Origin of the sequence: Thiohalobacter sp. COW1, from assembly GCF_016629505.1 — a bacterium.
Classification (GTDB): domain Bacteria; phylum Pseudomonadota; class Gammaproteobacteria; order Thiohalobacterales; family Thiohalobacteraceae; genus Thiohalobacter; species Thiohalobacter thiocyanaticus_A.
The window spans coordinates 632144-859571 of record NZ_AP024239.1; the positions used below are offsets into that span (position 1 = coordinate 632144).

The window sequence follows — 227428 nt, forward strand, 5'->3', positions numbered from 1 at the left end:
TCGCGAGCGCACCGGCTCCGGCATGATGGAGTGCAAGAAGGCGCTGACCGAGGCCGGCGGCGATATGGACGCCGCCATCGAGGTTCTGCGCAAGGCCGGGCTGGCCAAGGCCGACAAGAAGGCAGGCCGGGTGGCCGCCGAAGGCCTGATCGTGATCGAGGCCGGCGAGGACGGCAAGCAGGCCGCCCTGGTCGAGGTCAACAGCGAGACCGACTTCGTCGCCAAGAAGGACGAGTTCCGCGACTTCGCCGAGAAGGTCGCCAAACGCGTGCTGGCCAGCCAGCCGGCGGATCTGGATGCCCTGCTGGCCATGCCGCTGAGCGATGCCGACAGCCAGAGCATCGAGGAGGCGCGCAAGGCGCTGGTCGCCAAACTGGGCGAGAACATTGCCGTGCGCCGCTTCGTCACCGTCTCCACTGACGGCTATCTGGGCGCCTATCTGCACGGTACCCGCATCGGCGTGCTGGTAGAACTGGCCGACGCCAACCCCGACCTGGCCCGGGATCTGGCCATGCACGTGGCCGCCAGCCGTCCGGCCGCGGTCGACGAGCAGGACGTCCCGGCCGAGATGCTGGCCAAGGAGCGCGAGATCATCGAGGCCCAGGCCGCCGAGAGCGGCAAGCCGGCCGACATCGTCGAGAAGATGGTCCAGGGCCGCATCAACAAGTATCTCAAGGAGATCACCCTGCTGGGCCAGCCCTTCGTCAAGGATCCGGACACCAGCGTTGCCAAGCTGCTGGAGCAGGCCGGCACCCGGGTGCTCGGCTTCAACCGCATGGAACTCGGCGAGGGCATCGAGAAGAAGCAGGAAAACTTCGCCGACGAAGTGATGGCGCAGGTGCGCGGCGAATAAGCCGGTCGGGTTCAAACCGGCCGCTGCCGGAGCATGCCGAGATGGGGCCGCACTGCGGCCCCATTGCATGCGTGGCATTTCAGTGCAAAAAGACCGACAATAGCGCTGCCCCGTCGGGGATGTATTAAAGTCAAAAATCAGATTTTCCTTTTAATGCTCTGATAAAGAAGATTTTTATGCCTGACACTTATCGGCGGATCCTGCTCAAGCTCAGTGGCGAGGCCCTGATGGGCCCGATGGAGTCGGGGATCGATCCTGCGACCCTGAACCGGTTTGCGACCGAGATCAGCGATCTGCTGAAGGAGGGGGTTCAGGTCGGTCTGGTGATCGGCGGCGGCAACATCTTCCGCGGTGCGGGTCTGGCCGCCGCCGGCATGGACCGGGTCAAGGGCGATCAGATGGGCATGCTGGCCACGGTGATGAACTCGCTGGCCATGCAGGATGCGCTGATCCGGCTGGGTTCTCCCTGTCGGCTGATGACGGCCTTCAGCGTGGGTACACTGAGCGAGCCGTTCGATCGCGACCGCGCCATTCGCCATCTGGAGCAGGGGCGGGCGGTGATCTTCGCCGGCGGCACCGGCAATCCCTATTTCACCACCGATTCCGCCGCCAGCCTGCGGGCCATCGAGATCCAGGCGGATATCCTGTTCAAGGCCACCCAGGTCGATGGCGTCTATTCGGACGATCCCAAGCGCAATCCCGATGCCGAACGGTTCGAGCATCTGAGCTATGACGAGGCCATTGATCGTCGGCTCATGGTCATGGATACCACCGCGCTGGCGCTGTGTCGTGAGAACAGGCTGCCGCTGCAGGTATTCAACATTCACGAACCGGGCAATCTGCGCCGCGCGGCCACGGGCGAAGCGATCGGGACCCGGGTGGAATGACGTTATGAATGCAACGATGGTTAGCCAAACAGGAGTCGCGTCGTGATCGATGAAATCACCCAGGACGCCAGGACCCGGATGGGCAAGAGCGTCGAGGCGCTGAAGACCGAGATGTCCAAGATCCGCACCGGGCGCGCCCATCCCAGCCTGCTCGAGCACATCACCGTGGAGTACTACGGCAGCGAGGTGCCGCTCAACCAGGTGGCCAACATCAATGTAGAGGATGCCCGCACCCTGGTGGTCACACCCTGGGAGAAGCCGATGGTGTCCAAGGTGGAGAAGGCCATTCTGGAATCCGACCTGGGCCTGAACCCGGCCGTGGCCGGCACGGTGATGCGCATCCCGATGCCGCCCCTGACCGAGGAGCGGCGCCGCGATCTGATCAAGGTGGTGCGCAGCGAGGCCGAGGGCGCCAAGGTGGCGATCCGCAACATCCGCCGCGATGCCATGAACGACTTCAAGGAACTGCTCAAGGACAAGGAGATTTCCGAGGACGAGGAGCGGCGCGCCGGCGAGGCCATCCAGAAACTCACCGATCAGTATGTGGCCAAGGTCGACGAGGTTCTGGCCACCAAGGAAAAGGACCTGATGGAGATCTGAGCGCGCCGACGTCATGACCGATATCCGCCACCTGGACCCGAAGCCGACCGCGGCCGAGTTGCCCCGGCACCTTGCCATCATCATGGACGGCAACGGCCGCTGGGCGCGCCGTCACGGCATGCCGCGCCCGGCCGGCCACCGCGAGGGGGTCAAGGCCGTGCGCCGGGTGGTGGAGGCCTGCCGCAAGCGCGGTATCGCCGCACTCACCCTGTTCGCCTTCAGCAGCGAGAACTGGCGCCGGCCGGCGACCGAGGTCAAGCTGTTGATGGATCTGTTCATCAATACTCTGCGCAAGGAGATCGAGGATCTGCACGCCAACGGTGTGCGGGTACGCTTCATCGGCGATCGCAGCGCTTTTTCCGCCAGGCTGTGCCGGCTGATGGAGGAATCCGAGCAGCGCACCCGCGACAATCCCGGCATGCAGCTGGCCATCGCGGTCAACTACGGCGGCCGCTGGGACATCGTCGAGGCTGCCAGGCAGCTGGCCGTGCGGGTCCGGGCCGGGGAACTCGCGCCGGAACAGATCGATGCCGAGACCTTCGCCCGCGGCCTGTCCCTGGCCGATCTGCCCGAACCCGACCTGTTCATCCGCACCGGTGGCGAGCAGCGCATCAGCAACTACCTGCTGTGGCAACTGGCCTACACCGAACTCTATTTCACCGACCTGCTGTGGCCGGACTTCGATGCCCTGGTCCTGGAGGAGGCGCTGGCCTGGTACGCCGGACGCCAGCGCCGCTTCGGTCAGACCGGGGAGCAGGTGGAGCGCATCCAGGGTGCTTAAGCAGCGTTTGATCACAGCGCTGATTCTGTTGCCGCTGGTCGTCTGGGGCGTGCTGGCCCTGCCCACCCCGGCCTTTGCCGCGGCAGTTGCCGCTGTGCTGGTACTGGGCGCCTGGGAATGGGCGCGTCTGATCCCGCTGCCGGTGCTGCCGCTGCGGCTGGGCTTTGCCCTGCTCGCAGCGGTGCTGTTCTACGCGGCCTGGGGCAGCGGCTGGGCGGTCACGGCCCGTGAACCGCTGCTGCTCGCAGGCACCGCCTGGTGGCTGCTGGCGCTGGCCTGGCTGGCCCGGGTCGACTGGAGCCGCGGGCGGATGCTGATCAAGGGGCTGGCCGCGGTGCCGGCGCTGGTGCCGGCCTGGATCGCCCTGGTCGCGCTGCACGGGACGGGGCAGGGCGGCTACTGGGTGCTGTACCTGCTGGTGCTGATCTGGGTCGCCGACAGCGCGGCCTATTTCTCCGGCCGCCGCTTCGGCCGCCGCAAGCTGGCCCCGCGCATCAGTCCGGGCAAGACCTGGGAAGGGGTCGCTGGGGCCCTGCTGGCCTGTGCCGTGCTGGCCGTGGCCGTGAGCCTGGTGCCGAACTGGACCGCGCGCCAGCAGCTGCTCTTCGTACTGTTGAACCTGGTCGCCGTGGCTCTGTCCATTGTGGGTGACCTGTTCATCAGCGCACTCAAGCGCCAGGTCGGGGTCAAGGACAGTGGCCGACTCATTCCCGGCCACGGCGGCGTGCTGGACCGTGTCGACAGCCTGCTGGCCGCGCCGCCGGTGTTCGTCGGCGGGCTGCTCTACCTCGGACTGATGCCGGACTGATCATGGCGGATAGTGACACCAAGACAGGCGTGACCCTGCTCGGGGCAACCGGCTCCATCGGCCTGAGCACCCTCGACGTCCTGGCCCGGCACCCCGAACGCTATCGGCTCGTTGCCGTGACCGCCAACACCGACGTCGCGGGTATGCTGCGTATCTGCGAGCGGCAGCGGCCCGAGTTAGCCGTAATGGCGGACACTGCTGCGGCCGAACGCCTGGAGACTGCGCTGCGCCGCGGCGGCAGCGACACCCGGGTACTGGCGGGCAACGACGGCCTGGTGCAGGTCGCCACGCTGGACGCGGTCGACTCTGTCATGGCGGCCATCGTCGGTGCCGCCGGCCTGCCGCCCACGCTGGCTGCCGCCGCCGCCGGCAAGACGGTGCTGCTGGCCAACAAGGAGGCGCTGGTCATGTCCGGCGCCCTGTTCATGGAGCAGGTGCGCCGCCACCGCGCCACCCTGCTGCCCATCGATTCCGAGCACAATGCCGTGTTCCAGTGCATGCCCGACGGCTACATCGCCGGTCAGCCGCCGCAGGGCGTGCGCCGTATCCTGCTCACCGCCTCCGGCGGTCCCTTCCGCACCCGCCGCCTCGATGAACTGGCCGGGGTCACGCCGGCCGAGGCGGTGGCGCACCCGAACTGGGATATGGGGCGCAAGATCTCGGTCGATTCCGCCACCATGATGAACAAGGGCCTGGAGGTGATCGAGGCCTGCTGGCTGTTCGCCATCGAGGTCGACCGGGTGGAGGTGGTGCTGCATCCGCAGAGCGTGATTCACTCGCTCGTGGACTATGACGACGGTTCGGTCCTGGCCCAGCTGGGCAATCCCGACATGCGCACGCCCATTGCCCATGCCCTGGCCTGGCCGCAGCGCATCGCCTCGGGCGTGGCGCCGCTGGACCTGGTCGGGGTGGGGCGGCTGGACTTCGAAGCGCCGGATCTGGACCGCTTCCCCTGCCTGCGCCTGGCCTACGAGGCCATTCGCGCCGGGGGTACCGCGCCGGCCATCCTCAATGCCGCCAACGAGGTCGCGGTGGCGGCCTTTCTCGATGAAGGGCTGGCCTTCACCTCCATCCCGGAGGTGATCGAGGCTGTGCTCGGGCGGATCGCGCCGCAGCCGGCCGGCAGCCTGGAGGCCGTGCTCGCGGCCGACGCGACCGCCCGCGAAGCGGCGCGCGAACTGTGCGCCCGCGGACGCCGGCAGGCGGTCTCGTGAACGGCATCCTGTTCACCATCGCCGCCTTCGTCGTCGCCATCGGCCTGCTGGTGACGGTGCATGAATTCGGCCACTTCTGGGTGGCGCGGCGCATGGGCGTGAAGGTGCTGCGCTTCTCCATCGGCTTCGGCAAACCGCTCTGGTCGCGGCGCTGGGGCACGGACCGCACCGAGTTCGTCATCGCCGCCATTCCGCTGGGCGGCTACGTGAAGATGCTGGACGAGCGCGAGGCGCCGGTGCCCGAGCGGGAACTGGGACGGGCCTTCAACCGCAAGCCGGTGCTGGCGCGGATCGCGGTCGTGGCCGCGGGCCCGCTCTTTAATTTCCTGTTCGCCATCCTGGCCTACTGGTTCCTGTTCGTCAGCGGTGTGCCCGGGCTCAAGCCGGTCATCGACACCCCGCCGCCGGGCTCGCCGGCCGCCGAGGCCGGGCTGGTACAGCAAGATCGACTGCTCAGCATCGACGGCCGCGACATCCCGTCCTGGAACGAGGCCATGATCGCGTTGCTCGACGGGGCGCTGGACGCGCGCCAGCTGAACCTGCAGGTGGCCTCACCCGCGGGTGATATACGCAGCCTGACGCTGGACCTTGGCCAGGTAGCGGGTCTGCTTGATCGCGGTGACATCACCGACAAGCTCGGACTGTTGCCGTGGCGGCCGGCATTGCCGCCGGTGATGGCCGAGATCCTGCCCGGCAGTCCGGCCGAACGCGCCGGGCTGCAGCCGGGCGACCGGGTGATCGAGGCCAATGGCGAACCCATCGCGACCTGGTCCGACTGGGTCGATTTCGTCAGCGCCCGGCCGGCGAAGATCATCGATACCCTGATCGAACGCGACGGCGAGCGGCTGCAGATCAAGCTCATCCCGGAGCGCAGGCAGGTCGAGGACGCGGTGATCGGGCGCATCGGCGCCGGCCCCGAGATCCCGCCCGGTTACGGCGAGGATCTGCGCACCACGGTCCGCTACGGGCCGCTGGACTCGGCAGGCCGCAGCCTGGCGCGCACCGGCGAGATGAGCGTGTTGATGCTGCGCACCCTGTGGAAGATGCTCATCGGCCAGGCCTCGGTGGAGAATATCAGCGGGCCCCTGACCATCGCCCAGTACGCGGGGCAGACCGCCAGCATCGGCCTGACGGCATTCGTCGGTCTGCTGGCGCTGGTGAGCATCAGCCTGGGCGTGCTCAATCTGCTGCCCATTCCGGTACTGGATGGCGGCCACCTGATGTATTACCTTATTGAGCTTTTGCGGGGCAGGCCGGTCTCGGAACAGACCGAGGCGCTGGGTCAGCGTATCGGTCTGGCGCTGCTGCTGGCGTTGATGACGCTGGCAATCTTCAATGACTTTGCCCGCCTGCTGCGCTGATGGCGACGCACAACCTCTTGGACTGAAGAATAATCTCTATGCGACCTACTGCCCTGGTTCTGTTTCTGACGTGGCTGCTGCCGCTGGCCGCACACGCCTTCACGTCCTTCGTCGTGGAGGACATCCGCGTCGAGGGGCTGCAGCGCATCTCGGCCGGGACCGTGTTCAACTATCTCCCGGTCAAGACCGGCGAGACCCTCGACGAGGCGCGTTCGGAGCAGGCGATCCGGGCGCTGTTCCGCACCGGCTTCTTCCAGGATGTTCAGTTGGAGCGCGACGGCAGCGTGCTGGTGGTCTCGCTGGTCGAGCGCCCGGCCATTTCCAGCATCGAGATCAGCGGCAACAAGGACATCGAGAGCGAGCCGCTGCTGGACTCGCTCAAGCAGATCGGCTTTGCCGAGGGTCGGGTATTCAACCGCTCGCTGCTGGAGAAGGTCGAGCAGGAATTGCGGGTGCAGTACTTTTCGCGCGGCAAGTACGGAGTCAAGATCACCACCACCGTCACGCCGCTGGAGCGCAACCGGGTGGGGATCACCATCGACGTCTCCGAGGGCAAGGCCGCCCGGATCAGGCAGATCAATATCGTCGGCAACGAGGTCTATGACGACGAGACCTTGTTGGATGAGTTCGAATTGAGCACGCCGACCCTGCTGTCCTTCTATACCGGCAAGGATCAGTACTCCAAGCGCAAGCTGGCCGGCGACCTGGAAACCCTGCGCTCCTTCTACCTCGATCGCGGTTATCTGAACTTCAATATCGATTCCACCCAGGTGTCGATCACCCCGGACAAGCAGGATATCTACATCACCATCAACCTGCAGGAGGGGGCGCAGTACCGCATCAAGGAAGTGCGGTTGTCGGGAGACCTGGTGGTTGACGCCGAGGAGTTGTTTCCGCTGGTCGGGGTCAATGCCGGAGAAATCTTTTCGCGCAAGCGGGTGTCCGACACGGTCGAGCGCATCAGCGAGTATCTGGGCAACGAGGGTTATGCCTTTGCCAACGTGAATACCATTCCGGATGTCGATGAGGAGAGCAAGGAGGTGCAGGTGACCTTCTTCGTCGACCCCGGCAAGCGTGTCTATGTGCGCCGCATCGACATGCGCGGCAATACCAAGACCCGCGACGAGGTGCTGCGCCGGGAGATGCGCCAGATGGAGCGCGGCTGGTTCTCGGCCTCGGCAGTGGAGCGCTCGCGTACCCGCCTGGATCGGCTGGGCTTCTTCGAGGAGGTCAATGTCGAGACCCCGGCGGTCCCGGGCGCGCCCGACCAGGTGGATGTCAACTTCTCGGTCAAGGAGCGCCCCTCGGGCAACCTGATCCTGGGCGTGGGCTACGCCCAGTCCTCGGGGCTGCTGCTCAATGCCAGCGTCAGTCAGAACAACTTCCTCGGGACGGGCAAACGGCTGTCGGTGAATTTCAACAACAGCGACTACGACACCCTGTACAGCTTCAACTATTCCAACCCCTATTACACCATCGACGGCATCAGCCGCGGCTTCGGCGCCTTCTACCGCGAGACCGATGCGGCCGAAGCCAATATCGCCGAATACAATGTCGATTCCTTCGGCGGCAATGTCAGCCATGGCATTCCCATCAGCGAATTCAACCAGATCCGGCTCAATGTCGAGTACGAGCACATCGAACTGGGCACGACGATCATCTCGCCCTTTATCGTCGAGGACTTCATCAATGCGGAGGGGGATACCTTCGATACCCTCAAGCTGACCGGCAGCTGGTCATATGATTCACGTAACCGTGCGATCTTCGCCGATCGGGGCACGCTGCAGAGTGTGTCGGCCGAGGTGACCGTGCCGGGGCTGGACCTGCAGTACTACAAGCTCAATCTGCGCCAGCAGGTATTCCTGCCGCTGACCGAACTGTTCACACTCTCGCTCAACGCCGAGATAGGCTACGGCGGGGCTTATGGCGATTTCGACGCGCTGCCCTTCTTCGAAAACTTCTTCGCCGGCGGCGTGCGCACGGTGCGCGGCTGGGAGGACAATACCCTCGGCCCGCGTGACGCCCGCTTCAACGACCCCATCGGCGGTGCCTTCAAGACGGTGGGCAATGTGGAACTGATCTTCCCGCCGCCCTTCTTCGCCGATTCCAACTCGTTCCGCATGCTCGGCTTTTTCGATATCGGCAATGTCTATGAAGACGTGGATGACTTCGATGCGAACGAACTGCGCTATTCTGTCGGTGTCGGCGCGACCTGGCTGTCTCCGCTGGGGGCGTTGACCTTCAGTCTGGCCCAGCCGCTCAATGACGAGCCCGAGGACGATGTGCAGGTGTTCCAGTTCACCGTGGGCACGAATTTCTGAGCAAGCGCTGATTTATTCGTCATGCCCGCAAAAGTGGGCATCCATGTCCTGAAACCACTGGATTCCCGCCTTCGCGGGAATGACGGAAGGGGAAATAATCAGAGATTCCCTGAGCTATCAACCCGGCAGCCTGATATGTCGGGCCCGGACAACGAAACTGAGGAGTGGTATCAGTCATGAACAAGCTTATGCGTATCTTCGCCCTGTCCCTGCTGGTGTTGCCCCTGTCGGTGCTGGCCGAGGTCAAGGTGGGTTTCGTCAATACCGCCAAGCTGATGGAGGAGGCCCCGCAGGCCCAGGATGCCAGCAAGCAGATGGAAACCGAATTCGCTCCGCGCGAGAAGGAGTTGATCTCCCTGCAGCGCGAGATCAAGCAGATGGAGGACAAGCTGACCCGTGACGGCGCGGTGATGAGCGAGTCCGAGCGCAGCAAGGCCGAACGCGAACTGCTCAACCAGAAGCGGGATCTGAAACGCTCGCAGGACGAGTTCCGTGAGGATCTGAATATCCGCCGCAACGAACTGCTGGCGAGGCTGCAGAAGGAGCTCAACGATGCCATCGTCGCCCTGGCCAAGGCGGAGGGCTATGACCTGGTGCTGTTCGAGGGCGTCGTCTTCGCCAGCGACCGCATCGATATTACCGATGCCGTGCTGGAACAGCTGCGGCGCGGGGGCAACTGATCCGGGGCGCTGCTTTGACCTGGACGCTTGAGGCGCTGGCGCGTCAACTGGAAGTGCGCCTGGTCGGAGACGGCGCCACCTGCATCGACGGCGTCTGCACCCTGCAGCAGGGCCGCGAGGGCGGCCTGAGCTTCCTGGCGAATACGGCTTACCGCAAATACCTCCACAATACCCGGGCCAGCGCAGTCATCGTCGCGGACGAGGATCTGGCCGACTGCCCGGTGCCGGCGCTGGTCAGCGACAACCCCTATGCCACGTATGCCCGCGCCGCGACCCTGCTGAGTGAACTTCCTGCGCCCGCGCCCGGGGTGCATCCCAGCGCCGTGGTGCATCCTCAGGCGCAGGTCGACACCTCGGCAAGTGTCGGCCCACTTTGTGTTATCGAAGCAGGTGCGGTCATCGGTGAGGACTGTGTGCTCGGCCCCAATTGCCTGGTCGGCCGCGGTGCGCGTGTGGGTGCCGGCACCCGGCTGGTGGCCAATGTCACCCTGTGTCACGAGGTCAGGCTGGGCCGGGGCTGTCTGCTGCATCCCGGCGTGGTGATCGGCAGTGACGGTTTCGGCATCGCCAAGGATCAGGGCCGCTGGCTCAAGGTGCCGCAGCTGGGCGGGGTGGAGATCGGCGATGATGTCGAGATCGGCGCCAACACCACGGTCGATCGCGGCGCGCTGGAGAACACGGTCATTGCCGGCGGCGCCAAGCTCGACAATCAGATCCAGGTGGCGCACAACGTCCATATCGGCGAACATACCGCCGTTGCCGGCTGTGTGGGTATCTCCGGCAGTGCGCGCATCGGCAGCCACTGCCTGCTGGCCGGCGGTGTGGGCGTGGTGGGGCACCTGGAGATTGCCGACCACACGGTGGTGACCGGCATGTCCATGGTCACCCGCTCCATCACCGAGGCGGGTGTGTATTCCTCCGGACTCGCCGCCATGCCGGCGGATAAATGGAACCGTATCCAGGCCCGCCTGCGGCGTCTCGATGACATGGCCCGGCGGCTGCAGAGTCTGGAACAACAGCTGACCGCGCTGCGGGACGGCGCAATCGATAAGAAATCACCGGACAACGAGAATGACTGACACTTTAATGGACATCAATGAAATCATGCGGGAGTTGCCGCATCGCTATCCTTTTCTGCTGATCGACCGGGTCACCGAATACGTCGCCGGCGAACACCTGGTGGGCTACAAGAACGTCAGTTTCAACGAGCCCTTCTTCAACGGGCACTTTCCGGAAAAACCCATCATGCCCGGTGTGCTCGTCATCGAGGCGCTGGCCCAGGCCACCGGTCTGCTGGCCTTCCGCAGTATGGGCCGGGAAGGGCGCAGGGAGAACGTACTCTACTACCTGGTGGGCGTGGACAAGGCCCGCTTCAAGCGTCCGGTCGAGCCGGGCGATCAACTGATGCTGCATGTGCGGGTGAAGAACACCCGGCGCGGCATCTGGGTGTTCGAGGCCGAGGCGAAGGTGGACGGCAAGCTCGCCGCCAGCGCCGAACTCATGTGCACCGAGAGGGCAGTCGAATCTTGATTCATGCCCAGGCCCTGGTCGATCCCGGCGCGATGCTGGCGACCGGGGTGGAGGTCGGACCCTTCAGCGTGATCGGCCCTGACGTGAGCATCGAGGCGGGCACGGTCATCGGCCCGCACGTGGTCATCAACGGGCCCACCCGCATCGGCCGCGACAACCGTATCTACCAGTTCGCCTCCATCGGCGAGGCGCCGCAGGACAAGAAATACGCCGGCGAGCCCACCGAACTGGTCATCGGTAACCACAACACCATCCGCGAAGGGGTCACCATCCATCGCGGGACCGTGCAGGATCGCGGCCGCACCACCCTTGGCGATGACAACTGGATCATGGCCTATGTGCATATCGCCCACGACTGCGATGTCGGCAGTCATACCATCCTTGCCAACAATACCGCCCTGGCCGGGCACGTGCGGGTCGGTGACCATGCCATCCTCGGCGGCTTCACCCTGGTGCACCAGTTCTGCGCCATCGGCGCCCATGCCTTCACCGCCTTCGGCAGCGTGATCGGCAAGGATGTGCCGCCCTTCATGATGGTTTCCGGTCATCCCGCCCATGTCCACGGGCTCAACAGCGAAGGCCTGAAGCGGCGCAATTTCTCCGCCGGCAGCCTGCGCGCACTCAAGCAGGCCTACCGGACGCTGTATCGCAGCGGCCTGCCGCTGGAACAGGCGCTGGTCCAGCTGCAGGCGGAGCAGGGCGGGGATGCGCAGGTGCAGTCTCTGATCGCCTTTCTGCAGCAGCAGACCCGCGGCATCGTGCGCTGAAGATTCAGCTGTCATGGATGAAACCACCGACACCGGCCGGACCAGACCTCTTCCGCCGCTGCGCATCGCCATGGTGGCGGGCGAGGCCTCGGGCGACCAGCTCGGCGCCGGCCTGATCCACGCCCTGCGCGAACAGCTGGCCGGCAGGCGGGAACTGATGGTGGAGGGCATCGGCGGCCCGGAAATGCAGGCGGCGGGCTGCCGCAGTCTCTATCCCATGGAGGCCCTGTCGGTGATGGGGCTGGTGGAGGTGCTGCGGCATCTGCCCGGGTTGTTGCGGCTGCGCCGCCGGCTGGCCCGGCAGCTGCTGGCCGAACCGCCCGATGTATTCGTCGGCATCGACGCCCCGGATTTCAACCTGGGCCTGGAGCGCCGCCTGCACCGGCAGGGCATCCGCACACTGCACTATGTCAGCCCGTCGGTGTGGGCCTGGCGCGGCTACCGCATCAAGCGCATCGTGCGTAGCCTGGACCGGATGCTGACCCTGTTCCCCTTCGAGGCCGAATTCTACCGCCGCCATGCCGTGCCGGTGACCTTCGTGGGCCATCCCCTGGCCGAGCGCATCCCGCTGCTGCCGGATGCGACTGCCGCCCGGCAGCAGCTGGGACTGCCCGAGCGCGGTCCGCTGGTGGCGGTGCTCCCCGGCAGCCGGCTGGGCGAGGTACAGCGGTTGGCGCAACCCTTCATCGAGACCCTGCAGTGGTGCCTGGAACGCGACCGCGGACTGCATTTCATCGTGCCCTGCGCCAGTCCCCGGACCCGGGAGCTGTTCGAGTCCATCCTTGCCCGCAGTGCGGCGGACCTGCCGCTGACCCTGCTCGACGGCCGCGCCCGCACCGCCATGACCGCCGCCGATGCGGTGCTGCTGGCCTCGGGCACCGCGGCGCTGGAGGCCATGCTGCACAAGCGCCCCATGGTAGTGGCCTACCGGCTGGCGCCGGCCACCCACTGGCTGATGAAACGGCTGGTCAGGGTGCCGCACTACAGTCTGCCCAACCTGCTGGCCGGCGAGTCCCTGGTACCCGAGTACATCCAGGACGAGGTCACGCCGGTCAATCTGGGCCAGGCGCTGCTCAACCAGCTGCACAATCCGGCCCGTCGCAGCCTGCTGACCCGGCGCTTCCGGGAACTGCACACCGAGTTGCAGCACAATGCCGACCAGGCCGCCGCGGCCGCGGTGCTGGAGGTGGCCGGCCATGCCTGAGCAGGCGGAACTGGATTTCACTCTCGATGTCACAGGTCGTGTCGCCGGCGTGGACGAGGCCGGGCGCGGCCCCCTGGCCGGCCCCGTGGTGGCCGCCGCGGTCATCCTGAACCCGGACCGGCCGCTGTCGGGCCTGGCCGATTCCAAGACCCTGAGCGAGAAGCGGCGCGGCGTGCTGGCGGCTCAGATCCGGGAGCAGGCCCTGGCCTGGGCCCTGGGCCGGGCCGAGGTCGAGGAGATTGACCGCATCAACATCCTCCAGGCCAGTCTGTTGGCCATGCAGCGCGCGGTCGCCGCCCTGGGGGTGGCGCCGGAACTGGCCCTGATCGACGGCAACCGCTGTCCCGAACTGCCCTGCGCATCGCAGGCCGTCATCAAGGGCGACAGCCGGGTCGAGGCCATCAGCGCCGCCTCCATCCTGGCCAAGGTGGCGCGCGACGCGGAGATGATCGCTCTGGATGCGCAGTATCCCGGCTACGGTCTGGCCAGCCACAAGGGCTATCCCTGCCAGGCCCATCTGGCCGCGCTGGAGCGCCTGGGGGTGACGCCCATCCATCGCCGTTCCTATGCGCCGGTGCGGCGCCTGATTGAACAGGGACGGGGCCGATAGGCTAGAGCCGGGGAAAAGCGGTCTCACAGGCCGGATCGGCTGCAGGCCCGTTTCCGGCAACTGTCCGTATATGTCGGATGGGGTGTGCTTGTTCCAGCCCGCGATTGCACACCCTTCACCGTGAGCGTGCAGTATCCGCCGGCACCGCCGGATCCCCGCCCTGAGCTTGATGTGGGTCAGATCCCCCGGGCGAATACAGGCTAGGATACGTGTTACTTGTGGCTCATGGACATGGACATGGACATGGGCCGTGCCGGGACAGAGGATATGAAGCCGCACGGATATTCGTTGTTGTTGCCGCCGCATGCCGTGCTCTGCACGGTGATTGCCTCGCTGTTGTCCGCCTGTGCCGCGGTCGGTCCGGACTACCAGGCACCGCAACCCGGGGTGCCCGCGCACTGGGGGACGGCAACCGATACCCGCGCCCCGGATGCCGCCGTGCTGGCCGAATGGTGGCGCCAGTTCGAGGATCCGCTGCTGAACGCGCTGGTGGACGAGGCCCTGGCCGCCAACCGCGAGCTGGCCACCGCCCGGGCCCAGCTGCGCGAGGCGCGGGCGCGGCGCGCCCTGGCCGGCGCCCAGCTCGGGCCTGCACTGGACGCCGCGGCCTCGGCGGCCCGCAGTACGTCGAGCGAAACGCTCGGGACCGGCGCCACGCGCGATCTGTACAGCGCCGGCTTCGACGCCGCCTGGGAGCCGGACATCTTCGGCGGCCTGCGCCGCGGCCGTGAGGCCGCCGCCGCCGAACTCGACGCCAGCCTCGAGACACTGCGCGACACCCGGGTCTCGCTGGCCGCCGAGGTGGTACTGAACTACGCCGATCTGCGCACGGCCCAGCGGCGCCTGGCCGTGGCCGAGGCCAGTGTCGCCGCCCGCCATGAAACCCATGACCTGACCCGCTGGCGCTGGCAGGCGGGACTGGTGCCGGAGTTGGATGTCGCTCAGGCGCGCACCGATCTGGAGAGCGCGCAGGCCGCGCTGCCGGCGCTGCGCAGCGCGGTGAGCGCGGCCCGACACCGGCTGGCGGTACTGCTGGGCCGGAATCCGGGCGCACTGCGCGAACGGCTTGCCGCGACGGCCGCCGTGCCCCTGGCCGGGCGCGCGGCCGCCGTCGGCATTCCCGCCGACGTGCTGCGGCGGCGCCCGGACGTGCGGGCCGCCGAGCGGCGGCTGGCGGCACAGACCGCCCGCCTGGGCGAGGCCGAGGCGGCGCGTTATCCCGGTTTCCGGCTGTCCGGCTCCATCGGACTGGAGGCGTTGAGCCTGTCCGGTCTGAACAACAATGGCGCGGATGCCCGTTCGCTGCTGGGTGCCGTCACTGCGCCGATCTTCCAGTCCGGCCGCATCCGCGCCAACATCGGGATCCAGGACGCGCTGCTCGAGCAGGCGCGGCTGGCCTATGAGACGGCGGTGCTGGCCGCGCTCGAGGAGGTGGAGAACGCCCTGGTCGACGTGGCCGCAACCGCCGAACGCCGGGAGCGCCTGGCCCGGGCCGTGGCGGCGGCGCGGGAGGCCCATACGATCGCCGAACAGCGCTATGCCGCCGGGCTGGCCGATTTCCTCTCCGTGCTCGACAGCCAGCGCAGCCTGCTCAGCCTGGAGGACCAGCTCGCCAGCAGTACCGGGGAGCTGGCGGCGGCCCAGATCCGGCTCTACAAGGCCCTCGGCGGCGGTTGGGCGCCCGCATCCGCATCCGTTGCGGCGCCGGACACAGCACATACCAGGATCGATCCATGAACGATACTTCCCGACCCGGCGGCGGTCCGGCCGCCGACCTCGAAGCCATCCTGACCCGGCAGGGCAGCGGCGGCCGGCTGCGCCGCTGGCGCCTGCCGTTGATCGCCGGCCTGATCCTGCTGCTACTGGCCGCCTACTTCATGTTCGGCGGCAATGGCGATGCCGGCAAGCCGCAGTACCGCACCGAGACCGTGGAGCGCGGCACGCTGGTGGTGACGGTATCGGCCACCGGCCGGCTGGAGCCGACCAACCAGGTGGAGGTCGGCAGCGAGATGTCCGGCACGGTCGAGTCGGTGTTCGTCGACGACGATGACCGCGTGACCGAGGGCCAGATACTGGCCGAACTCGACCTGTCCAAGTTCGAGGATGCGGTGGCCCGCTCGCGCGCGACGGTGGCCGCGGCCGAAGCGGCCCTGGAACAGGCCGAGGCCACGGTCACCGAGGTGCGGGCGCGGCTGGCGCGGTTTCGCGAGGTCTCACGCCTGTCCGGCGGCAAGGTGCCCTCGCATGCCGAGATGGAGACCGCCGAGGCCGAACTGGCACGGGCCGAAGCCGATGTGGCCAGCGCGCAGGCCGGGGTCGCCCAGGCGCGGGCCGCGCTGCGCAGCGACGAGACCAACCTGTACAAGGCCCGCATCCGTTCGCCCATCGACGGCGTGGTGCTGGAGCGCGCGGTCGACCCGGGCCAGACGGTGGCCGCCTCGCTGCAGGCGGTGACCCTGTTTCTGCTGGCCGAGGATCTGACCCAGATGGAACTGCGGGTGGACGTGGACGAGGCCGATGTCGGCCAGGTGCAGCCCGGGCAGCCGGCCGGCTTCAGCGTCGATGCCTGGCCGGGACGGCGCTTCGAGGCCGAGATCATCCGTGTCGGCTACAACGCCACCGACAGCGATGGCGTGATCTCCTATCCGGCCGTGCTCAAGGTGGACAACCGGGATCTGAGTCTGCGCCCGGGCATGACCGGCACGGCCGAGATCACGACCCTGGTGCGCGAGGACGCCCTGCTGGTCCCCAATGCCGCGCTGCGCTTCACGCCGCCGGCAGCGACGGCGGCGGAGGATTCCGGCCGCGGCGTGATCGGATCGCTGATGCCGCGGCGGCCGGCCCAGAGCAGTTCCCGGCCCCGGACCGCGGGCAGCGGCGGGGGCGGCCAGGGTCTGTGGGTACTGCGCGATGGACAGGCGGTCAGGCTGACGGTCGAGACCGGCGCGACCAACGGCCGCGTCACCGAGATCCTCGGCGGCGGCCTCGAGCCCGGCATGGAGGTCATTACCGAGATGTCGGTGACCCGATGACCGCGGACGACGCGCCGCTGATCCGCCTGCAGGGGATCACCAGGACCTACGGCCAGGGCCGGGCCGCCTTCCAGGCCCTGCGCGGCATCGACCTGGACGTCCGGCCGGGGGAGTTCATCGCGGTGATGGGGCCGAGCGGCTCGGGCAAGTCCACGGCCATGAATATCCTCGGCTGCCTGGATACGCCCTCCGGCGGCAGCTATGCCTTTCAGGGGATGCAGGTGGAGCGGCTGACGCGCGACCAGCGCGCACTGCTGCGGCGGCACTTTCTCGGTTTCGTGTTTCAGGGCTTCAATCTGCTGGCGCGCACCACCGCGCTGGAGAATGTGGAACTGCCGCTGATCTATCGCGGGGCGCCGGCCGCGGCCCGCCATGCCGCGGCCCGGGCCGCGCTGGCCCAGGTCGGCCTCGAAGGCTGGGAGCACCATACCCCGGGGGAGTTGTCCGGCGGCCAGCAGCAGCGCGTGGCCATCGCCCGCGCCATCGTCACCGGCCCCCGGGTGCTGCTGGCCGACGAGCCCACCGGCAACCTGGACACCCATACCAGCGTTGAAATCATGGAACTGATCGCCGCCCTCAATCGCGACAGCGGCATCACCGTGTTGATGGTTACCCACGAGCCGGACATGGCCGCCTACGCCCGGCGCGTCGTGCGCTTCGTCGATGGGCGGGTGGACAGCGACACGCGCTCGGAGGCTCAGGTCTGATGTGGTGGAACACCCTGATGCTGGCCCTGCGCGCCATCCGCCGCAACCTGATGCGCTCCTTTCTGACCATCCTCGGCGTGGTCATCGGTGTGGCCGCAGTCATCACCATGGTGACGCTGGGCAACGGCGCCACCCGCTCGGTGGCCGACCAGATCGCCAGCATGGGCAGCAACCTGCTCATGGTGCGCCCCGGCCAGCGCTTCGGCCCGGCGGCGGAGGCCGCACCCAATTTCAAACTCGCCGACGTCGAGGCGGTGCGCAACCAGATCGGCGGCACGGCGGCGGTGGCGCCGGTGGTGAGCAGTGCAGTGACGGCCGTGTTCCAGGCCAGCAACTGGTCCACCTCGGTCACCGGCAGCAGCAACGCCTATTTCACCGCCGCCAACTGGGAGATCGTCGCCGGGCGCAGTTTCACCGAACTCGAGGAGCGCGCCGGCAAGGCGGTGTGCGTGATCGGCGAGACAGTGCGGGAGAATCTGTTCGGGCAGCAGAATCCGGTGGGTGCGGAGATCCGCATCCGGCAGTTCGCCTGCGAGGTGATCGGGTTGCTCGGCGCCAAGGGCCAGTCGGCGATGGGCTCGGATCAGGACGACACCGTGATCATGCCGCTGCGCACGGTGCAGCGGCGCCTGGTCGGCAATACGGATGTGCGCATGATCATGGTCTCGGTGGCCGCCGGCGCCTCGATCGACCGGGTCAAGGCCCAACTGGTTTCGCTGCTGCGCGAGCGGCGCAACATCAGCGAGTTCGAGGATGACGACTTCCGGGTCATGGATACACGCCAGATCGCCGAGACCCTGACCGGCACCACCCGCGTCCTGACCCTGCTGCTCGGTGCAGTGGCCGCGGTGAGCCTGCTGGTGGGCGGCATCGGCATCATGAACATCATGCTGGTGTCGGTCACCGAGCGTACCCGCGAGATCGGCATCCGGCTGGCCATCGGGGCGCTCGAACGCGACGTGCTGCTGCAGTTCCTGATCGAGGCGGTGGTGCTGTCCAGCCTGGGCGGTGTGATCGGTATTCTGCTGGCCGCGGGTGCCTCGGTGTTTCTCGCCGGTCTGATGTCGGTCCCCTATATCTTCGATCCGGCCATCAACCTGCTCTCGTTCGTGTTTTCCGCCGCCATCGGCGTGATGTTCGGTTACTTCCCGGCCCGCCGCGCCGCCCGCCTGGATCCGATCGACGCCCTGCGCCACGAGTGAACCGGAACGCAATGACGGATTAATCAGGGAACCTCTGATTTATTCGTCATTGCGAGGCGCGTAGCGCCGCGGCAATCTCCAACCGATTGATTCTGCAGTGTGAGATTGCTTCGCTACGCTCGCAATGACGAGAATCATCGAATTAATCAGAGTTTCCTCAGGTATTTCCTTATGAAACTCTGCGTCTCCGCGCCTCTGCGCACTCTGCGTTGTTCTCGCAAAAGCTCTGAGACCAACTGTCAAGCCTTGCATCCCCCGCCGCGGTGCCGGAAACTTTGCCCCCATGCCCGTCTCCTTCGTCCATCTCCGCCTGCACACCGAGTACTCCCTGGTCGACGGGATTGTGCGCATCAAGCCGCTGGTCAAGGCGGCGCGCGCGGCGGGCATGCCGGCGGTGGCAGTCACCGACCAGTGCAACCTGTTCGCCATGGTCAAGTTCTACAAGGCGGCCATCGCCGGCGGGCTCAAGCCGCTCATCGGCGTGGACCTGTGGCTGGAGAATCCCAACGATCCCAACCAGCCGCACCGGCTGACCCTGCTGTGCCAGAACAACCAGGGCTATCTGAATCTGTCGCAGCTGGTTTCGCGCACCTACACCGAGGGCCAGCATGGCGGCGTGCCGGTATTGAAACGCGACTGGCTGGACGGCCTGACCGACGGCCTGATCGCCCTGTCGGGCGGACGTCAGGGTGACATCGGTCAGGCGCTGCTTGCCGGGCACGCCGATGTCGCTGCCGACCTGCTCGCCGACTGGCGGCGTCTGTTCCCCGACCGCTTCTACCTGGAATTGCAGCGCACCGGCCGCGAGTACGAGGAGGACTACCTGCATGCCGCGGTCGATCTGGCCGCACAACAGGGCGTGCCGGTGGTGGCCACCAACGATGTGCGCTTCATCCAGGCCGATGGCTTCGAGGCCCACGAAGCCCGCGTCTGCATCCATGACGGCCGCACCCTGGACGATCCGCGCCGGCCGCGCCTGTACAGCGATCAGCAGTACCTGAAGACACCGGAGGCGATGGCGGAGCTGTTCGCCGACATCCCCGAGGCGCTGGAGAACACGGTCGAGATCGCCCGGCGCTGCAACCTGGAACTGACCCTGGGCGAGAACTTCCTGCCGGAATTCCCGATTCCCGACGGGATGACCATGGAGGAATACTTCAATCAGCAGGCGCACGCAGGCCTGGAGCAGCGCCTGGACAAGCTGTTCGACCGCACCGCCCCGGAATTCGCCGAGCAGCGTAGACCCTATGACGAGCGCCTGCAGATCGAACTGGACGTCATCAACCAGATGGGTTTTCCGGGCTACTTTCTCATCGTGGCCGACTTCATCCAGTGGGCCAAGTCCAACGGCGTGCCGGTGGGGCCGGGGCGCGGTTCGGGCGCCGGCTCGCTGGTCGCCTATGCCCTGACCATCACCGATCTCGATCCCATCGCCTACGACCTGCTGTTCGAGCGCTTCCTCAATCCCGAACGCGTATCCATGCCCGACTTCGACGTCGACTTCTGCATGGAGGGACGCGACCGCGTCATCGACTATGTCGCCCGCCGCTACGGCCGCGAGAAGGTCTCGCAGATCATCACCTACGGCTCCATGGCGGCCAAGGCGGTGGTGCGCGACGTCGGCCGGGTGCTCGGGCATCCCTACGGCTTTGTCGACCGCATCGCCAAGCTGATCCCGTTCGAGATCGGCATGACCCTGGACAAGGCGCTGGAACAGGAGGAGGAACTGAAGCGCCTGGTCGACGAGGACGAGGAGGTGCGCGGCATCATCGAGCTGGCGCAGTCGCTGGAGGGCCTGGCGCGCAATGCCGGCAAGCACGCCGGCGGCGTGGTGATCTCGCCGACCAAGCTGACCGACTTCACCCCGCTGTACTGCGAACACGGCTCGGAGAGCATCGTCAGCCAGTTCGACAAGGACGACGTCGAGGCGGTCGGCCTGGTCAAGTTCGACTTCCTCGGCCTGCGCACCCTGACCATCATCGACTGGGCCCTGCGCAGCGTGAACGCCATCCGCCGCGAGGCCGGCGAGCCCGACGTGGACATCGAGACCATTCCGCTGGACGACCCGGACAGCTTCAGGCTGCTCAAGGGCTGCAAAACCACCGCCGTATTCCAGCTCGAGTCCAGCGGCATGAAGGACCTGATCCGGCGCCTGCAGCCGGACAGCTTCGAGGACATCATCGCCCTGGTCGCGCTGTTCCGCCCCGGGCCGCTGCAGTCGGGCATGGTGGACGACTTCATCGCCCGCAAGCACGGGCGCCAGCGGGTCGAATACCCGCATCCCGATCTGGAGCCGATCCTGGCGCCCACCTACGGCGTGATCCTGTACCAGGAGCAGGTGATGCAGATCGCCCAGGTGCTGGCCGGCTACACCCTGGGCGGCGCCGACCTGCTGCGCCGCGCCATGGGCAAGAAGAAGCCCGAGGAGATGGCCAAGCAGCGCGAGATCTTCACCCGGGGCGCACTGGAGCGCGGGGTGGAGGAGAAGACCGCCACCTACATCTTCGACCTGATGGAGAAGTTCGCCGGCTACGGCTTCAACAAGTCGCACTCGGCGGCCTATGCCCTGGTCTCCTACCAGACCGCCTGGCTCAAGGCGCACTATCCGGCCGCCTTCATGGCGGCGGTGCTGTCGGCGGACATGGACAACACCGACAAGGTGGTCACCCTGATCGACGAATGCCGCGACATGCAACTCGGCGTCATCCCCCCCAGCGTCAACCGTTCCATGTACCGTTTCACTGCCGAGGGCGTGGATACGGTGGTCTACGGTCTGGGGGCCATCAAGGGCGTGGGCCAGGGCGCGATCGAAAGCATGATCGCCGAGCGCGAGGCCAACGGGCCGTTCGCGGACCTGTTCGATTTCTGCCGGCGGGTGGATCTGCGCAAGCTCAACCGCCGGGTGCTGGAGGCACTGATCCGGGCCGGGGCGCTGGACGAGATCGGCTCCAACCGCGCCACCCTGATGGCGCAGCTGCCGATGGCGCTGAAACTGGCCGAGCAGCATGTGCGCGATGCCGACCTGGGCCAGAACGACCTGTTCGGCGAGGCCGGACCGGCGCCGGTGGACAAGCCGCTGGACCTGGTCGAACTGCCCGAGTGGACCGAGGATGAGCGCCTGACCGGCGAGAAGGAAACCCTGGGGCTGTATCTCAGCGGCCATCCCATCTGCCGCTACGAGGCCGAGCTGGCGCATTTCACCAGCGGGCGTATCGCCGATGTCGTCCCCGACAGCGTGCCGGCCGACGGCGGCAACAGCCGCGGTCAGGAACGCACTGTCACGCTCGCCGGTCTGGTGATCGCCCTGCGGGTGCGCAACACCCGGCGCGGCCGCATGGCCTTCGCCACCCTGGATGATCGCAGCGCGCGCATCGAGGTGAGGGTGTTCTCCGACACCTTCGAGGCCCACCGCAACCTGCTGGCCAGGGACCGGGTGCTGGTGATCAAGGGCTCACTGGCGCTGGACGACTATTCCGGCGGCTACCAGCTCACCGCCGACGAGATCTACGACATCAGCCAGGCCCGCGCCGCCTTCGCCCGCCGGCTGGTGATCGAGGTCGACGCCGCGCGTGCCGGCAACGGCTTCATGCAGCACCTGGCCGAGACCCTGCAGCCCTATCGCGAGGGCCGCTGCCCGGTCTGGCTCAACTACCACAACGACCGCGCCCGGGCCCATATCATGCTGGGCAATGAGTGGCGGGTGCAGCCCGCCGACGAACTGCTGCACCGCCTGGACGAACTGGCCGGCGGCGAAGGGCGGGTGCAGGTCGAGTACAATACCCACTGAAGCAGATCGTAAGGGTAGGATGGGTGAAGGCGCCTTGTGCCGTAACCCATCGCCATGGCCGGTCAATGATGGGTTGCGCTGCGCTCCACCCATCCTACGGATGGAATTGTATATTCTGTTGAAAACTCTGCGTTCTCTGCGCCTTCGCGCCTTTGTGTTGAACATCGGCAGCGGTTGCCGCCCTACCCGCAGCCGAGTATCCTTACGCCCCCATGAACCTGAACTTTCTGGATTTTGAACAACCCATCGCGGAACTCGAGGCGAAAATCGAGGAACTGCGCTATGTGGGCGACGATGCCGAGATCAACATCAGCGAGGAGATCCGGCGCCTGGAAGAGAAGAGCCGCTCGCTGACCCAGTCCATCTTCTCCAGGCTCAATGCCTGGCAGGTCGCCCAGCTGGCCCGGCATCCGCAGCGGCCCTATCTGCTGGACTACATCGCCCGTATCTTCACCGATTTCGAGGAACTGCACGGCGACCGCACCTTTGCCGACGACCCCGCCATTGTCGGCGGCGTGGCGCGGCTGGAGGGCGAGCCGGTGATGATCATCGGCCAGCAGAAGGGGCGCGACACCCGGGAGAAGCTGCACCGCAACTTCGGCATGCCGCGGCCCGAGGGCTATCGCAAGGCGCTGCGGTTGATGCAGACGGCCGAGCGCTTCAAGCTGCCGGTGCTGACCTTCATTGACACCCCCGGCGCCTATCCCGGCATCGGCGCCGAGGAGCGCGGCCAGAGCGAGGCCATCGCCCGCAACCTGCAGGTCATGGCGGAACTGAAGACACCTGTCATCTGCACCGTCATTGGCGAGGGCGGCTCCGGCGGCGCGCTCGCCATCGGTGTGGGCGACCGCTTGCTGATGCTGGAGTACAGCACCTATTCGGTCATCTCGCCCGAGGGCTGCGCCTCCATCCTGTGGAAGAGCGCCGAGAAGGCCGCCGATGCCGCCGAGGCCCTGGGCATCACCTCGCGCCGGCTGCTGGAACTGGGTCTGATCGACACCGTCATCGAAGAACCGCTGGGCGGTGCCCACCGCGATCCGGAACGCATGGCGGAACTGCTCAAGGCGCGGCTGCTGAGCGAGTTGGACAGCCTGCGCGGCCAGCCTCTGGATACGCTGCTGGAGACCCGCTACCGCCGGCTGCTCGAGTTCGGCGAGTACAACGAAAAGGCCTGACCCTTCTGAGCACCTCGACGCTCCCCCCGGTCGCCCGTCAGATCAAGGAATGGATTCCCCAGGCGCAGGCCTGCTGGGTGGCATTGAGCGGCGGTCTGGATTCGGTCGTTCTGCTGCACCGGCTGGCCGATCAGCGCGAACAGCTGGGGATGCCGCTGGGTGCGGTGCATGTGGATCATCAGCTGCAGCCGGACTCGGCGCACTGGAGTGAGCGCTGCCGGGCGCTGTGCCGGGAGCTGGACATCCCCTTTGAACTGCACCGGGTCGAGGCCCGGCCCGGGCCGGGCGAGAGCCCCGAGGCCGCTGCGCGCGAGGCCCGCTATCGGGCGCTGCGTGAGTGGCTGCAACCGGATCATTGTCTGGTCACGGCCCATCACGAGGACGATCAGGCCGAGACCCTGCTGCTGCAGCTGCTGCGCGGCAGTGGACCCAGGGGGTTGGCGGGAATGCCCGCAGTGAGCGTGTTCGGCCCGGGCTGGCTGTGCCGGCCGCTGCTGGAGGTCACGCGTGCCCAGCTGCTGGAGTGGGCCCGGAACCGGGATCTGGACTGGATCGAGGATCCGAGCAACGCCGACCGGCACTATGACCGCAACTTCCTGCGCCACGAGATCCTGCCGCGGCTGCAGGCGCGCTGGCCGGGCGTGAAACGTGCCCTGGCCCGTGCGGCCCGCCACCAGGCCGATGCCGCCAGTCTGCAGGTCGATCTGGCCATCAGCGATCTGCTGCAGGTCGGCGGCCGGGGACCGGCCACTCTGTCGGTCGCGGCCCTGCTGCATTACACCCCGCCGCGTCGGCGCAACCTGCTGCGCTACTGGCTGCATGGCCTGGGCCTGCTCATGCCCAGCGAGGCGGTGCTGGAACAGATCGAGCAGAGCGTGCTGGGGGCCCGCGCCGATACCATGCCGCGGGTGCACTGGCCCGGGGGCGAGGTGCGCCGTTACCGGGACGATCTCTATGCCATGCCGCCGCTGCCCGTGCCGCCCGCCCAGCGACAGGACTGGGACGGCGGTGACGTGAATATCCCTGCCGCCGCAGGCCGGCTCGAGGTCATGCCCACGCCGGGGCAGGGGCTGGCCCGGGAGGCGCTCGCCGGCCGTCGCCTGCAGCTCGGTTTCCGCGTCGGCGGCGAACGCCTGGCCCCGGCCGGTCGCGGTCATCACCACAGTCTCAAGCACCTGTTCCAGGAGCGCGGCATTCCCCCCTGGGAGCGCGACCGCGTGCCATTGGTGTACTGTGACGATGAACTCGTTGCCGTGGCCGGCCTGTGGCTCGCGGAGGGCTGGCAGGCGCGCGGCGAGCAGCCCGGCCTGGTATTGCAATGGAGCCGTTTGCCGGGCTGATTCCGCCCCGCTTTTCTGCGCCCGACCCGTAGGTCGGGTTAGCCCGAGAGGGCGTAACCCGACATTTGCCGGCTTCGTGTCGGGTTACGCTGCGCTAACCCGACCTACGATCAGCAATGGAGCCGTTTGTGATGCGGGTCGCGTTGTACGGGTGGGGGGGTTCTGGTATCGTTGACTCCCGTCCGTAGCGCCGCCCGCGTCATCCCGCCGGCCGCTGAATCTCGCTCCTCGACAACTGCTTGGATCGCATGACCCGATACATCTTCATAACCGGCGGTGTGGTTTCCTCACTGGGGAAAGGCATTGCCGCGGCCTCGCTTGCCGCCATCCTGGAGGCGCGCGGCCTCAAGGTCACCCTGATGAAGCTCGATCCCTACATCAATGTGGATCCGGGGACCATGAGCCCATTCCAGCACGGCGAGGTTTTCGTCACCGCCGACGGCACCGAGACCGATCTGGACCTGGGGCATTACGAGCGCTTCGTGCGCACCACCATGTCCAAGCGCAACAACTTCACCACCGGCCAGATCTACGAGAACGTCATCCGCAAGGAGCGCCGCGGCGACTACCTGGGCGGTACCGTGCAGGTGATTCCGCACATCACCGACGAGATCAAGCGTTCCATCGTCGAGGGCGCGGGCGATGCCGACGTCGCCATGGTCGAGATCGGCGGCACCGTCGGCGACATCGAGTCGCTGCCCTTCCTGGAGGCCATCCGCCAGATGGGGGTGGAACTGGGGCACGAGCGCGCCATCTTCATGCACCTGACCCTGGTGCCTTATATCTCCGCTTCGGGCGAGATCAAGACCAAGCCGACCCAGCACTCGGTCAAGGAACTGCGCTCCATCGGTATCCAGCCCGACGTGCTGCTGTGCCGCGCCGACCGGCCGCTGCCCGAGGACGAGCGGCGCAAGATCGCGCTGTTCACCAACGTCGAGGAGCGGGCGGTGATCTCGGCCCCCGATGTGGACAATATCTACAAGATCCCGCGCGTACTGCACGGCCAGCACCTGGACGACATCGTGGTCGACAAGATGCGCCTGGAACTGCCGCCGGCCGATCTGAAGGAGTGGGAGCAGGTGATCGAGGCCATGGAACATCCCGAGGGCGAGGTCACCGTGGCCATGGTCGGCAAGTACGTCAACCTGACCGAGTCCTACAAGTCGCTGTCCGAGGCCCTGATTCATGCCGGGGCCCATACCCGCACCAAGGTGAACATCACCTATATCGACTCCGAAGTCATCGAGCAGGAGGGCACCGGCTGCCTGGACCGGGTCGATGCCGTGCTGGTACCGGGCGGTTTCGGCGAGCGCGGCGTGGAAGGCAAGATCGCCGCCGTGCGGCACGCCCGCGAGCAGGGCATCCCCTATCTGGGCATCTGCCTGGGCATGCAGGTGGCGGTGATCGAGTATGCCCGGCACCTGGCCGGCCTGGCGGATGCCCACAGCACCGAGTTCCGGCCCGACACCCCCTATCCGGTCATCGCACTCATCACCGAGTGGAAGACCGAGGCGGGCACCATCGAGCGCCGCGACGAGAACTCCGACCTGGGCGGCACCATGCGTCTGGGCGCGCAGAAGTGCCGGTTGCAGGAAGGTTCGCTGGCGCACCGGCTCTACGGCCGGGACGTGATCGAAGAGCGCCACCGGCACCGCTACGAGTTCAACAACAACTACCGCGACAGCCTGCAGCAGGCCGGGCTGGTGCTGTCCGGCACCTCGCTGGACGATGAGCTGGTCGAGGTGGTCGAGATCGCCGACCATCCCTGGTTCCTGGCCTGCCAGTTCCACCCGGAATTCACTTCCACCCCGCGCGACGGCCATCCGCTGTTCTCCGGTTTCATCCGTGCCGCGCGCGAACACGGCCGCAGCGCCGGCAGCAGTCAGGCCACGGACGCCGTCACCGCCTGACCGCATCAATTACGGTAACCTTCAATGGCAAACATGCAACTCTGTGGCTTCGAGGTCGGTCTGGACCGGCCCTTCTTTCTTATCGCCGGTCCCTGCGTGATCGAGAGCGAGCAGCTGGCGCTGGACACCGCCGGCGAGCTCAAGGCCATCACCGACCGGCTCGGCATCCCGTTCATCTACAAGTCCTCCTTCGACAAGGCCAACCGCTCCTCGACCAAGAGCTTCCGCGGTCCCGGCATGGAGGAGGGTCTGCGTATCCTGCAGCAGGTGAAGGATGAAATCGGCGTGCCGGTGCTGACCGACGTGCACGAGGACACGCCGCTGGAAGAGGTCGCCGGCGTGGTCGATGTGCTGCAGACCCCGGCCTTCCTCTGCCGGCAGACCAACTTCATCCAGAATGTCGCCCGCCAGGGCCGGCCGGTGAATATCAAGAAGGGCCAGTTCCTCGCCCCCTGGGACATGCAGAACGTGGTCGACAAGGCGCGCGAGGTCGGCAACGACCAGATCATGGTGTGCGAGCGCGGCGTGTCCTTCGGCTACAACACCCTGATCTCGGACATGCGCGGGCTGGCCATCATGCGCGCGACCGGCGCCCCGGTGGTGTTCGACGCCACCCACTCGGTGCAGCAGCCGGGCGGGCAGGGCACCAGCTCCGGCGGCCAGCGCGAGTTCGTCCCGGTGCTGGCGCGCGCCGCCGTGGCCGCCGGCGTCTCCGGTCTGTTCATGGAGACCCATCCCAATCCGGCCGAGGCCCTGTCCGACGGCCCCAATGCCTGGCCGCTGGGCAGCATGGAAAATCTGCTGGCCACGCTGAAGATCATCGACGCGGCGGTGAAGGAGCGGGGGTTTGCCGAGGCGGAGTTGATGTAGGTGCATCCTTGTAGGTCGGGTTAGCCCGACAGGGCGTAACCCGACGTTATTGCCGCGTTCCTGTCGGGTTACGCTACGCTAACCCGACCTGCATGCCGGCACAGCGGACACCCGAACCCGCCACGACAAACCCTCCCGAGTGCGCTAGAATTGGCGCCATTCATGCCGGGTAATCGACTTTAAGTTTAAATCGTAACTAGAAGAAATCTGGAGAAAAGATGTCTCAGATTAATAATGTCCGCGCGCGCGAGATCCTGGATTCGCGCGGCAACCCCACCGTCGAGGCCGACGTGCTGCTGGAATCCGGTGCCGTGGGCCGCGCTGCCGTGCCTTCCGGGGCCTCCACCGGCAGCCGCGAGGCGGTGGAGTTGCGCGACGGCGACAAGCACCGCTACAACGGCAAGGGCGTGCTGCAGGCCGTGGAGAACGTCAACACCGAGATCCGCGAGGCCCTGCTCGGCATGGACGCGAAGGCCCAGAAGCAGATCGATGAGAAGCTGATCGAGCTCGATGGCAGCGATAACAAGTCGCGCCTGGGCGCCAACGCCATCCTCGCGGTATCGCTGGCCAATGCCCAGGCCCGCGCGCGCGAGACCGATCAGCCGCTGTACCGGCTGCTGGGCGGCAAGGGCCCCTTCACCCTGCCGGTGCCCATGATGAACATCCTCAATGGCGGGGCGCATGCCAGCAACAGCGTGGACATGCAGGAGTTCATGATCCTGCCGGTGGGCGCGGCCACCTTCCGCGAGGCGGTGCGCTACGGCGCCGAGGTCTTCCATGCGCTCAAGGCCGTGCTGGCCGGGCGCGGTCTTGCCACCACGGTCGGCGACGAGGGCGGCTTCGCTCCGGACCTGCCCTCCAACGAGGCCGCCATCGAGGTGATCCTGGAGGCGATCGAGAAGGCCGGCTTTGCCGCCGGTGAAGAGATCTTCCTCGGCCTGGATGCGGCCAGCAGCGAGTTTTACAAGGACGGCAAATACGTGCTGGAATCCGAAGGCAAAAGTTTCAGTTCGGCCGAGTTCGTCGACTATCTCACCGCCTGGTGCGACAAGTATCCGATCATCAGCATCGAGGACGGCATGGCCGAGGACGACTGGGACGGCTGGAAGGCCCTGACCGAGAGGCTGGGCGAGAAGGTGCAGCTGGTCGGCGACGACCTGTTCGTCACCAACCCGAAGATCCTGCAGGAAGGTATCGACAAGGACATCGCCAACTCCATCCTGATCAAGGTCAACCAGATCGGCACCCTGAGCGAGACCCTGGAGGCGATCGAACTGGCCGCCAGGGCCGGTTACAGCTCAGTGGTCTCCCATCGTTCCGGCGAGACCGAGGACGTGAGCATTGCCGACATCGCCGTGGGCACCGCCTCCACCCAGATCAAGACCGGTTCGCTGTCGCGCTCCGACCGGGTGGCCAAGTACAACCGGCTGATGCGCATCGAGGACCAGCTCCAGACCCTGGCCAGCTATGCCGGGCGCAGTGCCTTCAAGCAGCTGGGATAGGTGGGCACCGCGCTGATGCGCTGGTTGCTGCTGATCCTCGGCCTGATCTTCCTCGGCCTGCAGTACAAGCTGTGGGTGGGGGAGGGCAGCCTGGCCGAGGTCTGGCACCTCAAGGGCGCGGTCGCGGAACAGGGGGGCGAGAACGAGGAACTGCGCGAGCGCAACCGCGCCCTGGACGCCGAGGTGCAGGACCTCAAGCAGGGACTGGAAGCGGTCGAGGAGCGTGCCCGCAGTGAACTGGGCATGATCCGCGACGGCGAGACCTTCTATCAGGTCATCGAGTCCGACAGGAAAGAAACGGATGATTAGCTCTGTAGGTCGGGTTAGCGCAGCGTAACCCGACAGGGCTGCCTACGGGTGTCGGATTACGCCCTGACGGGCTGATCCGACCTACGGGACCTGGACACCTGCTTATGTCACACAGCCAACGCTACTGGGCCGTCGTCCCCGCCGCCGGCATCGGCCGCCGCATGGGCGCCGAGGTGCCCAAGCAGTACCTGCCGCTCGGGCGCCAGACGGTGCTTGAACACACCCTGGATGCCCTCTACGAGGAGCCGCGCATCCAGGCCGTCTGCGTTGTCCATGCTGTCGACGATCCCTACTGGAAGACACTGCGGTATTCGGCTCCGCGTCCCCTCATCGAGGCGCCGGGCGGCGCCGAACGCAGCGACTCCGTCCTCAGTGGCATTCTCAACCTGCTCACGCAGGCGCACCCCGACGACTGGGTGCTGGTCCACGACGCCGCCCGGCCCTGCCTGCGGCGCGAGGATATTGCAAATCTCATGGATACCCTGACTGAGGACGAGGTCGGCGGCCTGCTGGCCGTGTCCACCCGCGACACCATGAAGGAGGCCGACGACCAGGGCCGCGTGGTCGCCACCCTCGATCGCAGTGTCATCTGGCACGCGCTCACCCCGCAGATGTTCCGGCTGCAGACCCTGCACGAGGCCCTGGTCCGCACCCGCGACGACGCCCGGCCCGTGACCGACGAGGCCTCCGCCGTCGAACACCTTGGCCTGAAACCGAAACTGGTCGAGGGCCACGCCGACAACCTGAAGATCACCCGGCCCGAGGACCTGGCCCTGGCCGGATTTTATCTGCAACAGCAGGAGCGGTTATGAGAATCGGACAGGGCTTCGATGCCCATGCCTTCAAGCCGGGCGGCCGGCTGGTGCTGGGCGGGGTCGAGATCCCGCATGATCAGGGGCTGGAAGCCCACTCCGACGGCGATGTCGCCCTGCACGCCCTGTGCGATGCCCTGCTGGGTGCCGCCGCCCTGGGCGATATCGGCCGGCACTTCCCCGACAGCGATCCGCAGTACAAAGGCGCGGACAGCCGCGTGCTGCTGCGCGAGGTCATGCAGAAGATCGCGGCGAAGGGCTACCGTGTGGTCAACGCCGATCTCACCCTCATCGCCCAGGCCCCGAAACTCGCCCCCTATATCGAGACCATGCGCGCCAACATCGCCGCCGATCTGAACCTCGACCCCGACGGCGTCAACGTCAAGGCCACCACCACCGAGCGGATGGGCTTCACCGGCCGCGGCGAGGGCATCGCGGCCTTCGCCGTCGTGCTGATTGAAAACCTGTAGGACGGGTTTGGTGATCGTTGTCGGGTTACGCTACGCTAACCCGACCTACGAAGTGCAGGAGCAGAGTAGGTCGGGTTAGCCCGTGAGGGCGTAACCCGACAGGGTTCCGCCGCAACGGGCACATAGCTCGGGTTAGCCCGCAGGGCGTAACCCGACAGGATTCCGCCGGGACAAGTACGTAGGTCGGGTTAGCCCGCAGGGCGTAACCCGACATATGCCGCGTCTGTTCAGAAAACATGCAGCTACCAACAGAATAACAACCGCAGATGAGCATCACCCGCAAACAGATCTTCGAAACCCTGACCCTCGCCCGCGGCCGCGAACTCGCCGCCGATTTCGGCATCGAGGGCCTCACCGGCCTGAACAAACCCGATTTCGTCGCCATCCTCAGCCGCAAGCGCAGCCTGCCGGTCGAGTACCTGCTGCACGCACTCAAGCGTGCCGAACTCAAGACCCTGTGCGAGGCGCAGGGCCTGGACAGCAGCGGCCGCGAGAAGCAGCCCCTGATCGACCGACTGCTCGGCAACGAGCCGCCCGAGCCTGAATCAGAGCCCGAAACCGAATTCGAATCTGAACCGCCCGCCAGACAGGCAACCCCCAAACCCAGGCCCGCGCCACGTCCGGCCGGCCGCAAACGGGAACCGACCGCCCCAATGTTCGAGCAGACCTTCAAGAACATCGATAACGTCCTGTGGAAGGAAGCCGGCTGCGCCACCGAGCTGGACTACACCGAGCAGACCTCCTGGATGCTGTTTCTCAAGTATCTGGACGACCTGGAACGCAGGCGGGCCGATGAGGCGGAACTCCGGGGCAGGAACTACGAGCCCATCATCGAAGAGACCTTCCGTTGGTCCAGCTGGGCCGCGCCCAAGGACGAGGAGGGCAATTTCGATCACGACAATGCCCTGACCGGCCCCGATCTGATCACCTTCGTCAACACCGAGCTGTTCCCCTACCTGCAGGGCTTCCGCGAACGCGCCGCGAACACCGACACCATCGAGTACAAGATCGGCGAGATCTTCAGCGAGATCCGCAACAAGTTCCAGAGTGGCTACAGTCTGCGCGACGCCCTGGAATATGTGGACGCACTCAGCTTCCGCTCCCAGAAGGAGAAGCACGAGCTGTCGCATCTGTACGAGGCCAAGATCCGCAATATGGGCAACGCCGGGCGCAACGGCGGCGAGTACTACACCCCGCGGCCGTTGATCCGCGCCATGATCCGGGTGATCGACCCGCGGATCGGCGAAACCATCTACGACGCCGCGGCCGGTTCCTGCGGCTTCCTGTGCGAGGCCTACGACTACCTGCGCTACGGCCCCGAGGGCCCGGACGGGGCCAACCATCCGAAGCTCTCCACCCAGGACCTGGAAACCCTGCAGACCCGCACCTTCACCGCCAAGGAGAAGAAGAGCCTGCCCTATGTCATCGGGCTGATGAACATGATCCTGCATGGCATCGAGGCGCCCAACATCATCCACACCAACAGCCTCACCGAGAAGCTCGCCGACATCCAGGAGAAGAACCGCTTCGACATCATCCTCGCCAACCCGCCCTTCGGCGGCAAGGAGCGCAAGGAAATCCAGAACAACTTCGATATCAGGACCGGCGAGACCGCCTTCCTGTTCCTGCAGCACTTCATCAAGCACCTCAAGGCCGGCGGCCGGGCGGCCATCGTCATCAAGAACACCTTCCTGTCCAACTCCGACAATGCCTCCCGCGCCCTGCGCCGCGAGCTGCTGGAGAACTGCAACCTGCACACCATCCTCGACTGCCCCGGCGGCACCTTCCTCGGCGCCGGCGTGAAGACGGTGGTGCTCTTCTTCGAGAAGGGCAGGCCCACACAGAACATCTGGTATTACCACCTCGACCCCGGCCGCAGCCTGGGCAAGACCAGCCCCCTCAACGACGACGACCTGCAGGAATTCGTCGAGCTGCAGGCGAGTTTTGCCGACTCCGATGAATCCTGGACCGTGAACATCGAGGACATCGACCCGGAGACCTGGGACCTGTCGGTGAAGAATCCCAACAAGGTCGAGGAGGATCCCCTGCGCGATCCGGAGGTCATCATCAACGAGATCGAGACGCTGGATCGGGAGAGCGAGGAGATTCTGGAAGGGATTAGGGGGATATTATGAATGGAGGATGGGAAACGGTAAAACTAAAGGATGTTTGTGCGATCGATAAAACGAAACATTCTGGTAGGTCGCTTCCATATGTTGGGCTTGAACATATTGAAAGCGGGACAGGTAGATTTCTTGGGGAGTATTCACCGGTCGATGTCAAAAGTTCAACGTTTCAATTCGGGCCTGAGCATGTCTTATATGGTCGTCTCCGACCATATTTAAATAAGGTTCTTCTGCCTGATTTCGAGGGGCACTGTTCTTCGGAAATTTTTCCACTAAAGCCGAAGAAGCCTTTAGATAAGCGTTTTCTGTTTTATTGGATTACTTGGCAGCCAGTGGTTGACGAAATCGATAAAACAAGTACTGGCGCAAGAATGCCAAGGGCGAATGTCAATCAATTGCTTGAATTTGATTTATTGCTACCGTCTCTCGACGAACAAAAACGCATCGTCGCCATTCTCGACGAGGCCTTCGCGGGGATTGAAACGGCTATCGCCAATACCGAAAAGAACCTCGCCAATGCGCGGGAGTTGTTTGAGAGCTATCTTAATTCGGTATTTCGCAACCGTGGAGAAACGTGGAAAGAAGTACTAGTGGAGGAGGTGTGCGATTCTATAATCGACTGCATCAACAAAACGGCTCCTCAAGTAGAGGGTCCTACACCATTTAAAATGGTCAGAACTACCAATGTCCGGGATGGAAGAATCAACCTGGATTCGGTCAAATATGTAACAGAAGAAATCTATCACAAATGGACTCGTCGTCAGATTCCCCAAAGGGGCGATGTAATCCTTACAAGAGAGGCCCCGATGGGGGAAGTGGGTATGCTTGATACTGAAGAAAAAGTATTTCTTGGGCAAAGATTGGTCTCTTACCGCGCGAATCCTCGTTTGTTAAACAATCGGTTCCTGTTGTATGGCTTTCAATCCAACTGCATGCAATCTCAAATACATGCATTAGCATCTGGATCTACTGTTCAGCATATGCGGGTTCCGGACTCGAAAAAGCTAAAGATCTCTTTGCCTGCGTTGCATGTTCAGCGAGAAATAGTGCAACGCTTGGATTCTCTTTTGGATGAAGTGAAAAGAATTGAGTCAATTTACCGGCAAAAACTCACCGCCCTCGCTGAACTCAAACAATCTCTCCTGCGAAAGGCCTTCTCCGGCGAACTGACGGCGGACAAGGCCGAAGACGAGGTGCAGGTGGCCGTGGCATGACCCGCCCGTAGGTCGGGTTAGCCCGGAGGGCGTAACCCGACGGGGGTGGCGTTGGGGTGTGTCGGGTTACGCTGCGCTAACCCGACCTACAATCCGGCCTACGGGGCGGTGATCTACACAACGAACAATTGGCAATTACGACAAGGATGTCGTTATGAACTACCGACGCAATTTCGTGGCGGGCGGGTGTTTCTTCTTCACTCTGGTGACGGCCGGCCGCCGGCCGATTCTGACCCGCATGAATTCGGTCGCTGTGCTGCGCGAGGCCTTTCGGTCGGTCCGGGCCCGGTATCCGTTCCGGATGGACGCGGTGGTGATCCTGCCCGATCATCTGCATTGCATCTGGACGCTGCCGGAGGGCGATGCGGATTTCGCCACCCGCTGGCGATTGATCAAGACGGGGTTCACCCGGCATTGTGATCCGTTGTTGCGCGGAATGGCTTCGCAGCGCCAGGCGAAAAGAGGCGAAGGCGGGGTCTGGCAGCACCGCTACTGGGAACATACGCTGCGCGACGCTGACGATTATGTGCGGCATGTGGAATATATCCATTACAACCCGGTGAAGCATGGTTATGTGGGGTCGGCCGCGGATTGGGCCTGGTCGAGTTTTCATCGGTATGTCGGGATGGGGGCGTATCCGCCTGATTGGGGTGGTGGGTGCGTGGATTTTGAGGGCGTTGGGCGGGAGTGACCGCCGTGTCGGGTTACGCTGCGCTAACCCGACCTACATCAGCCGCGCTTCATTTTCGTAGGTCGGGTTAGCCCGTAGGGCGTAACCCGACATGGGGTAATAAGAAGATTTTCCTGACCGGGTTTTGACTCGGGCCGGGACAACCGATATTGTGTTGCTTAATAATTTATCAAAAACAATACATTAAGAAACCCGGACACGACAATATTCCCTGATCGGGTTTTGATTATCTGATGGCTGTCAGCAATGAATGAAGCCGAAACCCGCGCCGAACTCATCGACCCGGCCCTGAAGGAGGCCGGCTGGGGCGTGGTCGAGGGCAGCAGATCCAGGCGAGAGGTGATTATTGCGCCCGGTCGCCTGATCGGCGGTGGCCGTCGCGGGCAGCGGGATATCGCGGATTACGTTCTGACCTATAGAGGGCAGAATCTGGCGGTGATCGAGGCCAAGAAGCGCGGCCTGCCGGTGACCGAGGGCCTGGGCCAGGCCAAGCGCTACGCCGAACGGCTGCAGGCGCGTTACGCCTTTGCCACCAACGGCGAGGGCATCTATCGGGTGGACATGCACACCGGCGAGGAAGGGCCGGTGGAGGCCTGGCCGGAGCCGGATGATCTCTGGCACGCGACCTTCGCCGAGCGCAAGGTCTGGCGCGAGCGCTTCGGGGCGGTGCCGTTCGAGGCCCGGGGCGGGGCCTGGGAGGCGCGCTACTACCAGCACAACGCAATCAACAGCGCCCTGGAGGCCATCGCCGACGGCCGCGACCGCATCCTGCTCACCCTGGCTACGGGTACTGGCAAGACGGCCATCGCCTTCCAGATCGCCTGGAAACTGTTCCACGCCCGCTGGAGCCTGGCGGCACGGGAGAGCGGGGAGCCGGGGCGGTTGCCTCGTATCCTGTTCCTGGCCGACCGCAACATCCTGGCCGATCAGGCCTTCAACGCCTTCTCGGCCTTCCCCGACGACGCCCTGGTGCGGATCGATCCGGAGAGTATCCGCAAAAAGGGCCAGGTGCCCAAGAACGGCAGCCTGTTCTTCACCATCTTCCAGACATTCATGAGCGGGCGCGACGCCGAGGGCAATCCGCAGCCCAGCTTCGGCGACTATCCGCCGGATTTCTTCGATTTCATCGTCATCGACGAGTGCCACCGGGGCGGGGCCAACGACGAAAGCACCTGGCGCGGCATCCTGGAGTACTTCAGTCCCGCCGTGCAGCTGGGGCTGACCGCCACGCCCCGGCGCGACGCCAATGCCGACACCTACGACTACTTCGGCGAGCCGGTCTACATCTATTCCCTCAAGGACGGCATCAACGACGGCTTCCTCACCCCGTTCAAGGTGCGCCAGATCGCCACCACCCTGGATGAGTATGTCTACACCTCGGACGACCAGGTGGTGGAGGGCGAGATCGAGCCGGGCAAACGCTACACCGAGGAGGACTTCAACCGGGTCATCGAGATCGAGGCGCGCGAGAAGTACCGGGTGAAGCTGTTCCTGGAGAGCATCGATCCGCGCGAGAAGACCCTGGTGTTCTGTGCCAACCAGGAACATGCGCTGGCGGTGCGGGACTTGGTCAACCAGCTGAAATCCAACTCCGATCCGCACTACTGCGAGCGGGTCACCGCCAACGACGGCGCCGAGGGCGAGCGCTGGCTGCGGGCCTTCCAGGACAACGAGAAGATCATCCCGACCGTCCTCACCACCTCGCAGAAGCTCTCCACCGGCGTGGACGCCCGCAATGTGCGCCACATCGTGCTGATGCGGCCGGTGAACTCCATGATCGAGTTCAAGCAGATCATCGGCCGCGGCACGCGGCTGTTCGAGGGCAAGGACTATTTCACCATCCATGACTTCGTGAAGGCCTATGAGCACTTCGAAGACGAGGAATGGGACGGTGAGCCACTGCCGCCCGAGCCCTGTAGCCGCTGCGGCAACAGCCCCTGCACCTGCGTGGTCGACCCGCCCCGGCCCTGTCCAGTCTGCGGCCAGCGGCCCTGTGTGTGCGAGAAACCACCGCCAGAGGCATGTCCCGTCTGCGGCGAGTATCCCTGTGTCTGTGAAAACCGCACCCGGGTGAAGGTCAAGCTCGCGGACGGCAAGGAACGGACCATACAGCACATGGCCGCCACCAGTTTCTGGAGCCCGGACGGCAAACCCATTTCAGCGGCCGAGTTCGTCGAGCGGCTGTTCGGCGAGCTGCCGGAACTGTTCCGCAACGAGGATGAGTTGCGCGAGCTGTGGAGCGATCCCGACACCCGTCGCAGGCTGCTGGCGGGGCTGGAGGAGAAAGGCTATGGCATCGACCAGCTGCGCGAGATCGGGAAGCTGATCGAGGCGGAGAACAGCGATCTGTACGATGTGCTGGCCTACATCGCCTTCGCCCTGCCGCCGGTGACCCGGGCCGAGCGGGTGGCGCTTCACCGCGAGGACATATTCCGGCCCTATGATTTTCATCAGCGAGAATTTCTGGATTTTGTGCTGAATCACTATATCGAGCGCGGTGTCACCGAGCTCGATACCGAGAAGCTGCCGCAGCTGATCACACTGAAATACAATACAGTTGATGATGCGGTATATGAGTTGGGCGAAGTGAAAAATATTCGGGAAGTTTTTGTCGGATTCCAGCGTAATCTGTATTGAGTGTCGGGATTGAGTTGAATTTTTGTCGGGTTACGCTTCGCTAACCCGACCTACGGGATAAGGCAGGGTGTTGACGTAGGTCGGGTTGGCCCGCAGGGCCTAACCCGACGGGATCCCGGTGAGGTAGGGTAGGTCGGGTTAGCCCGAAGGGCGTAACCCGACAGGGTGTAGGAATGCAATGGCTGTATCCATGTTGAACATGAACCGAACGGTAATGATTCTCATATTCTTGGCGCTGGCCGGCTGCGCCGCCAGCCCGCCGAAACAGCAGCATGATCTGTGCGCGGTGTTCGATCAGCACCCCGACTGGTACGACTACGCCAAGGCCTCGGAGGAGAAATGGGGCGTGCCGGCGCATATCCTGATGGCCTTTGTGCGGCATGAGTCCAGCTACCGTCACGATGCCAAGCCGCCGTTCGAGTGGTTCCTGTTCATCCCGCTGGGGCGGCCCTCCTCGGCCGAAGGCTACGCCCAGATCCAGGATCCGGCCTGGAAGGACTACCGACGCGAGACCGGCGGCCTGTTCAAGAGCCGCTCGGACATGGAGGATGCGCTGGATTTCGTCGGCTGGTATAACCACAAGAGCAGCAAGGTGCTCGGCATATCCAAGTGGGATCCGAAGAACCTCTATCTCGCCTACCACGAGGGCCGCGGCGGCTACCGCCGCGGCACCTGGCGCAACAAGCGCTGGCTGCTGCGTGTGGCCGAGCGCGTCGATCACACCGCGCGTGAATACGGTGCCCAGCTGCGGCGCTGCGAGGAACGGTTCAAGTGCCGGAGGTGGTACCAGGTAGGGCCGTTGTGCGGCTAGACCGCAGTGCAGGCGGACCTCAGGGCCTGGAGACCACGAAATCGCTGGCGCTGAATTTTGCCCAGTCGTTGTAGCGGATGGCGCGCCAGGCGTTTTTCCAGTCGAAGCGGTTGCGGTCGAATTTGATCACGAAATAATTGCCGGTCTCGATGCGGACATAGAGCACGCCGTCCTGCGTGCGCAGAAAATCATGGATGGCCATGATCTGTTGCGTGCCTTCCGCGCCCTCGGCGTAGAAGGTGCCGATGCGGTATTCCGGCGGTTCGGGCTCGCGGGTGAACAGCCCTGACAGTGTATCCGGATGCGTGCGCAGATAGATGCTGGTCGCGACAACCAGGAACAGGGTGGCGCTGAAGATCAGGGCCCAGACCGGTCGGGTGATCATGGCGGACTCCATTGTCGGCGCTCCCAGACCTCATGCCGCGGCGCCGGTGTATGATACGAGCCTCATCCGTTGATGCATGTTCCTGAGCCAGAGTCTATCCAAGCATCCATGCCGTAATTGTGAACGGCATCACAAAATTCCGGACGGCGTCTGCGGGTCAGTTGCCGGGTGCAGCATTCCCGCTTGCGGCTCGCCGCGAGCCGCGGGCGAGCCTTCTACCGTGGCGTGTTGCGGCATCCCGGTATCGAAGTGGTTGTCATCGACTCCGTCGGACAGGCGCAGGAACACCCCGAGGGCGGCCAGCAGCAGGGCGGCGCTGACGATGATGGCAACGGGGTAGAACAGGTTGCCGGCCATTTCCAGCTGGCTGTACTTGATCACCATGAGCAGCCCCTCGAGCGCCAGTGCGATACAGACGATGCTGATGAAGCGGGGCAGGGTGCGGCGCAGCACCACGATGACATGGCTTTCGTCGTTGCGGTATTCCTTATGCACGACCAGCCCGAGTTCGAAGGTGGCCAGGGCGACGACGGCCGTGTTGATCGCCTTGATGAATGCCTCGACCAGATCGGAATCACCGACGAAGCCGTGCCAGATACTGGCCGCCGTGATGCCGGTCAGCACAAGCGTCAAAACGAAGAAAACCCCGGTAAAGATGAATACCATCATGCACCGGAAATGATTCAGGGACAGGATCCGTTCCATGATCGCTCCGTTGAATTGCGGATACTGCAGCCGTTCGTGCTAAATCGCGATTACGGGTGCCGGGTCATGATAGGAGTCTGATCGGTGGCGGCCATGATGGCCGTCACAGTCTGGAAACCGTCCATAAAACCGTCATCCGGTCGGAGGGTTGATGCATGTCAAATCCTGCCAGCGTGTGCAGGCTTAGACTGCCTCACGTCGTACCGATATGCCGGAGCAGGCCATGTCTTACGTGCACGCCGCATGCATGCCAGATCACTTTGATCTGAACAATCCCGCTGCCTTTGTGCGCTGGGCTGAGGCCCGGCTGGCCGCTTATCCACGTCGGCTGGAAGACCTGGTGGTTGAGATCGGCGATCCCTATCGCCTGACCCCGGCCGAGTACAATGCGATGGCCGAACGCATCCGCCACGCCAACATGGCGCTCTACGCCGGTCCGCCGGGCATGGACCGCGACGTGGTGACGGCCCTGGGGCGACGCTTCGGTCTGCGGCGGCTCGATCGCAACTGGCTGGCGGATGCCGACGGCCTGACCCCGCTGAGCGTGGCAGCCGATGGAACCCGAAGCGGCTACATCCCCTATACCGACCGCGCCATCAGCTGGCATACCGACGGTTACTACAATGCGCCGGATCGGCAGATCCGCGGGCTGCTGCTGCACTGTGTGCAACCTGCAGCGGCCGGCGGCAGCAACGGGCTGCTCGATCCCGAGCTGGTCTACATCCTGCTGCGCAATATCAACCCCGACTATATCCGGGCGCTCATGATGCACGATGCGCTTACCATTCCTGCCGGTACCCAGGAGGGCGGGGTCCCCCGACCGGCCCGGGCCGGGCCGGTATTCAGCGTCGATCCGGCCACCGGTGCCCTGCACATGCGTTATACCGCGCGTCAGCGCAATGCGGTCTGGAAGGAGGATGGGCTGGTTCAGGAGGCCAGGGCCTGTCTGGAATCCCTGCTGCGGGATGAGTCAACCAGCTGCATCCTGCGCGGTACCCTGCAGTCGGGCATGGGCCTGATCAGCAACAATGTGTTGCACGACCGGGCCGCCTTCACCGATGCCGTCGAGCAGCCCCGGCTGCTGTTCCGCGGCCGCTACTACGACCGCATTGCGCTTGCCTGAGTGTCGTCCAACCAACGTTCTCATCAGTCACTGCTTTCCCGTGACAGCCGGTCGTGCAGATAACGGCGCAGCTGGGCAGCGTTGTGAAAGGCATGACCCGCCGCGTCGTTGTTGAAGTAGGCGTACAGATCCATTCCATCCCGGACCCGGTCGGCCAGCCGCTCCGCCTGTGCCGTCAGATACTGGTGGCTGTAGCGGTGGGCATAATCGATGCCGTGATAACGCAGATAGAGCCAGTCGGCGGTGGCGATCCGGGGGTGCTCTGGCAACAGATCGTGGATGCACAATCCCACCCCGGCCTCACGCAGCCGCTCGAATACGGTATCATCCAACCATCCCGGATGGCGCAGCTCCAGGGTCCAGCGGTAACCGGACGGGAGGCAGGCGAGCAGGCCGTCCAGGCGGTCGAGGTTCGGGCCCCAGTGGGGCGGGAGCTGGATCAGCAATGGACCGAGTGCGTCTCCCAGCAGCCGGGCGCGTTCGAGGAAGCGTCTGACCGGCTGCTCCGGCGTCTTGAGGTATTTGACATGGGTGAGATAGCGGCTGACCTTGAGGGCGTAGACAAAGCCCGCCGGTGCGGCTTCGCGCCAGCGGCGGAAAGTGTCCGCCTCCGGCAGCCGGTAGAAGGTGTTGTTGATCTCGACCGTGTCGAAGCGGTGGCAGTAATAGTCGAACCAGGCCCGCTGCGGCAGCTTCTGCGGATAGACCGGGCCGCGCCAGTGCCGATACTGGTAGCCGGAGGTGCCGATGTGAACCCGTCCCGTCATGCCTGCCCATAGCTGTTTGCATATTTCGTGAACATCCCAGGTTGGGTCAGCCCGAAGGGCCTGACCCAACCTGCAACTCCATATGTTCACCGTTTACGCAAGTCTCAGAAGGATAGCGAATGGAATATCATCCTGCCTTCGGCCCGCCGCTCGGCCGCGCCCGCCTGCGCCTCGAGCCGGAGGATTTCGTCGTCATCGAGCAGCCGCTGGTGGAGCCGGACGGCGAGGGCGAGCATGCCTGGTTGTGGGTGCGCAAGCGCGGCCAGAACACCGACTGGGTGGCCGGCCGGCTGGCGCGCCTGGCCGGGGTGAAGCCACGCGAGGTCAGCTACGCCGGGCTGAAGGACCGCCACGCCGTGACCGAGCAGTGGTTTTCGGTGCAACTGCCGGGGCGCGCGGATCCCGACTGGTCCGCGCTGGATGCCGAGGGCGTGACCGTGCTCGAGGCACGGCGGCACTCGCGCAAGCTGCGCCGGGGCGCGCTGCGCGGCAACCGCTTCCGCCTGCGGCTGCGCGACTTCACCGGCGATGCCGTGGCGCTGGCCGACCGGGCCGGGGAGATCACCGGCCGTGGGCTGCCCAATTTCTTCGGTGCCCAGCGCTTCGGTCGCGACGGCGGCAACCTCGAGGCGGCCCGGCGCATGTTCGCCGATCCGCGCCGGCGCCTGCCGCGACACAAACGCAGCCTGTATCTGTCCGCGGCGCGCAGTTACCTGTTCAACCGGATACTGGCCGAACGGGTGCGCCGCGGTGACTGGGATCGCTGCCTGTCCGGCGATGTGATGCAGCTGGACGGGCGCAGCGCCCTGTTCGCCGTCCCGGCGTGCGATGATGAGATTCAATCCCGCCTGGCCGCGCAGGAGATCCATCCCACCGGGGCGTTGTGGGGGCGGGGCGAGTCGCTGGCTGGCGAGGAATGCGCGCGGCTGGAGGCGGCCTGCCTGGAACCGGAAGCCGGACTGTGCGAGGGACTGGAACGGGCGGGAATGGAACTCGATCGCCGCGCCCTGCGGGTGCGGGTGGAGGGTTTGCAGGTGACGCCGGAGGGCAATGATCTGTGGCTTGAGTTCGGCCTGCCCGCCGGCAGCTATGCCACTGTGCTGCTGGAGCAGCTGGTGGAGTGGGCATGATGCCTGCCCGCGGGTAGGATGGGTGGAGCGCAGCGCAACCCATCGCCCGTTGCCGGGTAGCGTGCCGATGGGTTACGACGCTGCGCGTCTTCACCCATCCTACCTTGTTATATGTTCACCGCAGGGCCTTGAGCAGCACATAGACCGCCCCGGTGCCGCCGTCCACCGGTCGGGCCGAGCAGAAGGCCAGCACCTCGTCGCGCTGCTGCAGCCAGCGGGCGACCTTGTGCTTGAGCACCGGGATGCGCTGTACCGAGCCGTGGCCCTTGCCGTGGATGATGCGCACGCAGGTCTGCTGACTGCGCCGGCAGCGGTTCAGGAAGGCCACCAGGGCCTGGCGCGCCTCCGGTACCCGCATGCCATGCAGGTCGCACTCGGCGGCGACCGCGAACTGGCCGCGCCGCAGCCGCTTCAGCAGCCGGTGCTGCAGGCCGGGCCGGGCGAACAGCAGTTCCTCTCCGGTCTCCAGCTCGGCCGGGTCGTATTCGTCGGAGAGCATGTCGTGCAGCACGGCCAGATCGTCCTGCTCACGGAACTGCGGCCGAGGCGTCGGCGGCGGCGGGCGCAGTTCGATCCGGTCCCGGCGCAGGGGGCGCACCGGCCCGACACTGTCCCGGAACAGCGCCCGGTCGGCCTCGGTCAGGGTCGATTTGGGGCGACGCGGCTTGCTCATGGGGGCATCTTGCCACGAACCCCGGCGCAATGACCATGCGACAGGTCGCCGGGCTTCCAGTATGATTTCATTCTGGTACAACGCGACTTTTTCGAATCACTCTATGCACCTGCTTCTCAGCAACGACGACGGCTATCATGCCCCGGGCCTGGCGGCCCTGGCCGAGGCCCTGCGCCCGCTGGGGGACATCACCGTGGTCGCCCCCGACCGCAACCGCAGCGGCGCCTCCAACTCCCTCACCCTGGACAGCCCCCTGCGCATGACCCGCCAGGACAACGGCTTCTACAGCGTCGATGGCACCCCCACCGACTGCGTGCACCTGGCCATCACCGGCCTGGTGGAGCAGGAACCGGATATCGTGGTCTCGGGCATCAACGCCGGCGCCAACATGGGCGACGACGTGCTCTACTCCGGCACCGTCGCGGCGGCCATGGAGGGCCGTTTTCTGGGATTGCCCGCGATTGCGGTCTCCTGCGTGGCCGCCCAGCCCCAGTTCTTCGACACCGCCGCCCGGGTGGCGCGCTGGCTGGTGGACAAGCTGCAGCGCGACCCGCTGCCGGCCGATACCATCCTCAACGTGAATGTGCCGGATGTGCCCTGGGAGGATCTGACCGGCTTCCAGGCCACCCGGCTCGGCCATCGCCACAAGTCCGAGCCGGTCATCCGCATGGAGGATCCACGCGGCCGGCCGATCTACTGGGTCGGCCCGGCCGGGGCCGAGCAGGACGCGGGGCAGGGCACCGATTTTCATGCCGTGCGTCACCACGCGGTCTCGATCACCCCGATCCAGGTGGATCTGACCCGCTACGACGCCCTGGACAAGGTGGCAGGCTGGCTGGAGCAGTAGATGCGCAAACAGTACGACGGCATCGGCATGACCTCGCAGCGCACGCGCGACCGGCTGGTGCAGCGGCTCAAGGACAAGGGTATCAGCAACCCGGCGGTACTGGAGGTCATGCGCAAGACGCCGCGCCACCTGTTCGTGGACGAGGCGCTGTCCAGCCGCGCCTACGAGGACACGGCCCTGCCCATCGGTTACGGCCAGACCATCTCCCAGCCCTACATTGTCGCGCGCATGACCGAGGAGATCATGAAGGGCAATCCGAAGACGGTGCTGGAGGTGGGCACCGGCTCGGGCTACCAGGCCGCCATCCTGGCCCAGCTGGTGGAGAAGGTATTCACGGTCGAGCGGATCGATCCGCTGCTGCGCCAGGTGCGCCAGCGCCTGCGCAGTCTGGGGCTGCACAATGTCCAGCTCAAGCACAGCGACGGCAGCATCGGCTGGGCCTCCAAGGGGCCGTTCGACGCCATCCTGCTCACCGCCGCCCCGGAGCAGATCCCGACCGCCCTGCTGGAGCAGCTGGCCGACGGCGGACGCATGGTCGCACCCATCGGCAGCGCCCGCGAGCAACGCCTGGCGGTGATCACCCGCCGCGGCAATGTCTGCGAGCAGGAGAACCTGGAACTGGTCAGCTTCGTGCCGCTGCTGGGGGGGCTGGGCTGATGCGCCTGTTCGGCGGCCTGTATACGCGGGTGATGCGCTGGTCGCGGCATCCGCATGCCGAGCGTTACCTGGCCGGGCTGAGCTTCGCCGAATCGTCCTTCTTCCCCATCCCGCCGGACGTGATGCTCGCCCCCATGAGCCTGGCCCGTCCCGACCGGGCCTGGCACTACGCCGGGCTGACCACACTGGCCTCGGTGCTCGGCGGCATCCTCGGTTACGCCATCGGCGTGTTCGCCTTCGAACTGGTCGAGCCGCTGCTGCACGAGGCCGGCTACTGGGACAAGTATCTGCATGCCCGTGACTGGTTCGCCGAGTGGGGGTTCTGGACGGTGTTCATCGCCGGCTTCTCGCCCATTCCCTACAAGATCTTCACCATCGCCGCCGGCAGCCTGTCCATGGCGCTGTTTCCTTTTATCATCGCCTCGGCCGTGGGGCGCGGAGCGCGCTTCTTTCTGGTGGCCGGTCTGCTGGCCTGGGGCGGGCCGCGGCTGGAGGCGGCCCTGCACCGCTATGTCGAGGCCCTGGGCTGGCTGGTGATCGGCGGCGGGGTGGTGGCCTATCTGTTGCTGAGGGGCTGATGCGGCGGGTGCTGTCGCAGTTCGTCCGGTTGCTGCTGCTGGCGGTCCTGCTGGGCGGGTGCGGCGGGCGTGCGCTGGCCCCGGTCGGTGTACGCGGCGAGCCCGATCTTGACCGGCCGTCCTACCACAGCGTTGAGCGCGGCGAGAGCCTGTATTCCATTGCCTGGAAATACGGCCTGGACTACCAGCAGCTGGCCAGCTGGAACGGCATCGGTTCGCCCTACACCATCTATGTGAATCAGAGGCTGCGGCTGCGCCCGGCCGCGCCCTCGGCCCGGGCAGATTCCCGGCCGGCACCGGCTCCGGCATCGCGCCCGGCCCCCGCCCCCGAACGGGATATCCGGGTCCGTTCCAGCCCCGCCCCGCGCGCCCCGACGACCGCCCCTGACCGTTACAGCTATCCGGATCGGGTCAGCACCTGGCGCTGGCCGGTGCAGGGCCGGATCCTGCGCCCGTTCGACCCGAACTCGCCCGGCAAGAAAGGCATTACAATAAGTGGGGAAAAAGGCGAAAAAATCCGCGCGGCGGCGGCGGGAAGAATCGTCTACAGCGGCAGTGGACTTGTCGGTTATGGCAGGCTTATCATCGTGAAGCACAGCGAGGATTATCTCAGTGCCTATGGTCACAACGACAAGCTGCTGGTCAGCGAGGGCGATGTGGTCAAGGCCGGGCAGGTGCTGGCCCTGATGGGCAGCAGTGGGACCAGCCGGACCCAGCTGCACTTCGAGATCCGCCGTAAAGGCAAGCCGGTGGATCCGCTGCAGTACCTGCCGCGTCGCCACTGATGCAGTCTTGCCGGGATAATGAAGCGAGGGGAATCCCATGGCAAAGAATCCGAAGGTCGACATTTCCGCCAGCGGCATCCAGGCCGCACAACTCGAAGACAACGACGAAGACCCCGAACTTGAACAGCCCGCAGCCGAAGAGGAGGTCGTGTTCGAGGCCGGTGCCGTGCCGGATCACCAGATCGATGCCACCCGGCTGTACCTGAACGAGATCGGCTTCGCGCCGCTACTGACGGCCGAGGAAGAGGTCTACTATTCACGCCTGGCCCAGCGCGGCGACGAGTCCGGCCGCCAGCGGATGATCGAGAGCAACCTGCGGCTGGTGGTCAAGATCGCCCGGCGCTACATGAACCGCGGCCTGGCCCTGCTGGATCTGATCGAGGAGGGCAATCTGGGCCTGATCCGCGCGGTGGAGAAGTTCGATCCCGAGCGCGGCTTCCGTTTCTCCACCTATGCCACCTGGTGGATCCGCCAGACCATCGAGCGGGCGCTGATGAACCAGACCCGCACCGTGCGTCTGCCGATTCACATCGTCAAGGAGATCAACGTCTATCTGCGTGCGGCGCGCAAGCTGGCGCAGAAACTCGACCATGAACCCTCGCCCGAAGAGATCGCCGAGTTGCTGGACAAGCCGCTCGAGGACGTCGAGCGCCTGCTGGGGCTGAACGAGAAGACTGCCTCGATGGACTCACCCATCGGCGGCGACTCGCATCGCTCGCTGCTCGATGCCCTGCCGGACGAGAACAACCCCGACCCCTCCGACCTGCTGGCCGATGATGACGTCCACGACAATCTGGACTTCTGGCTGGATCAACTCAACCCCAAGCAGCGCGATGTGGTGGAGCGCCGCTTCGGCCTGCACGGCCACAAGACCTGTACCCTGGAGGAAGTGGGAAGGGAGATCGGCGTGACCCGTGAACGGGTGCGTCAGATCCAGATGGATGCGCTCAGGCGTCTGCGCGAGATACTGGAGAGCGAGGGCTTCTCCCATGATGCGCTGTTGCGATGAATCAGGTAATCCCTGAATAATTTCCCTTTCGTCATCCCGGCGCACGCCGGGATCCAGAAGAAGCAGAAATGTAGGTCGGGTTAGCGCAGCGTAACCCTACAATACAGCGCGAATCCTGTCGGGTTACGCCTTTCAGGCTAACCCGACCTACGTCCGCTTCCCCCATGCGTATAAGGTTTGCGCTCAGATCATCATCAACGCCGCCACCACATTGCGGTCCTCCGAGGCCAGCACGGCAAAGGTGCGGCAGGCCGCGGCGGTGTCCATCACCTCCAACCCCACCCCGGCGGCCTGGACCCGGTGCATGATGGCCGCTTGCGGAAACCGCAGGCTCGCTCCCGTGCCCAGCACCAGGATCTCGGGTTCCATTCCGAGCAGGACATCGATGTGCTCCAGCTGCAACTCGGCCATGGTCTCGGGCGGCCAGTCGGTGCTCAGCCGGGTGGCCGAGATGATGAGGCTTTCCCGGTAGACATCCTCGTTGATCCGGATCTCGCCGGGGCCATAGCCGCGGATGGCGTAGCTGCCGGTATTGGTGTCCTGGGCGAAGTGCATGGACACAAGATAGTCGCCCGCGGCACCCGGGTGCAAGACGGCGTCCCGGTATGCGTAGGTCGGGTTAGCGCAGCGTAACCCGACATGTCTGTGTGGATCACGTCGGGTTACGCCCTGCCGGGCTAACCCGACCTACGGGGCTCAATCCGCGGCATGCGTATAACCTTATAAAATTCAGTAAGCTAGTTTTGGATCTGTGTGTTGTCTCTCTTGTATATCCGGCGCAATTTAAGTAAATTGCAGCGTTCGATTTCATAAACCGGCAGCACACAGACTCGGGTACCCAGCCTTGTTGGACGAATTTCAGCGCATCAAACGCCTTCCTCCCTATGTTTTCAATATTGTCAACGAGTTGAAGGCAAAGGCGCGAGCGCGGGGGGAGGACATCATCGACTTCGGCATGGGCAATCCCGATCAGCCCACGCCGGATCACATCGTCGCCAAGCTGGTCGAGGCCGCCCAGCGCCGGGACACCCACCGTTATTCGCTTTCGCGCGGTATCCCGCGGCTGCGCCGGGCCATCTGCCGCTGGTACAAGCAGCGCTACGACGTGGATCTGGATCCCGAGACCGAGGCCATCGTCACCATCGGTTCCAAGGAGGGCCTGGCGCATCTGGCCCTGGCCACGGTGGGGCCGGGCGATGCGGTGCTGGTGCCCAACCCGGCCTATCCCATTCATCCCTACGGCTTCGTCATCGCCGGCGCCGATATCCGTCATGTGCCGCTGGTGCCGCACATCGACTTCTTCGTCGAACTTGAGAAGGCGATCAAGGATTCCTGGCCCAAGCCCAAGATGCTGGTGCTGAACTTCCCCGGCAACCCGACCACCCAGTGCGTGGACCTGGAGTTCTTCGAACGGGTGGTGGCCATCGCCCGCGAACACCAGATCTGGGTGGTGCAGGACCTGGCCTATGCCGACCTGGTGTTCGACGGCTACACCGCACCGTCCATCCTGCAGGTGCCGGGGGCGCGCGAGGTGGCGGTGGAGTTCTTCTCCCTGTCCAAGAGCTACAACATGCCCGGCTGGCGGGTCGGTTTCATGTGCGGCAACGAGACCCTGGTCGCCGCGCTGGCGCGGATGAAATCCTATCTCGATTACGGCATGTTCACGCCCATCCAGGTGGCGGCGATCAGCGCCCTGGAAGGGCCGCAGGACTGTGTCGAGGAGATTCGCGAACTCTACCGCAAGCGCCGCGACGTGCTGTGCGACGGCCTCAACGCCCTGGGCTGGGAAGTGGAGAAGCCGAAGGGAACCATGTTCGTCTGGGCGCCCATTCCCGAACAGTACCGGCATCTGGGCTCGCTGGAGTTCTCCAAGAAACTGCTGGCCGAGGCCAGGGTGGCCGTCTCGCCGGGCATCGGCTTCGGCGACTACGGTGACGACTATGTCCGCTTCGGCCTGATCGAGAACGAACACCGCACTCGTCAGGCGGTGCGCGGCATCCGCGACATGTTCCGGCGGGACCAGAAAAAGGCTTCGGCGGGATGAGTGCGAACATGATCATGGCCACGGAATACACGGAAAAACACGGAAAGAGCATGATGCATTGAAACATCAATGCCTGACAGTTTTCCCGTCATTCCGGCGCATGCCGGGATGACGATTTTTGTCTATTTTTATGCCCTTTGACCTGCATTTTTCCGTGTTCTTCCGTGTATTCCGTGGCCATTCAAGACAACAAGGAGTGAACTGAAGTGAAACCGGTCAAGGTCGGCCTGCTGGGCCTGGGTACCGTCGGCGGCGGCACCTTCAACGTGCTGCGACGCAACGCCGCGGAGATCGCGCGCCGTGCCGGCCGCGGCATCGAGATCGTGCACGCTGCGGCGCGCGAATACGACCCGGCGCGTCTGCCCGGCATCGAGGGCATTCAGGTTTCCGACGACGCCTTCAAGGTGGTCGACGACCCGGAGATCGACATCATCGTCGAGTTGATCGGCGGTTATTCTCCGGCCAAGGAACTGGTGCTCAGGGCGATCGGGAACGGCAAGCACGTGGTCACCGCCAACAAGGCGCTGATCGCCCTGCATGGCAACGAGATCTTCCAGGCGGCCCAGGACAAGGGCGTGATGGTGGCCTTCGAGGCCGCGGTCGGCGGCGGCATCCCCATCATCAAGGCGGTGCGCGAGGGCCTGGCCGCCAACCAGATCGAGTGGCTGGCCGGCATCATCAACGGCACCGGCAACTTCATCCTCACCGAGATGCGCGACAAGGGCCGCGAGTTCGCCGACGTGCTGGCCGAGGCCCAGGCGCTGGGCTATGCCGAGGCCGATCCGACCTTCGACGTGGAGGGCATCGACGCCGCGCACAAGCTGACCATCCTGGCCTCCATCGCCTTCGGCGTGCCGCTGCAGTTCGACCGCACCTACACCGAGGGCATCAGCAACATCACCCGCGACGATGTGGCCTATGCCGGCGAACTCGGCTACCGCATCAAGCACCTGGGCTTTTCCCGCCGCACCCCGGACGGCATCGAACTGCGGGTGCATCCCACCCTGATCCCGGAGCGGCGCCTGATCGCCAATGTCGACGGCGTGATGAACGCCGTCCTGGTCAAGGGTGATGCCGTCGGCCCCACCCTGTACTATGGCGCCGGCGCCGGCGCCGAGCCGACCGCCTCGGCCGTGGTGGCCGACATCGTCGATGTCACCCGGGTGCTGACCGCCGATCCCGAGAACCGGGTGCCGCACCTGGCCTTCCAGCCCGATGCATTGTCGGATACGCCCATCCTGCCCATGGAGGCAGTGGAGACGGCCTATTACCTGCGCCTGTGCGCCCAGGACAAGCCGGGCGTGCTCAGCGATGTCACCCGCATCCTGGCCCAGCGCGAAATCAGCATCGAGGCCATCCTGCAGAAGGAGCCGGTCGAAGGCGCGACCCGGGTGCCGGTGATCATCCTAACCCACCGGGTCACCGAGGGGGCGATGAACGAGGCCATCGCCGCCATCGAGGCGCTGGAGCACATCGAGGACAAGGTTACCCGCATCCGCCTCGAGCATCTGGATGCGAGTTGAACTGATTTGAATATTCTTGAACCGCCAAGGCGCCAAGTGGCGTAGGTCGGGTTAGCCCGGCAGGGCGTAACCCGACGCAGTCCGCCGGGCATGTCGGGTTACGCTGCGCTTACCCGACCTACGTGGTTCAGTTTTATATACATCAAACCGAGGGCCCACCATGCCATTCCGTACCCGCTACACCGGTCTGATCGACAAGTACCGCGACCGGCTGCCCGTCCATGACGACACCCGCATCATCAGCCTGGGCGAGGGCAACACGCCGCTGATCCGGCTGAACAACATCCCGCGCATCATCGGCAGGGAAGTCGACATCTATGTCAAGTTCGAGGGCCTGAACCCGACCGGTTCGTTCAAGGACCGCGGCATGACCATGGCGGTCACGCGCGCGGTGGAGGAGGGCAGCAAGGCCATCATCTGCGCCTCCACCGGCAACACCTCGGCGGCCGCCGCGGCCTATGCCGCGCGCGCCGGCATCACCGCCTTCGTGCTCATTCCCGAGGGCAAGATCGCCATGGGCAAACTGGCCCAGGCCATGATGCACGGTGCGGTGGTGCTGCAGATCCGCGGCAACTTCGATGCCGGCATGCGTCTGGTCAAGGAGGTGGCCGAGGCCGCGCCGGTGACCATCGTTAACTCCATCAACCCCTACCGCCTGCAGGGCCAGAAGACGGCCGCCTTCGAGATCGTCGAGGAACTGGGTCGGGCCCCGGATTATCACTGTCTGCCAGTGGGCAATGCCGGCAACATCACCGCCCACTGGATCGGCTACTGCGAGTACTCCTCCGGCTCGGGCGATCACGTGACCGAGGCCTGCACCTTCTGCAAGGGTCACTGCAGCTACGCCGGCGGCGCCATCGTCGGCAACCGGCCGAAGATGATCGGTTACCAGGCCGCGGGCAGCGCGCCCTTCATGCGCGGCGCCATGGTGGACGATCCCGATACCGTGGCCACGGCCATCCGCATCGGCCATCCCCAGTCCTGGGACCAGGCCTGGAAGGTCAAGGAGGAGTCCGGCGGCTGGTTCGACGAATGCACCGATGAGGAGATCCTGGCCGCGCAGAAGCTGCTGGCGCAGAACGAGGGCGTGTTCTGCGAACCGGCCTCGGCCGCCTCGCTGGCCGGCGCGCTGCGCGACGTGAAGAACGGGAAGATCCCCGAGGGCAGTTCCATCGTCTGCACCCTGACCGGCAACGGTCTGAAGGATCCGGATACCGCCATCAGCCAGTGCCGGGCCGACGGGACCATGCTGACCATCGATGCCACCCTGGACGCGGTGCGCGATGCCATCCTCAAGGGGATGGAAGGCAATTGAACTGATCGAGCTGAGCCTGTGCATTCCCGGCCTTCTGGGGCCGCTGGCCGGCCTCGACCCGGCGCAGATCGACCTGCCCGCGGTACCGGCGCTGAGCCGTCTGCTGTCCCGCGCCGATCGCGGCCGCGGGCCGCGTGATGCATTCGAGGCGCTGGCCGGACTCGGCGGCTATCCGCGCGGCGCGCTGCCCGCGGCCCGGCTGCGCTACCTCGGCGAGACCGGCGGCATGGGCGGTCCGGGTGAATTGCTGTGCGCCGATCCGGTGCATCTGCGCGCCGACCAGGACCGGGTGCTTCTGTTCGATGCCGATCTGAATGTCACTGCCGGGGAAGCGCGGGCCCTGTGCGCTGCCTTCAACGCCTTCGAGGCGGACAGCGGTATGCGGCTGGAATGCGTGACGCCGGAGCACTGGTACCTGCATCTGCCGGCCGCAGCCGGCATCACCACGACCCCGTTGCCGCATGCCCGCGGCCGTGACATCGATCCCCTGCTGCCGGCAGGGCGCGACTCCTCCCGCTGGCACGCCCTGCTCAATGAATGGCAGATGCTGCTGTTCCAGCAGCCGGTGAACCAGCAGCGCCAGCAGACCGGCCGGCCCATGATCAACGGCGTCTGGCTCTGGGGCGAAGGCGAACTTGTCGATGGCCAGACCGGGTTCAGAACCCTGTGGGCCGACGATCCGCTGGTGCAGGGCATCGGCCGGCACCTGTCGGTCAACGCCCGGCCGCTGCCCGCCGATCCCGCCCACTGGCTGGCTTCGGTGGGGCCGGGACAGCACTGGATTCACCTGACGGGACTGCTGCAGCCGCTGGCCTATCGGGATCTTGAACATTGGTCGCAGGCGGTCATGGAACTGGAGACCGCCTGGTTCCAGCCGCTGCTCGCCGCCGTGCGTTCAGGCAGAGTGCAACGGGTCAGCCTGCTGCCCTGCAACGGCGCGGTTTTTCACTACCAAGGCCGGCATCGCTTCCGGTTCTGGCGCCGCGACAAGCGATTTTCCGCATACCTGCAATGACCAGCAGACGCAGTGATGTAGGTCGGGTTAGCCTGGAAGGCGTAACCCGACGCGCCCATGGCTGGCCTGTCGGGTTACGCTGCGCTAACCCGACCTACAGGCTTAAGGAACCAATGATTTATTCGTCATTGCGAGGCGCGTAGCGCCGTGGCAATCTCCAACCGGTTGATTCTGCAGTATGAGATTGCCACGCTGCGCTCGCAATGACGGCTAACTAAGTGTCATTCCCTCTGGGTACCCGCAATCACGAGAATCACCAATATACATCGAGTCCATGACGCATCCGTCCCGCCACAAACGCATCGTCCGCCGCGAGCCGCAGGTCGATCCCGCCGAGCTGCCCGACAGCCTGCCGGCCGTGCTGCGCCGCGTCTATGCCGCGCGTGGCGTGAGCCGTCCGGAAGAGCTGGAGCATGCGCTCAAACGTCTGCACCGGCCGGAGCAGCTGGGTGGGCTGGCTATGGCGGTCGATCTGCTGGAGCATGCGCTGACCGGCGACAGCCGCATCCTGATCGTCGGCGATTTCGATGCCGACGGCGCGACCAGCAGCGCCCTGTGCGTGCGGGCGCTGCGCGCCCTGGGTGCGCGTCAGGTCGAGTTCCTGGTGCCCAACCGCTTCGAGTACGGCTACGGACTCACGCCCGAGATCGTCGACGTCGCACTTGAACGCCGGCCCGATCTGATCATGACGGTGGACAACGGCGTCTCCAGCCACCAGGGGGTGGCCGCTGCCCAGGCCGCCGGGGTGCAGGTGCTGGTGACCGACCATCACCTGCCGGGCGCAGTGCTGCCGCCGGCCGAGGCCATCGTCGATCCCAACCTGCCGGGCGACCCCTTCCCCAGCAAGCACCTCGCCGGCGTCGGGGTGGCCTTCTATGTCCTGTCGGCTCTGCGGGCCCGGCTGCGTGAGACCGGCTGGTTCAATGCACGCGGGATCGACGAGCCCAATCTGGCCGCGCTGCTGGATCTGGTCGCGCTGGGCACGGTGGCCGATGTGGTGCCGCTGGATCACAACAATCGCATCCTGGTCGAGCAGGGCCTGCGCCGCATCCGTGCCGGCCAGTGCGTGCCGGGCATCACCGCGCTGCTGCAGGCGGCCGGGCGCGACCCGAGGCGCTGCGTGGCTTCCGACCTCGGCTTCGCCGTCGGCCCCCGGCTCAATGCCGCCGGGCGCATGGAGGATATGCGCATCGGCATCGATTGCCTGCTGGCCGACTCCATGGCCGAGGCGCGCAGCCTGGCCGCCACCCTGGACGGCCTGAACCGCGAGCGGCGCGAGGTCGAGACGCAGATGAAAGAGGAGGCGTTGCGCGAACTGGAAGCACTGCACCTGGACGAAGCGGCCGAACTGCCGGTCGGGGTCTGCCTGTACAATCCCGATTGGCACCAGGGCGTGATCGGGATCCTGGCCGCGCGGGTCAAGGAGGCCTGGCACCGTCCGGTGATCGCCTTTGCGCGCGCCGGCGAGGATGAACTCAAGGGCTCGGCCCGCTCGGTGCCGGGACTGCATATCCGCGATGTGCTTGATGCCGTTGCCGCGCGCCATCCGGAGTTGATCCGCAAGTTCGGTGGTCACGCCATGGCCGCCGGCCTGAGCCTGGCCGAGGCCGCGCTGGCTGACTTCAAGGCCGCCTTCGATGCCGAGGTGCGCCGGCACCTGGATGAACAGGCCCTGCACGGGATTGTATACAGCGACGGTGAACTCGCCCCGGACGAGCTCAGCCTGGAGACCGCCGAACTGCTGCGGGCCGCCGGTCCCTGGGGTCAGGCCTTCCCCGAACCGGTGTTCGACGGCGATTTCGAACTGGTCGGCCAGCGCGTGGTCGGTGAGCATCACCTCAAGCTGCAGCTGCGCGAACCGCGCTCCGGCCGGAACCTGGATGCCATCGCCTTTCACGCGGCGGCGCAGCATGTGCTGGAGGCGGGCGCGGAACTGCATCTGGCCTACCGGGCCGACAGTAATGCCTTTCGCGGCCAATGCAGTTTACAATTGGTGGTGGAGCACATCGAAACGCTGTGACCCGCCTGCGGTCCCGCCCTGCAGCCGGGTCATCGGATCATCCCATTACCGTTCAAAATCGTGTCTGAACCGTTTTTCCCCAATATTCTCCGCCGTCTGTTTGCATACGCCCTGTTGCTGACGGCATGGCCGGCGGCCGCGGCCGGTCCCGACAGCGTCGATCTGCGCAATGGAATCGAACACTTCGTCACCCGTGCCGAGACGCAGATGACCTGCCGTGGCCTGGACTGGGAGGCGCTGCAGCGGTTCTATTCCCAGCGCGGCTACCTTCCGGTCTGGTGGGATATATTCGAACGCCGACCGGTCCCGGCCGCGAAGCAACTGATCGCGATCCTCGAGCAGAGTCCCGAACATGGCCTGTCGGTCAGCGATTATCACCTGCATGAACTGATGGCGCTGCTGCCGAGCAGGCCGGAGGCTGACCTGGTCCAGATCGATGTCCTGTTGACCGATGCCTTTCTGGCCTATGCCCGACATCTGTACAGCGGCCGCAACCGCCCGCAGCTGATCGATCCGGCATGGCACATCGAGCCGGACAGCCTGGATGCCGAGGCGTTGCTGGCCCGGGTGCTGGACAACGCCCGCCTGGAAGCGACGCTCGCCGCCCTGGCGCCGCCGCACCCCGAATACCGACAGCTCCAGGACCTGCTGGTGCGCTATCGCGGTCTGGCCGCAAGCGGCGGTTGGCCGGCCCTGGAACCCGGGCCGCTGCTGCGGCCGGGCGCGCGCGACCTGCGCGTGGCCACGCTGCGCCAGCGGTTGTGGCTGGAGGGATTTCCGGTGGACTGGGAAGGCGACGAATACCTGTTCGATTCCCACCTGGAACAGACGCTGAAAAGGTTCCAGCAGCTGCGTGGCATCGAGCCCGACGGCATCGTCGGCCCGGATACGCTGCAGGCGCTGAATGTGACAGCCACCGAGCGTATTCAGCAGATCCTGCTCAATCTGGAGCGTTGGCGCTGGCTGCCGCACGATCTGGGTACGCGTCACATCATGGTCAACATCGCCGGTTTCCGACTGCAGCTGGTCGAGCACGATCAGGTCACGCAGGACATGCGGGTGATCATCGGCAAGCCCTACCGCTCGACGCCGGCCTTTGTCGGCCGCATGAGCTATCTGGTGTTCAATCCCTACTGGAATGTGCCCGAGCGCAACATGCGCGAAGACCTGCTTCCGCAGCAGATTGCCGATCCCGGCTATCTCGCCGCCAACGGCTACCGGATCCTGGAGGGCTGGAGTCCGGAGGCCAGGGAGATCGATCCTGCCGAAATCGACTGGCAGCGGGTGCGTCCGGCCCAGTTTCCCTATCGCCTGCGCCAGGACCCGGGGCCGCAGAACAGTCTGGGCCGGATCAAGTTCATGCTGCCCAACCGTTTCGATGTCTACCTGCACGATACACCGGCACGGCACCTGTTCGAGCGTACCGTGCGCACCTTCAGTTCGGGCTGCATCCGGGTGGAGGAACCGGTCGCACTGGCCGAGCGGGTACTCGCCGGGACGGAGGAGGACTGGAGCGCAGACGCGATCCGCGAAGTGATCGCAAGCAGGGAGACCCGCAGCATCCGGCTGCCCGAACCGCTGCCCGTGTATGTGTTGTATTGGACGGTCTGGGTCGATGACGACGGGCGGGCCAATTTCGTCAATGATGTCTATGGCCGGGACCGGCGCATGGCGCAGTGGCTGGCGGCGCAGGCGGAAGCGGAATCTGAATCTGCCGCCCGATAACCCGATTTTCTGAGCGGCTTCCCGGTATTTTTCTGCCGGGACGGTATACTGGGGCTCGAGCTCTGGCACGGGCAATGCATGTCTGTGTCTGGACAAAGTATTGAACAAGATGGACTGTTTATGACCAAGCATCTGAATAGACGAGGTTTTATCAAGAATATCGCGGGTCTGGGTGCGCTCCTGAGCAGCCCGGCGGCACTGGCACGCATCGGAACGCCGACGCGACGCGAACTGGCCCTGCACAATCTGCACACCGGTGAGTCCACCGAGGTGGTTTACTGGCGCGATGGCGACTATGCCAGTTCCGCCCTGAGCGACCTGAATCACCTGCTGCGCGATCACCGCAGCGGCGAGGTCTGGGAGATGGACCCGGCCCTGCTCGATCAACTCTATGTACTGCAGCGCTCGGTGGGCGTGGAACGTCCCTACCACGTCATCTCCGGTTACCGCTCGCCTGCCACCAACGCCATGCTGAGCAGCCACAGCAACGGCGTGGCCAAGCGCAGCCTGCACATGCAGGGCCGCGCCATCGATGTCCGCCTGCCGGGCGTGAAGTTGTCCAGGCTGCGCGAGGCGGCGCTGGCGATGCAGGCCGGCGGCGTGGGCTATTATCCGAAATCCAATTTCATCCACCTGGATACCGGCCGGGTGCGCTTCTGGTAATCCATCTCCGGGTATCGTTGTGATTCTTGATCCAGGCCAAGTCCGCCACGGCCAGTGTTGGCTAGACTCGCTGCCAGGTCTGAACAATCAAGGAGATCACCATGCACGGAACCATCCTGAAATCGGTACTGCTGTCGGCTGTTGTTGCCGGTTCCGGTACGGTGCTGGCCGAGGTGGATGAGGCCGCACGCACCGAAGCGGCGCGCAATGCCTCCATGGAACTGATCCAGAAGCTGGGCGGGACCCTGCAGCAGGAGATGAAGACCGCCGGCCCGGCCGCGGCCATCACCGTCTGCCGCGACGTCGCGCCGCAGATCGCCGGCGAATTGTCGCGCCGCAACGGCTGGCGGGTCACCCGGGTCAGCGACCGCGTGCGCAACCCCATGCTGGGCATGGCCGACGACTGGGAGGCCGGGGTACTGGAAGAGTTTCACCATCAGGTCGAGGCGGGCAGAAAACCGGCTGAGCTCGAATTCACCGAAGTCGTGACCGAGGCCGACGGCCAGCGCTACTTCCGCTACATGAAGGCCATCGGCACCAAGCCGGTATGCCTGACCTGCCATGGCGAGCGCGAGCAGATGCCGGCCGATGTCAGGCAGGCCATCGAATCGGCCTATCCCCATGACCAGGCTGTCGGCTACAGCGCCGGCCAGGTGCGCGGCGCGGTCAGCATCAAGCAGCCGCTGCCGGCCGAGGACAGCTGAGGTTCCATGCAGTGATGTAGGTCGGGTTAGCCTGAAAGGCGTAACCCGACGCACTCATGGCATGTCGGGTTACGCTGCGCTAACCCGACCTACAGCCTGCGCGGGGATGACGGATATAGTGAAATCCGGTTTATCAGGATGCAATACGGGGCTGCCCGTTCAGAGTTCAATCTTGTCCCTTCGATGGGTATTGCATAGACTGCAGCCTAAACCATAGAAAAGCCGCAGCTGCATGCATACCGATATCCTCCTGACCCTGGCGCTGATCGGCCTGCTGGCCATCCTGTGTCAGTGGTTCGCCTGGTGGGTCAAGCTGCCGGCGATCCTGTTCCTGCTGCTCTCCGGTATCGTTGCCGGCCCGGTGACCGGCTGGCTGAACCCGGATGCCCTGTTCGGCGAATTGCTGTTTCCCATCATCTCCCTGTCGGTCGGTGTGATCCTGTTCGAGGGGGCGCTCACGCTGCGCTTTCGCGAGATCGCCGGGCTGGAGACGGTGGTGCGACGCATGGTCAGCAGCGGGGTGCTGGTCACCTGGGCCGTGGTCAGCCTGGCCACTCATTATCTGCTTGCCTTTCCCCTGGAACTCGCGATCCTGTTCGGCGCCATCATGGTGGTGACCGGTCCGACCGTGATCGTGCCCATGCTGCGTACCGTGCGGCCCAACAGCCGCATCAGCAACATCCTGCGCTGGGAGGGGATCGTCATCGACCCGCTGGGCGCGCTGCTGGCGGTGCTGGTGTTCGAATTCATCATCTCCGGCCAGGGCAGTCAGGCGCTGGAACATACCCTGCTGCAGTTCGCCAAGACCATATTGATCGGAGTGCTGGTGGGCGGTGGCGGCGGCTTCGCCCTGGAGCAGATCCTGCGTCGGCACCTGATGCCGGAGTATCTGCATAACGTCGCGGCCCTGGTACTGGTGTTCGTGGTGTTCGCCGCCTCCGATACCCTGATGGCCGAGTCCGGGCTGCTCAGCGTGACGGTCATGGGCATCTGGTTGGCCAACCGCAAGGACCTGAACATCGAGCATATCCTCAATTTCAAGGAAAGCCTGAGCGTATTGTTGATCTCCGGGCTGTTCATCCTGCTCGCCGCGCGACTCGATCTGGGCCAGATCCAGGCGCTCGGCTGGCCGGCACTGGCGGTACTCGCCGTTCTGCAGTTCGTGGCCCGGCCGCTCAAGGTGATGGTGGCGGCCTTCGGTTCCAATCTGAACTGGCGCGAGCGTGCGCTGCTGTCGTGGATCGCCCCGCGCGGCATCGTGGCTGCGGCCGTGGCGGCGATCTTCTCACTGCAACTGCAGCAGCAGGGGTATGCGGCCGCCGAATTGCTGGTGCCGCTGACCTTCATCGTGATCATCGGTACTGTGGTGCTGCAGAGCGCGACCGCGGGGCTGCTGGCGCGGGCGCTGAAGGTGGCCGAGCCCGAACCCAGCGGTTTTCTCATCGTCGGCGCCAACCCGGTGGCGCGCACCCTGGCCGAGAGCCTGGTCAAGCATGACTATGATTGTCTGCTGTGCGATACCAACTGGTCCTATGTGCGCACTGCACGCATGCATGGTTTGAAGACCTTCTACGGTCACCCGGTGTCCCAGGATGCCGACCGGCGACTGGACCTGGTCGGACTGGGCCGGCTGCTGGCATTGTCACCTCAGCGCGAGGTCAATGCACTGGCGGTGGTGCGCTATCGACGTGAATTCGGCGAAGGGAATCTCTATACGCTGCTCAGCAGGGAAGAGGGCGAGAAGGCACAGGACAAACCCGAGGCGGGGTACATCGCCTTCAGCAGGGAACTGACCTACCAGCATCTGGCCGAGTGGATCAGCCTCGGCGCCGAGATGCACGAGACCAGGCTGAGCGAGAGTTTCGATTTCGATGCCTATTACGAAAAATACTTCGACAAGGGCATCCTGCTGTTCGCCATCGATCCGCGCGGCAGGCTGCGCGTGATCGTCGAGGACAGGGATCTGGAGTTCGGACCGGGGTGGACGCTGCTGACTCTGGTCAGGTCGGAGGAAGAGAAGGTGAAAACGGAAGCGCAGGCGTAGGATGGGTGGAGCGCAGCGCAACCCATCGTACCCGTTCCGGTGATGGGTTGCGGCACGATGCGTCTCCACCCATCCTACACAGACCGGGCGAGGGCCTCCTGCAGACGTGCAACGGCCTCGTCCGCCGCTTCAGTCGTGTAGGGACGGGCGGGGGCATGGCCCCACACCGGCTTCGGCCAGGCCGGATCGCCGATATAACGTACCACGTGATGCAGATGCAGCTGCGGTACCAGGTTGCCGATGGCAGCGATGTTGAGCTTGTCCGGCCGGTACAGCCGTGTCAGGCCGCGGGCCAGGCGCGAGGACTCGCGGATCAGCTGCTGCTGGTCGGCTTCCTCCAGCTGATGGATCTCGCTGATGTCCTCCCGGTCGGGAACGAGGATGCACCAGGGATAATTGCTGTCATTCATCAGCAGCAGGTGGCACAGATCCAGGCGGCTGACGTAGTGACAGTCCTGTTCCAGGCGGGGATGGAGTCGGGTCATGGTAGAATTCTGGCTCCTTATACACCTCATCCTGGCGGAAACCGGATGGTAATGACGCAGGTTGGGTCAGCCTGCAAGGCGTAACCCGACATCCGCCGGCAAGTGTCGGGTTACGCTGCGCTAACCCGACCTGCATTCTGTATGAATCAAGCTTTATACATGATGCCATCTCCGATCGAGCTTCGCGACTGCCCGCCTGTGAAGGTACTGGATCTGCCCGGGGCCGCGGCCCTGAACCGCGAACTGCTGCCGGCCTATCATGATCAGCTCGCCGCCGGCGCGGAGCGACGCAGCCATTTCTTCGCGGGGCGCTACGAGAACATCTATATCGGACGCGAACGCCTGCCGGCGATCGAGCCGGTGCTGCGGGCGGCCTGCGCCGTGACTGCGCGTCTGCATGGCGGTGTCCCCGGCGATTATCGGGCCGGTTTCTGGTTCAATGACACGCCGCCGGGCGGCCGTACCCTGCCGCACACCCATGACGACGACGATGAACTGGTCTCCTGCGTCTACTATGTCCAGGTGCCGGACAACGCCGGCTGCCTGGTGGTGGAGGAGGGAGGACAGCGCCTGCTGGTGCGGCCGCGGGCCGGGCGGATGGTGTTGTTTGCGCCCGATGCGCTGCACTGGGTGACACCGAACCTTTCCGGCGACAGCCGACTGTCGATCGGGATCAATGTGGGGCGTACTGCGTAGGTCGGGTCAGCCGCAGCGTAACCCGACAAATCGCGGCTGCAACCTGTTGGGTTACGGCGCTGCGCGCCTGACCCAACCTACGATACTGAGGAATCAGTCCGATATGCGATGCAGGGCGACGAACTTCCGGTTGCCGTCGAACTCCAGCTCGAACCAGCCCTGTACCCCGTTCCGCAGCACATGGGGGCGCAGGGCCTCCACCGGAAAGCGCACCGAAATCCCGTCCGGGGTCCAGGCCAGGACGCTGTCGACCTCGCCGCGGTAGTAGCGCAGTACCTCGTCGGCGGACAGCGTCAGACGAATGCGCAGGCGTTGGGTGTTCATGTGCTTGTGCGACAGTTTCAGTCGGTCGACTGGGACAGGCGCACGCGGATGGCCTCTTCCTGGTCGACGTCCTCGAGCCGGTCCTCCAGCTCATGGATGCGTTGTTCGTTTTCGGGCAGCAGTACATCCTCGATGGCCCGTGCGCGACGCTCGGTGCGCCGGTAGTCGGCCACCAATGCCGTCAGATTATGCGTCAGGACCGCCATGCGTGCCAGCCGACGCAGCCATTCGACCACGGCCTCGGCGCAGTCGCGTCCCGGGGCCTCACGCGACAGCTGCCTGACCGGTTCCTCCAACAGACCCGGATCACCGCTGAGCACGCGGGTGCCGAGAAAGTTGCGGCGCAGAAAGTGAAAGTCGGTCGTCAGTTGCAGCAACGCGGGCAGGGTGCGGCTGCCGGCCAGGCCCTGTTCGCGTACCAGGGCGCGCAGCGCCTCGCGCACCCGCTCACGGCCGGCCACGGCGTCAATCTCGAGCGTCTCCAGTTCGTTGAGCTCGCGCAGGCATTCCGTCGCCAGCATCAAGCGCTTTTCGTCCAGGAAATGGAAACCCTCCTGCATTACGCCGCGCTCGTCGCGCAGCTCCAGCAGATCGGCGTGGGTGGTGGCAGAAGTCTCCATTTCCTACCGCCGTACGTCGCAGCAGAAAGGGGGTGACAAATGGGGACTCGAGTCAGGCATGATGCGGCTCGATGTACTTCGCGATCTGGGCGTCGTTCAGCCGGTGCAGCTCGGCGGCGGGCAGGGCGGCGAGCAGGCGCCAGCCGATCTCCATGCTGGCCTCCAGGCTGCGGCGTGCGGCCTGGGCGACGAACTCGCGCTCGAACTGCTCGCCGAAGCGCAGGTAGTAGCGGTCGGTCTCGGTCAGGCCGTCCTCGCCGACCACGTTGGCCAGCACCCGCACCTGTACCGCGCGGGCGTAGGCGGCGTACAGCTGGTTGGCCAGGTCGGGGTGGTCCTCGTGGGTGAAGCCGCGCCCGGTGCCGTCCTTCATCAGTCGCGACAGGCTGGGCAGTACCTTCACCGGCGGGTACAGGCCGCGCCGGTGAAGGTTGCGGTCGAGCACGATCTGGCCCTCGGTGATATAACCGGTGAGATCAGGTATGGGATGACTGATGTCGTCCGAGGGCATGCTCAGGATGGGGATCTGGGTGAGCGAGCCGCCGCGGCCCTCGATGATGCCGGCGCGTTCGTACAGGGTGGCGAGGTCCGAATACATGTAGCCGGGATAGCCCTTGCGGCTGGGTATCTCGCCGTGGCTGGCCGAGACCTCGCGCAGGGCTTCGCAGTAGTTGGTGAGGTCGGTGAGGATGACCAGGACGTGGTGGCCCCGTTCGTAGGCCAGGTACTCGGCCGCGGTCAGCGCGAAGCGCGGTGTGAGCAGGCGCTGCACACTGGAGTCGGAGGCCAGGTTCAGGAACAGGGCGGTATGGCCCAGCACGCCGCTGCGTTCCATGGCGGTGCGGAACTGCTCGGCGGTGTCGTGGGGGATGCCGATACCGGCGAAGACGATGGAGAAGCGTCCGGCGTCGTCGCCGCGCAGCCGCGCCTGACGTGCCAGCTGGATGGCGAGGCTGTCATGCGGCAGGCCGCCGCCCGAGAAGATGGGCAGCTTCTGGCCGCGCACCAGGCTGTCCATGATGTCGATGCTGCTGATGCCGGTCTCGATGAAGTCCGCCGGACTGGCACGCCGCGCCGGATTCAGCGCCAGACCTTCGATGCGCAGGTGCTGTTCGGCGGCGATGGGCGGGCCGCCGTCGATCACCCGGCCGACGCCGTCATAGACGCGCCCGAGCAGGTCGGGCCCGAGACTGAAATGCAGCGGTGCGCCGCGGAAGCGCACCCGGGTCTCGCTGAGCGCCAGGCCCTGGGTGGTCTCCAGCACCTCGATGGTCATGAAGTCATCGTCCAGTGCGGCCACGCGGCCCAGCCGCGGCCGGCCGTCGGCGCCGCTGACCTCCACGGCCTCGTTCAGGCCCACGTCGAGACTGCGCTGCAGGAACAGCAGCGGGCCGTCGATGCGGGTGGCGTTGCCGGCGGCGTACAGGTCAGCCTTCATCTGCAGTTTCCTTTTGGAGCTTGGCAAAGGCATCGTCCAACTCATGCTCGAGTTCGGCGTAGGCGTCCAGTGCCTCCTCGCCCAGGTCCTCCTTCATGCGCTGCAGCTTGCGCAGGACGGGCATGCCGCGCAGCGCGTCCACGCTCACCCCCTGTTCCACCGCCTGCAGCGCCAGATCGATGTAGCGGGTGATCAGCGCCAGCATCACCGTCTGGCGTTCGGGCGAGGCATAGCGATCGTTCGGGGAGAAGGAGGACTGCATCAGGTAGCCCTGGTTGATCAACTCGCCGGCCAGCAGGATGCACTGCTGGCGCGGGGGCAGCGCATCCTTGCCGACGATACGCGCCATGCGCTCGAGCTGGTCCTGTTCCTCCAGGATCTGCAGCAGCCGGGCACGGCGTTCCAGCCAGTGCGGACTGCCGCGTTCGCGCCACCAGCCGGCCAGTTCGTCGACCGCCTCGGCATAGGACTGGAGCGGATGCACGGCCGGATAGAAGCGGGCCTGGGCGCGGTCGCGGTCCAGGCCCCAGAAACTGCGCACGTAGCGCTTGGTGTGGGTGGTGACCGGCTCGGAGAAATCCCCCGAGGGCGGGCTGACCGCGCCGATGATGGACAGCGATCCCTCCTCGCCGCACAGGCCGGTGACGCGCCCGGCGCGTTCGTAGAAGCTGGCCAGGCGGCTGCTCAGATAGGCGGGATAGCCGGCTTCGCCGGGCAGCTCACCCAGCCGTCCCGATACCTCGCGCAGCGCCTCGGCCCAGCGGCTGGTGGAGTCGGCCATCAGGGCCACATGCAGACCCTGGTCGCGGAAGTACTCGGCCACGGTCACGCCGGTGTAGATGCTGGCCTCGCGCGCCGCCACCGGCATGTTGGAGGTGTTGGCGATGATCAGGGTGCGTTCCATCAGCGAGCGGCCGGTTCGCGGGTCCTGCAGTTGCGGGAACTCATGCAGCACGCCGGCCATCTCGTTGCCGCGCTCGCCGCAGCCCACGTAGATGATGATGTCGGCGTCGCACCACTTGGCCAGGCTCTCCTGCAGCACCGTCTTGCCGGTGCCGAAGCCGCCGGGCAGGGCGGCCTTGCCGCCGCGGGCGATGGGGAACAGGGTGTCGAGGATGCGCTGGCCGGTGATCATGGGCCGGTCCGGCGGCAGGCGCTTCGCGACCGGACGCGGCACGCGCACCGGCCAGGTGTGCTGCATGCCGAGGTTGCGTGTCTCGCCGTCGGCAGTCGCGACGGTGAGCAGGTCGGTCGTATCGGTATAGTCGCCGACGGACTCGATGGTCTCGATCCTGCCACCGATGTCCGGCGGAATCAGCAGCCGCTGGTTCACCCCATTGCGGCTGACCTCGCCGAAGACCTCGCCGCCGTTGACCGCATCGCCGATCTTCAGCTTCGGCGTGAAACTGAAACGCTGCTCCGGTGCGGCGCGCATGCCGGGTTCCACATAGATGGCATCACCGCCGGCCAGCGGCCGCAGCAGGCCATCGAAGATGTTGCCCAGCAGCGCCGGGCCGAGTTTCACCGACAGGGGGTAACCGGTGCCGTGGATGCGCACGCCGGGGCGCAGGCCGGTCGTATCCTCGTAGACCTGGATGACGATCTCCTCGCGGGTCAGACGGATGATCTCGCCCAGCAGCCGGCGCTCACCGATCAGTACCGCCTCGTTGATGGCGAAATCGCCCTCGGGAACGGCACGGATGACAGGCCCCGCAACCCAGCGCAGACGTGCCTCAGCCATGGGGACTGCCTCCCGCTTCGATGTCCATGCAGCGCTCGATGTGATCCAGCAGCCGTGCCTCCAACTGGGTGCGGTCGGCCAGCAGGCCGTCCAGGGTGGCATCCAGGTGCACGCCGCCGACGCGGATGCGCAGGCCGGCGCGGATCCCGGCCCGGGCGATCCACTCCGGTTCCCGGCCGTTGTACTCGCGCAGCCGCCGCTGCCAGTCGGCATCGATCTCCTCCGGGAAGGGCAGCGGATGCTCGATGCGCCAGTGCCCGGGCGGCAGGCGTTCCAGGGCCTGTTCGAACAGGCTGCGGATCCACTCGCTGCGGCATTCGTGCGCCTGCCACAGGGCGGCAAGCATGCCCTCAAGTTCCTGCCAGGCGCGGCCCAGGGTACGGCGGGTGGCCTCCAGCAGCTGCTGACGGTCATGGCTTTCCAGCGCGGCGCGTTCGTGGTCCAGGCGCCGGGCGTGCTGCTGACGCTCGTGTTCGATCGTCTGATGCACCCGCTCGCATGCCTCGCGGCGGGACCGGCGCAGCAGGTCGCGGGCTTCGACACGGGTCTGCTGTTCAATCTCGCGGCACTGGGCCTCGGCGCTCTCCCGGATCAGCCGGCGCAGTGCCTCGGTGCTGGTCTGCACATCGGGCGTCATGTCGTGCTCCCCCAGCCCAGTTCCCGACGCAGCCGGACCGATTCGCCGATGAAATCCTCCCTGCCCAGCACATCCGGGATCACCGCCACCAGCGGCTGGCCTGCCTGCAGGGCTGCCTTCAGGGTCTGTGGCGGCAGCCGGCGGGCGAAGGCTGTCCCCAGCAACAGGAAATCGGTTTCGGCCAGGCGCTGCTGGAACAATGCCTCAGCGTCCTCGTCCTCCCCGGGCACATAGACCTGAACGCCCGCCAGGCGCAGGGCGGCGGCAGTGTCGGCGTCACCGATGTAGTGCGGTATGCTCATACCGTCAGCGCGTTGAGAATCAGAATGGAGATGATCAGGCCGTAGATGGCGATGCCTTCCGCGAGGCCGACGAAGATCAGGGTGCGTCCGAATACCTCGGGTTTCTCGGCGATGGCACCGACGGCGGCACTGCCCACCGAGGCCACGGCGAAGCCGGCACCCAGCGATGACAGGCCGGTGGCCAGGGCCGCGGCCATGTAGCCCCACTTGCGGACCTCCGGATCGATCCCGGCTGCCACCGCGGTGGCCGTTTCGGCCAGGCCCAGGCCCGGCAGCCACAGCAGCAGCGAACCCAGCACGGCCCAGACCAGGGTCACGGCGGTCATCCCGAGGGCGAAGCGATAACGTGGCATGGTTGTTCTCCTTGGTTTGGTGTTCAGGCTGCCACCGGTTCATCCGGCCGGGGCATTACCATAACCCGGCGCCGGCAGCGGTACGAAGCCCCGACCGGTGCTGCGCAGGAACCGGATGAAGAATTCGAACAGTACCAGACGCGTGGTCTGGATCGAGACCACCAGCCCCTCCAGCACCAGGATCAGCAGGTTGCCCAGCAGGAATATCAGTGCCGTGCCGACAACCGAGCCGGTGATGCCCATCAGCGCCATGACTGCCTGTGACAGGGCCGCATGGGCCAGGGCAAAGGCCCCGACGCGGGCGAAGGACAGGGTGTTGATGATGAGTTGGAACAGGGTCTCGACCAGCTCGGCCAGCGCCAGCAGCGCGGCGCGCACGGGGCGCGCGGGTTCCAGCCGGGCATGGCCGAGCAGGTAGGCGGCGAGCCCGGCGAGCAACAGCACCTGGGCCAGCGACGGCGCGATGAACAGCAGCGGCAGGCCCAGATACAGCGGGATCACCGGCGCCTGGCCCAGCCACCACTGCCGGCGCCGGCCGGCCCAGTTCGCCTGCAATCCGGCCAGCACCAGTCCGATGAGCAGCAGCAGCGCGCCCCCGGCCAGCGGAATACCCAGCAGCAGCAACGGGTGCTGCATCGGGTGCAGCCACAGCGCCGGGATCTGGCCCTCGATGCTGAATACACTGCCGTAGAGCAGGCCGAAGATCATGGCACTGATTCCTGCCGGGATGAGAATGGTCAGCTGCGGCACGCGGCGACGCAGCAGTACCCCGGCCAGCAGGATCACCAGTCCCTGACCCACGTCACCGAACATATAACCGAACAGTAGCGGGACCACCCAGGCCAGCAGGGCAGTGGGATCGAACTCGTCACGCCCGGGCATGCCCAGCAGACGCGGGAACAGTTCGAAGGCGCGGTTCCAGCCTGTGTGGCGCAATGTCAGCGGCGGCTCCATGCCCTCTGGCGGCGGGGTGAAGTGCACCAGGCCGCGTGCGCCCTCATCTGCCAGTGCCTGCTGCAGTTTCCCGGCGGAGCCGGCGATGGTCCAGCCGTGTACCCAGGCGAGGTGGTCGGATTCCAGGTGGTATTCGATATGCTGCATGAACCAGTTCAGCCGGGCGATATCGCCCAGCGCGGTGTGCAGCCCGGCGCTGGCGTGCGAGGCCTCCAGTGCGGCCTGCAGTCGGCGCAGCTCCTGTTGTGTCTGATCCAGCCGGTGCTCGAGTGCGGCGATGGCCTGCGGCGGCCGGCCGCTCAGCCAGTCGGGCAGGCTGAGCTGCATCACCTCGGTCTGCAGCAGCTGGTTGTCGAGTTGCGCCATACGTTCGCGGCCGCCGATCACCAGCCGGTACAGGTCCGGCTCGACCGGGGCATTGAGCAGCAGCAGATCGTCGCAGTTGAAATCGACGTCGCATTCCGGCGGGCACAGCACCAGCCGGTAGTCCAGCCAGGGACCGATGCGGTGCAGCGCGCCCAGGTCGAATGTCTGATCGAGTGTGGCGGCGCCCTCGAGATGCTTCAGCCAGACCAGCAGGTGGCGATACCGGGTCTGCTCGCGCAGGCGCGCCTCCAGGGTGTGGATCAGACGGTCGTTGTCCTCGCGCCAGCTGCGCAGCTGTTCCAGGGCGCGGGCATAGGTCGTGGCCGGGCGGCCGTGGTGGGTGCCGGGGCGGATGTCACAGTCCGGCCAGTAGCCGCCGTCGCGCTGCCGCAGTTCGTGGTACTGCTGGTACAGCCCCTGCAGGTCGCGCAGCGAGGCTTCGGCGCGCGCGGGCACGCCGGGTTCGAGCTGGATCAGCCCGGTGCGGGCAAGCTGCTCCATGGCGTGCGTCATGTCATCGCGCGCCACCAGTGCCTCGAACCAGTGAGCGGGCACCGGACGCATCAGGCCACCTCTCCGTGAACGAACAGCAGCCGGTCGATCAGCAGCCGGCGCAACCCGGTCAGGTCCAGCGCCTGTATGGCCAGATAGGCGAAGGGCGCGACCGGTGTGAACGGATGCTGATGCAGCGGTCGCAGCAGCAGCATCGAGGCAGCGGCCGGATCCTGTTCGCCGCGGCTGACGGCGGAATGCGCCAGGTGCAGACGCCGGCCGACATCAGTCAGGCGGCGCTGCAATGTGCGGTCGGGGCCGGGCCAGAGGCCGAGCCAGTGCTCGTACCAGGCGCTGTAGAGATTCTCGCCCGTGCCGAGCGCCGGCAGCAGCGGGGCGAAGTCGGTCTCGTGCAGGTGCTTCAGTGCGGCCTCGTCCTCGTGACCGGCCAGCGGTTCCAGCGGCGTGGGTGCCAGCCGCAGCAGTTCGCCGGTGCCGAGCGCCGTCTGCTGCCGGCGCAGGGTGTCGAGCCAGGTCAGGATGCGGGTCCAGCGAATGGCCGCGCGCCAGGGGCGGGGATACCAGCGGGCGATCTCTTCGGTCTGCTCGCCGGCCCGCAGCTTGAGCTGCTGCTCGGCCAGTTCGGCGGAACTGCCGCTGTCCAGGCCGCGTACCCAGCCAGCGGCAGGAGTCTGCAGCAGACTGTCGATCAGGTGCTGGGCATCGCGCACGCTGCCCAGGCGCTGCCAGTCGCGCTCGTCCAGGCGCCGGCCAAGCCGGGCCTGCAACCGTACGCCGGGAAATATGCAGGGGTTGCCGGTCACGGCGGCGGTTCCTTCTCGCCCATGATGAGTTCCATGGCGAGGCGTTGCGCCGCCTGCTCCAGCCGTTGCTCATCGGGTTGCAGCCGCGCCAGCCGCTCCACCAGCGCATCGTGGCGTTCCCGGCGCAGGGCATCCAGCTCGTGCCGGCTCGTCGCCAGGCACAGGCGGTGGACCCGGGTGATGCGGTGATCGGTGCGCTGACGGACGCGTGCCGCATGCAGACGGGCCTGCTTGAGTTGCTGGGCGGCCTCCTCGCGACACTGCTCGACCTGCGCCCGGGCCTCGCGCTCGGCCGCCAGTACCTGGGTGATGGCCTGATCGGCAGGGGCGTTGTTATTGGTATCAGATTCCATAACGGCTGATCATCTTCACATTCCCCTATCCCCTCGCGGGAGTACCCACAGGGCATAAAAGGGCAGGGTGAGGGGGCATTACTGCGACCAGCCCTCAATAGCAGACTCTACTCCCCCTCCAGAACATCCACCTTGATCCAGATCGGATTCGCTTCATGTTCCTTGCTCTCGGTACGATGCACAACCCCCGAACCGCGGCGCTCGACCGACGCCGTCCGCCCGCCCAGTTCCAGCCACTGCCCGACCGGCCCGCGCACCGTGGTCACGAGCGCCTCGGACTCCACCAGCCCGCCCCCACGCGGGCTCAGCGCCTCCTGCTTCGGACTGGCCGTGACCGTGACCTGATCGCCATTGATCCGGGCCAGGGCATAGAAGCCGGATTCCAGCTGCCGGTACTCGACGGTGTTGCTGATCACCTCGCGCCCGTTGATGATGTACACTTGGCTGCCAACACTCGGGAAGGCCAGCCCCTCGGCGATGTAGGCCGGTTCGCCCTCCAGGGCGCTCACCCTGTGCGTATCACGCTCGTGTGACCGGGTCTCGGTGCGCTGGATGGTGACCCTGCCCCTGAGCGCGGTCCCGTCCCCGTCAACACGGACCCCTGCGCCTGATCGCCGGTTGTCCCGTTCGATCTCCGCCACCGACGCCCGCCGCACACTGATCCGCAGCCGCGCCGGCGCCGCGTCCAGCTGCGCGATCAGCCCCTTCAGTTCCTTCACCCGCTCCGCCCGCGCCCGCAGGATGAGCTGAAAACCCTGCCCGGTCAGCGCCTCGCCGGCCTCCAGATGCGGATGCAGCAGCGGGATGATCTGTTCGGCCGGGCGGTTGTGCAGGGAGATCGATTCGAGCTCAGCGGCAGCGAAAGCGGGCGCGGTCCAGGCCAGCCAGAGCGGCAGGAGCAGGCAGAGAAGGCAGGCGAGACGGTGATTGAGTGGCATTGTTGATGCAGGCAGATACCTGTCCTCACGGCGGGTGTCGCCAATTCGTGCCAGCATAGCCGTTGTGGCGGGTGCCTGCCAAGTCAGGCCAGCCGCCGCAGGCGGGTGGGGGTTGATAACCAGCCGGACCGGGATAGTCAGTCCTCCGGTATCACCAACGTTTCAAAACCGGGGGGCTTGATGGCGAGTACCGAACAGTCGATCTGATTCAGGATCATCTCGGCCGTGTTGCCCATGATGAAGCCCGGGATGCCGGTGCGGGCCACGGTCCCCATAACTATGACATCGGCCGTAAGCAGTTTGGCCAGCGCCGGGATCTTTTCACGGGCCCAGCCTTTCACCATATGCGTTCTGGGATTGAGGTGCTCCGCCGCCTCCTGGCCAAGCTTGTCGGTGGCTGCGTGCATGAGCTCGTCCAGGCGGGTCCTGTGCCGGCGTCTGGTCCGCTCCACGTAGCTGGTAATTTCCGCCTCCGGGATATGTGTAAAGGCGCCACGCATGGCGCTTTCGCCGACCGCCTGCAAGACATAGACGACATGCAGTTCGGCAAACTCGGATAGTGCCAGTGCAGCTGCCGTTTCAAGGATGTGTTGATTCAGCGCATGCCGTGATTTCTGCTCCGCCGGGGGATAGGCGTCGTCTACATCGACCGCCGCCAGGACCCGCCGGTAGGATTCTTCCGCCTGCGGTTTGACGAGCCAGACCGGGCACGGGCACTCGCGTAACAGGTTCATATCATCACTGCCGAACAATCGGCCCAGCCAGGTCAGCGTTTCGGGAACCTTGATCACCAAGTCGTGTTCCTCGTCTAACACCTGACGAATGCTTTCCAGAAAACGAATACCGGTGCGCACCTTCGTGTTGATCGGCATCCGTTCACGATAAGGATCAATCAACGCTTTCAGCGCCTGTGCGCGATCGGCTGCCATCGCAGCCTGAAGATCAACGGAAAACGGCCCTCCGTCCGGCATGCCGATGCCGACGGTCACGCGATCGATCACGTCGATCACAGTCAGGCGTGCCTGGTTGTTTACGGCCAGCGTGACAGCGCGTTCCACGGCAGCTGTACACTTCTCGTTGACGTCCACTACACAGAGAATATTTTTGAAAGCCGACAATTCATCTGCTCCATCGATCAGCACCGGCCTGATGCCGCCTTGATTTATGCGGCATGTCGATCGAAACCACAAAGCTTCATCCCGATCCGGATCCGTGATGCAGTGGTTTCAATGTTCAACCAGGCGTCTCTAACATCATGAAATGATGATAATAAGGCGGTCTCGCTTTCCTGGCGCAACACCTGCCTCAATCAGTGCAACTGTATAGAAGGGGTGTTGTATGTCAAGCGATTACAGCCGCATGAGTCCTGCTGAACGCAGCCAAGTCAGCAGCACGCGAATCCGTGGAACCGGCGTCCCGGGTGCACGCGGATTTCGGTTGCAAGCGGGTTGTCCGTGCTCGACAGAAGCAGCGGTATATTCAATAATTAAGTCTGCGTACCGTCATGAGCGCTTGAATAAGCAAATCAGACAAGGGGACCCCATGGCCGAGCAGATCAGACAGATTCTGGTTGCGAGCGACCTTTCGCCGAGAGCGAATCGTGCCCTGTCGCGTGGGTGGCGGATCGCCGCGCAGCACGATGCCGTGCTCAGCGTCCTTCATATCGTCGAGCCTGTCGACGGCCCGGGCGTGCCCAGTGCGGCCTGGGAACGGTTGGCGAAAACACCGCAGAAGGCGGTGCAGGTGCTCCGGCAGGAGGCACAGTCCGAGCTGCGCCGTCAGCTCGAGCGTAATCAGGCCCCGGGCCCAGCGTCCGTAGACATCCGGACCCGGGTCGGCGATCCGCTGACGCAGATCCTTGACGAAGTGCGCGAGCGCTCCATCGAACTGGTCGTCATCGGGGCCCACGGCCGACACCTCATGCGTGATCGTCTTCTCGGTACACTGGCAGAGAAGATAGTGGGTAACGGCGCGTGCCCTGTTCTGGTGGTCAGGACGAAACCCGCCTATCGGTATCAACGGGTTTTGGTACCCGTCGATTTCTCCGATACATCGCGCAAGGCGCTGGAGCTTGTCCACCGCCTTGCGCCCCGGGAAAGGCTGCTGATCATGCACGCCGATGCAGCCGCACCTGACGACGGCTCGGTTGCGCACAACGAAGCGAACCATCACTTGCCGGCGACAGCTCAGGAACGTGAACACATTTACGAGCAGAAACTGCGCCGCTTCGCAGATGCCGCGGGTCTCGACCCGGGGGCCGTGGACTTTCTGCTCTGTCGTGGCGACGCGGATACAACGATCGTGCGCGCTGCCACTGACCTGCCTGCGGACCTCATAGCCATCGGCACACGCAGCGCAAGAGGTATCGGCCATCTCATGATCGGCAGCGTTGCAATGCACACCTTGCGTGAGGCCCGGTGCGACGTCCTGGCTGTGCCTCCGTGATGTGCCGGGTGGTGCAATGATTCAGGCGCGGCACATCATCGCCGCTGTGGGTCAGTTCCCGCAGGATGATCCGGTACTGACGCGGGCCGTGGAAATCGCTCGCGCCCACCGGGCAAGGCTCACTGTGGCCCATGTCATCGACAGCCTCACCGGGTTCGATTCTGCCTCCACTGAGCTGATGCGCATCCAGCAGCAGATGCGGATCGAGGCCTACGGACGTGTCGAGGCTGCGGTTGCAGAACAGGCGGCCGGCGTTGACACCATCGATATTCGCATCGAGACCGGATCCCCGTTCCTGCGTCTGATTGACCTGATCGATGAAGGCAATGCCGATCTGGTCGTGATGCGGGCGCATCAGCGCGATTCGGTGGCGGATAAAATCATAGGTTCGACGACGGATCGGGTGATCCGTGCGAGTAACTCGCCGGTGCTGGTGGTCAAACGCCCGGCCACGCGGGCCTATCAGCGTGTTGTGGTGGCCACTGCCACGGCGGATGACTCCGATGCGCTTGTACCGTTCGCGGCCGCGTTGCTTCCGCAGGCCGGACTCTACCTGATCCATGTGGTGCAGATCCCGCCCCAACTCGAAGCGGCGATGCTGCACGCGGGCGTTGGCCAAAGCGTAGCGGCCCATCGCCAGGCCCTGGTGCGCAAGGCGAAAGCCGAGCTGAACGCTGCTTCCAAAAGGCTGGACCCACGCCCGATAAGAGGCATGGCGCGGGTCCTTGCCGGCGATCCGGCGACATCACTGGTACGGGCGACATGGAGCCCGAAGGTGGGCCTGATCGTGCTGGGACCCGGTGGCACGGGCAGGATCCGCCGGGCGCTGCTCGGCAGCGTCACCCAGCGGGTCTTGAACAATGCAGCCTGCGATGTCCTGATCTGTCGCACACTGGACGGTACAGGGCCCGGGGATAGCCCGGATCAGGGGCCCAGTATCGATGTCGCAAGCGAGAAATAGATCAGCACGCCGACCACATCCGATATCGTTGTGATCAGCGGCGCGCTGGCGGTCGCGGGGTCGAGGCGCAGCCGGCTGAGCAGAAACGGAAGCGACATCCCCACCAAGCTCCCGACGATGACGACCAGCATCATCGTCAGGCTCACTACAAGCGCGATGTCGGAGCCGCCACGCAGCAACCCGATCGGCGAGACAATGAGCGCCATGGTCGCCCCCAGCGCCGTCGCGATCGTCAACTCGCGTAGAATCAGGTCGCGCCAGTCTTTCAATGCCGCGTCGCCCGTGGCCAGCGCGCGCACCATCAGGGTGGCCGCCTGAGACCCGGCATTGCCGCCGCTGTCGATTAGCAGCGGAAGAAAGAATACAAGTGCCACATAGGCCAGGATCGTCTCCTCGAAGAACGCGATCCCCGCGCCCGAAAACAGGTTGCCGAATACCAGCAGCGCAAGCCAGAAGATCCGCTTTTTATAAAGTACACTCTTGCCGGCCTCGCGTATACTCTGCGAAAACGGGATGACCGTGGCGATCTTCTGAAAATCCTCCGTGGTCTCACGCTGCATCACATCTTCCGCGTCGTCGCGCGTGATGATTCCGACCAGTCTGCCATGCTCATCGATTACCGGCAGTGCCGTCAGATCATAGCGTGCGATCAACCGGGCGACTTCCTCCTGATCCGTGTCCAGCGTGACAGCCATTGGATCCGGGTCCATGATTTCGGCGATCAACGTATCGGTGCCAGCCAGGATCAATTCCACCAGTCGAACCGAGCCGATCAGCCGGCGGTCGGCGTCGAGGACATAGGACCGGTAGATGGTTTCCTTCTCGGGCGCCTCACGCCGCAGCACCTCGATCGCTTCATGCGCCGACATGGATGTGGCCAGCGTCGCATAGTCCGAGGTCATTATTGCACCAGCGGTTTCTTCGGCATAGGCCGACAGGCGCCGGATATCCTCGCGCTCCTCCTGCGCAAGATCGCGCAGCAGCCGCTGCTGTTCTTCTGGTGTTAGATGGTTGAACAGGTCGACGCGGTCGTCGGCTTCCATCCGGGTGACGATTTCCGCCAATTCCCGGCGACCCAGCCGTCGGGCGAGCGCTGCCTGAACGTCGAGCGAAAGATAGCTGAAGGTTTCGGCCTGCCGGGGCTGCGCCAGTGCCAGAATCTGCTCCTGCGCCAGGTCTTGCGGAAGCTCCGCAAGCCAGGCGGCCAGATCGACCGCATGCGCCGTCTGGACGAAATGGCGGATGGTCTCGTTCGAGGCATCTTCCGGGGGCATCGTAGCGCCCGGGCTTGTTTCATTCTTTCTCATCGTGCTGGCTCTCCGACCAAATCATGGGTGTTCAATCCATCATCCCAGGACGGGGCGCTCCGGGCCATGCAGGCGCTTCGAGTTCCTGGATATCGGCGGCTTCGAAAACGGTTTCCTTCAGGTGAATTCCGGCAGCGGCTGCGTGGATTCGCCCGCGACAGACCGAAGGCCCTTGCGGCGAAGGCCACCCACCGACCCGGCGGACTCGCGCACACCGGCAGAATGCTGAGAGGGTTCAGGGTTTTCTGCGCGTCCATGCCCGCAACGAGGGCGCACACGCTGACATCCATATGCGGCCGCGTTATTCGGGCAGTGTGTAGCGGGCATTGATCAACTCCCGGATCATCTGTCGTGTCTGCCAGGGCGCGAGGTCGGCACGCCGCTCGATGCGCCCTGTCTCGTCAGCGAGATAATCATCCTTGATCACGTGGCGGAACCAACGCGAATAATCGCCGCGGCGGAGATGAAACATCCAGGTTGACTCGTCGATGCCCTCGCCGATCTGGGAAAAGACATGGAGGTTCTGCGCCTTCAGGTTATGATGATTGTCCGGGCCGCGGAAATAGAAGCTGTGCCAGCGCAGATTGCCTTCCGCATACTTGCGGTGGTGGCGGATGCGCTCGGCCCGCCCACGTTGTGGCTGCATCGAAAACGGCGGCTGTCCGTCCCGGAGGTACCAGACGACGACGTAATCCGGTTGATAGGACAAGCCCTCGGGCCAGGCCAGCGGCTGGTTCGTTGCGGTGGCGAACTCCCCAAGGGTCTTTTCCGGTGAATGCCCGATGGCCACAACCACGTCGATCGGTGCGAGGATGGCCGGGGCCACCTGGTCGGGATGCACGGTGACCAGGATGGTCTCGTGGAGTTGTTGCGGCAGCACGGAGGCGGCGTGACCCCAGGTGCTGGGCAGCATGTGGTGCGCCTCGTCCACGAGCAGCCAGTGTGGCCGTCCGGTGCGGGCGCGCATGGCCTGCAGGTTGGGTATGAGTTGGGCGAAGAAATCCGGCCGATCGCCCAATGCGATGCCAAGCAGGTTGACGCTGACATTGACCCTGGCGTCTTCGAGTATCGACACCACCTCGGCCACACTCGGTGCACGCCACTGGTTGCCGAGCGCCACCACGTCGCGCAGCGTTCCGTAATCACCCTCCGGGTCGACGATACAAACCTGGTAATCCTTTTCGATGAGGCGCTCGACGACGCCGGCGGCGAGGGTGGATTTGCCGCTGCCGGAAGGCCCGGCAACCAGTATGTTGTGATCGTAAGGTGGAAGTTGCACCGTGGTTGCATCCGAGCGTTTGCCGAACAGGACCAGATGTTGTGGCAGCGTGCCGGTCACCCGGTCCAGATCGTCAGTGATCAATTCATCGATCAGCTCGATAACCCCGTTCCCGTTCTCGGCCGTGGTGACGAAGGTGGCAATCGCCTTGATGGACGGTGCCGCGTTGGCCACTGCCACGGCGCACTCACAGCGCTCCAGGAAGGAGTGATCGTTCTCCGCGTCACCGACTCCCACCACTTCGTGGCGCGAAAGCCCCAGTTCACGCAGTGCGTACTCGAGCCCCGTCGCCTTGTTGACACCTGCCGGGAGCACCATCACCGCACCGCGATTACCGATCACCTGGGCTTCGAGACCGAGTTCCCAGATGAGGTCCTGGACCACCGTGCGGTGCGGCGCCTGTGTCGCCACCAGGACCTGTCCGACCTCAAGCGGCTCGACCCCATGCCTCTGCAGGCCCTGTATCAGCAGCTTGGATGGGGAAGGGGCAAGCTGCGTCTCTTCGCGGCTGTGCGGGTCGTAGACGATGCCGCCGTTCTCTGCTACCACGAGGTCGAACAACCGTGCGCAGGGACAGACCGCAAGCAGATCGTCAAGCCGTCGACCGGTAACCAGAATCGCCCGCCTGCCGGAAACCCTCAGGCGCTCCAGGGCCTGCGCGACAGGCTCCGATACCCTGTCATCTGAAACCAGTGTCCCGTCGTAGTCCGTTACAAGTGCAAGGTAACGCATATCACCTATCCATCTTTTGCCTGACCAGCATCCAGTCGTGCAGGCTGAAGTATAGGTTGAGGGAGATCAAGATGCACCGAGGATATTTCTGCTCCAGTGGTCCATGCGGGAAGTTCGGTAATGCTCAGCCGGCCCACAAGCCGGTCGGGCCCCGATCGGCAGCCATGTGGCTGATTTTCCCTGGATCCCGCCGACGCCGGGATGACGCAAAGGAAATCAATCCGGCTTTTCCTGATACTGATTCTTCACTGATACAATTTTTCAGTTTGAATTCAGCTGATGGCGGTATCTTGTCAGCCGAATCCGTAGACCGGGGCGAAACACCGATGGCGCAACCTGAAACTAAAACATATCGCGTATGGGATCGCTCCGTGCGCGTCTTCCACTGGGTCAATTTCTCCGCCGTGTTGCTGCTCCTGACCATCGGCCTGATCATCTACAACAACAAGGCGCTGGGCATTTCCGCCGAGGCCAAGGTCTTCCTCAAAACCTTCCATGTTTGGGTCGGCTACGTGTTGGCCCTGAATCTGGCATGGCGCTACCTGTGGGGGTTCGTCGGCAGCCGGTACGGGCGCTGGGCTACTGTCCTGTCCTTCGGACGCGGTTATTTCAGCGAACTGGGCGCGTATCTGCGCAGCCTGGTCAGCGCTGAGCCGCGTCGCTACCTGGGGCACAATCCGCTCGGCCGCCTGATGGTACTGGTGCTGTTCGTACTGCTGACTGTGCAGGCCGCGACGGGTCTGGTACTGGCCGGCACCGACATCTACTATCCGCCGCTCGGCGGCTGGATCGCCGGCTGGGTCGCCGCGACCGGCGTGGATCCGGCGACGCTGGTCCCGGGCGACAAGGCGCTGGTCGATCCGGCGGCCTGGGAGGCGATGCGCGGCTTCCGCAAGCCCTACATCACGCTGCATAAGTGGGTCTTTTTCGTGCTCAGCGGTGCAGCGCTGCTGCATGTCCTTGCCGTGGTGGTCCTCGAGATCCGGAGTCGCAGCGGCCTGGTCTCGGTCATGATCCACGGCTACAAGACGCCGGACCGGAAACCGGAGGATCGGCCTGAATGATCGCCAAGGCAGTGGGTTGCGTGACAGCAGCCTGAAGTCAGGGCGCCCGCACCCTGATTTCCGCTCAGCTGAGGCGTTGGTGAACGCCCTGAGCCAGCACCACACCAGCGACCGCAATCACCAACCCGGTGATATCGGTCGCGAACAGGTGACCCCAGAATGCGATCCAGGTCATCAGCATGGTGCCCGGCGGTCCCAGATAGAACAGGCTGGCGACGCGCATAGCGTCAATTCGTGCCAGCAGCAGCCACATCAGGCCATAGCCGTCCAGGGATACCGCGAGGATGAGCTGGGCCATGGTGGCAAGGAACCCGGGACTCCAATGGGACGCCAGTACCTCCCGACGACGCTGCTGCAGGCTGGCCAGCGTAATGGCCGCCATCGAGCCGAACTGGATGAGATAGCCGAAGATGGAGCCGCTGTCGTCCCAGTTGCTGCGGGCGCAGACGGTGAACGCCACGCCGCAGAACCCTCAGTACCAGTCCTGTCCATTGTCGCGCACTCGCGGTTTCTCCGGCCATCCACCCTGAGAAGGTGCCCGTTGCCAGCGGCTGCAGGGCGAGCACCAGTGCCAGCACCAGGCTCAGGGCGGCGTAGCGCCAGAGCAGCAGGGTGAAGGTGCCGGCGTCGGGCAGGCCGTGTTCGGCCCCTTATTCATCTCGTTAGAACTCACGAGACCAGAAATCGGGGCGCTGGATAATACTAATGCGGCGCGGTAGCATTGGCGTTATGATCAAATCGTTCAAGGGCAAGGAGGCTGAGAAAATTCGTCAGGGCCGCTATTCGAAGCGGATTACCAAAGACATTCAACTCTCTACAGTAAAGATGAGCTGATGGGGAAAAAGCTAATTGGAGTCGTCAACTTTCCACCGAAGCAAATCGGTCCCATCAAGTCTGAATGTCTGATAACAGGATTTTACAATTCACAAGGAGAAGTTGTTTTGGCTGTACCCGATAAGGAGGTTGATAATGGTACCAGGTTGGTCTAACCCGGCGCTCAACCCGGCCGCCTTTTCGTTGTAATGAAGGGGTCGGCACTCTTTTCCTGAATCCCGGAACTTCTCTATCGCCAGCCTTGTTGATGAACTTCATATGTTACTCCGACTGGAGTGAACTTCCGGAAAGTGCCAATGTGCTCTTCGCACAGGGCGAGCAGGACAGTATCTTTTTCTCCCGCCCCTGGTTCGAGAACCTGGCGGCCACCGCGCTTGATCAGGGTCAGACCCTGGTGCTGGCCTGCGTGGTGGCGGGCGGTGCGGTGCTGGCGATCCTGCCCCTGAAGCGCTGCGCCGGAAATACCTGGTACTCTCTCAGGCACCGCTATACTCCGCTTTACAGTCTGTTGCTCGCGGATGATGATCAGTCGGAGGTCCTCGCCTGCCTCGCCGAAGGTCTGAGTCGGCTGCCGCTGCAGGCATTGCTGCTGGAGCCGGTTGCTGACAATGACAGCAGGATAAATGGTCTGCAACGGGCGCTGGAGGCGGCCGGATACAGCTGTGATCGCAGCTTTCGCCTGTACAACTGGATTCATCGTGTGCAGGGGCGGTCTCATGCGGACTATATGGCGGCCCGACCCGCCAGGCTGCGCAACACCATCGCCCGCAAGCGGCGCAAGCTCGAGCGTGAACACGGCTGCGCGATCCGTCTGTTCGCTGGAGACGCGGTGCCGCCGGCGCTGGCCGCTTACCATGCGGTCTACACAGCCAGCTGGAAGGCAAATGAGCAGTACGCGGGATTCCTGGACGGCATGGTGGCGGGCTTTTCGCGACCGGGCTGGACCAGACTGGGGGTTCTCTATGCCAAGGGGAAGCCGGTTGCCGCGCAGCTCTGGTTCGTGCTGCATGGCAAGGCGAGTATCTTCAGGCTGGCATATGACGAGGCATGGCGGCGCTATTCGCCGGGTTCGATACTCACCAGTTTCCTGATGGAGTACGTGATCGATGCCGACGGGGTGGAAGAGGTCGACTTTCTGACGGGAAACGACGCCTACAAGCAGGACTGGATGTCGGAGCGCAGGGAGCGTTTCGCGTTGGGCTGCGTGAAACAAGCCAAGCTGCCCGGACGGTATGGGCTGTTGATTGAATCGATGAAGCGTATGCTGAAAGGGCGGTAGGCAACTGTTTCAGCGCCGCATTTGCGGGCCCGATGAACGGGTGTTCGGGACGCGCATTCCTGTATGCAGAACCGGATTCGCGCCATCATTGTAGCCTGATTCGCCGTCGCGGGTTTCTGTGTATCTGAAGGGACGCTGAAATGACTGTGAACGGTATGGTGAGTCGGGCCAGGTTCATCTTTGTGCAACTGCAGGAGCGTTTGTGGGTCAAGCCGCTGATGGTCGGGTTGCTGTCCATTGCGGCGGCGCTGGCCGCCTCGAAGGCCGACAGCTATACCCGGCTGGCGACTGTGTTGCCACGTGTCTCGGCCGAATCCGTTGAATCGCTGCTTTCCATCATGGCCTCCAGCATGCTGGTCATCGCTACTTTCGCAGTCGCGTCGATGGTCTCAGCCTACGCCTCGGCCAGTACCACGGCATCGCCGCGCTCCTTCGCCCTGGTCATCGCCGATGACATCTCTCAACGGGCGCTTTCCACTTTCATCGGTGCCTTCATCTTCAGTATTGTGGGTCTGACGGCAGCCAAGAACGGTTTTTTCGGGGGGGCGGGAATTTTTGTGTTGTTCCTGTTCACGGCTTTCGTGTTCGGACTGGTGATTCTGACCTTTGTCTACTGGGTGGACCGCATCGCAAGGCTGGGCCGATTGGGCAATACGGTCGATCAGGTGGAGGAGGCGACCGTCAATGCGCTCGGGCAGCGCCGGATTGCGCCGACGCTTTGCGCCGTTCAGGACGACCCGGAAAACGACTCGGGCGTGGCTGTTACCGCCGAGTCGGCGGGGTATGTGCAGCGAATCGATGTCGCCAGCCTGCAGGAATTCGCTGAACAGATTGACGGGAAGGTTCGGGTGGTGGTGCTGCCCGGTTCCTTCGTCAGTCCGGAGCGGGTGCTGGCCTATGTGATGGCTGATTCAGATGCGAAGGATTGGGAGCCGCACGTGGTTGCATCTGCGTTCGTGATCGACAAGCAACGCACCTACTATGAGGATCCGCGCTACGGGCTGGTGGTGCTTTCCCAGATTGCCGCCCGCGCACTGTCGCCCGCGGTGAATGACCCGGGCACGGCGATCGATGTCTGCGGTACTCTGGTCCGGCTGTTCCTGTTCTGGTCCGCTCCCCTGGATGAGGGTGAGACTGCCGAGATCCTGTACGACCGGATAATGGTGCCCGAACTTTCGGTCGAGGATATGTTCGACGATGCCTTTATTGCGATAGAACGTGATGGGTGTGCTTCTCTGGAGGTGGCGATCCGGGTGCAGAAGGCGATGGCGACGCTGGCAGCGGCGGGGCATGCGGCGATGCGCCAGGCCGCACTGCGGCATTCGGCCCGGGCACTGGTTTATGCCCGGAAGGGACTTCTGCTGGATGAGGATGTTGCAGCAGTACAGGCATTGGCTGTGGCAGAAACAGCGGACACAGAGAAGGGGTGATCGGAGGCGCCGCCGCCGTTTCTGCCGGGCTTGTTGATGAAGTTCGTTTGCTATACCGACTGGAACCAACTGCCGGAGAGTGCTGATGCGCTTTTCAGGCAGGGGGAAATGAACAGTGTTTTTCTCTCCCGCCCGTGGTTTGAGGCACTGACTGCCTCTGCCCTTGATGATGATCAGGCTTTGGTGTTGGCCTGCGTGGTGGCAGAAGATGACGTGCTGGCGATCCTGCCGCTTATGCGGCGGGCCGGACATGCCTGGTATGCCCTCAGGCACCGATACACCTCGCTTTACAGTTTTCTGCTTGCGGAGAATGATCAACAGCGGATCCTCGAATGCCTGGCAGAAGGTTTGAGCCGGCTGTCGATCCGTGCCTTGCTCCTGGAGCCGGTTGCCGACGATGATGACAGAATGCGCGGCTTGCAACGGAGCCTGGAATCGGTCGGATTCAGTTGTGATTATGATTTTCGCCTGTACAGCTGGATTTATCGTGTACAGGGGGAATCGTATGAAGACTACATGGCGGCCCGTCCTGGGAGGTTGCGCAATACCATTGCCCGCAAGAAACGCAAGCTCGAACGCGAGCACGGCTATGAAATTCGCCTGTTTGCCGGGCTGGAGGTGCCGCAGGCAATGCCCGACTATCACGCAGTTTATACGGCCAGCTGGAAGGCGAATGAACAATATGCGGATTTTCTTGACGGTGTTGTGGCCGGGATTTCGAGGTCGGGCTGGTCGCGGCTGGCAGTTCTTTATGTTCAGGCCAAGCCTGTCGCGGCTCAACTCTGGTTTGTGCTCCACGGCAAGGCGAACATCTTCAGGCTGGCGTATGATGAGGCGTGGAGGCAGTATTCGCCGGGATCGATACTCACCAGTTTTATGATGGAATACGTGATCGATGCCGAAGCGGTGGATGAGATCGATTTTCTGACCGGCAATGACGCTTACAAGCAGGACTGGATGTCTGAGCGCAGGGAACGATTCGTATTGGGCTGTGTGAAAGGGGTTGAGCCTGAAGGCATGCATGAACGGTTGGCTGGATCGCTGAAACGTATGCTGAAACGACTGCAAGGGGGGCGTTGATTGATCCGTCATTCCGGTGTCAGCCCTCAGCTGTCTGCTTTCAGTTTGAATTCAGCTGAAGGCGGTATCCTGTTTCCAGATTCGTAAACCGAGGCGAACATTAATGACACAGTCAGAAAACGAGACCTACCGCGTCTGGGACCGCTCCGTGCGCGTGTTCCACTGGGTCAACTTCACCAGCGTGCTGCTGCTCCTGGCCATCGGCCTGATCATCTACAACGGCAAGGCGCTGGGTATTTCCGCCGAGGCCAAGGTATTTCTCAAAACCTTCCATGTGTGGGTCGGCTACGTGATGGTGCTGAATCTCCTCTGGCGCTATCTGTGGGGATTCGTCGGCAGCCGTTATGCGCGCTGGGGTGCTGTCCTGCCCTTCGGGCGCGGCTATTTCAGCGAACTCGGGGCATATCTGCGCAGTCTGGCCGGCGGTGAGCCGCGTCGCTATCTGGGGCATAATCCGCTCGGTCGCCTGATGGTGCTGGTGCTGTTCGTGCTGTTGACGGTGCAGGGCGTGACGGGGCTGGTACTGGCCGGAACCGATATTTATTATCCGCCGCTCGGCGGCTGGATCGCCGGCTGGGTCGCCGCAGCGGGTGTGGACCCGGCGGCGCTGGTGCCGGGCGACAAGACGCTGGTCGATCCGGCGGCCTGGGAGGCGATGCGCGCCTTCCGTAAGCCCTACATCACGCTGCATGAATGGGTCTTCTTCGTGCTCAGCGGTGCGGCGTTGCTGCATATCCTTGCCGTGGTGATTTCCGAGATCAAGGAACGCAGTGGTCTGGTCTCGGCCATGATCCACGGCTACAAGACGCCGGACCGGAAACCGGAGGACCGGCCTGAGTAATTGCCAAGGCAGAGGGTTCCGTGACAGCGCCCTGTGTCAGGGCGCCTGCACCCATGGTTTCCAGCTCAACCTGTTCTCCTGCGCGTCAGCGGCGACAGCGCGATCAGTCCCGAACTAAACAGCCAGACAGCGGCCGGTATGGGGACCGCACTGCTTTGCTCGATGCCGGCGACATAGCCCGCCCACTCGGCATCGTCGATGTTCCGGATGCCGGTGATATTGCCGACGACAGTCAGGTTCGCATCGATGAAGACGAACGTGGGGTAGGCCGTGGTGCCGAGATCCGATAGGTAATCGCCGGTAAGCGCGCTTTTCATGCCCTCATCGCCGCTCAGGTGGGCCACCCGGTCCAGGGTGAATGCCTCGGCCCAGATGGCCGCATCGCCTTGCGTGCTGGCCTGGGCGTGGCTGTCCTCCATCAGTACCGGCAGCACCAGGGTGTTGCCGGGCATCGCGTCATGGAGATCGTTGTAGAAGGTCTGGCAGGGACCGCACCACATCGCGCAGAAATCCAGGATCACGCCTGTGCCGGTGAAATCCGAGAGGCTGATTTCCAGATTGTTCTGATCGTACAGCGTGAAGTCGCTGGCGGTGCTGCCGACGACGGCGGCGACCGCGGGTGGGGTGGTCAATGCGGCCGCCACCAGACTCAGGCAGGCCAGTGATGGACGGACCATGGCTATCCCTCTTGTTATCGGATTATCCGGGGATTGAATCTATATACCACGGAGTGCGCGGGGTGGCAATTTGCGCCGGGGCGGTGGGTTCAGTCCACCCCGGCATTGCTCCTTCCGGCGTCCTGGCGGCTGTTCTGCACCAGCAGCACACCGGCGGCGGCAATCACCAGACCGATGATATCGGTGTCGAGCAGGCGATCCCCGAACGCGATCCAGGCCATCAGCATGGTGACCGGCGGCCCCAGGTAGAACAGGCTGGCGACGCGTACCGCGTCGACCCGCGCCAGCAGCAGCCACATCGCACCATAGGCGCCCAGGGACACGGCGAAGATCAGCCAGGCCATGGTGGCCAGGAACCGAGGCGTCCAGTCGGTCGCCAGTTGTTCCACCATCGTCGCGGGTATCGCAAGCACGAGGGCGGTTGCCAGGCTCTGGTAGAACAGGGTCAGGTCCAGCGGCATGACCATTTTGCCCAGTACCTCCCGGCGGCGCTGCAGCAGGCTGGCCAGGGTGATGGCCGCCACTGAGCCGAGCGGGATGAGGTAGCCGAATACGGAGCCGCTGTCATTCCAGTCGATCCGGGCGCCGACGGCGACCGCCACCCCGCAGAACCCCAGTATCAGCCCCGCCCACTGACGGGCGCTCGTGGTCTCGCCGGTCATCCGTCCTGAGAAGGCGCCGGTGGCCAGCGGCTGCAGGGCCACCACCAGCGCGACGATGCCGGCGGGCACACCCTGTTCCAGTGACAGCAGCACGCAGGCGAGCCAGACGCCGTGGGCGAGCACGCCCACCAGGGCGGCGTGGCCCGCAGCGCCCGCGCCGGGCCATTCCAGGCGGCGGCGCCAGGCCAGAAACAGTGCCAGCGCCAGGGCCAGGGCGGTGTAGCGCCAGAACAGCAGGGTGAAGGTGCCGGCGTCGGGCAGGCCGTATTCGGCGCCGATGAAGCCGGAATTCCAGAGGAAGACGAAGGCGAGGGCAAGGGCGGGGATGGACGTCAGTAAGCTTGGCATCGGCGCTGGCTGTCAGGGGATGGGGTGGCGGTCTCCACCCGCGATGCGCCGCGGGCGGGAGGCTTATCCGGGATTTCAATCACTGTGGTTGCCAAGGCGGCGCAGAAACCCCGGATACCGGGATCGTCCCGGGCCCTGCATCGTCTTCCCGTTGCGCATGCCACCAGTCGCGCGTACGCCGGTCAGGATGCCCTGCAGGAGAAGCAGCGGAAACACGACACCTGGGCAGCGCGTCATGATGGTATCTGTCGCATGGATTGCCTGAGGAGATCAGGATACACGATCACCCCGGGGCGGGGACAGGTAGCGTTCCAGGGCCTGTGCTGCTGCGCGGCCGCTGCCGCACAGGTTCGCCCGGCAGTATCGAAATCAGCGGTGTTTTCTGCAACAATCCGACCTTTGTTTTCCACCATCCGAGGTTGAATCCATGAAAGCACGCGCTGCGGTCGCCTGGGCACCCAGACAGCCCCTGTCCATCGAGGAAATCGACGTCGAGGGACCGAAGGAGGGGGAGGTCCTGCTCAAGGTGGTGGCCTCCGGGGTCTGTCACACCGATGCCTTCACCCTGTCGGGCGAGGATCCGGAGGGGGCCTTTCCCTGTGTGCTCGGCCACGAGGGTGGCTGCGAAGTGGTGGAATGCGGCCCGGGCGTGAAGGGGCTCAAGCCCGGCGATCACGTCATACCGCTGTATATCCCTGAATGTGGGGAGTGCGAGTACTGCCGTTCAACCAAGACCAATCTGTGCCAGTCCATCGCCGCCACCGTCTGGACCGGCTACATGCCCGACCGCACCCGGCGCTTCTCGCACCAGGGCAAGCCGATCTATCACTACATGGGCTGCTCCACCTTCTCGGAATATACCGTGGTGCCGGAGATTGCGCTCGCCAAGGTCAATCCCGCCGCGCCACTGGACAAGGTGTGCCTGCTCGGCTGCGGCATCACCACCGGCATCGGCGCCGTGCGCAATACCGCGCAGGTCGAGCCGGGTTCCACTGTGGCCGTATTCGGCCTTGGCGGCATCGGTCTGTCGGTGATCCAGGGGGCGGTGATGGCCCAGGCCGGGCGCATCATCGCCGTCGATGTCAACCCGGACAAGTTCGAGATGGCCCGCGCCCTGGGGGCCACGGACTGCGTCAATCCGGCCGAACTGGGTACTACGGTCACCGAGGCGATCGTGGAGATGACGGGCGGCGGGGTGGACTATTCCTTTGAGTGCATCGGCAATGTCGAGGTGATGCGCGAGGCCCTGGAGTGCTGTCACATGGGCTGGGGCGTGTCCACCATCATCGGCGTGGCCGGCGCCGGCCAGGAGATCCATACCCGGCCGTTCCAGCTGGTCACGGGCCGCACCTGGAAGGGATCGGCCTTCGGGGGAGTCAAGGGCCGCAGTCAGCTGCCGGACTATGTCGAGCAGTATCTGAACGGCCGGATCGAAATCGATCGCCTGGTCACTCACACCCTGCCGCTGGAGGAGATCAACACCGCGTTTGATCTGATGCACGCCGGCAAGAGCATCCGCTCGGTCATCATCTTCTGAGGGGGGTGTCCATGGAACGCATCGAACGCGTGAAGGAGTCAGGCGGCTGGCTGGAGCGCTACCGCCACGACTCCACCAGCTGCAACTGTCCGATGACCTTCTCGGTCTACCTGCCGCCGCAGGCGGAGCAGGGCCCGGTGCCCAGTCTGTACTGGCTGTCGGGCCTGACCTGCACCGACGACAATTTCCGGGTCAAGGCCGGCGCCCAGCGCTATGCCGCCGAACTGGGGCTTGCCCTGGTGATTCCGGACACCAGTCCGCGCGGCGAAGAGGTGCCCGACGCGCCGGAGCGTTACGACCAGGGGCAGGGCGCGGGCTTCTACGTCGATGCCACCCGCGCACCCTGGTCGCGCCACTACCGGATGTACCACTACGTCACCCGCGAGCTGCCGGCCCTGGTCGAGGGCGCGCTGCCGCTGGTGCCGGGGCTGCGCAGCATCAGCGGCCACTCCATGGGCGGGCACGGGGCCCTGGTCTGCGCCCTGCGCGAGCCCGGCCTCTACCGCTCCGTCTCCGCCTTCGCCCCCATCTGCCACCCGGTGCGCTGCGGCTGGGGCGAGGGCTGCTTCAGTGCCTACCTGGGCGAGGACCGCCGGGACTGGGAGGCCTATGACGCCACCTGTCTGGTCCGGGCCGGGGCCGAGCCGATCGAGCTGCTGATCGATCAGGGTACGGCCGATGAGTTCCTGGCCGAGCAGCTGCTGCCCGAGGCACTGGAGCAGGCCTGTGCCGAGCGGGGTTTTCCGCTCAGGTTGCGGCGCCAGCCGGACTATGATCACAGCTACCATTTCATCGCCAGCTTCATCGGCGAGCACCTTGCCTACCACGCCCGCGCCCTGGGCCGCTGAGGCCGCACAATTAAAGATGCAGCCGCCGCAGTTCCGGATCAGCGCTGCTGCGCTCCCAGATCTCGTCGAACTCGCTGCGCAGGCGGCGCACCTCCAGTGGCAGCTTGAAACTCACCCGACCCTCGAAGCGGCTGGCGAGCTTGCGTTCCAGTAAACCGTAATCGTCCACCAGCAGGAAGCTGTCGCTGCGTTCGCGGTAGTCCTCGTGGCTGCGGCGGATCTCGGCGTAGCTGCTCAGGCGCCGGCAGAGTTCGATCAGCCGATTGCCGGCCTTCACGGCCGGCTCCGCGTCGTGGGTGAGGATGCGGATGCGGCAGTTGCGGTGACGCAGGGCGAACTGCGTCATGGCCTCGATCACGGGGCTGCGGTCGTAGAGCTGGGGGTCGAGGTCGCGGGTGAAGATCTCGATGCGTCGATGCGCCAGCGGGAGCAGGGTGTCCACGGCCAGGCGGTTGTCGTCTCGGGTCCTGAGGGTGAACTCACCTTCGGTCTGACCGAGTTCGGGATTCAGGCGGGCAAGGGCTTCGGCGAAGTCGGACATGGTGTCTTTACTCGTCCTCGCGGGTCGGGAAGGTCTCGCAGAAACGGGACATGCTGTAGTGGGTGATGCCGGCCTCCGCGAACGGCTCGCCGGTGGCGATGAAGCCGTGCTGGTGATAGAAGGTGGCGGCGCTCGCCTGGGCGTGCACATAGACCTCGTCCAGTTCATGCTCGCCGGCCAGTTCGATCAGGCTCAACAGCAGGGCGCTGCCCACGCCCTGGTTGCGGTAGTCGGGCAGTACGGCCATGCGGCCGATGCGGCCGTCGGCGGCCATGCGCGCGGTGGCGATGGGGCGGCCGTCGATGGCGTAGGCGAGGTAATGGACGCAGAGTGGATCCGCGCCGTCGAACTCCAGTTCAGGATCGATATCCTGTTCCTCGACGAACACGGTCGTGCGGATGGCGCGGATGGCGGTGGCATCGGTTTCCCAGTCGGCGCGGGCGATGAGAAAGCCGGTTTCGGGGGCGGCGGCGTCGGTCATGGGGATATGGTGCCGGAATCGGGGGCGTTTGGGAACGGCAGGAAAAACGGGCGATTGTAGGTCGGGTTAGCGCAGCGTAACCCGACACGTCGCCGGAGGGATGTCGGGTTACGCCCACCGGGCTGACCCGACCTACCTGATGTTTCGGGCCTGCTCGGCGGCGTTGCCGGTGTAGGTGGCAGGGGTGAGAGACTTCAGCCGCTCCTTCGCCTCGGCGGGGATGTCGAGGCTGTCGATGAAACGCTTCATCGACTCGGCGTCGATGCCCTTGCCGCGGGTGAGTTCCTTGAGCTTCTCGTAGGGCTTCTCGATGCCGTAGCGGCGCATGACGGTCTGCACGGCCTCGGCCAGGACTTCCCAGGTGGCATCCAGATCCTCGGCCAGGCGCGTCGGGTTGGCCTCCAGCTTGCCGATGCCGCGGGTGAGCGAGTCGCAGGCGATGACGCTGTGGGCGATGCCCACGCCCAGGTTGCGCAGCACGGTGGAGTCGGTGAGGTCACGCTGCCAGCGCGAGACGGGCAGCTTGGCGGCCAGGTGGTCGAAGATGGCGTTGGCCAGCCCCAGGTTGCCTTCGGCGTTCTCGAAGTCGATGGGGTTGACCTTGTGCGGCATGGTCGAGGAGCCCACCTCGCCGGCGACGGTCTTCTGCTTGAAGTAGCCCAGCGAGATGTAGCCCCAGACGTCGCGGGCGAAGTCGATCAGGATGGTGTTGATCCGGCCCAGCACGTCGAACAGCTCGGCGATGTAGTCGTGCGGTTCGATCTGGATGGTGTAGGCGTTCCAGTCCAGGCCGAGTTTTTCGGTGATGAAGGCCTCGGCGAAGGCCGGCCAGTCGACCTCGGGATAGGTGATCAGGTGGGCGTTGTAGTTGCCCACCGCGCCGTTGATCTTGCCCAGCATGGGCACCGCGGTGAGCTGGCCGCGCTGGCGCTGCAGCCGATGGACCACATTGGCCATCTCCTTGCCCAGGGTGGTGGGCGAGGCGGGCTGGCCGTGGGTGCGCGAGAGCATCGGCACCCCGGCGTGCGCCTCGGCCAGGCGGGCGATGGCGTCGATGACGCTGTCCAGCTGCGGCAGCAGCACCTGGGCGCGGCCCTCGCGCAGCATCAGGGCGTAGGCCAGGTTGTTGATGTCCTCGGAGGTGCAGGCGAAGTGGATGAACTCGCTGACCGCCTCCAGTTCCTGGTTGCCGGCGATCTTCTCCTTGAGGAAGTACTCCACCGCCTTGACGTCGTGGTTGGTGGTGCGCTCGATGTTCTTGACCCGCTGCGCATCCTCCTCGCTGAAGTTGTCGACGATGCCGTTGAGCACATTGTCGGCGTGCTCGCCGAAGGCCGGAACCTCCGCGATGGCCGGGTGCGCGGCCAGGGCCTGCAGCCAGCGCACCTCGACCAGCACCCGGTGCTTGATCAGGCCGTATTCGCTGAAGATGGGGCGCAGCGCCTCGGTCTTGCGGCCGTAGCGGCCGTCGATGGGGGAGACGGCGGTGAGCGATGTCAGGTCCATGGTTGTTTACCTATTTGAAGCTATTCAACGCAGAGGCGCGGAGGCGCAGAGGGCTTCGCAATTCATTTGTCATTGCGAGGCGCGTAGCGCCGCGGCAATCCCTTGCTGATGCAGCCGGTGTCAGGAGATTGCCACGCTGCGCTCGCAATGACGACTACTTTTGAACTTTCTCTGCGTCTCCGCGCCCCCGCGTTTAAAGGGTTTATCTCAACCCGCCAGCTGGCGCAGCACATAGTGCAGGATGCCGCCGTGGCGGTAGTACTCGACCTCCTGTGGGGTGTCGATGCGTACGCGGGCGGTGAAGGTCTTCTCGTGGCCGTCCTCGGTGGTGGCGCGCACGGTCACGGTCTTGGCCGAGCCGTCACCCAGGCCCTCGATGCTGTAGCTCTCGTGGCCGGTCAGACCGTGGGCGGCGACGTTCTCGCCGTCCATGAACTGCAGCGGCAGCACGCCCATGCACACCAGGTTGGTGCGGTGGATGCGCTCGTAGCTCTCGGCCAGCACGGCGTGCACGCCCAGCAGGCTGGGGCCCTTGGCGGCCCAGTCGCGCGAGGAGCCGGAGCCGTATTCCTTGCCGGCGATGACCAGGCTGGGGGTGCCCTCGGCCTGATACTTCATGGCGGCGTCATAGATGGACATCTTCTCGCCACTGGGCACGTGAATGGTCACGCCGCCCTCGGTGCCGGGGGCAAGCAGGTTGCGCAGGCGGATGTTGGCGAAGGTGCCGCGCATCATCACCTCGTGGTTGCCGCGGCGCGAGCCCAGCGAGTTGAAGTCACTCTGCTGCACCCCGTGCTCGAGCAGGAATTTCCCGGCCGGGGTGTCGGCCTTGATGGCGCCGGCGGGCGAGATGTGGTCGGTGGTGACCGAGTCGCCCAGCAGGGCCAGCACCCGGGCGTCCTGGATGTCCTTCACCTCGCCGGGCGTCTTGCTCATGCCTTCGAAGTAGGGCGGCTTCTGGATGTAGGTGGAGTCGTCGTCCCAGCCGAACAGCTGGCCCTCGGGGGAGGCCAGCTCGGCCCAGCGTGCCTCGCCCTTGTAGATGTCGTCGTAGACCTGGGTGAACTCGTCGCGGTTCACGCTGCTGGCGACGATGTCGCTGATCTCCTTCTGGGTGGGCCAGAGGTCCTTGAGCGTGACCGGGTTGCCGTCCTTATCCGTGGCGATGGGGTCGTTGAACAGGTCGATGTCCATGGTGCCGGCGATGGCGTAGGCGACCACCAGCGGCGGCGAGGCCAGGTAGTTCATGCGCACCTCGGCATGCACCCGGCCCTCGAAGTTGCGGTTGCCGGACAGCACCGAGCACACCGACAGATCACCCTCGGCGATGGCCTTGGAGACCGGCTCCGGCAGCGGCCCGGAGTTGCCGATGCAGGTCGCACAGCCGTAGCCGATGACGTGGAAGCCCAGCGCCTCCAGGTCATCCATCAGCCCGGCCTGGTTGAGGTATTCGGTGACCACCTGGGAGCCGGGGGCGAGCGAGGTCTTCACCCAGGGCTTGACCGTGACGCCGCGCTCCAGCGCCTTCTTGGCCACCAGGCCGGCGCCCAGCATGACCGAGGGGTTGGAGGTGTTGGTGCAGGAGGTGATGGAGGCGATCACCACCGAGCCGTCGTCGAGCTCGAACTCGCGGCCGTCGATGCTGCCCTTCGCCGGCCTGCTGCTCAGGTTGCGTTCCTCCTGGAGTTGCTTCAGGGCCTGCTCGAACTTCGCCTTCGATTCGGTCAGCGCGATGCGGTCCTGCGGCCGCTTGGGCCCGGCGATGCTGGGCACCACGGTGCCCATGTCCAGCTCCAGGGTGGAACTGTATTCGGCATCCGGGGTGTCCGCGGTGTGGAACATGCCCTGTTCCCTGGCATAGGCCTCCACCAGGGCGACCTGGTCGTCGTCGCGGCCGGTCAGGCGCAGGTAGTTCAGGGTTTCTTCATCGATGGGAAAGATGCCGCAGGTCGCCCCGTACTCGGGGGCCATGTTGGCGATGGTGGCGCGGTCGGCCAGCGACAGGTGCTGCAGGCCGTCGCCGTAGAACTCGACGAACTTGCCCACCACGCCGTGGCGGCGCAGCATCTCGACCACGGTCAGCACCAGGTCGGTGGCGGTCGCGCCCTCGGGCAGGGCGCCGGTCAGTTTGAAGCCCACCACCTGCGGGATCAGCATGGACACCGGCTGGCCCAGCATGGCGGCCTCGGCCTCGATGCCGCCCACGCCCCAGCCCAGCACGCCCAGACCGTTGACCATGGTGGTGTGGGAGTCGGTGCCGACCAGGGTGTCGGGGTAGGCCTGCAGCACGCCGTCGTTGTCCTTGGCGAAGACGACGCGGGCCAGGTACTCGATGTTCACCTGGTGCACGATGCCGGTGTCGGGCGGCACCACCTTGAAGTTGGAGAAGGCCTTCTGGCCCCACTTGAGGAAGCTGTAGCGCTCGCGGTTGCGCTGATACTCCAGCCTGGCGTTGATGTCCATGGCGTCCTTGTTGCCGAAGGCATCGATCTGCACCGAGTGGTCGATGACCAGCTCCGCCGGCTGCAGCGGGTTGATCCTGTCCGGGTCGCCGCCCAGCGCCTGCATGGCGTCGCGCATGGCGGCCAGATCCACCACGGCGGGCACGCCGGTGAAGTCCTGCATCAGCACCCGCGCCGGGCGGTAGGCGATCTCGCGCTCGGGCTCGCCCTGCGGATCCCACTGGGCCAGGGCCTCGATGTCGGCGGCGCTGACGGTCCTGTCGTCCTCGAAGCGCAGCAGGTTCTCCAGCAGGATCTTCAGCGAGAAGGGCAGGCGGGAGACGGAAAAGCGGTCCTCGAGGGCGTCCAGCCGGTAGATCTCGAGGGTGTTGTCGCCGACGGTGAGGGAGGCGCGGGCGCCGAAGCTGTTGGCCATGCTGACTCCTGTCTGGTTCTGATTCGGGGGCGAAGCCGGGCCGGGGGAAAACGGGTTTCCGGCAAGCACGCCATTATGTCGGATTTGGCGCCGGCTGAGTAGTCGGAAATGCAAGCCGAAACAACGACATGCCTGTGGATCTCGAAAGCAAGGGTTAAATAATATATTTAACAACAGTATGATACAGAGCAAAATTAATGTGATTGGTTATTATTATATGCGTGCCTAACGCGATCCCTGTCGGTCAAGCTGCCGGGGCCTCCGCCGCTATGATTGAACGGGCGCCCGCCAGGGAAACTGACCGACGTTACCACCCCCATCAATGACGCAGATGAATGATTACGATGCCGCGCCACGCGACGCAGGGCCGCGGGCGCACGAGCGCAACCCTGCCCGGCGGGTTCGGCCATGGCCGTGGCTGCGGTATTTCGCCCTGCTGCTGACCCTGATCCCCGGCCTGGCACCGGCCGCTGCGCCGCTGTCACTGACGGCTGTCCACGAGGGGCCGATCGGCGCCTCCGTCAGCTATTACCAGGAAACCGGTGACCGGCTGGTACTGCAGCAGGCGGTTGCGGCGCTCGCTGCGGGCAGCTTCAGGCCCGCTGCTGTCCCGATCCTGAACTACGGCATCGGCGCGCGGCCGGTGTGGCTGCATTTCAGGGTGGTCAACGACACCGGCGAACCGTTGCGACGGCAGTTGTCGGTGGAGACCACCTGGCTGGATCGGGTCGAATTCTATGTCCGCCAGGATGGCCGGACCCTGGCGATGGATCAGGCGGGCGACAGTCTGCCGTTTGCGCATCGCAGTGTGGACAGTCGCCATTTCGTATTCCAGCACAGTTTCGTCCCGGGCAGGTCAGAGGTCTTCATCAGGGTGCAGACCCCGGATCCGATGCTGATACCGCTGTACCTGCACGCGCCCGAGCAGGCCCGCAGCCATGCCACGCTGCAGCAGTACAGCTATGGAGTGTTGTACGGTTTTCTGCTGGCGCTGCTGATCTACAACCTGATGCTCTATGCCGGTCTGGGCGTGCCGCGCTATGGCCTGTACTCGCTCTATCTGGGCGCATTCCTGCTGATGAACATCGCCTATACCGGGCACGGTTTCCGCTGGCTGTGGCCGGACAGCCCGGGCTGGGCGCAGTGGTCCAATCCGGTGCTGATGGTGCTCTACGGAGTGGCGGGGCTGGCCTTCGCCCTGAGCTTCCTGGAGACGCGCTGCAACTTTCCGCGTGTGCATCGCGCGGTGCTGGCCTATATCGGCGCCGGCGTCGGGCTGCTGGGGCTGGCCGCGCTGTTCAGCAGCCAGTATTTCGCCCTGCTGGTGGCGTTCAGCTTTGTCACCCTGTTCACCCTGATCATGCTGTCGCTGGGCCTGCTGGCCGTACGCGGCGGCATGCGCGCGGCCCGTTACTTCCTGCTGGCGGCGGTCGCGGCCATGGCCGGCGCGGCAACCACGGCACTGGCGGTCTGGGGCTACATTCCCACCAGTGTCTGGACCTACCGCGCCGTCGATATCGGCATGCTGCTGGATGCCACCCTGCTGGCGCTGGCACTGACCTATCAGTTCCGGGTCGGCCAGTCCGAACGTCTGCTGGCCGAGCAGCTGGCGCGGCAGGACCCGCTGACCGGGATGAAAAACCGTCGTGCCTTCACCGACGAGGCCCGGCCCGTCTGGAATATCGCCCATCGCCAGGGGCATCCGCTGGCCGTGGTGCTGCTGGATATCGACTGCTTCAAGCGCATCAACGACAGCTATGGCCATGCCTACGGCGACAAGGTGTTGATCACGGTGGCGGAGGTGATCATCGACACCATCCGCCAACAGGACGTGGCGGCGCGCTGGGGTGGGGAGGAGTTCATCCTGCTGCTGCCCGAAACCGGGCTGGAGGAAGCGGCTGCGCTGGCGGAGCGGCTGCGTCAGGCCATCGAGGCCGTCCGCCTGCGGTGGGGTGATGACATCATCACGGTCACTGCCAGCTTCGGAGTTGCCGAGCGCGATGTTGAACATCCCAATCTGGACAGCCTGATTTCCGTCGCCGACAAGTACCTCTACCAGGCCAAACACGACGGCCGCAATCGCATCCGCTACCGTCCCGTTGCCTCTGTGGCCTAGACGGCGGTGCCGGTGGTCTCCAGCAGCGAACGTGCCGCCTGCAGCAGCGCCTTGCGCCGTACCAGCAGCTGCCAGCGCCGGCCGCCGGACTGTTCCCACAGCACGGCGGAACGAATCCCGGCCAGCAGCAGGGCGCGGATCCAGTTCTGGTTGTCAGGGTTGCCCAGCACAGCGGCCTCGCCCTGAACCATGATGCGCGGTGTGAGGGTGCTCACGGTCTGCTGATACAGATCGGCCAGCGCGGCGATCACGTTCTCGTGGGCGGGGGAAAAATACTCTGCCTGGTGTTTGGCCTGGGTAATGCCCTCGGCCAGGATATCCATCAGATCCCGACGGCGCTGCAGCTTGTGAGCGAGATGCAGCAGGGCGATGGCGTAGCGTGTGGTTTCCATCTCCGGCGCGGCGCCGCGGCCGCCGCCGAGGCGCTGGATCAGGCCCTCCAGCCCGCGCCGCAGCGGTTCGACGCCGCCGTAGACCTCGGCGGTGCTGGCCGGGTCGGTGATCAGCAGGCTGCGTATCAGGGTTTCGCGCTCGGCACTGTCGGCGCGGCCGTTGTGGGCGTACTCGCGTACCAGCAGGGCGGACTGGAAGACGCCGGCAAGGGCGAGACAGCGATCGGACAGGGATTGGCTCATGACGGCTGGTGGTGGTTGGCTGGTGCCAAGTATGCGGACCGTGTTGAGTGATGATCAAGTCCGGATTGACACTATAGCTCGGCCCAACCTACGGGTTGAATCCTGCCTCTATGGTCCCGCCGCCCAGGCATTCCTCGCCCTGATAGAACACCACCGCCTGTCCCGGCGTGACGGCCCGTTGGGCCGAGTCGAAGCGCACCTGCCAGTGCTGAGCGCCGCGCGGTTCGAGCAGGCATGGCTGATCGCTCTGACGGTAGCGGATCCTGGCGCTGCATGCGAGCGGCTGCTGCGGCGCGGACCCGTTGATCCAGTGCAGACGAGTCAGGGTGAGTCCGGTGTGCAGCAGCCGCGGGTGGTTGCCGCCCTGGACCACGAGCAGGCGGTTGTGCTCCAGATCCTTGTCGGCCACGTACCAGGGCGCGCCGCTGCTGTCGGCCCGGCCGCCGATGCCCAGCCCCTGGCGCTGGCCGATGGTGTGATACATCAGGCCCTGGTGCTCGCCGAGTATGTGGCCGGCTTCATCCACGATCTCCCCCGGCTGTGCCGGCAGGTATTGCTTCAGGAAGGTATTGAAGCGGCGCTCGCCGATGAAGCAGATGCCGGTGCTGTCCTTCTTGGCGTGATTGGGGAAGCCGGCCTGGCGGGCGCGGGCACGGACCTCATCCTTGTGCATCCCGCCCAGCGGGAAGCGGCTGTGGCTGAGTTGTGCCTGCGTCAGCAGATAAAGAAAATAGGACTGATCCTTGTTGTCATCCACACCCTTGAGCAGGCGCACCCCGCCCGCCGTGGAATCGATGCGGGCGTAATGACCGGTGGCTATGCCGTCGGCGCCCAGTGAGAGGGCGTAGTCCAGGAAGGCACGGAACTTGATCTCGCGATTGCAGAGTACGTCCGGATTGGGTGTGCGTCCGGCGCGATACTCGGCCAGGAAATACTCGAACACCCGGTCCCAGTACTCGGCCGAGAAATTCACCTTGTGCAGTTTCATGCCCAGGCGTTCGGCCACGGCTTCGGCATCGGCCAGGTCTTCGGCCGCGGGGCAGTGGCCGTCGGCATCGTCCTCGTCCCAGTTCTTCATGAACAGGCCTTCGACCTGAAATCCCTGTTCCAGCAACCGCAGGGCGGCGACGGCCGAGTCCACGCCGCCGGACAGGCCCACGATCACGCGTGTGTCCACCGGTCGCGTCACGGTGTTGCGTCCACCAGGCTGCGCAGCAGTGACAGGGGATAGCGCTGCCCGGCCAGATAGTCGTCGATGCACTGCATCACCAGCGGGCTGCGCCACTCCCGGCGCCGCGTGCGGATGTTGTCCGGACTGAGCCAGACGTTGGCGTCGATCTCGGTATCCGTCTGCAACGCCGGATCGGATTCATCCACATAGCCGGTGAAGGTCACCCGCAGGAAGGTGGGGTGTCGTGGTCCCGCGCGCCACAGGTACACCCCGACCAGCGCTTCGGGGGTGAAAGCGCGCGTGGTTTCCTCGCGAACCTCGCGGATGATCGCATCGGTCAGGGATTCGCCCGGCTCCAGGTGACCGGCCGGCTGGTTCAGCCGTGACCGACCCTCGATGGTCTCCTCCACACAGAGGAAGTAACCGCTGTGTTCGATGACGGCGGCGACGGTGACATGCGGTTTCCAGGTCATTAATGCAGTGCAACTCCAGTGGGTTCTGGGGCCGGTCGGGGATGCCGGAGCCGATGTAATGTTAAAAGATTAGTGAATACTAATAAAATTTTGGTTTCAGTCGGTTGTAAAGGCTAATCTGCACAGGCGTCGATTTTTTGTCTTTTTCGCTTGACATCAAAAGCGGCTCGATGGATTACTATTGCCCATCACCGTCGGGATCCGGCCAGGGAACTGCCGGCACGGCGGGAAGATAAAACCGATCGGGCAGAGTTCCGACATTTCCAGAATAAATCATGTAACGGAGGAGTTGCACAATGATCAATGCAATCAAGAAAATCTGTCTTGCAGGTGCAGTGTTCGCCTTCACCGCCAGCAGTGCAGTGTCGGCCGAGGAGTTGAAGCCGTTCAGCCTGGCCTATACCACCAGCGGTGACATCAATGCCGTGGCCGATGAGGTCAAGTCCAAGGTGACCTCGGCGGGCTTCGAGATCGTCGGTTCCTACACCCCCTACGAGGGTGCTCTGATTCTGGCCATCACCAACGACGAACTGAAGCAGGCCGCGGCCAGCTCCGAGTTCGGCGGCTACGCGGCAGGTCAGCGCGTCACCCTGACCCAGGTGGGCGAGGAGATCCAGGTTTCCTACACCAATCCCGAGTACTACGGTAATGCCTACCGCCTGGATGACGAGTCCAGCCTGACCAACGCCGCGGCCAAGCTCAAGGACGCCCTGGGCAAGCAGACCGAGTTCGGTACCGGTGAAGAGCAACTGAGCTCCAAGGACCTGCGCAAGTATCATTACATGTTCGGTATGGAGTACTTCGACGATCCGTCCGAACTGGCTCAGTACGACAGCCATGAGGAGGCCATCAAGGCTGTCGAGGAAGGCCTGGCCAGTGCCCGCGGCGGCGCCACCAAGGTCTATCGCATCGACATCCCCGGCAAGGAAGAGACTGTGTTCGGCGTGGGCCTCAGCGAAGGCTGCTCCGGTGACGAGTACATCATGAGCCGCGTGGACAAGGATCAGCTGCGTTCCACCGGTCACCTGCCTTACGAGATCCTGGTCTCAGGCGGTGATGTGTATGCCCTGTATGCCCGCTTCCGCATCGCCATCAGCTGGCCGCATCTGCCGATGATCGCCAGTGAGACCGGTGCCACCTTCTTCAACATCATGTGCGCGCCGAACGCCATCGAGGAGGCCCTGATCCAGGCCGCCGGCGGCGAAATCTGAAGCGTCTGGCAAGATCCTCTGCACGACAGTGCAGGACAACGACCCCCGCCCAGTGCGGGGGTTTTTGTTTGTATGCCCCGTCATTACGGTGCCCGTGCCCGGAGGATGGGGTTGCCCTAATGAAGCCCGAAGGGATTCTATGGCGACGCGCCACGGCAATCTCCTTACGGCTGAGCCTGCCGTACGGGATTGCCACGCTTCGTTTATGCCCTTCGGGTGCTCGCAATGACGGGTGCTCTGATGGAGTCGCCCCTTGAACATCATGCTAAACTGGCACCGTGTCGATGTGCGGCAGGAGTGCAACAGCATGGCGTATCAGAAGATCGAGGTCCCCGCCGCGGGTGAACGCATCCGGGTCAACGCGGACTACTCCCTCACGGTGCCCGATCACCCGGTGATTCCCTTCATCGAGGGCGACGGCATCGGCGTGGACATCACGCCAGTCATGCGCCGGGTAGTGGATGCGGCGGTGGACAAGGCCTATGGCGGCAAGCGCCGGCTGGCCTGGATGGAGATCTACGCCGGTGAGAAATCCAATGCGATCTATGGCGAGAACACCTGGCTGCCGGACGAGACGGTTGCGGCCATTCGCGATCATGCCATTGCCATCAAGGGGCCGCTGACCACCCCGGTGGGGGGCGGCATCCGTTCCATCAATGTCGCCCTGCGCCAGCAGCTGGATCTGTATGTCTGCCTGCGGCCGGTGCGCTACTACCCGGGAACGCCGAGTCCGGTCCGGCATCCGGAGAAGAGCGACATGGTGATCTTCCGGGAGAACTCGGAGGACATCTATACCGGCATCGAGTGGGCGGAAGGTACGCCGGAAGTGAAGAAACTGCTGGCGTTTCTGCAGCAGGAACTCGACGTGAGTCAGATCCGCTTCCCGGACAGTTCCGGCATCGGCATCAAGCCGGTTTCGCGCGAGGGCACTGAACGCCTGGTGCGCAAGGCCATCCAGTACGCCGTCGACCAGGATCGGGGCCGGGTGACCCTCGTCCACAAGGGCAATATCATGAAATTCACCGAGGGCGCCTTCCGGGACTGGGGTTATGCACTGGCCCGGCGCGAGTTTGGTGCCGGTGATAAGGACGGCGGCCCCTGGCTGTCATTTCCCAGTCCGCAGACGGGCCGGGAGATCATCATCGATGACGTCATCGCCGATGCCTTCCTGCAGCAGCTGCTGCTGCAACCGGAACGCTGCGACGTCATCGCCACACTCAATCTCAACGGGGATTACATTTCGGATGCCGCTGCGGCCCAGGTCGGCGGCATCGGTATCGCGCCCGGCGCCAACCTGTCGGACACGGTGGCACTGTTCGAAGCCACGCACGGCACCGCCCCCGACATTGCCGGGCAGGACCGGGCCAATCCCAGTTCACTGATCCTGTCCGCGGAAATGCTGCTGCGTCATATCGGCTGGCAGGACGCGGCCGACTGTGTCGTCACCGGACTGGCCGGTGCCATTGCCGCGGGTCAGGTGACCGGCGATCTGGCCCGGGAACGGGAAGGGGCGACCGAACTGGGCTGCAGCGCCTTTGGCGACGCGGTGATCGCGCGCATGCAGGGCCAGGACAGATCCTAGCTGATTGAAGGGTCGATGCGGGTGGCGAGCAGACCCTTCGGGCCTTCCTTGTATTCGTATTCCACCTTCTGTCCTTCCTTGAGGGTGCGGTATCCTTCCGCCTCTATCACGGTGAAATGGGCGAACACATCCTCACCGCCGCCTTCGGGTTCAATAAAGCCATAGCCTTTGGCATTACTGAACCACTTCACTGTACCGATTGCCATACGTACTTACCTCGTTTACCGCTGCGGTTCACGACCGCTTATTGCTGTGTGTGGTTTGTTCTGTGCTCCGCAACGCCGAAGCGTTCGCCGGGAGACTCCTCCTGTCGCATCACCGGATCCGACACGGGCAACTTTATACTCTTGACTAAAATAGTCAAGTATTCCCGGGCGGTCCAGGCAACGGTGACCCCCCTTGGCCGACGCCGGGCGAAAAGTGAATTCAATCACTTATCAAAGGGTTTAAATCCGCCTCACGATCCCTATATATTGATGACTGTAGCGCCGCGACAGGACGGAATGATTTCGCGTAAGATCACTGCCATGAGCCAGGAACCCAAGCAACCGAACCAGGATGACGGGCTCGCTGTCCAGGAGGACAAGCCCAAGCTAAAGAAGCCGCCGCTGTACAAGGTCGTACTGCTGAACGACGATTACACTCCCATGGAGTTCGTGGTCGAAGTACTGGAAACCTTCTTTTCCATGTCGCGCGAGAAGGCCACCCAGATCATGCTGCACGTGCATACGCGTGGAAAGGGCATCTGCGGGGTCTACACCCATGAAATTGCCGAGACCAAGGTATACCAGGTCAACGATTTTTCGCGGCAACATCAACACCCGCTCCTGTGTACTCTGGAGGAGGCCTGAGGCGGTTACAGAGGTACGATTCTATGCTGAGCAAGGAACTGGAATTCACCCTCAACCTGGCCTTCAAGGAGGCCCGGGAAAAACGGCATGAATTCATGACGGTCGAGCACCTGCTGCTCGCCTTGCTGGACAACCCCGCCGCCGCCGAGGTCCTGCGCGCCTGCGCCGCCGATACCGGGAAGCTCAAGCAGGAACTGGAAGCCTTCATCGAGGAGACTACCCCGCGGCTGCCCGAGCACGACAACCGCGAGACCCAGCCCACCCTCGGGTTTCAGCGGGTGCTGCAACGTGCGGTGTTCCACGTGCAGTCTTCGGGCAACAAGGAAGTCACCGGCGCCAATGTGCTGGTGGCCATTTTCAGCGAGCAGGAATCCCAGGCGGTCTACTTCCTCAACAAGCAGGACGTCACCCGGCTGGACGTGGTCAACTACATCTCTCATGGCATCTCCAAGGTCGGCGACCAGGAGGAACTGGGCGGCCAGGCCGGCGAGGAGGCCGAGGCAGCCGGCGAGGCGGGCGGCAAGAGCAACCCGCTGGAGACCTTTGCCACCAATCTCAACGAACTTGCCCGCCAGGGCAAGATCGATCCGCTCATCGGTCGCGCCGAAGAGATCGAGCGCACCGTGCAGATCCTGTGCCGACGGCGCAAGAACAACCCGCTCTACGTGGGCGAGGCCGGCGTGGGCAAGACCGCTCTGGCCGAAGGTCTGGCGCGCATGATCGTCGATGGCCAGGTGCCCGAGGTGCTCAAGGACAGTGTTATCTACGCGCTGGATCTGGGGGCGCTGGTGGCCGGCACCAAGTATCGCGGTGATTTCGAAAAGCGCCTCAAGGCGGTACTGGCCCAGTTGCGCAAGGAACCGGGTGCGGTGCTGTTCATCGACGAGATCCACACCATCATCGGGGCGGGTGCCGCCTCCGGCGGGGTGATGGATGCCTCCAACCTGATCAAGCCGATGCTGGCCAACGGCGAGCTCAAGTGCATCGGTTCGACCACCTACCAGGAATACCGCGGTATCTTCGAGAAGGACCGCGCCCTGGCCCGCAGGTTCCAGAAGATCGACGTACGCGAGCCCACGGTCAACGAGACGGTGCAGATACTCAAGGGCCTGAAGCCGGTGTTCGAGCAGCACCACGAGGTGAAGTATTCCTCCAAGGCGCTGCATGCGGCTGCCGAGTTGTCCGACCGCTACATCACCGACCGCCACCTGCCGGACAAGGCCATCGATATCATCGACGAGGCCGGCGCCAATCAGCGCCTGCAGCCGCCGTCCAGGCGCAAGAAGACCATCGGCGTGAACGATATCGAAATGATCGTCTCGAAGATCGCACGGATTCCGCCGAAGAGTGTGTCCACCACTGACAAGGACAAGCTCCGCAACCTGGCGCGCGATCTCAAACTGGTCATCTTCGGCCAGGACGAGGCTGTGGAATCACTCGCGGCCTCGATCAAGATGGCGCGTTCCGGTCTGCGTGACGAACGCAAGCCGGTCGGTTCCTATCTGTTTGCCGGTCCTACCGGAGTGGGCAAGACCGAGGTTACCCGACAGCTGGCGCTGCACCTGGGGATCGAACTGATTCGTTTCGATATGTCCGAATACATGGAACGCCACACGGTCTCGCGGCTGATCGGCGCGCCGCCGGGCTATGTCGGTTTCGACCAGGGCGGTCTGCTGACCGATGAGGTACTCAAACACCCACATTCGGTGGTGCTGCTCGACGAGATCGAAAAGGCCCATCCGGAAGTGTTCAATCTGCTGCTGCAGGTGATGGACCACGGCACGCTCACCGACAACAACGGCCGCAAGGTGGATTTCCGCAACGTGATCATCGTTATGACCACCAATGCGGGGGCGCAGGATATGGACCGGCGTTCGATCGGCTTTACCCGGCAGGATCACACCACCGACGGCATGGAGGCGATAAAGCGCCTGTTCACGCCGGAGTTCCGCAATCGTCTGGACGGGATCATCCAGTTCAAGTCACTGGATCCCACCATGGTCGCGCAGGTGGTCAACAAGTTCATCTTCGAGCTGGAAGCGCAGCTGCAGGACAAGGGCGTGTCCCTGCACGTTGATGACGAGGCGCGGCTGTGGCTGGCCGAGAAGGGCTACGATCCGAAGATGGGCGCCCGCCCGATGGCGCGGGTGGTGCAGGAGTACATCAAGAAGCCGCTGGCCGAGGAGCTGCTGTTCGGTCGCCTGGTCAAGGGCGGCGAGGTGCATGTGCACCTCAGGGACGGCGAACTCGAGATCGAGATTCCGGAGGAAGAGGAAGCCTGATCCCCGCCGGCCGCACGAACATCACCGCCCGACCGTCCCGGTTGGGCGGTTTTTTTATGGGCTGGGGCAAACGCGGATTGATGCAGGAGAGGGCGGGATCAGCGGGAACGGTAGACGATGCGGCCCTTGCTCAGATCGTAGGGGGTCAGCTGCACCGTGACCTTGTCGCCGGTCAGGATACGGATGTAGTGCTTGCGCATCTTGCCCGAGATGTGGGCAGTGACGACGTGGCCGTTCTCGAGTTCGACGCGGAACATGGTGTTGGGCAGGGTCTCCAGCACCCGGCCTTCCATTTCAATGTGGTCTTCTTTGGCCATAAACCTTCAATTCAGTGACTTGGCGAATGGCGCATTATAGCGGCTCAGCGTGCCACGTAAAACAGAAATAGCCACGGAAAACACGGAATCACTCAAGAGCGCCACGCAATACACGGAAAACACGGACAAACAGGATTCAAAACCCGCTCTCCTGACCACTTGGCGCATAGCGCCAATGCAATGTTATTGATTTTTTTCCGTGCTTTCCGTGTATTCCGTGGCGCTCTTAAGGCTGGTCAGACAATTCCCGCCAGCGGTCGCCCTGGTAGCCCTGGAGCGGCCGGAATCGGCGTTTGTAGGCCATTTTAGGTGAATTTTCAATCCAGTAGCCCAGATACACCCAGTCCAGATGCAGGCGCCTGGCCAGATCGATCTGCTGCAGGATGGCGTAGTTGCCCAGACCGCGGGACTCGGCGCCGGGTTCGAAGAAGGTATAGACCGCCGACAGACCGTCATCGACCAGATCGGTGCAGGCTACGGCCATCAGCTGCTCATCCAGCCGCAGTTCGAGAAACAGGGTCTGGCTCCAGCGGCTGAGCAGAAACTGGCGAAACTGGGTCGGGGAGGTTTTATCCATTCCGCCGCCGGGATGGCGGGCAGCCAGGTAACGCTGATAGAGCTCGAAATATTCCGGGGCATAGTGCCCCTTCAGCCAGTGCCCCACCAGATCCTGATTGCGTTTGCGGCAGCGCCGGTCGCGCCGTGAGGGCGTGAAGCGGGCCACCGGGATGCGTACCGATACACAGGCCTGGCAGCCGGGACAGGCCGGGCGGTAGATGTGCTCGCCGCTGCGACGGAAGCCGTGCCGGATGAGGTGGCTGTAGATGGGATTGTCCGCGGTCCCCGGCTCGACGAAGATACTGACCGCCTCCCGATCTGGCAGATAGCTGCATTGCTGCGGCGGGGTGACATAGAGTTGGATGTCGGTGGGACGGTTCATGCGGGGCTGTGCTGCAACGCGGTCATGGTGACCCTGCCTGCAGGTTAGGCAACCCCCTCAGGGCTGTCAAACCGCCAGGGTCCGCGCCGGTGCGGGTACTGCAGGGCCGCCTCGAGCCGCTGGATGAAGTCGCGCCGGGGGATATCGACCGCGCCAAGGCTGGCAAGGTGGCGGGTATGGACCTGACAGTCGATCAGGGCAAAGTCCCAGGCCGCGAGTTGGCGCACCAGATGCACGAAGGCGACCTTGGAGGCGTCGCTGGTGCGGCTGAACATGGACTCGCCGAAAAAGACCCGGCCCAGGGCCACGCCGTACAGCCCACCGACCAGCTGGCCGTCCTGCCAGGTCTCTACCGAGTGGGCCAGACCCATCCCGTGCAGACGCTCGTAGGCCTGGCGGATCTCGGTGGTGATCCAGGTGCCGGGCTCGTCCCGGCGCGGCTCGGCACAGCCGCGGATCACGCCCGCGAAATCCGTGTCCAGACTGACCTCGAAACGCCGCTGCCGCAAGGTCTTGGCCAGGCTGCGCGAAACCTTGAGTTGTTCCGGAAACAGGACCGTGCGCGGGTCCGGCGACCACCAGAGGATGGGTTGGCCCTCGCTGTACCAGGGGAAGATGCCATGGCGGTAGGCGTTGAGCAGGCGCTCGGGTTCCAGGCCGCCGCCCACGGCCAGCAGTCCGTCCGGCTCGCGCAGCGCCAGTTCCACCGGGGGAAAGGGGGCGCGCGGGTTGGCCGGGTTGAGCCAGTAGGGGGCGGATTGACGCCGGGTCATCGCAGTCTCAGTCGATGCGACGCACGTGACGGGCGGCCGGCGGCAGCCGGTCGGCCTTGTAGGGCAGGTGTTCCGCGTTGAGGGTGTGGATGTAGTCGCGCATGGCCCGCTGCTCCCGTGACAGGAAATCCGCGATCGCCTCCCGCAGCCGTGGCTGGGCGATCCAGTGCGCCGACCAGGTCGGCGTGGGCAGGAATCCCCGGCTGACCTTGTGTTCGCCCTGGGCACCGGGCTCGAACAGGCTCAGGCCCTCCCGGATGCAGTAGTCGATGCCCTGATAGTAGCAGGTCTCGAAGTGAAGGCTATGGTAGTCGGCCTCGCAGCCCCAATGCCGGCCATACAACGCGCCCTGGCTGCGAAAGCACAGGGCCCCGGCCACCGGCCGACCGTCGATGCCGGCAAAGATCAGCACCACCTGCTCGCCCATGGCGGCGCCGAGTTCGCGGAAGAAGGGCAGATTCAGGGTGGCCGTGCCCCACTTCTTGTCGAAGGTGGATTGATAGAAGCGATGCAGGGTCCGCCAGTCGGCCTCATCGGCCTCGTGGCCGTGGACGATGCGGTGCTCGATACCCGCCTCGATGACCCGCCGCCGTTCGCGTTTCAGCTTCTTGCGCTTATGGGCGCTGAAGCTGTCGAGAAAATCGTCGAAGTCGCGGTAGCCCGGCTGGGTCCAGTGGTACTGGCAGCCCATTCGCAGCAGAAAACCGGCATCCTCCAGGCTGTCGGTGTCGCTCGCATCGGGAAACAGCCAGTGCAGCGACGACAGGCCCTGCTCGCGGGCCAGTACCCCGGCGGCTTCGATCAGCCCGCGGCGCACCGGTTCGGGATCGGACAGCGTCGGATTGATCAGCAGCCGCCGCCCGGTGACGGGGGTATAGGGTACGGCCGCCACCGCCTTGGGGTACCAGGGCATGCCGGCACGCTCGCTGGCGTCGGCCCAGGCCCAGTCGAAGACGAATTCGCCATAGGAGTTGGTCTTCAAGTACAAGGGCACGGCCCCGACCAGCCGGCGCTGGTCGTCAAAGGCGAGCAGGTGATGCGGCAACCAGCCGAAGGTCCGGCCCACGCAGTCGTGGTGTTCCAGCGCGGCGAGGAACTCGTGGCGAAGGAAGGGGTTACCGTCCGGATTGAGGCGGTTCCAGTCGGCGGCGGGGACCTCGTCGAGGCTGTGGCTGATACGGATCTGCATGGGGCAGAGTGTACCCGGAACGAGGGTGCAAAAAAGCCCACCAATGGCGGGCTTTAATAACCGGCTGTTACTTGTGAACTCGCGGCATTAATGCAAAGGGCGCAGAGGAATTTCATCTGTATCCGTCATTGCGAGCGCAGCGCGACAATCTTTTAACGCAGACAGGATCAGTGGGAGATTGCCACGTCGCTTCGCTCCTCGCAATGACGTATCAATCTTATAGGATTCTCTGCGTCCTTAGCGCCTTTGCGTTGAGCCAAGGCATATCAATAATGACTGGCGTTCTGGTCCAGGTTGTCGAGATACTTCTCTGCGTCCAGCGCGGCCATGCAGCCGGTACCGGCGGAGGTGATGGCCTGGCGGTAGACGTGATCCATGACATCGCCGGCGGCGAACACGCCTTCCACGCTGGCGGCGGTGGCGTTGCCCTCGGTGCCGCTCTTCACCTTGATGTAGCCGTGCGCCATGTCCAGCTGGCCTTCGAACATGTCGGTGTTGGGCTTGTGGCCGATGGCGATGAACACGCCGTGGACATCGATCTCCTTCGTGGAGTCGTCCTGGGTGTTCTTCAGGCGCATGCCGGTCACGCCGGCGTCGTCGCCCAGCACCTCATCGAGCACATGGTTCCATTCGATGCCGACCTTGCCTTCCTTCTCCTTGGCGAACAGCCGGTCCTGCAGGATCTTCTCGGCACGCAGGGCATCACGGCGGTGCACCAGGGTCACGTGCGAGGCGATGTTGGCCAGATACAGGGCCTCTTCCACGGCGGTGTTGCCGCCGCCGATGACAGCCACCTTCTTGTCGCGGTAGAAGAAGCCGTCGCAGGTCGCGCAGGCCGATACGCCCCGGCCCTTGAACGCCTCTTCTGAATCCAGGCCCAGGTACATGGCCGAAGCGCCGGTGGCGATGATGAGGGCGTCGCAGGTGTAGTTGCCGGAATCGCCCTTGAGCTGAAACGGGCGCTGCTTGAGGTCGACGCTGTTGATGTGATCGAAGACGATTTCGGCGTCGAAGCGCTCGGTGTGCTGGCGCATCTCGTCCATCAGTTGCGGTCCCTGCAGATCCGCGGCGCCGCCGGGCCAGTTTTCCACCTCGGTGGTCGTCATCAGCTGGCCGCCCTGCTCGAGGCCCGTGATGAGGACGGGGTTGAGATTGGCGCGCGCGGCATAGATCGCGGCGGTGTAGCCGGCCGGGCCGGATCCGAGAATCAGTAGACGACAGTGCTTGGGTTCGCTCATGTATAATGGCTCCGCATTGACTGGCAGGGGCCAGGGACCTGGGAATCTTCGCCGTATGCACGACGCGCCGTAATGGTACGGGCTTTGATCGGGGGGGTAAAGGAGAGGGCATGCGCATCGGGATACCGAAGGAGATCAAGACGCTCGAGGGTCGGGTCGGGCTGATCCCGGCGGCCTGCGCCGACCTGGTCCAGGCCGGCCATGCGGTGGCGGTCGAGGCCGGCGCCGGGCTGCAGTCCGGCTATACCGACGATGAATTCCGCGCCGCCGGCGTGGAAGTCCTGCCCGATGCCGAGGCGGTCTATAGCCATGGCGAACTGATCATCAAGGTCAAGGAGCCGGTGGCGGGGGATCTCGAGCACCTGCGTGCGGATCATCTGCTGTTCTGCTACCTGCATCTGGCCGCCGAGGTGCAACTGGCCCGGCAACTGCAGGCCATCGGTCTGACCGCCATCGGCTTCGAGACCGTGACCCGCGCCGGCGGTCTGCCGCTGCTCGCCCCCATGAGCGACATCGCCGGCCGCCTGGCAGTGCAGATCGGCGCCACCCTGCTGCATACTCCCCAGGGCGGGAAGGGGATGCTGCTGGGCGGACTGCCGGCAGCGGAACGCGGCCGGGTGACCGTCATCGGCGGCGGTTTTGCCGGGGGCAATGCCGCCGCCTTTGCGGCCGCCATGGGTGCAGAAGTGACGGTGTTCGACAAGAAGCGCGAACGGCTGGAGGCCATGCGCGAACTCGGGCCCAATGTCACCGCCCTGTATCCCTACCAGGACGCTGTGGCCGAGGCGGTGGCGGCCAGCGACCTGCTGATCGGGGCGGTGCTCATTCCCGGCGCCCGCGCCCCGCATGTGGTGCCGGCGTCGATGGTGGAACGGATGGCGCCCGGCGGCGCGGTGGTGGACATCTCCGTCGACCAGGGCGGCTGCATCGAGACCATCCATCCGACCGACTACAGCGCACCCACCTATGACTGGAACGGCATTGTGCACTTCGGCGTGACCAACATGCCCGGGGCGGTGCCGCGCAGTGCCTCCCAGGCGCTGTCGGCGGCGGTGCTGCCCTACGCCCTGTTGCTGGCCGGGGAGCAGAACTGGACCACCGCCCCGGGCCTGGCGGCCGGCATCAACATCCATGCCGGGGACGTGGTTCACCCGGCGGTCAAGGCCGCACTGGGCGGGAAACATTGACCTGACAACCGGATGAAAATTAAAGAAATACATAGTACGCAGCGGTCGAGAGTGCCGGCCACATCCCTGAAGAGGCCGTCATTCCCGTACCGGCCTGCGCCGGCACAGGCTTCGGCGGGACAAAAGCGCTTGCGCGTTGAAGGCCCGCAGGGCGGCCCGGAGGGCGAGCGCAGCGAGTAATCCAGAGACCGCTGCGGTGTCTGGATCCCGGCATTCGCCGGGATGACGATCTCAGGTTGGGCAGCCGCTGTGTTTCCAATAATTTCTATGATTTTGGTTGCGGCCGATTTCCTTTTAAGTCAATATAGTTAGACGATAAACCTACAAAGATTTCTCATCTTGGCCCAGGCAAAACGCAAGAAGGCGAACCCGGTCCCGCTGCGACACCATGTCAGTCGCGGTGTGCGTGAGGGTGCGCTCATCGTGCTGGCGGCGATCGCGCTCTATTTTCTGTTCGCGCTGCTGACCTATCACCACGACGATCCCGGCTGGTCGCACAGCGGGCCGCGCGGCGACGTCCGGAACCTGGGCGGCGCGGTCGGTGCCTGGTTCGCCGACGTGCTGCTCTACCTGATCGGTTACCTGGCCTACCTGTTCCCGGTGATGATCGCCTTCAGCGGCTGGCTGATCTTCCGCGGCCGTGACGGCCGCGACGAGATCGACTACCGGGTGCTGGGCATCCGCTGGGCCGGCTTCCTGCTCACCGTGGCGGCCGGCTGCGGTCTGGCCAGTCTGCACTTCGCCATCGCCCAAGGCGCACTGCCTCTCAGCGCCGGCGGCATCCTCGGCAACTTCATCGGCGGCGGCCTGGCCGGGCCTTTCAGTTTTCTGGGCGCGACCCTGCTGCTGCTGGCCCTGTTCCTGGCCGGGGTGACCCTGTTCACCGGCCTGTCCTGGTTCGCCCTCATGGACCAGACCGGGCGGCTGGTGCTGGAGGGGTTGAGCCTGGCCCGGCAGAAGCTGCGCCAGGCGAAGGATTACCTCGAAAGCCGCAAGGCGGTGCGCGAGCGCGAAGAGGTGGTCCGGACCGAGAAGAAGAAGGTCGAGAAACGCAAGCCGGTCAGGATCGAGCCGGTGATCAAGACGGTGGAGTCCAGCGAGCGCGAGGAGAAGGAACGCCAGGTTCCATTGTTCGACCCGCCGCCCAATTCCGAGCTGCCGCCGCTGGCGCTGCTGGACGAGCCGCAGAAGAAGGTCGGCGGCTATTCCGAGGAGGCCCTGCAGGCCATGTCGCGGCTGGTGGAGATGAAGCTGGCCGACTTCGGCATCGAGGTCGAGGTGGTCGCGGTCAGCCCCGGCCCGGTCATCACCCGCTTCGAGCTGCAGCCCGGCACCGGGGTGAAGGTCAGCCAGATCACCAACCTGGCCAAGGACCTGGCCCGGGCCCTGTCGACCATCAGCGTGCGGGTGGTGGAGATCATCCCGGGCAAGTCGGTGGTGGGGCTGGAGATCCCCAACGAGCACCGCGAGATCGTCACCCTGAGCGAGATCGTCAAATCCAGCGCCTACGACGATTCCAGCTCGCCGCTGACCCTGGCGCTGGGCAAGGACATCAGCGGCCAGCCCATCGTGGCCGACCTGGCGCGCATGCCGCACCTGCTGGTGGCGGGCACCACCGGCTCGGGCAAGTCGGTGGCCATCAATGCCATGATCCTCAGCATCCTGTACAAGACCCTGCCGCAGGATGTGCGCCTGATCATGATCGACCCCAAGATGCTGGAGCTGTCCATCTACGAGGGCATTCCGCACCTGCTCACGCCGGTCGTGACCGACATGAAGGAGGCGCAGAACGCGCTGCGCTGGTGCGTGGCCGAGATGGAGCGGCGCTACAAGCTGATGGCCGCGCTCGGGGTGCGCAACATCCTCAACTACAACCGCAAGGTCAAAGAGGCCATCGACCGCGGCGAGCCCATTCCCGATCCGCTGTGGAAGCCGGAAGAGCACATGGACGAGACCGAGCATCCCACCCTGGACAAGCTGCCCTACATCGTGGTCATCGTCGACGAGCTGGCCGACATGATGATGGTGGTCGGCAAGAAGGTGGAGGAGCTCATCGCCCGGCTGGCGCAGAAGGCACGCGCCGCCGGCGTGCACCTGATCCTGGCCACCCAGCGGCCCTCGGTGGACGTCATCACCGGCCTGATCAAGGCCAATATTCCGACCCGCATCGCCTTCCAGGTCTCGAGCAAGGTGGACTCGCGCACCATTCTCGACCAGATGGGTGCCGAGCAGCTGCTGGGCCACGGCGACATGCTCTACCTGCCGCCCGGCACCGGCCTGCCAATGCGTGTGCACGGCGCCTTCGTCTCCGACCAGGAAGTGCACAAGGTGGTGAATCATCTGCAGGGCAGCGGCGCGCCCGACTATATCGAGGAGATCCTGCAGGACAACGTACCCGGTGGCGAACTGCCGGGCGAGGCACCCATCGGCGGCGAGGACAGCGAGTCCGACCCGCTCTACGACCAGGCGGTGCAGATCGTCACCGAGACCCGGCGGGCCTCCATCTCCGGCGTGCAGCGCCGGCTCAAGATCGGCTACAACCGCGCCGCACGCATGATCGAGGCCATGGAAGCGGCCGGCATCGTCGGGCCGCTGGAGGCCAACGGCTCGCGCGAGGTGCTCGCGCCGCCGCCGCCCCAGGATTGAGAGGTCACAGCATGTCTAGCGTATTGAACCGAACCGTCTGGCTTCTCGCTGCATTCCTGTTTCTGCTGTTCAGCTCCGCGCGAGCCGAGCCGCCGGCGGTGTTCACCGCCTTCTTCGACGGCCTGCGCAGCTTCCGGGCCGATTTCACCCAGGAGGTCCTGGACCGCCACGGCGACCGGGTGCAGGAAGGCTCTGGCGAGGTCTTCATCCAGCGCCCCGGCCGGTTCCGCTGGAACTATGCCGAGCCCTACACCCAGGTCATCCTGGGCGACGGCCGTACCCTCTGGACCTACGACGCCGACCTGGAGCAGGCCACGCGCAAGCCCCAGGAGGAGGTGTTGATGGGTACCCCGGCGGTGCTGCTGAGCAGCGTGGAGGACCCGGCCGAGGTCTTTCAGATCGCCGTCGTGGGCGGGGAGGGCGACATCGCCTGGGTCGAGCTCATGCCGCGCGATGCAGACAGCCAGTTTGAGGCCATTCACCTGGGCTTCGCCGACGGCATGCTGCGCCGCATGATTCTGCACGACAGCTTCGGCCAGCGTACCGATATCCGCTTCACCAACGCGCAGCGCAATGTCGAACTCGACCCCGAACTGTTCCGCTTCGATCCGCCGCCGGGCACGGATGTGCTGGGCGGAGAGGGTTGAAGAGCTGTCTAAGAGCGCTATGGCCACGCAAAACACGGAAAGCACGGAAAAACATGGTCATGGATTTACCAGTTATCTGACCGAATTCCCGTCATTCCGGCGCATGCCGGAATCCAGAAACCGCTGCGGTCTGTGGATTCCGGCATGCGCCGGAATGACGGCATACGCGCGTGCAGGTTACTTCGACAGCAATAATAAAAATCTGTCCGTGCTTTCCGTGTTTTCCGTGGCTATTTCGATCTTCCAGGAATAACCGCCCATGCAGGACAGCGAACAAGCCTACCGCCCCCTGGCCGACCGCATGCGGCCGCGCACGCTGGACGAGTTCATCGGCCAGGAGCATCTGCTCGGGCCGGGCAAGCCGCTGCGCGCGGCCATCGAGGCCGGGCGTCTGCATTCGATGATCTTCTGGGGTCCGCCCGGCACCGGCAAGACCACCCTGGCGCGGCTGCTGGCGCGCACCGCCGGGGCCGAGTTCATGACCCTGTCGGCGGTGCTGGCCGGGGTGAAGGACATCCGCCAGGCGGTCGAGCATGCCCGCCAGCTGCGCGAGGCCTACAACCGCCCGACCATCCTGTTCGTCGACGAGGTGCACCGCTTCAACAAGTCGCAGCAGGATGCCTTCCTGCCGCATGTCGAGGACGGCACCGTGCTGTTCGTCGGTGCGACCACCGAGAATCCTTCGTTCGAATTGAACAACGCCCTGCTGTCGCGCGCACGTACCTATGTGCTCAAGCGCCTGGAGCCGGAGACCCTGCGCCGGATCCTGGACGAGGCGCTGGAAGACACCGAACGCGGCCTGGGTGAACGCCGGATCGAACTCGCCCCGGAACTGCGCGACCGCCTGTGCCGGGCCGCCGACGGCGATGCCCGGCGGGTGCTCAACCTGCTGGAGATCGCCGCCGACCTGGCCGTCGAGCAGGACGGCGCCATGGTGATCCCCGAGGCCGTCGTCAACGAGGTGGCCTCGGGCGGGCTGCGCCAGTTCGACAAGGGCGGCGAGGCCTTCTATGACCAGATCTCGGCGCTGCACAAGTCGGTGCGCGGCTCGGCACCGGACGCCGCACTCTACTGGTTGGTGCGGATGCTCGACGGCGGCTGCGACCCGCTGTACCTGGCGCGGCGCATTGTGCGCATGGCCTCGGAGGACATCGGCAACGCCGATCCGCGCGCCCTGGAGTTGTGCCTGAATTGCTGGGACGTGCAGGAACGCCTGGGCAGTCCCGAGGGCGAACTGGCCCTGGCTCAGGCGGTGCTGTACCTGGCCTGCGCGCCGAAGAGCAACGCCGTCTACATGGCCTACAACGCCGCCCGCCGCGAGATCGGCAGATACGGCTCGCTGGAGGTGCCCATTCACCTGCGCAACGCGCCGACCAAGCTGATGAAGGAACTGGGCTACGGGCGCGAATACCGCTATGCCCACGACGAGCCCGAGGCCTATGCCGCCGGCGAGGATTATTTCCCCGAAGGCATGCCGCGGCCGCATTACTATGATCCGGTGCCGCGCGGGCTGGAGTTGAAGATCCGCGACAAGCTGGCCCACCTGCGCGAGTTGGACCGGCGGGCGAAGGATGAGTCTGATTGAAGAGCGAAGAGCGCCACGGAATACACGGAAAACACGGACAAATTCATTATTGCTGTCCTGGGATCCTGCATCGTTCAATAACGTCATTCCGGCATACGCTGGAATGACGGGAGAACTGTCAGATATTGCCAACACCATAATCATATTTTCAGTGCTTTCCGTGTATTCCGTGGCGCTCTTTTATAAAAAACGCTTAACTGGTGTAACATGGCCGCCCATGCCACAAACAACACTGACAGGATCCCACGTGTCATGAGCCAATGGCTGGCCATTGCCCTGGGCGGCGCGCTGGGCTCGGTGCTGCGCTATGGAATTTCCACCGGTGTCCATCACTGGTGGGGACGGGAGTTTCCCTGGGGCACCCTGGTGGTCAATGTGCTCGGCAGCCTGCTGATGGGGCTGCTGTTCATCCTGCTGGTCGAGCGGCTGGCGGTTGCTCCAGCGCTGCGCGCCTTCTGGCTGGTCGGGCTGTTGGGGGCCTTCACTACCTTTTCCACCTTTTCGCTGGAAACCCTGAACCTGATGCAGGCCGGCGAACTGGGACGGGCGGCGGCAAACGTGATGCTGAGCGTACTGCTGTGCATCGGGGCAGCGGGTCTCGGCATGGCGCTCGGGAGGCAGTTATGAAGCAGGTCGAAGTTACCTTCGTACGTATCTATATGACGGATGTCGAGGAACGACACAGCCACCTGGTCCGGCGGCTGCACGACGAGGAAGAGGTGCGCGGGGTGACCGTGTTCCGGGCCGTCAGCGGTTTCGGTCCCTCGGGGCAGATGCACGAGGCGCGGCTGGTGGACCTGGCGCTGGACCTGCCGCTGGTGATCGAGTTCTTCGACACGCCGGAGAAGGTCGAACGGATACTGGAACACCAGAAAGATCAGATCGCACCGGGTCATGTCGTGACCTGGCCGGCCACGGTACACGAATAACTCAAACGCTGGCGTAGGTCGGGTTAGCGATAGCGTAACCCGACAGTTGCGATGGACGGTGTCGGGTTACGCCCTGGCGGGCTAACCCGACCTACGTTGAGATCATACAACCAAAGGCAAACCATGCTGGATCCGAAGTTATTGAGAACCGAGCTGGAACAGACCGCGCAGCAACTGGCGCGGCGCGGCTTCACCCTGGATGTCGAGCGGCTGCGCGCCCTTGAGGCGGAGCGCAAGTCGCTGCAGGTGGATACGGAACAGCTGCAGGCCGAACGCAACCGTCGTTCCAAGGCCATCGGCAAGGCCAAGGCCCAGGGCGAGGACATCCAGCCGCTGCTGGACGAGGTGGCCGGGCTGGGCGATCAGCTCGATGCCGCCAAGGCCAGGCTCGAAACCCTGCAGGGCGAGCTCAACGACATTCTCATGGCCATCCCGAATATTCCGCATGCCTCGGTGCCGGGCGGTGACAGCGAGGATGACAACGTCGAAGTACGTCGCTGGGGCGAGCCGCGGGAGTTCGACTTCGAGCCGCGCGACCATGTCGACGTCGGCACCGGCGGCAACGGTCTGGACTTCGACACTGCGGTCAAGATCGCCGGGGCGCGCTTCACCCTCATGCGCGGCGACATGGCCCGGCTGCACCGCGCCCTGATCCAGTTCATGCTGGACGTGCACACCCGCGAGCACGGCTACCAGGAGGTCTATGTGCCCTACCTGGTCAACGCCGACAGCCTGCGCGGCACCGGCCAGCTGCCCAAGTTCGAGGAGGACCTGTTCGCCACCACCAGCGACCCGCGGTTCTATCTCATCCCCACCGCCGAGGTCCCGGTGACCAATATCCTGCGCGGCGAGATCGCGGAGCAGCTGCCGCTGCGCTTTACCTGCCACACGCCCTGTTTCCGCAGCGAGGCCGGCTCCTATGGCCGCGACACCCGCGGCATGATCCGCCAGCATCAGTTCGAGAAGGTGGAGTTGGTGCAGATGGTGCCGCCGGGGCAGTCCTACGAGGCGCTGGAAGCCCTGACCGGTCATGCCGAGACCATCCTGCAGCGGCTGGAACTGCCCTACCGTGTGGTGACCCTGTGCACCGGCGATATCGGCTTCTCCGCCGCCAAGACCTACGACATCGAGGTGTGGCTGCCGGGACAGGCGAAGTACCGCGAGATCTCCTCCTGCAGCAACTTCGAGGACTTCCAGGCGCGGCGCATGCAGGCCCGCTGGCGCAACCCGGATACCGGCAAGCCGGAGTTGCTGCATACCCTCAACGGCTCCGGCCTGGCGGTGGGCCGCACCCTGGTGGCGATCCTGGAGAACCATCAGCAGGCCGACGGCAGCGTCACTGTGCCGGAGGCGCTGCGATCCTACATGGGGGGGGTGGAGGTGATCCGGCCTGGGGGATGAGGATGTGCCGGGGGTGTGTATAACGCAGCAGCCGGATAATCAACCCGAATCACTCCAGATCCCGCGGCCGCACCAGTTCCAGCAGTTCAGCGCTGCCGCGATCGGCATTCTTCCATTCACTGTCCAGTTGCAGCAGCGCCAGATTGGCGGTGGTGAATACCTTGCCGCTGTCTGTGATTGGCACCGGCGTCCGGCTCAGATCCTCCAGTAGTTCTTCCAGCCCTGGATTATGACCGACCAGCAGCACGCTGTTGCAGGCTGGGGGCAGGGCGCGCACCTGCTCAAGCAACGCCCTGCGGCTGGCCAGATAGAGGCCATCTTCCCAGCGCAGTTCAACATCCTCCAGCCCCGCCTGTTCGATCACGGCCGCGATGGTCTGCCGCGCCCGTACTGCGGTTGAACTCAGGATCAACTGCGGCCGCCATGAACCCCGGCTGCGCAGCCAGCGGCCGATGCGGGGTGCGTCCCTGCTGCCGCGCTGGTTCAACGGCCGGTCCATATCCGCACGTCCCGTTTCCCAGTCGGACTTGGCGTGACGCAGCAGCCCGAGCGTACAACTCACGCCGGCACCTGCTCCGGTTGCACCAGGTCGGCGCGCATGATGCCGGTGCAGTTGCGGGTGCGCTTGCATTTGTACAGGGCGCGGTCGACGTGGTCGAGAATCGCATCGAGGCTGCGGCCATGCGTCGGGGCTTCGCCGAGGGCAATGGTCACGCTGCAGGGCAGTCGATGGTCACAGGCATACTGCGCGATCTGTTCCTGGATGCGGGTGGCGACCAACTCAGCTTCGTCCAGGGTGATGTCGGTGAGTACCAGCACGAACTCGTCACCGCCGATGCGGGCGGCGAGATCGGTACCTCGCAGCGAACCGCGCATGATTTCGGCAACCCTGCGCAGGACCTCGTCGCCGGTACCGTGACCATAGGTATCGTTGACCTGTTTGAATTTGTCCATGTCGGCGAACATGACCACGGCGCGGTGCGGGCCGCCGCCAAGCTTCTGGAATAGTCCGTCGGAAAGCTCCATAAGTGCGCCCCGGTTCATGAGACCGGTGAGGGGGTCAATGCGGCTGTTGTGTTCGAGTTGGCGGCGCGACTGCTCGATACGTCCCATCAGGATGTAGGCGTAGACAAGGATGATGCCGCCGAACAGGTTCAGGAACAGCATGCCCGGCGTGAACAGCTCGCCCATGTTGGAGTAACGCAGGGTGAATACCAGCATCACGGCGCCGAAGCATCCGATTACCGCCTCGCCGAACAGGCGCATGCCGTAGCGCATGCCATTGCCGAGCACCACCATGATGAATACCAGCAGGGAGGGCGGGATGGCGTAGGGGTCGTTCAGTACCGAGATGGCGGTGATGGCGATGTCCACCCACATGGCGAAGTGATAGCGGGCCGGACAGATGGGGTGACGGCTGGCGTGCAGGAAATTCAGGGTGTTGATGATGAAGTATACGCCGAAGGCGATATTGAGTTCGAGGCGGCTGAGCCAGACCGGTTCGATGTTCTGGGTGAAATTGAAAAACAGGATGCCGAGGCTGAAGAACAGGTAGCGGGTGAGGAACTGGATGAGTTGTTCCGACCAGTCGGGGAAGCGGTAGACGTCCTGATTCAGTCCCTTGCAGACGGCAGCGTCGGTCCAGCGCCGGTCACGCCCGGAGCGCCGGTCGTCCACGCTTCGACGACGCAGAATTCCCATGGCTTCGTTCCTTGTGCGGTTTGTTATTTCGGCCAGCCTCAGCCAGACCGGTAATTATACACCGGCGATCGGCCGCTTCCTAATTGACGGTATGGGTGCCGGCCTGTTCGGTGGCCGCGGCTTCCATCCGCACCAGGTTGGTCGTGGCCAGCGCCAGGACGCCGGCTTCCAACGTTGTGTTTTCCAGCAGGCTGCGCGCATCCCGGATCATCACCGTCATCTGCTCGGGGCTGAACAGGGTCAGCACCTTCTCCAGCACGGCGGGTTCACAGCCAAGCAATGCAGGTATGAGATCGCCCTCAGGGATGACGTCTTCGGGATTGAGCAGGTCGGCGACCAGCGGCTCCTCCAGCAGTTCGTAGTGCAGGCTGCGGGCCTGATCCTCTTCGTCAAGCTTGCGCAGCGCCACGGCGTCGTGTTCCGCCCCCTGTCGCACGGCCCGCATGATGGTGCCGACCAGCTTTACGATGGCCTCCTTGATGCGGGCCTGGTCCCCCGCCAGTCCGGCAGCCTCCTCGTAGCAGCGATCCAGTTCCTCCTTGAGTTCCAGAATAACGTCGCTCTGGACATTGGCGTCGAGATTCACTGCTCGCTGCACCACCTGGTGAAAACGTTCCAGAAAGGCTTCGAGGTGCTGCTGATCACGTCGACGGGCAGCCAGCACGTCCCGGTCGCCGATCCGGCGGCGCTCGGGAGGGAAGAGGGGGTTTTCATAGCGCCGGCGCAGGTGACGCTCGTGGGCGCCGGGCTCGCGACTGAACAGGGGCGTTGTGGTCATAGGTCGATGCGGTTGGTTACAGGGTCTGAATTGCGATCGGCTGATGCAGGCAGATGCCGTCAATGGCTGTCGTTAGCGTAGATGCGCCCCGGCGGGGCAATCCCGTTGCCACGCCGCAGCGGCGGAATTATCCCCCCGACAGCACTGCGCCTCAAGCCGTCGGTCCGGCGTCCTGACTGCGAGCGCGTTCCAACTCTGCGGCGCCGGCAGGTTCACCGCCGACCACGGCCAGCGATAATTCCCGTTCGGCGGCATGCGAGCGTCCGCTGTCGGCCTCCTGCAACTGATAATGCAGCTTGATGCCTTTCCGGAACATGGCGCGCAGTCGCTTGTTGTAGCTGGCCTGGCCCTGGCTGGCGAACTCCGTGCGCAGGCCGGCGATTGCATCCTGCAGCGCGCTGCGTGCGACCTGGGCACAGTCGGAACTGTGGGGCGGGAAAGCGACATCGACATAGTTCTCCAGGGCCTCGAGCAGGAGCGTCTGGATGCGCTGATCGCAGTGTATTGCAATTTCCTTTCTCATGGGGATGCGGCTGTCTGCTGGTGCCCGTCAGGATAGCCGCTGGTGCCGGCAACGGCCAGACGCCGGCGCGCCGCCACAATATTAGAAATATCTAACATAATGAATTTTAACCTGAATTGCCATCGCAGGATTCAAGATCGTCTGTCGGGGACCGCTAAAGCGGATATGAGGGGGATGGTTGCCGCGGCAGTCGACCGGCCCATGTTCCCGCCTGACAACGCCAAGCCAGGCTGAACCTGCAACACAGAGATTGATAAAGGTGCTGACATGCCACAAGCCTCGAATGTCGTCCAGTTTTCCACTGGTGCCGTGATGGAGGTCGGCGGCAGGACCGTCCCGCTCATGCCGGACGGACGGCTGCACAACCTCGATGACTGGACTCCGGAGGTCGCTGCAGCCATGGCCGCTGCCATGGGGGTGAGCCTGAGCCAGGATCACTGGGACGTGATCAACCTGATGCGCGCCTATTATGAGGAATACAACGTTTCGCCGGTCCGCAAGCTGCTCAAGCGCGCCCTGCTGCGCGAGGGCCACGCGGAGTTGGCCCGTGATGAACGCCTGGATTCGCTGTTTCCCGGCGACGTGCTGGTGCAGGGTTCCAAACTCGCCGGCGTGCCGATGCCGCATCTGGATGCTGAACTGGAGCGGCGTACCTATGCCGCCAACCGGGCCGCCGACAATCCCAGGGTCAAGCAGTCCAGGGCGGCCGGCCACTTCGTGGGCAGTTTCAACTTCGACGGCGAACGCCACGAGGTCACCCCCACGGGCAACCTGGTCGATCTGCACCGCTGGAATGAACGGGTTGCGGCCCACATGGCCCAGAAGGAGGGCATCGAACTGACCGCGGAGCACTGGGAGATCCTCAATTTCCTGCGCGGGTTCTATTTCGAATATGGCATCAGCCCGATGGTCAAGATCCTGATGCGGCATATGCGCGAGGAGGTCGGTCCGGAAAAGGCCGGCGCGGACTATCTCTACAAGCTGTTTCCCAAGGGACCCTCGCGCCAGGGCTCGCGCATCGCCGGCCTGCCCGAGCCGCAGGGCTGCATCGACGGCTGAATCTGTTGGTCATACCAACAACACTAAAGAATTTACGGTAATCGCCGTAAACCTGCTTACACCGTTTTCTTCGAGGGGTGTAGCTTTACCCTCCCTGTAAAGGGAGGGTTTTTTTATGGCCACGGAAAACACGGAAAGCACGGACAGGCTTATCATTGTATGAGCATCGTAGGTCGGGTTAGCCCGACAGGGCGTAACCCGACGTTTCCGCCGTGAGTGTCGGGTTACGCTGCGCTAACCCGACCTACGATGCCATAAGATTTCAATTTGTCCGTGCATTCCGTGTGTTCCGTCGCCATCGTGATCCGGCGGGATGGGATGCCACAGCCCGTCGATTCGGGCAGAATAAAGGGTCCTGTGACACAGCAACCCGGAATCGCCCGCCATGGACCGCAAAGCCAGCACCCCGAAGCCCGCCACTGTCTATCTCAAGGACTATCAGCCACCGGCCTGGCAGATCGAGGCGGTGGAACTGGAGTTCGACCTGGACCCGCAGGCGACCCGGGTGCGTTCCCGGCTGCAGTTTCGCCGGGCGCCGGAGACCGGGCCGGACACGCCCCTGCACCTCGACGGCGAGGCGCTGGAACTGCTGGGCATTGCCCTGGACGGCGAGCCGCTGACGGCAGACCGCTATCGCCTGGATGAAGCTGGTCTCGAGGTCCGGGGGCTGCCCGAGACCGGAGTGCTGGAGATCGAGACCCGCATCAACCCGAGCGCCAACACCGAACTCTCCGGGCTCTATACCTCCAGCGGCAACTTCTGCACCCAGTGCGAGGCCGAAGGCTTTCGCCGTATCACCTTCTATCCGGACCGGCCGGATGTGATGGCGCGCTTCACCACCACCCTGCGCGCGGACAAGGCCGCCACTCCGGTGCTGCTGTCCAACGGCAACCCGATCGCCAGCGGCGAGCTGGAGGACGGCCGTCACTATGTCACCTGGCAGGATCCCTTCCCCAAGCCCTGTTACCTGTTCGCCCTGGTGGCCGGCGACCTGGGCTGGATCCAGGACCGTTTCGTGACCCGTTCCGGGCGCGAGGTCGATCTCTATATCTATGTGCAGAAGCACAATCTGGACAAGTGCGATCATGCCATGGCCTCGCTCAAGCACGCCATGCGCTGGGACGAGGAGGTCTACGGCCGGGAATATGATCTTGATCGCTACATGATCGTTGCCGTCGATGATTTCAACATGGGCGCAATGGAGAACAAGGGCCTCAATGTCTTCAATTCGCGTTATGTGCTGGCGCGCCCGGATACGGCGACCGATGCCGATTATCAGAATATCGAGAGTGTCATCGGCCATGAGTATTTCCACAACTGGTCAGGCAACCGGGTGACCTGCCGGGACTGGTTCCAGCTGAGTCTCAAGGAAGGCTTCACCGTGTTCCGCGACCAGGAGTTCTCATCCGACATGAACTCGCGCGGCGTGCAGCGTATCGGCGACGTCAACATTCTGCGCACCCACCAGTTCCGCGAGGATGCCGGTCCCATGGCACACCCGGTCAAGCCGGATCACTATGTTGCCATCGACAACTTCTATACCGTGACCGTCTACAACAAGGGCGCCGAGGTGGTGCGGATGCTGCACACCCTGCTTGGCGCCGAGGGTTTTCGCCGCGGCTGCGATCTGTACTTTGAACGCCATGATGGTCAGGCCGTGACCACGGATGACTTCGTCAATGCCATGGAGGCGGCCACCGGTGTCAGCCTGCAGCAGTTCCGGCGCTGGTACGACCAGGCCGGCACACCCGAACTCGAGGTGGAGCGTCACTACGACCCGCAGGCCCGTACCTGTGCCCTGACCCTGCGCCAGCACTGCCCGCCCACGCCGGGACAGTCGGACAAGCAGCCCTTCCACATCCCGGTGGCCATGGGGCTGTGCGACCGAGAGGGCAGGGCGCTGCCGCTGCGGCTGTACGGCGAGGCTGCAGCCGGCGGCGAATCGCGGGTACTGGAGTTGTGCCGGGAGGAGGAGACCTTCGTCTTCCAGGACATTCCGGCCGAGCCGGTGCCGGTGCTGCTGCGCGGTTTCTCCGCGCCGGTCAAGCTGGCGCTGGACTACACCGATGCGGAACTGGCATTGCTCTCGGCCCATGAGAGTGATCCCTTCTGCCGCTGGGAGGCCGGCCAGACCCTGGCCCGGCGCCTGCTGCTGACACATCCACCGCAGGCCCTGGATGCCGACACCGCCCGGCCCCTGATCGAGGCGGCCCGGCGGACCCTGGCCGACACGGCCCTGGATCCGGCCCTGCGTGCCCTGGCCCTGACCCTGCCGGCCGAGGGCTATCTGGCCGAATTCGTCGATCCGATCGAACCGGAACAGCTGCATGCCGCCCGCCAGGCCCTGCGCCTGACCCTGTCCCGGGCGCTGCGCCCGGACCTGGAGGCCTGCTATGAGCAGCTGACCGAGACCGGTGCCTACAGCCCGGATGCCGCCTCGGCCGGCCGGCGCCGACTGCGCAACCTGTGCCTGAACTATCTCATCGCCTGCGAGGACGACTCCGCCTACCAGCTGGCCCTGCGCCAGTATGAGCAGGCCGGCAACATGACCGACTCGCTGGCCGCGCTGCAGGCGCTGGTCAACAGTGACTGCCCGCAGCGAGAGGCGGTTCTGGAGGATTTCTACAGCCGCTGGCAGCAGGACACCCTGGTAGTGGACAAGTGGCTCAGCCTGCAGGCGACCGCCGACCGTGCGGATACCCTGGAGCGGGTCCAGGCCCTGACCGGCCATCCGGCCTTCAGTCTGAGCAATCCCAACAAGGTCTATGCGCTGCTGCGGGCCTTCGCCCAGGGCAATCCGGTGGGGTTCCACCAGGCCTCAGGTGCAGGTTACCGCTTCATCGGTGAGCAGATCCGTACCCTCGATGGCCGCAACCCCCAGGTGGCCTCGCGTCTGGCCGCGGCCTTCACCGACTGGCGTCGCTACAATCCGACACGCCAGGCCGGGATGCGGACCGAGTTGGAGAAGATGCGCGACGCCGGCGGGGTATCGCGGGATCTCTACGAAATCGCCGCCCGCAGCCTGGGCGACGATACCGGTACGAACTGAGTCCGCCCGGTCACCGGCCCGCCCCGTGGCCGGCGCCGACCTGTGAGACAATTCAGTTGCTTAGTCAGTACAGTCTCAAAGGGTCTCTGACCTGGCCGCCGGCGGGAAGTGTGAACCCTGTATCGGTGGAACGCGCTGTGCTATGTTAGCGTCAAATTATTCCATTTGATCGAGCCTCACAGCCGCGTACGACCGCCATGCCAGCCAACGGCAACCAGTTCTTCCGGACCCTGGCCCTGGGCACCCTCCTGGGTGCCCAGGCCTGTGCCTTCCCGGCGCTGGCCGCGGATGCCGCGTCGGGTTACGAAGGCTGGGCCTTTTCCACGGCTGACTCCGCCCTGGCGCGTGACCCGCTCGCCCGCTACAACCGTGCCAACGCCGCAGTCGGCGCCACCGCTCATACCGCCCCGCAGGGCCTGCAGCTGTCCCACACCCTGGACAACGGTCTGGCGCTGGATGCCGGCATGGCTCACGGCCGGGAGCGCGCAGTAGAACCGCTGGGCCTGTCCCGACACGATTATCATGACGCCTTTCTCGGCTTCCGCTACCAGGGGTTCAGTGGCCAGGTCTGGTATCTGGATGAGCCGCAGAGCGTGGACGGCGATCGCAGTTTCTACTATCAGGCGGGCTGGAAGGCGCCGGTGAGTGAGCGCCTGTCCCTGTCCCTGCAGATGGGGCAGAGCTATCGCCAGGGGGTGGGCTTCGAACACGGCTATCCGGATCTCAGCATTGCCGCCGAGGGCAACTTCGACAGCTACGGCCTGGGCATCCGCCTGATCGACCGTTCCGGCTTCGGTCTGGCCGGCGAGGACAACGGCTACAGCCTGATGGGCAGCTTCCGCAAGCGCTTCCCCTGAGTACGGGATCCCCCGCAGCGCTGAAAACCCTTCCTGTCTTTCTGGAAATCTCTTGTAAAACAGTATCTAAACTATTATAGTTGCGCCCGGTCCGGGCTGCGCGCGCAACCCGGCTTTGCCCGCCGCGTTGCGTGCCTGAACGCGGCCTTGTCTCCCACGTTGGATCAGCATCGATGGACTATTTACCGATTTACCTGACCCTGGCCGACAAACCCTGTCTGGTGGTCGGCGGGGGCGGAGTGGCCCAGCGCAAGGTGGCCCTGCTGCAGCGGGCGCAGGGGCAGGTGCACCTGGTTGCCCCGGCCCTGACAGCGGAACTGCAGCGCCAGGCCGACGGCGGGGCGGTCCAGTGGCGGCAGGGGCTGTTCGAGGACTCGGACCTCGACGGCAAACACCTGGTCATTGCCGCGACCGATGACAGTGCCGTCAATGCGCACATCTCCGGGTTGTGTCAGGCCCGCGGCATCCCGGTCAATGTGGTCGACAATGCCGAACTGTGCAGCTTCATCGTTCCCTCCATCATGGACCGGACGCCGGTACTGGTGAGCGTGTCCACGGGCGGTGCCTCCCCGGTGCTGGCGCGCCAGCTGCGCGCCCGCCTGGAGACCCTGATTCCCTCCACCTACGGTCGGCTGGCGGCCATGGCCGAGGCCTATCGTGACAGGGCGCGGTCTGCGATCCCGGACGAGGGCAAACGCCGCCATTTCTGGGAGGAGGTACTGCAGGGACCGATCGCCGAAATGGTGTTCGCCGGACGCGACGACGAGGCCCGCCAGGCGCTCGAGGATGCCCTGGCCGGCAAGTCGGCCGGCCGCGAGATGGGCGAGGTCTACCTGGTCGGCGCCGGGCCGGGCGACCCCGACCTGCTGACCTTCCGCGCAGTACGGCTGATGCAGCAGGCCGATGTGGTCATCTACGACCGGCTGGTGGCCGGGCCGATCCTGGACATGACCCGCCGCGATGCCGAGCGCTACTATGTCGGCAAGGAGAAGGACAACCACGCCGTACCGCAGGAAGGCATCAACCAGCTGCTGGTCGAGCATGCCAGGCAGGGCAAGCGGGTGCTGCGGCTCAAGGGCGGAGACCCCTTCATTTTCGGCCGCGGCGGCGAGGAGATCGAGACCCTGGCCCAGGAGGGCGTGCCGTTTCAGGTGGTGCCCGGAATCACCGCTGCCGCCGGTTGTGCCAGCTATTCCGGGATTCCGTTGACGCATCGCGATTACGCCCAGTCGGTGACCTTCGTGACCGGGCATCTCAAGGCCGGGGATCTGGATCTGAACTGGCCGGCCCTGGTGCAGCCGCGCCAGACCGTGGTCTTCTACATGGGACTGACCGGCATTTCCGTGATCAGCCAGCGGCTGGTCGAGCACGGCATGTCACCGGACATGCCGGCTGCGCTGGTGGAGCAGGGCACCACGCCCAACCAGCGCGTGCTCATCGGCACGGTCCGCACCCTGCCCGAGATCGTGCGTCAGGCCGAGGTACGGGCGCCGACCCTGACCATCGTCGGCGAGGTGGTCAAGCTGCATGAGAAACTCGAGTGGTATCAGGCCGAGGAGCATACTCCCGGCACCGTCTTCAGCTCGCACGGCCAGGCCGGGCGCAGTTGAGGTCCACTGCAAGCAATGCCGTACAGGCAGGAGGTGAGCGATGAGCGAATCCCTCGACATACAGATCGATTCCGGTTCCTGCGGCGAGGCGGAACTGTTTGCACTGCAGGTACTCGACGACAGTATGGAACCCGAGTTCGCCAAGGGTTGCATCATCATCATCGACCCCTCCGGCGTGGTGCAGAACGGCTGCTTCGTGCTGGCCAGGCTGCAGGGGGACGACCTGATCTTCCGCCAGTTGCTGGTCCAGGACGACCGCTATTACCTCAAGCCCATGCGTTCCAGTTACGACACCCTTGAGATCGATGGCCTGCACCAGATCTCCGGTGTGATCGTGCAGCGCGCGGGTACCCGCCGCAGTTACCACAAGCACTACGACTGATCCTGCTTCAGGGCACGTCCGGTCCCGTGGTCAGACGGGACCGGCCGGCCGTTATCATCACTCCGCGCCCACCTGCCGATCCACCCTGCCCGCAGCGATGCGTTGAGCCGCATCCATGCATGTAAAATTATCCGAATATGTAAGCAATATCTTACAAAAAAACCTCATATAAAATGCTGTAGTCTAAAATTATGATTTTTTAATTAATTTATCTTAATGATATTAAAATAAATTATAGAGGCGATATTTTCCCGGAAATCGCTTTGTCGAAATTAGTTACATTTTTCAAAGCGGCTGAGACAGGGTTCAGGGAAATATATACGATATTAGGAAGTTAGAAACCTGGCCTGGTGATTGCATTACATCGCTGGATGACTCATATGCCAACGACAGGTAGTTCCATGTCCCGTTTCAAAACCGGTTTTCTCAGTCTGCTGCTGCTGCTGCTTCCCGGTCTGCTGCAGGCCGTCTCCCTCGATCCGGTCTGCGTTGCCACCCGACCCAACGTGGATGTAGGCTGCGCCATCGGCGAGTCCCAGTTCCGTATCGATGTCAGCCAGAGCGCAGCCGACGAGGTGACTTTCACCTTTGCCAACATCGGCCCGGAGGCCTCGGTGGTGCTGCCGCATATCTATTTCTTCGGTGATGGCTATTTCTCCGGCCTGAATGCCATCGAGAGCGGCAGCGTGGGCCGGGTGGACCTGATGGAGGGGCTGGCCAGGCCCGGTACCCTGCATCCGGCGAAACGTGATCCCGCCTATGACTTCGGTATCAGCGGCCCGGCCACGGTAAGCGGTATCAACGCGGGTACGGAGGCCGTGCACGAGTCGCTGGCGATCCGTTTCGCACTGGCCGTCGACTACACCAGCCTGCTGCTCGGTCTGGAGAGCGCGGACCTGCAGGTGGGCCTGTTCGGGCGCTATTTCCCCGAGACCCGGGGCGGGCTGGGCTTCCTGACCATGGAGACCGACGGACTGGTCCCGCCGGCAGCCGTTCCGGTGCCGGGCGCACTGCTGCTGTTCGGTTCCGGCCTGGTCGGGCTGGCGGCTGCGGCACGCCGGCGGCTCAGTGCCCAGCACTAGTGCAGCTTGATCTCCGGATGCACGCTCGCGCGGAACAGGTGCGAGATGCTCAGCATGGTGGTGCGGTAGAACCCGAACAGCGCCAGCTGGTGCAGCTTGTACAGTGACAGGTACACCATCCGCGCGATAAAGCCTTCCACCATCACGGAACCGGTCAGGTTCCCCATCAGATTGCCCACCGTACTGTAGCGGCCGAGCGAGACCAGCGAGCCGTAATCCCGATAGTGATATTCCGACAGCGGCTCGCCGTTGAGGCGCTGCTGCAGTACCCGGTACAGGTGCGAGGCCTGCTGGTGTGCGGCCTGCGCGCGTGGCGGCACCAGGCTGTCCTTTTCCGGCCAGGGACAGGCGGCGCAGTCGCCGAGGGCGAAAATGGCGTCATCACGCGTGGTCTGCAGAGTGGGGCGGACCACCAGCTGGTTGCCGCGGTTGGTTTCCAGTCCGGCAATGTCCTGCAGGAAATCCGGCGCCTTGATGCCTGCGGCCCATACCCTGATCGCTGCTGGGATGAACTGATCACTGTCGGTCCGCACGCCCTGATCGGTGACCTCGGTGACCCGCTGACCGGTGATGACATCGATACCCAGCCGGTTCAGTTCGGCGTGCGTGGCCTGGGACAGGCGTTCGGGCAGGCCGGGCAGGATGCGCTCGGCCGCCTCCACGATGCTGATCTGGATCGCGTTCGGGGTGATGGTCTCCAGCCCGTAGGCCCGGAACAGCCGTGATACCTTGTGCAGCTGCGCGGCCAGCTCGATGCCGGTGGCGCCGCCGCCGGCGATCACCACGTCGAGTTGACTGAGTTCCAGCGGCCGGTTCTGGGCATGGGCATGGATATAGGATTCCAGCAGTCGGGTCTGGAACTGCTCGGCCTGGGTCTTGGTATCCAGGAACAGGCAGTGCTGCTTGACGCCGGGAATGCCGAAATCGTTGCTCACGCTGCCCACGGCGATCACCAGGGTGTCGTAGCCGAAGGTGCGCTGCGGGATGATCTCTTCTCCGTCGCTGCTGTAGGTCGGGGCGACCTGAATTTCCTTTTTTTCCCGGTCCAGACCCTCCATCCGGCCGAGCCGGAAGTGAAAGCCGTTCTTGGCCCCCTGGGCCAGATATTCCAGCTGATTCTCGTAGGAGTCGAAGGTGCCGGCCGCGACCTCATGCAGCAGGGGCTTCCAGATATGCGTGCGACTGGCGTCCACCAGGGTGATGTCGGCGCGTCCGCGGCGGCCGAGTTTCCTGCCCAGCCGGGTGGCCAGTTCCAGTCCGCCGGCGCCGCCGCCTACGATGACGATACGGTGCTTGTTGGTCTTGTCGTTCATGGCGTTGTCTGCTTTTGCGGGCGGCTGCCCGGCCTCCTTCAATGCAGCCGCGACAGGACCATCAGCTGGTAGGGCTCCAGCACCAGTTCCTGGGCGGCAATGATGGTGCGACCGGCGAACAGGTCCACCATCGACTTGCGCATACCCATCATGCGCAGGTAGCGCGCCTCCAGCCGCTGCTCGCGCTCGCTGAAGTTGGCCAGTACGAACAGGCTGTGCTGTTCATGATTGCGGAAAAAGCCGAATACGTGCCGGTTGCCGGTGTTGACGATCTCGGTTTCGGTACGACGGAAGGCATCATTCTGCTGGCGCAGCTGAATCAGACGCAGGATCCCCTGGTAGATACGACCGACGGTGGTGGAGGTGTTGCGGCGTTGTTCTGCCCGCTCCCAGTCGAAGGTGGAGCGGTGCAGCCAGCGTGAGTCACCCACCTTGCCCGGATCCTCGTCGTAGCTGTAATCGTTGAGCATGCCGATCTCATCGCCCAGGTAGATCAGCGGGATGCCACCGATGGTGATGATCACTCCGTGCAACAGCAGGATGCGTCGTACAGCCAGATCCTGTTCGTTTGCGTCGTCTTCCTCGAGCGCTTTTTCCAGTCCGCACAGCGAGGCGCAGGTGCCCGAGACGCGGGCGTCGCCGGTGGCGGGATTTTCCTGGAAGGGAGCGCCACGGGCGAAACTGCCTTCAAAGCGGTTGGTATAGAAACGGGTGAGAAAATCCCGGTGTGCGCGCGGATCGAAGCCCACCGCTGCTACGTCCCGGTCGCAGAAGGCCCAGCCGATGTCGTCATGGCAGCGTACATAGTTGACCCAGGCGCAGCCCTCGGGGATGGCGAAGCGGCGTTCCATCGCATAGTGCAGCAGCCTGACGTCGCGGGTCGCAAGCGCGTCCCACAGCAGGGCCATCAGCTGTGGGTTGTAGGAGAGTGGACATTCCTCGGGGCTGATGTACTTGCTGACCTCGTCGGGATGAACGATGGCCTCGGATTTGAATACCATCGCCGGGGCGGCGATGCTGACCAGCGCGTTGAAGGCCTGAATGATCCAGTGCGCCTCGGGAAGGTTCTGGCAGTCCGTGCCCAGACGCTTCCACAGGAAGGCCACTGCGTCCAGGCGCAGTATCTCGACGCCCTGGTTGGCGAGGAACAGCATCTCTTCCAGCATGCGGTTGAATACCACCGGGTTCTCGTAGTTGAGATCCCACTGAAAGGTGTTGAAGGTGGTCCAGACCCACCGCTTGATCCGGTTGCGGTAAGTGAAGGCGCCCGGATGGTCCTCGGGAAAGATCTCGCCCATGCTGCGTTCGAAGGCGTCCGGCATGCTTCGGTCGGGAAACATGCGGTAATAATCCTGATATTCCTCGTCGCCGCGCAGTGCCTGCTGGGCCCACTCGTGCTCATCCGAGGTGTGGTTGTAGACGAAATCCAGCACCAGCGAAATGCCGTGATGGCGCAGTTCGGTCGCCAGTTCGCGCAGGTCCTCCATCTCGCCCAGGCGGGGCTCGATCCCGCGGTAGCTGCTCACGGCGTAGCCGCCGTCGTTGTCGCCCTGCGGCACTTTGAATACTGGCATCAGATGGAGGTAGCTGATGCCGAGTTCAGTGAGATAGGGAATGCGACCCCGCAACCGCTCGAGATCGCCGGCGAACAGATCCACGTAGCACATGGCGCCGACCATGCGGTTGGACTGGTACCAGTGCGGATCCAGTTCGCGCATGGCGTCCAGTGCCTTGAGCTCGGCGGGGCGTTCGAGCCACATCTCAGTGGCCGAGGCCAGGATGCTCTCCAAGTGATAGAAGAAGTCGTAGTGCTGGCCATACAGCCCGTGCAGGCGCTTGAACAGTCTGGGGAAGTAGGTCTTCAGTCGATCAACGTAGGCGGCCCATTCGGCAGGATCGGTGCGGGCCCGGTAGCGTTCCTCGATGCGCGGCAGCAGGCGGCGCAGGGAGGCGTCGCTGTGTTTCTGCAGCCATCGGGCATCATCGCTACTGCTGTAGTTCATACTGCAATCCAGGCGGCTGTGGTGCGGGTGGTGCCAGTCGGGCTGCGGCTTCAGCGCTGCTCCGGTGGCAGCTGCTCGGGTTTGAGATGGGGCGTGAAGTACTCTTCGGCATCATCCGGGTCGACCCGGTTGCCCTGGCTGTCGACCAGCGGCAGTTCGTAGTCGTTCCAGCCGCGCAGACCGGTCTTGAGGGAGTAGACATCCTCGTAGCCGAGCTGCTGCATGGTCACGGCCGCCAGCGCGCTGCGGTTGCCCGAGCGGCACACCACGACCACCGGGCGGTGGCGCGCCTCCACCAGTTCGGGGACGGTTTCGTCGAAGCCCCATTCACAGGCGGTTTCCAGGATTCCGCGCGGTACGTTGAGCGAACCCTCGATGCGCATGGCTTCGTATTCATGGGGCTCGCGGGTGTCGATCGTCAGAATGTTGTCCTTGTGCTGCTCCAGTTCCTCCATGTCCCAGGGAAAGACTTCCTGGATCTGGGAGGTGGCTTGCTCGATGAGATCGGTGTATTTCTTCATTGCGTGCTCCGCTTGGAATCTTATGCGCTTACTCGGCCTCGCGCCCGCCGAGATCCTCGCGGGTGGAGCGCAGGCCCTGTTCGACTGCGATCACGGCGGCCTCGACCCGGGAGTGGACGCCCAGCTTGCGCAGGATTGCCTTGACATGCAGCTTCACGGTGCCGTCGGAGATGCCGAGGTTGCGGGCGATCGCCTTGTTACTCTGGCCCTCCGCGAGCAGGCCGAGGATCTCGCTCTCGCGCGGTGTGAGCTCATCGAAGGGGCTGGTGCTGGCGTCATGGGTGCTGATGCTCTCACCCTGGACCACCTTGGCCAGCACCGGCGCCAGGTCGGGGGCGACCACGGTCTTGCCGGCAACGATCTCGCGCAGGGCGACGACCAGGTCGTCAGGTTCGATATCCTTGATCAGATAACCCTGGGCACCATTGCGCAGGGATTCGACCAGATCCTGTTCGTTGCTGCTGGTCGTGAGCATGACGATGGGCATTTTCAGTCCGCTCTGGCGCAGTTGCCGCAGAACCCCGAGTCCATCCATGTCAGGCATGCGCATGTCCAGCAGCACGACATCCGGCTTGAGTTCCTCGGCCAGCCGGATGCCTTCCTTGCCGTCGCCCACTGCGGCAACGATCTCGATGCCGCGGTGGGAGAGCAGGCCCTGCAGGCCGACCCGGAACAGGGTGTGATCATCAATCAGTATGACGCGCAGACTCATCGGGAGATATTTTCCACCGGGATGTTGACTTCCTGCAGATTGACCTGGGTCGAGGGCGGTGCCTTGAACATTACCTGGATGCGCGTGCCTTCGCCCTGCTCGGATTCGATACGGATGCGTCCACCGAGCCGCTGGGCGCGCTCCTCCATGATGGACAGGCCCACATGTTCGCCCGGGCCGCCGCTTTTGTTGGGTCTGGCCATGCCGACCCCGTCGTCTTCGATCAGCACGGTATAGTTGCCGACCGCATCGCCGCGCATCAGTACGCGCACCACGTGTGCCTGGCTGTGCTTGCGCACGTTGGCCAGCGCCTCCTGAATGATGCGCAGCACCTGGATTTCCATGTCGTCGGGCAGTTCGCGATTGCCCCATTCCTGCTGCAGGAAGATCTGAATATCGGATTCATTGCGGAAACGCTGGATAACCTTCTCCACCGCCGGTATGAGACCGCGGCGGTCGATGGGCGCGCTGAAATGGTCGATCAGTCCGCGCAATTCGGTGTAGGCCTCATCCAGGCTGTTCTCGATGCGCTCCAGTTCGGCCCACAGGGCGGATTCATCACCCTGGTGCAGGGTTTCGTCCAGAACCCGGACCTGGAAGCGCAGGCTGGCCAGGGTCTGTGCCAGCGAGTCATGCAGTTCGTGGGCGATGCGGGTGCGCTCCTCGATGATGGACAGGCGGTTGGCTTCCTCGTCAACGCCGGCCTTCTCGATCGCCATGCCGAGATGACGGCCGATGCTGACCAGCAACTCGCGATCCACGCCGTTGTCCAGCTTGTTGCTCTTGTCCACGAACAGGTTGTACACCCCCAGGGTGCGGCCACGGTACTGCAGCGGCACGGCAATCATCTCGATTTCCTGATTGTCGAAGAAATCGCTGCCGACCAGTCGGTTGCAGGTGCGCAGGCTGGTATGCATCTGCACCGACCCCTCGGTGGCGGCCTGGCCGCACAGGCAGCGATCGGAGGGCAGGTACTGTTCCTTGCGCACGATGTCCTCGCTCAGTCCCAGACTGGCGACCAGACGCATCTGGTTGTCCTTGCCCTGCAGTCTCACCGTCGCGGCACGGGCCTGTACCACCTCCTTGAGGGTGTGCAGGAAGCGGGTCAGCAGGTCATCCAGATCGCGGGAACTGTTGATGCTGGCCGCGACGTCGTAGAGGATCTCCAGCGATCGGGTCTTCTGCTTGATGTGGCGGGTCTGCTTGCGAACCTGGGTTTCCATGTCCAGTTCCAGGCTCTGGAAACGATCGCTGAGTTGGTTGATGTCGTGCATCAGATCCGTGAACAGACCCTGGGTCGGGACCGGGATCCGGCTGGAGAGCTGGTTATTCAGCATCATTGTCGCCCAGGAGCGGATTTCCTGCAGTGGCTGCAGGAGTTCATGCCGGATCAGGATGATGCCTGTGATCACGAGCACCAGACCCAGCACGGCCAGAAGTGTCTGGAGGATGTAAAAGCCGCTGCCGGGTTCGGCCAGCCACAGATGAGCGAGCGAGAGCAGGAAGGTCAGCCCCAGCCCGAGCATGGGCATGAGCAGGGGGTTGAGTACCCGGTTGCGCAGTGAAATGCCGCCGCCGGAGGTCTCCGCGTGCGGCTCCCGCTGGCGCCGGGTTTCGGTCTGTTCGAGGGATTCCTGGCTCATCCGACCTCAGTGACGTACTGCCTCTAAAATCAATGCCATGGTGCTGGAAGACGGGGCGAAAACAACGGACTTGAATCACCCACTATACCACCTTCACCGCCGGCAGACATCCGCCGGGAACCCTCCGCGCCGGTTCCGCAATGGGCGCCGGGAAGCCTCAGCCGGCGTCTTCCGGCGGCTTGTAATTGGCATCATTGGGGTTCATGAAAATGAATTCGAACTGGCCGGGTTCTATCTCGACGAAGTCCACCACGGTGCCGTCCAGCAGGGCGCGGCTGGTGGGGGCGATGACCAGTTCGATGCCTTCCGCGGTATAGCGGGTGTCGTCATCCCGATTCAGGTCATCGAAACCCATGCCGTAGTGGATGCTGCCGTCGGACTGGCGGTCGGCGGCGATGCGCAGGGCCATGCCCTCCATGCGCGACTGCTTGGCCGATTCTCTGATCTGTTTGGCGGCGGCGGGGGTAATGGTGATCATGGATGACACCTCGCAATGATTAATGCGTGAATTTCACAGGCTATTTTATGACAGCTGCCGGGGCGGCGTCGCCATCACCTGTGTTACGTGGGGTTTTTGCAGCGACGGACAAAGTCGACGAACCGTGCGGTCCAGTGATACTGACTGGTGTCCCTCAGGTGGGCATAGCAGGCCAGCAGGTTCTTGTAGACATACCCGTCGTGCCGGCCGTCGATGCCGCTGCCGCGCAGCACCCGGTAGGCGAAGGTCGCGCTGTCGGTGTTGAAATTTTCCAGCCTTGAATAGTGGAATTCGTGGGCGGCGACAGCCCCGGTGGGGGGGGTGCCCTGCCAGGGATGTGCAGGGTGTTCCTCTTCCAGCACGATGTAGCCGCGGCCCTGTGGGCGGGGATGCATGACGGTGTCGGCCGGGATGATGCCGACCATTTCCGCCCGCCGCTCGTTCCAGTGCAGGCTGCGGGTCAGATACATCAGGCCGCCGCACTCGGCATAGGCGGGCAGTCCCGCCTCGATGGCGGCATGGATGGCATGGCGCAGTTCCGTGTTGGCCGCGAGCCGGTCCATGCAGGTCTCCGGAAAGCCGCCGCCGATGAACAGACCGTCGATGGCCGGCAGTGCGGTATCGCTGAGGGTATCGATCGGGACCAGGGTGGCGCCGGCCGCTTCCAGTGCCTCCAGGTCATCGGGGTAGTAGAAGCCGAAGGCGGCGTCGCGGGCAATGCCGATGCGAACCTTTATCCGGGACGGTGCAGCCGCCGGTTGGATCGAGGCGGACGGCAGTGCGGGTGCTGCGGCCGCAATCCCGCGCAGCAGGGACAGGTCGACTTCGTCCCGGATCCGGGCGGCAATGCCGTCGATCAGGACGCGGGCGCCGGAGGCCTCGTTGCTCGGTACCAGGCCCAGGTGACGCTCATCGATGCGCAGGGCCGGGTTGCGGTGCACGGCACCGATCACCGGGATGTCGGTGTAGTGCTCAACGGTCTCGCGGAGCTTGGTTTCGTGGCGACTGCCGGCCACCTTGTTCAGGATCACGCCGCCGATGCGCAACTGCGGATCGAACTGCTGGTAGCCCAGCAGCAGGGGGGCGATGCCGCGGGTCATGCCCTGGACGTCGATCACCAGCACGACCGGGGTTTCCAGCAGGCGTGCCAGCGCGGCATTGCTGTTGCTCAGGTCCAGCGCCATGCCGTCGAACAGACCCTTGTTGCCCTCGATCAGGCCGATGTCCGCACCCTGTAGATGAGCAGCCACCAGCGCCTGGATCTCGTCCGGCTGCATGGTGTTGAAATCGAGGTTGTAGCAGGGGCGGCCGCTCGCCTCATGCAGCCACATGGGGTCGATGTAGTCCGGTCCCTTCTTGAAGGTCTGGACCTTCAAGCCCTGCTGCGCCAGCGCCGCCGCGAGGCCCAGGGACAGGGTGGTTTTGCCCGAGGACTTGTGTGCGGCACTGATATAGAAACGGGGCATGGATTCAGAAACACGGAACGCGCGCAACCGGCGACGGCTGCGCGCGTTCTGTCAGCATGGAGGTGGAGATCCGGCGATCAGGCCGCTTTGCCGGCCGCGGCGTCGGCGGTGCTTCCGGCATGGTGCGGATCGGCGCTGGCATCATCCAGCTTCTGCGGCATGAAGGGCAGGACCTTGACGGCCAGCGCCACGGCGATCAGGGCAATGCCGAAGCCGCCGATGCCAAGCAGGAACTCGGGCAGGGCGGGGCTGTACTCGGCCACCACGCCGTCGTAGAAACTGCTGCTGACCTCCATCCCGGGGAACAGGACCAGTGGGTAGGCCTGGCCGCCGATGATGATGGTGTACATCTGCGCCAGCCCCCCGAGGATGATCAGGACACAGGCCCAGCCGATGGCGGCGCGTGATTTGCCAAGACTCGGGTGATACAGCATGGCCAGAGGGACCAGGCTGCCGATCAGGATCTGGCCGATCCAGAACAGCTGGGTGTAGATGCCGCCGCCGAGCAGGAGAAAATGCTCGTAGGCGTGATGCTCGGTGGCATAGAGGTTGGTGAGGTGGTAGGCCAGCACGAAATACAGCACGCCGGCGACGAATACGCCGAGCAGGTTCTTCAGGCGGCGCACCAGGGCATCGCCGAGGGGACGCTCGGTCCACCTCATCGCCGCCATCAGCACCAGCAGGTAGATGGCCAGGCCGAAGGAGAAGGACATGACCACGAACAGCGGCGCCATGATGGCGGCGTCGTAGGCCTGGCGGGCAACGATGAAACCGAAGATCGAGCCGGTACCGGTGGTGAGGATCAGGCGCCACAGGAAGGCGAACAGGCCGACCGTGGATGAGTACTGCTTCTTGGACGGGTCCATCAGCATCCACAGATACACGGCGACGATGGCGATGAAGCCGTTGTACAGAATGATGTTCCAGGCGAAGATCGATTTGAAGTTGTAATAGGTCATGGCGACGATCAGACGGTCCGGACGGCCGAGATCGAGCACCAGAATGGCCAGACCACCGACAAGCAGGGCGATGGCAAGCAGGCCGGAGAGGGGGGCCAGCGGCTTGTACGGCGCCTTGCCGAATACGGAACCGATGGAGGCGACATTCAGGGCCCCGGAGGCGGCAACAATGAGGAAAACAGCGAAGACGTGCGGGGTGCCCCACACGATCTGGTTGTTCATCCCCGTGACATAATGGCCATGGTGTTCCATGTAATAGGCGGCACCCAGGCCGATGGCCACGATCAGGCCGAGGATGCCGATCAGGCCCCAGTAGCCCGTTCCATTGTTCGTTACTTCTCTGAAATGGATTGTCTTCTTCATGGATCCTGGCTCTTATGCTTGTGCGTCTTGGAGGAGGGTTCAGATGCCGCGATAGCGTACACCCAGGTCGAGTCCCAGGTCGGCACGGATCTGGGTGCCGCCGTGCAGTGCCAGTTGACGCGATATCTCGCTGTTCGGATCGTTCATATCCCCGAAGACGAAGGCGTCGTGACCTTCGGCGGCACAGGCCTCGGCACAGGCGGGTACGGCATCGGCCCCGTCCTTGTCGACACGATGAACGCACAGGGTGCAGCTTTCCACCGTGCCCTTGCCGCGCGGAGCGACGACCAGCTGATCCTGCAGATCCTCGTGGATGAAGGAACGCGCCTTATAGGGGCAGGCCATCATGCAGTAACGGCAGCCGATGCAGATATGCTTGTCGACCAGCACGATGCCGTCGGCGCGTTTCATGGAGGCACCGGTCGGGCAGACGTCCACGCAGGGCGGATGTTTGCAGTGCTGGCACATCAGCGGCAGCTGATGGGCGTAGCCCGTGCTGGTATCGCGCAGTTCGACAATGCGGATCCACTGCGCCTTCTGCTCGGGCGAGGAGTGCGGCTCGCTGTTGTGGATATCGCCCCAGCCGTTTTCCTCCATGCAGCCGCGCACGCACGCATCGCAACCGTCGCCGCACTTGTTGGTATCGATCAGCATGCCCCAGCGATTGTCACTGGAGACGGGCTGATCGGCGGGCTTGGCCTGCGCGACCTGGTTGAGAAACACGCCGGGGGCAATGCTGATGCCGGCGGCGGCACCGGCAGTCCCGCCGAGGAAGCGGCGGCGTGAGGTGTCTACATGCTCGCTCATTGCAGTCCTTCCTCCGTTACTGCCCGCAGAGCATCCGCGGTCAGTTCGGCTTCTGTCCCGGTGAAGTGATGGGCCTTGCCGCTGCCCAGCCGATGCATGGTGGTATCGGCATCCGGCATCGGCGTATCCCGATGACAGGAGAAGCAGTCGATCTTCACCGCGGCATAGCTGTGACAGCTGCTGCAGAAATGCTCCTTGCTGTCGCTGCGCACAACCTTACCCGATTCAGGTTTCGGGACATGGCAGTTGATGCATTCCTCCAGGCTGTACTGCTTGGTGCGTACGCCCCGGCGCATGGTCTCGTCGCGCTGGTGGAGGATGTACTCCATGTGGTTCTTGCGCATCTCCTCGGTCGGCTCGACACAGCCCTGGGCCTCGCTGTAGCGGGCATTGGCCTCGGGGATGTCCGGCCGGGGTACCTCGGCGCTGGCAAGCAGCGGGATGGCCAGAAAGGCCATCCCGGTTGCGAGAGCCAGTGACTGCAGGGATTGAAACAACCGCGTCATGTCCGCTCCTAAACTGCTGCTGTAGGGATCGACTTACTCACCCATCGCCATATCGATGTAGCCGGTGGGGCAGACATCCGAGCAGATGTGGCAGCCGATGCAGCGATCGTAGTCGGTAGCGACGTAGCGGCCGGTGGTCGCCTCATCCTTCTTGACGCGATAGACGGCGTCCTGCGGGCAGTAGATGACGCAGTTGTCGCACTCGAAGCACATGCCGCAGCTCATGCAGCGGTCGGCCTCGGCCTTGGCCTCTTCATCGGTGTAGCAGTCGTAGCGTTCCTCGAAGTGACCCAGCACTTCCTCGGCGCCCGGACCGTGTTCCTTGCGCTTGAGACGCGGCTCGTAGCCGAAATGCCCCAGGAACAGCTTGTCGTGCGGGATGATTTCGGAGCTGGCACGGTCCTCGTAGTTGTGCACCGCGTACTTGGCGCTGGAGGTGCCGCGCAGATCACCCTCGTTTGCGTGGAACTCGATGGGCGACAGGTGCGCTTCGTTCAGCTTGGACAGCAGGTTGAAGTGGTGCTTGTCGACCTTCGGACGCTTGACCTGCGACTCGTTCTTCAGATAGTGCTCGATGCTCTCGGCCGCGATGGAGGCCTGGCCGATGGCGGTGGTCAGCAGGTGCGGGCGGATGATGTCGCCGGCGACGAAGTGACCCGGACGGTTCGGGATCTGGTAGAACTGATCCGAATCCATCAGGCCGCGGCCATTGTCGAAGTCCTCCAGACCGACCAGGTCACCGCCCTGACCGATGGCGGACACGATCAGGTCGGCCTCGATGTCGAACTCGGTGCCTTCGACCGGGGTCGGACGGCCATCCTTGATCTCGCACTTGGCCATGCGCAGCGCGGTGGCGCGGCCGCTGTCGTCCTTGACCAGGGCGATGGGCATGACCTCGTTGAGAATGGTGACACCCTCGTGCAGGGCATCACGCACCTCGTGCTCGGTGGCGGTCATCTCTTCCTTCGGGAACAGCGCGGTCAGGGTGACCTCGGCGCCTTCGCGCGCCGCGGTCAGGGCGGCGTCGTGAGCGGTGTAGCCGTGGATGACCTCTTCCGGACGCTCCTTCTCGTTGATGGTGGAGATCTTGCCCAGGCGGCGGGCCACGGAGACCACGTCAATGGAGGTGTCACCACCACCCACGCAGACCACCTTGTCGGCGGTGACCTGCAGGTCGCCCTTGTTGTAGGCCTCGAGGAAGGCGACACCGGAGACGCAGTTCGGGGTGCCTTCCCAGCCCTCGACGGGCAGGCCGCGGCCGGTCTTGCAGCCGATGGCCCACAGGATGGCGTCGAATTCCTTCTCCAGTTCCTCGACGGTCACGTCCTTGCCCACGCGGGTGTTGGTGCGGACCTCGATGTCGCCCATCTCGACGATGCGGTTGATCTCGTGGGTCAGGTGGGTGCGCGGGATACGGTAACCGGGGATGCCGTACTCCATCATGCCGCCGAGCTTGTCGTGATCATCGAAGATGCAGCTGGCGATACCGCGGCGGCGCAGGTGATAGGCCGCGGACATGCCGGCCGGGCCGCCGCCGATGATGGCGACCTTCTTCTCGGTCTTGAGCGCCGGGGCTTCATACTTGAAGTCGTTCGTGACTGCACTGTCGCCGATGTACTGCTCGACGGCATTGATGCCGACGAAATCCTCGACCTCGTTGCGGTTGCAGCCATCCTGACACGGGGCCGGGCAGACACGGCCCATCATGGCGGGGAAGGGGTTGGATTCGGTCAGACGCCGGAAGGCGTATTCATGCATGCTGACATCCTGGGGCGGCTTCTCGATGCCGCGCACGATCTGCAGCCAGCCGCGGATGTCTTCACCCGACGGACAGCTTCCCTGGCAGGGCGGCGTACGGTGGACGTAAACAGGGCACTTGTGAGATTCGTCGGCGACGAAAATCTTGTCGTGCATGCTGCTCCAGGTGTGTTCGCCGTCCTCGAACTTGCGGAAAGTGAGTTTCATATCGTCTTGGGAAGTTGCCATGCCTGTTCTCCTGATCTAGGTGAACCCGGTATGCCGGTATTCGTATCTAGAGATTAAAAATTATACGTCCGAATTACTGCAAGCAAATCAATCCTCGTCACCTTCGTCCTCGTCATCGTCCGATTTCTGGCCGGTCAGAATCAGCGCGTTGCTGACCAGCTGGTGGACACTGACGATCTGGTCGAGGGTGAAGCCGTAGTACGGCATTACCTTCGCGAACTGGCTCTTGCAGATGGCGCAGATCGCGGCCATGTGCGTGACGCCGTGTTCGTCCACAACTTTCTTGAGCGCTTCCATGCGGGGCAGCGCGCCCTTGACGCGCAACTCCATCAAATCATCGGTCAGCAGACCGCCGCCGCCGCCGCAGCAGTAGGTGCTGTCATAGATGGTGTCAGCGGACATATCGTAGTAGTTGTTGCAGCTGGCCCTGATGATGTCGCGCGGAATGGTGAACTGACCGCCGGGCATGTCACCCATGCGCGAGGCACGGGAGACATTGCAGGAGTCGTGGTAGGTCAGGATCATGTCATCGTTGCGCGACTTGTCCAGGTTCAGCTTGCCCTGCTTGATCAGATCGTGCGTGAACTCGCAGATATGCTGCGGTACCGGGTAGTTCGGATCAAGGAAGTCGAACGGCCCGGCCAGGGTGTTGAGGAAGCTGTAGGCCACGCGCCAGGCATGGCCGCACTCGCCGAAGATGATGCGCTTCACGCCCAGATCCAGCGCGGCCTCGCGGATGCGCATGGACACGCGCTTCATGTTCTCGTAGGAGCCGATGAACATGCCGAAGTTGGCCGCCTCGGAGGCGTGCGAGCTCAGGGTCCAGCTGATGCCGGCCTCGTGGAAGACCTTGCCGTAGCCGATCAGGCCGTCGACGTGGGGTTCGGCGAAGAAGTCGGCTGACGGCGTGACCAGCAGGACCTCGGCGCCTTTCTCGTCCAGCGGGTAGCGCACCTTGACGCCGGTGTCATCCTCGACATCCTCTTCGATCCCCTCCAGCGTATTCTCGAGTGCGGGCTGCGGCAGGCCGAGGTTGTTGCCGACCTTGAATACCTTGCCGATGATCTCGTTGCAGTACTTCTGGCCCTTGCCGACCGCGTCCATGATCTCGCGCGCGGCCATGGAGATCTCGGCGGTGTCGATGCCGTAGGGGCAGAACACGGAGCAGCGCCGGCACTGCGAGCACTGATGGAAATAGCTGTACCAGTCGTCCAGCACTTCCTCGGTCAGGTCCTGGGCGCCGACCAGCTTGGGAAAGTACTTGCCCGCGAAGGTGAAGTAGCGACGGTAGACCTTGCGCAGCAGGTCCTGACGGCCGACCGGCATGTTCTTGGGGTCGGTCGTGCCGAGGTAGTAGTGGCACTTGTCGGTGCAGGCGCCGCACTTGACGCAGGCGTCCAGAAACACCTGGAAGGAACGGTATTTACCGAGCAGTTCGCCCATCTTGTCGATGGCGACCTCCTTCCAGTTGTCCAGCAGTTCGCCGGGATAGCCAAGCGGCTGCTGGAAGTCGGCCTTGGCGACATACGGCTTGCTGTGCTCCATCGTCCCTTCCTGCAGCTTCGGGATGATGGGGATTTCTCTGAATTTGGGTACGTCAAAATCAGCCACGGTTCGCTCCTAAGTCTACTGCCGCAAAGGTGTCACAGTCTCTGCGATTATTTTTCCAGCTCGGCGGCCCAGGGGGCCAGGTGCCGCTTTTCGCGCGGGTTGTCGACCTGATTTCGGGTCGGGCTGAAGAATACACCGGGGGCGTGCAGCAGTTTGCTGATGGGGAACACGATCAGCAGCATTGCCACCAGGAACAGATGAATCAGCAGGGCCGGATCGGTCGGCAGTTCCTGCGGCGAGAAACGCATCATACCCAGGAAGAACGCCTTGACTGACACGATGTCGGTGTGCGAGACGAAGGTCATCATCATGCCGCTGAGGCCGATGCCGACCAGCAGGGCCAGCATCAGGTGGTCGGACGGCGCGCTGATGTAGCGCACACGGTCAACCAGGATGCGCCGTGCCCACAGGCCGAGCAGGCCGATGATCATGCCGAAGGCGGCGTATTTACCGAAGGGCTGGATCAGGGTGACCCAGAGCCAGACCTGATCCTGGAAATAACGGATGTGGCGCAGCAGCACCAGTAACAGTGAGAAGTGAAAGATCCAGCCGAACAGCCAGATCCACTTGTTGGAGCGGAACAGGCTCTGGAAGAAAACGACTTCGCGGAACATGCGCAGAACAACGCCGCCCGTGGTCGTGGGTGCCGGCGTGGTGGGGATCTTCAGCGGTGCCGGTGTCTTGGCGTAGCGGTAAATCCGCGCGCCCACCCCAACCAGAAAAACGATCGCTGCGGCATAAAACAGCGCGGTGTAAGCGATACTCACAAACGACACCGTCGTCTCCTCACTGTTGCAATTCTGTAGTAATGATGGGGGAGGGAATACCTCCCCCGGCAATCACGAATGTGTCGTGATCAGACGCAGCCGGTCGGCTTCGGCAGACCAGCGTACTTGCAGGCCTGCTTGGCCGGGCCGTACGGGAACAGTTCGTAGAGGTACTTGCTGTTGCCCTTTTCCTTGCCCAGCTTCTTGCCGATGGCCTTGGTCAGAACGCGCACTGCAGGAGCGATCTGGTACTCTTCATAGTACTCGCGCAGGAAGTTGATCACTTCCCAGTGGTTCTCGGTCAGGTCGGTGCCGTCTTCCTTGGCCATGGCGGTCGCCACTTCGGGCTCCCAGTCGTTCAGGTTGGCCAGGTAACCCTCTTCATCGGTCTCAAAGGTCTTGCCGTTTACTTCGATTGCCATGATCGATCTCCTCGTGCTGTTGGAGCAAAAATGAAAAAAAGACGTTAGAGCCAGGCCTGAACATTGTCATGTTCAGTGACCAGGTCAACGAATCCGCCGTAATCGACGACGTTGATACCGTCCAGGACCTGATCCTCACTCATACCACGTGCCCTGAGATCAGGACCTAACACGTAGACTTTGCTCTTCTCCATTGCGGACTGAACCTTGCCCGCAACGGCGGTGCCTTTCATCGCGCCATAGACCGCGTCCTCGAACAGCAGCACGGCGGCGCCGTCCTTGATGCGGCCGAGGCAGGAATCCAGGGAGCGATTCTCGAAAGGTGATTTGTTGACTGTATGCAGCATTGCCATCACTGAATCTCCCTTGATTAGAAACTGAGAACGACGTCCTGCTCATCCATCAGGTCGCGCAGCTCGTCGGCGCTGACCACACGGATGGAGGGCTTTTCTTCCCAGTCATCATCCTCGTCCTCGTACGTGATTTCCTGCAGGTCGTCGAGGCTGAGACCGCGGGCTTCGAGTGATTCCTTCTCGACATACAGCTTGTTGATGTCGTAATCCCCGAGAACCTTGTAGATCGGCGAGAAGTTCTTCATGCCGATGTCCTTGGTGTCCTGGCCCTTGGCCAGCTGATAGACACCGTCGTCCAGGAATGCCAGGCTGACATCCTGATCGAAAGCGGCGCCGATCAGGACCACCTCCAGGGATTCGAGTGCGTAAATGGTCCCGTAAGGTGCCTTACGGTTCACATACATGAACTTCTTGATACCGCCCTCGTTTTCCATAGTTCTGAAACCTTCTAGTCAGTAACTCTCAATCACCGAACACGACCAGACGGTCGCACTGGATGCCGGCCTCGATCAGCTGACCCAGACCCGAAATCCGGAAGCCGTTGGCGATGTTGTCGCCGTCCTTGCCGTGACGCTTGGCTTCGTTCTCGTCGAGGATGCCGCGGCGCTGGGCTGCGGCCACACATACGACCAGGTCGATGTTGTGTTTCTCGGCCAGTTCGGACCACTGCACGGTGATGTTGCGATCGTCCTGGGGCGGTACGCCGAACCGTGTGCCGTTGTTCACACCGTCGTGGTAGAAGAACACACGAAACACCTCATGGCCCTTTTCCAGCGCAGCCCTGGTGAACTGCAGGGCGCTGTCCGCGCTCTGATGCTGATAGGGGCCTTCGTTTACCATTACCGCGAGTTTCATCTACTTCCGTCCTTCGCTACTCGTTGCACATCCAATTCGGTCAGCTGATTAAAGTGGTGCGGTTAGCGCCGTGCACTAACCGCACCCTGACCGACTGGCACAGCCTGTCTACCCGACCGCTCAGAAGCGGATGTGGGTGGAGGCGTTCAGGCTGTTGCGCGCACCTCTCCAGTTGTCGATGTGGTACTTGGTGAACGGCAGGCCGGTGACCTCGAAGAAGCGGGGCCAGCCGATGCGCTCGATCCAGTCGTTGATGCGCTCCCAGTCCTTGGCGCCTTCCTTGTAGGCGTTCAGGATGCGCTTGACGATGGCGGTTGCCTCGGGCCAGCGCGGCGGGTTGTTGGGGATGCCGGCAGCGACCAGCTTCTGGAAGGTCGGCTTGCCGCGGGCGTTGGAGTGATTGCCGCCCACCCAGATGGCGAGCTTGGTGTGCTCGGCATCGTTGATCTGCATCGGGGGGCAGGGCGGATAGCAGGCGCCGCAGCAGATGCACTTCTTCTCGTCAACTTCCAGCGAGGGCTTGCCGTTGACCATGGCCGGACGAATGGCTGCCACCGGGCAGCGGGCAACCACGGAGGGACGCTCGCAGACGTTGGAGACCAGGTCGTGATTGATCTTCGGCGGCTTGGTGTGCTGGACGTTGATGGCGATGTCGCCCTGACCGCCGCAGTTGATCTGGCAGCAGGAAGTGGTCAGGTGCACACGGTTGGGCATGTTGCAGTTGCGGAACTCGTCGATGAGCTCGTCCATCATCGCCTTGACCACGCCGGAGGCGTCGGTGCCGGGGATGTCGCAGTGCAGCCAGCCCTGGGTGTGCGAGATCATGGATACGGAGTTGGCGGTGCCGCCGACGATGAAACCGGCGTCTTCCAGTGCCTTGATCAGCGGCTCGACCTTGGCCTCGTCGGTGACCATGTACTCGATGTTGGAGCGCAGGGTGAAACGGACATAGCCGTCGGCGTACTGATCGCCGATGTCGCACAGCTTGCGCAGGGTGAAAACGTCGAGGATACGCTGGGTGCCGGCCTTGACGGTCCAGATGGTGTCGCCGCTGTAGGCGACGTGACGCAGCACGCCCGGACGCGGGTGATCGTGCCACTTCCACTGGCCATAGTTCTTCATCATGACCGGGTGGGTGTACTGGAAGCCGTCAGGGCAGCCGGATTCGATCGGCTGGCGCATGTCTTCAAGTGCCATGGACTTCTCCTGAACTTAAATTAATACAACTCGGTTTTGATCCGGGGGCGGGATGCGCCCCCGGTCCATTGCAGACTGGAGACCTGCTCAGCTGGCAGCCTTCTGTTCCTGCTTGCGCTGGAACCACTTCTCGGCTTCCTCGTCCCAGCCGTCCATGCGGACGTAGGAGACCTGGCGCGGATAGGCAACCATGTTCGGGTCGGGATCGATGCCGATGCCCTCGAGGAAGTTGACCAGGCCGATACGCTCGATCATCTCGCCGCAGCGCTCGTGCTCCAGACCGTTCTCGGCCCAGAAGTCGATGATTTCCTCACCCATCTCGGTGATGCGCTCGTAGTCTTCCTCGTTCTCCAGCTTCATGAACGGAACCACGACGGTGCCCATCAGATCGCCGATCTTGAGGGTGCGCTTGCCGCCGATCAGGATGGTGACGCCCTTGTCGTTGCCGGGGTGCAGGGCCTTCGGCATGACGTTCAGGCAGTGCATGCAGCGTACGCAGTTGTGATCGTCGACGGTGATGGTGTCGTCGTCGTTCAGGCTGATGCAGTTGGTCGGGCAACGGGAGATGACGTTGTCGATGATGTACTGGCGACCCTTGGCCTCGACGTAGTTCTTGACTTCGTCCTGGTCGATCTGCATCTCGTCGCGCCAGGTGCCGATGATGGCGAAGTCGGAACGCTCGATGGCGTTCTGGCAGTCGTTCGGGCAGCCGGAGACCTTGAACTTGAACTTGTACGGCAGGGCCGGACGGTGCACGTCGTCGGTGAAGTTGTTCAGCAGTTTGCGGTGGATGACCTGCTCGTTGGCGCAGGACATCTCGCAGCGGGCGGCACCGACGCAGGACATGCCGGTACGCACGCACGGACCGGCACCACCCAGGTCCCAGCCGTAGTCATTGATCTCGTCGAAGAAGTGCTGGGTGCCATCGGTGTTGGTGCCGATGAACATGATGTTGCCGGTCTGGCCGTGGAAGGTCACCAGGCCGGAACCGTGCTTCTCCCAGCTGTCGGCCAGCTGGCGCAGCATGTCGGTGGTGTACATGTTGCCTGCGGGCGGCTGCACACGCAGGGTATGGAATTCCTTGGATTCCTGGAAGGCGTGACCGACTTCGGAGAAACGCGGGATGATGCCGCCGCCGTAACCGAACACGGAAACCGTACCGCCTTTCCAGTAGCCCTTGCGGGTCTCATAAGAATGCTCGAGCTGACCAAGCAGGGAGTTGGCCATGCCGCGAATACGGTCGCTGTCATGGGTGTCGCGCAGACGCTTGATACCGGAAATGAAGCTCGGCCACGGGCCGTTTTCCAGTTCGTCAAGCATCGGAGTTTCATGGTGCTTATCGGCCATGTCGGTCTCCTTGAGTTTGGAATGGCTGGTTGTGCATTTCGGGCGCCTTGAACAACACCGCCGGCACCCGTTCCACTACAACATCTAAATTCTATTTGAGTACCACGTCGATCGCGGACCGCTTCTCACGGGCCGCGTGCAAATCGTGCGTGCTGATACCCTTCTTGAGCACTCCGATTTTCCGTGCTGGGAAGTCTATGTACCTGAGCGCGAAGTGAATACCCTACCCATGGGGTGTTTGGGCCGCAGTAGACTATCCCAAATGGAGTAGGTGTGCAATGTCCCCCATTCCGGTCCACGACAGGATATTGGCAGGCTCTCTGTCGGGGAATTTTAAATAATCAATGTTTAATTATATACTTACAAAATCGTCCCGCTCAAGCTGCCGCCGAGCCTGCCGCGAGCCGGACAGACGGCTGGTTTTTAGCATCCTGCCCACCCTAGAATAGCCGCGTTCCGAATGCCCCGGAGAATCGTTTGACCATGGGTATATCCGCCTCCCCCGAGATGACTGCCGCGACCTCACTGCCGGGCAACCCCTTCGATCCCGAGGCTGCGGCGGCCTACGCGGTCTGGCGCGAGCTCAAGCTGGCACGCCTGCCGGCGTCGGCCGAACTGGTGGTGTCGCTGGCCGATCCCCGGCGGCTGACGCCCGCCGAGCACGCGGCCATGCTGGATCGTCTGCAGCGGGTCAATCTGGTGCTGTACCAGTTCGATCCGGCCATCACCGACAAGCACGCGATCCGCGCCCTGGGCCGACAGTTCGGTCTGGAGCGGCTGGACGGCAATCTGTGCGCCGATGCTGACAGCATCACCTCGTTGCAGGTCTCCAGCGACGGCGCCAAGGGCGAGTACATTCCCTACACCGACCGGCGCCTGAGTTGGCATACCGACGGCTATTACAATTCCCCGGATCAGCAGATCCGGGGAATTGTCATGCACTGCGTGCGTCCGGCGGCCGCAGGCGGGGAGAGTGCGTTCCTGGATCACGAACTTGCATATATATTGATACGTGATGCCAATCCGGCCTGGATCCGGGCCCTGATGGCGCCGACCGCCATGACCATCCCGGCCAACGTGTCGCAGGGCCGGACCATCCGACCGGCGCACAGCGGGCCGGTATTCTCCGTCGATCCGGCAACCGGCGCCCTGCACATGCGATACAGCGCCCGTACCCGCAACATCGTCTGGCGGGACGATCCCGATACCCGGGCCGCGGCGGCCTTCCTGCAGGAGCTCTGGAGCGGGGACTGTCCCTACGTCTATCACCATCGGCTGGTGTCGGGGCAGGGCATAATCTGCAATAATACCCTACATAACCGCTCAGGATTTCGGGACGATCCCGATCCGGACCGCGGGCGCCTGCTGTACAGGGCCCGCTATTACGACCGGGTGGCGGGCACCGCCCTGCAGGAGGTGTTCCCACCGGCCTGAGCCCATGGCCATAGACGAGATCCGGCCGGCGGCGACCGTGTCGCCGGCCACGTGAGGAGGCACTGATGTTGTGGTTGAGTGAGATCCTGCTGCAGGAACACGAGATGGATTCCTTCGATCAACTGTGTGAGAAGATCCAGGAGCGTGCTGCTCAGGGCGAGATGTTCTTTCGCATGGACGTGAAGCCGCCGTTCCAGGATACGCCGGTGGACTGGGAGGATCGACTCGAGGCAGCCTTTGCCCAGGCCAACAGAAGATAATGGCTTAAATCCGGTTAGCAGCATGAATACTGCTGTTATACCGGTATATTGGAAATTTCATGATGCTCAAATCAGGTGGTAAAAGATGATGTTCTGGCAGGAAGAGCGGGACGAGGACAAGCCCTACCAGGTCCCGGACGATATTATCGATATCAATTACCGGATCACGGCCCGTACGCTGCCGCTGGATCACGCCCATGCCCTGTCCAGCGCCCTGCTCGAGGCGCTGCCCTGGCTGGAGGAGGAGGAGGCTGCCGGTATCCACCTCATTCACGGCGCCGAGTCCGGAAACGGCTGGTACCGGCCCGAGGACGTGAGCAACGAGTTGCTGCATCTGTCGCGGCGCGCGCGCATGAGCCTGCGTATCCCGAAGGCGCGCCAGGCGGATGCCGAGGCCCTGGTGGGACAGATTCTCGACATCGACGGCTATTCCCTGGAAGTCGGCGAGTCCAGCCTCAGGATGCTCAGCCCCCTGCCCACGCTGTTTTCCCGTCACGTCAAGACCGATCCCGGACTGTCGGAGGCGGAGTTCCTGGAATGGGCGGCGGCCCGGATCAAGTCGCTCGGCATCCCCGTGCGCAAGCTGATGGCCGGCAAGAGCCATGCCTTTCAGACCCCCGACGGCATCCTGCACACGCGCAGCCTGATGATCGCCGATCTGGAGCCGGAGTCGGCCGTGATGCTGCAGCAGAAGGGTATCGGCGAGGGCCGCAAGATCGGCTGCGGCCTGTTCATTCCGCACAAGGGCATCAAGGCGGTGAAGGATACCAACTGACGCCTGTACGCCGCGGCAACGGCCGCGGCGCTTTCAATCAGTACTTGCTAATTTACAAAACTGCCCGTTTCAGGGTATATTCCGCGACTTTGTGATTTTCCGATCCGTGATTGGCTTTGAACCAGAGGAAGAGTCATGGCTTACGAACTCAACGGCAAGACCATTGAAACCAACGAAAACGGCTATCTCAACGATCCCAACGAGTGGACCGAGGATCTGGCGCAGGTGATCGCCGACGCCGAGGGCGGCATCGGTCAGCTGAGCGATCAGCACTGGGATATCATCCACTACCTGCGTGACGAATACTTCAACAACAATCAGAACCAGCCCAACGACCGCACCATCCTCAAGGAGATGGCCAGCAAGTGGGGCACCAAGCCCACCAGCAAGGACATGTACGCGCTGTTCCCGAAAATGCCCTCCAAGCAGGGCGGCAAGGTCGCCGGGCTGCCGGAGAGCCGCCGCAAGGGCGGATACTGAGCGCTGGAGCCCCTTGCCCATTTGGGATATAGTTGCGGGCCGACCGTGACGGTATAGTCCCGCCCAGCACCTGAAAATCGACGATTATGGCCCACTAGCCGGAGGCGAGTACGATGAGCGACAAGGCTGAAGCGATCAAGAAAATGATTGAAATGCAGAAGAAATTCATGGCATACGAGCACCAGAACGGGCTCGATCCCAAGGACTACTACGCACCCGAGTCCGGCCATGACCTGGACGGCTTCCGCAAGGAATACCGCGACCTGGCGATGTCCGTGGTCGATCAGGCGCACAAGGAAGTCGGCTCCAAGGCCTGACTCCCGGCACTGCAGAAAAAAGCCTCACCTGGTGGGGCTTTTTTTATGTCCGGGGATTGCCCGGCTCCGCGGGGTTCAGACCTCTGCCCACATCCGTACCAGATTGGTGTAACTGTTGCTGACCAGGGTGGTCTCCTGCTCGTCGGGCGATTTCTCCAGCAGCAGGTCGCGCGCCCGGGCCAGAGAGTAGAGCAGTTCGCGGCGACCCGGGTCCCGGACCAGGCTCTGGGCCCAGGTCACCGCCACCAGCCGTTCCCCGGCGCTGACCGGGGCCACATGATGGGTGCTGGAGGAGGGGTAGACGACCGCATCGCCGGCCGCGAGTTTGATCCGCTGTTCGCCGAAGCTGGAGCGGATCACCAGTTCGCCGCCTTCATAGTCTTCGGGTGAGCTCAGAAAGACAGTGGTGGAGACATCCGAGCGGTAGCGCTGCCCCATGGGTCCCATGACCGGGTCGTCGACGTGATCGCCGTAATCCATGCCCGGGACATAGCGCGCATAGAAGGGCGCGGCCACGCGGTGCGGCAGTACGGCCTGTTGATAAACCGCATGCTGCACGAGGGAGCCCATCACAATGTTATTCAGCCTGGTGTATAGTTCCTGCTCCTGAACCATCTCTTCGTTGTGTTTCACCCGGTTCGCTTCCCGCCCGGCGGACAGCCGGCCATCCTGGAACCGGGCACCGGCCATCAGGGTGCGGATCTGCTGCAGCTGTTCGGTGGCGAGCACGCCGGAGAGCGTCAACAACATGTTCAGGGACTCCAGTCACAAGAGGTCGACCATGATACTGAATGTTCACGCAGGGGAACAAACCTATTCCATCGATGTGCCCGAGCATCTGCTCGATGAGGCTGAAGAATTCTTCAGCCGCATGGACGAGGACATGAGCCGCGGCTATCAGATGAGCCGCACCTGGGTGGACAATCCCGATGTCTACATGCGCTGCCAGATCGTCGCCGACAAGCTGCTCACGGCACTGGAAAGCCACAATGAGAGTCTTGGCGTAATGATGTCCGCCTACCTGCTCAAGCGCATGCCCGGCATCAGAACCGTGCATCTCAATCTCGAAGGTGACATGACCGAGCATGATTTCGATCTGGCCTGAGCCATGGCCGAACTGCTGCAGGTCACCGCGCCGCTGCTGATCCGTCACCCCGACGGCATCCGCCATATCATGGTGGAACGCTTTGCCCATCCCGAGGGCCTCCTGTATTTCGAGCCCTTCTGGCATCTGCATCGTCCGGCCGCGCGGGCCATTCATCTGGCTCGCGGCGGCATCCGTGGCGAAGGCCCCTGGCGGCTCGGCGGGGCGGTGATCACGGTACTGGGCTGCCAGGGCAGCGACCCCGAAATGGCGGGTCTGTACGCCGAATGGCAGGCCTTTCTCCAGAACGGTGCGCCGGGTTATCCGGCCGCTGCAGCCATCCATGCCCTGGCCCGCGAGCAGGGCGCCATCTGCCCGGACTGATCCGAAATCCCGGCCGCCGCCCGCCTCGGTCCCGCCTGCCTTTTGCGGTCATTTCGCGGCCGGGGATTTGTGCCCTGGTCCACAGAATACTGCGTGCAATCTGACAAACTAGCATCAGATACATGCTGGATACCGGATATGCAGGCAGAAAATACCACGAAGAATATCAACCTGATTGCGACCATGCCCCTGTTCGAGGGGGTGCCGCTCAATGTGCTGCACTGGGTCAATGAACGCTGCGAGATCGTCCGGGTCTTCGCCGGCCAGACCCTGCTCGATCCGGCCCGCCGCAACGATGCGGTCTATATCATCATTTCCGGTTTTGCCCAGGTCCGCAATCCCGGCCAGGAAGACCAGGCGCTGGCCTACCTGATGGAAGGCCAGTGCGTCGGGGAGATGTCCGTGATCGATGGCGGTCAGCCCTCGGCCCGGGTGGTGGCGGATAGCGACTGCAAATTGCTGGTGATCGAATCCGCTACCCTGTGGGAACTGATCGGCATGGCTCCGGTAGTGGCGCGCAACCTCATGCGCACCCTGTCCAGCCGGCTGCGCTACGACAACGAGGTGATCCTGGAGAGCCTGCGCATGCAGCGTGCCTTCGAGCACGATGCCCGGGTGGACCCGCTTACCGGCATGCACAACCGGCGCTGGCTGTGCGAGATGCTGGATCGGCAGATCCAGCGCTGCAGTATCAGCGGCGAGGCGTTGTCAATCCTGATGCTCGATGTGGATCACTTCAAGCACTACAACGATACCCACGGCCACCTGGCGGGCGACTGTGCGCTGCAAGCCGTGGCCCAGGCGATCCGGAGTGGGCTGCGGGTGGCCGACACCACGGCCCGCTTCGGCGGCGAGGAGTTCGTCGCGCTGTTCCCGGGGGTCGATATCGCCGCTGCCCACGGGATTGCCGAGCAGTTGCGCCAGGCGGTGCGCGAGTATCCGGTGCTGGACTTCCAGGGCCGTTCGTTGCCCGGGGTGACTGTGTCCATCGGCCTGACCGCCCTGGCGCCGGGGCAGGGCCGGGACCAACTGCTCAATGCCGTGGATGCCGCGCTTTACCGCGCCAAGCACGCGGGGCGTGACCGTATCAGTGAGTGAAACGGGCGCGCCTCAGCCGCGTACCAGCAGCAGCCCGAGCCCGGAGATCGCCAGCAGGGCAAACGCCAGCCGGCGCATCTGGACAATGGGGACATGCCGGGTCAGACGGGCACCGAACTGGGCGGCCAGCAGCACCGGAAACAGGCACCAGGCCGCGGCCTCCAGCATGGCCGGCTCGAATTCGCCGCGCAGGATCTGCACGATGAGGCGCAGCAGCGTACTGAGGAAGAAGATCGCCAGCAGGGTCGAGCGGATGCGCGCCATGTCCCAGGGCTGGCGGTAGATGTGGAACACGATCGGCGGTCCCGCCGTGCTGAACAGACCGCCCAGCAGCCCGCCGGCGGCGCCGCTGATCAGCCCGGCCGCCGCCCCCGAGGGGCGGGGCAGGGGATGCGGGCGGAAGAACAGCACCAGCGCCGCGGCCAGGATCACCGCCCCCAGCAATTGCTGCAGCAGCACCGGCGTGGCCGTGTTCATCCAGGCCAGCAGGGCCATGCCCAGCGCGATCATGGGTGCCAGCCCCAGGGTCATCCAGCCCAGCTGCGGCCAGTCGATGGCACGGGGATGCCGGCCCAGGACCCAGGCACCGTTGGCCATCGAGATCATGCTCACCACCGCGGCCAGAAAGGGAATGGATGCCAGTCCCAGCAGACTGGCCAGGCCCATGACGATCAGGCCCAGGGCAAAGCCGGTCAGGGCCTGGATGAAGCTGCCGGCAAAGGCGAGCAGAACGAGCAGGGTCAGTTCGAACGGGGTCATGGCAGCGGTTTGCGCATGAGAAAGTGCGGGATGCTGCCGAACAGGGTGTGCGAGGGCGCGACCACTGCATAGCCGTGATGGGTATAGAAGTCGACCGCGGCCTGCCGTGCATGCAGCCGGATTTCGCCCAGATCCCAGTCCCGCGCCTGCTGTTCGAGCGCCTGCAGCAGGGCCGTGCCGACGCCGCGGCCGCGCCAGGCATCGACCACGGCCATGTAACGGATCTGACCCCGCGTGTCATCGATACAGTGCAGGCGCCCGATACCGATCAGACGGCCGCTGCGGTCCTGCACCTGCAGATGGAAGGCGACGTCTTCGAACTCATCCCGCTCGCTGCCGCGCGGCTGCTCCCAGGGTGCACGCAGCAGCTGCCAGCGCAGGGCGAAATAGCGCTCGAAGTCGGCGTCGCTGACGGGACGGCTCACACGAAAGTCGGGGGACACTCAGGCGAATACCACCCAGGTGGTGGCGATGTATTTGACGCCTTCATGCAGTTCCACGGCGCGGTGTTCGTGGGTCCAGAAAGGGGGGAACAGGATCAGCTTGCCCTGTTCGGGGCGCACCTTGACCTGCTGGAACAGGAACTCGGTCTCGCCGCCGGGTCCGGGCACGTCGTTGAGATACCACAGGGCGACCAGCTGGCGCTGACTGAACTCGTGACTGCCGCCGTCGATGTGCCAGTGATAGTACTCGCCCGGCACATAGCGCTGGATGCCGTAGCCCATGTCCTTGAACGGGCCTTTGAAGTAGGGAAAGGCCTCGCGGAACTCGCGCAGGGCAATGCCCAGCGATCGGAACAGATTGTTGTCCACGTCCTTCCAGTGCGGCTTGCCGCTGACCACCAGGTCGGTGGTCTTCTTCACCCCGGCGTCCTCGTTCGCCGTCTGGCCGATGCGGCCCCTGTACTGCTCCTCCTGATGCGCTTCGAAGCGCTGGATGATGTCCTGGCAGATGAAGTCGGGCAGGGCATTGGGCTGCTCGAAGATGAAGGAATTGGGCTGGATTTCGGTGAGGGTGCGCAGCGGCGCACGCTGCGGGCTGTCATGGGACATCATTGAATCGACCGGGAATGGAAAGGAGGCAATTCTCTTACAGCGCGTTGGTCTCGATCAAGTCGGGAATGCGCTGCATGGAATCGCGGCCGTGGCGGCGGAAGTCATCCAATACGGTCTCGGCCACCCGCTGCCAGTGTGACTGACTGCGCTGGATGATCTGTTTCAACACCGAATCGTTGCCCTCCCGGTGCCAGGTCTGATAGGCCTCGACCAGGCTGGGCATGAGGCTCTTGCGCATGTTGGTCAGGGTGGCGAAGTAGAAATGCAGGCTGGCCGAATCCGCCTTGTCCAGCAGCCGGGGCAGGGTGGACAGGGCATCTGCCAGGTTGTCGCGCACAGCGCGCGCCTGGATCTCGGCCTTGGAGCGCGGGAAGCTGGCCAGCATCTCCTCCCACTCCGGGCCCAGTTCGCGGCCGCACTGGACCTCGCCGATCTCGTGCAGGATGAGGGTATCGATCTGACCCTCAGCCATGGCGTCCAGGGCGCCGTCGGGGTCGGTGTCGAAGTCGTAGCAGCGGATGGCCCGGCCCATGGGATTGTCCAGCCGGTTCCAGCGCCATTCCTCCATCTTCTCCCAGATCATCTGGCGCAGGGCCTGGCGGCGGATGAAGATGGTGCCGTTCAGGGACATGGCCGGGGGCGAAGTGAGATCGCGGGCGAATTCCTCGCCGGCGACGATCAGCCGGTATTCTTCCGTGTCTTCGTGCCGGTCCAGCCGGCCGAGGAAAAAATGCGGTTTGGCCCGCTGGCCGTAACCGGCCGAATAGACCAGTCCTTCGGGGAGCAGTCGGGTGTTGACCGTCTCGGCCTCCAGCGGGTCGATGGCCTGATCCCCGACCGGAAGGTGGACGAAATCACTCTCCTCGAGATCTTCCCACAACTGTTCCCGCGCCCGCAGCCAGTCGCCGACCTCTTCATGGGGCAGGGAATCGGCGTAGGCATAGCCCATCTCCCAGCGGTAGAATTCACGCATCTTCATCAGGTAGACGCACAGGGTGTAGTCTCCGGCGTGCGCGGCATCGGAAATGTGACAGTTGTGCTGTACCGAGTCTCTCAGGCTGCGCCACTCGTCCTGCATTTCAACATCCTCTGCAACGGGACCTCCGCCAACAAGAGTAGGGCACTCAGAGGCGGATTGCCGTGAAATCCCGAGTAAAATGGTATACTATTGGCATCCTAGCATGGGCCGGGGCGGATGCAAAGCCAATCCAGGCTGGAATTCGCTTCAATAAGATGGCTCACCCTATTGAAATAAATCAGTAAATCAGGGGAATTATTCCGTGCGTATCAAGACCCGTTGGAACAACCAGGACAAGCAGCGCACCATCGAGGAAACGGCCAGTGCGCTGAGCTTTACCCTGTGGCGGATGTGCATGCAGTCGCTGCTGAATCTGGAGAACGAGGGTTTCCAGACCGACACCCAGATGCAGCGCCTGACGGTGATCGAGGAATACCTGGCCTTCCTGCTGCATGCGGTGGACCGGATCGTCTACAACAAGATGGACGAGGAAGAGCGGGCGATCTTCATCAATGCCCTGGCGAAGAAACTGGCCGACTATGTGCAGGACAACGGCCGCGACCTCGGCGGCCCGGGCGACTATCGCGCCCCCTTCATCGAACTGCTCAATGACCGCATGGACGGCTATGCCGAGTTCGGGTTCTTCGACTTCGAACCGAGTTTCCAGATGTCACGTTATTTCGGCGACGCGGTGACGCGGGTGCTGGGTGAGCATCAGCGCAAGTGGGTGACCACTCAGGTCATCGACATCGAGGTGCCGTTTTTCATGAAGACGATGAAACGGGCCATCACCAGTCTGCTGCCGGAATTGCCCAGAGAGGAAACGGCCTGAGGCTGATGCCTCAGGCGCTGCGGCGGCGGGCAATGCCCGCCAGGCCGATCAGACCACTGCCGAACAGCCAAACGGCAGCGGGGACGGGGACGGCGGAAACCTCGACCTGGGAACCGAGGAAAGTCACGGCTTGTTGTTGGTACGTGACGGCTGAATAGAAATCACCGCCCTTTAACGGATCGGTCGTGACCGCCATCGTCAATGCTGTATCGCCCGCCGCAAGTGCCTGGAAGGTCAGGGTTCCTACAATCCCCGCTTCCAGACCCGAATCGCTCCCGAAAGCCAGTCCTTCCAGTCCGCTGCTGACCGGGTCCGGCGAGCGGTGATAGGCAGGGTCAAGTACGAGGGTTGTGGTGGCGGTTGTGAATCCCTGGAAACTCAGCAGGCTGTTGTCAAAGAAGAAATCAATTGCGCCGCCAAACGTCGGATCGCCCGAGAAATCGATGAGCAGATCAAACGACAGGCTGTCACCGGGCGCGGCCTGCGTGGTCTGGGGAGACAGGCTGATGGACGCGGCATTGGCCGTTGCAGTGAACAGGGCTGCCAGCATGGACAGAAACCGAATGGATGTTTTGGCAGAAAGTTTCATTGGATTACCCTTCAGTTTTATTCTGGCAAATTCTATAGCAAGCATCACGCCAGATAAAAAAGATGCTTTATTATCATGAGGCTGCAATATCAAACTGAGTTTGGTTACTCTGAATGAAAAGAATCTCGACGTCTCATGCGCGGTTTGTTCAGTTGTGTTCAGCCCGAGAATCCCCTAATACGCTGAAAATCCATAAGATAAAATCAGGCCACGTGCTATGGGTGAGCAAGGGGCAGTGGAGAAAGTGTAAATAATTCCGAACGCTCATGGATCGAGTGCGCTGGGACCGGGGGTGCTGAAGAAGAATGATTTCAGAATTGCCAGATCAGCGAAATTCACGGCCCCGTCACCGTTGAGGTCCGCGTGCGGGTCGGTGCTGAAGAACGCTGATTTCAGATAGGCCAGATCCGAGAAGTTCACTGCGCCATCGTTGTTGAAATCCGCATCGCAGCGATTGCCGTAGCCGTCCCCGTCCGTATCCCGCTGTGGTGCATTGGCGTGCAGGATGCAGTTGTCGCAGGCATCACCGATCCCATCCCCATCCTGGTCCAGTTGCCCGGCATTGGCCGTGTCCGGGCAATTGTCGCTCCCGTTGTCGATGCCGTCGCCGTCGCGGTCGCTGTCACAGGCATCACCGATGCCATCGCCATCCCGATCCGCCTGGTCCGGGTTATGGGCGTCCGGACAGTTGTCCAGGTCATCCAGCACCGTGTCGGCATCCGTGTCGGGATGCGGGGCGAGCAGGACCAGCGGTTCCTGAATGCCGTCGGGATCATCCCCGCACAGCGACAGGGAAGCCCCGCAGGGTGCGGGATCGCCCATGGCGATCAGGGCCGCCTTGACGTCGGCCGGGCCGGCGCCGGGATTGGCTGCGAGGTACAGGGCCGCAGCGCCGGCCACATGCGGGCTGGCCATGCTGGTGCCATGCAGATACTCATAGTCGTCATCGAGATAGGTGGAATGGATTTCCACCCCGGGGGCCATGATGTCCACGCCGGTGCCGTAATTGCTGAAGCAGGCGAAGGAGTCGTCCTGCTTTTCAGTGCATTTGCCATCGACGGTCGTGTAGGTGAAGCCCAGGCTTGCCCGGGCGCCGATCCGCCCGTCGCCATCGGCCAGGGCGGACACCGTGATGACATCCGGATGATCGGCGGGGCTGGTGTACATGACATCGATGGCATCGTTGCCGGCAGAGGTCACCACGGTTATGCCGGCAGCGAGGGTGTTGTCGATGGCCTCATTGAAGTTGCGGCTGCCGGTGCCGTCATGGGTGAAGCCGAGGCTCATGTTCACAACCTCGATCTGGGCGGCGTTGGCAATCACGTAGTCCAGGGCGGCGATGATTTCCAGCAGCCCCGTGCCTGCACCGGGATCGGTGCCGAAGACATTCAGGGCCCAGATGCGCGCGCCCGGCGCGACCCCGACCACGCCGATACCATTGTCGCGGGCCGCGGCGATGCCGGCGACATGGGTGCCGTGGCCCTGCACATCATTGGCGCGGCTGTCGCCCGTATTGCAGGTGCCCGAGCGCGGGGTCTTCTGATAGCAGTAGGCATACTGGTAGACATTGAGGTCGGAGTGATTCAGTTCCACGCCGGTGTCGATGATGGCGATGTCGACATCCACCAGGGACTCGCTGCCGTCGATGCCGGCGCCGGGATGAAGTTCGGCGTTGATGCGGTCGATCCCCGTGGGCAGCTGCTGGGCATGCAGCTCGAAGCTGCGCGCCTGTTCCACATCGGCAACCAGGGGATGGTGCCGCAGGCGTTCAGCGGCGGCGGCGGGCAGGTCGATGCCCATGCCCTTGATGGCATGGTGGTAGAGGTATCTCGGCCTGGCCCCGATGACCTGTTCGAGTTGCCGTGCCGCCCGGTCGGGCAGGACATCCGGCTGAAACCGAACAACGTAGCCCCGGCTATCAGGAGAGGCCGGGGGAGCGGGAGGGGCGGCGGCAAAGGTGGCCGGTGATCCGAACGCACACAGCAACATCAGCGTCCGCATCAGACGCGCTGCTGAATCTGACATGAGTTCCCCTCCAGGATTTTATTGTTGTAATGAAACTGCTCTGTTTGTAATCAACTACACCTTATCCGCAACGGGCGGGTCAACAGCGGACGGCTGGGTCCTGAATGAGGCGTGACATTCAAAATGATATTCAAGTCAATGTAATTAATCTGAATAATCATTCTTCAGTGCAGGACTTCGAACCATAAAAAAACCCACGATCACTGCCGGGTGGAGGCAGTGATCGCGGGTCTCGGGTCGGGCTGGAGCGGGGCTTACTTCTTGACCCACTCCTCGAAGCCGGTCGGATCCTTTTCCTTGCCCTTCTCATAGCCGGCCTTGTAGGCGTCGGTGATGCGCTGCTCTTCGCGCTCCGGGTTCAGCCAGTAGCCACTCTGCCAGCCCTGGATGAATTCGCTGTCGACGCCAGCCTCTTCCATCTTGGTCACTGCGTCATAGTATGCCTGATGCGGGTTCATGCTTGCTTCTCCTTCTCTGATCTTCGAACTGATCTCGATCTCGGTTAGCCGTGTATTTTCCACTATTTTGCGACAGTCGTCATCCCTGATGGGGTAACGGATTGCCGCGTCAAAATGCGTCGGCGCAGTGCCCGAAGCGAGCGTCTGCCGGACCGCATCCGCAGCCGACGCCAGGGAATCGTGCGGTTGCAGAGGATTCAGGATCGGCGCGCCAGCATAGAGCAGGCCCTAGTACTTCAGGGTGGGGGAGTATACAGACAAGTCAGGGCGCGACGTATATCCCCATAGAGGGATGCCTCGGCCGGGGCCGGCAGGAGCGAATTTACCGGAAAATCAAGCCTCAGGCAGAGGCGGCGCATCTTTTCTAAATCCTTATTATTTTGGTAAACTATTCGTTTGCACTGAATGAGAGCACCCTCTGGAGGCACCATGTCATTCGAAGACGACGTCGATTTCAGCAGCGCCATGGCGGCGTTCGAGGCCAAGCACTTTGCCCGCGCCGCACAGATGCTGAGCCCTTTCGCCCAGCAGGGCAACGCCGAGGCCCAGCACCGGCTGGCGATCATTTATCAGAATGGCCTGGGCATGACCCGCAATGACGAACTGGCCTATAAATGGATGCGCGCCGCCGCCGAGCAGGGCCACGCCCTGGCGCAACACGGCCTGGGGTTCATGTACCTCGAAGGCGAATGTGTCGAGAAAAACGGTGAGGAAGCGGCCAGATGGTTCCAGATGGCCGCTGATCAGGGCATGGCGGGCTCGCTGACGACCCTGGCCATGATGTACGAGCAGGGCAACGGGGTGGAGCAGGATCTTGAAGAGGCCCGGCGGCTCTATAAACTGGCCGGGTTTGACGACGCCGTCTGAGCGCGGCCAAAATCCTGCTGTTCAACATTAAGATATGCTTATAATCAGCTGTATATAAAATGGAACTTTCTTCGGTAGACGCCCTGCGCCTCAATGTCATGCTGGCCAACGAGTTGGAGGCGGTCCGCATCGACGAATCCTCCATGACTGTCTACGGCCTCTCGCCCCAGGGGGAGACGGCGGTCAGACTCAATCCGAACTGTCGGGATGAATCGTACGTCAAGCAGGTCAAGGAGTTGCTGTCGACCCAGGTGCTGGGCTCGCCGGGCGGCTATCCGGTCTATCTCAAACGCTGGACCCGCATGGGCCAGACCCGTGACAACAACCTCGACAAGCTGCTGATGCTGGGGGAGCCGGAGGCCGTGGTGGCCGTGGTCCACGCCCGGGGCCTGACCGAGGACCTGGCCCGACGGGCCTGGTGGGCCATGCCCAGCGCCGACAATGCCCGCAAGATGCTGGCCCGCGACTGCGTGGCCGCCAGCGATCTGGGGCGGGAACTGGCCGCGTTCCTGATCGAGTTCCTGCCGTTCGAGGAGAATCCCCAGGACATGATCGAGAGCGTGCGCCTGATCCTGCAGCCGGGGCTGATCGATGACGAAGCCCGCAGTCGGATCTGGGAGCGTGCCCGCCACAAGAACACCTACTATGTCGGTTTTCTGCAGACTGTTCCGGATGCGCTGCCTGCGGAGCAGCCCCCGCATCCGGCCCTGGAGGCGCTGCGGCCCGCGCTGGCCTTGCTGCTGGAGCAGGGCAACCCGGCCGCGCGGCTGCTGGACCGGATCTACAGCCCGGCCGGACAGGCCTATCTGCGCACGGTCGAGACCGTGCTGCGCAAGCCCAACAATCAGGACGTGGTGGTGGAGTTGTTCGAGGCGCTGAAGGACTATTTCAGCCCGGTGGCCGCGCCGGGCGAACGTCTGTGCGAGATCGATGCCGTGCTGATGCAGGCCGAAACCCGCAGACGGGACCCGGCCGCCAGCGGGGATGCGCCGCTGGCCGAACTGCTGGAAGCTGTGCCTGAGCATGCCGATGCCGTCCAGGCATTGTGCGTGTTCGCCGGGGTCGGCGAACGGCTGGTCGCGCCCATCTTCGCCCGCACCGATGCCATCGGCAGCGTGATGCGGCGCAAGATCGAACCCGTCACCACGCCCCTGTTCGACCATCTCCAGGTGCTGCGGGGCAAGCGCTGAGCGCCGTGTCCATCCAACTCAACAAGATCGCGCTCAACATAAGGGTCCGGTTGCCGGAACATGTGTTCGAGCGTCACCTGCCGTCCTCGCCCTACGTGATCGGTACCGAACTGGCCGATCAGGTGGTGGCCTATGCGCGCGAACACGAACTGGGCTATTACCCGGCACTGGATTTCTTCGAGAACAACGGCGGTCTGGATCCGGAACTGCTCGAGGCCGTCTCGCACACCAGCTGGTTCGTCGCCAATCTGGTGCGCGAGGAGATCCACCGCAAGCTGCGGCCCATCTTCGCCAGCCTTAATTTCCTGTCGGTGCAGACCGTGGCCTTCACCATGCCCGGGGTGCGCCCGACCCAGCTCAATGCCTACAACGAACTGGTCGAACACTATACGCCGGACACCGTCAAAATCGGTCTGGTGGTGGGGGTGTTCCAGAAACGCGACAACGATGAGGCCTTGACCCGCTGGGCGCGGCACACGGCCTACCGCTGGCTGAAGAACAGCTTCGAGGATTTCGAGGTCACCAGTGCCACGGCGGTCTAACCCCGCACCATCAGGATCAGCAGCACGATAAAGGCCACCACTGCCAGGATCGGCAGCAGTGCCGCCTGCCAGTCCTGACTGCTGCCGCGCGGGCCGTGTTTGAGCCAGTGATTGGCCGCCGGCCACAGCCTCCAGACCATCACCCCGAGCAGGGCCGCCACCGCGATCTTCATCCACATTTCCATGCGGTTCTCTCTCCCAAAAAAACAGGCCACGGTGGAGACCGTGGCCTGGACGTGCTTCAGCCGATGCCGGCGGCCGGGCTATTCGCGCCCGCTGAAGGCGGCCAGCAGGTGCAGCAGGTGTATGAACAGGTTGTGTATGTCCAGATACAGCGCCACGGTCGCGCGCAGGTAATTGGTCTCGCCGCCGTTGACGATGCGGCTGACGTCGAACAGGATCAGGCCGCTCATCAGCAGCACCACCGCGGCGGAGATGGCCAGCGACATGGCCGGGATCGCCAGGAAGATGTTGGCGATGGCGGCGATCATGACCACGATCAGGCCCACGAACAGGAAGCCCGCCATGAAGCTGAAATCGCGTTTGGTGGTCATGGCGTAGCCGGACAGGCCCATGAAGATCACCCCGGTGCCGCCCAGGGCGGTGGCGATCAACTGGCCGCCGTTGGGCAGCGCCAGATAGTGGCTCAGTATCGGCCCCAGGCTGAAGCCCATCAGGCCGGTGAAGGCGAATACCACGCCGATGCCGGCAGCGGAATTCTCGGTGCGCGGCAGGGCAAACCAGAGCAGGCCGAAGGCCACCAGCATGGCGACCAGGGAGAGGCCGAAGCCGGCCGACATCACGATCGAGACGCTGGCCATGACGGCACTGAAGATCAGGGTCATGGACAGCATGGTGAAGGTGTTGCGCAGCAGCTTGTTGGTGGCCAGCGTCGCCGTCTGCGAGCGGGCCATCATCTGTTCAGGGGTATTCATTGTCGGTTCGTCCTCCTGTGGATTGGCTACCACTATGACAGCTTGACTCAATCTAAAGTTCAGCATACCGATATGGTGGTGGCGGGACAAGCGCCTGCAGTCGATTGCATGGGGCGATTTCCATAGAAAAAACCTTGGCTTCGGCTGTCATGGGGGGCATAATGCGGCGCCTGCAGTCCGGTCGCTGTCTTCCGGGCGGCAACCCGGCCGAGCCGGAGTGTCGCGCCGGGGTTCCCTGGCAGTGTGACAAGAGCAGCAGTGTACAATCAGGTTCAGCCGGAGGGGTGGCTGAGCGGTTGAAAGCACCGGTCTTGAAAACCGGCGAGGTTTAACGACCTCCGTGGGTTCGAGCCGAGTGCCGTCAGGCACGAGACAACGCCGCCGCGCAGCGGTGGCGGCCCCGCAAGGGGTGAGGGCGCGCCAGCGCGCCCGAATAATCCCACCCCCTCGCGGGACGCTCCGGCTCGATGCCGGAGTGTTGCGCCGGGCTTCCCTGGCAGTGGGACAACGACAGCAGTGTACAATCAGGTTCAACCGGAGGGGTGGCTGAGCGGTTGAAAGCACCGGTCTTGAAAACCGGCGAGGTTTAACGACCTCCGTGGGTTCGAATCCCACCCCCTCCGCCATATGTTATTTATAATCAGTAGGTTATGTGGCGATATAGTTCATACCCTACAGCATACCCAACAAACAGGAAATGCCCCACGCACGGCCGCCCACATGCGCGCCTGCCGCCAGGGCCACAGCGCCGCCCCCGGGCGGCGTTGTCTTTTGCGGGCACAAAAAAGCCCCGCCGGGGCGGGGCAAGTGCAGGGTGAAAGAGAGCAGGGGTTACTGGGTTTCCGGTGCCCCATCAGCCTGGGGTGGATCAATCAGGTTGCGGATACGCTGGTATGCCTGCTCCTGATCCGTGTCGACCGGGTTGCTGATGCCCTCGCGAATCTCGCGGACGGCCTCTTCGTAGGCAATATCACCAGCGTCCTTGAGCTGCTGCAAGGCAGCGGCCAGGGCCATGACCTCATCATCGAGGCCCTGGACCTTGATGGCAGGCCCTGAGTCGTTCATCCATGCCAGCCAATCCTTGTAGCATCCCTTATACGTCAGGTCTGGGTCGCGGTCATAGCCAAGGATATTCAAGTCCGATAAGATCTCCAGCGCCACAGCTGCCGCGTTGTTTCCCGCTTCTACTACCATGTCGCGGACTTCGAATTGCTCGCCGATGGCGGCATCCGGTTCTTGTGCGGCCTGATACAGTGCCGCGTTCATCCGTGATACGGCCTCATGCAAGGCCATCATGGCATGGTCACGGGATACGGTTTTGCGGTCGGTTTCGTTGCTCATGTTGATCTCCTATGTGTTTCGTTGAAGAGTATAGGTGCCGGGCGGTTCAACACCGTCCATAGGCACGGCCGCACGTTTTTCCCTTTCGGGTCTTGCATGGCGTGCGCCGCCCGGCGTAACACTTTCAGGAAGTCGCCGCATGTCTGACAGGTGCGGCGTCCGCCTATGGTTGGGGTGTTGAAGCCCCGCATCCCCAGCATACGCCGGGAAGCTATGAAGTCAAGTCAGCCGTTGCGACGCATGCTGCGCTGGATCTGACGCCCGACATCGTTGCCGATCTGGGTCGCGCTGCGCCGGTCCTTCTCGGAGGGGCTGCCATAGATGGTCACCGGCACGGAAATCGAGATATTGTCGCCACCGGCCCTGTCATTCGGGATGACCTGGGAACCTCTCGGCAGGTTGACCAGCTCGGGACCGCGCTCGCCCACCACGGCCAGGCCGCCAGGGGCAAAGCTGGTGCCGTCGGCGAAGCCTGGAATATTAAGCCCGCCGATGATGTCGCCCAGGAAGCTGCCGACGCCTTCGGTGCCGCCTATGGATTCGAAGATATCCGCCGCCGCCGTCTCGGCCGCCATCCGCCGCAGTGTATCGGAGAAGCCCTGCAGCATCCCTTCCAGCCCTTCATCGAAGGGATCGAACAGGAAGTCCGCCAGGCTGTCCTGCATGTTCCGGGCGGCCTGTTCGGCGAATACCGACATTTCCTCGGTCGCTTCTTCTGTCCGGCTCTCGATCCCTTCCATGGCGTTGAATACGGCCTCTGCATAGGTGTCCCAGCCAATAAAGCCGCCTTCCTTCAATCGCTCGATCTTAGTCAGCTCGGACTCAACCGCTTCCATCGGGTTGATCGTCTCACGCAGCGCCTGTGCAGCCTGCTCCATGGATTCGACCCACCGCTGATATTCGGCATTCTCAGAGGACACGGCCTCGCCCGAGCGCTTGACCATTTCATCGAAGTCCTTGAAGGGATCGGAGACGGACGCAGACGGGCTTGGGGTGCTGACCGGCGGAGGTGTCGCGCTGCCACGATCACCGCCGCCAGGTGGCTTGTCAGGTAATCTATAGCCAGGGATGTCAGTGTCACCCGCGAATATCCGGGTTTCGATGCCGGCGATCTCGGTTTTCACTTTCTCTATCTTGCCGAGATAAAAATCCCATATTTGGCTGTTTTCAGGCACATTGCTGAGCCTGGTTTCCAGAAGCTCCAACTCTTCCCTTGCATTTCTGAGCTTCGCTGCATCGTTGGCAAAGTCATCGGTAAACAATACGGCCCCGATGCCGCCCAGCACGCCACGTTCGTTGATGGCCTCCGCATACTGCCCCAGCGCAGGGACCAATCCCGAAAGTATCTCAATTTTCAGTGATTCTGCAGATGCGCTGAGTTTCCGCATCTCCCTGTCCAGCTCCTTGGATTTGTCAATCGCATCCTGATCGAGAACGGTCCCGAAGTTCTGCAACTCGCCTGACAGTTCCCGGAACTTAACAGCATTGTCATCCAGCAGCGGCAGCAGCAGAGAGGCATCGCTGGCCAGAGACTCAAGCACCTGGACCTTTTCGCCCTGAGTCCCGAGATTGTCCAGCTCACGCGCAATGGCCAGTAGTTGCTGGTCAGGCGACAGCCGCGCCAGATCGGCGGCGGAAAGGCCAAGCCGGTCCAGCGCCTCGACAGCCTCCCCGGCATTATTGGCGAAGGCGTCGCCGATCTTCTCGGACACGTCCTTGAAGATATCGGCGACCTTCTCGCCCTGGATGTTCACGTCCTGTGCGGCGAACTGCCAGGCTTGTAGCTGCTCAACATTGATTCCGAGCGCCTTGGAGTAGGCATCCAGGCTGCGGGCCTGCTCGATGTAGCCATTGACCACACCGGCAACCTGAGACACGGAAAAAACGCCGAAGGCGGCGATGGCCGCACTCTTGAAAGCATTCAGGGAGCGGGATGCGCGCTGGCTGAACTGGTCAATATTCTGATTGACCCCGGACAGGTCACGCTTGAGCTGCGTGCTGTCGGAGGTAATTTGCAGGACCAGTTTGTCGAGACGGTCAGCCATGCTTCACCCTTTAGAATAAGTGCGACCCTTTTCACCAGGTCCGGCGGCCGCGCTCCGGTCCGACCAGGGTGCCCGCCCCAGCCGGCAGCAGATTATGCGCCTTCGTTGAGATACAGACCGCGCCAGTCCACAGCAGCGGCTCCGGTGTCGATGCGAACTTTCATCCTCACATCATCCGTTGAAAAGCCATTCTGCGTGTCCAGGAACACCGGCTCGCCATCCAGCCGCGCAACGTCGATGGTGGAATGCAGCAGCGGGTCAGCGGCCAGATACCAGGCGGTGGTGCTGACCTCATCCAGGCGCGGGTCGCTGATGACGGTCAGGTTTTTGATCCACTCCGGCACAGCCTCATCGATAGACAGCGGCACGATGGACGCCATCAGAGAGAAGGCCGCCGTCTCCAGCTCCACAGGCACAATCAGGTACCTGGGCTCGATGTTCAAAAAGCTCTCGCCGGCCAGGCCTTTCTGCATCTTCATCGCTGCACGCGCTGCGCCCAGTGTCGCTATTCCAGGGGCCGCGCCAGAACCGCTGGCGACATAGTTGTCATGGTCGGCATGGAACAGGGCCTTGCTATCCCGCATGGTCGGATTTCCAGTCAACAGGGTGTACACGATATCGGATTCAGTCCTGCGGGCGGCCATGCCCATCGCCTGCGGGACTTGGGTCAGCTCGCCTAGATCGTCATTGACCAGCATCTGCCGCGACAGGGAAATGATGCGGCCATAAGTCTTGAGCTGGATGGACTCGGCTGCATCGGTCATGCCGCCGTCCAGAAACTCGCCTCGCTCCTTGACTTCCAGCAGGCCCGGGGCCTCGCTCAACGCAACGCGCTTGGCTTCCTTGAAATCCGGCAGCGTGCTCTCCATCGTCCATTCGCCGTGGGTGACAGCATGTTCGGCGTTGAACCCGTTCATGACTGACTTGCTCGCGACGTTCGCCAGCAGGTCCGGCAGATCGGACGTGGTGAGCGCGGCCTGGATGGTGTCGGCGCGGCTCATGCCGGTGGTGGACTTGCCAATCTGGGAAAGCCGGGCGCGGGCCATGTCGACGATGGAATAACCCCGGAAGTCCTGCGCGGCCGGGTGTGGTTCATTGATCCGGATACCGCCACGGATCAGCATGGCATCGACAGCAGCGGCCTTGAAATCGCTATGATGGCGGTTCTCGCCCATGCTGACGCGGGGAATTGAGGCCACCGGCTCGGCAGTCTCGCCCAGCTTCGCCAGGAGCTGCTGGCCGGCCGTTTCAGCAGTCACGCCGGGGTCGTCCATCACATGTTCATACAGCGCCTGTACGCCGGGCCGGTCCAGGAAGGGGGTGAAGGATGCGCGGATACTGTTGCGGCGCTCGCGCTCCATTGCCAGAACGCCGTCACGGTCCACGGCTTTCAGGTCGGGCTTGCCCTTGGCTTCGGGTTCGGGGGTGGTCGTCTTTTTCGTGGTCATTTCGTCAACCTCATCAAGTTGGGGCGGGCGCTCGAAGCCCATGTTTTGAATCTGCCGCCGCATGCTCGCGGCAATGGCCAAGGGTTCTGCAATCTCATCGACCAGGCCGGCGGCCAGGGCCTCGGAAGCATCGAACCAGGTTTCAGCGGTCAGCCATTTCTGTACCGTTGCACGCGGCTTGCCGGTGGCGCGGGCATAGATATCCAGCAACTGCTCGCCATGTTTTTCCACCACGTCAGCGGTGCGGCGCAGTTCGTCGGCATTGCCCTCGGTCACAACCCAGGGCGCATGCACCATCAGCAGGGCGTTTTCCGCAATGGTGCGACGGCGGCCGGCGACAGAGATAACAGAAGCACTGGATGCGGCCAGGCCATCAATCACAGTATCCACGAGACCATGCCGACGCATTGCACTGACAACGGCCAGGGCCTCGGATACTGAGCCACCGGGGGAGTTGATCCGCAGCAGCACGTCCTGGCCTTTCGCCTGATCCAGTTGCGCGGCCAGATCGCGGGCCAGCCCTTCACCGATGTCGTCGTAAATATAAATTTCGATCATGGTTGTCATGATGCCAAGATGGCGCAGCGCGTCTACTGACAATGTGGTCGATTCCTGTCAGTCAACTGCGCCATAGTCGCCTGTAGATGGCGCGTGTTGACATTGGTGGATGCTCTAGCGCGAACAGCCGCCGCAGCATGGCCAGTACGTCATCATCCGGTGCGTAGCCGGTGCGGTAGTAGTCTAGGAACAGCGCGGCCATCCGCTCGCATCGGGGCCACGGTGACGATGGGGACTGCCTGCAAAACAGTTGCCACAGAACAGACGTTGCAGCGGCTCGCCGTGCTGACCTGCCTGCCGGTACCAGCCCCAGCGCCGTGCCCAGATCCTCGCCACCACCGGCACGATCCAATCCGGTCAGCAGCCAGTCGGCCACATCAAGCGGGACGGGTACGCCGCCCTGGAGAGCGGCGCGAAGTCGGCGCAGGTTTTGTTGCGGGTCGTTCAATGGCTCGTCGTGTTCCGGTCGGCGAAATCGTGCGCAGCCTGATCCCCCAGCACAGCGGCCAGGCCGGACACTGATGCCGTCAAAGTCTCTTCGCCGCTGGCCGCCCGTCCAGCGAGCGCACCGGCTGCCCGGGCCAGGGCTATTGCGACCTCTGGGGCAGGCCAGCGCCGGAACTGGATGCGGGTCATGATCTCGTGCGTGATTTCTTCAATTACCTTTTCGTCGATCTGCGTCATCGTTGTTTCCTCAGTTGGTGCGGCGGTGCCGCGATATGGGTCATAAACCTAAAAAGCGAATGCGAATGATTAACATGGTCATTAATTCTTTGAGCCGCAAAAATTGTCGAAAACCGCGCTCGCGCTTGCACCCGCATTGCAGAACCCCAGGGGGACCCGTAACATTCTGATATTTAAGGTAATCATGCCGCACGCCCGCCTGCTTGCCGCCCCGGGGCCGGCTGCTGCTCTGCCTTCTCCGGCAGTGTCAGCCTCTGGGGCGGGGTCACGCTGACGCCGACCAGCTCCAGCACGCGCTCGCGTAGGTTCTGGTCCAGCCCAGGAACAAGCCGCACGCCGCGCTGCCCGTCCTCCAGTTCCTCCAGGGTCTCCACCAGGTCTGCCACCCCGCAGGTCTCCAGCAGCTCGCGCACGGTCTCCAGCGGCAGGGCGCGGGCCTTGTCCTGATAATCGGCGCAGGCACGCAGCCGGGGGCCGACCTTGGCCTTGTGGGTCTTGCACCAGCCACGGACGCGGTGGGTGCAGGTGCCGCAGGTAGGTTTGTCATTCGCCATTCTTTGCACTCCTGTACTGCGCGGGTTGCGCGGGTTTGCTCAAATTCTCGGAACCCGCGCTAACCTGTGGACCTGAGCGCGCCCTGCGCTGCTCTTGTTCACAGGGGGTGTGGGGGAGAGCGCGCGCACCTGAACTGGCGCACAGGTATCGGCGTTTGGGGTGGCGGCGGTGGTCCCGGTATTCGTCAACAACGATGCGCCCCGACCGCTCCAGGCGGCTGATGGCTGCCCAGAATCTTTTCTTTCCCGCCGCGCTGCGCAGATCCTCTGGCAGGTCCGGGAAGGTGCTCAATAGCAGGAAGGTGTTGGCAGGGCCGGTTCGTGCTGTCGATACATCGGCCCCGCTTTCGATCGCGGCGGCAATGGCCTCCAGGACTGCAGCATCGTCATCGGCATCGCGCCCGGTAACGTCAGCAGCCCCAGCCGGCACCAGCACGCCCTCAGCTGTCCAGTCCAGGCGGATCGGCTCAGCCCGTTGGGTCAGGTTGGCCTTTTCGTGTCGCAGCTCCAGGCGGCCGTCCGTGTCCACCAGGGCCAGGCGGGAGCGAGCGCTGTTGTGCCAGGCAGTGCTCCCGGAGTAGGTGTTGCCGTTTCCGCCCCATTTGGCGGCGGCCTTGTCGATATGGGCCAGAAGCACCACGGCTGCATCCTGCTCGCGGGCAATGCGGCCCAGGGAGCGGACAAATGCCCGCACCATGCGCCGGTCATTCTCGTTGCCCTCATAGGCATCTGAGGCGTTGTCGATCAGGATCAGTCCATATCCTGCCGCCAGCTCGCGCAGCTCGTGATATGCGTCAGTCATGACCAACCGCCGCAGCCCACCTTCTGCCGCCTCATAGGCCAGCGCGGCCTCGGTGGCGTCGATGATCCGCAGGTTGGCCTCGATGGCTTCGTGCGGCAGTTCGTACTCGCTGGCAATCCGCCGCGACCGCAGTCGGGCAAGATCCGGGTGATCCTCATGGGAGACATACAAGGCGCGGGCCTGGATCATGTCGCGGCCAGCCCAGGCACGGCCACAGGCGGCGTGTGCGGCGAGTATCAGGGCCAGCTGCGATTTGCCTGCGCCACCATGCCCACCCAGAAGGGTGACCACGCCACGGGGCAGTAATGGGTCCAGGATGTGCCGGATCGGTGGTATAGGGTCGCTGAGTGCGGGATTGATCGGGGTCAGGCATCTGTCCGGCTGATGCCGCTCGATCTCCTGCAGCAGCAGTTCCTCGGGCGTCATCCGTCCACCCCCAGCCGCTCCAGGGCCAGCTCCACGCGCGCGCGGTCCTCGGTGGACAGGGTCTTGCCGGCGGCAATGTCAGCCCTCGCAACTCGCAATACCCGCCGGTCAAGTTCCACGGGGTCCAGGGGCTTCTGCGAATAGTGCCGGCCAGCCAAGGCAACCCCGCGGGCGTTGTCTGCCTGCCAGTCGCTGGCGAAAAGATCACGCCAGGTCAGCCCGACGGCGGTCAGAATGTCCTCGGGGCAGCAGCCGGCAAAGCAGAAAACCAGCACCCGGTCGCCGGTGTTGCGAATGCTCAGGGAGGGCGATTTGTCATCATGCGCGGGGCAGCAGGCCATCCAGCGGTCAGCGCCCATCGGTCGCACTTTCTCCAGCCGGGCCAGTATCTGCTCAACCAGGCGCGGCCAATCGTGGGCAGTCATGGCGTGCCCCGCAGCCGCCGTTCCAGCGCCTCCCGCTCGGCCGGCTGGGGCTGCTGGCGCAGGGCGCGTTCGGCCTCGGGGGCTTTGTTCCTCGGGGCGCGGGTGGTGTTCTCAATGGCGCGGCGGATGTCGTCGGCGGTGGGGGTCATGCGGCCCCCTTAACGCTGCGCTCCAGTTCCCAGCGTTCGACGTCCGACAGCCGCCAGCGGGTTGTGCCGGGAGCAAGTTTTACAGGTTTGGGGAATTTGCCGGCCTGAGACCAGCGCCAGATGGTTGCGCGAGAGACAGCCAGGCGGTCGGCTATCTGTCGATCTGTGATGTATCGCATCGGGGTATGCCTCCGTGTAGTGCGTGATTACACGATGGCATGCGATACAGCGTAGAGGCAGGGTAACAGTTGATGCCCAGAGGGCGACAGATGATGCCCAGGTTAGGTTAGTCGAGGTCTTTGAACAGTTTTTTTCGCATGTGGTCGTCGTCGTATCCTTCCCCAAACTCTGCCTGAAGCTTGTCGTTTGTCAGATCTCGGGCATTCTGTTTATTGAGTTTCCGGCCGCGGTAGCCGGTATAGAGCGCCCGGGCACGCTCACGCTTTTGCTCGGTATCTTTGTTGATTCTGTCAACGCCCTTATTGCGCCGAACCAGTTCACCCAGATAGCTGTTGATGCGGCCGACGTGCTGCGTGGTGTCCCTATCATGTATTTGCTGGACTTCCTGAGATTCTTGGTCCGCCTCACGATAGAGCTGCGCGAAATATTGCGCCTGCCCCTTGGCGTGCTGCCATGACTCATAAAGCTCATCAACTCGCTGACGCAGCTTTTCGTTTTCCTCGATTAGCTCAGCTTTTGTTTTCTGTTTTTTCATGCTTTCGCCTCCCGGATCGGCCGTACCTCACCAGTAACGGCGGGCTTGTTAAGGAACCTGCACCATTCAGCCATCAGCCGGGTGCGTTTCTTCATCAGGTTGCCGCGCCGATAGGCCGCTTCGACAGCATCGGAAATGGTGTGCGCCAGGGCCTTCTCTGCGACCTCTCGCGGGTAGTTCGTATGCTCGGCGCACCAGTCGCGGAAGGTAGAGCGGAACCCGTGCGGGGTGCCTTCCACGCCCATCAGCTTCATGACCTTGGACAGGGTGGCGTCACTGAGCTGCTTGCCACGGGGGGAGGGGAACACATAGGGGCAATCCTCATGCACGGGCAGGGCCTTCAGCAGCTTCACGGCATCGGGACAGAGCGGCACCACATGCTCGCGCTGCGCCTTCATCCGTTCGGCCGGTACGGTCCACGTCCGGGCCTCCAGGTCGATTTCCTCCCAGGTCGCCCCGCGGACCTCTCCAGAGCGGCCGGCGGTGAGTATCAGGAACTCCAGCGCCCGAGAACCGACCCCCTCACGTTCCCGCAGGGCGGCCATGAAGGCGGGGGCCTCGGCCCAAGGCAGGGCGCGGAAGTGCTGAACGTTTTTCAGCTTGCCGGGCTTGGGCAGAACTGCGTCCAGATTGCCGCGCCAGCGGGCGGGGTTGTCTCCCGACCGGAACCCGGAGACGGTCGCCCATGACAGGACCGACTCAATGCGCCCCCGCAGCCGGGTGGCCGTCTCGGTTTTCTCCGTCCATATCGGCTCAAGTATCTGCACGATATGGGGCAGGGTGACGGCATCGACGGGGAGGCGGCCTATCACGGGGCTGGCGTAGGCCTGCAGGGTGGTCTCCCATTGGGCGGTATGCTTGGGGTTGCGGAACTCCTGGGCCTTGGCCTTGATGAATCGCCGGGCGGCTTCATCGAAGGTGATGACCTTGGCCTGTGCGGCTATCAGGGCATCCCTGGCAGCCTTGCGCTGCAATACCGGGTCAACGCCCTCCCGGATCTGCTCGCGCATCTCTCGGGCCTTCTCGCGGGCTTGGGCCAGAGGGACATCAGGATAGCCCCCCAGGCCGATGTCACGGCGCTTGCTGCCGACCGTTGCCCGCAGGACCCAACTGCGTGCCCCTGATGGTGTGATCTGTAGACACAGACCAGCCACGCCACCGACGGGACGCAGGCCAGGGCGGGTCAGTTGCTTGACCTGAATGGCAGACAGCTCTCGGGCTTTTCTCGGCATGCTGGCGTCTCCTATCCCACCACCTACCCGGTAGGGGCCGATTTCGGGTGTCCCACAGGCTACCCCTCAAAAAATATGCAATTTGATATTACGGCGTGAGGCGGCGCGAGACAAGGGAATTTCACGAAACGCTGTAAATATAGGGATGAATGCGATATATTGCGACACACTGAGACACCGGAGAGGCCGACACCCCCTCCGCCAATTTCAGCATCCATCGTTTCCTGGTCTTCCTATGGCTGAAAAAATGGTCGTGGTGATCGACGGTCTGTCACAACTCGAATATGACCGCACCAAACCCCTGCCGCACAAGCAACAGCTGGCGCTGGATCGCATGGATCTGAAGATGGATCAGGGCATCCAGCTTCCTGCCGGCCGCCAGGACTCACCGAACTCACTGCAGCGGGCCCAGTTCGTGGCGCTGCAACTGATCCAGGCGGTCGAGGACGGCAACGAACCCATGGCCGCTGCCACCTGCGCCTATCTGGCCGAACGGATCCCGGAATTGCAGCAGATCAAGGCAGAGCACAAGCCTGCCGGCATGCACCTGGATCTGGTCTTTGATCGTCCCTTCATGAATGAAATGAAAATCGAGTTCTTCGATCCTTCCGGAGCGCAGTGAACCTTCCGGTTCGGCCGCTCATTTTACAAATCATGTTAGGAAAGGCATCCCAGCGCCACGGTTGACCTGGACTGTTTGTAGGCTTTGGCGTACATGCCCGGCGGCGGCTGTTGAAACGCGCTGCCGCTTGACAGTTCAACAGTCCTGTCTATGCTTCCCAAGGCGTATCAGCCAGGAGCTGATTCTCCGTCAGACGGCAGGGAGGTGTAGCCGCCGTGCCCTGGCCCGGGACGATCCCAGCCCCGGACAGCAGAAGATACCCCATGCCCGCAGTTCAGCGGGCCAGCGCGCATGGCGGCCAGTCATGCAGGGGGTGGCGTCTGTCAATCCTGCAGACAGTCTCACGGCGTACGTGTGCTTCGACGGTCCTGTCATCAAGGAGGTGACGCGTGGCCAGTGAACCCCGTAATCTGCTGTTCTGGGATCCGGTTCGCGTCGGGACGGATCTGGCCCTTCAACTCGGACAGGCCGGCTGGCGGATCTCGCTGGCCGGCAGTCTGGACGAAGCCCGTCAGCGCCTCGCCAGCCGCCACTGCCCGGTGGGCCTGGCGTGGCTCAATGCCAGCGAATCCCGCGCTTGTCGGGACTTCGAGCAGTTGCTGCTCGACAGCCAGACACAGACCCAGTGGCTGGCGCTGGTTCAACCGGAGGATGTCCGCTCCGATGCCCTGTCCCGGCTGCTGGCCGATGGCGTCTTCGATTTTCATACCTTCCCGGTCGATTCCAGACGCCTGCTGGACAGCCTGGGGCACGCCGCCGGCGTGGCTGCCATCCGTGCCAGCGCGCATGCGGCGGCTGCAGGCGATGCGGTCACCGCAGGCGGCATGGTCGGCAACAGCGCGTGCATGCGGCAGCTGTTCCGGCAACTCGACAAGATCGGGCAGGTCGAGGCGCCGGTCCTGATTACCGGCGAATCCGGTTCCGGCAAGGAACTTACGGCACTTGCGATCCATCGCCGCTCCCTGCGCGCCAGCGGACCGCTGGTGGCGGTCAATTGTGCCGCTCTTCCGGCCAGCCTGGTGCAGTCGGAACTGTTCGGGCATGAGAAGGGGGCCTTTACCGGGGCCGTCCGGCGCAAGATCGGGCGCATCGAGTCGGCAGCGGGCGGGACCCTGTTCCTGGACGAAATCGGCGACCTGCCGCTGGAGCAGCAGACCAGTCTGCTGCGCTTCCTGCAGGAAGGCACGGTGGACCGGGTTGGCGGCACCCAGCCGGTGCGCATCGATGCGCGCGTCATTGCCGCCACCCACCAGGACCTGGAACTGGCCGTGGATCAGGGGCGGTTTCGCGAAGACCTGTACTACCGGCTGAATGTGCTGCGGTTGCAGGTACCGCCGCTGCGGGAGCGGACCGAGGATATCGAGGCCCTGGCCTGGCAGCAGTTCGAGCGCTTCGGCCGGGAACGCGGAGTGCAGGTCAAGGGGTTCAGCGAGCAGGCCCTGCAGTGCCTGCTGCGCCACGACTGGCCCGGCAATGTGCGGGAACTGATCAACCGGGTGCGGCGGGCGATCGTGATGGCCGAGGGCAGGTTGATCACACCCGCCGACCTGGGGCTGGATCGGCGCAACGGCCGCCGGATGGTGCCTTCCCTGCAGCAGGTGCGGGCCGAAGCCGAGAGCCGGGCGATCCGCACCAGTCTGCGTCTGGCACGCAACAATCTCTCCGAGGCGGCACGCTCCCTGGGGATTTCCCGCGTCACCCTGTACCGGTTGCTGGACAAGCACCGGATCGCGATCGGGCAGCCTCGGGAGCCGCCGCCCGCAGAGGGGATCAGGGAACTGCGCATCAATGGCGAGGCGTCACTCGAACCGGGAGGCTGGTCATGCAGTACGGGGCGCGGTTGAGTCTCCTGGCGCTGGGCCTGGTCCTGGCCATGTCCGGGTTCGCTGACGAGGCGGACTCCCTGGCGCAGCGGCTGGAACGCATGGAACGGCTGCTGGACCAGCAGCAACGCCAGCTGGAGCGCCAGGCAGCCACCATCGCTGCGCAGGAGCGGCGTCTGCAGCAGCAGCGCCGGGCACTCGACAGCCTGAACCGGCAGGCCCTGCCCGCGACCGCACTCGAGGACCGGCGTGGCGCCGGACCCGCCGCGGCGGCCCCGGCGGTGCAGGCAGCCTCTGCGCCGCCTGCGCAACCGGTCGGGACGGCACCGCCGGCGAGCACGTCGGAGCCGCCCGAGGTGCGCGCCATCCCCGAGCTGGGCGGTGTCCTCACACCCCGGGGTCAGCTGATCCTGGAGCCGGGGCTGCAGTTCTCCAATTCCCAGATCAACCGTCTGACCTTCATCGGGGTGGAAATCCTGGAGGCCTTCCAGATCGGGCTGCTGGAAGCGGTGGACGTGGACCGGGATTACCTGGCCGTTTCCCTGACCGGCCGTTATGGTCTGACCGACCGGCTGGAACTGGAGGCGAAGCTGCCCTATGTCTATCGCAAGGACCGGCGGGTGGCGACCATCCCGGATGTGGAGGGCGAGGCCTTCAGCCGCACCCTGGACGGTGACAGTATCGGTGATCTGGAGCTTGCGCTGCACTACCAGTTAGACTGGCGCTGGCCGGGCAATATGTACTATGTCGGCAACCTGCGCTACAAGTCCGTGACCGGCCGGGGACCGTTCGATGTCAACCGCAACGGCGACGGCATCGAGACCGAACTGGCAACAGGCTCGGGTTTTCATGCCCTGGAACCGAGTCTGACCCTGCTGTATCCCTCCGATCCCGCCGTGTTCTTCGCCAACCTGGGTTATCTCTGGCATATCGAGGACGATGTGAACAAGACCTTCGGCCAGCAGACCATCGGCAAGGTCGACCCCGGCGATGCGGTGCGCCTGAGCTTCGGCATGGGCTATGCCATCAATCCGCGGGCCTCTTTCACCCTCGGCTACAAGCATGACTTCATCCAGGAGACCGACACGGAGATCAACGGCGTGAAGCTGTCGACCTCCAGTCTGGACGTCGGCGCCATGCTCCTCGGCTACGGTTTCCAGCTGACCGAACGCGCCGCGGTGAACCTCAACCTGGAACTGGGTGTGACCGCCGATGCCCCGGATGTGGTCATGACCCTGCGCCTGCCCTATACCTTCTGACCCCAAACGGGCTGAACAGTCCTTATTGCAGGGGCGCGGAACTGCGTCCCAGGTGGTTATTGAGGATGGCCTGACGAACCGTCTGCTGGAACTGGCTGAAGTTGCGGATGGTGACGTCCACCTGCGCCTCCTGGCGCAGGGCCGTATCGGTGGCACGGCCGACCAGGACGCCGAGGATGCGCTGGCGGGTCACCTCATGGATGGAGGCGGTCACGCCGCGGGCATCGTTCACCACAACACGCCCGGCATTGCCCAGGCCGTTGAGCTCGATGCCGCGGTCTGCCGCCGGTGGGCGGCTGCCGGTCCGCGCTGCCGTGTCCGGCCCGGGGGACAGGGTGTCGAGTGCCCGCGGAATGGTCGTGGTGGTGCGCGTGCCGCGGTCCGTGACATTGACCAGGGTTTCCATGAGCAGGCGTCCGTCCTGGAAACTGCGCAGGGAGGCGCCGAATTCCATCTCCAGGCCGCGCAGGGAGAAACCGCCGCGCAGTGCAGCCAGGTCGGCAGCCGCGAGAACCTGGTCGGGGAAAGGGTCATGCGCATGACTCGTGCCTGCGGCAAGCGTGAGGGCCAGCAGGAGGGCGGTGCTGTGCAGACTGCGGTATGTGGCCGGGGTGGGATTGAACATGTCGATCGCGCCTGTCAGCGGCCCAGTTCGAGCCGGCCGGGCAGGTTGAGAAGCAACGGGCTCATGCCCGCCTGGCGTGTCGGGGCATGGATGGGGGCCCGCGGCCAGTCGCGCCAGTCGCGTTCCAGGTTGAAATGGGTCCGGGCGATGTCCAGACGGCCGCGCGCGGCCAGCACCACCCCGTTCCAGATCCGCTCGAATTCAGAACGCGAAATGGCGACGTTGCCCGCGGCCGGGTCGGCCAGCAGCACCCGGCCGGACTGCACCCCCCGTACCACCACGAAGTGGCGATAGCCGCGGGTATTGACCAGTACGATCCCCGGCACGCCCAGTGCAGCCAGTTTGTCCAGGTCCATGCGAAAGCCATCGGTCTGCAGGCCGCGGCGGTCCAGGTAGCGTTTCATATCCAGCATGGAAAAGCCCTCGGTGCGGATCTTGGCCTGGTCGCCGGCCGCATACATCTCCTGGAACACCTGATCCTCACCTGCCGGCGAGGTGTAGTGATACGTGAGCAGGGTGGCCACGGCGGCCGAGCCGCAGCTGAAATCGTATTGTTGCCTGACCACCGTCTGCCAGCGTGCTTCGATCTGGCTTTCCACCGGCAGGGAAAAGGCGCCGGGAAAGGCATGCAGGCGCAGCTGGCCCGCGGCGCTGCCGGGCGCGACCAGGGCGGCAGACAGTGCCAGCAGCAGAGCAGGGCAGGGATGGAGACGCATGCCTGTCACTGCAGGTTGAAGTTCACGCCGATGGCAGCATCCACGGCATTGTTGCTGCCGGTGACGATATTGAACAGGCCGATGCCGCCGAAGTTGTCCAGGGCCCGCTCGGCGATGGTAACCGAGCCGCTGGTCATGGTGCCGGCCTCGATCAGGCTGCCGTTGACGGTGGCCTTGAGGTCCTGGTTGCTGGTGAGCGAGATATGACTGTCGCCGTCGCGTCCGCGCAGTGCATCCAGCCCCGCGCTGTCCAGCGGGGCAAGCTGTGCGAACTGGTCGGGTCCCGGTGTGGCCGCATCATCGGCGTGGACAGACTGGCTGGCGAAGACGAGGATGGTCCAGACCGGCAGCATGACCAGTGCGCTGCTGAGTTTGAATTCTCGACTGGGGTGGCACATGGGCGTGTCCCTCTCATCCCGTGCGGTTGGCGTGCAGGTGCGCGGGGACGATCTGCCGTCCCCGCGCAGACCCGAAGCGGACCTTATGCCTCAGGGCCCGTTGCCGATGCTCACACCCGAGTGGGCAGCCACCGAAACGCCGCCCAGGGTGGAGTTGTACAGGCCGGAGGAGACATTGATGTTGGCAATGCCGCCGAAGGTGCCTGCGCCGGTGTCGACGCTGACGGCCCCGGTGGTCAGCGCACCGCCGTGACCGGCACCGCCGGCACCGCCATTGCCACCGGCGCCGCCGGTCCCGGCCGCATCGCCGGCCGTGGCCATACCGCCAATGCCGCCGTTGCCGCCGCCGCCGCCGGCCCCGCCGGTCCCGCTGGCATCCCCGGCGCTGGCGCCGCCGCCGGTCCCGCCGGCCCCGCCGTTGCCACCGGCCCCGCCGGTGCCGCCGGCTCCACCGGCACCTGAGGCGTCGGCCGAGGTGGCATTACTGCCGGTGGCGGTATTGCTGCCGGCATCACCACCGGCGCCGGCGGTGTTTTCGCTGCCGTCGGTGGCATTGCCGCCATCGGCGGTGTTGCCGCCGGAACTGGCGTCGGCGCTGGAGGCAGAGGAATAGCCTTCACCGTAGCCGCCGTCACCGGCATGACCGCCGTCGTCGCCATCGCCGCCTTCGGCGCCGCTGGCCGACAGCCCCAGGGATACCCCGACCCCGGCACCGCCATCGCCGCCGTCATCGCCGCCGTCATCGCCGTCACCGCCGCCGCCGGCCAGCGCGGCCGAGATGCCCACGCCGGCGCCGCCGGCGTCGCCATGACCGCCGTCACCGCCGGTGCCGCCCAGGATACGGACGGGCGCTCCGGTGACTTCGGAACTCATGACCTGATACGAAATCACTTCCACGCTGTTGTTGAAGGATTCGCTGTAGGCCTCGGCCGTGCCTCCTGCGCCGCCGACGCCGGCCATGCTGGCGTTGCCGCCGTTGCCGCCGGCACCGCCCTGGACGGTGGCGCTGGTTTCGCCATCCTCGCCGGCATCGGCGTTGCCGCCGTCGCCGCCGTTACCCGCGACCGCGTCGCCGCCCTGGCCGCCATTGGCGGTGGCTGTCGCGCTCGAGTCCGCCGAGGCGCTGCTGCTCTCGGACAATACGTTTTTGGGATTGGCATGCGCGCCGCCCCAGGCCATGACCAGGGCCAGGGCGGAGGCGGTTACCAACATCGGTTTGAGTGTGTTCAACATAATCATTCTCCTGTTGGTATCAGTTGCCGATGCTTACGTCGGAGTGAGCCGCCACCGAGACGCCGCCCAGGGTGGAGTTGTACAGGCCGGAGGAGACGTTGATATTGGCAATGCCGCCGAAGGTGCCCGCGCCGGTGTTCACCGCGACTGAACCTGTGGTCAGCGCGCCGCCGGTGCCTTCGCCACCGTTGCCGCCGGCCCCGCCTGCGCCGCCGGTACCCGTAGCTGCACCGGCTGTGGCCATGCCGCCGTCACCGCCGCTGCCGCCGGCCCCGCCGGCCCCGCCGCTGCCCGTGGCCGCGCCGGCCGTGGCGCTGCCGCCGGTGCCGCCGTCACCGCCGCTGCCGCCGGCCCCGCCGGCCCCGCCGCCGCCGCCGGCCCCGCTGGCATTGCCGGCTGTGGCAGTGCCGCCGCTGGCACTGTTGCCGCCGGAGGTGCCGCCATTGCCGGCGGTGTTGGTGGCAGTGCCTTCGCCGCCCTCGCCACTGCTGGCATCGCCGCCGTCGGCGCTGTTGCTGCCGGCATAGCTGGAACCGGTGCTGGCCGTGGAGTCGGCATGACCGCTGCCGCCGTAGCCGCCGTCGCCGCCATCGTCACCGTCGCCGCCGTCAGCCGCACTTCCGGCAAGACCGACCGAGGCGCCGACGCCGAGGCCGCCGTCGCCGCCGTCGTCACCGTCGCCGCCGCCGCCGGCCAGGCCGACTGAGGCGCCGACACCCAGTGCGCCGTCGCTGCCGTCGCCGCCATGGCCGCCGGTGCCGCCCAGAATCCGGATCGGAGCGCCGGTGACAGTGGAGGTCATGGTCTGATAGGAGATCACCTCGATGTCGGAATTGAAGGATTCGCTGTTGGCCGTGGCAGTACCGCCCATCCCGCCGGCGCCGGCCGTATCGGCCGCGCCGCCGGCACCGCCTGCGCCGCCGGTGGCGGAATCGGCAGTGGCATCTCCGCCTTCACCGCCGTCACCGCCATAGACGTAGCCGCCGTCGCCGCCGTTGGCAGTGGCGGTCGCGGTCGACGTCACATGGGCGTCGTTGTCGTTGCCGAACTTGTTCTTGGGGTTCGCCTGCACCCCGGCTGCGTAACTCAACACCAGGGCTGCGGCAGAGGCCGTCACCAGTGCCGGTCTGAATAGGTTTTTCATGTCCTGCTCCTTTGCTGTTGAGAGTTGTACGCGGACGCAAGAGCAAGGCCTGTGCCATGGCGGCTGAATCCATGCAACTGACTGTTTTTTCTGATATTGGGAGAGGGCTGCGAGGTGAGGTAAGAAGCGGCGACGAGCTGGAGGTGTAATGACCTTGCAACAGTGCCTGCCGTGATGCACCTGCCGTTGACTGCAGGTGTTTGATCGGCAAGCGGATCGGCCATTGGCTGCAGGGTGTCAAGCAGTTGCAACAACAGTTGTCCAACCGACATTGCATGCTGGTATTAAATGCGCATAATCAGTATTGTACATTCATGAATGACGAACCTGGCAGAACAACAATCAATCACAGGGAGGAGGATATGATTTCGTTGTTGCTGGTGGATGATCATGACCTGGTGCGGGCAGGGATACGCCGTATCCTCGAGGATGATCCCAATGTACGGGTGATCGGGGAGGCAAGCACCGGGGAGGAGGCGATCGAGGTGGTTCGCGATGCGCGCCCCGATATGGTCATCCTGGATGTAAACATGCCCGGCATCGGCGGGCTGGAAACCCTGCGCAAGCTGATCCAGATCCACCCGGAGATCCGCGTGATCGTGGTCACGGTGCATACCGACGAACCCTTCCCATCGCGCATGCTCGAGGCCGGCGCGCTGGGCTATCTCACCAAGTCATGCGCGGTCGAGGAGATCACCCAGGCAATCCTGAGCGTGATGCAGGGTGAGCGCTATCTGTGCGCCGAGGTGGCCCAGCAGATCGCGCTGTCCAAGCTCAACAACGGCGGGCGCTCGCCATTCGAGAAGCTGTCCCAGCGTGAGATCCAGGTGATGATGATGGTCACCCAGGGGCGCGGCATCCAGGAGATCTCCGATCGCCTGTGCCTGAGTCCGAAGACGGTCAATACCTATCGCTACCGGCTCTACGAGAAGCTCGGCGTGGACAACGACATCGAACTGATGCGCCTGGCGGTCAGCCACGGGGTGATCGAGATCGAATCGGCCGGCACCCGACCCAGGCTCTGAGCCGGCACGCGGTCTGACGTCCGGTCGGTTTTCTGGGATAATGCGGCTGTTCCCAGCTTCCGCAGATTACCCGCTTGCATGACGACCCAGACCCATTTCGACAGCGGCTGCCGGGCCTGCCCGCGGCTGGCGCAGTTCCTCGACGGCGTGAAGGCCGAGCATCCCGATTATCACGCCGCCCCGGTTGCCCCCTTTGGCGACGCGGCCGCACGCCTGTTGATCGTCGGTCTGGCGCCGGGCATGCACGGCGCCAATGCCACCGGGCGCCCCTTCACCGGTGACTACGCCGGCATTCTGCTCTACCGGACCCTCTACGACCTGGGCTTTGCCAGCGCGCCGGAGTCGCGTGCCCGCGACGACGGTCTGCAACTGCGTGACTGCCGCATCACCAACGCGGTCAAGTGCCTGCCGCCGCAGAACAAACCCCAGACCACGGAGATCCGCGCCTGCAACGGCTATCTTGCGGCCGAACTCAAGGATCTGCCGGCCGGGGCTGTGGTACTGGCGCTGGGCAGGATCGCCCACGATGCGGTACTGCGTGCGCTCGGCTGCAAGCTCAGTGCCTATCGTTTCGCCCATGCCGCGGAACACCGACTGGATGACGGCCGCTGGCTGCTGGACTCCTACCACTGCAGTCGTTACAACACCCAGACCCGGCGCCTGACCGAATCCATGTTCCAGGCCGTGGTCGCCCGCGCCCGTGGCCTGTTGCCCGCCTGATTGCGGATGAACGAAACCCGCGCCAGCCGTCCATTTGATGCGCAGGGCTTTCTGCGCACCCTCACACCGCGGCCGGGTGTGTACCGCATGCTGGATGCGAACGGCGAGGTGCTGTATGTCGGCAAGGCACGCAACCTCAAGCGCCGCCTGGCCAGTTATTTCCGCAAGTCGGGCCTGCCGATCAAGACCGTTGCCCTGATGGGACAGATGGCGGATATCGAGGTCACCGTCACTCATACCGAAAGCGAGGCCCTGATCCTCGAACACACCCTGATCAAGGCGCACCAGCCGCGCTACAACGTGCTGCTGCGCGACGACAAGAGCTATCCTTATATCTACATCTCCACCGATCAGGACTATCCGCGCATCACGGTGCATCGCGGCGCAAAGCGCGGCAAAGGCCGCTACTTCGGCCCCTATCCGAATGCCTCGGCGGTGCGCGAGAGCCTGCATCTGCTGCAGAAGGTGTTCCGGGTGCGCCAGTGCGAGGACAGCTTCTTCGCCAACCGTACCCGGCCCTGCCTGCAGTACCAGATCAAGCGTTGCACCGCCCCCTGCGTGGGCTATATCAGCCCTGGGGACTATGCCGAGGACGTTGATCTGACCATCCGTTTCCTGGAGGGGAAGAACACCGAACTCATCGACGAACTGGCCCAGCGCATGGAGGCGGCGGCAGAGGCGCTGGAATACGAGCAGGCGGCGCGCTATCGCGACCAGATCGCCAGCCTGCGCCGGGTGCAGGAGCGCCAGTACGTCAGCGGCGAGCGCGGCGATCTGGACATCGTCGCCGCGGTGCAACAGGGCGGGCTGGTGTGCGTGCAGGTGTTCTACATCCGCGCCGGGCGCAACCTGGGCAACAAGGTGTTCTTCCCGCGCGCGCCCGACCAGGCCGGCCTGGACGAGGTGCTGCACGCCTTCCTGGTGCAGTACTACCTCGAACACGAGGTCCCGCAGACCATTCTGCTCAACGCCGAACCGGAAGATCGTGAACTCATCGAGACCGTGCTGGCCGAGCGCGCCGGCCACCGGGTCGAGCTGCGCCACCGGGTGCGCGGCGAGCGCGCCCGCTGGCTGGCCATGGCCGAGCGCAATGCCGAGCACGCCCTGCAGGCGCGGCTGGCCAGCCGCAGCGGCATGCAGCAGCGCATGGAGGATCTGCAGCAGCTGCTCAACCTGGAGGAGCCGCCGGAACGCATCGAATGCTTCGATATCAGCCATACCCGTGGCGAGGCCACCGTGGCCTCCTGCGTGGTGTTCAACGCCGAGGGGCCGCTCAAATCCGACTACCGGCGCTTCAATATCGAGGGCATCGAGCCCGGCGACGACTACGCCGCCATGGCCCAGGCCCTGCAGCGACGCTATCTGCGGCTGCAGGAGGGGGAGGGCAAATTGCCCGACATCCTGCTCATCGACGGCGGCAAGGGCCAGGTCGGCATGGCGGTGAAGGTGCTGGAGGAGTTGCAGGTGCAGGGCGTGCTGATCGTCGGCGTGGCCAAGGGGCCGGAACGCCGGCCGGGACATGAGACCCTGATCGTCCCGGGCCGGGGCGAGTTGCACCCGCCGGCGGACTCGCGCGCCTTTCACCTGATCCAGCAGGTGCGCGACGAGGCTCATCGCTTCGCCATCACCGGCCACCGCCACCGCCGGGGCAAGGCTCGCACCAGCTCGCCGCTGGAGGGGATTCCCGGTGTGGGACCCAAGCGGCGGCAGCAGTTGCTGCGCCAGTTCGGCGGGCTGCGCGAGGTGGAGCGTGCCGGGGTCGAGGACCTGGCCCGGGTCAAGGGGATCAGCCGCGAACTGGCCCGGCAGATCTACGCCGCCTTTCACGGCGGCGAGGACTGAGGCTTCGACATGGGGTACCCTTTCCCCCTCTCCCCAATGGGGAGAGGGGCAGGGGTGAGGGGGCTGGCTGATCCCGCTGCCGATTATCCTGTGAATCTGGTTGAATAAATGACAATATTATATTGATATTTATGAATTATAACCTGCCAAATCTTCTCACCCTGCTGCGCCTGGCCCTGATCCCGGTCTTCGTGCTGGTGTTCTATCTCCCGTTCGGCTGGGCGCATGTGGCGGTCACTGCCATTTTCGGCATCGCCGCCCTGACCGACTGGCTGGACGGCTACCTGGCCCGGCGCTGGGAGGAGACCTCGGCCTTCGGCGCATTTCTGGATCCGGTGGCGGACAAGCTGATGGTGGCCACGGCCCTGGTACTGCTGATCGAGCGGGTGCCGGTGACGGGGATGCCGGGCGTGCTCATGGCCATCCCCGCCGCCGTGATCATCGGCCGGGAGATCACCATCTCCGCGCTGCGCGAATGGATGGCCGAGATCGGCGAGCGGGCCCGGGTGGCCGTCTCGGTGATCGGCAAGATCAAGACCACGGCCCAGATGATCGCCCTGCTGCTGCTGCTCTATCGCGAGCCGATCGCCGGTTTTCCCACGGCCATCGTCGGCATGATCTGCCTCTATATCGCCGCTATCCTGACCCTGTGGTCGATGATTCTCTACCTGCGTGCGGCCTGGCCGCTGCTGGTAAAATCCGATATGGATACTTAGTCCTGAATTCAACTCCTTAGCGGCTTGACAGCCGGGCGCGATAGGATAGAATACGCACCTTCTCGGGCGGGAATAGCTCAGTTGGTAGAGCACAACCTTGCCAAGGTTGGGGTCGCGAGTTCGAATCTCGTTTCCCGCTCCAAATTCCATCGGGGAAACCCCGGTCGTGGTCCAGGCGGCCGGGGTTTTTTCACTTTCAGACGTACCACACCCTGGCTGGGTGGCAGAGTGGCTATGCAGCGGACTGCAAATCCGTGTACCTCGGTTCGACTCCGGGCCCAGCCTCCAATTTTCCTTCCTTCTGCATCATCTGATTATCTGTACAATGCCAGACGTCATGCCCGGCCCGGGTGGCGAAATTGGTAGACGCAAGGGACTTAAAATCCCTCGGGGGCAACCCCGTGCCGGTTCAAGTCCGGCCCCGGGCACCAGTTCAAAATCACTCGCCTATCGTCCACAGTCAACAAGGAGCCAGGCAATGATCCAACCGATGCGCGACGGCCTGTTCATGACCATTCTCCTGTTCATCGGTGGCCTGCTTCCGGTCGTCTCCATGGCCGGGGCAGAACTGGACAACCGCACGGCAATCGGCGATCTCGAGCAGGTCAGGGCTGTCTACGATGTGCGGAAATCGAGTGCGAACGCGCTGGATTTCTATCTCGGGGCCATCATCACCAACATCGACAATCTCGACAAGGAAGGTGTGGAGTCGGACCTGGTGATGGTTTTCATCTCCCATTCGGTGAAGTTCATCAACACCGAGCCGACATTGGAGACGCAGGCGGACTATGGCCCGGCGTTGGAGAGCATCGCCAAGCGCATCACCAGACTGCAGGAGATGGGGGTGCGTATGGAGGCCTGCAATGGTGCGACTGCCGCCTTCAACGTGGACAACGACACCCTGCTGCCGGGCATTGAGCCGGTACGCAGCGGCTTCATCAGCCTGATGGGCTACCAGAACAACGGCTATGCACTGATCCCGGTATACGATTGATCTGCCATCGATGATCCGATGAACGAACCCGCCGGTGAGGCGGGTTTTTTTCGCAAAGGAGCGGTTTGTGGCTGATTGATCAGGCCGCCACCTGCTGCTCCAGTGCCTCGTTGTACTCGCCGCTGCTTGCCAGCGCATTCAGCCTGGCCCGGGCCAGCAGTGCCTTGCGCGCCGGGTCGAGATTGGCCGGGTCGCCCTGCCAGATCTTCAATGCCGGATTCTGCAGGGCGCGTGCAAAGGAAAACGTCAGTCGCCAGGGCAGGGCACGTTCGCGTGCCAGCAGGTTCATGGCATTGAGATGGCGGGTGGCCTCTTCGTCGCCCTGGCCGCCGGACAGAAAGGCGATGCCGGGCACAGCCGCGGGCACGGTCTGCTGCAGACAGCGCAGGGTCTGTTCGGCGACTTCCTCCACCGGGGCGCGCTGTGGGCAGTCGGTGCCGGAGATCACCATGCTGGGCTTGAGCACCATGCCGGCGAAGTCCACGTCCTGGCGATAGAGTTGATCGAACACGCGACGCTGGGTCTCGACCGTGACATCGTAGCTGGTCTCGATGGTATGCGCGCCGTTGATCAGCACCTCGGGCTCGATGATCGGTACCAGCCCGGCCTCCTGGCACAGGGCGGCGTAGCGGGCCAGGGCATGGGCGTTGGCCTGCAGGCAGGCGATGCTGGGCTTGAACTCGCCGATGGTGATCACTGCACGCCATTTGCAGAAGCGCGCGCCGAAGCCCCGGTATTCCTCCAGCCGTTCGCGCAGGCCGTCCAGCCCCTCGGTGACCTTCTCACCGGCATGCAGGGCCAGTTCCTTCGCCCCGGTGTCGACCTTGATACCGGGCATGATGCCCTGCTGCTGCAGCAGTTGCGGGAAACTCACACCCTCGGTGCTCTGCTGGCGCAGGGTCTCGTCATAGAGGATGGCACCGCTGATGTAGTCGCCGAGTCCCGGTGTGCCCAGTAACAGGCTGCGGTAGGCGATGCGGTTCTCCTCCGTGTTCTCGACGCCCACGGCCTCCAGGCGTTTGCCGCAGGTAGGGGTGCTCTCGTCCATGGCCAGGATCCCCTTGCCGGGTACAACCATGGCGCGGGCGGTTTCGCGTAGAGAGGCAGTGTTCATTGAGACATCTCCTTGGCTGATGCAGTGTGGTCTCGACTGCGTGATTCAATCCCTGAACCATAGTTGGCGTGCCGGAGCAGGACAAAAAATATCTGTTTATGACCTTGCCGGGAATCTCATAAACTCAGGCAATCGGCCCGGCCGCACCACAACCCTGAGGAGAAGGCAGGAAACGGCTTGGCAATTTCCCGCCATAACCTGCTGTTTTCCCAATTTATACCGCAAGTTGAAAACTTGCGGCTTGTCCAATCCGGGCTAGAGTTCCTAGTATGGGTAAGGCCAGCGACAGCTACAGGAGCCGCAGCGATGGATTACTCCACCACACTGCTCATGACCGGGTTCGTTACGCATGATGTGAAACGCTACATCGTGGAATGGCCCGAGGGGCTCGAGTACGCGCCGGGTCAGGGGGTGGAGTTGGCCGTCGATGAACCCGACTGGCGGGAGGAGGGGCGCCCCTTCACCCCGACCGCTATCAAGGATGACCGGGTGCTGGAATTCACCATCAAGAGTTATCCCGACCATCAGGGCATGACACAGCATCTGCGCGACATCAAACCCGGCAGCCGACTGCTGCTGTCCGGGTCCTTCGGTACCATCCGCTACAAGGGCCCGGGGGTGTTCATCGCCGCCGGTGCCGGCATCACGCCTTTTCTCGCGATTCTGCGCGACCTGGCTGCACGCGGTGAACTCGGTCGGAGTCAGTTGCTGTTCTCCAACAAGACGCCGGCGGATGTGATCTGCGAACGCGAACTGCGGCACTATTTCGGCGAGCATGGATGGTTCACCTGCACCCAGGAAAGTGCGCCGGGCTATGCCGACCAGCGCATCGACAAGGCGCTGCTGCAGACACGGATCAGCGACTTCGGGCAGAACTTCTATGTCTGCGGTCCGCCGGGCTTCACCGAGACAGTCAATCAGGCCCTGAGCGAGCTCGGCGCCGATCCGGATGCGGTCGTGTTCGAGCAATGACCCCGGCGGACTCCGACAGGACACAGGAATGACATCGATACGGTTGTGGCTGGCGGCGGCGCTGCTGGCGCTGACGTCGGCAGTGCAGGCCCAGGGCGCGGCCGTACTGCTGGACATCGAGGGCGGCATCGGCCCGGTGACGGCGGATTTCATTGAACGGGGGCTGGCCAGTGCCGAAGCCGAAGGCGCCGAACTGGTGATCCTGCGCCTGGACACCCCGGGCGGACTGGATACCTCCATGCGTTCCATCATCAAGGCCATCCTCAATTCCTCGGTGCCGGTGGCGAGCTTCGTGGCCCCGCGCGGGGCGCGGGCGGCCAGCGCCGGCACCTATATCCTGTATGCCAGCCATATTGCCGCCATGGCGCCGGGCACCAACCTGGGTGCGGCCACGCCGGTGAACCTGATCGACGACGGCGGCGGCATGCCGAAACCGCCGGGCCAGCCCGATCAGGACGCTGCCCAGGAAGGCGAGCAGGCAGCGGCGGAGCCGGGCGATGCCAAGCAGCGTAAGGCGGTCAACGACGCCGTGGCCTATATCCGCTCGCTGGCGCAGCTGCGCGGGCGCAATGCCGACTGGGCCGAGCAGGCGGTGCGTGAGGCGGCCAGCCTGGCGGCAGAGGAGGCGCTGGAGCGGGATGTGATCGATCTGGTGGCCGCCAATCTGACCGAACTGATGCAGGCGCTCGATGGCTACGAGTTCGAGATCCAGGGCGAGACGCGCACCCTGGCCACCCGGGACATGCAGATCGAGACCATCGAACCCGACTGGCGCACCCGCCTGCTGGCGGTGATCGCCGACCCCAACATTGCCTATATCCTCATCCTGCTCGGCTTCTACGGGCTGTTGCTGGAATTCTACAACCCGGGCTTCATCGTCCCCGGCGTGGTCGGCGCCATCTCGCTGATCCTGGCCCTGTTCGCGCTGCAGGTCCTGCCGGTGAACTATGCCGGGCTGGGCCTGATCATCCTCGGCATCATCTTCATGTCGGCCGAGGCCTTCGTGCCCAGTTTCGGGGCGCTGGGCATCGGCGGGCTGATCGCCTTCGTCATCGGTTCCATCATGCTGATCGACACCGACGCGCCCGGCTACGGCATCTCGCCGGCGCTGATCGCCACGGTGAGCGTGACCAGCGCCGCCTTCTTCATTTTCGTGCTGGGCATGGTGGTCAAGGCGCGGGAGCGGCCTGTCGTCAGCGGTCAGGAGCAGATGATCGGTGCCCTGGGCACGGCGCGCGAGGATTTCAGCGACCGCGGCTGGGTGCATGTGCATGGTGAGAACTGGCGCGCCCGGGCCGTTCGGCCGGTGCGCCAGGGCCAGCGGGTACGTGTCACCGGCATGGATGAACTGCTGCTGGAAATCGAACCGCTCGAGGAAGATTGATCCATGGACGGTACTGCAACTCTCAATCTGGCGTTGTCACGCTGAAGGAGTCCTGGTATGCCGATTACGATCGTCACCATCGCCGCACTGGTCCTGGCACTGGTGTTTTCCATGTTCCGCATCCTGCGCGAATACGAGCGCGGCGTGATCTTCATGCTCGGCCGGTTCTGGAAAGTGAAAGGGCCGGGTCTGATCATCGTCATCCCCTTCATCCAGCAGATGGTGCGGGTGGATTTGCGCATCGTGGTGATGGATGTGCCCAGCCAGGACGTCATCTCCCAGGACAACGTCTCGGTGAAGGTCAATGCGGTGCTCTACTTCCGGGTGATCGACTCTGAACGTGCCATCATCCAGGTCGAGGACTACTATTCCGCCACCAGCCAGCTGGCCCAGACCACGCTGCGCTCGGTGCTGGGCAAGCACGACCTGGACGAGATGCTGTCGGAGCGCGACAAGCTCAACAACGATATCCAGGAACTGCTGGATTCCCAGACCGATGCCTGGGGCATCAAGGTCTCGAACGTGGAGATCAAGCACGTGGACCTGGACGAGAGCATGATCCGCTCCATTGCCAAGCAGGCCGAGGCCGAGCGGGTGCGCCGGGCCAAGGTGATCCACGCCGAGGGCGAGATGCAGGCCTCGGAAAAGCTGGCCGAGGCCTACAAGGTACTGGCCAGCCAGCCCGGCTCGATCCAGCTGCGCTATCTGCAGACCCTGACCGACATCGCCGGCGAGCAGAACTCGACCATCGTCTTCCCGGTGCCGATGGACCTGATCAAGCCGATGCTGGATGCCATCGGCGGCAAGTCGCAGCAGAGTTAGACCCAGGGCAGCAGCGCACCCACCTCGCGCCGGTAGCGTCGATAGGGCTCGCCGAAGTGTCCGGCGAGCTCGCGCTCCTCGAGCATTACACCCAGGGCGATATAGCCGGTCAGCCCCAGGGCCAGCGCCAGGTGGCCCGCGCTCATCTCCGGCGTGGCCCAGATTCCGATCAGGATGCCCAGCATCATGGGATGACGACTGTAGCGGTACATCCACTTGCGCACGAACGGCACCGGCCTGTACTGCCTGCCGCGCAGATGCAGCCAGGCCTGGCGCAGGCCGAACAGGTCATAGTGATCGGTAACGTAGGTCGCGGCCACCAGGTACAGCCAGCCGAAGGCGAACAGCCCCCACATGGCGGCGCGTGCCAGTGGATCGGCGACCGTCCAGATCATCCTGTCCAGCGGCTGCCACAGCCATATCACCAGCCCCAGTGTCAGCGCCGCGGCCAGCACATAGGTGCTGCATGAGGCCGATGGCCCGGCAACGGACGCCCGACGGCGGTCTGTCGGGCCAGACCGGGGTATCTGTTCCGACTTCAGCCGCCGGGTTCAGCCGAAACCGGGACCGGCGCAGGCAAGCCGACCGCCGTCATACGTGATGCAGAACGGGATGCGCCGGCGCATGGCTCGGAAGTGAGGCTTCGACGCCGGAGGCCAGGTGGCACGCCGGGACCGCAGGAAGCCGGGGCTGAGGCTCAGACCTTGCCCTGGGCGCGGGAGAATTCGAGCATGCGCTCGATGGGGACGAGGGCCCTGCGGCGCACTGTCTCGTCGATGTGGATTTCGTGGCCGCTGCCGTTTTCCAGCACTGCGGCGAGGTTTTCCAGGCTGTTCATGGCCATCCAGGGACAATGGGCGCAGCTGACGCAGGTGGCGCTTTCGCCGCCGGTGGGGACAGCGATCAGCTGCTTGTCCGGGGCGGCCTCGTGCATCTTGTGGAAGATGCCCATGTCGGTGGCCACGATCAGCGTCTTCGCCTTGGATGCCTGCGCCGCCTTGATCAGCTGGGTGGTCGAGCCAATGGCATCGGCCATGTCCAGCACCTCGGCCGGGGATTCGGGATGGGCGATCAGCTCGGCCTCGGGATGCTCAGCCATCAGGCGCTTGAGCTCGCTGGCCTTGAACTCGTCATGCACCACGCAGAAACCCTGCCAGTTGAGGATGTCGGCACCGGTCTTCTGCTGCACGTAGCGGCCCAGATGACGGTCGGGCGCAAAGATGATCTTCTCGCCCCTGGCGTGCAGGTGGGCGACGATGTCGACGGCGTTGGAGGAGGTCACCACCCAATCGGCGCGGGCCTTCACCTCGGCGCTGGTGTTGGTATAGACCACCACGGTGCGGTCCGGGTGCTGGTCGCAGAAGGCGCTGAAGGCGTCGATGGGGCAACTCAGGTCGAGTGAGCACTCCGCACCCAGGTCGGGCATCAGCACCCGTTTCTCGGGATTGAGGATCTTGGCGGTCTCGCCCATGAAGCGCACCCCGATCACCACCAGGGTGGTGGCGGCATGCTTGTTGCCGTAATCGGCCATGCCCAGCGAATCGCCGACATAGCCGCCGGTGGCGTCGGTCAGCATCTGCAGCTGCTCATCGACATAATAATGAGTGATGAGCACGGCGTTGTTGGCCTCGAGCAGGCCCCGGATGCGCTCGATCAGGGCGTCGCGCTGCTCCGGGCTGAGATCGCGCGGGCGCGGCGCATGCAGGGCCTTGCCGCGGATCTCCTCGACCAGTTCTACCGGGATGTCGTTGGCACTGCCCATGGTGATTCGCTCCAACTCGCAGGAAGACGCCCGCAGCGCGGCATCGGGCATCCCCGGTGCTACCTGCGCCCCTGCAATAGTAGCACCGGCTCCGAATGGTCAGAAGTTGGCCTCATGGGGTATGCCGTCGCTATCCCCTTGGGGGAGTTTCAGCGGGCAGGGACATTGCTGTCCCCGCGCCGGCGGTGGTGGCGTTGCGGGCCGGTTCAGCTTGCCAGTGCCAGTTCCGGTTCGCTCCGGTTGCGGACCGTCAGGCCGTGGAGGTCGGCAAAGCGCAGGATGTCATCGACCAGCCCCGGCTGCGAGTCGGCCAGTGCCTTGGCCACCCGCAGGCACTTGATGCCGTCGACCATGACCGGTGCCAGGGCATCCGAATAGCGCAGCCGCCGGTCGCGGCCGAAACTGGCCAGGTTGCCGGCGAAGCGCTCGGCCCAGTTATGCGGCCGCAGGGGTGTGTTATTGTCGGTCTGTCCAACGATAAAGAGATACAGGTCCTCTTGTGACATTAATTTAAGTTTCATCCTTAAAGTTATGAATAAATAGTGTATTCTTTCGGATAAATGATAAGCATCCGTAATGAATAACTGACAAATATTATAATGTACTTATCTATTAACCGCAATAATCTTATTGGCGCATCAGGCAGTCTTATGGGCGCCATGAACAGGCCGGGAGGTTGTCAGTGGAAGCCTTTGCCTATGCCCGGGCACGGTTGAGTGCGCCGGAACTGCAGCGGTTCGTCCGCATCGAAACCCTGCCGCAATGGTGCGCGGGCATCGCCGAGGTGCTCGAGCACAGTGGCGAGCGTGGCGAGATCAGCTGCCTGTGGGGACGGTTCCGGGTGCATCGGGAGGTGATACGGGACGGCATCCGCTTCTCTCTGCCGGGGTGTCCCAATGCCCTGCAATGGACGCTGACGGTGGAGAACGCCGGCAGCGAAGGGCGCATTACCGTCCATTGCAGCATCAACCGGGCCGAGCCGGACCCGGATTTCGCCGAATCCATCGAGGAATTCGTACGCGACTGGCGGCAGGGTCTGGAGCAGGGCTGGGAGAGCGCCCGGCAACGGGCCTCACGTCTGCCTGCCGCCGAGGCCGAGTGCATGCCCTGGTACGGCTGATTTGATGCACTCCCTCCTCAATCCTCCCCCATCGAGGGGGAGGAAGTCGGGCGGGTCGGGATAGCGCAGCGTAACCCGACAGGCTGGCAGGATGTCGGATTACGCCCTGCGGGCTAATCCGACCTACGGGGTTGCTCTGTGTCCTGCGCCCGGCCGGCGTGGGCCAGGGCCTGGAGCAACTCCCGGTCGGTGTCGTTCACGTACAGGGTACGGTGCGGGAAGGGGATCTCGATGCCGCGGGCATCAAAGGCGTATTTCAGCCGGCGGCGGAATTCCCGGCCCACTGCCCACTGCTGGATGGGCCGGGTCTTGAGCCGGCCCTTGATGACCACGGCCGAGTCGGCAAAGTTGTCCAGCCCGAACACCTCGATGGGTTCGACAATGAGGGCGCCGAAGTGCTCGTCCGCGGCCAATTCCTCGCCGACCTCCCGGATGATGCCAATGACGGTATCCACGTCCTCCTTGTAGGCCACGCCGATGTCGAACACATAGCCGGACCACTCGCGGGTCATATTGGACAGTGTGGTGATGGTGCCGTTGGGAAAGACGTGCACGGTACCGGAGAGATCGCGCAGCACCAGGGTGCGGAAATTGATGGCCTCGACCAGGCCGCCGGTGCCGTTGATGATGGCCACGTCACCCAGCCGCACCTGATTCTCCAGGATGATGAAAAAGCCGGCGATGACGTCGCGCACCAGGTTCTGGGCGCCGAAGCCCACGGCCAGGCCGACGATGCCGGCACTGGCGAGAATAGGGGCGATGTCCACGCCGAGCTCGCGCAGGATGATCAGCAGGGCAACGACCCAGATCACGATGCGGATGCCCTGGCGCAGCAGCCGGATCAGGGTCTCGGCCCGCTTGCTTGCCTCGGTCAGGCTCTCATCGGCATCCTGGCCACGTCGGACCAGCCGCTGTTCCAGCCGGCGCAGGCCGAGCCGGGCCAGCAGCATCAGCCCCCACATCAGGACCAGGATGAGAAGGATTCGCAGACTGGTGAGGATCAGGACTTCCCAGTCGAATCTCTCCAGCAGCAGGTTGATCAGATCCATCAGTCGTGCCTTTGTCTGTATCGCGGAATCCTGATCAAGAGTAGGGAATGACGTATGAGGGGACAACCCGGTGGGTGGGAAGCGGCCGCGGGTTTATGACGATTTTTCGTCAAAAACAAGTCACCATGGCATGAAACCGTACTTGTTCCACGTGGGCGTGGACCCTGATCGCGGCTGCAGGGAGTGGATTCCAGTCGGTTGATGTCTCAAACTTGAGTTTGAAGCGGATTGGCGCAGGAATTGCCTTCTTTTCCGCAAACACGGCCAGATCCATTCCATGGAAGACAGAGTCAAACTCAAAAGCATGCAGCGTCTGTGGGCGGACTCCCAGTTGAGCGGCCACAACGGCGACTATCTGGATGCGCTCTATGACCGTTACCTGGAGGATCCGGCCCAGGTCGAGGAGCACTGGCGTACCTTCTTCGATACCCTGCCTGCCGTGGATGCCCGCCAGCACGAGGCCTCGCACACCCCGGTGCGGGAACAGTTCCGCTCACTCGCGCGCCGGCCTTCCAGCCGCGGCGCGCCGGCTGCCGCGGCTTCCCACGAGGAAAAACAGATCCGGGTGCTGCAGCTGATCAATGCCCATCGCTTCCGCGCCCATCAGATCGCTGACATCGACCCGCTGGGCCTGCGCGAACGGCCGCACATCCCGGAGCTCGAACCCGCCCATCACGGACTGACCGAGGCCGACCTGGACCGGATCTTCGATACCGGCTCTCTGGCCGGGGTGGAGCGGGCCAGCCTGCGCGAGATACTGGAACTGCTCGACTGTACCTATGCCGGTCATATCGGCGCCGAGTACATGCATATCACCGAGACCGGCGAGAAGCGCTGGCTGCAGCAGCGCCTGGAATCCTGCGCCGGGCCGCCGCGCTTCTCCGACGAGACCCGCCAGCGCATCCTCGACCGGCTGACTGCCGCCGAGGGACTGGAGCGCTACCTGCACAATCGTTATGTGGGCCAGAAGCGCTTCTCGCTGGAGGGCGGCGACAGCCTGATCCCCATCCTGGACGAGTTGATCCAGCGCGGCGGCGTCCACGGGGTGAAGGAACTGGTCATCGGCATGGCGCACCGCGGCCGGCTCAACGTGCTGGTCAACATCATGGGCAAGACCCCGGCCGAACTGTTCCAGGAATTCGAGGGCAGGGCCGGACACGAGGGCAGCGGGTCGGGCGACGTGAAGTACCACCTCGGCTTTTCCTCGGACATCCAGACCCGGGGCGGCCCGGTGCACATCAATCTGGCCTTCAATCCTTCGCATCTGGAGATCGTCGACCCGGTGGTCGAGGGTTCGGTGCGGGCACGCCAGGACCGGCGCCGGGATACGGAGGGCACCAGCGTGGTGCCGGTACTGATCCACGGCGACGCCGCCTTTGCCGGGCAGGGCGTGGTGATGGAAACCTTCAACATGTCGCAGTCGCGCGGCTATTCCACCAAGGGCACGGTGCACCTGGTGGTCAACAACCAGATCGGCTTCACCACCTCATACCAGCGCGATGCCCGCTCGACCCAGTACTGCACCGACATTGCCAAGATGGTCAATGCCCCCATCCTTCACGTCAACGGCGACGATCCCGAGGCAGTGCTGTTCGTGACCCGGATCGCGCTGGACTATCGCATGACCTACCACAAGGATGTGGTCATCGACCTGGTCTGCTACCGCCGCCACGGCCACAGCGAGGCCGACGAACCCACCGCCACCCAGCCCCTGATGTACCAGTCGATCAAGCACAAGCCCTCGGCACGCGGCCTGTATGCCCAGACCCTGATCGACGCAGGCCTGATCGAGCCGGATGCTCCCGAACAGATGCTGCAGGCGTACCGGGACGCGCTCGATGCCGGGCGCAGTGTGGTGAAGGAGCTCATCCCCGCCGAGCAGTCGCCGTACCCGCATGCGGTCGACTGGAAGCCCTACATCGGTCAGTCCTGTACCACTGAAGTGAACACGGCCATCGACGCTGCCCGCCTCAAGCAGCTCTGGCAGGGTCTGTCGCGTCTGCCCGAGGGATTCGAGATCCATTCCAACGTGGGCAAGATCATGGAGAACCGGCGCAAGATGACCGCCGGGGCCCTGTCCATCGACTGGGGCTATGCCGAAACCATGGCCTACGCCTCGCTGCTGACCGAGGGTTATCCGGTGCGCCTGTCCGGACAGGACAGCGGGCGCGGCACCTTCTTTCACCGGCATGCCGTGATCAGCAACCAGGTCGACGGCACGCCCTATGTGCCGTTGCGCAATATCAGCGCGGACCAGGCCAATTTCCTGGTCATCAACTCGCTGCTCTCGGAGGAGGCCGTGCTGGCGTTTGAGTACGGCTATGCCACCACTGATCCCGGCACCCTGGTGATCTGGGAGGCCCAGTTCGGCGATTTCGCCAACAACGCGCAGGTGGTGATCGATCAGTTCATCAGTGCCGGCGAGCAGAAATGGAACCGACTGTGCGGACTGGTGATGTTCCTGCCGCACGGCTACGAAGGGCAGGGCCCGGAGCATTCCTCGGCCCGCCTGGAGCGCTACCTGCAGCTGTGCGCGGAGCAGAATATCCAGGTCTGCGTGCCGACCACGCCGGCGCAGATCTTTCACCTGTTGCGCCAGCAGATGCTCAACACCTGCCGCAAGCCGCTGGTGGTCATGACGCCGAAGAGCCTGCTGCGTCACCGCCTCGCGGTCAGCCGGCTGGAGGATCTGACCGAGGGCGGATTCCATGCCGTCATTCCGGAGCTCGACGAACTCGACCCCGCGGCGGTCAACCGGGTGATCCTGTGCAGCGGCAAGGTTTACTACGACCTGCTGGAGAAGCGCCGCGAGGTGGAACTGAACGATGTCGCCATCATCCGCCTGGAGCGGCTCTATCCCTTCCCGGAAGGCATTCTGCGCCGGATCCTGGAGCAGTACCCCAACGTGGAAACCTATATCTGGTGCCAGGAGGAGCCCAAGAACCAGGGCGCCTGGTATTCCACCCAGCATCATCTGTATGCCTCCCTGCCCTGTGACGCGCCGCTGGAGTATGCCGGCCGGCCTTTTTCCGCTGCCCCTGCGGTCGGCTACAACTGGCTGCATGTGCAGCAGCAGCACCGGCTGGTGGCCGAGGCGCTGGGGCTGGAGAGTACAGGTACAGGCCAGTGAACAGTCAATAACAGGAACACGCCCATGTCAGTCGAAATCAAGGTTCCCAGCTTCCCCGAATCGGTCGCCGACGGCACTGTGCTGCGCTGGAACAAGCGGCCCGGCGAAGCGGTTGCGCGTGACGAGACCCTGGTGGAGATCGAGACCGACAAGGTGGTCTTCGAGGTCCCCGCGCCGGCCGCCGGTGTGCTCGAGGGTATTGAGCAGGGCGAGGGTGAGGTGGTGACCTCCGGCCAGGTCATCGGCCGCCTGCGCGAGGGTGGAGCGGCGGACGCCAGCGCTGCCTCGCCGCCAGCCGCCGGAACGGAGGCGGACAGCGAGAACCGCAGCGCGAACCCGCCGGTCTCACCCTCGGCGCGACGGCTGCTGGAACAACACGGCATTGCAGCCTCGCAGGTGACCGGCACGGGTAAGGACGGACGCATCCTCAAGGAGGATGTGGAACAGCACCTCGCACACGGCAGTGAGACGACGACGGCCGATCAGGCCCGACAGGAGGCTGCGCAGACCCGCCCGCAGAAGACGCCCGCACCGCCGCCGGAACCGGCGGCAGCCACTGCCGGGGCCGGAGGACGCGAGGAGAAGCGCGTGCCCATGACCCGCCTGCGCGCACGGGTGGCGGAGCGCCTGCTTGAGGCGCAGCACAATGCCGCCATCCTGACGACGTTCAACGAGGTCGACATGCAGCCGGTCATGCAGCTGCGCCAGCGCTATCGCGAGGCCTTCGAGACGCGTCACGGCGTGAAACTCGGGTTCATGTCCTTTTTCGTCAAAGCGGCCGTGGAGGCGCTGCGGCGGTTCCCGGAGGTCAATGCCTCCATCGACGGCAACGATGTCGTCTACCACGGTTATTTCGACATCGGCATCGCGGTCAGTTCGCCGCGCGGCCTGGTGGTGCCCATCCTGCGCGATGCCGACGCGCTCGGCCTGGCCGAGATCGAAGGGCGCATCCTGGACTTTGCCCAACGGGCGCAGCAAGGGCGGCTGGAACTGGATGAGATCACGGGAGGCACCTTCACCATCACCAACGGCGGCGTGTTCGGCTCCATGCTGTCCACCCCCATCATCAATCCGCCCCAGAGCGGCATTCTCGGCATGCACAGGATCCAGGAGCGTCCGGTGGCGGAGAACGGCGAAGTGGTCGTCCGGCCCATGATGTACCTGGCACTGAGCTACGATCATCGCCTGATCGACGGCCGCGAGGCGGTGCAGTTTCTGGTCACCATCAAGGATATGATCGAGGATCCGGCACGCCTGCTGCTGGATGTCTGACTGGATACCTGACGGCATGTCAGGGGAGAAGAGCGCATGACGGACAAATACGATGTGGTGGTGATCGGCGCCGGACCGGCAGGCTATGTGGCCGCGATCCGCTGTGCCCAGCTGGGGCTTGCCACAGCCTGCGTGGACGAGTGGGTCAATCCGCAGGGCAGGCCGGCCCTGGGCGGGACCTGTCTGAATGTCGGCTGCATTCCCTCCAAGGCCCTGTTGGAATCCTCCGAACTCTATGTCCGGGCGCAGCAGGAACTGGCCACGCACGGCGTGACCTGCAAGGGCGTGGCACTGGATCTGCCCGCCATGATGGCTCGCAAGGACAAGGTGGTGCAGGAACTCACCCAGGGCATCGAGCAGTTGTTCAAGTCCAATACCATCACCTGGCTGGCCGGCCGGGGCCGGCTGGTGTCGGGCACACAGGTCGAGGTTACCCCGGCCGACGGTAAAGCGCAGACGCTGGAGGCCGGCCATGTGATTCTGGCGCCCGGCTCCGCGCCGGTGGAAATCGATCATATCCCGCTGACCGACGACCGGATCGTCGACTCCGCCGGGGCGCTGGCCTTCGACAGCGTGCCCAGGCGACTGGGCGTGATCGGTGCCGGCGTGATCGGGCTGGAACTGGGCAGCGTCTGGCAGCGCCTGGGCAGCGAAGTGATCCTGCTCGAGGCCCAGGAACAGTTCCTGTCCATGACCGATGCGCAGCTCGGCAGGGAGGCGCTGCGCCAGTTCCGCAAGCAGGGACTGGATATCCGCCTGGGGGCGCGCGTCACCGAGTGCGAGATCAAACGCAGCAAGGTGCATATCGAATACGAGGACGCGAAGGGCAGGGAGCAGGAACAGGTCGATCGGCTGATCGTGGCGGTCGGGCGGCGTCCCAATACCGAGGGCCTGGCCAGTGATGAGAGCCAACTGCTGCTGGACGAGTGGGGGTTCATCCATGTCAATGAGCAATGCCGCACCAACCTGCCCACGGTCTATGCCATCGGTGATGCCGTGCGCGGCCCGATGCTGGCACACAAGGGCTCGGAAGAAGGTGTGATGGTGGCCGAACTGATCGCCGGGCATCACGCTTCCCTGAACTACGATGCCGTCCCGTCGGTCATCTATACCCAGCCCGAGATCGCCTGGGTGGGCAAGACCGAGCAGGCCCTGAAGACAGAGGGGATTGAGTACCGCAGCGGTGTCTTTCCCTTCGCTGCCAGCGGCCGTGCCCGTGCCGCCGGTCAGACCGATGGCTTCATCAAATTGCTGGCCGATGCCGAAACCGACCGCCTGCTGGGGGCGCACATGATCGGTCCGCATGCCTCGGAGTTGGTTGCTCAGGCCGTGCTGGCCCTGGAAATGCAGGCCAGCGCCGAAGACGTCATGCTCACTGTGTTTGCCCATCCGACCCTGTCGGAGTCCTTCCACGAGGCCGCCCTGGCCGTGCACGACCGTGCCATCCATGTCGCCCGGCCGCGGCGAGGGAAATAACAGCGTGTAGGATGGCTGGAGGCGCTTGCGCCGCAACCCATCTGCAGGTGGGGAACGATGGGTTTGCGCTGCGCTCCACCCATCCTACTCGCTGGTATCACAGCAGCAGGATAGTCATCCCCCCCGCCAGCCCGACCGCCAGCATCGGCGGCAGCACATACTTCGCCAGTACGGCACCGCCGATCACCGCGGCCAGGACGCCCTTGAACAGGGTGTTGACGACCGCAGCCAGCGTCATGGCGCCAACCGCCGCCTGTGAATTGGCCTCGATGCCGGGCATGCGGGCAATGGTCAGGGTAATGGCATCCACGTCGGCCACTCCGCTGATACCGGCGGCGATGTACAACCCGCGCTGACCCAGCCAGGCATGCAGAGCCTCGGTGGCCAGCATGACCAGTGCCAGCAGCAGGGCGAATTTCAATGCCGGAAGCAGTTGGAAGGGATTGCTCAGCGGGGTCTCGATCGGTTTGTCCCGCTTCCTCGCCGCCAGCCGCCACAGCCAGAACACGCCCACCAGCGCCACGGCCAGCATGACCAGCAGCGGCACCAGCATGGGGGCGGCCAGGGATCGATTGAGAATGACGATCTCCAGCAGCATACGTGGAAACATGGTCGCCGAAGCAATCAGGATACCGGCCGCCAGCATGGGCGGCGGCAGGCCCTTCCCCTGCAGACGGGAGAAATGCAGCGTTGTTGCAGTGGAGGAGGTTATGCCGCCCAGAAATCCTGTCAGCAGTGTCCCCTTGCCGGCGCCGAATATGCGCATGGCGATATAGCCGAAAAAGGAGATGCCGGCGATAAGCACCACCAGCCACCACAGCTCATACGGGTTGAGCGCGGACCAGGGTCCGTAACCTCGGTTGGGCAGAACCGGCAGCAGGACCACTGAGATCAGCAGCAGCTTGAGGGTGGCCAGCAGTTCGGGTTCCTCGATCCTGCGGATCCAGGCATGCAGCAGGGGTTTGAGACTGAGCAGAAAGGCCGTTACCACGGCTGCGCTGGCCGCGGCCGCCTGCTGCCCGCGCATGGCCAGGGCGCCGATGACGAAGGTGAGCAGGGCGGCGACCAGGGTGGTAATCCCGTAGTCTCTGTCGGCCCTGACCTGACGGCTGTGGCTGATGATGAGCAGGCCGGTGAAGGCCACGAAGGCAAAGCCGAGCAGCACTTCACCCAGTTCATTCGCCAGCAACGCCCACAGCGCCCCCAGCAACCCGATCAGACCGAAGGTGCGGATGCCGGCCAGACGCGTGCCTTCCTCGGCGGTGCGCCGCTCCCAGCCGCGCTCGGCGCCGATCAGCAGGCCCAGGGCAAGTGCCAGCAGGAGGTTCAACAGGGTATGGATTTCCGCCATCGTTCAGCACCCGCGTGCATTGATGGGGTATTGTCGCATCAGCCGCCGCAGGATTCACTTCCCTGAATCCTGCATGACAGGATAAAACTTTACCTCCTCACGGCACTGTGGCATAAAGCACGCCCATGAAAGCATCCAAATCGAGCAGGAAACACAAGAAGGGCAGGGGCGCCGGGACGAACAAGCCCGCGCTGGCCAGCCAGGCCGATCGTCACATCCTGTATCAGGACTCAGTACAGGACACCGAGTTCGAGTTCGAATTCATCAACGGTACCTTCGAGCGTCTGCGCGGACGCCAGCCCCATCTGCTGCGCGAGGATTTCTGCGGCACGGCACAGATGTGCTGCGAGTGGGTCAGACGCGATCCGCACAACCGGGCCGTCGGGGTGGACCTGGACACCGAGGTGCTGGACTGGGCGCGCGAGCATAACCTGTCGCAGCTCGAACCCGAACAGCGGGAACGGGTGCAGCTGGCCGAGGCCGACGTGCTGGAAGTCAGAACCGAGCAGGCCCCGGACCTGATCATCGCCATGAACTTCAGCTACCAGGGCTTCAAGACCCGGGAGGCCCTGCGCGGCTATTTCGAGCGGGTGCGCGAGGCCCTGACCGACGACGGTGTGCTGATCATGGATGCCTTCGGCGGCTACGAGGCCTTCCAGGAACTGGAGGAAGAGACCGAGCACGACGATTTCACCTATATCTGGGATCAGGATTTCTACGACCCCATCACCGGGGCGATGACCTGCCATATCCATTTCAGCTTTCCCGATGGTTCCCGGATGGACAAGGCCTTCACCTACCACTGGCGTCTGTGGACCCTGCCCGAGTTGCAGGAACTGCTGAAGGAGGCCGGCTTCAAACGTGTGACCGTGTACTGGGAAGGCACGGATGAGGAGACCAACGAGGGCGACGGCAACTTCCAGCCCGCCACCCAGGGCGAGGCCGACCCCGGCTGGATCGCCTTCCTGTCAGCGGAAAAATAACCCTCCGTTCAGCCACCTGTGATGCCGGTCCGGCCGGCGTCACGGCGCATACAAAGCATTTATACAGACAGAAAAAATTTGATGGCACAAAAGCGGGGGATTTCCTGTGCTCCCGCCTGCAGCCGCAACCATCCATGTTATGATTGGCGGAATTCATAAAAACCCCGCAGGGAATTTATAAGCCTCTGATTTCAAATTGATTGCCCGTGCATTCGGGAGCAGCAAGCACCAGGAGAGAAGACAATGATCAAGCCGATAGGATCCGACACCCTCAAGCCGCTGTTCGTCTACGATTCGGACAAGCATGACGCCCTGATGCACGAGGCCGAAAGCCTGCCCTCCATCGTGATCAGCTCGGCGGCTGCCGGCAACGCGGTCATGATGGGCGGCGGCTACTTCACCCCGCTGACGGGTTACATGAACGTCGCTGACGCAGTCAGCTGCGCGGAGTCGATGCAGACCACCTCGGGCCAGTTCTTCCCGGTGCCTATCCTCAACCTGGTCGAGGACATCTCTGCCATCAAGGATGCCAAGCGCATCGCCCTGCGCGATCCCAATGTCGAGGGCCAGCCCGTGATCGCCGTGCAGGACATCGAAGCGATCGAAGAGGTCAGCGACGAGCAGATGAAGCTGATGACCGAGAAGGTCTACCGCACCACCGATACGGAACACCCCGGTGTGGCCGCCTTCAATTCCCAGGGCCGCTATGCCATTTCCGGTCCCATCCAGGTGCTCAATTTCAGCTATTTCCAGACGGACTTCCCCGATACCTTCCGTACCGCGGTCGAGATCCGCAACGAGATCCAGGAACGCGGCTGGAAAAAGGTCGTTGCCTTCCAGACCCGCAACCCCATGCACCGCGCACACGAGGAACTGTGTCGCATGGCCATGGACCGCCTGGGCTGCGACGGTCTGGTCATCCACATGCTGCTGGGCAAGCTCAAGCCCGGTGACATCCCGGCCCCGGTGCGCGACGCCGCCATCCGCAAGATGGTGGAACTGTACTTCCCGCCCAACAGCGCCATGATCACCGGCTACGGCTTCGACATGCTCTACGCCGGCCCGCGCGAGGCGGTGCTGCACGCCTATTTCCGCCAGAACATGGGCGCGACCCATTTCATCATCGGCCGCGACCACGCCGGCGTGGGCGACTACTATGGTCCCTTCGACGCCCAGACCATCTTCGACGAGGAGGTCCCTGCGGGCGCGCTGGAGATCGAGATCTTCAAGGCCGATCACACTGCCTATTCGAAGAAGCTCAACAAGGTCGTCATGATGTGCGAGGCGCCGGACCATTCCAAGGAAGACTTCGTCCTGCTGTCCGGCACCAAGGTGCGCGAGATGCTGGGTAAGGGCGAGGCGCCGCCGAAGGAGTTCTCCCGCCCCGAGGTGGCCAAGATCCTGATGGACTACTATCAGAGCCTGAATGGCTGAGGGCTGTCCGGCCTGAAAGACGAAAGCCGCCTCCGGGCGGCTTTTTTATTTATGTGCATCACAAGGGACGTGACGGAAACAAAGCTGCGAAATATTGCCTGTAACACTAAGAGTAGCGTCATCCCCGCGTAGGCGGGGATCCAGACGCCACAGCGGGTTATGGATTCCCGCCTACGCGGGAATGACGCTGTTTAACCATGATCTTTGCCTTGCGTACTCTGCGCCTTTGCGCCTCTGCGTTGAGGTGTTGCTGGTTTCCGCCGGATCAGCATGAAACTCAGGTCATCCGCCTTGCTGGGCTGGCGGCGCCTCTCGGTGAGCATGCGTTCGCGCACGTCGGCGGCCAGCCGGCGCGCGGCGTGGTTCAACGGGCCCTTGCGGATGCGCTCGATGATCTCCTCCTTGTACAGGTTGTCATAGAGCCCGTCGCTGCCGATGACGATGGTATCGTGACGGGCCATGTCGACAAAGGAGCCGATTTCCACCCGCAGATCCTCGTGGCCGAGGATATTGGTCACCAGGTGACGATCTTCGTGATGCAGTGCCGCATCCTCTTCCAGCAGCCCGGCCTCGACGGCGTAGCCGGTGGGGGAGTGGGGGACGGTCTGGTACTTGATGCGGCCGCGCAGGCCGACATGCATGATCATGGTATCGCCGGCATGATAGGGACGGATGCGGCCGTCGGCATATTCGATCACGGTCAGGGTGGTGCTGGCGCCGACACCGAGTTCCATGATGCGGGTATTGGCCAGCTCGTAGGCATTGAGCACGCAGGCGCGGACGTCCTGTTCCGGTGATTTCTCGCGCAGCACCTGCTCGAGAGCGGCGACCGCGAGCCGGGAGGCGTCACCGCCCTGGCGGGTGCCGCCGGCGCCGTCGGCAATAGCGAGGATACACTCTCTGCCATCCAGCGGGATGATTGCCAGACAGTCTTCGTTCGGCGTCTCCTTCTCCGGTGATACCGCGCTGTAGGCGATGACTTCCAGCGAGTTCGCAGTGATGTGAAAGAAACGTTCCTCGTTCTGCTGTTCAATCAACAGCGGCTGATCCAGCTCAATCCTTTTTTTCATGTTATTGGTTGTCGTTACCAGGACAGATTTTCAAGATATTCTCTCAATTGTCCCGCAGTTTTGAATTTTTTCAATATCAAAGTGCGTTTCAGGCCGTTGATGACCGATTTCACCGGCTGCGGCTGGCGGGCGTAGTGGCGCTGACCGCCGAGGACATCATAGAGAATACGGACAAGATCGAATACGTCCTGGCGGATGTTCTGTGCCGTCGGCGGTCCCCAGTGGTACATGTCCACCAGCTTGACTTCGAATGCGAGTCCCGCGCGCTGCACGATGATGTTATCGGTATGCAGGTCGCCGTGATACTCGCCCATGTGATGAATGCTCTCGATGCCCTGGGCCAGGGTATAGAGAAGATGCAGGCCCTGGAAATAATCCAGTCGCTGGCCTGGCTGTTCCTCTATGAAATTGGACAACAGCTCGCCCTCGACATAATCCGAGACGATGAACTTGACCGGCTGACGCTGAAGGGTGACGCTGTCCTGGGTATGGTACTGGATCAGGATCGGACAGTTGCGCAGCTTGTGCAGTTTCTTGGCATAGAAGAGCAGGCTGCGGTTATTCGGGTTGCGCTGCGGGTAGAAGAACTTGGCCGCGCGTTCGATGCCGGTGTCCTTCTCCACCACCAGATACACCTCGCCTTCCCAGCCGGAGCCGAGCGAACTGACCACTTCATATTTCCCGGCAAGTACGCGGCCGGGTTTGAAATTGAAGCTTCGGATCGGTTTCACCTTGCGCACGGCCATGGCGACAGGTCACTCGTTGGATGAAGGCTCGGGTTCGTCATTGAACGTCGCCGTGCCGGGATGAGACTCTTCCATCTGGTAAGTGGCCTGGAAGGCTTCGACCTGGGCGGCGACGTCCTCGACCGTCTCGAAGCGGGCAATGTGAAACAGCGCTTCGCCCTCATAGGCCATGGGCAGATGGGTCCGGCCGATCACGATCCCGGCGTAGGTGGACTTGATTTCGCGTTCCTGGCTGCCGAAGGGGTCCGAGACGATGCCGAGCACGTCGCCCTTGCGCACCCGCGCACCCAGGCCGATCAGCGGGCGCAGGATGCCGCTGCCGGGGGCGCGCACCCAGGCGCTGGACTCGGCGATCACCGGTTCGGCCCGGGGACGTTTCTTTTTCCGACTCGACGGCGGCAGCATGCCCAGGTAATGCATGACATTGATCACACCGCGCACACCGGCGCGAATGGACACCTCGTCGAAGCGCAGTGCCTCGCCGGCCTCGTAGAGCAGGGTGGGGATCTCGGCCTCGGTGGCGGCCTGACGCAGCGAACCGTCGCGGATGTCGGCGTTGAGCACCACCGGCGTGCCGAAGGCCTTGGCCATGGCCTCGGTATCAGGCAGGTGCATGTTGGCGCGGATGTGCGGCAGGTTGAAGCGGTGGCGCGCACCCGTGTGCAGGTCGATGCCGTGGGTGGAATTGCCGACGATCTCCTCCATGAAGGTGTGTGCCAGGCGTGCCGCCAGCGAGCCCTTTTCGGAGCCGGGGAAGACCCGGTTGAGATCGCGTTGATCGGGCAGTTCGCGCGAGTGCTGCAGAAAACCCTGCACATTGACGATGGGCACGGCGATCAGGGTGCCGCGCAGGCGCTTCAGCGCCGCCGAGCGCAGTACCCGGCGGATGATCTCCACACCGTTGAGTTCGTCGCCGTGGATGGCGGCACTGACGAACAGGTGCGGCCCGGCCTTGTTGCCGCGCACGATCTGCACCGGCATGGTGATGGGCGTGTGCGTGTAGAGCCGGGTGATGGGCAGCTCCAGCGTGGTGCGGGTGCCGGGCGCAATGCTCCGGCCGTTGATGTGGAGTGGATCGGCTTGCATGCCAGGCCCTGTCCTCAGCCCTTGCCCTTGGTGCCCGTCTTGCCGAACTTGGCGTTCTTCTCGATGAACTGGATGATCATCCCGGCGATGTCCTTGCCGGTGGCGCTTTCGATGCCCTCCAGGCCGGGCGAGGAGTTGACCTCCATGACCACCGGGCCGTGATTGGAACGCAGGATGTCCACACCGGCCACGTTCAGCCCCATGATCCTGGCCGCGCGCACCGCGGTGGAACGCTCCTCGGGGGTGATCTTGATCAGGGTGGCGGAGCCGCCCCGATGCAGGTTGGAGCGGAATTCGCCCTCCTTGGCCTGACGCTTCATGGCCGCGACCACCTTGTCGCCGATGACGAAGCAGCGGATGTCGGAGCCTCTGGCTTCGCCGATGTATTCCTGCACCATGATGTTGGTGCGCAGCCCCATGAAGGCCTCGATCACGCTCTCCGCGGCCTGACGGGTCTCGGCCAGCACCACGCCGATGCCCTGGGTGCCTTCCAGCAGTTTGATTACCAGCGGGGCGCCGCCGACCATCTTGATCAGGTCTTCGACGTCATCGGGCGAATGGGCGAAGCCGGTGATCGGCAGACCGATGCCGCGGCGCGAGAGCAGCTGCAGCGAGCGCAGCTTGTCACGGGCGCGGGTGATGGCGACGGACTCGTTGACCGGGAAGGTGCCCATCATCTCGAACTGACGCAGCACGGCGGTGCCGTAGAAGGTAATCGAGGCACCGATGCGCGGAATGACGGCGTCGAAGCCGCTCAGATTCTCGCCCTTGTAATGCACCTCCGGCTTGTGCGAGGCGATGTTCATGTAGCAGCGCAGGGTATCGATCACCCGCACTTCGTGGCCGCGCTCCTTGGCGGCCTCGACCAGACGCCGGGTGGAGTAGAGCGAGGCGCGGCGGGAGAGTATGGCGATGTTCATCCGGAATCCTGTGCGTGTCGGTGTTTGCCGGCGGGGGGTTTTTCACCCGCCAGGTAGGAAGACTGTGGATCCACCACAAGCCTTCCGGCCATGGCGGTTCGTCCCAGCAGCATGCGAAAACGCATGTTATCACGGTTGGTCAGGGTCACCTCAATCGGCCAGGTCGTCGCGCCCAGCCGCAGCTCGGTGCGGATCACATAGCGTTTTTCCCGGTGCCCGCCGGAGTCACTCACCCAGCGTTCGTCGATGACCTCGGCCACGGTGAAATGCTCGATATCGCTGCGGCCCTGATGCGGATGCAGGCCGATGCGGACCTTGCGCACACCGTCCTCGTCGAAGGGCTCGATCAGGAAGGTATGCAGGGCCGAGGTGCGTGCGCCGGTGTCGATCTTGGCCTTGAGATAGGGAACGCCCAACTCGGGCAGGGCCACCCACTCGCGCCAGCCGACCGTGGTCTTGGTGCCTGTCATGCGGCCATTATGCCTGATCCCACAGACAAAAAAATCGGGCCGGCAGTTCTGCCGGCCCGATGCCGAGTCCTCTCTTCCCCGTGGGGGAGTACCCAGGGGGCATAAAAGGGCCAGGATAAGGGGACGGGTAAATCAGTCCTGGCGAATCCCCTCCACCGACAGGAACAGTTCCACCTCGCGCGAGGCCGGACCCAGGTCGTAGTCGATGTCGAATTCGGCCAGTTTCAGGGTGGTGGTGCCGGTGAAGCCGCGGCGGTAGCCGCCCCAGGGATCCGGGCCGTGCCCCATGTGCTCGACCTCGATGGTGATGGGCCGGGTGACGCCGTGCAGGGTCAGTTCGCCCTCCAGCGTGGCGGTACCGTCGCCATGCTCGGTGAAGCCGGTGCTGACGAAGCGGGCCTCGGGGTATTTCCCGACCTCCAGGAAGTCCTCGCCGCGCAGGTGCTTGTCGCGCTCGGCATGGTTGGAGTCGATGCTGGCGGTCTGGATCACCACCTCGACACTGGAGGCCTCGGGCTTGTCCTCGTCATAGCTGAAGCGGCCCTCGAACTCGTTGAAGCGGCCGAGCAGCATGCTGTAACCCAGGTGCGGGATGCGGAACTGGATGAAGGCATGCGAATCCTTGGTGTCGATGACATAGTCCGCCGCTGCGGCCAGGCCGGGCAGGCTGAGAACACTGGCGAGGAGGGCGGCTGTCAGGGTCCGGGTTTTCATGGTGCATCTCCTTGTGTTGGTGAGAAGGGTGTGATCATCGTCATCCCGGCCTGCGCCGGGATGATGAATTGCAGGTTTTCAGCCTTTCAGCTCATGTCATTCCGGCTTCGCAGCATGCGCCGCAGGGTCCGGTCTCGGTCGATGAAATGGTGCTTGAGCGCGGCCAGGGCATGCACAGAGGCCAGGCCGATCAGGATGAAGGCCAGGATCTCGTGGATCTCGCCGGCGATGTCCTCCTGCTGTTCGTAACCGCTGAATGTGGCTGGAACGCTGAACCAGTCGAACACCTCCACCGGCCGGCCCTCGGCGGTGGAGATCAGATAACCGCTGACCATCACCAGCAGGGGCAGGGCATAGAGCAGCACATGGGTCCAGTGTGCCAGCCGCCGCTCCCAGGGCTTGTGGTTGGACAACGGGACAGGCCGCGGGTTGCACCAGCGCCAGGCCAGGCGCAGCAGGATTGCCAGGAACAGCAGTATCCCGACGGATTTGTGAATGGCCGGCGCCTCGCGGTACCAGGGATCGTAATAGGTCAGATCCGTCATCCACAATCCCAGCGCGAACAGTCCGATTATGACGAGCGCCACCAGCCAGTGCAGCAGGATGCTGATCCAGCCATAGCCTGTTGAGGTGTTACGGAGCATGTCGCTTCTCCCGGTTCATCTGACAGAGAGTATAACTATTGTGAAAATATGAATTAATCACCTGTTTATCAAAATATTGTTCTTATTATGGCAACAAATAGTGCTTGCGAGTGCCAATGTCATAAGGACAGAATCATCGTATGCACCATGCACAACAGGAGTCTGTATGAGGTTGTTCATCACCGGCAACAGCAGCGGCCTCGGCCGTGGTTTCAGCGAAGCGGCCCTGGCCCGGGGCTGGGAGGTCTACGGCTGCAGCCGCCGCGGCTGTGACCTGGAGGGGGTACATGACGTCCAGTGCGATCTGGGTGAATTCGCGACGGTGCCGGCGGCCCTGGAACAGCTGCTGGCCGGCGTTGAGCGCCTGGACCTGGTCATCCTGAACGCCGGTATCCTGGGCGGGATCAAACCCATGCACGACACCTCCCTGGCTGAACTGGGCCGCAACATGGACATCAACGTCTGGGCCAACAAGATCATCCTGGACTGGCTGCTGGATTCCGGTATTGCAGTCGACCAGATCGTGGGCATATCCTCGGGTGCGGCCGTGCTGGGCAACAAGGGCTGGAACGGCTACGCCATCTCCAAGGCCGCACTCAACATGCTGCTGCGGCTGTATTCCCATGAGTTTCCGGAGACCCATCTCGCGGCCATCGCCCCCGGCCTGATCGACACCGCCATGATGGACTATCTCTGCGTTGAACCCGACCCAGAGGAATACCCGGCCCTGGGCCGGATCCGCGCCGCCCGCGGCACCGATACCATGCCCGGCCCGCGCGCGGCGGCGGAACGGGTGCTGGAGGTCGTGGGCAGACTGAAGACATTCGACAGCGGCAGCTTCGTCGATATCCGCCAGCTCATCGCTCCCGAGGAATACGCCGCCCTGATGCAGGCCCGCCAGAAGCGCTAGCCTCCCTTGATGAGGGAGGATCAAGGAGGGGGGACATAAGGAGGAAACCATGACCCACCGCACCATCAACAACGTCACTATCGAGTGCACCCTGGGCGACATCGCCAGCCAGGCCGACATGGACGCCGTCGTCAATGCCGCCAACGCCCAGCTGCGCCCCGGCGGCGGCGTGGCCGGCGCCATCCACCGCGCCGCCGGTCCGGGTCTGGACGAGGAGTGCCGGCCGCTGGCGCCCATCAAACCCGGTCAGGCCGTGATCACCAGTGCGCACAACCTCCCGAACAAGTATGTGATCCACTGCCTGGGACCGGTCTACGGTGTGGATGAGCCCGCCGATGAACTGCTTGCCGGCTGCTATCGCCGGGCACTGCAGCTGGCGGAGCAGAACGGGATCGAATCGATTGCCTTTCCGGCCATCTCCACCGGTGTGTTCGGTTACCCGCTGGAAGCGGCGACCAGGATTGCACTGGGCGTCATGGCAGATGAAGCACAAACACTGACACAGCTGAAGCAGATTCGATGTGTGCTGTTTCAGCCCTCGGATCTGGCGGTATACAATCAGGTGCTGGATGAGTTGAAGGGAACCAGGTGAAAAACATGCAAAACGACAGATATCAATCCCATCTCAGGATGGCCTGGGTGATATATGCACTGATTACGCTCGTCATTGTCGTGCTGCTGGTGCTGTTCGTCGCGCAGGATACTGAAGAGCGGTTCTTCTTCGCGATAATGCCCGCCGCCGCAGCGTATGTGTTCCGGCCGACCGAACGCTACCTGAGCAAGCTCATTTTCAAGTTCACCGGGGTTTCCAGGCCCACGGAAAACGAATGAACAATTCATCTCCAATGTTTCTGGGGATAGCTCCGAGACGAGGGCGCGCGCCCGGATTGAGTGACCGGTATTATTATTTAACATAATATACATTATGCGAAGTATCCAGGAGGGGGTGATGCCGCCCAAGGACGGGAAAAATGGATGCCGTAACGGAGTACCTGGCCGATGGGTACGCGGGCGATCTGACCACCCTCGGGGCGCTGCAAATCCTGTGCGGGTTCAGCCACGAGCAAGCCGCCGCGGCCTGCCTGGTGTCTCCCGCGACTTACCGGCGCTGGCGCAGCGATCGCAAGGCCAACCCGACCGCCGTCCGGTTGATGGCCATTCACGCGGGCTACTTCCCTTGGCCCGGCTGGGACGGCTGGGAGATGCACAACGGCTTCCTGTTCCCGCCGGGCTACGCGCGGCACGGCTTCGGCCCCGGCAATCTGATGGCGCTGCCGTTCCTCTACCAGCTGCTCGCCGAGTACCGGCGCAAGGGCAAGTCCGCCGAGACCGTCAAGCCAACCCTCGACCGGCTCGCCGAGGGTGCCCGGTACCTGTAACACGGGCACTTTGTCTCATCCGTGCGACTCAGGGCGCTAACCCTTTGCTGATTGACTGGCCTCGTGGCCGTACCTGTAACACGGCCACTTTGTCCACCGGGGTGGAAAATCCGGGGGTGGATCATGCTTGAGACCGTCCACCCCACCCACCTGCACGCGGGCGTTCTGGCCGCCTGTCAGGCCCATGCCGAGAACCCGAAACGGGGGCAGCAAGCCTTTCTGACCTGGACCCTGATCCAGACCCTCGGCATCGAGGAAGCCCGCCGCCGGGTCTCCCGCTCGACCTTCTACACCCACCTTCAGGTTCTCCGGACCGCAGGGGTTGCCCTGCCGCCGGTGGTCCCGACCCATCCCGGCGGTAGCTGGTTCGGTAAGGCCACGGCCTCCGAGGCACTGGCGACCCTGACGGCGCACCCGGGCCGGTTGATGGACCTGGTGGACCAGCCGTTCGAGGTGGTCCAGCCCTGGCCCACGCGGGGCCTGGGCATCGATCCGGGTGATAACACCGGCTTGCAGTATGACCTTGAAGCCTGGCCGGTCGGCACCTCTGGCGTCGTGGTGTATGTGCTTTTCGATGGGCAGTGGCAGGCCACCCTGGAACACACCTTTCACCAGACCCTGTCGCTGGAGTTCAGCTGCGTGACGGTGCCGATCAACACCCTGATCCAGTGCACCGTGCCGAAGGAGCTGCCGTCATGCCCGGCCTGACCCGCCCTGCTCTTACGTCGCCCCCACAACGGTATCCCGGCCGTCAGGCCGGGACCGTGGGGGCGCTGCGCGTCTCTTCGGGCTTTTGGTTTTGCGAAGGCAGGATGCCGGAGCCAGGGCAGGACGCCCGCTTTCCCGAGCGACTGGACAGGAGCGAGACCGGAGACCTGGGCGGAAAATCTCATATCCGGACTATTGGTTCCACGCAGCCGGAAATGCGTAGCCTTTTCGGCGTGTTAGATCGAAGTTATGCCGTCGATGGGACTCGCAGTGTTTTTTTTCATCACAAATGTGGGCATATTGCCCAAAAGGGGTTTACTGATGGAACATCAGAATCAGCTAATGTTATACATTATGCGAAGTATCCAGGAGGGGGTGATGCCGCCCAAGGACGGGAAAAATGGATGCCGTAACGGAGTACCTGGCCGATGGGTACGCGGGCGATCTGACCACCCTCGGGGCGCTGCAAATCCTGTGCGGGTTCAGCCACGAGCAAGCCGCCGCGGCCTGCCTGGTGTCTCCCGCGACTTACCGGCGCTGGCGCAGCGATCGCAAGGCCAACCCGACCGCCGTCCGGTTGATGGCCATTCACGCGGGCTACTTCCCTTGGCCCGGCTGGGACGGCTGGGAGATGCACAACGGCTTCCTGTTCCCGCCGGGCTACGCGCGGCACGGCTTCGGCCCCGGCAATCTGATGGCGCTGCCGTTCCTCTACCAGCTGCTCGCCGAGTACCGGCGCAAGGGCAAGTCCGCCGAGACCGTCAAGCCAACCCTCGACCGGCTCGCCGAGGGTGCCCGGTACCTGTAACACGGGCACTTTGTCTCATCCGTGCGACTCAGGGCGCTAACCCTTTGCTGATTGACTGGCCTCGTGGCCGTACCTGTAACACGGCCACTTTGTCCACCGGGGTGGAAAATCCGGGGGTGGATCATGCTTGAGACCGTCCACCCCACCCACCTGCACGCGGGCGTTCTGGCCGCCTGTCAGGCCCATGCCGAGAACCCGAAACGGGGGCAGCAAGCCTTTCTGACCTGGACCCTGATCCAGACCCTCGGCATCGAGGAAGCCCGCCGCCGGGTCTCCCGCTCGACCTTCTACACCCACCTTCAGGTTCTCCGGACCGCAGGGGTTGCCCTGCCGCCGGTGGTCCCGACCCATCCCGGCGGTAGCTGGTTCGGTAAGGCCACGGCCTCCGAGGCACTGGCGACCCTGACGGCGCACCCGGGCCGGTTGATGGACCTGGTGGACCAGCCGTTCGAGGTGGTCCAGCCCTGGCCCACGCGGGGCCTGGGCATCGATCCGGGTGATAACACCGGCTTGCAGTATGACCTTGAAGCCTGGCCGGTCGGCACCTCTGGCGTCGTGGTGTATGTGCTTTTCGATGGGCAGTGGCAGGCCACCCTGGAACACACCTTTCACCAGACCCTGTCGCTGGAGTTCAGCTGCGTGACGGTGCCGATCAACACCCTGATCCAGTGCACCGTGCCGAAGGAGCTGCCGTCATGCCCGGCCTGACCCGCCCTGCTCTTACGTCGCCCCCACAACGGTATCCCGGCCGTCAGGCCGGGACCGTGGGGGCGCTGCGCGTCTCTTCGGGCTTTTGGTTTTGCGAAGGCAGGATGCCGGAGCCAGGGCAGGACGCCCGCTTTCCCGAGCGACTGGACAGGAGCGAGACCGGAGACCTGGGCGGAAAATCTCATATCCGGACTATTGGTTCCACGCAGCCGGAAATGCGTAGCCTTTTCGGCGTGTTAGATCGAAGTTATGCCGTCGATGGGACTCGCAGTGTTTTTTTTCATCACAAATGTGGGCATATTGCCCAAAAGGGGTTTACTGATGGAACATCAGAATCAGCTAATGTTATACATTATGCGAAGTATTTGGCATGGGCAGGCTGGCCGGGTTCAGTAATATCCAGCATTGATCCAGCTGTGGACGCCGACGCTGGTGGCATATCCGAGCGCGATGGCCGGCGTCCATCTGAGGTGGCTGAAGAAGGTGTAATAACCCCGAGCCTGTCCCATCAGTGCCACACCGGCGGCGGAACCCACCGACAGCAGGCTGCCGCCTACACCGGCCGTCAGTGTAACCAGCAGCCACTGTCCGGTCGGCATGTCCGGTTGCATGGTCAGTACGGCCAGCATGACCGGAATGTTGTCCACGACTGCCGACAGCAGGCCCACGGCAATATTGGCCGGCGTTGCGCCCCATTGGAGGTACATGACCTCCGAAGCGAGGGCGAGATAGCCGAGAAACCCGAGTCCGCCCACACACAGCACTACGCCATAGAAGAACAACAGCGTATCCCACTCGGCACGCGCGATCTTCTCGAATACATCGAATGCCACGACCTCTCCCATCTGGCCTTCATGGGTCTCGTCGTCGATCCCCCCCGGGTGATCCCGATGCGCTGTCTTCTGGAGATAGAATCCCATGAACTGCAGATAGGCCAGACCGGTCAGCATTCCGATTACAGGAGGAATATCGAGAAGATTATGAAAGCTTACGGCTGTCACGATGGTCAGCAGGAACAGCGCAATGATGCGTCTGCCACCGCGTTTCATGCTGACCTTGTCATTGACGACGCGTGGCTGATCGTCTGGGACGGCAAAGTGCATCAGGATGGCCGGAACCAGGAAATTGACCAGTGCCGGCACGAACAGCGCGAAAAAGGTATTGAATTCGAGCATTCCCTTCTGCCAGACCATCAATGTGGTGATATCACCAAAAGGGCTGAAGGCGCCGCCGGCATTGGCCGCCACCACGATGTTGATGCAGGAAAGGGAGATGAAGCGCGGATTGTCGCCGCCGACCGCCATCACCACGGCGCACATCAGCAGCGCGGTGGTCAGGTTGTCCGCCAGTGGTGATATCAGGAAGGCCAGCCAGCCGGTGAGCCAGAACAGCCTGCGCAGTCCCAGGCCGCGGCCCTGCAGCCAGGAACGCAATGCATCGAACACCTGCCGTTCCTCCATGGCGTTGACATAGGTCATCGCTACCAGCAGAAACAGCATAAGTTCGGCATACTCGAGCAGGTTGTGACGAATTGCCTGTTCGACCTGATGAGACAGGCCATCCGCGGCATGAATCCAGGCGATCATTGCCCAGATTACACCGGCGGCCAGGATTACCGGCTTTGATTTGCGCAACCCGGTGAACTCTTCCGACATCACCAGTAGATAGGCCAGAACAAAGATCGCGATGGCGATATACCCGATGGGATGGGTGGTGAGGTCATGAACTCTCGTCCCGGTTACGGCAAGGGCCGATGTCGGGGTTATGCTGATTGTCGCGCCGGCGATCGCGAAGGCGCCCGGCTTCATGGAGTCTGCTCAGTGCATGAAGTACCGGACCGCATCAGGCACCGCCCCGCAGTGGCATGTCGAGGCCTGGTATGCTGCTATTCGTCGGTGTTGTTCCTGCACCGAACAACTGGCAGTGCGGGCTCATGGAGTGCAGGCGCTGTTCGAGTCCGGAAAGTTTGCCCAGCAAGCCCCAGCGGGACTGTCCTGTCACCACATAGGCAGCATGTCGTTCCTGCGCCAGGAGAATGATCTGAGTCTGCAGATCCCCTGTGACGACGCTGACTTCGGCCTGCTCCACCCCGATATGCTGCAGCAGTCCGCGCAGCCAGGCGTCTGTTGTGCGTGCCGTCTCCCGGCGGACCTCGCTCGGGCTGACAAAAGGGGAATAGCCGGATTCGACGCAGAATTCATCCACGACATGAACGACCAGCAGGGTCGCCTGGCAGAGCCGGGCCAGATTGGCGGCTCGACGCAGGGTCGTTTCAGCCTTGCGGTCGAGATCCACGGATGCAATTACGGTTTTCTGGTTCATCTGATATTCATTCCTGATTGTGGGCATCGGCACCGGGTTGCGCCGAACATTCACGGAAGATCCGCCTACTGCAGTTACGGCAGACATCGGGGTCGAGTCGGTCGACCACCGTGTTGATGGCCACGGTCTTGCCGGGAAAGATGTTTTCTTTCCCGATCTCATCGAGATAGCCGCCACGTTCCAGCACTGAACGCACCTCCGGTTTCAGACGAATCAGGTACAGACCACCCCCGGCCTCGCGCCGTTGCCTGGCCTCCTGCGCCAGCAGTTCCGCACCGGCCATGTCGATGAAGTTGATGCCGGTGGCCGAGATGGCGACATGCCGCTGCCTGGGCGACTCGTCGGTGAAGCGCGCCAGCGAATCGGCGACATGATTCACGGCCCCGAAGAACAGGGAACCGTCCAGGCGGGCAAGTTTGAGCTGCGGGCATTCCGGCAATGAGTCATCGCTGACGAAATCCCGCCTGGGCGTGTCCGGGTTCGGCACCCGCGGAACCAGTCGCGGGCGTGAGGTGCGGTTGATGTACAGCGCCAGCGACAGCAGCACACCGGCGAGAATGGCGAACTCCAGTTCCAGCAGCAGGGTCGAGAAGAAGGTGACGGCCAGCACCGCCGTTTCCTGACGGCTGGTCCGGATGATCTGACGGATATGATGGAAATCGATCAGTCCCCAGGCCACCAGGAACAGAATGGCGGCCATGGCCGCGTTGGGCAGGTAGGCGGCCAGTGGAGCCACCAGTACGATAACGCCTGCCAGCAAACCACCGGCGAAGACTGCGGCGAGCGGAGTTCTGGCCCCGGCCTGGAAGTTCAGTCCGCTGCGATTGAAGGAACCGGTCGCCACGTAGCCGGAGAAGAAACTGCCGGCGATGTTCGACAGTCCCTGGCCGATGAACTCCTGATTCCCGTCCAGGCGCTGATGAGCGCGGGCGGCCAGCGATCGGGCAATGGACACCGCCTCGGTCAGGGCGAACAGGGTCACGGCCAATGCCGCGGGGGCGAGATCCTTGAGTGTGGCGAGATCGAATCTGGGTGCCGACAGTGGCGGCAGGCCGGCGGGCAGCGCCCCGACGGTCGGGATCTGGCCCAGAACCGCCCCGCCCCAGCGCGAGAAGGCCACACCGGCGAGGCTGCCGATTACCATGGCGGCGATCATGTAGGGGATCCGCGGCCAGCGTTGCTTTACCACCAGACCGCTCAGCAGTGTGATCACGCCGACACCCGCCACATAGGGGTCGATGTCCTGCAGATGCAGCACCAGGTGGTGCAGTGTCTCATGCAGGTGCAGCCCCCGCGGCATCTCCAGGCCGAAGAAATGCTTGATCTGCTTGGACGCAATCAGCAGCGCCGCGCCTGCGGTGAAACCGACCACGACCGAGTGGGAGATGTAATTGATCAGCGTGCCCAGCCGCGCCACGCCCATGGTGATCTGCAATGCACCCACCATCAATGTAAGTGTAAGCGCAAGACTGACATATTCGGCGGTCGCCGGTTCGGCGAACACGCTCAGGCTGGAGAACACCACGATGGAGGCGGCGGTGGTCGGTCCCGAGACCAGGTGCCATGACGAGCCCCACAGGGCTGCCACGATGGCCGGCACGATGCCGGCATAGAGACCGTATTCCGGAGGCATGCCGGCAATGGAGGCAAACGCCACGCCCTGCGGCAGCACCACGATCGCGCCGGTCAGTCCGGCGATGAAATCGGCACGCAGGGTCTGGGGATTGACCCGGTGCCACCAGCGCAGAAAGGGAAGAATTCGGATCAGCCACAGCGGGCAGGCCCTGGCGCTGTCAGCGGTGGATTGCGGCTGTAGTGCCTCTGTCCGGGCGGGGATACTGCTCATGAAGGCTCCTGTCTGAAGTTGCGGTTCTGCAGCCGGCGCCGGTGATCACATGCCGGGGAAAGCTGCCGCCGTCAGCCACCGGAGTGGCCCCGTCGTCAGTCGCGGAGGCGCCGGCGTGCGGCAGTGCGCCGCCATCGGCGCCCCAGCGCGGTTCCGGTCTTCTCGCGGTGTCGTCCTCTTCCCTGTGTTGCATCCGCATGCTGCGCGAGACAGCGGCTCCGCACAGGGCGCCACAGATGGCCAGGGCAAGCAGTACTCCAGGCATGGCAGGCTGCCTCTCGATGTCGGGTTCGTGGAAAGCTACGAAGACCGGTGGCGAAACGGTCCGGCACGGGCCGATTCAGCATGGACGCCACGATAGCAAGGCGGGGATCAAGGGAACGTAAAGCAAAGGTGAAGAGAACGTGAAGACGCGACGGGACCGGGGTGCAGCTGTCCCCTGCCCTGCCGGGATCGTCAGGCGGAAGCGGGGCCCGACGTGCCCGCGCCTGCGTGGGGCGGGTTGAGGTTCAGGCTGAACAGGGCCCCGCCTTCGGGGCGGTTGCGCACCGAGATGGCCCAGCCCTGACGGTCGGCAATGTGCTTGACCAGCGGCAGGCCGATGCCGGCGCCGCGGGTGGCGCGGCGCGAACGCCCGCTGTGTTCGAACAGACAGTCCAGGTCCTGCGACGGGACGCCGGGGCCGGTATCGGCCACACTGAGCACGCCGCCCTCGAGTGTGATGCTGACACTACCGTTCTCGGTATAGGTGAAGGCATTGCGGACCAGATTGCCGATTGCAATCGCAAGCAACGGGCGTTCGACATCGAGGGTGAGCGGCTCGCGGATGTCCACCGACAGCGATACCGGCTTGGATGTGAGCAGATAGCCATGCTGCCTGACGACTTCCTGTGCCACCTCGCCGACCTGGCATTCGGAATGGCTGGCATCGTCCGTGCGTTGTTCCCGCGCCAGCATCAGCAGCGTGGTGGTCAGATCGCTCATGCCATGCACCGTGCGCGCGATCCGCTCCAGCTGCTTACGGGTGCGTTCGTCCTGGTCGGGGCGGCCCTGCAATACTTCCACTGCACCCTGGATCACGGCCAGCGGCGTGCGCAGCTCATGGCTGGCATCGGCGGAAAAGGCCCGTTCGCGCTCGACAAAGGCGCGCATCCGCTCCAGGTAGCGCTCGAAGGCATGCGCAAGCTCGGCGACCTCGTCGTGTGCCAGGCCCTCGGCGAAGGGGGAATGCAGATCGTCCGGTGAACGTTCGCGCACCCGTGTGGCCAGTTCCCGCACCGGGGCGATCACACGGCCGGCGAGCCACCAGCCGCCGCCGGCGGCGAGCAGAGTGGTGCCGAGAATACCGCTGCTCAGCACCAGCAGCAGCAGGCCTTCCCGCCGTTCGACCTGGGTGCGGTTGTGCAGCATGATGAGCTGCATATCGCCATCCCGCACCACCGCGGCATAGTAGGGAATCCCGTCCACGCTCACCTCCGAGCGTCCCGAGGGCAGTCCACGCAGTTCCGGCGGCCGGTTGTCGGGCCGGTCCCCGCGGACCAGGTAGCCGCGGACCGTGGCGGTCATGGGCGGCAGTGAATCGGGATTGCGCTCGAGTCGGGCCCGATAGTCGTCGATCTCGGCGGTCAGCGCCTCGTCGATCAGACGCCGGTCCAGGTCCCGGACCGTGATGTAGACCCAGCTGCCGAGTGCCAGGCTGACGCTGCCGCCGATCAGGGCGAAGCCGACCATCACGCGCAGCCGCAGTCCGAGCCTGTAGATCATCCTAGGGCCTGTTAACACTAATCCCATCGCCTCTGCTGGGGCTGATTTTCCGTCCAGCAAGGCAGAATGAGCGAAGTGTAGTGATTCTACATGAGCGAATGATAACGCCGCTGGGCGGAAAATCAGCCCCAGCCCTGCGGGTTGCGCCTGAAAAAGCGCCACTCGTCGTTGCTCCTCGCTTATTTGGAATCACCAAACTGCGCTCCTCGCGCCTTGATTGGCGCTTTTTCAGGCACAACAGAGACGATGGGATTAGTGTTAACAGGCCCTACTCGGCCGCGAGCCGGTAGCCGAAGCCGCGCACGGTGTGCAGCAGCGGTTGTGGAAACGGCCGGTCGATGATCGAGCGCAGCTGGTGCAGGTGGCTGCGCAGCGCGTCGCTGTCCGGGGGCGAATCCCCCCAGATGCTGCGCTCCAGCTCCCGGCGGCTGACCACGTTCGGCGAGCGTTCCATCAACAGATGCAGCAGCTTGAGTGCAATGGGCGGCAGGTCAAGCGGCCGGCCGGCCCGGGTCGCCTGCCAGCTTGCGGTATCGAGGATAAGATCTGCCACTTCGAGGCGCTCGCCGCGGGGTTCGCCGTGGGGGTTGCGTCGCTGCAGGGCCTGCAGCCGCGCCTGAAGCTCCAGCATCGAGAACGGTTTGATCAGATAATCGTCCGCGCCGCTGGCAAAGCCGTCCAGCTTGTCCTCCAGACTGTCACGGGCGGTAAGCATGATGATGGGGGTCCGGCGGTTGGCGGTGCGCAGATTGTTGCATACCTCCAGTCCGTCGATGCCCGGCAGCATGAGATCGAGCACAATGGCATCGTAGTCATTGTCCAGCGCGAAGCCCAGCGCGGTATAACCGTTATAGGCGATGTCCACCGTGTGCCCGCCCCCTTCCAGGAATTCGGTCAGGTTCGCCACCAGATCCGGATTGTCTTCGACGACAAGAAGCTTCATTGCGTTGTGCCAGTGGCAAAGGTGATGGAATGGCCCGTCTTCCCCCTCAATGTCGGTGTTTGCATTACAGCTTCCGGCGGGGACGATTGTGCATCACGAACCGTGAAGCAGACTATATCACACCCTGTACCCTTCCCCGCCGGATGACGAACCTGAAGGACTCGTTTGCCTGTCGATGAGCGCCATGGCAAGCTGATCACCTCTGTGGGACCTGCGGAAAACAGCATGCGGATCGAAGCACTGGAAGACGAATTCGAACTGGCGTCGGACCTGATCTATCTCAACCATGCCGCAGTCTCGCCCTGGCCGCGGCGCACGGCGGCGGCCGTCCGCGCCTTTGCCGATGAAAACTTCCACGAAGGCTCGCGCCATTACCCGCAATGGCAGCAGACCGAACAGCGACTGCGCGAGCGGCTGCAGCGCCTGATCGGTGCGCGCGGCGTCGACGAGATCGCGCTGCTGAAGAACACCTCCGAGGGCCTGTCCTTCATCGCCGCCGGGCTGGACTGGCAGGCCGGCGACAATGTGGTCATCAGTAACCAGGAGTTCCCCTCCAACCGGGTGGTCTGGGAGTCGCTCAGGCCGCGCGGCGTCGAGGTCCGCTATGCCGATGTCTCGGGCGAAGACCCGGAACAGGCGGTGATCGAAGGGGTCGATGAGCGCACCCGCCTGGTGGCCATCAGCGCGGTGCAGTACGGCACCGGGCTGCGGCTGGATCTGCGTCGCATCGGCCGGCACTGCGAGGAGGCCGAGGTGCTGTTCTGCGTCGATGCCATTCAGCAGATCGGCGCCCTGCCCTTCGATGTGCGTGCGGCGCGGGCGGATTTCGTGGTCGCCGACGGGCACAAGTGGATGCTGGCGCCGGAGGGGCTGGCGCTGTTCTACTGCCGTCGCGAACTGCTGCAGACATTGCAGCCGCTGGAGTACGGCTGGCACATGCTGGCCGAGCCCGGCAACTTCGACAATCCCGACTGGCAGGTGGCCTCCGATGCCCGCCGGTTCGAATGCGGCAGTCCCAACATGCTGGGTATCTATGCGCTGGAGGCCAGCCTGTCGCTGCTGGAGGAAATCGGCATGGATCGGGTCGGCACGGCGGTGCTGCAGCGCTCGCAGCAAATCGTCTCGGCGCTGCAGGCGCAGCCCGATCGCTATGCCCTGATCACCCGCACCCAGCCGGACCGCCTGGCCGGCATTGTCACCTTCCGGCCCCTGCAGGAGCCGGTGGACGACCTGTTCCAGCGCCTGCGCGCGGCCGGGGTGCAGTGCGCCCAGCGCGCCGGCGGCATCCGGGTGTCGCCGCATGCCTATACGCCCATGAGCGTCATCGAGCGTTTTCTCGGCTTGCTGTAACGCCCTGATTATGCAGGTTGGGTTTCGCGTTGCTCAGCCCAACCTGCATAGTGTGACGGACATAACAATATAATATGCAGTGGATTTCGGCGTGTTCAGTTTTGTTCCGCCCGGGCCGCTATATTTAAGGTAAGGCAACCTTCAGCGGTTAGAGGGGTCAGAACCACAGGCACAAGGCACGGCCGGGAGCAGCGCAATGGCGCGAGGACTGAAGGCCTGGATCGCCGCACGCATCACCCGCTGGCTGACGCACGAATCGTCCGCCGAGCAGACCCCGCTGTGTGATTTCGAACGCCTCAGCTACGAGATCCGCCCCGCCGATGTGCTGCTGGTCGAGGGCCGCGCCCGGGTCAGCAATGTCATCAAGAATCTCACCCAGAGTCCCTGGACCCATTCCGCGCTCTACATCGGCCGGCTGGCCGATATCGACGATCCCAGTGTGCGCGAGCACGTCTCCTATCTCTACGACGGCGATCCCAACGACCCGCTGGTGATCGAGGCCCTGCTGGGCGAAGGCACCGTTGTCCATCCGCTGCACAAGTATCGCCGCGATCATCTGCGCATCTGCCGGCCCACGGGGTTGTCCCGGAGTGATGCCCAAAGGGTGATCCGCTTTGCGGTCAGCCACCTGGGCTGCGAGTACGACATCCGCCAACTGCTGGACCTGGCGCGCTTCCTGTTCCCCTACGGCGTGCTGCCGCGGCAGTGGCGCTCGTCGCTGTTCGAGCACAACGCCGGCATCCCCACCCGTACGGTCTGCTCCTCCATGCTGGCGGCGGCCTTCAATGACGTGCATTTTCCCGTGCTGCCCGTGATGCAGCGGCGCGAGGACGGTGAGTTGCGGCTGTACAAGCGCAATGCGCGCCTGTATACGCCGCGGGATTTCGACTACTCGCCCTATTTCGAGATCATCAAGTATCCCTGTCCGGGTCTCAAGGACCGGGCCCTGTATCGCGACCTGCCCTGGGAGGAGGAGTACATCTGCCGGGACCGGCGCGATCGCATGGTCCGTCTGCTTGATCTGAACGTGGCCAGACAGTATCCGCAGGGCACCCCGCCGCCGCCGAACTCCGTGAACGAGGGCGAAGCGGTTTCCGTGGAGGTCGATCGCGGCTGACTGCCAGATTTCTCTACTCTGGTGACGGGAGGTTTTCAATGCAGGGCACAATGCTGTGGATCCTGGCAGCGGCACTGATTGGGCTGGCGCTGCTCACAGGGCTACCCGACTGGCGCCGCCGCTTGTTGATGCGGCCCTTGTTCCGAACCTTCAAACGGGTGCTGCCGCCCCTGTCGCAGACCGAGCGCGAGGCGCTGGAGGCCGGCACCGTGGGCTGGGACGGCGAGTTGTTCAGCGGCCGGCCCGATTGGAACGCCCTGCACCGCTATCCCGTCTCTGAACTTAGCGAACACGAGCAGGCCTTTCTCGACGGTCCGGTCGAGGCCCTGTGCCGGCAGCTGGACGACTGGCGCATCACCCACGAGGACGCGGATCTCGCCCCCGAGGTCTGGGACTTCATCAAGCAGCAGGGCTTGTTCGGCATGATCATCCCGCGCCGCTACGGCGGGCTGGAGTTCAGCGCCCAGGCCCACTCCCGGGTGGTGATGAAGATTGCCAGCCGCAGCCTGACCGCGGCGGTCACGGTGATGGTGCCCAACTCGCTGGGCCCGGCAAAGCTGCTGCTGCACTACGGTACGGCTGAACAGAAGGACCATTACCTGCCGCGCCTGGCCCGCGGCGAGGAGGTGCCCTGCTTCGCCCTGACCGGTCCCGAGGCCGGTTCGGATGCCGCCTCCCTTCCGGATACCGGCGTGGTGTGCTTCGGCGAACTCAATGGCGAACGGGTGCTCGGCATCCGGTTGAACTGGGACAAGCGCTACATCACCCTGGGGCCGGTGGCGACCCTGCTGGGCCTGGCCTTTCATCTCTACGATCCCGATGGCCATCTGGGCAGTGAGCCGGATCTCGGCATTACCCTGGCCCTGATTCCCACCGACACGCCCGGGGTGGAGATCGGCCGGCGCCACTACCCGCTCAATTCGGCGTTCCAGAACGGTCCCAACCGTGGCCATGATGTCTTCATTCCGATCGACCAGGTCATCGGCGGCCGCGACGGCCTGGGCCAGGGCTGGCGCATGCTGATGGAATGCCTGGCCGACGGCCGTTCCATCTCGCTGCCGGCGCTGGCCACCGGTGCGGGCAAGCTCTGTTCGCGCGCCACCGGTGCCTATGCCGCGGTGCGCAAACAGTTCCGCCTGCCCATCGGTCGCTTCGAGGGCGTGGCCGAGGCGTTGGCCCGCATCGGCGGCAACACTTATCTCATGGATGCGGCGCGCGGTTTCACCTGCAGCGCGCTGGATAACGGCGAACAGCCGGCGGTGGTGTCGGCCATCGTCAAGTATCACCTGACCGAACGCATGCGCGAGACGGTCAACCATGCCATGGACATCCAGGGCGGCAGTGGCATCTGTCTCGGCCCGCGCAATCTCCTCGGCCGGGTGTATCAGGCCGTGCCCATCAGCATCACGGTGGAGGGTGCCAACATCCTTACCCGCAGCATGATCATCTTCGGCCAGGGCGCGCTGCGCAGCCATCCCTATGTGCTGCGCGAACTTGAGGCGGTGCAGGATCCGGACGCCGAGGCCGGTCTGCTCGCCTTCGACCGCGCCCTGACCGCGCATCTGCGCTGGGGCCTGGGCAATGCCGTGCGCTGTCTCTGGTACGGTCTGACCGGCGCCCGATTGCAGCGGCTGGGTTTCCGCCCGCGGGGTGAGCCCGTGGTCGCCTATCGCCAGCTCACCCGCCTGAGCACGGCCTTCGCCCTCAGTGCCGATCTGGCCATGTTCACCCTCGGCGGCAGCCTCAAGCGCCGCGAACGCCTCTCGGCCCGGTTGGGCGACGTGCTGAGCAACCTTTATCTCGGCAGTGCTGCGCTCAAGCAGTTCCACGCCCAGGGCTGTCCGGAGGCCGACCGGCCGCTGGTGGAATGGGCCTGGCGCGAATGCGCCCATCGCGCCCAGGAGGCGCTGCTGGCATTGTGCGACAACCTTCCCAACCGCTGGTTGGGCCGATTGCTGAAGCTGTGGCTGTTCCCGCTGGGCCGCAGTTACGCTCCGCCTTCCGATGCCCTGTGTGATCAGGTGGTGGCGCTGCTGCTGCGTCCCGGCGAAGCACGCGATCGGCTGACCGCCGGGCTGTTCCTGCCCGAGGCTCCTGACGCGACCCTGAACCGGTTGGAAACCGCCCTGACCCTGAGTGTGCAGGCCGAGCCGGTGCTGCGGCGCATCCGCGCGGCGATGCAGGCGGGCCGGGTGGACAGCGGCGATCCGGAGCAGCGGCTGGAGGCCGCGCTCGCTGCGGGTGTGATCACTGCAGCGGACGCGGACAGGGTGCGCGCGGCCGTCGCCGCGCGGCACGAGGTCATTGCGGTCGATGCCTTCGACCCGGCAGACTTGGGCCACAACCCTGACCGTATCCGGACACCAATACCCACAACCCAGGCGGAGGCAGGATGACACCGGTCTATATTGTCGACGGACTGCGCACCCCCTTTCTCAAGGCCCGCAACGCACCCGGCCCCTTCGCGGCCGCCGATCTGGCCGTGCATTCGGGGCGCTCCCTGCTGCTGCGGCAGCCGTTTGCCCCGGATATGCTCGATGAAGTCATCGCCGGCTGCGTCATGCCCGGCCCGGACGAGGCCAACATCGCCCGCGTGGTTGCGCTCCGGCTTGGCTGCGGCGAACGGGTGCCGGCCTTCACCGTGCAGCGCAACTGCGCCTCGGGCCTGCAGGCGCTGGACACCGGCCTGCGCAACATCGCCCTGGGCCGCTCCGAACTGGTGCTGGCCGGCGGCATCGAGGCCATGAGCCACGCGCCGGTGCTCTGGAGCCACGCCATGGTGGCCTGGCTGGGCGGCTGGATGCGGGCGCGTTCCCTGGGCGCGCGCGCAAAACAGCTGGCACGGCTGCGCCCCGGTCACCTGAAACCGGTGATCGGTCTGCTGCGCGGACTGACCGATCCGGTGGTGGGCCTTTCCATGGGCCAGACCGCGGAGGTGCTGGCGCACCGCTTCGGTATCAGCCGCGAGGCGATGGACGAGTACGCCCTGCACAGTCATCAGCGGCTGGGCGCGGCTTATGATGCCGGGCATATGGACGAGGTCGAGCCGCTGTATGCGCCCGACGGCCGATACTGGTGTGAGGACGACGGCCTGCGCCGCGACACCACACTGGAACAACTCGCAGCATTGCGGCCGGTGTTCGACCGCCCCTTCGGCAGTGTCACCGCCGGCAACAGCGCCCAGGTCACCGATGGCGCGGCCTGGCTGATCCTGGCCTCGGAAGCCGCGGTGGAGCGCCACGGCCTCACCCCGCGCGCCCGCATCGTCGACAGCCACTGGGCCGGCCTGGACCCGGGGCAGATGGGCCTGGGCCCGGTGCATGCCATGGCCCCGCTGCTGCAGCGCCATGAACTGACAACGCAGGATATCGACTACTGGGAGATCAACGAGGCCTTCGCCGCCCAGGTGCTGGCATGTCTGGCGGCCTGGCAGGATACGGACTACTGCCGGGAGCAACTCGGACTCGACCATGCCTTCGATGCCATCCCGCGCGAGCGGCTCAACATCGACGGCGGCGGTGTCAGTCTCGGCCATCCGGTCGGCGCCAGCGGGACGCGCATCGTGCTGCACCTGCTGCAGGTGCTGGAGCGTGAGCAGGCCCGGCGTGGCGTGGCCTCGCTGTGCATCGGCGGCGGCCAGGGCGGCGCCCTGCTGCTGGAACGTCCGGAGGTGCAGGCATGAGCTGGCAGGACTGGAGGCTCGAGACCGATGCCGCCGGCATTGCCTGGCTGATGCTGGATCGGCACGACGCCGGCAC

221 protein-coding genes, 4 tRNA genes and 1 pseudogene (2 of these 226 cut by a window edge) are annotated in these 227428 nt (G+C 64.1%); 123 read left to right on the plus strand and 103 right to left on the minus strand.

Annotated features, from left to right (window positions below):
- The 32 genes from tsf to COW1_RS03050 all read left to right on the plus strand — a co-directional run.
- On the plus strand, positions 1–853 hold the 3' portion of the coding sequence (gene tsf / locus COW1_RS02895) for a translation elongation factor Ts (protein ID WP_096366548.1). It extends 32 nt beyond the left edge of the window; 853 of the gene's 885 nt are visible here — the last part of the coding sequence; its start codon lies beyond the left edge, outside the window; its stop codon occupies positions 851–853.
- Between the two features lie 176 nt (positions 854–1029).
- A complete protein-coding gene (gene pyrH, locus COW1_RS02900) occupies positions 1030–1740 on the plus strand; it encodes a UMP kinase (RefSeq protein ID WP_096366547.1) in 711 nt (236 codons plus the stop codon).
- A gap of 42 nt (positions 1741–1782) precedes the next feature.
- Complete coding sequence (gene frr, locus COW1_RS02905; protein ID WP_096366546.1) at positions 1783–2340, plus strand: ribosome recycling factor; 558 nt, start codon at positions 1783–1785, stop codon at positions 2338–2340.
- A 13-nt stretch (positions 2341–2353) separates the two neighbouring features.
- Complete coding sequence (gene uppS, locus COW1_RS02910) at positions 2354–3121, plus strand: polyprenyl diphosphate synthase (protein ID WP_096366545.1); 768 nt, start codon at positions 2354–2356, stop codon at positions 3119–3121.
- Positions 3114–3929 carry a phosphatidate cytidylyltransferase gene (locus tag COW1_RS02915; RefSeq protein ID WP_096366544.1) on the plus strand — a complete coding sequence of 272 codons (816 nt, stop codon included), beginning with the start codon at positions 3114–3116 and terminating at the stop codon, positions 3927–3929. The genes uppS and COW1_RS02915 overlap by 8 nt, the downstream gene beginning before the upstream one ends.
- 2 nt (positions 3930–3931) lie before the next feature.
- The gene (gene ispC / locus COW1_RS02920; protein ID WP_201345375.1) at positions 3932–5143 is read left to right on the plus strand and encodes a 1-deoxy-D-xylulose-5-phosphate reductoisomerase; all 1212 of its coding nucleotides are present in this window, start codon (positions 3932–3934) and stop codon (positions 5141–5143) included.
- Complete coding sequence (gene rseP, locus COW1_RS02925; RefSeq protein WP_201345376.1) at positions 5140–6504, plus strand: RIP metalloprotease RseP; 1365 nt, start codon at positions 5140–5142, stop codon at positions 6502–6504. The genes ispC and rseP overlap by 4 nt, the downstream gene beginning before the upstream one ends.
- Before the next feature lie 38 nt (positions 6505–6542).
- Entirely contained in the window at positions 6543–8825 is a 2283-nt protein-coding gene (bamA, locus tag COW1_RS02930; RefSeq protein ID WP_096366541.1) for an outer membrane protein assembly factor BamA, read from the plus strand.
- A gap of 176 nt (positions 8826–9001) precedes the next feature.
- Positions 9002–9505 (plus strand): OmpH family outer membrane protein, encoded by a 504-nt coding sequence (locus COW1_RS02935; RefSeq protein ID WP_096366540.1) that lies wholly within the window; start codon positions 9002–9004, stop codon positions 9503–9505.
- 14 nt (positions 9506–9519) lie between these two features.
- Entirely contained in the window at positions 9520–10584 is a 1065-nt protein-coding gene (gene lpxD / locus COW1_RS02940; RefSeq protein WP_231971498.1) for a UDP-3-O-(3-hydroxymyristoyl)glucosamine N-acyltransferase, read from the plus strand.
- On the plus strand, positions 10577–11035 hold the full coding sequence (gene fabZ, locus COW1_RS02945; RefSeq protein ID WP_096366538.1) for a 3-hydroxyacyl-ACP dehydratase FabZ: 459 nt from the start codon (positions 10577–10579) through the stop codon (positions 11033–11035). The genes lpxD and fabZ overlap by 8 nt, the downstream gene beginning before the upstream one ends.
- Entirely contained in the window at positions 11032–11802 is a 771-nt protein-coding gene (gene lpxA, locus COW1_RS02950) for an acyl-ACP--UDP-N-acetylglucosamine O-acyltransferase (RefSeq protein WP_096366537.1), read from the plus strand. The genes fabZ and lpxA overlap by 4 nt, the downstream gene beginning before the upstream one ends.
- Positions 11803–11815: 13 nt before the next feature.
- On the plus strand, positions 11816–13006 hold the full coding sequence (lpxB, locus tag COW1_RS02955) for a lipid-A-disaccharide synthase (protein ID WP_201345377.1): 1191 nt from the start codon (positions 11816–11818) through the stop codon (positions 13004–13006).
- Complete coding sequence (gene rnhB / locus COW1_RS02960; protein WP_201345378.1) at positions 12999–13616, plus strand: ribonuclease HII; 618 nt, start codon at positions 12999–13001, stop codon at positions 13614–13616. Before lpxB ends, rnhB begins: the two co-directional genes overlap by 8 nt.
- A 267-nt stretch (positions 13617–13883) precedes the next feature.
- Positions 13884–15353, plus strand: a complete 1470-nt coding sequence (locus COW1_RS02965; protein ID WP_201345379.1) for an efflux transporter outer membrane subunit — start codon at positions 13884–13886, stop codon at positions 15351–15353.
- Complete coding sequence (locus COW1_RS02970; RefSeq protein WP_201345380.1) at positions 15350–16648, plus strand: efflux RND transporter periplasmic adaptor subunit; 1299 nt, start codon at positions 15350–15352, stop codon at positions 16646–16648. The genes COW1_RS02965 and COW1_RS02970 overlap by 4 nt, the downstream gene beginning before the upstream one ends.
- Positions 16645–17355, plus strand: coding sequence for an ABC transporter ATP-binding protein (locus COW1_RS02975; protein ID WP_096366534.1), 711 nt, complete (start codon positions 16645–16647; stop codon positions 17353–17355). Before COW1_RS02970 ends, COW1_RS02975 begins: the two co-directional genes overlap by 4 nt.
- Complete coding sequence (locus tag COW1_RS02980) at positions 17355–18557, plus strand: ABC transporter permease (protein ID WP_201345381.1); 1203 nt, start codon at positions 17355–17357, stop codon at positions 18555–18557. Before COW1_RS02975 ends, COW1_RS02980 begins: the two co-directional genes overlap by 1 nt.
- A gap of 283 nt (positions 18558–18840) precedes the next feature.
- Positions 18841–22344, plus strand: coding sequence for a DNA polymerase III subunit alpha (gene dnaE / locus COW1_RS02985; RefSeq protein WP_201345382.1), 3504 nt, complete (start codon positions 18841–18843; stop codon positions 22342–22344).
- A 212-nt stretch (positions 22345–22556) separates the two neighbouring features.
- Positions 22557–23519 (plus strand): acetyl-CoA carboxylase carboxyltransferase subunit alpha, encoded by a 963-nt coding sequence (locus tag COW1_RS02990; protein ID WP_096366531.1) that lies wholly within the window; start codon positions 22557–22559, stop codon positions 23517–23519.
- A 77-nt stretch (positions 23520–23596) separates the two neighbouring features.
- On the plus strand, positions 23597–24859 hold the full coding sequence (gene tilS / locus COW1_RS02995) for a tRNA lysidine(34) synthetase TilS (RefSeq protein ID WP_242466481.1): 1263 nt from the start codon (positions 23597–23599) through the stop codon (positions 24857–24859).
- A 248-nt stretch (positions 24860–25107) separates the two neighbouring features.
- On the plus strand, positions 25108–26769 hold the full coding sequence (locus tag COW1_RS03000; RefSeq protein ID WP_096366530.1) for a CTP synthase: 1662 nt from the start codon (positions 25108–25110) through the stop codon (positions 26767–26769).
- A gap of 33 nt (positions 26770–26802) precedes the next feature.
- Positions 26803–27639 carry a 3-deoxy-8-phosphooctulonate synthase gene (kdsA, locus tag COW1_RS03005; RefSeq protein WP_201346027.1) on the plus strand — a complete coding sequence of 279 codons (837 nt, stop codon included), beginning with the start codon at positions 26803–26805 and terminating at the stop codon, positions 27637–27639.
- Positions 27640–27857: 218 nt separating this feature from the next.
- Entirely contained in the window at positions 27858–29141 is a 1284-nt protein-coding gene (eno, locus tag COW1_RS03010) for a phosphopyruvate hydratase (RefSeq protein WP_201345383.1), read from the plus strand.
- Between the two features lie 15 nt (positions 29142–29156).
- Positions 29157–29450 carry a cell division protein FtsB gene (ftsB, locus tag COW1_RS03015; RefSeq protein WP_201345384.1) on the plus strand — a complete coding sequence of 98 codons (294 nt, stop codon included), beginning with the start codon at positions 29157–29159 and terminating at the stop codon, positions 29448–29450.
- Positions 29451–29554: 104 nt separating this feature from the next.
- Positions 29555–30262 carry a 2-C-methyl-D-erythritol 4-phosphate cytidylyltransferase gene (gene ispD, locus COW1_RS03020; protein WP_201345385.1) on the plus strand — a complete coding sequence of 236 codons (708 nt, stop codon included), beginning with the start codon at positions 29555–29557 and terminating at the stop codon, positions 30260–30262.
- Entirely contained in the window at positions 30259–30732 is a 474-nt protein-coding gene (gene ispF / locus COW1_RS03025) for a 2-C-methyl-D-erythritol 2,4-cyclodiphosphate synthase (protein ID WP_096366527.1), read from the plus strand. The genes ispD and ispF overlap by 4 nt, the downstream gene beginning before the upstream one ends.
- A gap of 653 nt (positions 30733–31385) precedes the next feature.
- Complete coding sequence (locus tag COW1_RS03030; RefSeq protein ID WP_201346028.1) at positions 31386–32867, plus strand: N-6 DNA methylase; 1482 nt, start codon at positions 31386–31388, stop codon at positions 32865–32867.
- Positions 32864–34072 carry a restriction endonuclease subunit S gene (locus COW1_RS03035; RefSeq protein ID WP_201345386.1) on the plus strand — a complete coding sequence of 403 codons (1209 nt, stop codon included), beginning with the start codon at positions 32864–32866 and terminating at the stop codon, positions 34070–34072. The genes COW1_RS03030 and COW1_RS03035 overlap by 4 nt, the downstream gene beginning before the upstream one ends.
- Before the next feature lie 154 nt (positions 34073–34226).
- Entirely contained in the window at positions 34227–34763 is a 537-nt protein-coding gene (locus COW1_RS03040) for a transposase (RefSeq protein WP_201345387.1), read from the plus strand.
- A gap of 246 nt (positions 34764–35009) precedes the next feature.
- Positions 35010–37400 (plus strand): EcoAI/FtnUII family type I restriction enzme subunit R, encoded by a 2391-nt coding sequence (gene hsdR, locus COW1_RS03045; RefSeq protein ID WP_201345388.1) that lies wholly within the window; start codon positions 35010–35012, stop codon positions 37398–37400.
- A 214-nt stretch (positions 37401–37614) separates the two neighbouring features.
- Entirely contained in the window at positions 37615–38211 is a 597-nt protein-coding gene (locus COW1_RS03050; protein WP_242466483.1) for a hypothetical protein, read from the plus strand.
- Positions 38212–38230: 19 nt separating this feature from the next.
- Here the strand turns inward: COW1_RS03050 and COW1_RS03055 are convergent, their stop codons facing one another.
- On the minus strand, positions 38231–38596 hold the full coding sequence (locus COW1_RS03055) for a hypothetical protein (RefSeq protein ID WP_201345390.1): 366 nt from the start codon (positions 38594–38596) through the stop codon (positions 38231–38233).
- A gap of 129 nt (positions 38597–38725) precedes the next feature.
- On the minus strand, positions 38726–39301 hold the full coding sequence (locus COW1_RS03060) for a hypothetical protein (RefSeq protein WP_201345391.1): 576 nt from the start codon (positions 39299–39301) through the stop codon (positions 38726–38728).
- A 247-nt stretch (positions 39302–39548) separates the two neighbouring features.
- On the opposite strand from COW1_RS03060, the gene COW1_RS03065 reads away from it, so the two are divergent.
- Positions 39549–40424 (plus strand): TauD/TfdA family dioxygenase, encoded by an 876-nt coding sequence (locus COW1_RS03065; protein WP_201345392.1) that lies wholly within the window; start codon positions 39549–39551, stop codon positions 40422–40424.
- A gap of 23 nt (positions 40425–40447) precedes the next feature.
- On the opposite strand, the gene COW1_RS03070 is transcribed toward COW1_RS03065, so the two are convergent.
- Positions 40448–41191, minus strand: coding sequence for a DUF72 domain-containing protein (locus COW1_RS03070; RefSeq protein WP_201345393.1), 744 nt, complete (start codon positions 41189–41191; stop codon positions 40448–40450).
- A 119-nt stretch (positions 41192–41310) separates the two neighbouring features.
- Between COW1_RS03070 and truD the strand changes: the two genes are divergently transcribed.
- Positions 41311–42321, plus strand: a complete 1011-nt coding sequence (gene truD, locus COW1_RS03075; RefSeq protein WP_201345394.1) for a tRNA pseudouridine(13) synthase TruD — start codon at positions 41311–41313, stop codon at positions 42319–42321.
- A 115-nt stretch (positions 42322–42436) separates the two neighbouring features.
- Here truD and COW1_RS03080 read toward each other — a convergent pair whose 3' ends face one another.
- A complete protein-coding gene (locus COW1_RS03080; RefSeq protein WP_201345395.1) occupies positions 42437–42994 on the minus strand; it encodes a Smr/MutS family protein in 558 nt (185 codons plus the stop codon).
- 103 nt (positions 42995–43097) lie between these two features.
- Here COW1_RS03080 and surE point away from each other — a divergent pair, with 103 nt between their 5' ends.
- From surE to rpoS, 5 genes are read left to right on the plus strand one after another with little or no spacing between them, the layout of a single operon-like run.
- The gene (surE, locus tag COW1_RS03085; RefSeq protein ID WP_096366518.1) at positions 43098–43841 is read left to right on the plus strand and encodes a 5'/3'-nucleotidase SurE; all 744 of its coding nucleotides are present in this window, start codon (positions 43098–43100) and stop codon (positions 43839–43841) included.
- Positions 43842–44498 carry a protein-L-isoaspartate(D-aspartate) O-methyltransferase gene (locus COW1_RS03090; protein ID WP_096366517.1) on the plus strand — a complete coding sequence of 219 codons (657 nt, stop codon included), beginning with the start codon at positions 43842–43844 and terminating at the stop codon, positions 44496–44498.
- Positions 44498–45076: a YqaA family protein gene (locus COW1_RS03095; protein WP_096366516.1), complete on the plus strand. Its 579-nt coding sequence runs from the start codon at positions 44498–44500 to the stop codon at positions 45074–45076. The genes COW1_RS03090 and COW1_RS03095 overlap by 1 nt, the downstream gene beginning before the upstream one ends.
- The gene (locus COW1_RS03100) at positions 45076–45861 is read left to right on the plus strand and encodes a peptidoglycan DD-metalloendopeptidase family protein (RefSeq protein ID WP_201345396.1); all 786 of its coding nucleotides are present in this window, start codon (positions 45076–45078) and stop codon (positions 45859–45861) included. Before COW1_RS03095 ends, COW1_RS03100 begins: the two co-directional genes overlap by 1 nt.
- A 37-nt stretch (positions 45862–45898) precedes the next feature.
- Positions 45899–46870, plus strand: a complete 972-nt coding sequence (gene rpoS / locus COW1_RS03105) for an RNA polymerase sigma factor RpoS (RefSeq protein ID WP_096366514.1) — start codon at positions 45899–45901, stop codon at positions 46868–46870.
- Positions 46871–47053: 183 nt separating this feature from the next.
- Here rpoS and COW1_RS03110 read toward each other — a convergent pair whose 3' ends face one another.
- Entirely contained in the window at positions 47054–47461 is a 408-nt protein-coding gene (locus COW1_RS03110; protein WP_157745597.1) for an Mth938-like domain-containing protein, read from the minus strand.
- A 253-nt stretch (positions 47462–47714) separates the two neighbouring features.
- Between COW1_RS03110 and alaC the strand changes: the two genes are divergently transcribed.
- The 9 genes from alaC to COW1_RS03155 all read left to right on the plus strand — a co-directional run bounded on the left by alaC (position 47715) and on the right by COW1_RS03155 (position 59923).
- Positions 47715–48914, plus strand: coding sequence for an alanine transaminase (gene alaC / locus COW1_RS03115; protein ID WP_172844287.1), 1200 nt, complete (start codon positions 47715–47717; stop codon positions 48912–48914).
- A 206-nt stretch (positions 48915–49120) separates the two neighbouring features.
- Entirely contained in the window at positions 49121–50437 is a 1317-nt protein-coding gene (locus tag COW1_RS03120; protein WP_201345397.1) for a homoserine dehydrogenase, read from the plus strand.
- A 160-nt stretch (positions 50438–50597) separates the two neighbouring features.
- On the plus strand, positions 50598–51752 hold the full coding sequence (thrC, locus tag COW1_RS03125; RefSeq protein ID WP_201345398.1) for a threonine synthase: 1155 nt from the start codon (positions 50598–50600) through the stop codon (positions 51750–51752).
- A complete protein-coding gene (locus tag COW1_RS03130; protein ID WP_201345399.1) occupies positions 51721–52767 on the plus strand; it encodes a hypothetical protein in 1047 nt (348 codons plus the stop codon). The genes thrC and COW1_RS03130 overlap by 32 nt, the downstream gene beginning before the upstream one ends.
- 274 nt (positions 52768–53041) lie before the next feature.
- Complete coding sequence (gene recJ / locus COW1_RS03135) at positions 53042–54787, plus strand: single-stranded-DNA-specific exonuclease RecJ (RefSeq protein WP_201345400.1); 1746 nt, start codon at positions 53042–53044, stop codon at positions 54785–54787.
- Positions 54788–54901: 114 nt separating this feature from the next.
- Positions 54902–56512 carry a murein L,D-transpeptidase gene (locus tag COW1_RS03140; RefSeq protein WP_201345401.1) on the plus strand — a complete coding sequence of 537 codons (1611 nt, stop codon included), beginning with the start codon at positions 54902–54904 and terminating at the stop codon, positions 56510–56512.
- A gap of 120 nt (positions 56513–56632) precedes the next feature.
- Positions 56633–57175, plus strand: coding sequence for a DUF882 domain-containing protein (locus COW1_RS03145; protein ID WP_201345402.1), 543 nt, complete (start codon positions 56633–56635; stop codon positions 57173–57175).
- Between the two features lie 101 nt (positions 57176–57276).
- The gene (locus tag COW1_RS03150; RefSeq protein ID WP_096366505.1) at positions 57277–57879 is read left to right on the plus strand and encodes a DUF3365 domain-containing protein; all 603 of its coding nucleotides are present in this window, start codon (positions 57277–57279) and stop codon (positions 57877–57879) included.
- Positions 57880–58111: 232 nt separating this feature from the next.
- Complete coding sequence (locus tag COW1_RS03155) at positions 58112–59923, plus strand: sodium:proton antiporter (RefSeq protein WP_201345403.1); 1812 nt, start codon at positions 58112–58114, stop codon at positions 59921–59923.
- 74 nt (positions 59924–59997) lie between these two features.
- Here COW1_RS03155 and COW1_RS03160 read toward each other — a convergent pair whose 3' ends face one another.
- Positions 59998–60408: an HIT domain-containing protein gene (locus COW1_RS03160; protein WP_201345404.1), complete on the minus strand. Its 411-nt coding sequence runs from the start codon at positions 60406–60408 to the stop codon at positions 59998–60000.
- Between the two features lie 159 nt (positions 60409–60567).
- Here COW1_RS03160 and COW1_RS03165 point away from each other — a divergent pair, with 159 nt between their 5' ends.
- Positions 60568–61104 carry a 2OG-Fe(II) oxygenase gene (locus COW1_RS03165; protein WP_201345405.1) on the plus strand — a complete coding sequence of 179 codons (537 nt, stop codon included), beginning with the start codon at positions 60568–60570 and terminating at the stop codon, positions 61102–61104.
- 93 nt (positions 61105–61197) lie between these two features.
- Here COW1_RS03165 and COW1_RS03170 read toward each other — a convergent pair whose 3' ends face one another.
- The 12 genes from COW1_RS03170 to COW1_RS03225 form a co-directional block, all read right to left on the minus strand.
- Positions 61198–61428, minus strand: coding sequence for a DUF2835 domain-containing protein (locus COW1_RS03170; RefSeq protein ID WP_201345406.1), 231 nt, complete (start codon positions 61426–61428; stop codon positions 61198–61200).
- A gap of 17 nt (positions 61429–61445) precedes the next feature.
- Complete coding sequence (locus COW1_RS03175) at positions 61446–62048, minus strand: V-type ATP synthase subunit D (protein ID WP_096366500.1); 603 nt, start codon at positions 62046–62048, stop codon at positions 61446–61448.
- 52 nt (positions 62049–62100) lie between these two features.
- A complete protein-coding gene (locus COW1_RS03180; protein WP_201345407.1) occupies positions 62101–63486 on the minus strand; it encodes a V-type ATP synthase subunit B in 1386 nt (461 codons plus the stop codon).
- The gene (locus COW1_RS03185) at positions 63476–65227 is read right to left on the minus strand and encodes a V-type ATP synthase subunit A (protein WP_201345408.1); all 1752 of its coding nucleotides are present in this window, start codon (positions 65225–65227) and stop codon (positions 63476–63478) included. The genes COW1_RS03180 and COW1_RS03185 overlap by 11 nt, the downstream gene beginning before the upstream one ends.
- Entirely contained in the window at positions 65220–65864 is a 645-nt protein-coding gene (locus COW1_RS03190; protein ID WP_096366497.1) for a V-type ATP synthase subunit E family protein, read from the minus strand. The genes COW1_RS03185 and COW1_RS03190 overlap by 8 nt, the downstream gene beginning before the upstream one ends.
- Positions 65861–66166: a V-type ATP synthase subunit F gene (locus COW1_RS03195; RefSeq protein ID WP_201345409.1), complete on the minus strand. Its 306-nt coding sequence runs from the start codon at positions 66164–66166 to the stop codon at positions 65861–65863. The genes COW1_RS03190 and COW1_RS03195 overlap by 4 nt, the downstream gene beginning before the upstream one ends.
- Positions 66163–66519, minus strand: a complete 357-nt coding sequence (locus tag COW1_RS03200) for an ATP synthase subunit C (RefSeq protein ID WP_201345410.1) — start codon at positions 66517–66519, stop codon at positions 66163–66165. Before COW1_RS03200 ends, COW1_RS03195 begins: the two co-directional genes overlap by 4 nt.
- Positions 66520–66558: 39 nt before the next feature.
- Positions 66559–68403, minus strand: a complete 1845-nt coding sequence (locus COW1_RS03205) for a V-type ATPase 116kDa subunit family protein (RefSeq protein ID WP_201345411.1) — start codon at positions 68401–68403, stop codon at positions 66559–66561.
- Positions 68403–69155, minus strand: a complete 753-nt coding sequence (locus tag COW1_RS03210; protein WP_201345412.1) for a hypothetical protein — start codon at positions 69153–69155, stop codon at positions 68403–68405. The genes COW1_RS03205 and COW1_RS03210 overlap by 1 nt, the downstream gene beginning before the upstream one ends.
- Entirely contained in the window at positions 69152–69508 is a 357-nt protein-coding gene (locus tag COW1_RS03215) for a hypothetical protein (protein ID WP_201345413.1), read from the minus strand. The genes COW1_RS03210 and COW1_RS03215 overlap by 4 nt, the downstream gene beginning before the upstream one ends.
- 107 nt (positions 69509–69615) lie before the next feature.
- A complete protein-coding gene (locus COW1_RS03220) occupies positions 69616–70446 on the minus strand; it encodes a hypothetical protein (RefSeq protein ID WP_096366491.1) in 831 nt (276 codons plus the stop codon).
- Between the two features lie 137 nt (positions 70447–70583).
- Positions 70584–71588 (minus strand): universal stress protein, encoded by a 1005-nt coding sequence (locus COW1_RS03225; RefSeq protein WP_197702939.1) that lies wholly within the window; start codon positions 71586–71588, stop codon positions 70584–70586.
- A gap of 400 nt (positions 71589–71988) precedes the next feature.
- Here COW1_RS03225 and COW1_RS03230 point away from each other — a divergent pair, with 400 nt between their 5' ends.
- Both COW1_RS03230 and COW1_RS03235 read left to right on the plus strand, forming a co-directional pair.
- Positions 71989–72891, plus strand: coding sequence for a universal stress protein (locus COW1_RS03230; RefSeq protein ID WP_172844286.1), 903 nt, complete (start codon positions 71989–71991; stop codon positions 72889–72891).
- 16 nt (positions 72892–72907) lie between these two features.
- The gene (locus tag COW1_RS03235; RefSeq protein ID WP_096366489.1) at positions 72908–73852 is read left to right on the plus strand and encodes a universal stress protein; all 945 of its coding nucleotides are present in this window, start codon (positions 72908–72910) and stop codon (positions 73850–73852) included.
- On the opposite strand, the gene mgtE is transcribed toward COW1_RS03235, so the two are convergent.
- Both mgtE and COW1_RS03245 read right to left on the minus strand, forming a co-directional pair.
- Positions 73816–75159: a magnesium transporter gene (gene mgtE, locus COW1_RS03240; RefSeq protein WP_201345414.1), complete on the minus strand. Its 1344-nt coding sequence runs from the start codon at positions 75157–75159 to the stop codon at positions 73816–73818. The two genes, COW1_RS03235 and mgtE, sit on opposite strands and share 37 nt — an antisense overlap.
- Before the next feature lie 301 nt (positions 75160–75460).
- A complete protein-coding gene (locus COW1_RS03245; protein WP_096366487.1) occupies positions 75461–77170 on the minus strand; it encodes an HAD family hydrolase in 1710 nt (569 codons plus the stop codon).
- A 326-nt stretch (positions 77171–77496) separates the two neighbouring features.
- Here COW1_RS03245 and COW1_RS03250 point away from each other — a divergent pair, with 326 nt between their 5' ends.
- Positions 77497–78234 (plus strand): cytochrome b/b6 domain-containing protein, encoded by a 738-nt coding sequence (locus tag COW1_RS03250; protein ID WP_255534300.1) that lies wholly within the window; start codon positions 77497–77499, stop codon positions 78232–78234.
- A gap of 64 nt (positions 78235–78298) precedes the next feature.
- On the opposite strand, the gene COW1_RS03255 is transcribed toward COW1_RS03250, so the two are convergent.
- Entirely contained in the window at positions 78299–78694 is a 396-nt protein-coding gene (locus COW1_RS03255) for a hypothetical protein (protein ID WP_096366485.1), read from the minus strand.
- Positions 78695–79046: 352 nt separating this feature from the next.
- Between COW1_RS03255 and COW1_RS03260 the strand changes: the two are divergent.
- The 5 genes and pseudogenes from COW1_RS03260 to COW1_RS03280 form a co-directional block, all read left to right on the plus strand.
- Positions 79047–79223 (plus strand): annotated as a pseudogene (locus COW1_RS03260) (tRNA-binding protein); the annotation flags it as partial.
- A 92-nt stretch (positions 79224–79315) separates the two neighbouring features.
- Complete coding sequence (locus tag COW1_RS03265) at positions 79316–80347, plus strand: GNAT family N-acetyltransferase (RefSeq protein ID WP_201345417.1); 1032 nt, start codon at positions 79316–79318, stop codon at positions 80345–80347.
- Between the two features lie 155 nt (positions 80348–80502).
- Entirely contained in the window at positions 80503–81777 is a 1275-nt protein-coding gene (locus COW1_RS03270; RefSeq protein ID WP_370590897.1) for a DUF2254 domain-containing protein, read from the plus strand.
- 36 nt (positions 81778–81813) lie between these two features.
- The gene (locus COW1_RS03275) at positions 81814–82857 is read left to right on the plus strand and encodes a GNAT family N-acetyltransferase (protein WP_096366482.1); all 1044 of its coding nucleotides are present in this window, start codon (positions 81814–81816) and stop codon (positions 82855–82857) included.
- 103 nt (positions 82858–82960) lie between these two features.
- On the plus strand, positions 82961–83698 hold the full coding sequence (locus tag COW1_RS03280; RefSeq protein ID WP_201345419.1) for a cytochrome b/b6 domain-containing protein: 738 nt from the start codon (positions 82961–82963) through the stop codon (positions 83696–83698).
- Positions 83699–83763: 65 nt separating this feature from the next.
- On the opposite strand, the gene COW1_RS03285 is transcribed toward COW1_RS03280, so the two are convergent.
- Both COW1_RS03285 and COW1_RS03290 read right to left on the minus strand, forming a co-directional pair.
- Complete coding sequence (locus COW1_RS03285) at positions 83764–84375, minus strand: TlpA disulfide reductase family protein (protein WP_201345420.1); 612 nt, start codon at positions 84373–84375, stop codon at positions 83764–83766.
- An 89-nt stretch (positions 84376–84464) separates the two neighbouring features.
- Positions 84465–85385 (minus strand): DMT family transporter, encoded by a 921-nt coding sequence (locus COW1_RS03290; RefSeq protein ID WP_201345421.1) that lies wholly within the window; start codon positions 85383–85385, stop codon positions 84465–84467.
- A 427-nt stretch (positions 85386–85812) separates the two neighbouring features.
- Here COW1_RS03290 and COW1_RS03295 point away from each other — a divergent pair, with 427 nt between their 5' ends.
- Both COW1_RS03295 and fghA read left to right on the plus strand, forming a co-directional pair.
- Positions 85813–86922: an S-(hydroxymethyl)glutathione dehydrogenase/class III alcohol dehydrogenase gene (locus tag COW1_RS03295; protein ID WP_201345422.1), complete on the plus strand. Its 1110-nt coding sequence runs from the start codon at positions 85813–85815 to the stop codon at positions 86920–86922.
- 11 nt (positions 86923–86933) lie between these two features.
- Positions 86934–87770, plus strand: coding sequence for an S-formylglutathione hydrolase (gene fghA / locus COW1_RS03300; protein WP_201345423.1), 837 nt, complete (start codon positions 86934–86936; stop codon positions 87768–87770).
- A gap of 10 nt (positions 87771–87780) precedes the next feature.
- On the opposite strand, the gene COW1_RS03305 is transcribed toward fghA, so the two are convergent.
- The 4 genes from COW1_RS03305 to acnA all read right to left on the minus strand — a co-directional run bounded on the left by COW1_RS03305 (position 87781) and on the right by acnA (position 93175).
- The gene (locus tag COW1_RS03305; RefSeq protein ID WP_201345424.1) at positions 87781–88311 is read right to left on the minus strand and encodes a hypothetical protein; all 531 of its coding nucleotides are present in this window, start codon (positions 88309–88311) and stop codon (positions 87781–87783) included.
- Positions 88312–88318: 7 nt separating this feature from the next.
- Positions 88319–88792 carry a GNAT family N-acetyltransferase gene (locus tag COW1_RS03310; RefSeq protein ID WP_201345425.1) on the minus strand — a complete coding sequence of 158 codons (474 nt, stop codon included), beginning with the start codon at positions 88790–88792 and terminating at the stop codon, positions 88319–88321.
- Between the two features lie 132 nt (positions 88793–88924).
- Entirely contained in the window at positions 88925–90298 is a 1374-nt protein-coding gene (gene purB / locus COW1_RS03315) for an adenylosuccinate lyase (RefSeq protein WP_201345426.1), read from the minus strand.
- A gap of 207 nt (positions 90299–90505) precedes the next feature.
- The gene (acnA, locus tag COW1_RS03320) at positions 90506–93175 is read right to left on the minus strand and encodes an aconitate hydratase AcnA (protein ID WP_201345427.1); all 2670 of its coding nucleotides are present in this window, start codon (positions 93173–93175) and stop codon (positions 90506–90508) included.
- Positions 93176–93506: 331 nt separating this feature from the next.
- On the opposite strand from acnA, the gene COW1_RS03325 reads away from it, so the two are divergent.
- Positions 93507–95291: a diguanylate cyclase gene (locus COW1_RS03325; RefSeq protein ID WP_201345428.1), complete on the plus strand. Its 1785-nt coding sequence runs from the start codon at positions 93507–93509 to the stop codon at positions 95289–95291.
- On the opposite strand, the gene hflD is transcribed toward COW1_RS03325, so the two are convergent.
- The 3 genes from hflD to COW1_RS03340 all read right to left on the minus strand — a co-directional run bounded on the left by hflD (position 95288) and on the right by COW1_RS03340 (position 97570).
- The gene (hflD, locus tag COW1_RS03330; protein WP_096366472.1) at positions 95288–95926 is read right to left on the minus strand and encodes a high frequency lysogenization protein HflD; all 639 of its coding nucleotides are present in this window, start codon (positions 95924–95926) and stop codon (positions 95288–95290) included. The two genes, COW1_RS03325 and hflD, sit on opposite strands and share 4 nt — an antisense overlap.
- A gap of 88 nt (positions 95927–96014) precedes the next feature.
- Positions 96015–97115: a tRNA 2-thiouridine(34) synthase MnmA gene (mnmA, locus tag COW1_RS03335; protein WP_201345429.1), complete on the minus strand. Its 1101-nt coding sequence runs from the start codon at positions 97113–97115 to the stop codon at positions 96015–96017.
- Entirely contained in the window at positions 97112–97570 is a 459-nt protein-coding gene (locus COW1_RS03340; protein WP_201345430.1) for an NUDIX hydrolase, read from the minus strand. The genes mnmA and COW1_RS03340 overlap by 4 nt, the downstream gene beginning before the upstream one ends.
- 296 nt (positions 97571–97866) lie before the next feature.
- Between COW1_RS03340 and COW1_RS03345 the strand changes: the two genes are divergently transcribed.
- On the plus strand, positions 97867–98781 hold the full coding sequence (locus tag COW1_RS03345; RefSeq protein ID WP_096366469.1) for a hypothetical protein: 915 nt from the start codon (positions 97867–97869) through the stop codon (positions 98779–98781).
- A gap of 307 nt (positions 98782–99088) precedes the next feature.
- A complete protein-coding gene (gene icd, locus COW1_RS03350; protein ID WP_201346029.1) occupies positions 99089–100363 on the plus strand; it encodes an NADP-dependent isocitrate dehydrogenase in 1275 nt (424 codons plus the stop codon).
- Here the strand turns inward: icd and COW1_RS03355 are convergent.
- The gene (locus COW1_RS03355; RefSeq protein ID WP_096366468.1) at positions 100360–100569 is read right to left on the minus strand and encodes a cold-shock protein; all 210 of its coding nucleotides are present in this window, start codon (positions 100567–100569) and stop codon (positions 100360–100362) included. The genes icd and COW1_RS03355 overlap by 4 nt on opposite strands.
- A gap of 321 nt (positions 100570–100890) precedes the next feature.
- On the opposite strand from COW1_RS03355, the gene clpS reads away from it, so the two are divergent.
- Both clpS and clpA read left to right on the plus strand, forming a co-directional pair.
- Positions 100891–101214 (plus strand): ATP-dependent Clp protease adapter ClpS, encoded by a 324-nt coding sequence (gene clpS / locus COW1_RS03360; protein ID WP_096366467.1) that lies wholly within the window; start codon positions 100891–100893, stop codon positions 101212–101214.
- A 23-nt stretch (positions 101215–101237) separates the two neighbouring features.
- A complete protein-coding gene (gene clpA / locus COW1_RS03365; RefSeq protein WP_096366466.1) occupies positions 101238–103496 on the plus strand; it encodes an ATP-dependent Clp protease ATP-binding subunit ClpA in 2259 nt (752 codons plus the stop codon).
- 98 nt (positions 103497–103594) lie between these two features.
- Here the strand turns inward: clpA and infA are convergent, their stop codons facing one another.
- The 5 genes from infA to trxB form a co-directional block, all read right to left on the minus strand.
- Positions 103595–103813, minus strand: a complete 219-nt coding sequence (infA, locus tag COW1_RS03370) for a translation initiation factor IF-1 (RefSeq protein WP_096366465.1) — start codon at positions 103811–103813, stop codon at positions 103595–103597.
- A 226-nt stretch (positions 103814–104039) separates the two neighbouring features.
- Complete coding sequence (locus COW1_RS03375) at positions 104040–104753, minus strand: arginyltransferase (RefSeq protein WP_201345431.1); 714 nt, start codon at positions 104751–104753, stop codon at positions 104040–104042.
- 44 nt (positions 104754–104797) lie between these two features.
- Complete coding sequence (gene aat / locus COW1_RS03380; RefSeq protein ID WP_096366463.1) at positions 104798–105526, minus strand: leucyl/phenylalanyl-tRNA--protein transferase; 729 nt, start codon at positions 105524–105526, stop codon at positions 104798–104800.
- Positions 105527–105533: 7 nt separating this feature from the next.
- Positions 105534–106715, minus strand: coding sequence for a GNAT family N-acetyltransferase (locus tag COW1_RS03385; protein ID WP_201345432.1), 1182 nt, complete (start codon positions 106713–106715; stop codon positions 105534–105536).
- A 266-nt stretch (positions 106716–106981) separates the two neighbouring features.
- Positions 106982–107953: a thioredoxin-disulfide reductase gene (gene trxB, locus COW1_RS03390; protein WP_201345433.1), complete on the minus strand. Its 972-nt coding sequence runs from the start codon at positions 107951–107953 to the stop codon at positions 106982–106984.
- 110 nt (positions 107954–108063) lie between these two features.
- Between trxB and ald the strand changes: the two genes are divergently transcribed.
- The 8 genes from ald to serS all read left to right on the plus strand — a co-directional run bounded on the left by ald (position 108064) and on the right by serS (position 116348).
- Positions 108064–109140: an alanine dehydrogenase gene (gene ald / locus COW1_RS03395; RefSeq protein ID WP_201345434.1), complete on the plus strand. Its 1077-nt coding sequence runs from the start codon at positions 108064–108066 to the stop codon at positions 109138–109140.
- 339 nt (positions 109141–109479) lie between these two features.
- Positions 109480–111786 carry a DNA translocase FtsK gene (locus COW1_RS03400; protein WP_201345435.1) on the plus strand — a complete coding sequence of 769 codons (2307 nt, stop codon included), beginning with the start codon at positions 109480–109482 and terminating at the stop codon, positions 111784–111786.
- An 11-nt stretch (positions 111787–111797) separates the two neighbouring features.
- Positions 111798–112433, plus strand: coding sequence for an outer membrane lipoprotein chaperone LolA (gene lolA / locus COW1_RS03405; RefSeq protein ID WP_201345436.1), 636 nt, complete (start codon positions 111798–111800; stop codon positions 112431–112433).
- 19 nt (positions 112434–112452) lie between these two features.
- On the plus strand, positions 112453–112686 hold the full coding sequence (locus COW1_RS03410) for a hypothetical protein (protein WP_201345437.1): 234 nt from the start codon (positions 112453–112455) through the stop codon (positions 112684–112686).
- A 6-nt stretch (positions 112687–112692) separates the two neighbouring features.
- Positions 112693–114018 carry a replication-associated recombination protein A gene (locus COW1_RS03415; RefSeq protein WP_201345438.1) on the plus strand — a complete coding sequence of 442 codons (1326 nt, stop codon included), beginning with the start codon at positions 112693–112695 and terminating at the stop codon, positions 114016–114018.
- Between the two features lie 252 nt (positions 114019–114270).
- Positions 114271–114645, plus strand: coding sequence for a fluoride efflux transporter CrcB (crcB, locus tag COW1_RS03420; protein ID WP_201345439.1), 375 nt, complete (start codon positions 114271–114273; stop codon positions 114643–114645).
- Entirely contained in the window at positions 114642–114947 is a 306-nt protein-coding gene (locus COW1_RS03425; RefSeq protein WP_096366455.1) for a DUF190 domain-containing protein, read from the plus strand. Before crcB ends, COW1_RS03425 begins: the two co-directional genes overlap by 4 nt.
- Positions 114948–115070: 123 nt before the next feature.
- A complete protein-coding gene (gene serS, locus COW1_RS03430) occupies positions 115071–116348 on the plus strand; it encodes a serine--tRNA ligase (protein ID WP_201345440.1) in 1278 nt (425 codons plus the stop codon).
- 49 nt (positions 116349–116397) lie between these two features.
- Here serS and COW1_RS03435 read toward each other — a convergent pair whose 3' ends face one another.
- The 4 genes from COW1_RS03435 to COW1_RS03450 form a co-directional block, all read right to left on the minus strand.
- The gene (locus tag COW1_RS03435) at positions 116398–116910 is read right to left on the minus strand and encodes a histidine phosphatase family protein (RefSeq protein ID WP_157745593.1); all 513 of its coding nucleotides are present in this window, start codon (positions 116908–116910) and stop codon (positions 116398–116400) included.
- On the minus strand, positions 116907–118049 hold the full coding sequence (locus COW1_RS03440) for a GGDEF domain-containing protein (RefSeq protein WP_096366452.1): 1143 nt from the start codon (positions 118047–118049) through the stop codon (positions 116907–116909). Before COW1_RS03440 ends, COW1_RS03435 begins: the two co-directional genes overlap by 4 nt.
- Before the next feature lie 79 nt (positions 118050–118128).
- Positions 118129–118827, minus strand: a complete 699-nt coding sequence (locus COW1_RS03445; RefSeq protein ID WP_201345441.1) for a hypothetical protein — start codon at positions 118825–118827, stop codon at positions 118129–118131.
- 151 nt (positions 118828–118978) lie between these two features.
- Entirely contained in the window at positions 118979–119350 is a 372-nt protein-coding gene (locus COW1_RS03450) for a hypothetical protein (RefSeq protein WP_096366450.1), read from the minus strand.
- 267 nt (positions 119351–119617) lie between these two features.
- On the opposite strand from COW1_RS03450, the gene COW1_RS03455 reads away from it, so the two are divergent.
- From COW1_RS03455 to COW1_RS03480, 6 genes are all read left to right on the plus strand, one after another.
- Complete coding sequence (locus tag COW1_RS03455; protein WP_201345442.1) at positions 119618–120409, plus strand: TusE/DsrC/DsvC family sulfur relay protein; 792 nt, start codon at positions 119618–119620, stop codon at positions 120407–120409.
- 385 nt (positions 120410–120794) lie between these two features.
- On the plus strand, positions 120795–123458 hold the full coding sequence (gene pepN / locus COW1_RS03460) for an aminopeptidase N (RefSeq protein ID WP_201345443.1): 2664 nt from the start codon (positions 120795–120797) through the stop codon (positions 123456–123458).
- A gap of 197 nt (positions 123459–123655) precedes the next feature.
- Complete coding sequence (locus COW1_RS03465; protein ID WP_201345444.1) at positions 123656–124315, plus strand: hypothetical protein; 660 nt, start codon at positions 123656–123658, stop codon at positions 124313–124315.
- 173 nt (positions 124316–124488) lie between these two features.
- Positions 124489–125925, plus strand: a complete 1437-nt coding sequence (gene cysG / locus COW1_RS03470; protein WP_201345445.1) for a siroheme synthase CysG — start codon at positions 124489–124491, stop codon at positions 125923–125925.
- Between the two features lie 40 nt (positions 125926–125965).
- Positions 125966–126307 (plus strand): S24 family peptidase, encoded by a 342-nt coding sequence (locus COW1_RS03475; RefSeq protein ID WP_096366446.1) that lies wholly within the window; start codon positions 125966–125968, stop codon positions 126305–126307.
- A 401-nt stretch (positions 126308–126708) separates the two neighbouring features.
- Positions 126709–127389 (plus strand): hypothetical protein, encoded by a 681-nt coding sequence (locus COW1_RS03480; RefSeq protein ID WP_201345446.1) that lies wholly within the window; start codon positions 126709–126711, stop codon positions 127387–127389.
- Here the strand turns inward: COW1_RS03480 and COW1_RS03485 are convergent.
- From COW1_RS03485 to dsrA, 19 genes are all read right to left on the minus strand, one after another.
- A complete protein-coding gene (locus tag COW1_RS03485; protein ID WP_096366444.1) occupies positions 127386–128702 on the minus strand; it encodes an NAD(P)/FAD-dependent oxidoreductase in 1317 nt (438 codons plus the stop codon). The two genes, COW1_RS03480 and COW1_RS03485, sit on opposite strands and share 4 nt — an antisense overlap.
- A gap of 38 nt (positions 128703–128740) precedes the next feature.
- The gene (locus tag COW1_RS03490; protein ID WP_096366443.1) at positions 128741–130705 is read right to left on the minus strand and encodes an alpha-amylase family protein; all 1965 of its coding nucleotides are present in this window, start codon (positions 130703–130705) and stop codon (positions 128741–128743) included.
- A gap of 50 nt (positions 130706–130755) precedes the next feature.
- Positions 130756–131226 (minus strand): rhodanese-like domain-containing protein, encoded by a 471-nt coding sequence (locus COW1_RS03495; RefSeq protein WP_096366442.1) that lies wholly within the window; start codon positions 131224–131226, stop codon positions 130756–130758.
- Between the two features lie 28 nt (positions 131227–131254).
- Positions 131255–131938 carry a response regulator gene (locus COW1_RS03500; protein WP_096366441.1) on the minus strand — a complete coding sequence of 228 codons (684 nt, stop codon included), beginning with the start codon at positions 131936–131938 and terminating at the stop codon, positions 131255–131257.
- A complete protein-coding gene (locus COW1_RS03505; protein ID WP_096366440.1) occupies positions 131935–133581 on the minus strand; it encodes a histidine kinase in 1647 nt (548 codons plus the stop codon). Before COW1_RS03505 ends, COW1_RS03500 begins: the two co-directional genes overlap by 4 nt.
- 157 nt (positions 133582–133738) lie before the next feature.
- Positions 133739–134059 carry an iron-sulfur cluster assembly accessory protein gene (locus COW1_RS03510; RefSeq protein ID WP_096366439.1) on the minus strand — a complete coding sequence of 107 codons (321 nt, stop codon included), beginning with the start codon at positions 134057–134059 and terminating at the stop codon, positions 133739–133741.
- Between the two features lie 83 nt (positions 134060–134142).
- Positions 134143–135525, minus strand: coding sequence for a cobyrinate a,c-diamide synthase (locus COW1_RS03515; protein ID WP_201345447.1), 1383 nt, complete (start codon positions 135523–135525; stop codon positions 134143–134145).
- Positions 135526–135602: 77 nt separating this feature from the next.
- A complete protein-coding gene (gene nrfD, locus COW1_RS03520; RefSeq protein ID WP_201345448.1) occupies positions 135603–136847 on the minus strand; it encodes an NrfD/PsrC family molybdoenzyme membrane anchor subunit in 1245 nt (414 codons plus the stop codon).
- A gap of 39 nt (positions 136848–136886) precedes the next feature.
- Positions 136887–137654, minus strand: coding sequence for a sulfate reduction electron transfer complex DsrMKJOP subunit DsrO (gene dsrO, locus COW1_RS03525; protein WP_096366437.1), 768 nt, complete (start codon positions 137652–137654; stop codon positions 136887–136889).
- On the minus strand, positions 137651–138160 hold the full coding sequence (locus COW1_RS03530; protein ID WP_157745591.1) for a hypothetical protein: 510 nt from the start codon (positions 138158–138160) through the stop codon (positions 137651–137653). The genes dsrO and COW1_RS03530 overlap by 4 nt, the downstream gene beginning before the upstream one ends.
- Before the next feature lie 33 nt (positions 138161–138193).
- Positions 138194–140146, minus strand: coding sequence for an NAD(P)-binding protein (locus tag COW1_RS03535; protein WP_201345449.1), 1953 nt, complete (start codon positions 140144–140146; stop codon positions 138194–138196).
- Between the two features lie 87 nt (positions 140147–140233).
- Positions 140234–141757, minus strand: coding sequence for a sulfate reduction electron transfer complex DsrMKJOP subunit DsrK (dsrK, locus tag COW1_RS03540; RefSeq protein ID WP_096366434.1), 1524 nt, complete (start codon positions 141755–141757; stop codon positions 140234–140236).
- A gap of 47 nt (positions 141758–141804) precedes the next feature.
- The gene (locus COW1_RS03545; RefSeq protein ID WP_096366433.1) at positions 141805–142533 is read right to left on the minus strand and encodes a respiratory nitrate reductase subunit gamma; all 729 of its coding nucleotides are present in this window, start codon (positions 142531–142533) and stop codon (positions 141805–141807) included.
- An 80-nt stretch (positions 142534–142613) separates the two neighbouring features.
- Positions 142614–142946 carry a TusE/DsrC/DsvC family sulfur relay protein gene (locus COW1_RS03550; RefSeq protein ID WP_096366432.1) on the minus strand — a complete coding sequence of 111 codons (333 nt, stop codon included), beginning with the start codon at positions 142944–142946 and terminating at the stop codon, positions 142614–142616.
- 44 nt (positions 142947–142990) lie between these two features.
- A complete protein-coding gene (tusB, locus tag COW1_RS03555; protein ID WP_096366431.1) occupies positions 142991–143299 on the minus strand; it encodes a sulfurtransferase complex subunit TusB in 309 nt (102 codons plus the stop codon).
- A gap of 17 nt (positions 143300–143316) precedes the next feature.
- Positions 143317–143733: a sulfurtransferase complex subunit TusC gene (tusC, locus tag COW1_RS03560; protein WP_096366430.1), complete on the minus strand. Its 417-nt coding sequence runs from the start codon at positions 143731–143733 to the stop codon at positions 143317–143319.
- Between the two features lie 28 nt (positions 143734–143761).
- The gene (gene tusD / locus COW1_RS03565) at positions 143762–144154 is read right to left on the minus strand and encodes a sulfurtransferase complex subunit TusD (RefSeq protein WP_096366429.1); all 393 of its coding nucleotides are present in this window, start codon (positions 144152–144154) and stop codon (positions 143762–143764) included.
- 120 nt (positions 144155–144274) lie between these two features.
- Positions 144275–145351, minus strand: coding sequence for a dissimilatory-type sulfite reductase subunit beta (dsrB, locus tag COW1_RS03570; RefSeq protein WP_096366428.1), 1077 nt, complete (start codon positions 145349–145351; stop codon positions 144275–144277).
- An 87-nt stretch (positions 145352–145438) separates the two neighbouring features.
- Entirely contained in the window at positions 145439–146698 is a 1260-nt protein-coding gene (gene dsrA / locus COW1_RS03575) for a dissimilatory-type sulfite reductase subunit alpha (RefSeq protein ID WP_096366427.1), read from the minus strand.
- Between the two features lie 483 nt (positions 146699–147181).
- Here dsrA and COW1_RS03580 point away from each other — a divergent pair, with 483 nt between their 5' ends.
- The 5 genes from COW1_RS03580 (at position 147182) to COW1_RS03600 (ending at position 149964) form a co-directional block, all read left to right on the plus strand.
- On the plus strand, positions 147182–148132 hold the full coding sequence (locus tag COW1_RS03580; RefSeq protein ID WP_231971492.1) for a TauD/TfdA family dioxygenase: 951 nt from the start codon (positions 147182–147184) through the stop codon (positions 148130–148132).
- A gap of 65 nt (positions 148133–148197) precedes the next feature.
- Positions 148198–148392, plus strand: a complete 195-nt coding sequence (locus tag COW1_RS03585; protein WP_096366426.1) for a sulfur relay protein DsrC — start codon at positions 148198–148200, stop codon at positions 148390–148392.
- Between the two features lie 85 nt (positions 148393–148477).
- Positions 148478–149167: a type I-MYXAN CRISPR-associated protein Cas6/Cmx6 gene (gene cas6, locus COW1_RS03590; protein WP_231971491.1), complete on the plus strand. Its 690-nt coding sequence runs from the start codon at positions 148478–148480 to the stop codon at positions 149165–149167.
- A 135-nt stretch (positions 149168–149302) separates the two neighbouring features.
- Positions 149303–149647 (plus strand): TusE/DsrC/DsvC family sulfur relay protein, encoded by a 345-nt coding sequence (locus COW1_RS03595; RefSeq protein WP_096366425.1) that lies wholly within the window; start codon positions 149303–149305, stop codon positions 149645–149647.
- 113 nt (positions 149648–149760) lie between these two features.
- The gene (locus COW1_RS03600) at positions 149761–149964 is read left to right on the plus strand and encodes a hypothetical protein (RefSeq protein ID WP_096366424.1); all 204 of its coding nucleotides are present in this window, start codon (positions 149761–149763) and stop codon (positions 149962–149964) included.
- Between the two features lie 75 nt (positions 149965–150039).
- Here COW1_RS03600 and COW1_RS03605 read toward each other — a convergent pair whose 3' ends face one another.
- Positions 150040–150714 carry a Fe2+-dependent dioxygenase gene (locus COW1_RS03605; RefSeq protein WP_096366423.1) on the minus strand — a complete coding sequence of 225 codons (675 nt, stop codon included), beginning with the start codon at positions 150712–150714 and terminating at the stop codon, positions 150040–150042.
- A 31-nt stretch (positions 150715–150745) separates the two neighbouring features.
- Between COW1_RS03605 and COW1_RS03610 the strand changes: the two genes are divergently transcribed.
- The 3 genes from COW1_RS03610 to COW1_RS03620 all read left to right on the plus strand — a co-directional run bounded on the left by COW1_RS03610 (position 150746) and on the right by COW1_RS03620 (position 152530).
- Complete coding sequence (locus COW1_RS03610) at positions 150746–151069, plus strand: hypothetical protein (RefSeq protein ID WP_096366422.1); 324 nt, start codon at positions 150746–150748, stop codon at positions 151067–151069.
- Positions 151070–151072: 3 nt separating this feature from the next.
- Positions 151073–151432, plus strand: coding sequence for a hypothetical protein (locus tag COW1_RS03615; RefSeq protein ID WP_096366421.1), 360 nt, complete (start codon positions 151073–151075; stop codon positions 151430–151432).
- Between the two features lie 138 nt (positions 151433–151570).
- Complete coding sequence (locus COW1_RS03620) at positions 151571–152530, plus strand: GGDEF domain-containing protein (RefSeq protein ID WP_096366420.1); 960 nt, start codon at positions 151571–151573, stop codon at positions 152528–152530.
- Between the two features lie 12 nt (positions 152531–152542).
- Here COW1_RS03620 and COW1_RS03625 read toward each other — a convergent pair whose 3' ends face one another.
- The 4 genes from COW1_RS03625 to COW1_RS03640 are packed head-to-tail and all read right to left on the minus strand — an operon-like array spanning position 152543 to position 155422.
- Positions 152543–153289 (minus strand): sulfite exporter TauE/SafE family protein, encoded by a 747-nt coding sequence (locus tag COW1_RS03625; protein WP_096366419.1) that lies wholly within the window; start codon positions 153287–153289, stop codon positions 152543–152545.
- Positions 153286–153714 (minus strand): GNAT family N-acetyltransferase, encoded by a 429-nt coding sequence (locus COW1_RS03630; RefSeq protein WP_157745589.1) that lies wholly within the window; start codon positions 153712–153714, stop codon positions 153286–153288. The genes COW1_RS03625 and COW1_RS03630 overlap by 4 nt, the downstream gene beginning before the upstream one ends.
- An 18-nt stretch (positions 153715–153732) precedes the next feature.
- Positions 153733–154344 carry a 2OG-Fe(II) oxygenase gene (locus tag COW1_RS03635; protein WP_096366417.1) on the minus strand — a complete coding sequence of 204 codons (612 nt, stop codon included), beginning with the start codon at positions 154342–154344 and terminating at the stop codon, positions 153733–153735.
- A 34-nt stretch (positions 154345–154378) separates the two neighbouring features.
- Entirely contained in the window at positions 154379–155422 is a 1044-nt protein-coding gene (locus COW1_RS03640) for an Sfum_1244 family protein (RefSeq protein WP_096366416.1), read from the minus strand.
- Positions 155423–155624: 202 nt separating this feature from the next.
- On the opposite strand from COW1_RS03640, the gene COW1_RS03645 reads away from it, so the two are divergent.
- A complete protein-coding gene (locus COW1_RS03645) occupies positions 155625–156194 on the plus strand; it encodes a hypothetical protein (RefSeq protein WP_201345450.1) in 570 nt (189 codons plus the stop codon).
- A 10-nt stretch (positions 156195–156204) separates the two neighbouring features.
- Here the strand turns inward: COW1_RS03645 and COW1_RS03650 are convergent, their stop codons facing one another.
- The 3 genes from COW1_RS03650 to COW1_RS03660 all read right to left on the minus strand — a co-directional run bounded on the left by COW1_RS03650 (position 156205) and on the right by COW1_RS03660 (position 159266).
- The gene (locus COW1_RS03650) at positions 156205–156783 is read right to left on the minus strand and encodes a VPLPA-CTERM sorting domain-containing protein (protein WP_201345451.1); all 579 of its coding nucleotides are present in this window, start codon (positions 156781–156783) and stop codon (positions 156205–156207) included.
- A gap of 264 nt (positions 156784–157047) precedes the next feature.
- Positions 157048–158808 carry a S8 family serine peptidase gene (locus tag COW1_RS17225; protein ID WP_201345452.1) on the minus strand — a complete coding sequence of 587 codons (1761 nt, stop codon included), beginning with the start codon at positions 158806–158808 and terminating at the stop codon, positions 157048–157050.
- Between the two features lie 254 nt (positions 158809–159062).
- Positions 159063–159266 carry a hypothetical protein gene (locus COW1_RS03660; protein ID WP_201345453.1) on the minus strand — a complete coding sequence of 68 codons (204 nt, stop codon included), beginning with the start codon at positions 159264–159266 and terminating at the stop codon, positions 159063–159065.
- Between the two features lie 429 nt (positions 159267–159695).
- Here COW1_RS03660 and COW1_RS03665 point away from each other — a divergent pair, with 429 nt between their 5' ends.
- Genes COW1_RS03665 through COW1_RS03675 form a run of 3 tightly spaced genes read left to right on the plus strand, consistent with a single transcriptional unit; the run spans position 159696 to position 161865 of the window.
- Positions 159696–160133 (plus strand): tetratricopeptide repeat protein, encoded by a 438-nt coding sequence (locus COW1_RS03665; protein ID WP_096366411.1) that lies wholly within the window; start codon positions 159696–159698, stop codon positions 160131–160133.
- Between the two features lie 59 nt (positions 160134–160192).
- Complete coding sequence (locus COW1_RS03670; protein ID WP_096366410.1) at positions 160193–161323, plus strand: hypothetical protein; 1131 nt, start codon at positions 160193–160195, stop codon at positions 161321–161323.
- Between the two features lie 5 nt (positions 161324–161328).
- Entirely contained in the window at positions 161329–161865 is a 537-nt protein-coding gene (locus COW1_RS03675; RefSeq protein ID WP_096366409.1) for a hypothetical protein, read from the plus strand.
- On the opposite strand, the gene COW1_RS03680 is transcribed toward COW1_RS03675, so the two are convergent.
- Both COW1_RS03680 and COW1_RS03685 read right to left on the minus strand, forming a co-directional pair.
- Positions 161862–162050, minus strand: coding sequence for a hypothetical protein (locus tag COW1_RS03680; RefSeq protein ID WP_096366408.1), 189 nt, complete (start codon positions 162048–162050; stop codon positions 161862–161864). The two genes, COW1_RS03675 and COW1_RS03680, sit on opposite strands and share 4 nt — an antisense overlap.
- 78 nt (positions 162051–162128) lie before the next feature.
- Positions 162129–162800 carry a Bax inhibitor-1/YccA family protein gene (locus COW1_RS03685; protein WP_242466485.1) on the minus strand — a complete coding sequence of 224 codons (672 nt, stop codon included), beginning with the start codon at positions 162798–162800 and terminating at the stop codon, positions 162129–162131.
- A 536-nt stretch (positions 162801–163336) separates the two neighbouring features.
- Between COW1_RS03685 and COW1_RS03690 the strand changes: the two genes are divergently transcribed.
- Positions 163337–163426: transfer RNA gene (locus tag COW1_RS03690), tRNA-Ser, on the plus strand.
- A gap of 205 nt (positions 163427–163631) precedes the next feature.
- Here the strand turns inward: COW1_RS03690 and COW1_RS03695 are convergent.
- From COW1_RS03695 to COW1_RS03745, 11 genes are all read right to left on the minus strand, one after another.
- Entirely contained in the window at positions 163632–164141 is a 510-nt protein-coding gene (locus tag COW1_RS03695; protein WP_201345454.1) for a hypothetical protein, read from the minus strand.
- A gap of 224 nt (positions 164142–164365) precedes the next feature.
- The gene (locus COW1_RS03700) at positions 164366–166186 is read right to left on the minus strand and encodes a hypothetical protein (protein WP_201345455.1); all 1821 of its coding nucleotides are present in this window, start codon (positions 166184–166186) and stop codon (positions 164366–164368) included.
- 92 nt (positions 166187–166278) lie between these two features.
- A complete protein-coding gene (locus tag COW1_RS03705; protein ID WP_201345456.1) occupies positions 166279–168234 on the minus strand; it encodes a ClpP-like prohead protease/major capsid protein fusion protein in 1956 nt (651 codons plus the stop codon).
- A gap of 402 nt (positions 168235–168636) precedes the next feature.
- Positions 168637–168876 carry a hypothetical protein gene (locus tag COW1_RS03710; RefSeq protein ID WP_201345457.1) on the minus strand — a complete coding sequence of 80 codons (240 nt, stop codon included), beginning with the start codon at positions 168874–168876 and terminating at the stop codon, positions 168637–168639.
- A 182-nt stretch (positions 168877–169058) separates the two neighbouring features.
- Positions 169059–169430, minus strand: a complete 372-nt coding sequence (locus tag COW1_RS03715) for a hypothetical protein (RefSeq protein ID WP_201345458.1) — start codon at positions 169428–169430, stop codon at positions 169059–169061.
- Positions 169420–170658: an AAA family ATPase gene (locus COW1_RS03720; RefSeq protein WP_201345459.1), complete on the minus strand. Its 1239-nt coding sequence runs from the start codon at positions 170656–170658 to the stop codon at positions 169420–169422. The genes COW1_RS03715 and COW1_RS03720 overlap by 11 nt, the downstream gene beginning before the upstream one ends.
- Positions 170655–171083: a hypothetical protein gene (locus tag COW1_RS03725; RefSeq protein WP_201345460.1), complete on the minus strand. Its 429-nt coding sequence runs from the start codon at positions 171081–171083 to the stop codon at positions 170655–170657. The genes COW1_RS03720 and COW1_RS03725 overlap by 4 nt, the downstream gene beginning before the upstream one ends.
- On the minus strand, positions 171080–171232 hold the full coding sequence (locus COW1_RS03730) for a hypothetical protein (RefSeq protein WP_201345461.1): 153 nt from the start codon (positions 171230–171232) through the stop codon (positions 171080–171082). The genes COW1_RS03725 and COW1_RS03730 overlap by 4 nt, the downstream gene beginning before the upstream one ends.
- Entirely contained in the window at positions 171229–171411 is a 183-nt protein-coding gene (locus COW1_RS03735) for an AlpA family transcriptional regulator (protein WP_201345462.1), read from the minus strand. The genes COW1_RS03730 and COW1_RS03735 overlap by 4 nt, the downstream gene beginning before the upstream one ends.
- Positions 171412–171518: 107 nt before the next feature.
- On the minus strand, positions 171519–171947 hold the full coding sequence (locus COW1_RS03740; RefSeq protein ID WP_201345463.1) for a hypothetical protein: 429 nt from the start codon (positions 171945–171947) through the stop codon (positions 171519–171521).
- Positions 171944–173179 (minus strand): site-specific integrase, encoded by a 1236-nt coding sequence (locus COW1_RS03745; protein ID WP_201345464.1) that lies wholly within the window; start codon positions 173177–173179, stop codon positions 171944–171946. The genes COW1_RS03740 and COW1_RS03745 overlap by 4 nt, the downstream gene beginning before the upstream one ends.
- Positions 173180–173414: 235 nt before the next feature.
- On the opposite strand from COW1_RS03745, the gene COW1_RS03750 reads away from it, so the two are divergent.
- From COW1_RS03750 to COW1_RS03760, 3 genes are all read left to right on the plus strand, one after another.
- Entirely contained in the window at positions 173415–173801 is a 387-nt protein-coding gene (locus COW1_RS03750) for a hypothetical protein (protein ID WP_201345465.1), read from the plus strand.
- Positions 173802–174190: 389 nt separating this feature from the next.
- Positions 174191–175645, plus strand: coding sequence for a sigma-54 dependent transcriptional regulator (locus tag COW1_RS03755; protein WP_201345466.1), 1455 nt, complete (start codon positions 174191–174193; stop codon positions 175643–175645).
- A complete protein-coding gene (locus tag COW1_RS03760) occupies positions 175624–176883 on the plus strand; it encodes a transporter (RefSeq protein WP_201345467.1) in 1260 nt (419 codons plus the stop codon). The genes COW1_RS03755 and COW1_RS03760 overlap by 22 nt, the downstream gene beginning before the upstream one ends.
- Positions 176884–176905: 22 nt before the next feature.
- On the opposite strand, the gene COW1_RS03765 is transcribed toward COW1_RS03760, so the two are convergent.
- From COW1_RS03765 to COW1_RS03785, 5 genes are all read right to left on the minus strand, one after another.
- Positions 176906–177508 (minus strand): hypothetical protein, encoded by a 603-nt coding sequence (locus tag COW1_RS03765; protein ID WP_201345468.1) that lies wholly within the window; start codon positions 177506–177508, stop codon positions 176906–176908.
- A gap of 14 nt (positions 177509–177522) precedes the next feature.
- A complete protein-coding gene (locus COW1_RS03770; protein ID WP_201345469.1) occupies positions 177523–178224 on the minus strand; it encodes a C39 family peptidase in 702 nt (233 codons plus the stop codon).
- 5 nt (positions 178225–178229) lie between these two features.
- Positions 178230–178622, minus strand: coding sequence for a hypothetical protein (locus COW1_RS03775; RefSeq protein ID WP_201345470.1), 393 nt, complete (start codon positions 178620–178622; stop codon positions 178230–178232).
- Between the two features lie 90 nt (positions 178623–178712).
- Positions 178713–179855 carry a hypothetical protein gene (locus COW1_RS03780; protein ID WP_201346138.1) on the minus strand — a complete coding sequence of 381 codons (1143 nt, stop codon included), beginning with the start codon at positions 179853–179855 and terminating at the stop codon, positions 178713–178715.
- A 19-nt stretch (positions 179856–179874) separates the two neighbouring features.
- A complete protein-coding gene (locus COW1_RS03785) occupies positions 179875–180999 on the minus strand; it encodes a hypothetical protein (protein WP_201345471.1) in 1125 nt (374 codons plus the stop codon).
- A gap of 362 nt (positions 181000–181361) precedes the next feature.
- Here COW1_RS03785 and uvrY point away from each other — a divergent pair, with 362 nt between their 5' ends.
- The 8 genes from uvrY to COW1_RS03825 all read left to right on the plus strand — a co-directional run bounded on the left by uvrY (position 181362) and on the right by COW1_RS03825 (position 186296).
- The gene (uvrY, locus tag COW1_RS03790; RefSeq protein ID WP_201345472.1) at positions 181362–182024 is read left to right on the plus strand and encodes a UvrY/SirA/GacA family response regulator transcription factor; all 663 of its coding nucleotides are present in this window, start codon (positions 181362–181364) and stop codon (positions 182022–182024) included.
- A gap of 78 nt (positions 182025–182102) precedes the next feature.
- Entirely contained in the window at positions 182103–182744 is a 642-nt protein-coding gene (locus tag COW1_RS03795) for a uracil-DNA glycosylase (protein ID WP_201345473.1), read from the plus strand.
- A 6-nt stretch (positions 182745–182750) separates the two neighbouring features.
- Entirely contained in the window at positions 182751–184586 is a 1836-nt protein-coding gene (uvrC, locus tag COW1_RS03800) for an excinuclease ABC subunit UvrC (protein WP_201345474.1), read from the plus strand.
- A 131-nt stretch (positions 184587–184717) separates the two neighbouring features.
- Entirely contained in the window at positions 184718–185302 is a 585-nt protein-coding gene (gene pgsA / locus COW1_RS03805) for a CDP-diacylglycerol--glycerol-3-phosphate 3-phosphatidyltransferase (protein WP_201345475.1), read from the plus strand.
- A gap of 66 nt (positions 185303–185368) precedes the next feature.
- Positions 185369–185444, plus strand: a tRNA-Gly gene (locus COW1_RS03810).
- Positions 185445–185516: 72 nt separating this feature from the next.
- Positions 185517–185590 (plus strand) — tRNA-Cys (locus COW1_RS03815).
- Positions 185591–185646: 56 nt separating this feature from the next.
- Positions 185647–185733, plus strand: a tRNA-Leu gene (locus tag COW1_RS03820).
- Between the two features lie 47 nt (positions 185734–185780).
- The gene (locus COW1_RS03825) at positions 185781–186296 is read left to right on the plus strand and encodes a DsrE family protein (protein WP_157745570.1); all 516 of its coding nucleotides are present in this window, start codon (positions 185781–185783) and stop codon (positions 186294–186296) included.
- A 79-nt stretch (positions 186297–186375) separates the two neighbouring features.
- On the opposite strand, the gene COW1_RS03830 is transcribed toward COW1_RS03825, so the two are convergent.
- Complete coding sequence (locus COW1_RS03830) at positions 186376–187410, minus strand: class I fructose-bisphosphate aldolase (RefSeq protein WP_201345476.1); 1035 nt, start codon at positions 187408–187410, stop codon at positions 186376–186378.
- Positions 187411–187716: 306 nt separating this feature from the next.
- On the opposite strand from COW1_RS03830, the gene COW1_RS03835 reads away from it, so the two are divergent.
- The 3 genes from COW1_RS03835 to COW1_RS03845 are packed head-to-tail and all read left to right on the plus strand — an operon-like array spanning position 187717 to position 190588.
- On the plus strand, positions 187717–188382 hold the full coding sequence (locus tag COW1_RS03835; protein ID WP_201345477.1) for an FAD-binding oxidoreductase: 666 nt from the start codon (positions 187717–187719) through the stop codon (positions 188380–188382).
- A 28-nt stretch (positions 188383–188410) separates the two neighbouring features.
- Entirely contained in the window at positions 188411–189766 is a 1356-nt protein-coding gene (locus COW1_RS03840) for a nodulation protein NfeD (protein WP_242466486.1), read from the plus strand.
- A gap of 57 nt (positions 189767–189823) precedes the next feature.
- A complete protein-coding gene (locus tag COW1_RS03845; protein ID WP_096366386.1) occupies positions 189824–190588 on the plus strand; it encodes a slipin family protein in 765 nt (254 codons plus the stop codon).
- On the opposite strand, the gene COW1_RS03850 is transcribed toward COW1_RS03845, so the two are convergent.
- The 3 genes from COW1_RS03850 to COW1_RS03860 all read right to left on the minus strand — a co-directional run bounded on the left by COW1_RS03850 (position 190585) and on the right by COW1_RS03860 (position 192856).
- Positions 190585–191130 carry an isoprenylcysteine carboxylmethyltransferase family protein gene (locus COW1_RS03850; RefSeq protein ID WP_370590898.1) on the minus strand — a complete coding sequence of 182 codons (546 nt, stop codon included), beginning with the start codon at positions 191128–191130 and terminating at the stop codon, positions 190585–190587. The two genes, COW1_RS03845 and COW1_RS03850, sit on opposite strands and share 4 nt — an antisense overlap.
- A gap of 155 nt (positions 191131–191285) precedes the next feature.
- Entirely contained in the window at positions 191286–192401 is a 1116-nt protein-coding gene (nadA, locus tag COW1_RS03855) for a quinolinate synthase NadA (RefSeq protein ID WP_242466487.1), read from the minus strand.
- 155 nt (positions 192402–192556) lie between these two features.
- Positions 192557–192856: a DUF3579 domain-containing protein gene (locus COW1_RS03860; protein WP_201345479.1), complete on the minus strand. Its 300-nt coding sequence runs from the start codon at positions 192854–192856 to the stop codon at positions 192557–192559.
- Between the two features lie 176 nt (positions 192857–193032).
- On the opposite strand from COW1_RS03860, the gene COW1_RS03865 reads away from it, so the two are divergent.
- The gene (locus COW1_RS03865) at positions 193033–193470 is read left to right on the plus strand and encodes a hypothetical protein (protein WP_201345480.1); all 438 of its coding nucleotides are present in this window, start codon (positions 193033–193035) and stop codon (positions 193468–193470) included.
- Positions 193471–193583: 113 nt separating this feature from the next.
- Here COW1_RS03865 and COW1_RS03870 read toward each other — a convergent pair whose 3' ends face one another.
- The gene (locus COW1_RS03870) at positions 193584–194519 is read right to left on the minus strand and encodes a mechanosensitive ion channel family protein (RefSeq protein WP_201345481.1); all 936 of its coding nucleotides are present in this window, start codon (positions 194517–194519) and stop codon (positions 193584–193586) included.
- Positions 194520–194796: 277 nt separating this feature from the next.
- On the opposite strand from COW1_RS03870, the gene COW1_RS03875 reads away from it, so the two are divergent.
- Genes COW1_RS03875 through lpdA form a run of 3 tightly spaced genes read left to right on the plus strand, consistent with a single transcriptional unit; the run spans position 194797 to position 200397 of the window.
- Positions 194797–197649 (plus strand): 2-oxoglutarate dehydrogenase E1 component, encoded by a 2853-nt coding sequence (locus tag COW1_RS03875; protein WP_201345482.1) that lies wholly within the window; start codon positions 194797–194799, stop codon positions 197647–197649.
- 24 nt (positions 197650–197673) lie between these two features.
- Positions 197674–198921, plus strand: coding sequence for a 2-oxoglutarate dehydrogenase complex dihydrolipoyllysine-residue succinyltransferase (gene odhB, locus COW1_RS03880; RefSeq protein WP_201345483.1), 1248 nt, complete (start codon positions 197674–197676; stop codon positions 198919–198921).
- Positions 198922–198957: 36 nt separating this feature from the next.
- On the plus strand, positions 198958–200397 hold the full coding sequence (gene lpdA, locus COW1_RS03885; RefSeq protein ID WP_201345484.1) for a dihydrolipoyl dehydrogenase: 1440 nt from the start codon (positions 198958–198960) through the stop codon (positions 200395–200397).
- A 97-nt stretch (positions 200398–200494) separates the two neighbouring features.
- On the opposite strand, the gene COW1_RS03890 is transcribed toward lpdA, so the two are convergent.
- Entirely contained in the window at positions 200495–201748 is a 1254-nt protein-coding gene (locus COW1_RS03890) for an MgtC/SapB family protein (RefSeq protein WP_201345485.1), read from the minus strand.
- Positions 201749–201873: 125 nt separating this feature from the next.
- Between COW1_RS03890 and COW1_RS03895 the strand changes: the two genes are divergently transcribed.
- Both COW1_RS03895 and sat read left to right on the plus strand, forming a co-directional pair.
- Positions 201874–202731: a trans-aconitate 2-methyltransferase gene (locus COW1_RS03895; RefSeq protein ID WP_201345486.1), complete on the plus strand. Its 858-nt coding sequence runs from the start codon at positions 201874–201876 to the stop codon at positions 202729–202731.
- Positions 202732–202974: 243 nt separating this feature from the next.
- Positions 202975–204165, plus strand: a complete 1191-nt coding sequence (gene sat, locus COW1_RS03900) for a sulfate adenylyltransferase (RefSeq protein WP_201345487.1) — start codon at positions 202975–202977, stop codon at positions 204163–204165.
- A gap of 191 nt (positions 204166–204356) precedes the next feature.
- Here the strand turns inward: sat and COW1_RS03905 are convergent, their stop codons facing one another.
- From COW1_RS03905 to COW1_RS03935, 7 genes are all read right to left on the minus strand, one after another.
- Positions 204357–205235: a PP2C family serine/threonine-protein phosphatase gene (locus COW1_RS03905; protein WP_201345488.1), complete on the minus strand. Its 879-nt coding sequence runs from the start codon at positions 205233–205235 to the stop codon at positions 204357–204359.
- A 14-nt stretch (positions 205236–205249) separates the two neighbouring features.
- Positions 205250–205981, minus strand: coding sequence for a protein kinase (locus COW1_RS03910; protein WP_096366374.1), 732 nt, complete (start codon positions 205979–205981; stop codon positions 205250–205252).
- A 9-nt stretch (positions 205982–205990) separates the two neighbouring features.
- Positions 205991–207067 (minus strand): succinylglutamate desuccinylase/aspartoacylase family protein, encoded by a 1077-nt coding sequence (locus COW1_RS03915; RefSeq protein ID WP_096366373.1) that lies wholly within the window; start codon positions 207065–207067, stop codon positions 205991–205993.
- Positions 207068–207081: 14 nt separating this feature from the next.
- Positions 207082–207987, minus strand: a complete 906-nt coding sequence (gene rimK / locus COW1_RS03920) for a 30S ribosomal protein S6--L-glutamate ligase (RefSeq protein ID WP_096366372.1) — start codon at positions 207985–207987, stop codon at positions 207082–207084.
- Positions 207984–208457 (minus strand): ATP-dependent zinc protease, encoded by a 474-nt coding sequence (locus COW1_RS03925; protein ID WP_201345489.1) that lies wholly within the window; start codon positions 208455–208457, stop codon positions 207984–207986. The genes rimK and COW1_RS03925 overlap by 4 nt, the downstream gene beginning before the upstream one ends.
- A gap of 132 nt (positions 208458–208589) precedes the next feature.
- The gene (locus COW1_RS03930) at positions 208590–209171 is read right to left on the minus strand and encodes a YceI family protein (RefSeq protein WP_201345490.1); all 582 of its coding nucleotides are present in this window, start codon (positions 209169–209171) and stop codon (positions 208590–208592) included.
- 86 nt (positions 209172–209257) lie between these two features.
- On the minus strand, positions 209258–209815 hold the full coding sequence (locus tag COW1_RS03935; protein ID WP_201345491.1) for a cytochrome b: 558 nt from the start codon (positions 209813–209815) through the stop codon (positions 209258–209260).
- A 166-nt stretch (positions 209816–209981) separates the two neighbouring features.
- On the opposite strand from COW1_RS03935, the gene COW1_RS03940 reads away from it, so the two are divergent.
- The 7 genes from COW1_RS03940 (at position 209982) to COW1_RS03970 (ending at position 214328) form a co-directional block, all read left to right on the plus strand.
- Positions 209982–210725 carry an SDR family NAD(P)-dependent oxidoreductase gene (locus COW1_RS03940; RefSeq protein ID WP_201345492.1) on the plus strand — a complete coding sequence of 248 codons (744 nt, stop codon included), beginning with the start codon at positions 209982–209984 and terminating at the stop codon, positions 210723–210725.
- Positions 210726–210774: 49 nt separating this feature from the next.
- Positions 210775–211317: a macro domain-containing protein gene (locus COW1_RS03945; RefSeq protein WP_201345493.1), complete on the plus strand. Its 543-nt coding sequence runs from the start codon at positions 210775–210777 to the stop codon at positions 211315–211317.
- Between the two features lie 5 nt (positions 211318–211322).
- Positions 211323–211556 carry a hypothetical protein gene (locus tag COW1_RS03950; protein ID WP_157745559.1) on the plus strand — a complete coding sequence of 78 codons (234 nt, stop codon included), beginning with the start codon at positions 211323–211325 and terminating at the stop codon, positions 211554–211556.
- A gap of 140 nt (positions 211557–211696) precedes the next feature.
- Entirely contained in the window at positions 211697–212104 is a 408-nt protein-coding gene (locus COW1_RS03955; RefSeq protein WP_201345494.1) for a hypothetical protein, read from the plus strand.
- A 123-nt stretch (positions 212105–212227) separates the two neighbouring features.
- Complete coding sequence (locus tag COW1_RS03960) at positions 212228–212812, plus strand: hypothetical protein (protein ID WP_201345495.1); 585 nt, start codon at positions 212228–212230, stop codon at positions 212810–212812.
- Positions 212813–213212: 400 nt separating this feature from the next.
- A complete protein-coding gene (locus COW1_RS03965) occupies positions 213213–213620 on the plus strand; it encodes a hypothetical protein (RefSeq protein WP_201345494.1) in 408 nt (135 codons plus the stop codon).
- Between the two features lie 123 nt (positions 213621–213743).
- Positions 213744–214328 (plus strand): hypothetical protein, encoded by a 585-nt coding sequence (locus tag COW1_RS03970; protein ID WP_201345495.1) that lies wholly within the window; start codon positions 213744–213746, stop codon positions 214326–214328.
- A 389-nt stretch (positions 214329–214717) separates the two neighbouring features.
- Here COW1_RS03970 and nhaD read toward each other — a convergent pair whose 3' ends face one another.
- The 5 genes from nhaD to COW1_RS03995 form a co-directional block, all read right to left on the minus strand.
- Entirely contained in the window at positions 214718–216136 is a 1419-nt protein-coding gene (gene nhaD, locus COW1_RS03975) for a sodium:proton antiporter NhaD (RefSeq protein ID WP_201345496.1), read from the minus strand.
- Between the two features lie 34 nt (positions 216137–216170).
- The gene (locus COW1_RS03980; RefSeq protein WP_201345497.1) at positions 216171–216650 is read right to left on the minus strand and encodes a universal stress protein; all 480 of its coding nucleotides are present in this window, start codon (positions 216648–216650) and stop codon (positions 216171–216173) included.
- A 7-nt stretch (positions 216651–216657) separates the two neighbouring features.
- Positions 216658–218496 (minus strand): SulP family inorganic anion transporter, encoded by a 1839-nt coding sequence (locus COW1_RS03985; protein ID WP_201345498.1) that lies wholly within the window; start codon positions 218494–218496, stop codon positions 216658–216660.
- A 456-nt stretch (positions 218497–218952) separates the two neighbouring features.
- Entirely contained in the window at positions 218953–220260 is a 1308-nt protein-coding gene (locus tag COW1_RS03990) for a HAMP domain-containing sensor histidine kinase (protein WP_201345499.1), read from the minus strand.
- A 268-nt stretch (positions 220261–220528) separates the two neighbouring features.
- Positions 220529–221203 carry a response regulator transcription factor gene (locus tag COW1_RS03995; RefSeq protein WP_201345500.1) on the minus strand — a complete coding sequence of 225 codons (675 nt, stop codon included), beginning with the start codon at positions 221201–221203 and terminating at the stop codon, positions 220529–220531.
- Between the two features lie 225 nt (positions 221204–221428).
- Here COW1_RS03995 and COW1_RS04000 point away from each other — a divergent pair, with 225 nt between their 5' ends.
- The 5 genes from COW1_RS04000 to COW1_RS04020 all read left to right on the plus strand — a co-directional run.
- On the plus strand, positions 221429–222553 hold the full coding sequence (locus COW1_RS04000; protein ID WP_201345501.1) for an aminotransferase class V-fold PLP-dependent enzyme: 1125 nt from the start codon (positions 221429–221431) through the stop codon (positions 222551–222553).
- 196 nt (positions 222554–222749) lie between these two features.
- Entirely contained in the window at positions 222750–223670 is a 921-nt protein-coding gene (locus COW1_RS04005; RefSeq protein WP_201345502.1) for a YiiX/YebB-like N1pC/P60 family cysteine hydrolase, read from the plus strand.
- A 38-nt stretch (positions 223671–223708) separates the two neighbouring features.
- Positions 223709–226066: an acyl-CoA dehydrogenase gene (locus tag COW1_RS04010; RefSeq protein ID WP_242466488.1), complete on the plus strand. Its 2358-nt coding sequence runs from the start codon at positions 223709–223711 to the stop codon at positions 226064–226066.
- Positions 226063–227352, plus strand: coding sequence for an acetyl-CoA C-acetyltransferase (locus tag COW1_RS04015; protein ID WP_201345503.1), 1290 nt, complete (start codon positions 226063–226065; stop codon positions 227350–227352). Before COW1_RS04010 ends, COW1_RS04015 begins: the two co-directional genes overlap by 4 nt.
- A protein-coding gene (locus tag COW1_RS04020) for a 3-hydroxyacyl-CoA dehydrogenase NAD-binding domain-containing protein (RefSeq protein ID WP_201345504.1) crosses the window boundary here: on the plus strand, positions 227349–227428 show its 5' portion. Its footprint extends 1951 nt past the window's final position; only the first 80 of its 2031 coding nucleotides appear in the window; it begins with the start codon at positions 227349–227351; its stop codon lies beyond the right edge, outside the window. Before COW1_RS04015 ends, COW1_RS04020 begins: the two co-directional genes overlap by 4 nt.

Bases quoted from the DNA above. Each gene is read 5' to 3' on its own strand.
- rimK (WP_096366372.1), bottom strand. From the start codon at position 207,987: ATGAACATCGCCATACTCTCCCGCCGCGCCTCGCTCTACTCCACCCGG.
- truD (WP_201345394.1), top strand. From the start codon at position 41,311: ATGGAATATCATCCTGCCTTCGGCCCGCCGCTCGGCCGCGCCCGCCTG.
- COW1_RS03175 (WP_096366500.1), bottom strand. From the start codon at position 62,048: ATGGAGACTTCTGCCACCACCCACGCCGATCTGCTGGAGCTGCGCGAC.
- ispF (WP_096366527.1), top strand. From the start codon at position 30,259: ATGAGAATCGGACAGGGCTTCGATGCCCATGCCTTCAAGCCGGGCGGC.
- COW1_RS03785 (WP_201345471.1), bottom strand. From the start codon at position 180,999: ATGAAAAACCTATTCAGACCGGCACTGGTGACGGCCTCTGCCGCAGCC.
- COW1_RS03960 (WP_201345495.1), top strand. From the start codon at position 212,228: ATGCTTGAGACCGTCCACCCCACCCACCTGCACGCGGGCGTTCTGGCC.
- COW1_RS03550 (WP_096366432.1), bottom strand. From the start codon at position 142,946: ATGGCAATCGAAGTAAACGGCAAGACCTTTGAGACCGATGAAGAGGGT.
- COW1_RS03500 (WP_096366441.1), bottom strand. From the start codon at position 131,938: ATGAGTCTGCGCGTCATACTGATTGATGATCACACCCTGTTCCGGGTC.
- dsrA (WP_096366427.1), bottom strand. From the start codon at position 146,698: ATGGCCGATAAGCACCATGAAACTCCGATGCTTGACGAACTGGAAAAC.
- COW1_RS03765 (WP_201345468.1), bottom strand. From the start codon at position 177,508: ATGTTCAATCCCACCCCGGCCACATACCGCAGTCTGCACAGCACCGCC.
- COW1_RS03280 (WP_201345419.1), top strand. From the start codon at position 82,961: ATGACACAGTCAGAAAACGAGACCTACCGCGTCTGGGACCGCTCCGTG.
- COW1_RS03965 (WP_201345494.1), top strand. From the start codon at position 213,213: ATGGATGCCGTAACGGAGTACCTGGCCGATGGGTACGCGGGCGATCTG.
- COW1_RS03165 (WP_201345405.1), top strand. From the start codon at position 60,568: ATGATGCCATCTCCGATCGAGCTTCGCGACTGCCCGCCTGTGAAGGTA.
- COW1_RS03950 (WP_157745559.1), top strand. From the start codon at position 211,323: ATGCAAAACGACAGATATCAATCCCATCTCAGGATGGCCTGGGTGATA.
- COW1_RS03040 (WP_201345387.1), top strand. From the start codon at position 34,227: ATGAACTACCGACGCAATTTCGTGGCGGGCGGGTGTTTCTTCTTCACT.
- COW1_RS03600 (WP_096366424.1), top strand. From the start codon at position 149,761: ATGAGCGACAAGGCTGAAGCGATCAAGAAAATGATTGAAATGCAGAAG.
- COW1_RS03195 (WP_201345409.1), bottom strand. From the start codon at position 66,166: ATGAGCATACCGCACTACATCGGTGACGCCGACACTGCCGCCGCCCTG.
- thrC (WP_201345398.1), top strand. From the start codon at position 50,598: ATGCCATTCCGTACCCGCTACACCGGTCTGATCGACAAGTACCGCGAC.
- COW1_RS03680 (WP_096366408.1), bottom strand. From the start codon at position 162,050: ATGGAAATGTGGATGAAGATCGCGGTGGCGGCCCTGCTCGGGGTGATG.
- hsdR (WP_201345388.1), top strand. From the start codon at position 35,010: ATGAATGAAGCCGAAACCCGCGCCGAACTCATCGACCCGGCCCTGAAG.
- COW1_RS03535 (WP_201345449.1), bottom strand. From the start codon at position 140,146: ATGGCAACTTCCCAAGACGATATGAAACTCACTTTCCGCAAGTTCGAG.
- lolA (WP_201345436.1), top strand. From the start codon at position 111,798: ATGTCTAGCGTATTGAACCGAACCGTCTGGCTTCTCGCTGCATTCCTG.
- COW1_RS03650 (WP_201345451.1), bottom strand. From the start codon at position 156,783: ATGAAACTTTCTGCCAAAACATCCATTCGGTTTCTGTCCATGCTGGCA.
- COW1_RS03055 (WP_201345390.1), bottom strand. From the start codon at position 38,596: ATGATCACCCGACCGGTCTGGGCCCTGATCTTCAGCGCCACCCTGTTC.
- COW1_RS03090 (WP_096366517.1), top strand. From the start codon at position 43,842: ATGCGCAAACAGTACGACGGCATCGGCATGACCTCGCAGCGCACGCGC.
- COW1_RS03935 (WP_201345491.1), bottom strand. From the start codon at position 209,815: ATGCTCCGTAACACCTCAACAGGCTATGGCTGGATCAGCATCCTGCTG.
- COW1_RS03270 (WP_370590897.1), top strand. From the start codon at position 80,503: ATGGTGAGTCGGGCCAGGTTCATCTTTGTGCAACTGCAGGAGCGTTTG.
- COW1_RS03190 (WP_096366497.1), bottom strand. From the start codon at position 65,864: ATGACGCCCGATGTGCAGACCAGCACCGAGGCACTGCGCCGGCTGATC.
- COW1_RS03245 (WP_096366487.1), bottom strand. From the start codon at position 77,170: ATGCGTTACCTTGCACTTGTAACGGACTACGACGGGACACTGGTTTCA.
- COW1_RS03440 (WP_096366452.1), bottom strand. From the start codon at position 118,049: ATGGGAATTCTGCGTCGTCGAAGCGTGGACGACCGGCGCTCCGGGCGT.
- COW1_RS03450 (WP_096366450.1), bottom strand. From the start codon at position 119,350: ATGAGAAAGGAAATTGCAATACACTGCGATCAGCGCATCCAGACGCTC.
- COW1_RS02935 (WP_096366540.1), top strand. From the start codon at position 9,002: ATGAACAAGCTTATGCGTATCTTCGCCCTGTCCCTGCTGGTGTTGCCC.
- COW1_RS03725 (WP_201345460.1), bottom strand. From the start codon at position 171,083: ATGACTGCCCACGATTGGCCGCGCCTGGTTGAGCAGATACTGGCCCGG.
- COW1_RS03770 (WP_201345469.1), bottom strand. From the start codon at position 178,224: ATGCGTCTCCATCCCTGCCCTGCTCTGCTGCTGGCACTGTCTGCCGCC.
- COW1_RS03480 (WP_201345446.1), top strand. From the start codon at position 126,709: ATGTCCCGTTTCAAAACCGGTTTTCTCAGTCTGCTGCTGCTGCTGCTT.
- rpoS (WP_096366514.1), top strand. From the start codon at position 45,899: ATGGCAAAGAATCCGAAGGTCGACATTTCCGCCAGCGGCATCCAGGCC.
- COW1_RS03510 (WP_096366439.1), bottom strand. From the start codon at position 134,059: ATGATCACCATTACCCCCGCCGCCGCCAAACAGATCAGAGAATCGGCC.
- fabZ (WP_096366538.1), top strand. From the start codon at position 10,577: ATGACTGACACTTTAATGGACATCAATGAAATCATGCGGGAGTTGCCG.
- mgtE (WP_201345414.1), bottom strand. From the start codon at position 75,159: ATGAGAAAGAATGAAACAAGCCCGGGCGCTACGATGCCCCCGGAAGAT.
- COW1_RS03795 (WP_201345473.1), top strand. From the start codon at position 182,103: ATGACGACCCAGACCCATTTCGACAGCGGCTGCCGGGCCTGCCCGCGG.
- COW1_RS03070 (WP_201345393.1), bottom strand. From the start codon at position 41,191: ATGACGGGACGGGTTCACATCGGCACCTCCGGCTACCAGTATCGGCAC.
- pepN (WP_201345443.1), top strand. From the start codon at position 120,795: ATGGACCGCAAAGCCAGCACCCCGAAGCCCGCCACTGTCTATCTCAAG.
- COW1_RS03930 (WP_201345490.1), bottom strand. From the start codon at position 209,171: ATGAAAACCCGGACCCTGACAGCCGCCCTCCTCGCCAGTGTTCTCAGC.
- COW1_RS03740 (WP_201345463.1), bottom strand. From the start codon at position 171,947: ATGAAAAAACAGAAAACAAAAGCTGAGCTAATCGAGGAAAACGAAAAG.
- ispC (WP_201345375.1), top strand. From the start codon at position 3,932: ATGGCGGATAGTGACACCAAGACAGGCGTGACCCTGCTCGGGGCAACC.
- kdsA (WP_201346027.1), top strand. From the start codon at position 26,803: ATGCAACTCTGTGGCTTCGAGGTCGGTCTGGACCGGCCCTTCTTTCTT.
- COW1_RS03695 (WP_201345454.1), bottom strand. From the start codon at position 164,141: ATGAGCAACGAAACCGACCGCAAAACCGTATCCCGTGACCATGCCATG.
- COW1_RS03410 (WP_201345437.1), top strand. From the start codon at position 112,453: ATGGCCACGCAAAACACGGAAAGCACGGAAAAACATGGTCATGGATTT.
- COW1_RS03845 (WP_096366386.1), top strand. From the start codon at position 189,824: ATGCCGATTACGATCGTCACCATCGCCGCACTGGTCCTGGCACTGGTG.
- COW1_RS03200 (WP_201345410.1), bottom strand. From the start codon at position 66,519: ATGCCACGTTATCGCTTCGCCCTCGGGATGACCGCCGTGACCCTGGTC.
- COW1_RS03835 (WP_201345477.1), top strand. From the start codon at position 187,717: ATGGATTACTCCACCACACTGCTCATGACCGGGTTCGTTACGCATGAT.
- COW1_RS03050 (WP_242466483.1), top strand. From the start codon at position 37,615: ATGATTCTCATATTCTTGGCGCTGGCCGGCTGCGCCGCCAGCCCGCCG.
- dsrO (WP_096366437.1), bottom strand. From the start codon at position 137,654: ATGAGCGAGCATGTAGACACCTCACGCCGCCGCTTCCTCGGCGGGACT.
- odhB (WP_201345483.1), top strand. From the start codon at position 197,674: ATGTCAGTCGAAATCAAGGTTCCCAGCTTCCCCGAATCGGTCGCCGAC.
- COW1_RS03890 (WP_201345485.1), bottom strand. From the start codon at position 201,748: ATGGCGGAAATCCATACCCTGTTGAACCTCCTGCTGGCACTTGCCCTG.
- COW1_RS03385 (WP_201345432.1), bottom strand. From the start codon at position 106,715: ATGCAGATCCGTATCAGCCACAGCCTCGACGAGGTCCCCGCCGCCGAC.
- COW1_RS03515 (WP_201345447.1), bottom strand. From the start codon at position 135,525: ATGCCCCGTTTCTATATCAGTGCCGCACACAAGTCCTCGGGCAAAACC.
- COW1_RS03700 (WP_201345455.1), bottom strand. From the start codon at position 166,186: ATGGCTGACCGTCTCGACAAACTGGTCCTGCAAATTACCTCCGACAGC.
- COW1_RS03940 (WP_201345492.1), top strand. From the start codon at position 209,982: ATGAGGTTGTTCATCACCGGCAACAGCAGCGGCCTCGGCCGTGGTTTC.
- COW1_RS03295 (WP_201345422.1), top strand. From the start codon at position 85,813: ATGAAAGCACGCGCTGCGGTCGCCTGGGCACCCAGACAGCCCCTGTCC.
- infA (WP_096366465.1), bottom strand. From the start codon at position 103,813: ATGGCCAAAGAAGACCACATTGAAATGGAAGGCCGGGTGCTGGAGACC.
- COW1_RS03685 (WP_242466485.1), bottom strand. From the start codon at position 162,800: ATGAATACCCCTGAACAGATGATGGCCCGCTCGCAGACGGCGACGCTG.
- COW1_RS03425 (WP_096366455.1), top strand. From the start codon at position 114,642: ATGAAGCAGGTCGAAGTTACCTTCGTACGTATCTATATGACGGATGTC.
- COW1_RS03660 (WP_201345453.1), bottom strand. From the start codon at position 159,266: ATGAACCCGCATCAGGCATACTATGACGCAGTGACCAAGATGGAAGAG.
- hflD (WP_096366472.1), bottom strand. From the start codon at position 95,926: ATGAGCCAATCCCTGTCCGATCGCTGTCTCGCCCTTGCCGGCGTCTTC.
- COW1_RS03530 (WP_157745591.1), bottom strand. From the start codon at position 138,160: ATGACGCGGTTGTTTCAATCCCTGCAGTCACTGGCTCTCGCAACCGGG.
- COW1_RS03215 (WP_201345413.1), bottom strand. From the start codon at position 69,508: ATGGAATCTGATACCAATAACAACGCCCCTGCCGATCAGGCCATCACC.
- COW1_RS03475 (WP_096366446.1), top strand. From the start codon at position 125,966: ATGAGCGAATCCCTCGACATACAGATCGATTCCGGTTCCTGCGGCGAG.
- COW1_RS03415 (WP_201345438.1), top strand. From the start codon at position 112,693: ATGCAGGACAGCGAACAAGCCTACCGCCCCCTGGCCGACCGCATGCGG.
- COW1_RS03145 (WP_201345402.1), top strand. From the start codon at position 56,633: ATGACCAAGCATCTGAATAGACGAGGTTTTATCAAGAATATCGCGGGT.
- lpxB (WP_201345377.1), top strand. From the start codon at position 11,816: ATGGATGAAACCACCGACACCGGCCGGACCAGACCTCTTCCGCCGCTG.
- COW1_RS03830 (WP_201345476.1), bottom strand. From the start codon at position 187,410: ATGAACACTGCCTCTCTACGCGAAACCGCCCGCGCCATGGTTGTACCC.
- COW1_RS03635 (WP_096366417.1), bottom strand. From the start codon at position 154,344: ATGATGTCCCATGACAGCCCGCAGCGTGCGCCGCTGCGCACCCTCACC.
- COW1_RS03160 (WP_201345404.1), bottom strand. From the start codon at position 60,408: ATGACCCGACTCCATCCCCGCCTGGAACAGGACTGTCACTACGTCAGC.
- COW1_RS03285 (WP_201345420.1), bottom strand. From the start codon at position 84,375: ATGGTCCGTCCATCACTGGCCTGCCTGAGTCTGGTGGCGGCCGCATTG.
- COW1_RS03150 (WP_096366505.1), top strand. From the start codon at position 57,277: ATGCACGGAACCATCCTGAAATCGGTACTGCTGTCGGCTGTTGTTGCC.
- COW1_RS03980 (WP_201345497.1), bottom strand. From the start codon at position 216,650: ATGAACCAGAAAACCGTAATTGCATCCGTGGATCTCGACCGCAAGGCT.
- lpdA (WP_201345484.1), top strand. From the start codon at position 198,958: ATGACGGACAAATACGATGTGGTGGTGATCGGCGCCGGACCGGCAGGC.
- COW1_RS03100 (WP_201345396.1), top strand. From the start codon at position 45,076: ATGCGGCGGGTGCTGTCGCAGTTCGTCCGGTTGCTGCTGCTGGCGGTC.
- COW1_RS04000 (WP_201345501.1), top strand. From the start codon at position 221,429: ATGCGGATCGAAGCACTGGAAGACGAATTCGAACTGGCGTCGGACCTG.
- COW1_RS03840 (WP_242466486.1), top strand. From the start codon at position 188,411: ATGACATCGATACGGTTGTGGCTGGCGGCGGCGCTGCTGGCGCTGACG.
- COW1_RS03720 (WP_201345459.1), bottom strand. From the start codon at position 170,658: ATGACGCCCGAGGAACTGCTGCTGCAGGAGATCGAGCGGCATCAGCCG.
- COW1_RS03910 (WP_096366374.1), bottom strand. From the start codon at position 205,981: ATGGCCGTGCGCAAGGTGAAACCGATCCGAAGCTTCAATTTCAAACCC.
- COW1_RS03610 (WP_096366422.1), top strand. From the start codon at position 150,746: ATGATACTGAATGTTCACGCAGGGGAACAAACCTATTCCATCGATGTG.
- nhaD (WP_201345496.1), bottom strand. From the start codon at position 216,136: ATGAAGCCGGGCGCCTTCGCGATCGCCGGCGCGACAATCAGCATAACC.
- COW1_RS03235 (WP_096366489.1), top strand. From the start codon at position 72,908: ATGATTCAGGCGCGGCACATCATCGCCGCTGTGGGTCAGTTCCCGCAG.
- COW1_RS03775 (WP_201345470.1), bottom strand. From the start codon at position 178,622: ATGTGCCACCCCAGTCGAGAATTCAAACTCAGCAGCGCACTGGTCATG.
- COW1_RS03665 (WP_096366411.1), top strand. From the start codon at position 159,696: ATGTCATTCGAAGACGACGTCGATTTCAGCAGCGCCATGGCGGCGTTC.
- clpA (WP_096366466.1), top strand. From the start codon at position 101,238: ATGCTGAGCAAGGAACTGGAATTCACCCTCAACCTGGCCTTCAAGGAG.
- COW1_RS03620 (WP_096366420.1), top strand. From the start codon at position 151,571: ATGCAGGCAGAAAATACCACGAAGAATATCAACCTGATTGCGACCATG.
- COW1_RS03970 (WP_201345495.1), top strand. From the start codon at position 213,744: ATGCTTGAGACCGTCCACCCCACCCACCTGCACGCGGGCGTTCTGGCC.
- sat (WP_201345487.1), top strand. From the start codon at position 202,975: ATGATCAAGCCGATAGGATCCGACACCCTCAAGCCGCTGTTCGTCTAC.
- COW1_RS03155 (WP_201345403.1), top strand. From the start codon at position 58,112: ATGCATACCGATATCCTCCTGACCCTGGCGCTGATCGGCCTGCTGGCC.
- fghA (WP_201345423.1), top strand. From the start codon at position 86,934: ATGGAACGCATCGAACGCGTGAAGGAGTCAGGCGGCTGGCTGGAGCGC.
- pgsA (WP_201345475.1), top strand. From the start codon at position 184,718: ATGAATTATAACCTGCCAAATCTTCTCACCCTGCTGCGCCTGGCCCTG.
- COW1_RS03875 (WP_201345482.1), top strand. From the start codon at position 194,797: ATGGAAGACAGAGTCAAACTCAAAAGCATGCAGCGTCTGTGGGCGGAC.
- COW1_RS03895 (WP_201345486.1), top strand. From the start codon at position 201,874: ATGAAAGCATCCAAATCGAGCAGGAAACACAAGAAGGGCAGGGGCGCC.
- COW1_RS03640 (WP_096366416.1), bottom strand. From the start codon at position 155,422: ATGCAGGACGAGTGGCGCAGCCTGAGAGACTCGGTACAGCACAACTGT.
- COW1_RS03860 (WP_201345479.1), bottom strand. From the start codon at position 192,856: ATGTCACAAGAGGACCTGTATCTCTTTATCGTTGGACAGACCGACAAT.
- COW1_RS03990 (WP_201345499.1), bottom strand. From the start codon at position 220,260: ATGATCTACAGGCTCGGACTGCGGCTGCGCGTGATGGTCGGCTTCGCC.
- dnaE (WP_201345382.1), top strand. From the start codon at position 18,841: ATGCCCGTCTCCTTCGTCCATCTCCGCCTGCACACCGAGTACTCCCTG.
- cysG (WP_201345445.1), top strand. From the start codon at position 124,489: ATGGACTATTTACCGATTTACCTGACCCTGGCCGACAAACCCTGTCTG.
- COW1_RS03995 (WP_201345500.1), bottom strand. From the start codon at position 221,203: ATGAAGCTTCTTGTCGTCGAAGACAATCCGGATCTGGTGGCGAACCTG.
- COW1_RS17225 (WP_201345452.1), bottom strand. From the start codon at position 158,808: ATGTCAGATTCAGCAGCGCGTCTGATGCGGACGCTGATGTTGCTGTGT.
- COW1_RS03030 (WP_201346028.1), top strand. From the start codon at position 31,386: ATGTTCGAGCAGACCTTCAAGAACATCGATAACGTCCTGTGGAAGGAA.
- nadA (WP_242466487.1), bottom strand. From the start codon at position 192,401: ATGCCCGATGCCGCGCTGCGGGCGTCTTCCTGCGAGTTGGAGCGAATC.
- cas6 (WP_231971491.1), top strand. From the start codon at position 148,478: ATGATGTTCTGGCAGGAAGAGCGGGACGAGGACAAGCCCTACCAGGTC.
- COW1_RS03925 (WP_201345489.1), bottom strand. From the start codon at position 208,457: ATGACAGGCACCAAGACCACGGTCGGCTGGCGCGAGTGGGTGGCCCTG.
- COW1_RS04010 (WP_242466488.1), top strand. From the start codon at position 223,709: ATGCAGGGCACAATGCTGTGGATCCTGGCAGCGGCACTGATTGGGCTG.
- COW1_RS03170 (WP_201345406.1), bottom strand. From the start codon at position 61,428: ATGAACACCCAACGCCTGCGCATTCGTCTGACGCTGTCCGCCGACGAG.
- dsrB (WP_096366428.1), bottom strand. From the start codon at position 145,351: ATGGCACTTGAAGACATGCGCCAGCCGATCGAATCCGGCTGCCCTGAC.
- COW1_RS03180 (WP_201345407.1), bottom strand. From the start codon at position 63,486: ATGAAGGCTGACCTGTACGCCGCCGGCAACGCCACCCGCATCGACGGC.
- COW1_RS03445 (WP_201345441.1), bottom strand. From the start codon at position 118,827: ATGACCACAACGCCCCTGTTCAGTCGCGAGCCCGGCGCCCACGAGCGT.
- COW1_RS03465 (WP_201345444.1), top strand. From the start codon at position 123,656: ATGCCAGCCAACGGCAACCAGTTCTTCCGGACCCTGGCCCTGGGCACC.
- COW1_RS03715 (WP_201345458.1), bottom strand. From the start codon at position 169,430: ATGGCGAATGACAAACCTACCTGCGGCACCTGCACCCACCGCGTCCGT.
- COW1_RS03375 (WP_201345431.1), bottom strand. From the start codon at position 104,753: ATGAACCGTCCCACCGACATCCAACTCTATGTCACCCCGCCGCAGCAA.
- uvrY (WP_201345472.1), top strand. From the start codon at position 181,362: ATGATTTCGTTGTTGCTGGTGGATGATCATGACCTGGTGCGGGCAGGG.
- COW1_RS03505 (WP_096366440.1), bottom strand. From the start codon at position 133,581: ATGAGCCAGGAATCCCTCGAACAGACCGAAACCCGGCGCCAGCGGGAG.
- COW1_RS03185 (WP_201345408.1), bottom strand. From the start codon at position 65,227: ATGGCTGAGGCACGTCTGCGCTGGGTTGCGGGGCCTGTCATCCGTGCC.
- COW1_RS03095 (WP_096366516.1), top strand. From the start codon at position 44,498: ATGCGCCTGTTCGGCGGCCTGTATACGCGGGTGATGCGCTGGTCGCGG.
- COW1_RS03205 (WP_201345411.1), bottom strand. From the start codon at position 68,403: ATGCGTCCGGTGCCCGCTCACTGGTTCGAGGCACTGGTGGCGCGCGAT.
- COW1_RS03265 (WP_201345417.1), top strand. From the start codon at position 79,316: ATGAACTTCATATGTTACTCCGACTGGAGTGAACTTCCGGAAAGTGCC.
- purB (WP_201345426.1), bottom strand. From the start codon at position 90,298: ATGGACCTGACATCGCTCACCGCCGTCTCCCCCATCGACGGCCGCTAC.
- COW1_RS03985 (WP_201345498.1), bottom strand. From the start codon at position 218,496: ATGAGCAGTATCCCCGCCCGGACAGAGGCACTACAGCCGCAATCCACC.
- ald (WP_201345434.1), top strand. From the start codon at position 108,064: ATGCGCATCGGGATACCGAAGGAGATCAAGACGCTCGAGGGTCGGGTC.
- COW1_RS03870 (WP_201345481.1), bottom strand. From the start codon at position 194,519: ATGGATCTGATCAACCTGCTGCTGGAGAGATTCGACTGGGAAGTCCTG.
- uppS (WP_096366545.1), top strand. From the start codon at position 2,354: ATGACCGATATCCGCCACCTGGACCCGAAGCCGACCGCGGCCGAGTTG.
- COW1_RS03730 (WP_201345461.1), bottom strand. From the start codon at position 171,232: ATGACCCCCACCGCCGACGACATCCGCCGCGCCATTGAGAACACCACC.
- aat (WP_096366463.1), bottom strand. From the start codon at position 105,526: ATGACCCGGCGTCAATCCGCCCCCTACTGGCTCAACCCGGCCAACCCG.
- COW1_RS02980 (WP_201345381.1), top strand. From the start codon at position 17,355: ATGTGGTGGAACACCCTGATGCTGGCCCTGCGCGCCATCCGCCGCAAC.
- COW1_RS03485 (WP_096366444.1), bottom strand. From the start codon at position 128,702: ATGAACGACAAGACCAACAAGCACCGTATCGTCATCGTAGGCGGCGGC.
- COW1_RS03905 (WP_201345488.1), bottom strand. From the start codon at position 205,235: ATGAAAAAAAGGATTGAGCTGGATCAGCCGCTGTTGATTGAACAGCAG.
- COW1_RS03780 (WP_201346138.1), bottom strand. From the start codon at position 179,855: ATGTTGAACACACTCAAACCGATGTTGGTAACCGCCTCCGCCCTGGCC.
- COW1_RS03325 (WP_201345428.1), top strand. From the start codon at position 93,507: ATGAATGATTACGATGCCGCGCCACGCGACGCAGGGCCGCGGGCGCAC.
- trxB (WP_201345433.1), bottom strand. From the start codon at position 107,953: ATGAGCGAACCCAAGCACTGTCGTCTACTGATTCTCGGATCCGGCCCG.
- COW1_RS03670 (WP_096366410.1), top strand. From the start codon at position 160,193: ATGGAACTTTCTTCGGTAGACGCCCTGCGCCTCAATGTCATGCTGGCC.
- COW1_RS02975 (WP_096366534.1), top strand. From the start codon at position 16,645: ATGACCGCGGACGACGCGCCGCTGATCCGCCTGCAGGGGATCACCAGG.
- serS (WP_201345440.1), top strand. From the start codon at position 115,071: ATGCTGGATCCGAAGTTATTGAGAACCGAGCTGGAACAGACCGCGCAG.
- COW1_RS02990 (WP_096366531.1), top strand. From the start codon at position 22,557: ATGAACCTGAACTTTCTGGATTTTGAACAACCCATCGCGGAACTCGAG.
- COW1_RS03745 (WP_201345464.1), bottom strand. From the start codon at position 173,179: ATGCCGAGAAAAGCCCGAGAGCTGTCTGCCATTCAGGTCAAGCAACTG.
- COW1_RS03955 (WP_201345494.1), top strand. From the start codon at position 211,697: ATGGATGCCGTAACGGAGTACCTGGCCGATGGGTACGCGGGCGATCTG.
- tusD (WP_096366429.1), bottom strand. From the start codon at position 144,154: ATGAAACTCGCGGTAATGGTAAACGAAGGCCCCTATCAGCATCAGAGC.
- COW1_RS03275 (WP_096366482.1), top strand. From the start codon at position 81,814: ATGAAGTTCGTTTGCTATACCGACTGGAACCAACTGCCGGAGAGTGCT.
- COW1_RS03220 (WP_096366491.1), bottom strand. From the start codon at position 70,446: ATGCCACTCAATCACCGTCTCGCCTGCCTTCTCTGCCTGCTCCTGCCG.
- COW1_RS03595 (WP_096366425.1), top strand. From the start codon at position 149,303: ATGGCTTACGAACTCAACGGCAAGACCATTGAAACCAACGAAAACGGC.
- COW1_RS03945 (WP_201345493.1), top strand. From the start codon at position 210,775: ATGACCCACCGCACCATCAACAACGTCACTATCGAGTGCACCCTGGGC.
- tusB (WP_096366431.1), bottom strand. From the start codon at position 143,299: ATGGCAATGCTGCATACAGTCAACAAATCACCTTTCGAGAATCGCTCC.
- COW1_RS03310 (WP_201345425.1), bottom strand. From the start codon at position 88,792: ATGACCGACGCCGCCGCCCCCGAAACCGGCTTTCTCATCGCCCGCGCC.
- pyrH (WP_096366547.1), top strand. From the start codon at position 1,030: ATGCCTGACACTTATCGGCGGATCCTGCTCAAGCTCAGTGGCGAGGCC.
- COW1_RS03035 (WP_201345386.1), top strand. From the start codon at position 32,864: ATGAATGGAGGATGGGAAACGGTAAAACTAAAGGATGTTTGTGCGATC.
- COW1_RS03290 (WP_201345421.1), bottom strand. From the start codon at position 85,385: ATGCCAAGCTTACTGACGTCCATCCCCGCCCTTGCCCTCGCCTTCGTC.
- COW1_RS03305 (WP_201345424.1), bottom strand. From the start codon at position 88,311: ATGTCCGACTTCGCCGAAGCCCTTGCCCGCCTGAATCCCGAACTCGGT.
- COW1_RS03060 (WP_201345391.1), bottom strand. From the start codon at position 39,301: ATGGAACGGATCCTGTCCCTGAATCATTTCCGGTGCATGATGGTATTC.
- COW1_RS03495 (WP_096366442.1), bottom strand. From the start codon at position 131,226: ATGAAGAAATACACCGATCTCATCGAGCAAGCCACCTCCCAGATCCAG.
- rnhB (WP_201345378.1), top strand. From the start codon at position 12,999: ATGCCTGAGCAGGCGGAACTGGATTTCACTCTCGATGTCACAGGTCGT.
- uvrC (WP_201345474.1), top strand. From the start codon at position 182,751: ATGAACGAAACCCGCGCCAGCCGTCCATTTGATGCGCAGGGCTTTCTG.
- COW1_RS03625 (WP_096366419.1), bottom strand. From the start codon at position 153,289: ATGACCCCGTTCGAACTGACCCTGCTCGTTCTGCTCGCCTTTGCCGGC.
- nrfD (WP_201345448.1), bottom strand. From the start codon at position 136,847: ATGAAGAAGACAATCCATTTCAGAGAAGTAACGAACAATGGAACGGGC.
- COW1_RS03000 (WP_096366530.1), top strand. From the start codon at position 25,108: ATGACCCGATACATCTTCATAACCGGCGGTGTGGTTTCCTCACTGGGG.
- COW1_RS03750 (WP_201345465.1), top strand. From the start codon at position 173,415: ATGGCTGAAAAAATGGTCGTGGTGATCGACGGTCTGTCACAACTCGAA.
- COW1_RS03355 (WP_096366468.1), bottom strand. From the start codon at position 100,569: ATGGCAATCGGTACAGTGAAGTGGTTCAGTAATGCCAAAGGCTATGGC.
- COW1_RS03130 (WP_201345399.1), top strand. From the start codon at position 51,721: ATGCCATCCTCAAGGGGATGGAAGGCAATTGAACTGATCGAGCTGAGC.
- COW1_RS04015 (WP_201345503.1), top strand. From the start codon at position 226,063: ATGACACCGGTCTATATTGTCGACGGACTGCGCACCCCCTTTCTCAAG.
- COW1_RS03735 (WP_201345462.1), bottom strand. From the start codon at position 171,411: ATGCGATACATCACAGATCGACAGATAGCCGACCGCCTGGCTGTCTCT.
- COW1_RS03580 (WP_231971492.1), top strand. From the start codon at position 147,182: ATGGGTATATCCGCCTCCCCCGAGATGACTGCCGCGACCTCACTGCCG.
- tusC (WP_096366430.1), bottom strand. From the start codon at position 143,733: ATGGAAAACGAGGGCGGTATCAAGAAGTTCATGTATGTGAACCGTAAG.
- COW1_RS03345 (WP_096366469.1), top strand. From the start codon at position 97,867: ATGATCAATGCAATCAAGAAAATCTGTCTTGCAGGTGCAGTGTTCGCC.
- COW1_RS03230 (WP_172844286.1), top strand. From the start codon at position 71,989: ATGGCCGAGCAGATCAGACAGATTCTGGTTGCGAGCGACCTTTCGCCG.
- COW1_RS03250 (WP_255534300.1), top strand. From the start codon at position 77,497: ATGGCGCAACCTGAAACTAAAACATATCGCGTATGGGATCGCTCCGTG.
- COW1_RS03455 (WP_201345442.1), top strand. From the start codon at position 119,618: ATGCCACAAGCCTCGAATGTCGTCCAGTTTTCCACTGGTGCCGTGATG.
- COW1_RS04005 (WP_201345502.1), top strand. From the start codon at position 222,750: ATGGCGCGAGGACTGAAGGCCTGGATCGCCGCACGCATCACCCGCTGG.
- surE (WP_096366518.1), top strand. From the start codon at position 43,098: ATGCACCTGCTTCTCAGCAACGACGACGGCTATCATGCCCCGGGCCTG.
- eno (WP_201345383.1), top strand. From the start codon at position 27,858: ATGTCTCAGATTAATAATGTCCGCGCGCGCGAGATCCTGGATTCGCGC.
- ftsB (WP_201345384.1), top strand. From the start codon at position 29,157: ATGCGCTGGTTGCTGCTGATCCTCGGCCTGATCTTCCTCGGCCTGCAG.
- acnA (WP_201345427.1), bottom strand. From the start codon at position 93,175: ATGGCCAACAGCTTCGGCGCCCGCGCCTCCCTCACCGTCGGCGACAAC.
- ispD (WP_201345385.1), top strand. From the start codon at position 29,555: ATGTCACACAGCCAACGCTACTGGGCCGTCGTCCCCGCCGCCGGCATC.
- COW1_RS03605 (WP_096366423.1), bottom strand. From the start codon at position 150,714: ATGTTGTTGACGCTCTCCGGCGTGCTCGCCACCGAACAGCTGCAGCAG.
- COW1_RS03490 (WP_096366443.1), bottom strand. From the start codon at position 130,705: ATGAACTACAGCAGTAGCGATGATGCCCGATGGCTGCAGAAACACAGC.
- COW1_RS03915 (WP_096366373.1), bottom strand. From the start codon at position 207,067: ATGCAAGCCGATCCACTCCACATCAACGGCCGGAGCATTGCGCCCGGC.
- COW1_RS03585 (WP_096366426.1), top strand. From the start codon at position 148,198: ATGTTGTGGTTGAGTGAGATCCTGCTGCAGGAACACGAGATGGATTCC.
- COW1_RS03710 (WP_201345457.1), bottom strand. From the start codon at position 168,876: ATGACGCAGATCGACGAAAAGGTAATTGAAGAAATCACGCACGAGATC.
- COW1_RS03340 (WP_201345430.1), bottom strand. From the start codon at position 97,570: ATGACCTGGAAACCGCATGTCACCGTCGCCGCCGTCATCGAACACAGC.
- icd (WP_201346029.1), top strand. From the start codon at position 99,089: ATGGCGTATCAGAAGATCGAGGTCCCCGCCGCGGGTGAACGCATCCGG.
- crcB (WP_201345439.1), top strand. From the start codon at position 114,271: ATGAGCCAATGGCTGGCCATTGCCCTGGGCGGCGCGCTGGGCTCGGTG.
- COW1_RS03760 (WP_201345467.1), top strand. From the start codon at position 175,624: ATGCAGTACGGGGCGCGGTTGAGTCTCCTGGCGCTGGGCCTGGTCCTG.
- COW1_RS03065 (WP_201345392.1), top strand. From the start codon at position 39,549: ATGCCAGATCACTTTGATCTGAACAATCCCGCTGCCTTTGTGCGCTGG.
- COW1_RS03080 (WP_201345395.1), bottom strand. From the start codon at position 42,994: ATGAGCAAGCCGCGTCGCCCCAAATCGACCCTGACCGAGGCCGACCGG.
- recJ (WP_201345400.1), top strand. From the start codon at position 53,042: ATGACGCATCCGTCCCGCCACAAACGCATCGTCCGCCGCGAGCCGCAG.
- COW1_RS03615 (WP_096366421.1), top strand. From the start codon at position 151,073: ATGGCCGAACTGCTGCAGGTCACCGCGCCGCTGCTGATCCGTCACCCC.
- COW1_RS03825 (WP_157745570.1), top strand. From the start codon at position 185,781: ATGATCCAACCGATGCGCGACGGCCTGTTCATGACCATTCTCCTGTTC.
- COW1_RS02970 (WP_201345380.1), top strand. From the start codon at position 15,350: ATGAACGATACTTCCCGACCCGGCGGCGGTCCGGCCGCCGACCTCGAA.
- bamA (WP_096366541.1), top strand. From the start codon at position 6,543: ATGCGACCTACTGCCCTGGTTCTGTTTCTGACGTGGCTGCTGCCGCTG.
- COW1_RS02965 (WP_201345379.1), top strand. From the start codon at position 13,884: ATGAAGCCGCACGGATATTCGTTGTTGTTGCCGCCGCATGCCGTGCTC.
- clpS (WP_096366467.1), top strand. From the start codon at position 100,891: ATGAGCCAGGAACCCAAGCAACCGAACCAGGATGACGGGCTCGCTGTC.